At 55.4% G+C, this 230,686-nt stretch carries 200 protein-coding genes, 8 tRNA genes and 1 pseudogene (2 of these 209 cut by a window edge); 149 read left to right on the top strand and 60 right to left on the bottom strand.

Annotation, left to right across the window (positions count from 1 at the left end; all coding sequences use genetic code 11):
• The 4 genes in view from QN062_RS07865 to QN062_RS07880 are tightly spaced (at most 43 nt apart) and all read right to left on the bottom strand, a layout consistent with a single transcriptional unit that may run on beyond the window.
• Nucleotides 1–563, bottom strand: the 5' portion of a protein-coding gene (locus QN062_RS07865; RefSeq protein WP_369341268.1) for an ABC transporter ATP-binding protein. 538 nt of this gene lie to the left of the window's left edge; only the first 563 of its 1,101 coding nucleotides appear in the window; it begins with the start codon at nt 561–563; its stop codon lies beyond the left edge, outside the window.
• 43 nt (nt 564–606) lie between these two features.
• Nucleotides 607–1,548: an ABC transporter permease gene (locus QN062_RS07870; RefSeq protein WP_369341269.1), complete on the bottom strand. Its 942-nt coding sequence runs from the start codon at nt 1,546–1,548 to the stop codon at nt 607–609.
• A 1-nt stretch (nt 1,549) separates the two neighbouring features.
• Nucleotides 1,550–2,596 carry an ABC transporter permease gene (locus QN062_RS07875; protein ID WP_369341270.1) on the bottom strand — a complete coding sequence of 349 codons (1,047 nt, stop codon included), beginning with the start codon at nt 2,594–2,596 and terminating at the stop codon, nt 1,550–1,552.
• Entirely contained in the window at nt 2,566–3,741 is a 1,176-nt protein-coding gene (locus tag QN062_RS07880; protein WP_369341271.1) for an extracellular solute-binding protein, read from the bottom strand. The genes QN062_RS07875 and QN062_RS07880 overlap by 31 nt, the downstream gene beginning before the upstream one ends.
• A gap of 241 nt (nt 3,742–3,982) precedes the next feature.
• Between QN062_RS07880 and QN062_RS07885 the strand changes: the two genes are divergently transcribed.
• On the top strand, nt 3,983–4,234 hold the full coding sequence (locus tag QN062_RS07885; RefSeq protein ID WP_369341272.1) for a hypothetical protein: 252 nt from the start codon (nt 3,983–3,985) through the stop codon (nt 4,232–4,234).
• Here QN062_RS07885 and QN062_RS07890 read toward each other — a convergent pair.
• Together QN062_RS07890 and cysS are read right to left on the bottom strand one after the other, a co-directional pair.
• Nucleotides 4,216–4,848 carry an RsmD family RNA methyltransferase gene (locus QN062_RS07890; protein WP_369341273.1) on the bottom strand — a complete coding sequence of 211 codons (633 nt, stop codon included), beginning with the start codon at nt 4,846–4,848 and terminating at the stop codon, nt 4,216–4,218. The genes QN062_RS07885 and QN062_RS07890 overlap by 19 nt on opposite strands.
• 42 nt (nt 4,849–4,890) lie before the next feature.
• Nucleotides 4,891–6,477, bottom strand: a complete 1,587-nt coding sequence (gene cysS, locus QN062_RS07895) for a cysteine--tRNA ligase (protein WP_369341274.1) — start codon at nt 6,475–6,477, stop codon at nt 4,891–4,893.
• 172 nt (nt 6,478–6,649) lie between these two features.
• On the opposite strand from cysS, the gene QN062_RS07900 reads away from it, so the two are divergent.
• Complete coding sequence (locus tag QN062_RS07900; RefSeq protein WP_369341275.1) at nt 6,650–7,375, top strand: type 1 glutamine amidotransferase; 726 nt, start codon at nt 6,650–6,652, stop codon at nt 7,373–7,375.
• Nucleotides 7,376–7,692: 317 nt separating this feature from the next.
• On the opposite strand, the gene QN062_RS07905 is transcribed toward QN062_RS07900, so the two are convergent.
• Together QN062_RS07905 and QN062_RS07910 are read right to left on the bottom strand one after the other, a co-directional pair.
• Nucleotides 7,693–9,060: a 6-phospho-beta-glucosidase gene (locus QN062_RS07905; protein ID WP_369341276.1), complete on the bottom strand. Its 1,368-nt coding sequence runs from the start codon at nt 9,058–9,060 to the stop codon at nt 7,693–7,695.
• Nucleotides 9,057–9,803 carry a DeoR/GlpR family DNA-binding transcription regulator gene (locus QN062_RS07910; protein WP_369341277.1) on the bottom strand — a complete coding sequence of 249 codons (747 nt, stop codon included), beginning with the start codon at nt 9,801–9,803 and terminating at the stop codon, nt 9,057–9,059. The genes QN062_RS07905 and QN062_RS07910 overlap by 4 nt, the downstream gene beginning before the upstream one ends.
• Nucleotides 9,804–9,994: 191 nt before the next feature.
• On the opposite strand from QN062_RS07910, the gene QN062_RS07915 reads away from it, so the two are divergent.
• The 5 genes from QN062_RS07915 (at nt 9,995) to QN062_RS07935 (ending at nt 16,296) form a co-directional block, all read left to right on the top strand.
• Nucleotides 9,995–10,993: a carbohydrate kinase family protein gene (locus tag QN062_RS07915; protein ID WP_369341278.1), complete on the top strand. Its 999-nt coding sequence runs from the start codon at nt 9,995–9,997 to the stop codon at nt 10,991–10,993.
• 12 nt (nt 10,994–11,005) lie between these two features.
• Nucleotides 11,006–12,361, top strand: a complete 1,356-nt coding sequence (locus tag QN062_RS07920; RefSeq protein ID WP_369341279.1) for an extracellular solute-binding protein — start codon at nt 11,006–11,008, stop codon at nt 12,359–12,361.
• 12 nt (nt 12,362–12,373) lie between these two features.
• Entirely contained in the window at nt 12,374–13,339 is a 966-nt protein-coding gene (locus tag QN062_RS07925) for a carbohydrate ABC transporter permease (protein WP_369341280.1), read from the top strand.
• Complete coding sequence (locus QN062_RS07930) at nt 13,336–14,160, top strand: carbohydrate ABC transporter permease (protein ID WP_369341281.1); 825 nt, start codon at nt 13,336–13,338, stop codon at nt 14,158–14,160. The genes QN062_RS07925 and QN062_RS07930 overlap by 4 nt, the downstream gene beginning before the upstream one ends.
• A 105-nt stretch (nt 14,161–14,265) precedes the next feature.
• Complete coding sequence (locus tag QN062_RS07935; protein ID WP_369341282.1) at nt 14,266–16,296, top strand: ABC-F family ATP-binding cassette domain-containing protein; 2,031 nt, start codon at nt 14,266–14,268, stop codon at nt 16,294–16,296.
• Nucleotides 16,297–16,460: 164 nt separating this feature from the next.
• Here QN062_RS07935 and ilvN read toward each other — a convergent pair whose 3' ends face one another.
• From ilvN to coaD, 7 genes are all read right to left on the bottom strand, one after another.
• Nucleotides 16,461–17,015, bottom strand: a complete 555-nt coding sequence (gene ilvN, locus QN062_RS07940) for an acetolactate synthase small subunit (protein ID WP_369341283.1) — start codon at nt 17,013–17,015, stop codon at nt 16,461–16,463.
• A gap of 9 nt (nt 17,016–17,024) precedes the next feature.
• Nucleotides 17,025–18,992 carry an acetolactate synthase large subunit gene (locus QN062_RS07945; RefSeq protein ID WP_369341284.1) on the bottom strand — a complete coding sequence of 656 codons (1,968 nt, stop codon included), beginning with the start codon at nt 18,990–18,992 and terminating at the stop codon, nt 17,025–17,027.
• 374 nt (nt 18,993–19,366) lie between these two features.
• The gene (rnc, locus tag QN062_RS07950; RefSeq protein WP_369341285.1) at nt 19,367–20,182 is read right to left on the bottom strand and encodes a ribonuclease III; all 816 of its coding nucleotides are present in this window, start codon (nt 20,180–20,182) and stop codon (nt 19,367–19,369) included.
• Nucleotides 20,183–20,373: 191 nt separating this feature from the next.
• A complete protein-coding gene (rpmF, locus tag QN062_RS07955; RefSeq protein ID WP_369341286.1) occupies nt 20,374–20,568 on the bottom strand; it encodes a 50S ribosomal protein L32 in 195 nt (64 codons plus the stop codon).
• Nucleotides 20,569–20,782: 214 nt separating this feature from the next.
• Nucleotides 20,783–21,412, bottom strand: coding sequence for a DUF177 domain-containing protein (locus tag QN062_RS07960; RefSeq protein WP_369341287.1), 630 nt, complete (start codon nt 21,410–21,412; stop codon nt 20,783–20,785).
• A 50-nt stretch (nt 21,413–21,462) separates the two neighbouring features.
• Complete coding sequence (locus QN062_RS07965) at nt 21,463–22,500, bottom strand: cell division protein (protein WP_394854702.1); 1,038 nt, start codon at nt 22,498–22,500, stop codon at nt 21,463–21,465.
• Nucleotides 22,497–22,994: a pantetheine-phosphate adenylyltransferase gene (gene coaD / locus QN062_RS07970; RefSeq protein WP_369341288.1), complete on the bottom strand. Its 498-nt coding sequence runs from the start codon at nt 22,992–22,994 to the stop codon at nt 22,497–22,499. The genes QN062_RS07965 and coaD overlap by 4 nt, the downstream gene beginning before the upstream one ends.
• 179 nt (nt 22,995–23,173) lie before the next feature.
• On the opposite strand from coaD, the gene QN062_RS07975 reads away from it, so the two are divergent.
• Nucleotides 23,174–23,452 carry a DUF3039 domain-containing protein gene (locus QN062_RS07975; protein WP_369342580.1) on the top strand — a complete coding sequence of 93 codons (279 nt, stop codon included), beginning with the start codon at nt 23,174–23,176 and terminating at the stop codon, nt 23,450–23,452.
• A 330-nt stretch (nt 23,453–23,782) separates the two neighbouring features.
• Here QN062_RS07975 and QN062_RS07980 read toward each other — a convergent pair whose 3' ends face one another.
• Both QN062_RS07980 and QN062_RS07985 read right to left on the bottom strand, forming a co-directional pair.
• Entirely contained in the window at nt 23,783–24,805 is a 1,023-nt protein-coding gene (locus tag QN062_RS07980) for an aldo/keto reductase (protein WP_369342581.1), read from the bottom strand.
• Nucleotides 24,806–24,902: 97 nt separating this feature from the next.
• On the bottom strand, nt 24,903–26,246 hold the full coding sequence (locus QN062_RS07985) for a nicotinate phosphoribosyltransferase (RefSeq protein WP_369341289.1): 1,344 nt from the start codon (nt 26,244–26,246) through the stop codon (nt 24,903–24,905).
• A 210-nt stretch (nt 26,247–26,456) separates the two neighbouring features.
• On the opposite strand from QN062_RS07985, the gene QN062_RS07990 reads away from it, so the two are divergent.
• From QN062_RS07990 to QN062_RS08000, 3 genes are all read left to right on the top strand, one after another.
• On the top strand, nt 26,457–27,089 hold the full coding sequence (locus QN062_RS07990; RefSeq protein ID WP_369341290.1) for a Pr6Pr family membrane protein: 633 nt from the start codon (nt 26,457–26,459) through the stop codon (nt 27,087–27,089).
• 147 nt (nt 27,090–27,236) lie between these two features.
• Nucleotides 27,237–28,004, top strand: a complete 768-nt coding sequence (gene rph, locus QN062_RS07995) for a ribonuclease PH (protein ID WP_369341291.1) — start codon at nt 27,237–27,239, stop codon at nt 28,002–28,004.
• A gap of 76 nt (nt 28,005–28,080) precedes the next feature.
• Nucleotides 28,081–28,743 (top strand): non-canonical purine NTP pyrophosphatase, encoded by a 663-nt coding sequence (locus tag QN062_RS08000; protein ID WP_369341292.1) that lies wholly within the window; start codon nt 28,081–28,083, stop codon nt 28,741–28,743.
• A gap of 250 nt (nt 28,744–28,993) precedes the next feature.
• Here the strand turns inward: QN062_RS08000 and QN062_RS08005 are convergent, their stop codons facing one another.
• On the bottom strand, nt 28,994–29,998 hold the full coding sequence (locus QN062_RS08005; protein ID WP_369341293.1) for an AEC family transporter: 1,005 nt from the start codon (nt 29,996–29,998) through the stop codon (nt 28,994–28,996).
• 23 nt (nt 29,999–30,021) lie between these two features.
• On the opposite strand from QN062_RS08005, the gene QN062_RS08010 reads away from it, so the two are divergent.
• On the top strand, nt 30,022–30,381 hold the full coding sequence (locus QN062_RS08010; RefSeq protein WP_369341294.1) for a hypothetical protein: 360 nt from the start codon (nt 30,022–30,024) through the stop codon (nt 30,379–30,381).
• 46 nt (nt 30,382–30,427) lie between these two features.
• On the opposite strand, the gene QN062_RS08015 is transcribed toward QN062_RS08010, so the two are convergent.
• Both QN062_RS08015 and QN062_RS08020 read right to left on the bottom strand, forming a co-directional pair.
• Nucleotides 30,428–30,826, bottom strand: a complete 399-nt coding sequence (locus tag QN062_RS08015) for a pyridoxamine 5'-phosphate oxidase family protein (protein ID WP_369341295.1) — start codon at nt 30,824–30,826, stop codon at nt 30,428–30,430.
• A gap of 182 nt (nt 30,827–31,008) precedes the next feature.
• A complete protein-coding gene (locus QN062_RS08020) occupies nt 31,009–31,749 on the bottom strand; it encodes an NINE protein (RefSeq protein WP_369341296.1) in 741 nt (246 codons plus the stop codon).
• A gap of 201 nt (nt 31,750–31,950) precedes the next feature.
• Here QN062_RS08020 and QN062_RS08025 point away from each other — a divergent pair, with 201 nt between their 5' ends.
• The 4 genes from QN062_RS08025 to QN062_RS08040 all read left to right on the top strand — a co-directional run bounded on the left by QN062_RS08025 (nt 31,951) and on the right by QN062_RS08040 (nt 37,851).
• Complete coding sequence (locus QN062_RS08025; protein ID WP_369341297.1) at nt 31,951–32,427, top strand: pyrimidine dimer DNA glycosylase/endonuclease V; 477 nt, start codon at nt 31,951–31,953, stop codon at nt 32,425–32,427.
• Between the two features lie 217 nt (nt 32,428–32,644).
• Nucleotides 32,645–33,871, top strand: coding sequence for a Na+/H+ antiporter NhaA (nhaA, locus tag QN062_RS08030; protein ID WP_369341298.1), 1,227 nt, complete (start codon nt 32,645–32,647; stop codon nt 33,869–33,871).
• Nucleotides 33,872–34,195: 324 nt separating this feature from the next.
• Entirely contained in the window at nt 34,196–36,880 is a 2,685-nt protein-coding gene (locus tag QN062_RS08035; RefSeq protein WP_369341299.1) for a SpaA isopeptide-forming pilin-related protein, read from the top strand.
• Between the two features lie 290 nt (nt 36,881–37,170).
• Nucleotides 37,171–37,851: a TetR/AcrR family transcriptional regulator gene (locus tag QN062_RS08040; protein WP_369341300.1), complete on the top strand. Its 681-nt coding sequence runs from the start codon at nt 37,171–37,173 to the stop codon at nt 37,849–37,851.
• Between the two features lie 303 nt (nt 37,852–38,154).
• On the opposite strand, the gene QN062_RS08045 is transcribed toward QN062_RS08040, so the two are convergent.
• Nucleotides 38,155–38,946 (bottom strand): hypothetical protein, encoded by a 792-nt coding sequence (locus tag QN062_RS08045; protein WP_369341301.1) that lies wholly within the window; start codon nt 38,944–38,946, stop codon nt 38,155–38,157.
• 943 nt (nt 38,947–39,889) lie between these two features.
• Here QN062_RS08045 and QN062_RS08050 point away from each other — a divergent pair.
• From QN062_RS08050 to QN062_RS08060, 3 genes are read left to right on the top strand one after another with little or no spacing between them, the layout of a single operon-like run.
• Nucleotides 39,890–40,090 (top strand): hypothetical protein, encoded by a 201-nt coding sequence (locus QN062_RS08050; protein ID WP_369341302.1) that lies wholly within the window; start codon nt 39,890–39,892, stop codon nt 40,088–40,090.
• Nucleotides 40,091–40,098: 8 nt separating this feature from the next.
• On the top strand, nt 40,099–40,287 hold the full coding sequence (locus QN062_RS08055) for a hypothetical protein (RefSeq protein ID WP_369341303.1): 189 nt from the start codon (nt 40,099–40,101) through the stop codon (nt 40,285–40,287).
• A gap of 43 nt (nt 40,288–40,330) precedes the next feature.
• Entirely contained in the window at nt 40,331–40,639 is a 309-nt protein-coding gene (locus QN062_RS08060) for a hypothetical protein (protein ID WP_369341304.1), read from the top strand.
• 280 nt (nt 40,640–40,919) lie between these two features.
• On the opposite strand, the gene QN062_RS08065 is transcribed toward QN062_RS08060, so the two are convergent.
• A tRNA-Leu gene (locus QN062_RS08065) sits at nt 40,920–41,000 on the bottom strand.
• 119 nt (nt 41,001–41,119) lie between these two features.
• Nucleotides 41,120–41,195: transfer RNA gene (locus tag QN062_RS08070), tRNA-Thr, on the bottom strand.
• A gap of 165 nt (nt 41,196–41,360) precedes the next feature.
• Between QN062_RS08070 and QN062_RS08075 the strand changes: the two genes are divergently transcribed.
• The 8 genes from QN062_RS08075 to QN062_RS08110 all read left to right on the top strand — a co-directional run bounded on the left by QN062_RS08075 (nt 41,361) and on the right by QN062_RS08110 (nt 50,027).
• Nucleotides 41,361–42,485 (top strand): mannose-1-phosphate guanylyltransferase, encoded by a 1,125-nt coding sequence (locus QN062_RS08075; protein ID WP_369341305.1) that lies wholly within the window; start codon nt 41,361–41,363, stop codon nt 42,483–42,485.
• Nucleotides 42,486–42,727: 242 nt separating this feature from the next.
• Entirely contained in the window at nt 42,728–44,422 is a 1,695-nt protein-coding gene (gene pgi, locus QN062_RS08080; RefSeq protein ID WP_369341306.1) for a glucose-6-phosphate isomerase, read from the top strand.
• Nucleotides 44,423–44,742: 320 nt separating this feature from the next.
• Nucleotides 44,743–45,120 (top strand): 50S ribosomal protein L19, encoded by a 378-nt coding sequence (rplS, locus tag QN062_RS08085; RefSeq protein ID WP_369341307.1) that lies wholly within the window; start codon nt 44,743–44,745, stop codon nt 45,118–45,120.
• A 167-nt stretch (nt 45,121–45,287) separates the two neighbouring features.
• Nucleotides 45,288–46,040, top strand: a complete 753-nt coding sequence (lepB, locus tag QN062_RS08090) for a signal peptidase I (protein WP_394854703.1) — start codon at nt 45,288–45,290, stop codon at nt 46,038–46,040.
• Nucleotides 46,041–46,048: 8 nt separating this feature from the next.
• Entirely contained in the window at nt 46,049–46,774 is a 726-nt protein-coding gene (locus QN062_RS08095; protein WP_369341308.1) for a ribonuclease HII, read from the top strand.
• Nucleotides 46,775–47,019: 245 nt separating this feature from the next.
• Nucleotides 47,020–48,138 (top strand): LacI family DNA-binding transcriptional regulator, encoded by a 1,119-nt coding sequence (locus tag QN062_RS08100; RefSeq protein ID WP_369341309.1) that lies wholly within the window; start codon nt 47,020–47,022, stop codon nt 48,136–48,138.
• Nucleotides 48,139–48,358: 220 nt separating this feature from the next.
• Entirely contained in the window at nt 48,359–49,276 is a 918-nt protein-coding gene (locus QN062_RS08105) for an aldo/keto reductase (RefSeq protein WP_369342583.1), read from the top strand.
• A gap of 7 nt (nt 49,277–49,283) precedes the next feature.
• Entirely contained in the window at nt 49,284–50,027 is a 744-nt protein-coding gene (locus tag QN062_RS08110) for an HNH endonuclease family protein (RefSeq protein WP_394854719.1), read from the top strand.
• Nucleotides 50,028–50,062: 35 nt separating this feature from the next.
• On the opposite strand, the gene QN062_RS08115 is transcribed toward QN062_RS08110, so the two are convergent.
• Entirely contained in the window at nt 50,063–51,688 is a 1,626-nt protein-coding gene (locus tag QN062_RS08115; RefSeq protein ID WP_369341311.1) for an MDR family MFS transporter, read from the bottom strand.
• Nucleotides 51,689–51,892: 204 nt separating this feature from the next.
• Between QN062_RS08115 and QN062_RS08120 the strand changes: the two genes are divergently transcribed.
• The 7 genes from QN062_RS08120 to QN062_RS08150 all read left to right on the top strand — a co-directional run bounded on the left by QN062_RS08120 (nt 51,893) and on the right by QN062_RS08150 (nt 60,527).
• On the top strand, nt 51,893–53,269 hold the full coding sequence (locus QN062_RS08120; protein WP_394854720.1) for a sensor histidine kinase: 1,377 nt from the start codon (nt 51,893–51,895) through the stop codon (nt 53,267–53,269).
• Nucleotides 53,270–53,480: 211 nt separating this feature from the next.
• The gene (locus tag QN062_RS08125) at nt 53,481–54,191 is read left to right on the top strand and encodes a response regulator (protein ID WP_369341313.1); all 711 of its coding nucleotides are present in this window, start codon (nt 53,481–53,483) and stop codon (nt 54,189–54,191) included.
• A gap of 303 nt (nt 54,192–54,494) precedes the next feature.
• The gene (gene pstS / locus QN062_RS08130; RefSeq protein WP_369341314.1) at nt 54,495–55,625 is read left to right on the top strand and encodes a phosphate ABC transporter substrate-binding protein PstS; all 1,131 of its coding nucleotides are present in this window, start codon (nt 54,495–54,497) and stop codon (nt 55,623–55,625) included.
• A 210-nt stretch (nt 55,626–55,835) separates the two neighbouring features.
• The gene (gene pstC, locus QN062_RS08135) at nt 55,836–56,789 is read left to right on the top strand and encodes a phosphate ABC transporter permease subunit PstC (protein WP_369341315.1); all 954 of its coding nucleotides are present in this window, start codon (nt 55,836–55,838) and stop codon (nt 56,787–56,789) included.
• On the top strand, nt 56,786–57,766 hold the full coding sequence (pstA, locus tag QN062_RS08140; protein WP_369341316.1) for a phosphate ABC transporter permease PstA: 981 nt from the start codon (nt 56,786–56,788) through the stop codon (nt 57,764–57,766). Before pstC ends, pstA begins: the two co-directional genes overlap by 4 nt.
• A 57-nt stretch (nt 57,767–57,823) precedes the next feature.
• Nucleotides 57,824–58,603 carry a phosphate ABC transporter ATP-binding protein PstB gene (gene pstB, locus QN062_RS08145; protein WP_369341317.1) on the top strand — a complete coding sequence of 260 codons (780 nt, stop codon included), beginning with the start codon at nt 57,824–57,826 and terminating at the stop codon, nt 58,601–58,603.
• A 523-nt stretch (nt 58,604–59,126) separates the two neighbouring features.
• Nucleotides 59,127–60,527 carry an NCS2 family permease gene (locus QN062_RS08150; protein WP_369341318.1) on the top strand — a complete coding sequence of 467 codons (1,401 nt, stop codon included), beginning with the start codon at nt 59,127–59,129 and terminating at the stop codon, nt 60,525–60,527.
• A gap of 597 nt (nt 60,528–61,124) precedes the next feature.
• Here QN062_RS08150 and QN062_RS08155 read toward each other — a convergent pair.
• Both QN062_RS08155 and trxA read right to left on the bottom strand, forming a co-directional pair.
• Nucleotides 61,125–62,186, bottom strand: a complete 1,062-nt coding sequence (locus tag QN062_RS08155) for a G5 domain-containing protein (protein ID WP_369341319.1) — start codon at nt 62,184–62,186, stop codon at nt 61,125–61,127.
• 347 nt (nt 62,187–62,533) lie between these two features.
• A complete protein-coding gene (gene trxA / locus QN062_RS08160; RefSeq protein ID WP_369341320.1) occupies nt 62,534–62,875 on the bottom strand; it encodes a thioredoxin in 342 nt (113 codons plus the stop codon).
• A gap of 174 nt (nt 62,876–63,049) precedes the next feature.
• Here trxA and QN062_RS08165 point away from each other — a divergent pair, with 174 nt between their 5' ends.
• The 38 genes and pseudogenes from QN062_RS08165 to rplQ all read left to right on the top strand — a co-directional run.
• Entirely contained in the window at nt 63,050–63,676 is a 627-nt protein-coding gene (locus QN062_RS08165) for an NUDIX hydrolase family protein (RefSeq protein WP_369341321.1), read from the top strand.
• Between the two features lie 186 nt (nt 63,677–63,862).
• Nucleotides 63,863–64,714 carry an alpha/beta fold hydrolase gene (locus tag QN062_RS08170; RefSeq protein ID WP_369341322.1) on the top strand — a complete coding sequence of 284 codons (852 nt, stop codon included), beginning with the start codon at nt 63,863–63,865 and terminating at the stop codon, nt 64,712–64,714.
• 166 nt (nt 64,715–64,880) lie between these two features.
• Nucleotides 64,881–65,981: an NAD(+) diphosphatase gene (nudC, locus tag QN062_RS08175; protein WP_369342584.1), complete on the top strand. Its 1,101-nt coding sequence runs from the start codon at nt 64,881–64,883 to the stop codon at nt 65,979–65,981.
• A 194-nt stretch (nt 65,982–66,175) separates the two neighbouring features.
• A complete protein-coding gene (locus QN062_RS08180) occupies nt 66,176–67,882 on the top strand; it encodes a L,D-transpeptidase (RefSeq protein WP_369341323.1) in 1,707 nt (568 codons plus the stop codon).
• A 289-nt stretch (nt 67,883–68,171) separates the two neighbouring features.
• Nucleotides 68,172–68,576: a glycine cleavage system protein GcvH gene (gene gcvH, locus QN062_RS08185; protein ID WP_369341324.1), complete on the top strand. Its 405-nt coding sequence runs from the start codon at nt 68,172–68,174 to the stop codon at nt 68,574–68,576.
• A gap of 102 nt (nt 68,577–68,678) precedes the next feature.
• Nucleotides 68,679–69,878, top strand: a complete 1,200-nt coding sequence (locus tag QN062_RS08190; protein WP_369341325.1) for an App1 family protein — start codon at nt 68,679–68,681, stop codon at nt 69,876–69,878.
• Nucleotides 69,879–70,025: 147 nt separating this feature from the next.
• Complete coding sequence (locus QN062_RS08195; RefSeq protein WP_369341326.1) at nt 70,026–72,524, top strand: S9 family peptidase; 2,499 nt, start codon at nt 70,026–70,028, stop codon at nt 72,522–72,524.
• A 150-nt stretch (nt 72,525–72,674) separates the two neighbouring features.
• The gene (locus tag QN062_RS08200) at nt 72,675–73,730 is read left to right on the top strand and encodes a 3-isopropylmalate dehydrogenase (protein WP_369341327.1); all 1,056 of its coding nucleotides are present in this window, start codon (nt 72,675–72,677) and stop codon (nt 73,728–73,730) included.
• A 977-nt stretch (nt 73,731–74,707) separates the two neighbouring features.
• Nucleotides 74,708–75,016 carry a 30S ribosomal protein S10 gene (gene rpsJ, locus QN062_RS08205; protein ID WP_003827292.1) on the top strand — a complete coding sequence of 103 codons (309 nt, stop codon included), beginning with the start codon at nt 74,708–74,710 and terminating at the stop codon, nt 75,014–75,016.
• A gap of 16 nt (nt 75,017–75,032) precedes the next feature.
• Nucleotides 75,033–75,686 (top strand): 50S ribosomal protein L3, encoded by a 654-nt coding sequence (rplC, locus tag QN062_RS08210; RefSeq protein ID WP_369341328.1) that lies wholly within the window; start codon nt 75,033–75,035, stop codon nt 75,684–75,686.
• A gap of 4 nt (nt 75,687–75,690) precedes the next feature.
• The gene (gene rplD, locus QN062_RS08215) at nt 75,691–76,365 is read left to right on the top strand and encodes a 50S ribosomal protein L4 (protein WP_369341329.1); all 675 of its coding nucleotides are present in this window, start codon (nt 75,691–75,693) and stop codon (nt 76,363–76,365) included.
• Between the two features lie 5 nt (nt 76,366–76,370).
• On the top strand, nt 76,371–76,667 hold the full coding sequence (gene rplW / locus QN062_RS08220) for a 50S ribosomal protein L23 (RefSeq protein ID WP_369341330.1): 297 nt from the start codon (nt 76,371–76,373) through the stop codon (nt 76,665–76,667).
• Nucleotides 76,668–76,701: 34 nt separating this feature from the next.
• Nucleotides 76,702–77,532 (top strand): 50S ribosomal protein L2, encoded by an 831-nt coding sequence (gene rplB, locus QN062_RS08225; RefSeq protein ID WP_369341331.1) that lies wholly within the window; start codon nt 76,702–76,704, stop codon nt 77,530–77,532.
• Between the two features lie 15 nt (nt 77,533–77,547).
• Nucleotides 77,548–77,826 carry a 30S ribosomal protein S19 gene (gene rpsS / locus QN062_RS08230; protein ID WP_369341332.1) on the top strand — a complete coding sequence of 93 codons (279 nt, stop codon included), beginning with the start codon at nt 77,548–77,550 and terminating at the stop codon, nt 77,824–77,826.
• Between the two features lie 21 nt (nt 77,827–77,847).
• A complete protein-coding gene (gene rplV / locus QN062_RS08235) occupies nt 77,848–78,207 on the top strand; it encodes a 50S ribosomal protein L22 (protein WP_369341333.1) in 360 nt (119 codons plus the stop codon).
• Nucleotides 78,207–79,034 (top strand): 30S ribosomal protein S3, encoded by an 828-nt coding sequence (gene rpsC / locus QN062_RS08240; RefSeq protein ID WP_369341334.1) that lies wholly within the window; start codon nt 78,207–78,209, stop codon nt 79,032–79,034. The genes rplV and rpsC overlap by 1 nt, the downstream gene beginning before the upstream one ends.
• 4 nt (nt 79,035–79,038) lie before the next feature.
• The gene (gene rplP, locus QN062_RS08245; RefSeq protein WP_094694450.1) at nt 79,039–79,458 is read left to right on the top strand and encodes a 50S ribosomal protein L16; all 420 of its coding nucleotides are present in this window, start codon (nt 79,039–79,041) and stop codon (nt 79,456–79,458) included.
• A complete protein-coding gene (gene rpmC, locus QN062_RS08250; protein ID WP_369341335.1) occupies nt 79,458–79,724 on the top strand; it encodes a 50S ribosomal protein L29 in 267 nt (88 codons plus the stop codon). The genes rplP and rpmC overlap by 1 nt, the downstream gene beginning before the upstream one ends.
• A 2-nt stretch (nt 79,725–79,726) precedes the next feature.
• Nucleotides 79,727–79,993, top strand: a complete 267-nt coding sequence (gene rpsQ / locus QN062_RS08255) for a 30S ribosomal protein S17 (protein ID WP_369341336.1) — start codon at nt 79,727–79,729, stop codon at nt 79,991–79,993.
• Between the two features lie 80 nt (nt 79,994–80,073).
• On the top strand, nt 80,074–80,442 hold the full coding sequence (gene rplN, locus QN062_RS08260) for a 50S ribosomal protein L14 (RefSeq protein WP_094694444.1): 369 nt from the start codon (nt 80,074–80,076) through the stop codon (nt 80,440–80,442).
• 1 nt (nt 80,443) lies between these two features.
• Nucleotides 80,444–80,779 carry a 50S ribosomal protein L24 gene (rplX, locus tag QN062_RS08265; RefSeq protein WP_369341337.1) on the top strand — a complete coding sequence of 112 codons (336 nt, stop codon included), beginning with the start codon at nt 80,444–80,446 and terminating at the stop codon, nt 80,777–80,779.
• A complete protein-coding gene (gene rplE / locus QN062_RS08270) occupies nt 80,776–81,357 on the top strand; it encodes a 50S ribosomal protein L5 (protein ID WP_369341338.1) in 582 nt (193 codons plus the stop codon). Before rplX ends, rplE begins: the two co-directional genes overlap by 4 nt.
• 1 nt (nt 81,358) lies before the next feature.
• Nucleotides 81,359–81,544, top strand: coding sequence for a type Z 30S ribosomal protein S14 (locus QN062_RS08275; protein ID WP_369341339.1), 186 nt, complete (start codon nt 81,359–81,361; stop codon nt 81,542–81,544).
• 83 nt (nt 81,545–81,627) lie between these two features.
• The gene (gene rpsH, locus QN062_RS08280) at nt 81,628–82,026 is read left to right on the top strand and encodes a 30S ribosomal protein S8 (RefSeq protein ID WP_369341340.1); all 399 of its coding nucleotides are present in this window, start codon (nt 81,628–81,630) and stop codon (nt 82,024–82,026) included.
• 17 nt (nt 82,027–82,043) lie between these two features.
• Entirely contained in the window at nt 82,044–82,583 is a 540-nt protein-coding gene (gene rplF / locus QN062_RS08285) for a 50S ribosomal protein L6 (RefSeq protein ID WP_369341341.1), read from the top strand.
• A 2-nt stretch (nt 82,584–82,585) separates the two neighbouring features.
• Complete coding sequence (gene rplR / locus QN062_RS08290; RefSeq protein ID WP_369341342.1) at nt 82,586–82,957, top strand: 50S ribosomal protein L18; 372 nt, start codon at nt 82,586–82,588, stop codon at nt 82,955–82,957.
• Complete coding sequence (rpsE, locus tag QN062_RS08295) at nt 82,954–83,730, top strand: 30S ribosomal protein S5 (protein ID WP_369341343.1); 777 nt, start codon at nt 82,954–82,956, stop codon at nt 83,728–83,730. Before rplR ends, rpsE begins: the two co-directional genes overlap by 4 nt.
• Entirely contained in the window at nt 83,730–83,915 is a 186-nt protein-coding gene (rpmD, locus tag QN062_RS08300; RefSeq protein ID WP_369341344.1) for a 50S ribosomal protein L30, read from the top strand. Before rpsE ends, rpmD begins: the two co-directional genes overlap by 1 nt.
• A 3-nt stretch (nt 83,916–83,918) precedes the next feature.
• Nucleotides 83,919–84,416 (top strand): 50S ribosomal protein L15, encoded by a 498-nt coding sequence (gene rplO, locus QN062_RS08305; RefSeq protein ID WP_369341345.1) that lies wholly within the window; start codon nt 83,919–83,921, stop codon nt 84,414–84,416.
• Nucleotides 84,417–84,583: 167 nt separating this feature from the next.
• Entirely contained in the window at nt 84,584–85,915 is a 1,332-nt protein-coding gene (gene secY, locus QN062_RS08310; protein ID WP_369341346.1) for a preprotein translocase subunit SecY, read from the top strand.
• A 159-nt stretch (nt 85,916–86,074) separates the two neighbouring features.
• Complete coding sequence (locus tag QN062_RS08315) at nt 86,075–86,635, top strand: adenylate kinase (RefSeq protein WP_369341347.1); 561 nt, start codon at nt 86,075–86,077, stop codon at nt 86,633–86,635.
• Between the two features lie 264 nt (nt 86,636–86,899).
• Nucleotides 86,900–87,364 carry an Hsp20/alpha crystallin family protein gene (locus QN062_RS08320; RefSeq protein ID WP_369341348.1) on the top strand — a complete coding sequence of 155 codons (465 nt, stop codon included), beginning with the start codon at nt 86,900–86,902 and terminating at the stop codon, nt 87,362–87,364.
• A 295-nt stretch (nt 87,365–87,659) separates the two neighbouring features.
• Nucleotides 87,660–87,878 (top strand): translation initiation factor IF-1, encoded by a 219-nt coding sequence (gene infA, locus QN062_RS08325; protein ID WP_094694400.1) that lies wholly within the window; start codon nt 87,660–87,662, stop codon nt 87,876–87,878.
• A 19-nt stretch (nt 87,879–87,897) separates the two neighbouring features.
• Nucleotides 87,898–88,011, top strand: coding sequence for a 50S ribosomal protein L36 (gene rpmJ, locus QN062_RS08330; protein ID WP_043164480.1), 114 nt, complete (start codon nt 87,898–87,900; stop codon nt 88,009–88,011).
• A gap of 176 nt (nt 88,012–88,187) precedes the next feature.
• A complete protein-coding gene (gene rpsM / locus QN062_RS08335; RefSeq protein ID WP_094694398.1) occupies nt 88,188–88,565 on the top strand; it encodes a 30S ribosomal protein S13 in 378 nt (125 codons plus the stop codon).
• A gap of 84 nt (nt 88,566–88,649) precedes the next feature.
• Nucleotides 88,650–89,048 carry a 30S ribosomal protein S11 gene (gene rpsK, locus QN062_RS08340; RefSeq protein ID WP_094694397.1) on the top strand — a complete coding sequence of 133 codons (399 nt, stop codon included), beginning with the start codon at nt 88,650–88,652 and terminating at the stop codon, nt 89,046–89,048.
• Nucleotides 89,049–89,123: 75 nt separating this feature from the next.
• Nucleotides 89,124–90,119: a DNA-directed RNA polymerase subunit alpha gene (locus tag QN062_RS08345; RefSeq protein WP_369341349.1), complete on the top strand. Its 996-nt coding sequence runs from the start codon at nt 89,124–89,126 to the stop codon at nt 90,117–90,119.
• 137 nt (nt 90,120–90,256) lie between these two features.
• Nucleotides 90,257–90,787, top strand: a pseudogene (gene rplQ / locus QN062_RS08350) (50S ribosomal protein L17); the annotation flags it as partial.
• A 481-nt stretch (nt 90,788–91,268) separates the two neighbouring features.
• Here the strand turns inward: rplQ and QN062_RS08355 are convergent.
• Nucleotides 91,269–92,096 carry a hypothetical protein gene (locus QN062_RS08355; protein WP_369341351.1) on the bottom strand — a complete coding sequence of 276 codons (828 nt, stop codon included), beginning with the start codon at nt 92,094–92,096 and terminating at the stop codon, nt 91,269–91,271.
• Nucleotides 92,097–92,372: 276 nt separating this feature from the next.
• Between QN062_RS08355 and truA the strand changes: the two genes are divergently transcribed.
• The 5 genes from truA to QN062_RS08380 all read left to right on the top strand — a co-directional run bounded on the left by truA (nt 92,373) and on the right by QN062_RS08380 (nt 99,920).
• Nucleotides 92,373–93,263 carry a tRNA pseudouridine(38-40) synthase TruA gene (truA, locus tag QN062_RS08360; protein ID WP_369341352.1) on the top strand — a complete coding sequence of 297 codons (891 nt, stop codon included), beginning with the start codon at nt 92,373–92,375 and terminating at the stop codon, nt 93,261–93,263.
• Between the two features lie 184 nt (nt 93,264–93,447).
• Nucleotides 93,448–93,532, top strand: a tRNA-Ser gene (locus tag QN062_RS08365).
• Nucleotides 93,533–94,255: 723 nt separating this feature from the next.
• Nucleotides 94,256–96,124 carry a SpaA isopeptide-forming pilin-related protein gene (locus QN062_RS08370; protein ID WP_369341353.1) on the top strand — a complete coding sequence of 623 codons (1,869 nt, stop codon included), beginning with the start codon at nt 94,256–94,258 and terminating at the stop codon, nt 96,122–96,124.
• A gap of 156 nt (nt 96,125–96,280) precedes the next feature.
• Nucleotides 96,281–98,707: a SpaA isopeptide-forming pilin-related protein gene (locus QN062_RS08375; protein WP_369341354.1), complete on the top strand. Its 2,427-nt coding sequence runs from the start codon at nt 96,281–96,283 to the stop codon at nt 98,705–98,707.
• 58 nt (nt 98,708–98,765) lie between these two features.
• On the top strand, nt 98,766–99,920 hold the full coding sequence (locus tag QN062_RS08380) for a class C sortase (protein WP_369341355.1): 1,155 nt from the start codon (nt 98,766–98,768) through the stop codon (nt 99,918–99,920).
• A gap of 113 nt (nt 99,921–100,033) precedes the next feature.
• On the opposite strand, the gene QN062_RS08385 is transcribed toward QN062_RS08380, so the two are convergent.
• Nucleotides 100,034–100,888, bottom strand: a complete 855-nt coding sequence (locus QN062_RS08385) for a hypothetical protein (protein WP_369341356.1) — start codon at nt 100,886–100,888, stop codon at nt 100,034–100,036.
• A gap of 171 nt (nt 100,889–101,059) precedes the next feature.
• Here QN062_RS08385 and nusA point away from each other — a divergent pair, with 171 nt between their 5' ends.
• The 5 genes from nusA (at nt 101,060) to QN062_RS08410 (ending at nt 109,131) form a co-directional block, all read left to right on the top strand.
• Nucleotides 101,060–102,361, top strand: coding sequence for a transcription termination factor NusA (gene nusA / locus QN062_RS08390; protein ID WP_369341357.1), 1,302 nt, complete (start codon nt 101,060–101,062; stop codon nt 102,359–102,361).
• 194 nt (nt 102,362–102,555) lie between these two features.
• Nucleotides 102,556–105,573 (top strand): translation initiation factor IF-2, encoded by a 3,018-nt coding sequence (gene infB / locus QN062_RS08395; protein WP_369341358.1) that lies wholly within the window; start codon nt 102,556–102,558, stop codon nt 105,571–105,573.
• 222 nt (nt 105,574–105,795) lie between these two features.
• The gene (gene rbfA, locus QN062_RS08400) at nt 105,796–106,428 is read left to right on the top strand and encodes a 30S ribosome-binding factor RbfA (RefSeq protein ID WP_369341359.1); all 633 of its coding nucleotides are present in this window, start codon (nt 105,796–105,798) and stop codon (nt 106,426–106,428) included.
• Nucleotides 106,429–106,525: 97 nt separating this feature from the next.
• Entirely contained in the window at nt 106,526–107,821 is a 1,296-nt protein-coding gene (gene truB / locus QN062_RS08405; RefSeq protein ID WP_369341360.1) for a tRNA pseudouridine(55) synthase TruB, read from the top strand.
• An 83-nt stretch (nt 107,822–107,904) separates the two neighbouring features.
• Nucleotides 107,905–109,131, top strand: a complete 1,227-nt coding sequence (locus tag QN062_RS08410) for a riboflavin kinase (RefSeq protein WP_369341361.1) — start codon at nt 107,905–107,907, stop codon at nt 109,129–109,131.
• A gap of 34 nt (nt 109,132–109,165) precedes the next feature.
• On the opposite strand, the gene radA is transcribed toward QN062_RS08410, so the two are convergent.
• Nucleotides 109,166–110,566: a DNA repair protein RadA gene (gene radA / locus QN062_RS08415; RefSeq protein ID WP_369341362.1), complete on the bottom strand. Its 1,401-nt coding sequence runs from the start codon at nt 110,564–110,566 to the stop codon at nt 109,166–109,168.
• A gap of 114 nt (nt 110,567–110,680) precedes the next feature.
• Between radA and QN062_RS08420 the strand changes: the two genes are divergently transcribed.
• Complete coding sequence (locus QN062_RS08420) at nt 110,681–111,310, top strand: hypothetical protein (protein ID WP_369341363.1); 630 nt, start codon at nt 110,681–110,683, stop codon at nt 111,308–111,310.
• Nucleotides 111,311–111,453: 143 nt separating this feature from the next.
• Nucleotides 111,454–111,543: a 30S ribosomal protein bS22 gene (locus tag QN062_RS08425; protein ID WP_003817716.1), complete on the top strand. Its 90-nt coding sequence runs from the start codon at nt 111,454–111,456 to the stop codon at nt 111,541–111,543.
• Nucleotides 111,544–111,616: 73 nt separating this feature from the next.
• Here QN062_RS08425 and rpiA read toward each other — a convergent pair whose 3' ends face one another.
• The 4 genes from rpiA to QN062_RS08445 form a co-directional block, all read right to left on the bottom strand.
• A complete protein-coding gene (gene rpiA, locus QN062_RS08430; RefSeq protein ID WP_369341364.1) occupies nt 111,617–112,315 on the bottom strand; it encodes a ribose-5-phosphate isomerase RpiA in 699 nt (232 codons plus the stop codon).
• Nucleotides 112,316–112,407: 92 nt separating this feature from the next.
• A complete protein-coding gene (locus tag QN062_RS08435) occupies nt 112,408–113,298 on the bottom strand; it encodes a ribonuclease H (RefSeq protein ID WP_394854721.1) in 891 nt (296 codons plus the stop codon).
• 433 nt (nt 113,299–113,731) lie between these two features.
• Nucleotides 113,732–115,408 carry a phosphoglucomutase (alpha-D-glucose-1,6-bisphosphate-dependent) gene (gene pgm / locus QN062_RS08440; RefSeq protein WP_369341366.1) on the bottom strand — a complete coding sequence of 559 codons (1,677 nt, stop codon included), beginning with the start codon at nt 115,406–115,408 and terminating at the stop codon, nt 113,732–113,734.
• 77 nt (nt 115,409–115,485) lie between these two features.
• Entirely contained in the window at nt 115,486–116,583 is a 1,098-nt protein-coding gene (locus QN062_RS08445; protein ID WP_369341367.1) for a diacylglycerol kinase family protein, read from the bottom strand.
• 256 nt (nt 116,584–116,839) lie between these two features.
• Here QN062_RS08445 and serS point away from each other — a divergent pair, with 256 nt between their 5' ends.
• The 3 genes from serS (at nt 116,840) to QN062_RS08460 (ending at nt 119,422) form a co-directional block, all read left to right on the top strand.
• Complete coding sequence (serS, locus tag QN062_RS08450) at nt 116,840–118,126, top strand: serine--tRNA ligase (protein ID WP_369341368.1); 1,287 nt, start codon at nt 116,840–116,842, stop codon at nt 118,124–118,126.
• 80 nt (nt 118,127–118,206) lie between these two features.
• A tRNA-Ser gene (locus QN062_RS08455) sits at nt 118,207–118,289 on the top strand.
• Nucleotides 118,250–119,422 (top strand): alpha/beta hydrolase, encoded by a 1,173-nt coding sequence (locus QN062_RS08460; RefSeq protein WP_369341369.1) that lies wholly within the window; start codon nt 118,250–118,252, stop codon nt 119,420–119,422. Before QN062_RS08455 ends, QN062_RS08460 begins: the two co-directional genes overlap by 40 nt.
• Nucleotides 119,423–119,500: 78 nt before the next feature.
• Here QN062_RS08460 and QN062_RS08465 read toward each other — a convergent pair whose 3' ends face one another.
• Nucleotides 119,501–120,100: a DJ-1/PfpI family protein gene (locus QN062_RS08465; protein ID WP_369341370.1), complete on the bottom strand. Its 600-nt coding sequence runs from the start codon at nt 120,098–120,100 to the stop codon at nt 119,501–119,503.
• Nucleotides 120,101–120,252: 152 nt separating this feature from the next.
• Between QN062_RS08465 and QN062_RS08470 the strand changes: the two genes are divergently transcribed.
• Nucleotides 120,253–120,876 (top strand): HAD family hydrolase, encoded by a 624-nt coding sequence (locus QN062_RS08470; protein ID WP_369341371.1) that lies wholly within the window; start codon nt 120,253–120,255, stop codon nt 120,874–120,876.
• A gap of 195 nt (nt 120,877–121,071) precedes the next feature.
• Here QN062_RS08470 and QN062_RS08475 read toward each other — a convergent pair whose 3' ends face one another.
• The 4 genes from QN062_RS08475 to QN062_RS08490 all read right to left on the bottom strand — a co-directional run bounded on the left by QN062_RS08475 (nt 121,072) and on the right by QN062_RS08490 (nt 126,127).
• Nucleotides 121,072–122,724, bottom strand: a complete 1,653-nt coding sequence (locus QN062_RS08475; protein WP_369341372.1) for an alpha/beta hydrolase family protein — start codon at nt 122,722–122,724, stop codon at nt 121,072–121,074.
• 229 nt (nt 122,725–122,953) lie between these two features.
• Nucleotides 122,954–123,694, bottom strand: coding sequence for a DUF4125 family protein (locus QN062_RS08480; RefSeq protein ID WP_394854704.1), 741 nt, complete (start codon nt 123,692–123,694; stop codon nt 122,954–122,956).
• 134 nt (nt 123,695–123,828) lie between these two features.
• On the bottom strand, nt 123,829–125,832 hold the full coding sequence (locus QN062_RS08485) for a DUF4037 domain-containing protein (protein ID WP_369341373.1): 2,004 nt from the start codon (nt 125,830–125,832) through the stop codon (nt 123,829–123,831).
• 221 nt (nt 125,833–126,053) lie between these two features.
• Nucleotides 126,054–126,127: transfer RNA gene (locus tag QN062_RS08490), tRNA-Pro, on the bottom strand.
• Between the two features lie 284 nt (nt 126,128–126,411).
• On the opposite strand from QN062_RS08490, the gene lysS reads away from it, so the two are divergent.
• From lysS to QN062_RS08505, 3 genes are all read left to right on the top strand, one after another.
• Nucleotides 126,412–128,010 carry a lysine--tRNA ligase gene (lysS, locus tag QN062_RS08495; RefSeq protein WP_394854722.1) on the top strand — a complete coding sequence of 533 codons (1,599 nt, stop codon included), beginning with the start codon at nt 126,412–126,414 and terminating at the stop codon, nt 128,008–128,010.
• A 153-nt stretch (nt 128,011–128,163) separates the two neighbouring features.
• Nucleotides 128,164–129,216: a 1,4-dihydroxy-2-naphthoate octaprenyltransferase gene (gene menA / locus QN062_RS08500; RefSeq protein WP_369341374.1), complete on the top strand. Its 1,053-nt coding sequence runs from the start codon at nt 128,164–128,166 to the stop codon at nt 129,214–129,216.
• A 42-nt stretch (nt 129,217–129,258) separates the two neighbouring features.
• Nucleotides 129,259–129,999, top strand: a complete 741-nt coding sequence (locus QN062_RS08505) for a phosphoglyceromutase (RefSeq protein ID WP_369341375.1) — start codon at nt 129,259–129,261, stop codon at nt 129,997–129,999.
• 300 nt (nt 130,000–130,299) lie between these two features.
• On the opposite strand, the gene phoU is transcribed toward QN062_RS08505, so the two are convergent.
• Nucleotides 130,300–130,980, bottom strand: a complete 681-nt coding sequence (phoU, locus tag QN062_RS08510) for a phosphate signaling complex protein PhoU (protein ID WP_369341376.1) — start codon at nt 130,978–130,980, stop codon at nt 130,300–130,302.
• 237 nt (nt 130,981–131,217) lie between these two features.
• On the opposite strand from phoU, the gene QN062_RS08515 reads away from it, so the two are divergent.
• A complete protein-coding gene (locus QN062_RS08515) occupies nt 131,218–132,438 on the top strand; it encodes a sensor histidine kinase (protein WP_369341377.1) in 1,221 nt (406 codons plus the stop codon).
• 131 nt (nt 132,439–132,569) lie between these two features.
• Here the strand turns inward: QN062_RS08515 and QN062_RS08520 are convergent, their stop codons facing one another.
• Complete coding sequence (locus tag QN062_RS08520; protein WP_369341378.1) at nt 132,570–132,824, bottom strand: DUF2530 domain-containing protein; 255 nt, start codon at nt 132,822–132,824, stop codon at nt 132,570–132,572.
• Between the two features lie 74 nt (nt 132,825–132,898).
• Here QN062_RS08520 and manA point away from each other — a divergent pair, with 74 nt between their 5' ends.
• A complete protein-coding gene (gene manA, locus QN062_RS08525) occupies nt 132,899–134,287 on the top strand; it encodes a mannose-6-phosphate isomerase, class I (RefSeq protein WP_369341379.1) in 1,389 nt (462 codons plus the stop codon).
• 110 nt (nt 134,288–134,397) lie between these two features.
• Here manA and serC read toward each other — a convergent pair whose 3' ends face one another.
• Nucleotides 134,398–135,558 carry a phosphoserine transaminase gene (serC, locus tag QN062_RS08530; RefSeq protein ID WP_369341380.1) on the bottom strand — a complete coding sequence of 387 codons (1,161 nt, stop codon included), beginning with the start codon at nt 135,556–135,558 and terminating at the stop codon, nt 134,398–134,400.
• A 513-nt stretch (nt 135,559–136,071) separates the two neighbouring features.
• Between serC and QN062_RS08535 the strand changes: the two genes are divergently transcribed.
• The 3 genes from QN062_RS08535 (at nt 136,072) to QN062_RS08545 (ending at nt 139,389) form a co-directional block, all read left to right on the top strand.
• Nucleotides 136,072–136,839: a CHAP domain-containing protein gene (locus QN062_RS08535; RefSeq protein ID WP_369341381.1), complete on the top strand. Its 768-nt coding sequence runs from the start codon at nt 136,072–136,074 to the stop codon at nt 136,837–136,839.
• Between the two features lie 173 nt (nt 136,840–137,012).
• Nucleotides 137,013–137,786, top strand: coding sequence for a C40 family peptidase (locus QN062_RS08540; RefSeq protein WP_369342587.1), 774 nt, complete (start codon nt 137,013–137,015; stop codon nt 137,784–137,786).
• Nucleotides 137,787–138,336: 550 nt separating this feature from the next.
• Nucleotides 138,337–139,389: a universal stress protein gene (locus QN062_RS08545; RefSeq protein WP_369341382.1), complete on the top strand. Its 1,053-nt coding sequence runs from the start codon at nt 138,337–138,339 to the stop codon at nt 139,387–139,389.
• 176 nt (nt 139,390–139,565) lie between these two features.
• On the opposite strand, the gene QN062_RS08550 is transcribed toward QN062_RS08545, so the two are convergent.
• Nucleotides 139,566–139,979: an OsmC family protein gene (locus QN062_RS08550; protein ID WP_369341383.1), complete on the bottom strand. Its 414-nt coding sequence runs from the start codon at nt 139,977–139,979 to the stop codon at nt 139,566–139,568.
• 328 nt (nt 139,980–140,307) lie between these two features.
• On the opposite strand from QN062_RS08550, the gene QN062_RS08555 reads away from it, so the two are divergent.
• The 3 genes from QN062_RS08555 to QN062_RS08565 are packed head-to-tail and all read left to right on the top strand — an operon-like array spanning nt 140,308 to nt 142,445.
• Complete coding sequence (locus QN062_RS08555; RefSeq protein WP_369342588.1) at nt 140,308–141,183, top strand: thymidylate synthase; 876 nt, start codon at nt 140,308–140,310, stop codon at nt 141,181–141,183.
• A gap of 47 nt (nt 141,184–141,230) precedes the next feature.
• Entirely contained in the window at nt 141,231–141,917 is a 687-nt protein-coding gene (locus tag QN062_RS08560) for a dihydrofolate reductase (RefSeq protein ID WP_369341384.1), read from the top strand.
• 6 nt (nt 141,918–141,923) lie between these two features.
• A complete protein-coding gene (locus QN062_RS08565) occupies nt 141,924–142,445 on the top strand; it encodes a low molecular weight protein-tyrosine-phosphatase (RefSeq protein WP_369341385.1) in 522 nt (173 codons plus the stop codon).
• 118 nt (nt 142,446–142,563) lie between these two features.
• On the opposite strand, the gene QN062_RS08570 is transcribed toward QN062_RS08565, so the two are convergent.
• Entirely contained in the window at nt 142,564–144,984 is a 2,421-nt protein-coding gene (locus QN062_RS08570; protein WP_369341386.1) for a glycoside hydrolase family 3 N-terminal domain-containing protein, read from the bottom strand.
• Between the two features lie 347 nt (nt 144,985–145,331).
• Here QN062_RS08570 and QN062_RS08575 point away from each other — a divergent pair, with 347 nt between their 5' ends.
• From QN062_RS08575 to QN062_RS08600, 6 genes are all read left to right on the top strand, one after another.
• On the top strand, nt 145,332–146,348 hold the full coding sequence (locus tag QN062_RS08575) for an ABC transporter permease (protein WP_369341387.1): 1,017 nt from the start codon (nt 145,332–145,334) through the stop codon (nt 146,346–146,348).
• Between the two features lie 10 nt (nt 146,349–146,358).
• Nucleotides 146,359–147,285: a carbohydrate ABC transporter permease gene (locus QN062_RS08580; protein WP_369341388.1), complete on the top strand. Its 927-nt coding sequence runs from the start codon at nt 146,359–146,361 to the stop codon at nt 147,283–147,285.
• A 157-nt stretch (nt 147,286–147,442) separates the two neighbouring features.
• Nucleotides 147,443–148,876 carry a sugar ABC transporter substrate-binding protein gene (locus QN062_RS08585; protein WP_369341389.1) on the top strand — a complete coding sequence of 478 codons (1,434 nt, stop codon included), beginning with the start codon at nt 147,443–147,445 and terminating at the stop codon, nt 148,874–148,876.
• A 95-nt stretch (nt 148,877–148,971) separates the two neighbouring features.
• Complete coding sequence (locus tag QN062_RS08590; protein WP_369341390.1) at nt 148,972–150,363, top strand: glycoside hydrolase family 30 beta sandwich domain-containing protein; 1,392 nt, start codon at nt 148,972–148,974, stop codon at nt 150,361–150,363.
• An 11-nt stretch (nt 150,364–150,374) separates the two neighbouring features.
• Nucleotides 150,375–150,989: a YesL family protein gene (locus QN062_RS08595; RefSeq protein WP_369341391.1), complete on the top strand. Its 615-nt coding sequence runs from the start codon at nt 150,375–150,377 to the stop codon at nt 150,987–150,989.
• Between the two features lie 130 nt (nt 150,990–151,119).
• Nucleotides 151,120–151,776: a TetR/AcrR family transcriptional regulator gene (locus QN062_RS08600; protein ID WP_369341392.1), complete on the top strand. Its 657-nt coding sequence runs from the start codon at nt 151,120–151,122 to the stop codon at nt 151,774–151,776.
• 84 nt (nt 151,777–151,860) lie between these two features.
• Here the strand turns inward: QN062_RS08600 and QN062_RS08605 are convergent, their stop codons facing one another.
• Complete coding sequence (locus QN062_RS08605; RefSeq protein WP_369341393.1) at nt 151,861–152,433, bottom strand: hypothetical protein; 573 nt, start codon at nt 152,431–152,433, stop codon at nt 151,861–151,863.
• Between the two features lie 218 nt (nt 152,434–152,651).
• On the opposite strand from QN062_RS08605, the gene QN062_RS08610 reads away from it, so the two are divergent.
• From QN062_RS08610 to QN062_RS08625, 4 genes are all read left to right on the top strand, one after another.
• The gene (locus QN062_RS08610; protein ID WP_369341394.1) at nt 152,652–153,029 is read left to right on the top strand and encodes a winged helix-turn-helix transcriptional regulator; all 378 of its coding nucleotides are present in this window, start codon (nt 152,652–152,654) and stop codon (nt 153,027–153,029) included.
• 126 nt (nt 153,030–153,155) lie between these two features.
• Entirely contained in the window at nt 153,156–154,901 is a 1,746-nt protein-coding gene (locus QN062_RS08615; protein ID WP_369341395.1) for a thiamine pyrophosphate-dependent enzyme, read from the top strand.
• Between the two features lie 617 nt (nt 154,902–155,518).
• Nucleotides 155,519–157,840, top strand: coding sequence for an Ig-like domain-containing protein (locus QN062_RS08620; protein ID WP_369341396.1), 2,322 nt, complete (start codon nt 155,519–155,521; stop codon nt 157,838–157,840).
• Between the two features lie 648 nt (nt 157,841–158,488).
• Nucleotides 158,489–158,851, top strand: coding sequence for a DUF1304 domain-containing protein (locus QN062_RS08625; RefSeq protein ID WP_369342589.1), 363 nt, complete (start codon nt 158,489–158,491; stop codon nt 158,849–158,851).
• A 432-nt stretch (nt 158,852–159,283) separates the two neighbouring features.
• Here the strand turns inward: QN062_RS08625 and QN062_RS08630 are convergent.
• The 5 genes from QN062_RS08630 to QN062_RS08650 all read right to left on the bottom strand — a co-directional run bounded on the left by QN062_RS08630 (nt 159,284) and on the right by QN062_RS08650 (nt 162,603).
• Nucleotides 159,284–159,359 (bottom strand) — tRNA-Phe (locus QN062_RS08630).
• A 48-nt stretch (nt 159,360–159,407) separates the two neighbouring features.
• Nucleotides 159,408–159,481: transfer RNA gene (locus tag QN062_RS08635), tRNA-Asp, on the bottom strand.
• 105 nt (nt 159,482–159,586) lie between these two features.
• Nucleotides 159,587–160,462 carry a phosphogluconate dehydrogenase (NAD(+)-dependent, decarboxylating) gene (gene gnd, locus QN062_RS08640; protein ID WP_369341397.1) on the bottom strand — a complete coding sequence of 292 codons (876 nt, stop codon included), beginning with the start codon at nt 160,460–160,462 and terminating at the stop codon, nt 159,587–159,589.
• Between the two features lie 115 nt (nt 160,463–160,577).
• On the bottom strand, nt 160,578–161,906 hold the full coding sequence (locus tag QN062_RS08645; RefSeq protein WP_369341398.1) for a GntP family permease: 1,329 nt from the start codon (nt 161,904–161,906) through the stop codon (nt 160,578–160,580).
• Nucleotides 161,907–162,045: 139 nt separating this feature from the next.
• Entirely contained in the window at nt 162,046–162,603 is a 558-nt protein-coding gene (locus QN062_RS08650) for a gluconokinase (RefSeq protein WP_369342590.1), read from the bottom strand.
• A gap of 225 nt (nt 162,604–162,828) precedes the next feature.
• On the opposite strand from QN062_RS08650, the gene QN062_RS08655 reads away from it, so the two are divergent.
• The 10 genes from QN062_RS08655 to QN062_RS08700 all read left to right on the top strand — a co-directional run bounded on the left by QN062_RS08655 (nt 162,829) and on the right by QN062_RS08700 (nt 180,083).
• Complete coding sequence (locus tag QN062_RS08655) at nt 162,829–163,623, top strand: FadR/GntR family transcriptional regulator (RefSeq protein WP_369341399.1); 795 nt, start codon at nt 162,829–162,831, stop codon at nt 163,621–163,623.
• A 354-nt stretch (nt 163,624–163,977) separates the two neighbouring features.
• A complete protein-coding gene (mmsA, locus tag QN062_RS08660) occupies nt 163,978–165,528 on the top strand; it encodes a multiple monosaccharide ABC transporter ATP-binding protein (protein ID WP_369341400.1) in 1,551 nt (516 codons plus the stop codon).
• A 94-nt stretch (nt 165,529–165,622) separates the two neighbouring features.
• Nucleotides 165,623–166,858 carry a sugar ABC transporter permease gene (locus QN062_RS08665; RefSeq protein ID WP_369341401.1) on the top strand — a complete coding sequence of 412 codons (1,236 nt, stop codon included), beginning with the start codon at nt 165,623–165,625 and terminating at the stop codon, nt 166,856–166,858.
• Between the two features lie 248 nt (nt 166,859–167,106).
• A complete protein-coding gene (locus tag QN062_RS08670) occupies nt 167,107–168,192 on the top strand; it encodes a sugar-binding protein (RefSeq protein ID WP_369341402.1) in 1,086 nt (361 codons plus the stop codon).
• Nucleotides 168,193–168,488: 296 nt separating this feature from the next.
• On the top strand, nt 168,489–172,322 hold the full coding sequence (locus QN062_RS08675; protein ID WP_369341403.1) for a GH32 C-terminal domain-containing protein: 3,834 nt from the start codon (nt 168,489–168,491) through the stop codon (nt 172,320–172,322).
• A 279-nt stretch (nt 172,323–172,601) separates the two neighbouring features.
• Nucleotides 172,602–176,723, top strand: coding sequence for a glucodextranase DOMON-like domain-containing protein (locus QN062_RS08680; protein WP_369341404.1), 4,122 nt, complete (start codon nt 172,602–172,604; stop codon nt 176,721–176,723).
• A 64-nt stretch (nt 176,724–176,787) separates the two neighbouring features.
• A complete protein-coding gene (locus QN062_RS08685; RefSeq protein WP_369341405.1) occupies nt 176,788–177,567 on the top strand; it encodes a hypothetical protein in 780 nt (259 codons plus the stop codon).
• Entirely contained in the window at nt 177,564–178,415 is an 852-nt protein-coding gene (locus QN062_RS08690; RefSeq protein WP_369341406.1) for a hypothetical protein, read from the top strand. The genes QN062_RS08685 and QN062_RS08690 overlap by 4 nt, the downstream gene beginning before the upstream one ends.
• Nucleotides 178,416–178,694: 279 nt before the next feature.
• Nucleotides 178,695–179,426, top strand: a complete 732-nt coding sequence (locus QN062_RS08695; RefSeq protein WP_369341407.1) for a hypothetical protein — start codon at nt 178,695–178,697, stop codon at nt 179,424–179,426.
• Between the two features lie 21 nt (nt 179,427–179,447).
• Nucleotides 179,448–180,083, top strand: coding sequence for a signal peptidase I (locus tag QN062_RS08700; RefSeq protein ID WP_369341408.1), 636 nt, complete (start codon nt 179,448–179,450; stop codon nt 180,081–180,083).
• Nucleotides 180,084–180,116: 33 nt separating this feature from the next.
• Here the strand turns inward: QN062_RS08700 and QN062_RS08705 are convergent, their stop codons facing one another.
• Nucleotides 180,117–180,905 carry a DUF4190 domain-containing protein gene (locus QN062_RS08705; protein WP_369341409.1) on the bottom strand — a complete coding sequence of 263 codons (789 nt, stop codon included), beginning with the start codon at nt 180,903–180,905 and terminating at the stop codon, nt 180,117–180,119.
• A gap of 248 nt (nt 180,906–181,153) precedes the next feature.
• On the bottom strand, nt 181,154–182,164 hold the full coding sequence (galE, locus tag QN062_RS08710; protein WP_369341410.1) for a UDP-glucose 4-epimerase GalE: 1,011 nt from the start codon (nt 182,162–182,164) through the stop codon (nt 181,154–181,156).
• 383 nt (nt 182,165–182,547) lie between these two features.
• Between galE and QN062_RS08715 the strand changes: the two genes are divergently transcribed.
• The 10 genes from QN062_RS08715 (at nt 182,548) to QN062_RS08760 (ending at nt 195,617) form a co-directional block, all read left to right on the top strand.
• Entirely contained in the window at nt 182,548–183,426 is an 879-nt protein-coding gene (locus QN062_RS08715; RefSeq protein ID WP_369341411.1) for a tRNA (guanosine(46)-N(7))-methyltransferase TrmB, read from the top strand.
• A gap of 344 nt (nt 183,427–183,770) precedes the next feature.
• Nucleotides 183,771–186,968, top strand: coding sequence for a discoidin domain-containing protein (locus QN062_RS08720; protein ID WP_369341412.1), 3,198 nt, complete (start codon nt 183,771–183,773; stop codon nt 186,966–186,968).
• Between the two features lie 238 nt (nt 186,969–187,206).
• Nucleotides 187,207–187,278, top strand: a tRNA-Glu gene (locus tag QN062_RS08725).
• Between the two features lie 725 nt (nt 187,279–188,003).
• Nucleotides 188,004–188,867: a hypothetical protein gene (locus QN062_RS08730; RefSeq protein WP_369341413.1), complete on the top strand. Its 864-nt coding sequence runs from the start codon at nt 188,004–188,006 to the stop codon at nt 188,865–188,867.
• Nucleotides 188,867–189,049 (top strand): hypothetical protein, encoded by a 183-nt coding sequence (locus QN062_RS08735; protein WP_369341414.1) that lies wholly within the window; start codon nt 188,867–188,869, stop codon nt 189,047–189,049. The genes QN062_RS08730 and QN062_RS08735 overlap by 1 nt, the downstream gene beginning before the upstream one ends.
• A 17-nt stretch (nt 189,050–189,066) precedes the next feature.
• Nucleotides 189,067–190,359 (top strand): glycosyltransferase family 2 protein, encoded by a 1,293-nt coding sequence (locus tag QN062_RS08740; protein ID WP_369341415.1) that lies wholly within the window; start codon nt 189,067–189,069, stop codon nt 190,357–190,359.
• 11 nt (nt 190,360–190,370) lie between these two features.
• Nucleotides 190,371–191,510, top strand: a complete 1,140-nt coding sequence (locus tag QN062_RS08745; protein ID WP_369341416.1) for a glycosyl hydrolase family 8 — start codon at nt 190,371–190,373, stop codon at nt 191,508–191,510.
• 1 nt (nt 191,511) lies between these two features.
• Nucleotides 191,512–192,627, top strand: a complete 1,116-nt coding sequence (gene wecB, locus QN062_RS08750; protein ID WP_369341417.1) for a non-hydrolyzing UDP-N-acetylglucosamine 2-epimerase — start codon at nt 191,512–191,514, stop codon at nt 192,625–192,627.
• Between the two features lie 164 nt (nt 192,628–192,791).
• A complete protein-coding gene (locus tag QN062_RS08755) occupies nt 192,792–194,063 on the top strand; it encodes an MFS transporter (protein ID WP_369341418.1) in 1,272 nt (423 codons plus the stop codon).
• 9 nt (nt 194,064–194,072) lie between these two features.
• A complete protein-coding gene (locus tag QN062_RS08760; protein WP_369341419.1) occupies nt 194,073–195,617 on the top strand; it encodes a carboxylesterase/lipase family protein in 1,545 nt (514 codons plus the stop codon).
• 67 nt (nt 195,618–195,684) lie between these two features.
• Here the strand turns inward: QN062_RS08760 and QN062_RS08765 are convergent, their stop codons facing one another.
• Complete coding sequence (locus tag QN062_RS08765) at nt 195,685–196,980, bottom strand: ROK family protein (RefSeq protein WP_369341420.1); 1,296 nt, start codon at nt 196,978–196,980, stop codon at nt 195,685–195,687.
• An 88-nt stretch (nt 196,981–197,068) separates the two neighbouring features.
• Nucleotides 197,069–197,677 carry a TetR/AcrR family transcriptional regulator gene (locus tag QN062_RS08770; protein WP_369341421.1) on the bottom strand — a complete coding sequence of 203 codons (609 nt, stop codon included), beginning with the start codon at nt 197,675–197,677 and terminating at the stop codon, nt 197,069–197,071.
• A gap of 339 nt (nt 197,678–198,016) precedes the next feature.
• Here QN062_RS08770 and QN062_RS08775 point away from each other — a divergent pair, with 339 nt between their 5' ends.
• The 4 genes from QN062_RS08775 (at nt 198,017) to QN062_RS08790 (ending at nt 204,031) form a co-directional block, all read left to right on the top strand.
• On the top strand, nt 198,017–200,260 hold the full coding sequence (locus tag QN062_RS08775) for an exo-alpha-(1->6)-L-arabinopyranosidase (RefSeq protein WP_369341422.1): 2,244 nt from the start codon (nt 198,017–198,019) through the stop codon (nt 200,258–200,260).
• Nucleotides 200,261–200,377: 117 nt separating this feature from the next.
• Nucleotides 200,378–201,436, top strand: a complete 1,059-nt coding sequence (locus tag QN062_RS08780) for a helix-turn-helix domain-containing protein (RefSeq protein ID WP_369341423.1) — start codon at nt 200,378–200,380, stop codon at nt 201,434–201,436.
• 204 nt (nt 201,437–201,640) lie between these two features.
• Entirely contained in the window at nt 201,641–202,897 is a 1,257-nt protein-coding gene (locus QN062_RS08785) for an MFS transporter (protein WP_369341424.1), read from the top strand.
• A gap of 129 nt (nt 202,898–203,026) precedes the next feature.
• Complete coding sequence (locus tag QN062_RS08790; protein ID WP_369341425.1) at nt 203,027–204,031, top strand: alpha/beta hydrolase fold domain-containing protein; 1,005 nt, start codon at nt 203,027–203,029, stop codon at nt 204,029–204,031.
• Between the two features lie 23 nt (nt 204,032–204,054).
• On the opposite strand, the gene QN062_RS08795 is transcribed toward QN062_RS08790, so the two are convergent.
• Nucleotides 204,055–205,029: a hypothetical protein gene (locus tag QN062_RS08795; RefSeq protein WP_369341426.1), complete on the bottom strand. Its 975-nt coding sequence runs from the start codon at nt 205,027–205,029 to the stop codon at nt 204,055–204,057.
• Nucleotides 205,030–205,248: 219 nt separating this feature from the next.
• Here QN062_RS08795 and QN062_RS08800 point away from each other — a divergent pair, with 219 nt between their 5' ends.
• Nucleotides 205,249–205,701 carry a MarR family transcriptional regulator gene (locus QN062_RS08800; RefSeq protein ID WP_369341427.1) on the top strand — a complete coding sequence of 151 codons (453 nt, stop codon included), beginning with the start codon at nt 205,249–205,251 and terminating at the stop codon, nt 205,699–205,701.
• 208 nt (nt 205,702–205,909) lie between these two features.
• Here the strand turns inward: QN062_RS08800 and QN062_RS08805 are convergent, their stop codons facing one another.
• Nucleotides 205,910–206,506, bottom strand: coding sequence for a hypothetical protein (locus QN062_RS08805; RefSeq protein ID WP_369341428.1), 597 nt, complete (start codon nt 206,504–206,506; stop codon nt 205,910–205,912).
• A gap of 92 nt (nt 206,507–206,598) precedes the next feature.
• Here QN062_RS08805 and QN062_RS08810 point away from each other — a divergent pair, with 92 nt between their 5' ends.
• Nucleotides 206,599–207,075 (top strand): Fur family transcriptional regulator, encoded by a 477-nt coding sequence (locus QN062_RS08810; RefSeq protein ID WP_369341429.1) that lies wholly within the window; start codon nt 206,599–206,601, stop codon nt 207,073–207,075.
• An 8-nt stretch (nt 207,076–207,083) separates the two neighbouring features.
• Here the strand turns inward: QN062_RS08810 and QN062_RS08815 are convergent, their stop codons facing one another.
• The gene (locus QN062_RS08815) at nt 207,084–207,389 is read right to left on the bottom strand and encodes a hypothetical protein (protein WP_369341430.1); all 306 of its coding nucleotides are present in this window, start codon (nt 207,387–207,389) and stop codon (nt 207,084–207,086) included.
• A 387-nt stretch (nt 207,390–207,776) separates the two neighbouring features.
• On the bottom strand, nt 207,777–208,412 hold the full coding sequence (locus QN062_RS08820) for a nitroreductase family protein (protein ID WP_369341431.1): 636 nt from the start codon (nt 208,410–208,412) through the stop codon (nt 207,777–207,779).
• 299 nt (nt 208,413–208,711) lie between these two features.
• Here QN062_RS08820 and QN062_RS08825 point away from each other — a divergent pair, with 299 nt between their 5' ends.
• From QN062_RS08825 to QN062_RS08855, 7 genes are all read left to right on the top strand, one after another.
• Nucleotides 208,712–209,833 (top strand): LacI family DNA-binding transcriptional regulator, encoded by a 1,122-nt coding sequence (locus QN062_RS08825; protein ID WP_369341432.1) that lies wholly within the window; start codon nt 208,712–208,714, stop codon nt 209,831–209,833.
• Between the two features lie 302 nt (nt 209,834–210,135).
• A complete protein-coding gene (locus tag QN062_RS08830; RefSeq protein ID WP_369341433.1) occupies nt 210,136–211,416 on the top strand; it encodes an extracellular solute-binding protein in 1,281 nt (426 codons plus the stop codon).
• A gap of 3 nt (nt 211,417–211,419) precedes the next feature.
• Complete coding sequence (locus QN062_RS08835) at nt 211,420–212,331, top strand: carbohydrate ABC transporter permease (protein ID WP_369341434.1); 912 nt, start codon at nt 211,420–211,422, stop codon at nt 212,329–212,331.
• Nucleotides 212,332–212,340: 9 nt separating this feature from the next.
• Complete coding sequence (locus QN062_RS08840; RefSeq protein WP_369341435.1) at nt 212,341–213,213, top strand: carbohydrate ABC transporter permease; 873 nt, start codon at nt 212,341–212,343, stop codon at nt 213,211–213,213.
• Between the two features lie 60 nt (nt 213,214–213,273).
• Nucleotides 213,274–214,452 carry a glycoside hydrolase family 1 protein gene (locus QN062_RS08845; RefSeq protein WP_369341436.1) on the top strand — a complete coding sequence of 393 codons (1,179 nt, stop codon included), beginning with the start codon at nt 213,274–213,276 and terminating at the stop codon, nt 214,450–214,452.
• A gap of 81 nt (nt 214,453–214,533) precedes the next feature.
• Entirely contained in the window at nt 214,534–217,668 is a 3,135-nt protein-coding gene (locus QN062_RS08850) for a beta-phosphoglucomutase family hydrolase (RefSeq protein ID WP_369341437.1), read from the top strand.
• A gap of 181 nt (nt 217,669–217,849) precedes the next feature.
• Entirely contained in the window at nt 217,850–219,340 is a 1,491-nt protein-coding gene (locus QN062_RS08855; protein ID WP_369341438.1) for a serine hydrolase, read from the top strand.
• A 6-nt stretch (nt 219,341–219,346) separates the two neighbouring features.
• On the opposite strand, the gene QN062_RS08860 is transcribed toward QN062_RS08855, so the two are convergent.
• Nucleotides 219,347–220,033, bottom strand: a complete 687-nt coding sequence (locus tag QN062_RS08860; RefSeq protein ID WP_369341439.1) for a hypothetical protein — start codon at nt 220,031–220,033, stop codon at nt 219,347–219,349.
• A 331-nt stretch (nt 220,034–220,364) separates the two neighbouring features.
• Here QN062_RS08860 and QN062_RS08865 point away from each other — a divergent pair, with 331 nt between their 5' ends.
• A complete protein-coding gene (locus tag QN062_RS08865) occupies nt 220,365–221,324 on the top strand; it encodes a DMT family transporter (protein WP_369341440.1) in 960 nt (319 codons plus the stop codon).
• A 206-nt stretch (nt 221,325–221,530) separates the two neighbouring features.
• Here the strand turns inward: QN062_RS08865 and QN062_RS08870 are convergent, their stop codons facing one another.
• Both QN062_RS08870 and QN062_RS08875 read right to left on the bottom strand, forming a co-directional pair.
• Nucleotides 221,531–223,141 (bottom strand): carboxylesterase/lipase family protein, encoded by a 1,611-nt coding sequence (locus QN062_RS08870; protein WP_369341441.1) that lies wholly within the window; start codon nt 223,139–223,141, stop codon nt 221,531–221,533.
• Nucleotides 223,142–223,179: 38 nt separating this feature from the next.
• Nucleotides 223,180–224,406 (bottom strand): MFS transporter, encoded by a 1,227-nt coding sequence (locus QN062_RS08875; protein WP_369341442.1) that lies wholly within the window; start codon nt 224,404–224,406, stop codon nt 223,180–223,182.
• Between the two features lie 194 nt (nt 224,407–224,600).
• On the opposite strand from QN062_RS08875, the gene QN062_RS08880 reads away from it, so the two are divergent.
• From QN062_RS08880 to QN062_RS08905, 6 genes are all read left to right on the top strand, one after another.
• Nucleotides 224,601–225,257 carry a GntR family transcriptional regulator gene (locus tag QN062_RS08880; protein ID WP_369341443.1) on the top strand — a complete coding sequence of 219 codons (657 nt, stop codon included), beginning with the start codon at nt 224,601–224,603 and terminating at the stop codon, nt 225,255–225,257.
• Nucleotides 225,258–225,433: 176 nt separating this feature from the next.
• The gene (locus QN062_RS08885; RefSeq protein WP_369341444.1) at nt 225,434–226,546 is read left to right on the top strand and encodes an MFS transporter; all 1,113 of its coding nucleotides are present in this window, start codon (nt 225,434–225,436) and stop codon (nt 226,544–226,546) included.
• A gap of 205 nt (nt 226,547–226,751) precedes the next feature.
• Nucleotides 226,752–227,780, top strand: coding sequence for a LacI family DNA-binding transcriptional regulator (locus QN062_RS08890; RefSeq protein WP_369341445.1), 1,029 nt, complete (start codon nt 226,752–226,754; stop codon nt 227,778–227,780).
• A 174-nt stretch (nt 227,781–227,954) separates the two neighbouring features.
• Complete coding sequence (locus QN062_RS08895; protein ID WP_369341446.1) at nt 227,955–229,268, top strand: ABC transporter substrate-binding protein; 1,314 nt, start codon at nt 227,955–227,957, stop codon at nt 229,266–229,268.
• 111 nt (nt 229,269–229,379) lie between these two features.
• Nucleotides 229,380–230,288, top strand: coding sequence for a carbohydrate ABC transporter permease (locus QN062_RS08900; protein ID WP_369341447.1), 909 nt, complete (start codon nt 229,380–229,382; stop codon nt 230,286–230,288).
• 2 nt (nt 230,289–230,290) lie between these two features.
• On the top strand, nt 230,291–230,686 hold the 5' end (the start) of the coding sequence (locus QN062_RS08905; RefSeq protein ID WP_369341448.1) for a carbohydrate ABC transporter permease. It continues 477 nt past the right edge of the window; 396 of the gene's 873 nt are visible here — the first part of the coding sequence; the start codon lies at nt 230,291–230,293; its stop codon lies off the right edge, out of view.

Genomic DNA, 230,686 nt, shown 5'->3' on the forward strand with positions numbered 1-230,686 from the left:
CTCAGCGGCTCATCGAGCAGCAGTATCGAGGGCTCTCGGACCAAGGCGCGAGCCAGAGACGCTCGTTGCTGCTCCCCACCAGACATCTTGCCTGGTCTGGCCCGACGTCGCTGGGTGAGATTGACCAGCTCGAGCACGGCATCGACGCGCTGCGCGATCTGCGCCTTCGGCACCTTGGCTACCCTGAGTGGGAAGGAGATGTTTCTTTCCACGGACATCTGTGGCCATAGGGCATAGTTCTGGAAAACCATTGCGCTTGGCCTGCGTTCGGCTCCATATTCGGTAACGTCGCGCGAGCCCATCCACACTTTGCCGGCATCGGGATGCAGGAATCCGGCGATCATTCGCAATGTCGTGGTTTTCCCACAGCCGGATGGTCCGAGAAGGGAGACGAGCTCGCCTGGTTCCACCTTGAGCGTGACATCGGTGATGACCTGCCTTCCTCCAAAGGACTTATGCAGTCCCTGAAGATACAGCCCATCGCTGTTGGAATCGAGATGCTGGCCTTCGGTCGCATGATTCGTGACCCTGCCTTCGCGGGGCGTGATATTGTGCATTGACATGTGTGTGCCTTTCAATGCCGAGATCTATTGGTGATTGTCGGATTCATCGGATCTGGAAGCCTTCCGCGAGGCGACCGCCCATGATGTACTTTCTGCACGAGACGAGCAGCACGACCGAAGGCACCGCAAGTATCAGTGCGAAAACCGCGGATACCTGCTCTGGATAGTTGAGCACCATCGAATACATCTGCGTCGGCATCGTCATGTATTTCGGCGCGCCTACGAGGTAGGTGCCTTGGGACTCGTCGAACGATGCAAGGAATGACATGACCATGGCGACGATGATGCCTGGCGCGGCAAGTGGCAGCGTGACCGAGAAGAACACTCTGAACTTGCCTGCCCCAGCGTCCGATGCGGCCTCTTCCAATGATCGGGGAACGCTTGAGAACGCTGCCGCAGGAATCCATGTCATGTTGACCAGGGTGCTGATCAGATGAACGATCAGGATGCCAGCGACGGTTTCCATCAGATGCAGTCCATAGAAAATCGCAGCCATGGCCACGAACAGGCCCATCTTGGGGAAGGCGTTGACTGCCAGAAGGCTGACCTGGAATGCGCGTCTTCCAGGAAAGTTGAACCGCGAGAAGGCGTATGCCGCTGGAAGGCACACCAGTGACGAGATGATCACCGTCACCGGCGCAAGGATGAGAGAATTGCCGACCGATGACATAAGCTGCTCGTCCGAGAAGACGACCGACCACCAGCGAGTGGTGAAGCCGTCTGGCCACAGATTCGGATACGTCCATGACGTCACGAACGCGTGGGAGACAAGCCATAGGAACGGTCCGAAAATGAACAGCATGGCAATGATGGCCACAAGCCATGTGAGTGCGGCTTTCACGACCTTTCCCATCGAAGTCGATACGGCATTCGCTGGCTTGGAATCAGCAGTGGGGACTTCGGAGCGATCGGCTGATGTCCCGACGGAAGGATGGGAAGACGTCGTCTCGATGGTTCCTTGCGAGGATTGCGTGAGGGGAGGCATCTTATGACTCCTTTCTCGAGCCGTCGTCGCCGCGAACGGATGTGACCACATAGGTGACGGCTATGCCAATGCCGATGATGAACATGACCACGGCGATGGCAACGGATTGTTGGGGACGATTGAATGATTGGTAATACTTGGCTATATCGACTCCAAGCATCGTCGGCGCATTGGGACCGGTGAAGTAGGGGACGGTGAACTGCCCAAGAATTCCGATTGCGGTCAGTGTCGAAGCGATGAGTATCTGTGTCTTGGCCAGCGGAAGCAGGATCTCCCATACGATTCTCCAGGACGATGCCCCGGAATCCCTGGCACAGTCGATAAGATCGTCTGGGACCCCCTGAAATCCAGAAACCGTCATCAGCATCGCGAATGGCAGATTCACCCATATCGATGTGATGATCACACCAGTCGTCGTGAATCCCCAGATTGGGGCGTTCAGACCGAACTGTGCAAAGACGGATCGCAGAAAGCCGTTTGACTGATAGAAGATCAGATTCGCCCAGGAGGCTATGACCACCGGTATGAACAGCGGTATCACTCCCAGTCCGGCAAGCAGGGATCCAAGCCTTGAATGGCTCAGACGCATGTATACCGCTATGGATGTCGTGATGAGCACCACCACCCCAGTGCTGACGACGGTTATGACCAGTGTCACGAGAAGGTCTCGTATGAAACGGCTGTCGGCGATGATGTCGGCATAGGCGTCCAGTGTCAGCGGCTTGCCCTGATGGACATCCATGCCAATCTCGGCTGCGATCTGATTGAGTCCACCGGTATATCCCAGACTGAACAGTATGGCCAGAATGACCGGAATGCCGACGAACAGCAGAAGGACGACGATAGGAGGCATCGCCATCAGAAATCCGATGAGGCTGCGCCTGCGATCCCGTCTCTTCTGATATCCGCCCGCATGTGGCGCGGAGGGGCGCAGCGCTTCATGCTTCGTGGCGCGCCCCTCCGGTTCAGCGTTGGGCCGCACCATTGATGCGGGCGACCCATCAAGGTCATGGACGCTCATTGCTGACCCGGTACCAGCTGATCCCACTGGTCATTCATATCCGAGGCAACTTCGGAGTAGTATCCTGCCCGGAGCGAACTGATGTTGGCATCCTTGAACTCGGCGGCGACGGATTTATCCATCTTGTCGAGTGAGATCACCGGGTATCCCGAGACCTCGCTGGCCACAACCTTCTGACCTGCCGCACTGAGCACGAAATTCAGCAGCTTGTAGACGAGCTTCTTGTTGCTGGCAGTCTTGGGGACGCCAAGGTATGAGGCGCTGCCCGTGAACGAGGGGTCCGAGATTTGCGTGTATTTCACCGTCGAAGGAATGGTGCCGCTCTTCTGCGCCGTGATGAACTGATCTGACCACACGGGTGCCATCTCGATGGATCCCTGGCCTAGCAGCGTGAGAACCTGCGTGTTGCCATTGGGATACACGCCCTTCTGATAGACATAGGGGTTGAGCGAGGCAAGTTTGGCAAAGCCCTTCTTCCAGGCTGCTTCTGCCGCTGCATTCTTCTCGAGGCGAAGCACCTTCTGCTGCTTCGTCGTCAGATAGCTGTCAAGGACAGTGCTGACGAATGCGCCGCCTGAACCGCCGCTTGCGGGGGAATTGTAGGCGAACTGACCTGGATTCTTGACAATCCACTTCAACAGCGCCTTCAGGGTCTTCGGCGGCTTGCTGACCTTCGTCGAATCATAGGCGAGCAGCACTGAGGAAGCGCGATAGGGAACGCCCACTCCAAGACCCGCCTTCACCGTTGCTGACGGCACGTCTGTCAGGTTGGAGATGTTCGAGGAGGAAACCTTGGTGAGCAGATTGGCCTGTGCTGCCTGACCGGTCACCCATCCGGCATCGACCAGCTGATACCCTGGGTCGTCGCCGGACTTCGTCGATGTGGCGAGCTTGGCCACGGTCTGCTGGTCATGCTCACCGTGAAGATCGATCTGCGTCTTTACTGTGATTTTTGGATACTTCTTGTTGAATGCGGGAATGATGCCCTTATCCCATAGATCCTGAACGTTCGTGTCGCCGGATATGAACACGGTGACCGTTCCGCTTGCCGAACTGTCTGAAGTCGTCGATGATGCTGTCGAGCCTGTGCTCGACGTCACGCCGCATCCTGCGGTGAACATGGCTATTGCCAACGTTCCTGCCACCGCGCTGAGCATTCGTTTGATTCTCATGTCCTAACCCCTTCTGATGATCTGGCTCATACGGAAGTCAGATCGCAACAGATTTCACGACTCCCAGCCGTCAACATGTGGCGAAGAGCCGAAAATGATTCATGCCAGCATGCATCTTCTGATCCCATGCATGCCGAGGCTTTCTTCTTGAAGTACGTCGAAAACCTAATTCGAATTGTTTCGAATCAGGGTTAACTAACATGCGACTGAGCATTAACTAGGGGAGAATTCTTATGGACGAATGGATAAATATGATCTGATGGACCGCCCATTCCTTGCAGGACTGACCGCATTGATCCGGCATGCCCGAGCGCGCGTGATGAGATGGTCAATTCATGAGCATGGCTGGGAGGGTGTGACGGAGCATGGCGGGGAACACGACCGAGAGCACGACCGAGAGCACGACAGAAAGCGTGGCAGGGAGAAGAGCAGGGAGAAGAGCAGGGAGAAGAGCAGAGACATCATCGAATCTATTCAGTCGTGCTCGATATAGAATACCTTCGTCTCGCCATAGTTCTTGATCTGCGTGGCATTCCACCCCGTTGGAATCGTGGGATCTGCGGTCCGGTCCGAACGCTCGAGCACGATGATGGTCGCGGCATTGACCAGGGTGCCCGCCGCCAGTTCTTGCAGCAATTGCTCGCATTCCTCGGTGGAATATGCATAGGGTGGGTCGATGAAAATCAAGTCGAATCCCGGTTCTGCAATGTCGGGGTTCTCGCTCGTCTGAGGGTGGGATTGCGAAGCCGTGTCGGCACGCTGGCCGTGCGACCGCACGAACTTCTCCGCCTGAGTCTGCACGGTTCTTGCGCTGGTTTCGCCATCCCAGCTTGAGAGCTTTCTGAGTCGAGAGAAGGTGTTGCGAAGCAATGAACCAGCCTGGCCCGCCGATTCGACAGAAACAAGTCCAGAGGCGCCGCGAGAGAGTGCCTCGATGCCAAGAGCTCCGGTTCCTGCGAACAGGTCGAGCACCTGGGCTTCCTGAACCTGTCCATACGACTCAAGGTGCGAGAAGATTCCCTCTTTCGCGCGGTCGGTCGTCGGTCTGGTTCCTGACTTCGGTACGGTCAGCTGAAAGCCCTTGTATCTGCCCGAAACGATTCTCATATGAATATTCTTTCATCAACGCTGTGCTTGGGATTGCCAGTTTTATTCCATGCTCCAGCTCGACCCGCTCGAGGTGTCTTCAATCACGATTCCAGCCTTGCCAAGCTCGTCACGAATGGCATCGGCCTGCGCGAAGTCCTTGTTCTTCCGAGCCTTGGCACGCTTTTCAAGCTGCTCGCCAATCAGTGCATCCAAGGCATCATGCTCTTGGCTCGAATGGTCATCGTGGGCGTCGCCCGCGACCCACTGAGCGTTCAGCGGGTCAAGTCCCAGCACATCGAGCATGGCTCGCAGCTGCACGACCATGGTCCGCAACCTTGAACCTGTGTCAGTCGCGGGCTGTGCATCAAGCAGTGCGTTGCCCTGGCGGATGGTCGTGAAGATGCTCGCGGCAGCTCCCGAGACGTTGATGTCCTCGTTCAACGAGCCTATGAATTCCGCGGGGAATTCTGTTATGGGCAGTGCAGCGACGTCATCGGTTGAGATGGGCGAGTCAAGCAGGGCGTCGGCGCGATCAAGGAAGTTCATGATACGCTCATGGGCGCTTTCGGCCTCGGCAATCGTCTGTTCGCTCCATTCAAGCATCGAGCGGTATTGCACCGTCGCCATTGCATAGCGCACGACCCACGCCGAATGTTCGGCAAGAATCGAGTCAACCGACAGCCCGTTGCCGAGCGATTTGCTCATTTTCTCGCCCTTGGCCGTGACCCATGCCGAATGCATCCAACGGTGGGCGAATCCCCAGCCAGCGGCCTTGGACTGCGCCATCTCGTTCTCGTGATGGGGGAAGCGCAGGTCGAGGCCGCCGCCATGAATGTCGAAGTCGGCGCCAAGGTAGCGATGGCTCATGGCCGAGCATTCGAGGTGCCAGCCCGGACGTCCCGTTCCGAATGGGGTTTTCCATCGAGCCGTCTCTGGATCGGATGGCTTCGGCGACTTCCACAATGCGAAATCCCGTGGGTCGTGCTTGTCTTCTGAATTGTCTGCGGCATCGGCTGGATTGTATTTGTCATCACCGGTGCTGTCGACGCTCGGCCCCATTCTGTCGGCCACGGCTGCGCTTTCATCCGCTGCCTGTGTGCCAGCCTGCTGATGGGTGAGCTCGCCATACTGTGGCCATGATGGCACGTCGAAATAGACGTTCCCCGAAGGCTTGCCGTCTGCATCGGGCACGACATAGGCATGGCCATTGTCGAGAATGCGCTGAATCAGATCGATCATGTCGGTGATATGGCCGGTTGCGCGTGGTTCATATGTTGGCGCGAGCACGCCAAGCCTTTCGTATGCATGGGTGAATTCGCGCTCATATATATATGCGCGTTCCCACCATTGCTGACCGGCAGCCCGTGATTTATCGATGATCTTATCGTCGATGTCGGTGACGTTGCGAATGAAGGTCACCTTGTATCCAAGCCGGATGAACCATCGACGGACGACGTCAAAGGCCACCGCCGCACGAATGTGACCGATGTGGGGCGAGCTCTGCACAGTGGCCCCGCAGACATAGATGCCCACCTCGCCTGGGTGAATCGGCGTGAACGGCGTTATCCGATGAGTCGCGGTGTCGTAGAGCCTGAGCTGGGGCACTTGGGAAACGCTGGAATCATGCGGTTTAGGGCTTTCTGTCATATACAAGAGATTATTATCGTTGCCCGACATAGCTTCATTGATGGTGCATTGATAGTGCATGGATGTGCAAGTCATCTTGCGCGCATCGCGCAAATCCCACTCCGATTGAACCGATGACACATATGACACCAAGGTTGTTGTGGAGTTTAGAGAAGGTGAGACAATGGAGATTATGGCACAATCAAAGGTCCTCATACTCCAGCATGTCCCTTGGGAGCGACCGGGTCGCATTCTCGAAACCTTGGAGGATGTAGGTTTGGAGACGAATACCTTGAACATCGTCGATGAGAAGAAGCCTGATTTACCAGATTTCAAGGATATTTCCGGGGTTGTGATCATGGGTGGGCCGATGGGTGCCCTTGATTTCGAGAAGCATCCCGGTCTGAAGACCGAGGCAAAGCTGGTTCGCGCGTCCATCAGCGTAGGCAAGCCGATTCTTGGCATCTGCCTGGGGCATCAGATAATCGCGACGGCCCTCGGAGGCAAGCTCACGAGCAATGCGGTCGAGGAAATTGGCTTTGCCCCCATCAAGCGCTTGGATCGGCATGATTATTTTTCCATGTGGAGCAAGGAAGTCAACGTTCTGCACTGGCATAGCGACGTCGTAGGATTGCCCGAAGGCGCGCAATTGCTCGCACGGTCTGAGAAGACGAAGGTTCAGGCCTTTCGCATAGCCTCGGCACTGGGCCTGCAATTCCATCTGGAAGTGACGCCGGCCATGCTCGAGGAATGGCTCGCAGAGCCGAAGATGGCCGGAAAGCTGAGCAAATCCGAAAAAAAGAGGATGCTTGCCGACTTTGAGGAGTGCAATTCGCAGCTGCTCCCGCTCGCAGACTCGGTCTTCAATGGCTTTGCCGCACGCTGCTCGACGTATGCGGGGTTTTTGCAGGGAAAGTAGCCGACTTCGAGTCGACTTTCCGAGTTTTGCGGCAATTGCAATGTATAAAGCCTTGAAAGTGTTGATTTTCCGACGCCAATCTGCGAAAAATGTCCGCCGCTACTTCGAGATTGCCGCAAAACTCGGAAAGTCGCCCGGAAAGGGCGTATCGAGAGCAGAAAAAAGGATTCCATTGAGGTGGCATCGTCCACGGCGGTCGCAAATCGCGCCAATTGACTGGGCATGAACCGGTACACGCAAAAACGCGTACCTTGGAAGGCTAGGCTGAGAATCCAAGATACGCGAAGTGGGGAACGATTCGAATCAGTGCTCTTTAATCAGTGCTCTTTGCTCAGTGCTCTAGCGACGCCTGGAATGGCTTGCGTATAGCCTTCCAGCAAATCATGTGCGATAGAGATCGAATCCACAAGAGGATGAAGGCCGAAGGCAAGCAGAGCCTCGTGCGTTGAATGTTCGGTTGCAGCAAGAATCGCGTGGCGCTCCACTGACTTGACCTGCTGCATCAGACCAAGCTGATGCAGGTCTGGCTGCGCATAGAGTGACAGAGGGTGAACTCCATTGCCATCCACAAGCGTGGGGACCTCAACCACGGCATCGTCCGGCATTGCGTGAACGGTCCCGCTGTTGCGAACGTTGAGAATCATGGTCTGCCGTTCGTTTCTGCTTATGGCTGCCATGACCGCAAGGGCGACGCCTGCGTAGCCAAGCTGCGAGGGGTCGATGTCGTTGTCTCTCTGAGTTGTGGGAGCACCCTGGACGCCCCCCAACGCCTCTGCCATATAGCTGGCATTGCGGGCGTCGACGGTATTCCACCAAATCTGAGTGGCATTCGGCAGATCAGTGCCGGCATGCCGATAGAAGGCAGTCTGGGTCTTGAGCAGATAGTCGCCGCGAGTCTGTGGCGATTCTATGATTCGCCGGACGGCATCCTTATTGTCATAGTAATAATAGAGATATTCGTTCGGCACGGCGCCCAGCTCGCGTATCCAGTCTTTGCCGAATATCTTTGACTCTTCCATCTTGTCGAGCAGGGTGTCCTGCGCCAGAAGTTCGGGCAGCACATCCTTGCCGTTCGAGACGACGCGGCGCATCCACCCTAAATGATTGAGCCCTACGTAATCCATTTGGATGCTGGCATGGTCGACCCCCAGGATTCCCGCCACGCGTCGACCCAGCTCCGATGGTGTGTCACAGATTCCAACGACGCGATCTCCGAGCACGGACTGCATCGCCTCTGTTATGATTCCGGCGGGGTTGGTGAAGTTGATGAAGAATGCCTGAGGTGCGACTTCCTTGACCAGTTGCGCGATGTGCAGCATGATCGGCACCGTTCGTATCGCATAGGCTATGCCGCCAGGACCTGTCGTCTCTTGGCCCAGGACGTTGTGGTCCAGGGCCACGTGTTCGTCGCAGCAGCGTCCTTCCAGCCCGCCCTCACGGATCGCTGCGAATATGAAGTCGGCACCTTCCAAGGCTTCCTTGAGATTGGTCGTGACGGTAAGCGTGGGAACATCGTCGAAGCCTTGGGACAGCTCCTTCAGAATGTTTTCGATGATGCCAAGCCGGGATTCGCTGATGTCATAGAGCGTGACGTGGTCGACTCGCGGTGTGCCCATGTCACGGATTAGCGCCTGCCAGACGAATGGCGTGCGGAATCCACCGCCTCCTAGAATTGCAAGTTTCATGCGACAATGACCTTTCTGCCGCCGCTGCGGCTGTTTTTCAACGATGATTCGGATGTTCCGCTGGTAGTGATGATGGTGTCGATGTGATCGAGATCGCAGAGACGCAGACTTCCCGTCCCGGGGAACTTGTTCTCGCCCGCGAGCAGGACTGTCTGATCTGCGGATCGTATGAGACCGCGTTTGATGGGTGCCTCGACTGCCATGTCATCGACGACGAAGTTGTTCTTGACTCCGGTGCAGCTGAGAAACATCAGGTCGGCGCTCATCTCGTGGATGGCGTCTTCGGCAAGCGGGCCCACAAGCGACTGGTGATTCCTGCGCAGGACTCCTCCCAGCAGAATGATGTCGACGGCGTCATCATCCCGGACCTGATCGAGGACCGCCAGGCTTGACGTGATGATGGTTATGGGTCTGCCGCGCAGCTCGAGTGCGATCAGTGGCGTCGTGGAACCGATGTCGAGGATGATCGTGCTGTTGTCCCTTACCAGAGAGGCTGCCACCTTTGCCATGCTCCGGCGAAGCTCCAGATCCTTCGCGCGGTCGATGTCGATCGGCTCTTCGGCTTCTCCGGTATCGGTTGTGTTGGCGTGGCTTCCACGCGCAAGGACCGCCCCTCCATACTTTCTCTCCAGCAGCCCCTGCTGTTCGAGTCGCGTCAGGTCGCGCCGGATGGTCGACTGACTCACATGCAATGATTCGGCAAGCTCCTTCACGCTTTGGTCGTGCGTGGCTAGGGCAGTCATGATTTCTGTACGTCGTTGATCGAGAAGCATGATTGCAATCATATACGCAGATGATTACAAATGAGCAAACAATTCCATAAAAGTTCATTCAAATGAGCAATGTAACCAGAATTGTGCTTGATTGAAACATGGATGTGATTTTTAATGCGCAAAATAATCATCAATTGATCACCACAATGAGCAAATGGGGAATGATGGACTCAACTTCTGTGGATGTTTTGGTAACGGGGGACGTTTACAGCGATCTCATATTCTCCGGTGTGAAAATTCCTCGTCAGGGAACGGAGACATTCGCACAGAACTTCACCATATCCCCAGGGGGAGCTGCCAACAGGGCTGTTGCAAGCGCGCGCATCGGTGCAGATACCGCGTTGCTCAGCGCCATGGGGGACGATCCGATAGGAAGCATTGTCAGGCAGATGCTCAGCACGGAGAACAACCTCGACATGACGCAGACGCGGTGTCTGACGGGTGTCACGAATCCCGTCAGCGCTGCGATAACCAATGGGTCTGACCGGTCGTTCGTCACATTCCATACCGACAATCCGCAGCCAGTCTGGAATCCGGTCAGGAGCGTCAGGACTGTGATGCTTCCGGCGGAGGAGGAGGTTCCCGATTGGGCGCATCGACTGCATGAAGACGGAACGACGCTCTTCGCAAGCGTCGGATGGGATCCAACTGGCGAGTGGTCGGATTCCCTGCTGCAGCGATTGCGGTCCTTCGATGTGCTGATGCTCAATGATGCGGAAGCCAAAGGCTACTCGCATCGTGATGACTTGAATGAGGCGCTTGAAATATTTTCCGAAGTAGTCCCCACCACAGTCATAACCCTCGGGTCTGGAGGGGCGATGGCGGCATCGGCTGACGGACGGTCTGCCATCCCAGGGATTGCTGTCGATGCCAAGGATCCTACGGGTGCCGGCGACATCTTCAGCGCAGCTTTCATGGCGGGAACGGCATGGAACTGGCCGATTGACGACTGTCTGCAGCTGGCATCCGCCTGCGCCGCATACTCCGTCACCCAGCCAGGCGGCGCGGTGAGCGCGCCCCGACGCGATCAGCTTTCGGAATTCCTCGACGCTCACCATTGCAATGACGAGGATTGGTCCAGGCTCTTGAGCTGGGCGGATTCGAGGGACCGACCGTTGGATTTGTCACCTGATAACAGCTCGTCACCTAATAACAACTAAGGGGAGTGCACTATGAAAAAGAGTCGAATGAGGCTTATGGCCATCGTTTCCATGGCTTCCAGCCTGATGCTTACCATCGCTGCGTGCGGCCCAGGTGCATCGACGGCAAGCCAGACGAAGCTGGGCGATGTGTCGAAGGATGTCGCTTCGGCCGGCAAGGTCACTCTTGTCGTCTGGGACCAGAACACCGACGGTGGAATGCCTCAGGCCCAGAAAGAATTGAATGCCGAGTTCCAGAAGAAATATCCGAATGTGACGATAAAACGCAATTCCCAGTCATTCAGCGATTTGAAGACCACCCTGAAGCTTGCACTCTCTTCGAACAATCCACCCGACGTGGTCCAGGCGAATCAGGGCTACCCCGACATGGGCGCCTTCATCCAGGCGGGGATGATACGGCCAGTCGATGACTATGCAAAGCTGTATGACTGGTCATCGTACTATCCGAGCAAACTGCTGAAGCTCAACAGTTTCAGCAAGGATGGGAAAACATGGCAGGGCAAGAGCCTCTATGGAATCTCCCAGACCGGCGAGCTCGTCGGAGTATATTACAACAAGACGCTCATGAATCAGCTCGGGCTGAAGCCACCGACCACCATCACCGAGCTTCAAAGTGAAATGGCAGTTGCCAAGAAGGCGGGAATACAGCCCCTGTCCTTTGGAGACCTCGACAAATACCCCGGCATCCATCTCTTTGGCTTCGTCCAGTCCGCAATGGCTGGGTCCACCTATGTCAACGATCTTGTCAAAGGCTCCTCCGGGTCCTGGACCAGTTCGGCAACTGTCAAGGCTGCCACGACTATCCAGAATTGGGTCGAGAAGGGATACATAACGCAGGACGCCAACGGTGTATCTGCGGATAGCGCTGCCTCTGACTTCGCATCCGGAAAGGCCCTGTTCAACGTGAATGGCACCTGGCAGCAGCAGACGTACGCAGCGGCGATGGGGAACACCAATGTTGGATTCGTCACCATGGACACGAAGGATGGCAAGCCATCTGCAATGGGCGGCGAAGGCCTGGCCTGGGCGATAACCTCGAAATCCAAGCATCCTGACGTTGCGGCGGCATACATCGACTTCGTGAATACGAGCCATGCCGCGCAGGTGCTGCTCAAGACCGGCAACCTGCCTTCCGTGCTTCCCTCAAGCTATGAGCCCGAAAAATCGACGCTGGCGGCGAGCATCGCGACTCAGTATCGCAAGGTGCAGAAGGCTGACGGCGTCGTCCCCTATCTTGACTACACCACATCGACCTTCTATGACACGTTGACCGCAGGAATGCAGAACCTCATAGCCCGGCAATCCACCCCAACCGAATTCACCGGTGAGCTGCAGAAGGACTATGCCTCCTTCCTGGACAAGCAATAGGGAGATATTCCAATGACTCGAGATGACGAATCAGGTGACGGCAGGTCAGTGCAGCCAGGCCTGGCAGCGAGCAACGAGGAGTATGACGAGAAAAAGCTAAGGGGCAGCAGGTTCAGATCGATCATCGCGCCGTATCTCTATGTCGCGCCTGCCTTCGTGGTTTTCGCCGCATTCCTGGGATGGCAGCTTGTGCAGACAGCCGAATATTCGCTATTCGACTGGGATGGCTTGGGCGCATCGACATTCGTCGGACTGTCGAACTATCTCGAGACGTTTCAGGATCCTGAGATCAGGAGCTCCTTCATCCATGCCCTGGTGCTGACTCTGTTCTATGCCGGAATTCCAGTGATCGTTGCGTTGATACTGACGGTGCTGATTTCTCGTTCGTCCAAGATGAAGGTGATGTCGTTCTATAGGACGGTCCTGTTCCTGCCACAGGTCATCTCATCGGTGGTCGTCGCGACGATATGGGTCTCCATGTATTCCCAGAACGGCTTCATCAATCAGATTCTCAATGCGTTTCATCTTGGCGGTCTCACGCATGCCTGGCTGGGGGATTATTCCACGGCCCTGATTGCGATCGGAGTCGTAGGGACATGGACCAACATGGGCCTGTGCCTGGTGCTGTTCCTTTCGGGAGTCGGAAACATCGAACCGGAGCTTTTTGAGGCGGTGCGGCTGGACGGTGCGAACAAGTGGCAGGAGTTCTTTGCCATTACCCTGCCTGAGCTGAGAGGACAGATCTCGGTTGCGCTGACGCTGACGGTCATCTCGGCATTCAAGACATTCGATCTTGTGTTCGTCACGACGCGAGGAGGTCCAGGCAACAGCACATCCGTGCCGGCATGGGAGGCATATAACAGAGCGTTCAATACCGGGCAGGTGGGCTTGGCGTCGGCGGTCGCCGTGGTCCTGACCGTGCTGATCGTAATCATCACCTGGGCAATCGGCCGCATCGATGCGAAGGAGACAGCATGAAATTATCCAGAAGAGAAGTGGTTGCCAATAACGTGGTGCTGATTGCATTCTCTCTGTTCGCAGTGATACCGCTTGTCGGAGTGCTGCTCTCCTCGTTGACTCCATCGGTTGAGAATTCTGGTGGATTCAGCATTCCCAAGAGTCTGGTCTTCTCCAACTATGGGGATGCATGGACCCAGGGGAGCTTTGGCAGCTATCTGATGTCCAGCGTCATCGTCACCGTGGCCGTTGTCGCCCTTACCGCAGTGCTGGGCATATTCGCCGGATTCGGCTTCTCCCGCTTTCGCTTCCGCGGATCGGGAATTCTTTTCGGCCTCATCGTGATCGGCATGGCCCTTCCATCCGAAGCGTTCATCATACCGCTGTACTTCAATCTGCGGGATGTCGGACTTACTGACAGCTATTGGGCGTTGATTCTGCCTCAGACAGCACAGTCACTGGGATTCGCCGTTTTTTGGATGCGCAACCAATTCCGGGCATTCCCGCTTGAGATCATCGAGGCCGCCCGCCTGGACGGCGCCAGCGATACGCGTGTGCTCTGGCAGATAATGGTGCCGCCCATGATCTCACAGATTGGAACCATGCTGTTGCTGGTGATGATGTGGACGTGGAATGAATTCCTCATTCCTCTGGTCATGATCGTATCCACATCCAGAAAGACGGCACCTCTCGGACTTGCAAGCTTTCAGGGGCAGCATCTCACCAACTACTCGCTGCTCTCTGCGGCGGGTGTTATGGTCGCGATTCCGGTGGTCCTCATATACTTCATCATGCAGAAGAAGTTCATCAGCGGCGTCGCAGGGGGCATCTCGCTGCGGTAGCTCGACGCTCGATTCTGCGAAAGTCGAACCGAAAGGTCGCGTCGAAAGCTGAAAAAGTCCGTCCTTTCGCTTCGATGACGCTATGTCGAGCTATATTTGAGCATCATGCCTGTTTATGACCTTGGATTAGAACACGTCTCCCTTGCCTTTGCCACCACAAATGTTTTCACTGATGTGACGCAGGGCGTTTTCGAAGGCGATAGGATCGGCATCGTCGGCCGCAATGGTGGCGGAAAATCAACGCTGCTGCAACTTCTCGCCGGTCAGCGGCAACCCGATGACGGTCGTGTGACCAGACGCAACGGGCTTGCATTCGGACTTCTTGACCAGCGAGATCCTCTTGACGACAGCCAGACCATCCGAGAGGCTGCGCTCGAGAATCGGGCTGACTATGAATGGGCTGCGGATGCTGCATCGCGCGACATCGTCGAGGCGCTTCTCGGCGGACTGCACCTGGACACGAAAATAGGAGAGCTTTCCGGCGGGCAAAGGCGGCGCGCTGATCTCGCCCGCCTGCTGCTTCACGATTGGGATATTCTCGCGCTTGACGAACCGACGAACCATTTGGATATCGTCACGATTCACTGGCTGGCCGAACACCTGAGGAACCGTTGGTCCAATGGCAGCGGAGCCCTGCTTCTGGTCACGCACGACCGTTGGTTCCTTGATGAGGTCTGCGAAAGCATGTGGGAGGTCCACGACGGCTCCATCGACCCCTTCGAGGGTGGGTACAGCGCATATATGCTTCAGCGGGTGGAACGCGACCGACAGACGGAAGTCGCCGAAACAAAGCGTCGCAATCTTGCGCGAAAGGAGCTTGCCTGGCTGACTCGCGGGGCAAGGGCCAGAGCCACCAAGCAGAAGTTCCATGTCAAGGCGGCGAACGATCTGATCGCTGACGTTCCACCCATGCGCAACACGCTTGAACTCAGACAGATGGCTACGTCCCGTCTTGGCAAGCAGGTAGTCGACCTGAAGCACGTCACTCAGATCTATCAGGAATCCGCAAGTCGGTCGGACGATTCCTCGGCGATACCATCGCCATACGCGGCGCCGACAGTGGAAGCCTCCGTGAAGGTCACCGTGGATGAGACGGTGCATGACCATGCATCCCCTTCGCAGACCGTGGATTCCATGCATGGCGCAGATGGGGTGTCCGCTGCGAAAACCGTTACCGTCACGGGCAGGCGCATCCTCAATGATGTGACATGGCTTATCGGTCCAGGTGACAGAATCGGCATCGTCGGGGCGAATGGGGCAGGAAAATCAACCCTGCTCCGCATACTCGACGGCACGCTTCAACCGACGAAGGGGAATGTCAAGATTGGCAAGACGGTGAGATTCGCAGTGCTTACCCAGCGGCTTGACGAACTCGAGAAGCTCGGCAAATACCGTATAAAAGAGGTGCTGAGCCGATACAAGACAAGCTATGTCGTCGATGGCAAGGAAGTCACGCCCGGCCAGCTGATGGAACGCCTTGGCTTCGAGTCCGCTCAGCTCATGACCCGCATTCAGGATCTTTCCGGAGGGCAGAAGCGCCGCATGCAGCTGCTGCTCATTCTGCTTGACGAGCCGAATGTGCTGGTCATGGACGAACCTGGCAACGATTTGGACACCGACATGCTCGCAGTCATGGAAGACCTGCTCGACACATGGCCTGGAACGCTGATAGTGGTCTCCCACGACAGATATCTGCTTGAACGGGTGACAGACCAGCAGTACGCCCTGTTCGATGGCAAGGTTCGTCACTTGCCTGGGGGAGTGGATGACTATCTTCGCATGGTCGAATCCGGGGACTCTGGCGGTGATGCTGATGTCTCCAATGGTCAGGCAGGAAATGGTTCCGCCGCATCGGAGCTTGGGGAAGACGGAGAGTCCCGTGAAGATGTCAAGTCCCGTGAAGACGTCAAGGCGGAACGCGTTGCAAGACGAGAAGCTGCGAAACGCATCTCGGCCATTGAAAGAAAAATGTCCAAATTGGAAGAGAGCAAGAAGAAGATCGAGCAGCAGATGGCCAATCACGATCCTGCCGATTATGAAGGTCTGAACAAATTCAATGCGCAACTTGAGTCCGTGACGAAGGAAAATGCCGATTTGGAAGACGAGTGGCTCACTTTAAGCGAAGAAATTGCCTGAATGAAGAGCAGATGCCGATTTTTGTGGCCGGATCTAATCTGAATCGCCATTGTTGCGGTTTTTCGTTACGCCGCATCAACGATCTCGACTGAGTTTTTTGCCAAGCAAGCCACAACAACCGGAATGTGCCGCAAAACCGGAGCTTTGCGGCACTAAACCTTGATTCAGCGGCCAGTGACCGTCGAGCCGACGACCTTTTCGCTCAATGCCTTCGGTCCGCGCGTCATGGCGACGGATCCGGAACGTACCAGTTCGATGATGCCATAGTTCTGAAGCAGCCCAAGCAGCGCATCGAGCTTGCCGCCAGCGCCGGTCGCCTCAATCGTGAGCGATTCGGGATGCACGTCGACCACGCGCACGCGGAAGAGCTTCACTATCTCCAAGACGTCGGAGCGGTTGCGTTCGTTCGCCGAGACCTTGATCAGCACCAGCTCTCGCTCGACGGTGTTTTCTGGGTCGAGTTCGACGATCTTCAGCACGTGCAGCAGCTTGTTCAGTTGCTTGATGACTTGTTCCAAAGGAACGGCCTCCACATCCGCCGTGACCGTGATGCGAGAGATGTCATCGCGTTCCGTCGGAGAGACTGAAAGCGAGTTGATGTTGAAGGCGCGGCGTGCAAAGAGTCCGGCAACGCGTGCGAGCACGCCTGGACGGTTCTCGACGAGCACGGAAAGCGTATGGCGGCCTGAGCCAATCTGTGACACTGGATAATTCACCATGATGTTTTCTCAGCCTTCATTCTTGGTTGTTGGCGTTGCAGCCTTGGGCAAGTCCGGCGCAGCCGCGGTCTCCGTGGCTTCTCCATCCTGATTGGGTGAGTAGCGCAGTGGCATCACGCCGGGCTTGTACATCACATCGTCGTTCGAACGTCCGGCCGGAACCATCGGCCAGACCATCGCGTCCTTCCATACTCGGAAATCGATGATGACGGTGCGGTCATTCGTGGCGTTGGCGATGTCGATCGCTTCCAAGGCCTGCTCCTTGGTGAAGGCACGAATTCCCACGCAACCGTAAGCCTTCGCCAAAGTCACGAAATCAGGGATGTCCACGATGGAATCATCGTTCTCGGATGCGAGGCCATCTTCAAGATTCGTCTTCGAGTAATGCTTCTCATAGAACAATGTCTGCCATTGACGAACCATGCCGTACACGGAGTTGTTCAGAATGGCGATCTTCAGCGGGGCGTGCTCGAAGAAGGCTACGGCCAATTCCTCGGAGGTCATCTGGAAGCTGCCATCGCCATCGATGAGCCATACTGGCTTTTTCCCGGCAAAGTCGCGCTGCGACCCGATTTCGGCTCCTATCGCTGCAGGAAGGCCGTATCCCATCGTTCCCAGGCCTCCTGAGGAGACCCATGTATGTGCCCGCTCGAAGTCAATGATCTGGCTGGCCCACATCTGGTGCTGTCCGACGCCGGATACCCAGATGGTATCTGGAGAGGATTGCTTCGAAAGCTGTTCGACGACCCATTGAGGTGCCAGGCTCCCATCGGTCGGCTCGTCATAGCTCAGTGGGTAGCTCTCACTCCAGGCATCGATCGTCTTCCACCATGAATCCAGGTCGGGCTTTCCATGAACGCTCTGAAGACGTTCGATCTCGGGGATCAAGTCGTCCAGCACCTGGGACACGTCGCCGACGATCGGAACGTCCGCATAACGGTTCTTTCCGATCTCCGCGGGGTCGATGTCAATATGTATCACGCGTGCGGAAGGCGCGAATTCATCGACGTTGCCGGTTACCCGGTCGTCGAATCGAGCTCCGATGGCGACCAGCAGATCGCAGCGCTGCACCGCCGCGGTGGCTGCGACCGTGCCATGCATTCCCAGCATGCCAAGCACGGCATGATCCGAGTCGGGCACTATTCCACGCGACTGAAGCGTGGTGACGATTGGCGCACCAGTGAGCTCGGCAAGCTGCTTCACCTCTCGCGAGGCATCCGAGCGAACGGCGCCACCGCCGACATAGAGCACCGGACGATACGAGGTGGTGAAAAGCTTGGCGGCATCGGTCAGCACATGGCCATGCGCCTTGGTCGTTGGGTTGTACCCTGGCAGGATCATGCGCTGTGGCCAGGAATAGTGCATCTCTCCTGTCTGCGCCGTCTTGGTGAGATCGACGACGACCGGACCGGGACGTCCCGATCTGGCAATGTAGAAGGCCTCTGTGAGCACGCGCGGAATGTCTTCCGCATTGGTCACCAGAAATGAATGCTTGGCCACCGGGTATGTGATGCCGACGATGTCGGCCTCCTGGAATGCATCGGTGCCGATCGAAGAAACATTGACCTGTCCAGTGATCACCACGAGTGGGACGGAATCCATCATCGCATCCGCAATGGGCGTGACCATATTCGTCGCCCCGGGACCTGATGTGACCAGGCATACGCCAACGCGTCCGGTGGTGACGGCATATCCTTCCGCCGCATGACCTGCGGCCTGCTCGTGCCGAGACAGGATGAAACGGAATGCGGTGTCGTCGTGAATGGCGTCATAGGCTGGAAGAATGTATCCTCCCGGAATGCCGAAAACGTCCTTGACGCCTAAATCGACCAGCGAGCGTACCAGAGCCTGAGCTCCGGTCATCGTTTCGCCGTTTGCGGCTGTGCCGCTGGCGGGAGTCTTTGCTGATTGCTTGGCTGAATCGTCCGGGGTGTTGGGAACCCCACTGAATGCCTGTAGAGGCGTGGGCAAAACCATGATTTCCTCTCACATAGATGTACGTGGAATTCGTACTCATGTCTAAATCGTATCGCGGGAATTTCAGCACCAGCATGGCTCCGGATCGTGGAACTCGTGATTCCAACGTATCTGCGCGAAGCCAGATGGCGCGCACTTTTGCATTCATCCTAGTGTAGGTGTCCGGACGTTGAAAATCGTTCACGTGTCACATTGCGGATAACGTCAGCTCATGGGGAGCTCCAAAAGCCGAGGTAATTACAGCGAGATTCCGAGTTTTGCGGCAAATCGTGAGTATAAATGCCCCAAAACGGCTTTCTGGCGGTGCCAAATCAACGATTACAACACGTTATACTTCAGAATTGCCGCAAAACTCGGAATCTCGAATCAAACGATCATGATTGCGGCTGTTGCTGGCTCTTTTCTGCGTCCAAAAGCTTCCACGCAACCTCTGCCGCAGCCAACTGGGCCTTGCGCTTGCTGCTGCCCTCGGCACTGGCAAGAATCTTGGGCGAATCGCCAAGCATGACCTCTGCAGTGAAGGTCTGCTGATATTCAGGGCCTGAAACCTTCATGCGGTAGTGAGGCTCGCCAAGATTCATATGGTTTGCCTTCACTGTCAGCGAGGTTTTCCAGTCCAGAGCCGGACCTTCGGTCGCGACTTCCGCCAGGGTATCGTCAACGAGACGATGCACCACCTTGCGGCCACCTTCGATGCCATGCTCGACAAAAACCGCACCGATCAGCGCCTCGACGGTGTCGCAGAGAATGGAATCCTTGTCGGCGCCGCCGCTTGCGGACTCGCCGTGGCCAAGAAGGATGTATGGGCCCAGCTTCAACTTGGTTCGAGCGATTGCGGAAAGCGCCTCTTCCGATACGGCCTTTGCCCGCATCTTCGCGAGCTGCCCTTCGTTCATGTCAGGGTGAATCCTGAACAGTGTCTCCGTGGATACGAGCTCAAGCACCGCGTCGCCAAGGAATTCCAAACGCTCATTGTTTGGCAGTCCATGGTGCTCATTGGCAAAGGAACGATGGGTGAGCGCATGGACGAGAAGATCCGGACTCACCGGACTTCCCAAAGCTTCCAGCAGCTCATCCGGGCCACTGGGGGCTTTCGGCTGGGAAGCCACGAAAGACGGGTTTCCGGTCGATGCAGAGGCCGTTTCGGATGCTGATTGGTTCGAGATTTCCTTGTGTTCCTGCTGAGACATGAATCCTCCTGAACGCGCAACGATTGAACGGCATATCGGTCAATCGTTCTGCGCGGATTGACGACCGACTGGACTTACTGGCTGAGTGACCGAAAACGACCTTTGGAGCAACTGTCATCAGCCATCGAAGAAACGAAAACCCCGCCACCCGTCGATGGCAGGGTTTCATTGATGAGCCTGAACGCTCCTCATTACTTGCTGAAGACTGATTTCACCGCATCCTGATAGACGCGGCCGCGGAATGAACCGCAGCTTGGGCAAGCCATGTGTGGCAGCGTCGCTGCGCCGCAATTCGGGCAGGTGACGGTCTGTGTTGCCGATGCTTTCCAGTTGGCGCGACGCGAATGAGTGTTTGCGCGCGAAGTCTTATACTTTGGCAGTGCCATAATTTCCTCTATTTCGATTAATCTACATAGCTTAAGCGTTCAGTATCTTAGCGCATGGTGCTGATTTTGTCATCTTATGACAATGCGCGCTTGTCATGAGCACAAATCAGCCGAAGAAGTCTGCTGGCCGGTCCTGGTACGAGGCACATGAAGATGTTCAGATGCTGTTCGAACTGAGACATGCAGCCAGTGCCAGTCAGCCGTCAACCAGTCGCTAGTCCGTCGCGTCGTCGCCTTTGTCTTTCAACTGATCGCTGAGCCCTGCGAGACCCGCCCATCGAATGTCGGTGACGTCATGGTGATGATCCGGATTATCGTTCAGATTGATGCCGCATTGGGGGCAGAGTCCTTGGCAATCCTCTTCGCACAATGGTTGCAATGGCAGTGATTCGACGAGATTGTCGCGGACAAGGGCCTCGACGTCGGCATATGCGGAACCGGCCGAAAGCGGATAGGTGTCCTCTGCCTCGTCTTCCTCAGCGATGATGTCGATGTCGCCATGCTTGTCTGCCGGGGTTGACCGCGAAGCGCCGCGTCCTGCAACGTCGGAATTATATGGAAAGAATGCCATCGCATTGACATGCCAATCCTTGGATATCGGCTTGAGGCAGCGGATGCATTCTGCATGGACGGGTGCAACGATCAGTCCGTTGAATATGAGTCCGTCGGCAATCGAGTCGAAGCTACCCTCAACATGCACGTCGGAGCCCTCTTCGACGCCTATGATTCCATCTCCGATGCCGCTTGGCGCAGGGCAATCAAGGTCGACCGACTTGCTCTGCCCCGCCCTGCTGGCAACCTGTGCCACGGGAATCGACCAAGGTGAATCCTCTGGTCTACTCATATCATTCTCCTCTGCTGCCGCTGCAAGCTGCATGGTGTTCGAGAATCAGCTCACTGATTCTGCTGGGATTGCTGAGACTGCTGCTGAGCCTTCTGCTGCCGTTCATCAAGGACCCTCAGTCCCGCCTGCACATCCTGCTGAATCTTGTTGAGTTGCTCGTCCAGGTCATTCATCACTCTGATGGAATAGCGATCAGCTCCCTGAGAGAGTGTAGACGCCTTCGAGCGTGCCGTGTCAAGAATGACCTTCGCCTTCTGTTCCGCGATGGCGACCACATTCTCTTGACCGGCAAGAAATTGCGCCTGCTCCTTGGCTTCGCGGACGGTGTCGGCGGCCCTGCTCTGAGCGCTTGCAATGATTGCGTTCGCCTGAGTTCTGGCATTCTGCAATCTGCGCTCTGACTCTCGCATCAGGGCAGATGCACGTTCAAGCTGAACCGGCAGCATCTTTTTCAGTTCCACTATGCTGTTGGAGAACTCATTCTTGTCGATTTTCACCACCCCGGGCGTGAACAGCCCGGCCTTGGCTTCGTCCAGACTCTGCTGCATAGCGTCGATGATGTCATAGACCGTGGTGAATTCGGCATGCGATGAATCTTCGTCACCGTCATCAAAAGACTGGCCGCCATGGCGTTCGCTCATATCGGGCAGCGAATCTGGAGAGAAGAGCGGTTGAGCGTTCTGCTTGGAATCCGCGTATGACGCGGAGTTGACTGCAGCCGCGGGAACGAACCCCGTCGCCTCATTGTCGGCATCTTCATTGTCGGCGACTTCATCGTTGGTCACCTCACTCTGTCTGCGATAGGCGGCGTAGGGGTCCTTGGTGGATTCGCCGCGCTGGGCTGAGCTGCTCGACGCTGGGGCGGGACGCGGCATCGGCGAAGGTTCAACGGAATCGTGATTGGGTTCGTCTTCTTGGTCTGCTGGGGAAGTTGAGTCTGAAGATTTACCAGCAGCCTGTGGCACCTGAGGAGCCTGAGGAGCGACGCTCCCGTCGGCTGACACGGCGAAGCTGCGCACTTCCGATTCGCCCGTGTCGTCGTCCATCGCGCTGCCATGCAAGTCATTGTTCTCTGTGTTGTCTGTCATATTGAACTCTTTTCACCGTTAAGTGCTCGACGCAGCATGGCCACGACGCAATCGGGAACCATGCCGGTAACATCGCCACCATGTCTGGCGACATCCTTGACGATGGAGCTGGAAATGTGCTCCCTCACCGGATCCGCCGGAAGAAACAGCGTCTCAACGTTGGAGAGCTTTCGATTCACCAGAGCCATCCCCAACTCGGCCTCGTAATCGCCATTCTGTCGTAATCCCTTCACGATAACCGAAGCACCCACATGCATGCAATAATCGGTTATCAATCCGCTGGTGGCGACAACCTTGATTTTCGAGTATCCATCGTCGTCCAAAGCCCTTCGAATCATCAGAACGCGCTCCTCGTCGGTGAAGAGCGGCGTCTTTGCCGCATTCGCGGCCACGACGACGTGAACCTCGCAGAAAAAGTTGCTGCATCGTTCGATAACATCCATATGTCCCGATGTCACGGGGTCATATGAGCCTGGGCACACTGCAATAGTCATATGAAACAGAGTAGCGCGTTTGGCGCATTCACGGTGCATGATGAAACCGCGTGGTCCGAGAGTCATATGAGATTTCTCTTGCAGCATGAGGTGTTCCCCATGGAATTGCTTCTAAGATGGTAGGCATGAGCATGATGAACGAGCGGATGAGCAAGCGAGAGAACAGCCCCTTGCGGATAATGAACGAGGAAGGCGAATCGCCTCTTTCCGATCCTGACCAGTCCACTGGGACCGCGGTCCTGGAACGTCCTGAGACCAAGGAAGAGACGAGGCAGTCCGATGACGGCGATGCGGACAGATTCGCCCATTATGTTTCGAGAGAGCGCATCGCTGAATCGCGAATGACCGGAAGGCCGGTGGTTGCGCTGTGCGGCAAGGTGTGGGTGCCGAAGCACGACCCGTCGCAGTATCCGGTCTGCCCGGATTGCAAGCGCATATATGAGGAGATGCGCCGCTGAGTCCTCGTTTTCAGTGCAGACTGGTCGACGAATGGAGCGGGCTTGCAAGTTTTTGGCACTTCCTCAGGTATGCAAGCTGACTTTCGGCCTAATCGCGCGCATTCGTTCGCGTCCTTTAGCGGCTTTTGGATTTCTATACTTGAGGAAGTGCCAAAAACTTGAAGATTCGTCCCTCTGCTGCCGTTCGCCATCATGGTAACCGGGGATTCTCAGCAAGGCGTGCGCATCAGAGCCATGGCCGGGTCGGCTGACGGAGCATTCGGGTCGGCTGCCCTGCAGGTCTCTGAATCACTCAGCGTCGATTACTCAGCATCGATCACTCAGTGTCGATCACTCAGCATCGTTTCCAAGTGAGATTCGATCGATGCTTCGTAGCTCGTCATCGCTGAACGAGAGATTCTTCAAGGCTCCGATGTCATCGAGAATCTGCGACGGCTTGGAAGCTCCGATAAGCACGCTGGTGATGCTGCCATCCTTGAGAATCCATGCAAGCGCCATCTCTGCAAGAGTCTGACCACGATGCGAGGCGACGTCATTGAGCTCGCGAATCTGCTCCAAGCGTTTCTTGGTTATTGCTGATGAATTCAGGAACCGTCCGTCACGTGCGATTCTGCTGTCTGAAGGAATGCCATGAAGATAGCGGTCAGTGAGCAGCCCCTGTGCAAGGGGACTGAAGGTGATGATGCCCTTGCCAAGCTCGTTCGCCGCGTCCTTGAGGCCGTTGCGTTCGATGGTTCTGTCGAAAATGGAGTAACGATTCTGATTGATGATGAATGGGCAATGCAGCTCGTCAAGCATCCTGGCTGCACGCTTCATGGTCTCGCCGTCGTAGTTTGAGAGTCCGACGTACAGTGCCTTTCCGCTCTTCACAGCCGAATCCAGAGCCCCCACTGTCTCTTCCAAGGGAGTGTCCGGATCCATGCGATGGTGATAGAAGATATCGACATAGTCGAGGCCCATGCGTTCGAGACTCTGATCCAGGCTGGCTAGCAGATACTTTCGGCTGCCGCCATCGCCGTAGGGGCCGTTCCACATGGGGTAGCCGGCCTTGGTGCTGATGACCAGCTCATCGCGATAGTCGCGAAGGCCACGTCCGAGTATGCGACCAAGGTTGCGCTCTGCGCTGCCGCTGGAAGGCCCGTAGTTGTTCGCTGCATCCATATGCGTGATGCCGTTGTCGAATGCCGTATAGATCAGTTCCTCCATGCGGTCCATCGCGGCTGCATCGCCGAAGTTGTGCCACAGTCCGAGACAGACCTCTGGCAGCTTCAGTCCGCTGCGCCCTGCTCGGTTGTAGCGCATTGAATCATAGCGACCCTCGTTCGGTTCGATATGTCCATTGATGTATTGCATGGATTGCCTTGTCTGCTCTGTCATCGTTCACCTCATTGTGTCTCGAAGTTGGATTGCTTGGTCTGCGCCGGTTCGTCTTCTAGAGGACTTAGAGGACTCAGAGAACGGTTATCTCGGTGGGAATCGCCGGATCGCCCTTCATCAGGCTCTGAGCGGTGATCGGCAGCTCATGCAGGGCCTGGGTCCTATGCTCCTGCGCTGTGATTATCGCATCGTTGCCTTGGTATTCGGCATTGATCTCGCCCTTCACCACGTAGTCGACCAGCAGATCGCGCCAGCCATCCTGCGGATGATACTGAGCAAGCTGGTCTTCCGAACCGGAGACGATATGCTCGCAGTCAGCCAGATTGTATTCATATGAACGGTATGCAAGCTTGCGGCCAGGAGTGTTGCCCTTGTTCTTCGACTTCTTTGCGACGGGCTGCATCACTCCTGCGCCATTCTCACGTTCCGTGAGCTTGTATACCATCGCGCAGGTGGGAGCGCCAGATCCCGTGACGAGCATCGTGCCGACGCCATAGGAGTCGACAGGAGCTGTCTGCAAGGCGGCCAGAGCGTATTCGTCCAGATCGTTCGTCACGGTGATCTTGGTATTGGTAGCGCCCAAGGCATCGAGCTGATTCCGTACGCGCTGCGCCAGCGATGCCAGATCGCCGGAATCGATTCGCACGCCGCCCAACTCCGGTCCTGCGACCTCGACTGCTGTTTTCACCGCGCTTTCGATGTCATAGGTGTCGGTCAGCAATGTCGTTCCGATTCCAAGCGCCTCGATCTGCGAGGTGAACGCCTGTCGTTCATCATCATGCAGCAGCGTGAAGCTATGCGCTGCAGTGCCGATTGCGTGCAGGTCATAGAGCTTCGCGGCCAAGAGATTCGCCGTGCCCTTGAACCCTCCCACGACTGCGGCCCTTGCGGCGCTGACGGCAGCCCATTCATTGGTTCTGCGACCGCCCATATCCATGCAGGGGCGGTCACCTGCGGCGGAAACCATGCGCGATGCCGCCGAAGCCACCGCAGAGTCATAGTTGAGAATCGACAGCAGCAGGGTCTCCAGCAGCGTGCACTCTGCGAAGCTTCCCTCGACCTGCAGAATCGGTGAATCGGGGAAGAACATCTCTCCCTCACGATATCCGCGGATGGTGCCTGAGAAGTGGAAGTTCTCGAGCCAGACTGCGGTTCTCTCGCTCACGACCTTGCGATCGCGCAGAAAGGCGATGTCCTCTTCCGAAAGATGAAAGTGCTGCAGGGCATCCAGGATTCTGCCGGTTCCTGCGAGAACGGCGTAGCGTCGGCCTTCGGGAAGATGGCGCGTATAGATCTCGAACACACAGTTGCGATTCGCCGTGCCATCCTTCAATGCCGCGTCGAGCATCGTGTATTCATACATGTCAGTCATCAATGCCGGCGAGTAAGCGTCGGTGAATCCTCGAGAAGCGACCATTTCAATCCCCACTTTTGCTAGTTGTCACTATCAAGAAGGATACTCAGACTCTACGATGATGGAATCAGCCCTGAACATGAAGCCCTTCCGTCAGCTGGTAGACTCAGACCTTCCCCTTGGAGCGTTGCCCGGCAGCGATCGGTGCAGGCTGCCCAGATTGTCCCATCACGAGCGACTCCCGCGACCCAAGGTGTGGGATATGCTTTCGGTATGAGATTTTTTGTGGGCATATACCGTCTTGTCATTGCATTCTTCTGTTTTTCGGGAACCTATGAAGGCTGGCTTCTGGGAGTCGGCAACAGATGGGTCTTCTTCACCTTCGAAACCAACGCGGTTCTGGGATTGCTCATGGTCTGGGCCGGCGCCGCGTCGCTGCTGAAGGGCATCCAGCCACCGGCATGGCTGAAGGGATGCATCACCCTCTACATAGTCATAACCGGCCTGGTGGCCTGGCTGATACTGCCACCTGCCGATCCCGCCACGACGACCCATCTGTATGGCATGCTCACCACCACGATGGTCCACATCATCGCGCCGATCATGGCAGGCATCGATTTTCTGCTCTTTGACCCACATCGCCGATACAGGTGGCATTATTCGCTCAGCTGGCTGATATATTTCCCGTTCTATGTAGCCTTCGTCGTGATCCGTGCGCAGATTTGGCCGAATGCCGGCCCTGGAAAGGATCCGTATCCATACGGATTCATAGATCTGAAGACACTGGGATGGCAGCAGTTCGGCATCAACATCGTGACCTATGCGCTCGCATTCTTCGTGCTTGGGCTTGTCCTGTTCATCATCGACCGCGCATTGCCGAAGAAAACACCATTGACGGTCAGTTGAATGAATCTGGGTTGGAACGTGTTTCGGTGAACGGTCCAATGACGCTCAGATCGCTTGAACTGGCTTGATTTTGTCGGCTTTGAAAGATAGCGTCTGAGAGGTATTGACGAAAGTGACAGTTGGATATAACGAGCAGAAGGCTTGGCAATGGCAGCGATAAAGGATATGTTGGACAGCTCTCAGGTCATACGTTCAGACGGAAGGGCCGTCGACGAACTGCGGCCGGTGAAGATCACTCGCGGATTCACCGATGTTCCCGAAGGTTCGGTGCTGATCGAATGTGGCAACACGCGTGTCATGTGCACGGCGACCTTCACCTCGACGGTGCCTCGTTGGCGCAAGGAATCAGGCTTGGGATGGGTCACTGCGGAATATTCGATGCTTCCCCGTGCGACCAGCGACCGCACTGACAGAGAGTCGGTCAGAGGCAAGATCGGTGGCAGGACGCACGAGATTAGTCGTCTTGTCGGCCGCTGCCTGCGCGGCGTCATTGACATGAAGGCCCTGGGAGAGCATCAGATCCAGCTTGATTGCGATGTCTTGCAGGCGGATGGCGGAACACGCACCGCATCGATCACAGGAGCATACGTCGCGCTCGCAGATGCGTTGAACTGGGCGGAAAAGAACCATCGCATCCGCAGCGCGAAGAAAATCCTGAAGGAGCCGGTTTCGGCAGTCTCCGTCGGTGTGATCGATGGAACGCCGATGTTGGATCTTCCCTATATCGAGGACAGCAAGGCAATGACCGACATGAACGTCGCGATGACCGGTTCAGGGGCATTCATCGAAATTCAGGGCACTGCAGAGCATCGTCCCTTCAACCGCGAGGAGCTGGGCGTTCTTCTTGATCTGGCCACGAAGGGCAATCAGGATTTGCAGAAAGCCCAGCGAGAGGCCTTGGAACAGAGCCTGTGACTGCGGGTCTCGAAATGACCGAGGCGTGGGTTCTGGCAGATGATTCCGATCATGAAGTCCAAAGGGGGTACGTGCGATGAAACTGATCGTTGCAACGCATAATGAAGGAAAGCTTGCCGAAATCCAAACGATCCTGAAGGCTGATCTCGGCTCTCGCAGCGATGGGATACAGCTGGTGACCGCGGGTTCGCTGGGCTTGCCTGATCCCGTCGAGACCGGTGTCAGTTTCGAGGAAAACGCACTTCTGAAGGCGCGTGATGTCGCAGAGAGAACCGGGGAACCGACGCTTGCCGACGATTCTGGGCTCATCGTTGACTTTCTCGGTGCCGCTCCGGGAATTCTGTCAGCGCGCTGGTCGGGCGTCCATGGCGATGATGAGGCGAATCTTCGTCTCCTTCTTTCGCAGATGAAGGACATTCCTGATTCCGGACGTTCGGCGCACTTCACATGTGCCATGGCCTTGGTCGTACCCGGATCGGTGACGGGTGGAAAACGGTATGAGCATGTCGAGTTTGGCATCATGAGAGGCTCGATCAACCACGGTCCGGTAGGGGAGCATGGTTTTGGATATGATCCCATCTTCGTACCGACCGCTCAGCCCAAGGACCAGGTGGGCGGCGCTGACAACAACGAGCTCACATCGGCGCAGATGTCGCCTCGCCAGAAGAATGCCATTTCACATCGTGGGCAGGCGATACGCAATATGGTGCCTTTCATCGACGATCTATTGCTGCAATAATCGATTGCTGCAAGAGAGCAGGGCTGCTCTGACAGCGCTCTTCCAGCGGGCCAGAGGGATCCTTCGAAGTGTCGGGATCCTTCGTGTCTTCCTGACTGTTCTGTTCGACCGTTCTATCCGACCGTTCTGTCCGATCTTGCGCACGCGTGTGCAAGGACTCGCCAAGGTCATGAGACTCTGCGGAGAGTGCGCTGTGCACAGTGCACTGTATAAAGTGCACTGTGGCAAGTCCCCATCGCCTCGACCGAGGTTAGATTGGAATCAGGGCATTGAGTGTCGTTATCAGGATCAAAGAGAGAATCCCAGTGCTTGCAAGGGTGAAACCTGCAAGTTTCGCATTGCCGAGAACCCTGTCTGTGAAGAGCGTGCTGAAGACAGCGGTTGGAGCCAGGCACACCAGAACCACTGCCTTGCGGACAAGCGGTTCGAAGGGCAGTATGTACCAGGCTGCCACGCCGAGCAGAATGCCGAACAACAGTTTCCAGCCAATGACCGAAAAGACTGATTTAATATCGGCGGCGGAGGCTGGCAAGTCCATCAGCATGCCGACCATGAGCATCGAGCAGAAACCATTCGCGTTCGAAATAGGGCCAAAGAAGTTTGCAAACCACTCAGGGAGGCGAACTCCGATTATCATCAGGGCGACCATCACCACATAGGTGTCGAAGGGCACTGAGGTATAGAAGCTCCTGATTACGTTTCGTATGTTCGCTCTGCGGCGCAGCCAGCGTGCATGCGGATCTGTCAGACGGTGATAGGGCAGCTTGGCGACGTCGTTTCCGACATGGCTCAGGTCGACAGGTTCGTTCTGAGGAATATGCAGCAAGGATGTGGTCATCGCATACATGCCCGCGCACATCATCAATGAGTTGCCTATGTCGAACATGATGACCGACATGCTCGCCCCTTGTCCAAGAAGCGCAGTGATTATCGGCAGGCAGAAGTTGCCGACGTTCATTCCGCAGCCGTTGAGCATCAGGAAAACGCGATCGCGGATCTGTAGGTGTCTGGTCGAGACAAAGATGAGAAGCAGAGGAATCAGGCTCGAGATTACGCCGAAAAGAGACAGCCACAGCATGTCGAGATGATGTTCATTGGTTGAGAAGGAATATATGATTGCGCCAGGAAGCGTGAAGTCAAAGACCACGCCTTCCATCACCTTGTAATCCTTGGGACCGAAAACGTGGGCGCGCTTCAGTCCATAGCCGCCGAGCAACACTGCTAAAAGGGCTAGCGCCTGTATGACTCCGGACACGATCTCTCCTCATTGGTTGGTCAATGACCATTCTTCAACCATTGAGAGACTTTCGGGCTCGAAACACACCTGCGATTCGGAAACAGTCGGAATTTCGTCAAGGCAGAGGGCTTTTATCGGTGTTTGAAGGAAGTTTTATCCGAGATTCCGAGTTTTGCGGCAATATCAAAGTAGATTGGCTGAAAATCGTTGTGATGCTGAAGGGAAAAAGCCAATTATTGACTCTTATACATCAGAATTGCCGCAAAACTCGGAATCTCGATTCCCAAACACTCCGCAGGGAAGAAAAAGCGCACATCATCGAAAAAAATGCACAAAAATGGTTGAATTCATTGTTGAGGTTCATTCCCCATCTGGAGGTGAGCCTCAAAAAACGCGATTGAAAGTCCATAGGAGATTCAATCGCGTTGAAATTCTGGAGCCGATCGATCACTCGATTGGCTTGCCCGCATTCGCTCCAGGGGCAAGACTGTCGATTCTGGTGATTTCCATAATCGGCACGGTAACAGGATGCTTGGTGCCATGCTCGTCGGCCCATGCCACTGCCTGGTTAAATACGTCGTCGTCACTGTGGAGCGTGACAGGGCCATGGAAGCGGTAGCCAAGCTTCTTCGCAGTATCGACGACCATGACGATCAGACGACCGTTGTCGACGATGTTGCGGTAGTGCTGACCAGCAGTCCGCTCGTAGTAGCCAATGTGGTTGTCGTCGACTACGTGAATGGACATCTTTGGTCCGATGTCCGGATTCCCGTCGTGATCGACCGTCGCGATGAAGGCAACGCCATCGTCGATCATATGCTTCATCTCATCTGTCAGTGTAGCCATGAATGCTCCTCAACTAGCTTGTCGGTTTCAAAGATGATTGTATGCTTCGACGGGCAGCTTGACCACTCATTCACCATAAGAACAATATGGCATGCATCACATTTTCCATGCCATATTGTTGTGCCCCATTCCGCCACCGAATACGCAGTCAGGTGGCGCAGACACGGATCCTCGAATTTCGCTCAGTCCTGCAATTCGTATCCCATCGCATCCTGGTGCCATGGGTTTCCGGGATGCGATGCAAGAATGAGAATTCCTTCGACGATGGTCCATATCTCGACCGCGATCGCCCCGATGCCCAGAGTCAGCACGCTGATAAGCAGCTGTACGACGGCCCTGCCCGTTCTGCCCAGATAGAAGTTGTGAACGCCGAATGTACCCAGGAAGATGGCGAGAAGCCCGGCGACTATCTTCGACTTAGAAGAGGTGGGAACACCATTGCCATATGGATTCTGTTGCCAATATGGCTGTCCGTTGGGAGCATAACCATTGTATGGGGCGTTGTATGGGGAATCGTTTCCAGGCTGTGCATATGGGTTTTGCTGGCCGTACTGGGCATTCTGCGCATACTGGCCGTTCTGCGCGTATTGTCCTGCCTGCCCTGGGTTCTGCCGTGCATATTCGTTTTGCTGCGAGTACGGGTTTTGCTGTGCATACTGGTTCTGCGAGGAAGGGGTTCCCGGCTGGCTGCCGTAAGCCTGCTGCCCTGCATTTGCGCCGGTGTCGCCATGCCCTGCCTGTCTGGCGGCATTTCCGGCATAGTTGTATCGATCGCCGGTTGATTGTTCCTGGTCTTCTTGATGTCCCTGGCTACCCTGGTATGCCTGATTGCCCTGTGATTGGCTCTGCGCGGTCTCCTGGCGATCGGTGTTCTCGGAATCATTCGTGTTGTCGTCATGTTGCGGCGATGTTGGGTTTGTCATCTTTTCCCCTGTCGTTGTTGCTCTGTTCGCATATTGCAGTCTCCTAACCAAAGATACCAAAAATCAAGGAGCCATTGCGTGCCGGAACCAGGCAAGGAATGCGGGTATTGATATCATTGCGGTCGGCATCGCTGTCAGTGACTGTGCCAGAGTCAGTGACTGCGCCAGTATCAGCGACAGTGCCAGAGTCCGGAGGACAATATGAGAATGTGGAGTGTGGCACCGACTGCCCTCGATCAGAAGGCCCTCGTGGCCTGTTGGAGGGAATCCTTGCTCGCACAGGCGGTGCTGCTCGGAAAGACGAAGGGGTACGTTCATCACCCACAGCTCACACGATTCCGTGAGACAGCGGATCCTATCGCTTCGATAGCCACATTTCTATCGAACATTGCCGATGAGGCCGATTCGCGCGGATATCATTTCGATCGCTCGCGGATCGTCGGCAAGCCGAATGAGGTCATTTCCATGGATGTGACCAAAGGGCAGCTCGATTACGAATGGCGCCTGCTCCTCGTCAAGGAATCGAGGAGGGATGACGGTGCCTTCAAAAAAATGATGCATATGACGGTGAGATCGAATCCCATCTTTCACGTCGTGGCAGGGCCCATCGCTCCTTGGGAGCATGTTCTCGACCTCGCATCGCTTGACGAACGGCACATTCTTGGCAGCGTCTCATGACTGTCTGGTGACTGTCTGGTGACTGTCTGGTGACTGTCAGGTGATCGTCCGGCATCCGCATGCCTCGACCTCTCCTTTTTAAGGGCAGCCGCCCAGTTCCATGCATATCCTCCATGCTTCAAAAAGGCGCATTCTCAAAGAAGCTATCGGTGATCCGAATAACCTATCGGCTAAGATGGCTCTGTTGCCAAATACCAATCATGCGTAAGGAATGTCGATGTCGTCCAAGCCACTCCATATCGCATTCAACGCAGCGAAACGGATGTCTGCCAGCGATGCCGGAGCGGGCGTCATGCTGCTGTTCGCCGCAATTCTTGCACTGGTCCTGGCCAACTCCCCAATGGGGAGACTCTATGAGCAGGTAGGCTCCCAGACCTTCGGAGTCAGTTCCATCGGTCTGCGGCTGAGTTTGCGCGAATGGGTCACTGATGGACTTCTGGCCATATTCTTCTTCACGGTCGGCCTGGATCTGAAGGAGGAATTCACCTCGGGAATCCTGAAGGATCCCAAGGTGGCGATCCTGCCGATTGCGGCTGCATTCGGAGGGGTGGCATGCCCGGCGCTGATCTTCGTGCTGGCCATCATGCCCATCGGGGGAGAACCGCTGCAAGGCTGGGCGATTCCCACGGCCACCGACATCGCCTTTGCGGTCTCGATTCTCGCAATGGTCGGCAGATCACTGCCACGTCAATTGCGCACATTTCTGCTGACGCTTGCAGTCGTCGATGATTTGATCGGCATCGCAATCATTGCCGTATATTACACCGATGGCATCCATGTGATTCCGTTGGCCATCGCCGCCATTGCGCTCGCGGCATTCGCGCTGCTGCTGCGAAAGGGCATGACTGCACCATATGTCATTCTTCCCTGCGCTTTGCTGGTCTGGGGTTTCGTGCACGCTTCTGGGATCCATCCGACGATCTCTGGCGTGGCGCTGGGACTATGCGTTCCTGCAAGCGAACCCTGGAAGGGTGGAAAATCTATGGCAAGGAATGTTGGCAGACGATGCGCCCCCTTCTCAAAGATGCTGATCGTGCCGGTGTTTGCCTTCTTCTCGACGGGAGTCAACGTCGGAGGCTGGTCAGGACTGCTTGAACAGTTGCGGCAACCGGTGACCCTCGCGATTGTCGTCGCACTGTCGTTCGGCAAGGTGCTCGGCATCACGGGCACGACCATGCTGCTCACCCGCTTTCCCGTACTTGCGCTGCCCAAAGGCGTGCATTGGCCAGAGATGATTGGCATGGGCTTCGTGGCGGGAATAGGATTCACGGTCTCGATGCTCATTGGCGAGCTCGCATTTGGCGCTGGGAGCGTCCTCGATGACGAATCCAAGATCGGCATTCTTGCCGGGTCACTGCTTTCGGCATCGATCGGGACGGCAATCCTGGTCGTTGCGTCCCGGCGAAGGGCATCGAAGGCACTCAAGGAAGACCCATCGCAGTAGCGAATGGAAACGGTGTCCTCGATTCGCGTTCGCTGATATGGGACCATGCATGGCCGCGAAGTCATGCCATGCGGCATCGATGAAGGTGCATCGATTGCCAAACCCTAAGCTGAGTCAGGATGATAAAAAATGCAAAGCTAGTGTTCTTAATAATTAATATTAACCAAGTAAACATTGAATAATCGTTGTGCATGCGAACAATACTGTTTAATGATATAAGCTAAAAAACCTAGTAATGCGTTATTTATTTGGATAACTAGCAAGAAATCAAGGTAATTTTCGTGCATTTTCAATCAATTTCCAAGTAATGCTAGTATTCTATATATGGGGAAATTACCAAATATCACATCAAACTGGGCGAAGGCTGCACTCGTGGCGCTGATCGCCTTTACCATGCTCGTCTCGGTTTCGCTCGCTGATGGCCATGCGGCTTCCGCTGACAGCTCCACGACTGGCTCGACTCTTGTCAGCGAGGATTTCACGGAATCCAGTGTCTCTGACTCCCGTTGGCTCGCATTTGGCGATGCCTGCCTGACCGCCGCTTCGGCATCGCCTATGGCCGATGCCTCGAAGCTTGGGGTCTGTGCAAAAACAGAGGATACAGCATACCTGGCAGGACAAAGCGACGGTTTTCTGCAGCTTACGGACAACTCAGCGGGCAGCACCAGCGATGTGCTGTACAACCGAGCGATCCCAACCAGTGCCGGGCTGGACATAAGTTTCTATCAATATCAATTCGCGACAAGCGATACGGGCCTCGGCGAGGCGGATGGAATCGGCTTCTTCCTGACGGATGGCTCATATACACTGGATCAACCCGGTCCGACGGGTTCGAATTATGGCGGCGCCCTTGGATACGCGAGTATAGGCGACAAATCGGGAATCGACAACGGCGTGCTTGGCGTGGGCCTCGATGTCTATGGAAACTATGCGAATCAACCCTACGTAGGAACATCCTGCTCGACGAGCAACCTGTTCTCTCCCTCAAGCATCTCCCTTCGTGGGCAGGGCAGTGGCACGGACGGGTACTGTCTGCTGAAGAACGGGAACGGAACGTATTCCACCAGCAACGATGCCTTGAAGACAAGCGCTCCGGCGGTGTCTCAATCGGGTGCAGACAATGGGTCCCTGGTCCATATCGTCGTGTCTCCCGTGACTGAGGCGAATCCGCTGCCAACGGTGACCATTTCCGTGAACGACACGGTGGTGTCGAGCTATCAGCTGACCACTGCGTTGCCTTCCCTGGTCAAATTCGGCTTTGCGTCTTCCACCGGTGGCGGACATTCGGCTCACATGGTTCGTCTGACATCAGTGAAGTCGGTCGAGCCGATGGATGCGCTGAACCTCGTGAAGACGGTGAACCATGACGTCACCAACGGAGGCACCCTGCAGAAGGTGTTCAAGGCGGGCGACACGGTTCCCTATTCGTTCGAGGTCAGCAATACCGGCAATGAGACCTTGAAGGGCATCAAGGTGACCGATCCGAAGATATCGAACATCCAATGCGCGGAGCCGGCCGGCGGTCTGACCGTCGCCAACTCGATGACGTGCACGGGAACCTACGGTCCTCTCACCGCGGCAGAGGCCTCGGCCGGACATTTCGACAACACAGCCGTGGCGACTGCCCAGAACGAGGAAGACCAGACAGTCACCTCGAATGAGTCAAGTGCGACCATACCGACCTATACGACTGGAAACTTAGCCGTGACAAAGAAGGTCACCGGTTCCGGGGCCTCGGCCGTTGACGAGGGAGATTCATACTCCGTCAATTACAGCTACCCCGCAGGTGCGTACCAATACTGTTCCGCCGATGGGACTGCAACGGCAAGTGACACCGACGAACAATACGCGGCTGGTTCGGGCACGCTGCAAGTCAAGGCTGACGGCACTGCCGTGTCAAGCAGCCAGATTCCCACGGGAGCGAAGGTGGAATTGAGCGAGGTCCAGCCTTCGAACACGTCATCGATCAATTGGGAGTCGCCCTCGTTCTCGCCACAGTCGGTCACGATCGGCTGCCAGGGCACGACATCAGACGTCCAGCTGACGAACACCGCCGATCAGGTATCGGGCTCGGTTTCCTGGAAGAAGACGGATGCCGCAGCATCAGGTACCATGCTCGCCGGTTCGCAATGGGAGTTGACGAAGCCTGACGGTTCGACCGAGACAGTGGTCGACAACGGTCAGAACGATGCCGACTCCGTAGAGGGGCAGCTGAAGGTATCCGATCTTGCCTGGGGCGAGTATTCGCTGAAGGAGACGAAGGCGCCGACAGGCTATGTGCTGAATGCAAAGCCCTATTCGTTCAAGGTTGATTCCAAGGACCTGAACGTGTCGCTCGGCTCCATTGCCAACACTGCCGGCAATACCGGACTGGTGCTGAAGAAGACCTCAGACCCTGCCTCGGGCTCGACGGTCAAGCGAGGTCAGACGATCACGTATTCGGTGACCGCACACAACACTGGCAATGTTGATTTGCCGGCTGTGGTCGTGACCGACGATATGTCCAAGGTGCTGAATGCAGCCTCGTTCGTCGATGGTTCGGCGAAGGCCTCAATCTATGGTGTCGATGCCGGATCCGTGACGAAGTCCGGAACGTTGCTGAGCTGGAAGGGTGACCTCGCGGCGGGCAGGACGGTCACCATCAAATATCAGGTGAAGGTATCCGACTCTGCATCCAACGGTGCGTCCATCGTGAACATGATCTCTGGCAATGCGACGCCTCCCGATGGATTCACGCCGCCGACGTCGAACTGCACGTCCGACAATCAGGCGGCAAACCCTGACTGCACGACCACCGCGAAGGTTGTCGTCCCGTCGAATCCTGCAAAGCCGTCGAATCCTGCCAGACCATCGACTTCAGGCGGCACGTCAACCTCTACGACACCGAAATCGTCGCTTGCCAAGACCGGTGCAGACGTGGCGTTGGCAGTGTATGCAGCGATTGCCATGCTCGTCGCTGGCATGGGCGTCATCTCAGCAGCCAGGAAGAAGTCAGGTCGCAGTCGTTGATTTGGCAGGGCTGATGCAGGAAGGATGCCCCGTCGCTTTCGGTGATGTGTGAGGCGGCCATCAAGGCCGTGCATCCTTCAGAGATCGTCGAATTGACGGTATGTCATCTATATGGTGCGGTCGAGGGCGTCACTGCCTTCGACCGCACCATATTGCCCTGCGCGGCCCTGTGTCTTACGTCCATGAGTGGATTTCACACCCTTTGCTCTCACAGCGAGGAATAGTATCATCGACCAGATAAGGACGTAGTCTGGGTTATGAAGTCAAGCTGGAGTGAGGACATTTCATATATGGGCACAGGTGCACGCGGTGTATATCCAAAGGGTGCGGCAAGGCGCCAGCAGATTCTTGATGAGGCCTTGAACATTGTTGCAGTTGATGGGTTTGACCAAACAACACTGTCGAAGATTTCGAAGGCGGTTGGAATCACGGAGGCTGGCGTTCTCCATTATTTCGATTCCATTGACGATCTGCTGGTTCAGGTCTTGCGTCAGCGTGATGCGGACGATCTTGCCGCCAGCAAGCTTACCGAAGAGAATCTCAGGGATCCCGCCACGGTACGCGCTGAGAATGGCATGAATCCGGTGGAGAACGCCTTGGGCATCGTCGCGCGCAATCAGAAGACCCCAGGCCTTGTCGAGCTGTATGCACATATGTCGGTGAAGGCCTCGGACCCGGAAAGCTACGCATATCGATACTTCAAGCAACGAGGCATCATTGAGCGGGCGATGGTCGGTCAGGCTGCAGCTACCATGTACGAATCGGCCAACGTGCCTGCCGTGGTACCGCCGGAGGATGTTGCACGACTGCTGCAGGCCTTGCTGGATGGCCTCCAGATTCAATGGCTGCTCGAAAGGGATCTTGACATGCAGGGTCTGGCACAGAAGGCCATCTTCTCCATGCTCGACATCCCGCAGGGCGCGAATGGGCCAGAAGCGTCGTCTCCGGATTCGGAAGGCGAGTCAGACTAGGCGCCCCACGCCGGGATCGACGGAATGATTATGACTGTGTGACTGTGACTGTGACTGTGTGACCATGACCGTTGAACGATAGCAATCCAATTAGGCAATGATGCTTAAACGATGAGGCTTAAGTCTCATTGGGTAGGCTGACGTTGGAAATGTGACGGCTGAAATGGGAACCACGATGACCCTAGCGATCAGGAACAGCCTGTGCAGACTGTCCTTGACAAAGCTCATGAAAAAGAGGAAGCGCCGGGAACATGTCGAAAACACATAGGCGATATTTTTTCAGGCGAGTGAGGTAAAACCCCATTAATGTGGACGAGGCAGTGAACCTTTCCGGTTGATATCCGGATTGGTCGACGTATCGCGCTGATCTGATATTCGTTGGACTATGTATGGGTATGAGCTTTCACGATGTTGGAAATCGATAATTGCAGGGTTCAGGATTTCCCCTTCGCGGATGTCCTTTGCCTGGGCGATGGTTTGATTCTCGTTCTTGGCGATAAGGTCTGGAAGGAAAGAGACAAGTGCCTGCGAAATCTCATACGACGCAGCATCCCACAACAGCGACGGAGTGTGGTCAACCGCGTAATATGTGATATTTCCAAATTCCATGAAAGGTGCTTCGAAACTTGTCGGAGATGCGAAACTGAACCCCATGCTCTTTGAACAGCTCACGTCAACGATAAGGCAAGGTCTGTGGAATCGGTCAATATCGTCGAGTGAGAGGAACAGGTCGGGATGTCTGGGATTCTGAAGTGTCCCATTCACAATGACATCCCGTTTAGAAAGCACTGCGGAGAATGGAATGAGGCATCCCGACTCATCCTGAATGTCATATGAACCGGCCTTGTTTCTTAATAACCTTCGGTATTGAATCCCCAACATTCGATGACTGATATGATCCACCGGTCGACGAGTGTATACGGTGATGTCACGGAACCCGTGCCCGTCCAACGCGGCAAGCGCTCCACGGCTGACCGACCCATAGCCGATGACTGCAGCGCTCTTCTGCGGGCCGAACGCGCCATCCTGTCCCATGAGCTCCAATGCATGCTGCACGCCACAGTAGCCAGCCATCTCATTGTTGCGTTCAAACACATGTGTTCGTTCTACCCCATCCCACCAGTACATGTGTTCCCAGCAGACAAGTGTCATCTGTCTGTCTATTGCAACTTGGGCCATATCTTCTTGCTCTACATCATGCATCCATCCACATGCGGTGCTCCCGATACCCATCATTGCCAGATCCTCTGTGACTGGTTTCGTGACGATGACTGTCTGAGAGGTGCGTAGAAGTTCCTGCCGTTCAATCAACGAATGCCCCGTCGACTTAGCTATCTGTGCGTCAGAGACCCCGAATCGCCTGCCATACCCCTTTTCGAATATGAGATGTGATCTCACAGATATGGGTAATGATCGTATCGCGTTGGGATAGATTGGCACCCGCAGCTCATTCTCTAACAGGGATGTTCCTATAATTCCAATATTATGCATCGCATTGCTTCCCTTCACTACCCATATGCGTCAATTGGATTCCATAGGAAAATCTGTCTAGGAAGCCGCACGCTTAAATCAGATCAAAAAATACGTGGCATCGGATGCCGCGCCTAAGAAATATAGAAAGCAATATGATGGCGGCCTCGCACGGCCGTGCACAAACCTCTTTAAACTTCAAAGCACTTACTTGCAGCATAGCAGGATATTCCTATCCGCGGGACTCTTGTCCAATGACAAGACATGCGTGATCGAGAAGCAAAAAGGCATGCGCTCAGACCGCTGCTTGGCAACGGTGCAATTGGTCAAAGCTTTCGAAAGCAAACGAAGAAAACAGCTAGCTCAATGTCCGTTATGCCGTGAGTTCATTGTGACGGTGTATGGTCGTTCATAGCGGCCATGCTGTTAGGCCGTCAGAGCCTCGCAGCCAGCCTGATGTTACAGTGGGCTGGCATAATAACGTTTGCGGGGCTCGCCACAACGAAGATTTGGTAAGCGCTGTGGTTCATTCGGGTACGCCGCCCCAAGTTCTTTGGAGGCGATCATTTTGAGAGTTCATTCTTTTCACTCGCGCCTGGCCCTGTTCTATCACGACAATGACGACTGCCCATTCGGGCAGACGATCAAGCCATTGTCACGCCGTTCCGGGAAGGCAGGCCTTGGCCTGTGCATGCTGTGTCGCAAGCTTGACAAAGAGGATGACGACGCGAACGACAGCGCGCTTCACGAAGCACGGCTGGAAGACTAGGAGAACATATGTCAGAAAGTGAACATGACAAGCAGGAGAGCAAGCTGGAACGCTCCTTCATGAAGCAGAACTTCGGCTCGCATCCCGGACGCGACATGCAGGGTGATGCAGTGCCGGACGAGGAGCAGGAGCTGATTGACAAGGATCTGAAGCATCTGCACAACCAGTCCGACGATGCACGGGGCTCGGAAGAGTAGGAGCGTCAGGTGATGAGATGCAACGGAGGAAGGGGTCGGACGCATGGTTATCTATGCGATTAACTACACATTGAGATCTCCAAAGGAGAATCATCAGAGCTTGGTGGTCATGCTTAGATCATTTCCTCTGTTCTGCCATGTGCAGAACGGGTTCTGGATCGTGCAATCCCCGCTGGACAAGGATGCAATATTCCAGAAGCTTACTGCTGTGCTTGTTCCCGGCGACGAACTGTTCATCATGGTCTATACCAATGGTGGAGCGACGTGGACAGGAAATCAGAACGAATCACTGACGAGACTGCAGGACATGCTCTTCGACCCACAGCATGAACGACATTCCGACAACGATTGAGTTGACCCTGCTCACTTTCGTCCGATACTCTCCGTTCCAAACCTCGGGTGCCTCACTCGTTGCCATAGGCGGTGGTTCGGTCGGCGCGGTATCTCTCGAAGCTCTTAAACATTAGGCTCGCCTCGTTCTCGATACGGCTGAGTCTGCGTTCAAAGGCTCGGTCATGGATGGCGATATGGCAGAGTGTCGATGGCAGCAGGCCTGTTTTGAACTGTGCCTGATGTACCGCCTGACCTTGTAGGATCGTTTGACACACTTGGACACTCAACACTAACCCTTGTGCGCGAGATGGGACTTGAACCCACACGTCCGAAGACACAGGAACCTAAATCCTGCGCGGCTACCATTACGCCACTCGCGCCTCGTATGCCCGGCACGGCAACATGTGAAAAAGAATGGTTCGAACCCTGTCTGCACCTTTACCACGCCGGAGTTGCACCCCTGACCCTGCATCCCTGCAGATGCGTCAGGTCAGATGCATGGAGCCACTTGACAGAATCGAACTGTCGACCTGCTCATTACGAGTGAGCCGCTCTACCAACTGAGCTAAAGTGGCAAGTCGCCGAGAACCACCATGAGACCTTGCCCGGCCTAAAACCGTATGCCTCGGAATAAACTCCGGCACAATCTTAAGAGTGTACCGAAAACTTGAGATTTGTCCAGTTTTGAAGCACTGTGTCGCGCGTTTCATCGTGTACAAGATCTGAGAGACAATGGGAGCATGACATTCGAGGACTTTCATGCAATCATTCCAGCCGGCGGAGTCGGAACGCGTCTTTGGCCGTTGAGCCGCAAGGCAAGACCGAAATTTCTCTTTGATGTGGCTGGGTCAGGAAGGACTCTCATCCAATCAACCTTCGATCGGCTGATTCCGCTTTGCGGGGCGGCAAACATATATATATCGACGGGGGAGCAGCATGTCGCACCGATTTGTGAGCAATTGCCCCAGCTCGACTCGTCGGCGATATTTCCTGAGCCCTCGCCTCGAGATTCAACGGCGGCCATCGCTCTGGCCGCAGCGGTCATTGCGCGCCGATTCGGCGAGAAATCAGTGGTGGGTTCGTTCGCAGCCGATCATGTTATTCGTAACAAGACCGCTTTCGAGCAATCCGTGCATCAGGCGATCGTCACGGCCCGTGCAGGCTATGTGACGACCATTGGGATCGCTGCATCGCGACCATCCACCGCGTTCGGATATATCCATGAGGGGCGTTCCCTGGCTTCGGAGATTCCAGATGCACCCTCTGCGCATTTGGTCGAGGCATTCGTGGAAAAGCCCGATGCCCAAACGGCTCAGGCATATCTTGAGACAGGTGAATATCGCTGGAATGCGGGCATGTTCATCATGAGGGCCGATGTGCTGCTGAAGAGCCTGGAACAGACCAAGCCGGGAATATACGAAGCTGTACGGTCGATTGCAGACGCTTGGGACAAGGGCAAGGATCAAAGGGAAGATGCCATGAATAGATGGTGGCATGGCATCGAGAAAATCGCCTTGGACTATTCCGTCGCAGAGCCGGTTGCGGCTCAAAGCGGGGTGGCCGTCATCCCAGGTGGATTTGGATGGGACGATGTTGGCGACTTCAATTCGGTGGCCGCGCTGTTGCCAAGTTCGAACAGGCAGAACATCAAGGTTCTTGGTGACGCAGACAGTCTGGTCTATCTTGATTCGGCAGGAGACGTCGTCGCACCGCAGTCAGGAAGGACGATTGCGTTGCTGGGGGTCGATGACCTCATCGTCATCGACACACCCGACGCGCTTCTGATTGCCCCTCGGGCACGAAGCCAGCAGGTCAAGCAGATGGTCGCTCACCTGTCCGAATCCGGCCATGGCGACATCCTGTGATGCACAGGCCTTGGCGACGGTCAAGGCTGGATGGGCCACAGTTGTGAAGTCTTGAACGGAGCGCGCTGAAGACCGCCGCCAGACAACGACTTGCGGCTCGACGCCCCAGCCGCTGTAGCGTGCAAGAACTTGTTTGATAATGTCCGCTTTTGTGAGTAATGTGAACAGCGGAATCCGAGGCAAACTAAAAATGCAAACGTTTGCATCGCTTGAACAACGAAGTTGATGAAAGGAATCGAATCATGGCGATTAACCCCCCTATTGATGCCACCACCACCCAGGCATGGAAGGACTTGCAGAAGCACTTCGAGGATTTGCAGCGCGAGGGTATCGACCTGCGAACCTGGTTCAACGAAGATTCGCAGCGCACTGCGAAGCTGAGCTTCGATGCCGGCGATTTGCATTTCGATCTCTCAAAGAACCTTATCAAGCCGGAAACGCTGCCATTGCTTGCCAACCTTGCCAAGAGCGTCAATCTTGAAGAGCGCCTCAAGGCGATGTACAGCGGCGTGCACATCAACAACACCGAAGACCGTGCGGTGCTTCACACCGTGCTGCGTCGCCCAGTCGAGGACGAGGGCAAATACGTCGTCGATGGCCAGGACACCGTCAAGGATGTTCGTGAAACGCTCGATCGCATCTATGCCTTCGCCGACAAGGTCCGTTCCGGCGAATGGAAGGGTGTGAGTGGAAAGAAGATTGAAACCGTTGTCAACATCGGCATCGGTGGATCCGATCTCGGTCCGAATATGGCATATCAGGCACTGAAGCCCTATGCCGATGCTGGTATCTCCGCCCGCTACATCTCCAACATCGATCCCAACGATCTGGCCGAAAAGACCAAGGGACTGAACCCAGAGACGACACTATTCATCATCGTGTCCAAGACCTTCTCGACGCTCGAAACCCTCACCAACGCACGCGAGGCAAAGGCATGGCTGCTCGAGGAGCTTCAGGCGCAAGGCGCGATCGATGGTTCTGAGGATCAGGCCAAGGATGCCATCAAACGTCACTTCGTCGCAGTCTCCACGGCTCTCGACAAGGTCGAGGCATTCGGCATCGACCCACAGAACGCCTTTGGCTTCTGGAACTGGGTCGGCGGCCGTTACTCGGTGGACTCCGCTGTCGGCACCTCGCTCGCCGTCGTCTTCGGACCTGCGCGCTTCGAAGAGTTCCTTCACGGCTTCCATGAGATCGACGAGTACTTCGCCAACACACCCATCGAAGAGAACGTCGTCGCTCTCTTGGGTCTTATCAACGTCTGGTACGTCAACTTCTTCGGAGCCCATTCGCATGCGGTGCTCCCATATGACCAATATCTGAATCGCTTCCCGGCCTATCTGCAGCAGCTGACGATGGAATCCAACGGCAAGTCGGTTCGTTGGGACGGCACCCCTGTCACGTCGCAGACCGGGGAAATCTATTGGGGCGAGCCGGGAACCAATGGCCAGCACGCCTTCTACCAACTCATCCATCAGGGCACACGTCTGATTCCAGCCGACTTCATAGCATTCGCGAACACGCCCAACCCCGTCAGGGACGGCGATCAGGATGTCCATGAGCTCTTCCTTGCCAACTACTTCGCGCAGACCAAGGCGCTTGCATTTGGCAAGACCGCGGACGAGGTCCGTGCAGAGGGCACACCGGAGGCGATAGTACCGGCACGCGTCTTCACAGGGAACCGGCCAACGACATCGATTCTTGGCGACGCACTGACACCATTCGCGCTTGGCGAGCTGATCGCTCTCTACGAGCACATCACCTTCGTCGAAGGTACGGTCTGGGGCCTCGATTCCTATGATCAGTGGGGCGTTGAACTTGGCAAGGTCCTTGCGAAGCAGATCACGCCTGCCATTTCCAGCGATGACGAGGCTCTGGCTCAGCAGGATCAGTCCACTCAGTCACTGATCAACTTCTACCGAGCACATCGCGTCTAGTCCATCCGAACTTGACTCAACGCCTGCTGCGAGCCCCGTTTGCATAACGGGTGCCTTCTGCAGCAGGCATTTTTTTGCTCATTCTTGCAGTTGGTCGCATGAATGGGCTAATATATCAATCTGATATGCCGGAATTGCGGGTTGCCGTATGGACCCTGATTCCATCAGGTCCAGCCATGCGGTGCAGAAAGCATCGTACAATGGCGGACTGGCACTCTCCTGCAGGCAGACCTGTGGGGAATGATTGGGTTTGTCTCCACGCCAAGTCGTGATCGGGCCCCTTATCATGCGCTGATGTACGGCAGCGATGGAGGAACAGCATGAACGCCATTCAAGACTTTGAAGCCAAGCAGATGAAGTCAGAGGAGTCGATTCCCGATTTCCGCTCTGGAGATACCGTTGAGGTCAATGTGAACATCACAGAAGGCAACAACACCCGTATCCAGGCCTTCACAGGCGTTGTGATCGCACGCTCCGGCACGGGTCTTCGCGAGACCTTCGTGGTTCGCAAGGTGAGCTTCGGCGTCGGTATCGAGCGTCGCTTCCCACTGCACTCCCCGCAGATTGACTCCGTCAAGTTGCTGCGCAGAGGCCGCGTTCGTCGTGCGAAGCTGTATTACCTGCGTGATCTTCGTGGAAAGGCGGCTCGTATCGTTGAGCGCAAGGACAACAAGGCAACGACTTCCGAAGAGAAGTAGTTCCATGATCCAGCCTATGCGGTAGGGCATCAGAATGACCCGAAGTCTTTCGACTCCGGGTCATTTGCTTAGGGGATGGACTGCAATATAGTCGTGAGTTGCACAAGCCGACGGTTCCAGGGCTCCACCACACGAAGTTTCACTTTAGGAAAGCGAAGTAGCAAGCCGTGCACGATTCAGACGACGATGAATATGTGATCGCAGTTGCGGACAGAGGGGTGGATCCTTCCGCGAAGCTACGGCGTGGTCGAGGCGCTCGACATAAGAAAAGGCCGCAGACTCCGCAGACCGAACCGTTGTTCAGCGTCAGAAACGTATTCATGCTCTTCGTGCTTCCCCTCGCCATCGTCATCGTCATTCGAGTTTTCTTCCTGGGCTTCTATTCGATACCATCCGAGTCGATGATGGACACCATTCAGGTTGGCGACCGCGTCATAACGTCGAAGATCGCTCCACGGTATCCCGGTCTTTCTCGTGGGGACATCATAGTCTTCAAGGATCCTGCGCATTGGCTGAGCGCCGAGAGCTCTTCGTCGTCCTATCAGAACAGCGAATATCTGATCAAGAGACTCATTGGCCTTCCAGGTGACACCGTCGCATGCAAGGGAGCGGGATCTCCGATAACGGTGAACGGCGTTGCGATAGATGAGAAGGAATACATTCGACCAGGCGTAGACCCAAGTTCGATAACCTTCAGTGTGAAGGTCACATCCGGCCATGTGTTCGTTCTTGGCGACAACCGTTCGAATTCCGCTGATTCCCGCTACCATCTCAATGACGGTGACAGCGGGTTGGTTCCTGAATCGGATGTGGTCGGAGTCGGTCTGGTGGTGTATTGGCCACTTTCACGATGGTCGGTGCTCAGCAGCCATGGCAGCGTTTTCTCAGCGGTGCCGGATTCCGGCACAGCAGCGAAGTGAGGATACGGATGTCGTCGGAATCTTCAAGGGCCAAGGCGACGGTTCACGCAGTTCCCACGCTTGAGATGGAGCGTTCGATCGGCTCCGAGGGATTTGACCTGATCATCGGTCTCGATGAGGTCGGACGGGGCTCCCTGGCTGGTCCGGTGATGGTAGGTGCGGCATCGCTGCTTTCGGCTTCGCTTCGAGATCATGACGTCCCAGAGGGGCTTGCCGATTCCAAGATGCTTTCGCCACAACGCAGGGAAAGACTCGTCGCTCCACTTCGAGCTTGGACGGATACCTGCGCCATAGGTTCGGCGAGCAATCGTGAGATCGATCAGCTGGGCATCTCTCATGCGCTTGGTCTGGCCGCCTTAAGAGCGATCTGCGCGGTGGAGAAAGCCCTGAAGCTGCAATCCGGGAGCGGTCAGGCAAGGGTCGCTGCCATTCTGGATGGCCCATTCGACTATGTCACCAAGGCGCTGAACGCATTCGATACGCCTGATGTATCAATCATTCCCAAGGTGTTCACCAAGATTCGTGCGGATTCATCCTGTGCGACCGTCGCGGCCGCATCGGTTCTCGCCAAGGTGCGACGCGATGCGGTGATGACGGAACTCTCTCTCAGCAGTCCCGAATACGCTCCTTTCCATTGGGAGCATAACAAAGGCTATGGTTCAGCGGCCCATCGAGAGGCGATACGAAAATTTGGTCCTTCTGACCTGCACCGTGTGACATGGCACCTGCTGTAGACGACCTCGGAAGGGTTTGTGTCGTCTTGGGCGGCGACTTGCGAAGATCTGCCATGTGCGTGGGACTGCCAGGTTCGTGGGGCTGCGAAGTATGGGGGCTGCGAAGGCGCGGAACCATAATGCTTGCCATAGGGATTGTCGGCATCGTCATGGTGGCCATTGAGACGTTTCGGTCACAGTGAGAGAAGAATCGCAGAGAGACGAGTATGCTCGAGGAAACCGAGACTGATGGGAGAAGTCTGAGCATGAGCAGCACAGCTGACATACGCAATGCCAAGAAACGCCCTTCCATATTCGAGGTTGCACGCTCTGCGGGCGTCTCGCATCAAACCGTTTCCCGCGTGATCAACGATTCGCCGGATGTCTCCGAAACGACTCGTGCGAAGGTGCAACGGGCAATCGATAGGCTGGGATACCGTCCGAGTAGCTCCGCAAGGGCACTGGCGTCCAGAAGGTCTCGAACCATAGGACTGATCGTCGGGGGCATGCGCTTTCACGGTCAGCTATCGACCATGGGAGCGATTGAGAGCGTCGCCAGATCTCACGGCTTTTTCATATCGTTCGGACTGATCGATGAGGCGAAGGATTCGAAAAGAGACGTGGAGAGACTCTGTGGCATGTTTCTTGAGCAGAATGTCGACGCGTTCATATTTCTCGCCCCGACTGACATGATGTTTGCCGCAGCATGTCAGACGAGAAGCAGCAAGCCGAAGGTCATCGTCAGCGCGACCCATGGAAAGATGAGCGTCGAAGAGGGAATGACCCATAATCGAGGAAGCGGTGTCGCCTCGTTTCTCGGAATAGACCAGTGGTCGGCGATGAAGGACGTTGCGACGGTCGTGAGAGGGATGGAGCATCGCAGCGCCCTGTACCTTTCGGGTCCTCCTCAGTGGCGTGACGCACAAACCAGGTTGCAGGCCTGGCAGACATATTGCCGTCAGATGAGCATCCAAACGTGCATCGTTCGCGCAAGGGACTGGTCGGCAGGCGAGGCATATGCGCTGATGAATCATTTCCTCGATGAGATCGGCAGAGGTGGCAGCGCATTGCCGACAGTCGTGGTCGCCGCAAGCGACAGCCAGGCCATCGGCGCTTCGAGGGCAATGCATGAGCATGGCATTCGAATACCTCAGGACGTGAGTCTTGTCGGCTTTGATGACATGCCAGGCATGGATAACCTATACCCTCCGTTGACCACGGTTCATCCGCACTTCGACCAACTGGGGGCTCTTGCAATGCGCGAGGCGCTTGCACTGATGGGTGAGGGGCCCCACCCACTGTTCAGGGAGAGCCTGCATGGTGCAGGACTCGTCCCTGCGACGCTTATGAAAAGACGCTCGTTGGCCAAGGCTCGCATGCACTGATTGGTTTCCTGATGCCGTGCTGCGAGAAAGCAATCTCAGCGCAGCGCTCAGGGCCAAGTACCGATATGGCCTTGCGCAACCTGCCTGCAAACATATGTCGGGCATCGGAGGAATCGGATGCATGCGAGCGAGGCAATCCGAATCACGCAGCCGTTCATACCATGTTCGACCACATTGCAGGGGCAGCTCGGTCGGTTCTGGGATGAGTATTAGTGTGGGTATGGAAAGTCCAAGGAGAGAAAGGAAAACCGTGATACCAGAGAACGGCGGAATCGAAGCGGGAATTCCTCTGATTGGCCTTGCTGACGGGAATAGGATTCCTCAGGTCGGTCTGGGCGTCCTGCGCATCGACGATGACGAGACAGCGCCCGTCATCGAATCTGCCCTGCAGGTCGGCTATCGCCACATCGATACCGCCGCGGGCTATGGCAATGAGGGCGGGGTCGGGAAAGGTCTGGAAGCGGGAGGCTTCAATTCGGGCGAACTGCGTTCCGGGCTCTGGCTGACGACAAAGCTCAGGGATTCCGAGCAAGGCTATGACACTGCATTGAGGGCGTTCGACCGCCAACTTGGCCTGCTTCGAAGCGAATATGTCGACATGTACATGATTCACTGGCCAACCCCGTTCAATTGGCGTGCGGAAGAGACATGGAAGGCCTTTGTCAGGCTTCGAGATGAAGGTCGAGTGAAGACCCTTGGAGTCTGCAACTTTCTGCCGGCAGACCTTGAACGCCTGCACAGGGAGACAGGGGAGTATCCGGCAATCGACCAGATCGAGCTGCATCCGACATGGCAGCAGAGGGATGTGACGGCATATTGCAGACGTCACCATATCGCGGTGCAGGCATATTCTCCTCTGGCAAGGGGAGCCGACCTTGACGCCGGTGGTGGGCTTCTCGCAGAGATGGCAAGAAGGCACAGCACAGAGGTCAGACAGGTATCTCCAGCCCAGATAATCCTTCGCTGGCATATCGAAAACGGTACGATCGTCATCCCAAAGTCCGTGCATCGTGAACGCCAGATGGACAATCTGGCCCTCTTCGACTTCGCACTCAGTGCCGACGAGCATGAGGCGATCACCGCCCTCGATGGTCCACAGAGATCCGGGCACGATCCATGCACCTTCTCGTATTCGTAGACCGGGAATCATGTCACGTATCTCTAGACGCAGACGATCGCATCGCAGGGCTTCGTCGTTGGACCGATTGCTGTCGCTGCTTGTCATCGCCGTGATGGCTGGCGTCACTGTCGGGCTTGCACTGCCGAAGTTCAGCGATCGGATCAACGACCTTACCGGTGGCTATCATGCAGCGGGCACGGCAGCCGCTGCGGTGCAGGCGTTGAAGGTTTCCGATGCGCTGCCAGGAACCGGTCACTATGACCGGAAGAGCTTTGGCTTTCGTGAGACGGATACCGATGGCGATGGATGCGATATTCGTGATGACGTGCTTTCCAGGGATCTCAGCTCGGTCAGATACAGATATGCCGGAAGCTGCATCGTCGAATCGGGCATTCTGAAAGATCCATACACCACAGAGACCATTCACTTCGCCAGAGGGCCGTCAACCAGTGCAAAGGTACAGATCGACCATGTCGTCGCCCTCGAGAATGCCTGGCAGTCAGGTGCGAATACCTGGTCCAAGGCGGAGAAATATCGATTTGGCAATGATCCCTACAACCTGCTTGCCGTGGATGGGAGTGCGAATCAAGAGAAGGGCAGCGCATCAGCGGCGCATTGGCTGCCCAGCAATCGGTCCTATCAATGCAGCTATGTTTCAAGGCAGATCGGGGTCAAGACCAAATATCATCTGACAGTCACCGATGCTGAAAGGCGTGCGATGCTTGCGGTCCTTCACACCTGCCCCGATCGCTCGCTGCCATCAGACTGATGTCCGTGCCGCATCGGCGCAGGCAAGGGCGAACCTTAGGCGTCATCATCCGAAGTACGTGACAGATAGGGAAGATGAGCGATTACGTGCCGTTCCGAAAAATCCTCGATGCTGTGCAGCACGGGCACCGAATGCAGATCTGGCATGTGCACAATGCGCATCTTTCTCAATGCCACGCGAGCCATGGCACGTCCGCTCCCAGCGCCATCGCCCTTCACTCCGAAGAGGATCAGAAGGAACATGGCGACGCAGATCAGTGAAGAAACCCTGAGTATCCAGTCGATTCCGAAGATGCTGGCGGGGATTGCCATGCCTGCCTCCCCACCCATGGAAGACTGCCTCGCCGCGACGAAGCTTTCCATGAGAATGACGAGCACAGGCGCTCCGATTGCCCCGGCGAGCTGCCTGACGGTGTTCGTGACGGCCGACCCCGCAGATACCTCCTCTGGCTCGAGGCAGTTCAGTGCCCATGTCGTTATTGGCATCAGCACGAAGCCCATGCCCACCTGCCGAACGAATTGGCATATGGAAACCCACCAGATCCATGTGTCAAGCCCTACGAAGCTCATGCCGACCGTGCCGAGAGTGAGCACGAGGCTGCCGGTTATCGCCACAGGCCTCGCTCCGAAGCGGTCAAGCGATCTTCCGCCGAAGAACTGTGCGATAGCCATTCCAAGTGCGCCTGGAAGCATGATGAGTCCGCTCATGGTGGCTGAATAGCCACGGTCGGTCTGAATGTAGAGCGGCATGATCACCATGATCGAGCTGAATGCAAAGAATGAGAGCGACGCAGCGACGGTGCCAATCGTAAATCCTCGATTGCGGAACACATCAAGGTTGAGCAGCGGTGCAGCCAGATGAGTCTGTCTGAGCACGAACCATACTATTCCTGCAATTCCAACAAGCATTGGCATCCATGTCACTGGGCTGAGAATCGAATATGCCTCAATGTTGGTGAAGCCGAAAAGAAGCCCTCCGAATCCCACGACCGACAGGCTTGCCGAGAAGAAGTCAGCCTTGACGCGTTCGTCGCGAGAGCCGAAATTGCGGAGCCAAAGCATCGATATGATCAGGCATAGTGCGCCGAGCACAGTGAGAGAGAGGAAAATCGAGCGCCAACCGTTGCTGTCGGTCTGCAATCCACCCAAGGTCGGTCCCAATGCAGGGGCAACGCTCATCGCCAAGCCAACGGTTCCCATGGCGACGCCACGTTTGGCCAAGGGGTATATCGAGAAAACGGTTATCTGCAGCACTGGCCACATGACACCCGTTCCGATCGCCTCCAGGGTCCTGCCTGCCAGGACGAGTATGAACGAAGGCGACAGCCAGCTGAGCAGCGACCCGATGGTGAAGATGTACATTGATGCGATGACGATCTCTCGCGTGGTAAAGCGCTTGGTGAGAAAGGCTGTCAGAGGAATCATGACGCCCATGACAAGCTGGAAGATGGATGTCATCCATTGTCCTGTCGTCACCGATATGTTGAATTCGCGGACCATAGTCGGCAACGCGCTGGTCAGCTGGAGTTGGGTGAAGTTACCGACGAATGTGATGAAGGTGAGAATCGATATCGAAATGAGTGCGGGCCGTGTCAGTCTGCCATTCGCAAATGCCTTGCTACCGGTTACTGTCTCGATTGGTCCGTGCCATCTGATGCGCATTAACTCACTTCTCTCGCGTTCATAGAACATTCATGAAAATTTCAGCCAGAGATTCATGTCCCCAAAACTCCTGCAAAGAAGACAATCCTAATAGGACGTGCAGATATTTTTCCTCATGCAGCGATGCCCGATCTGGACAATGCGGGCAATATGATTGTAGCTGTATCGGCAACGAATCGTTCGATCTTCTTGGGAGAGGGCATCATGCAAGTAGGCGTAATCTGGTGGCAGATCTGGGTATTGACCGCGATCGCCGCAATCGTGATATGCGTTGCATGCTGGGGCTCATATCGTTTCGGAGCTTCGCGCAAGGCGAAGCGCGATGCCCCCCGCGACGAGCGTTCCCAATCAATATTCGGCGCCACGGTTGCGACGGAGCAGGCGGAGCGCGGACTCATCCAGATCATGTATGGCGGAATCATCATCCTCAGCTCCGCACGTGAAGTCGAATATGCCAGCCCTGCGGCCGAGGAGCTGAAGCTCGTCGAAGGCAGTCGTCTTGTTTCCGACGAACTGATTGACATGCTGAATCAGACCAGTGCCGACGGTGTCCTTCGGGAGCGTGAGATCGAATGCGACCGCAATGGCTACGTGGGATCTGAAATCAAGAATGGAAGCCATGCCTCCCAGAGTCCCATCGGCGTGTCTGGCCTTGGTGTCCAGCCAGGCGCCGCATTGCCTTCGAAAACGGTCAACCTGCGAGTGCGCATAGGCAGGGTCGCCGGTGACATCTATGCGATCCTCATCCAGGACACGAGCGAACAGCGAAGCTTCGAAAGGATGAGAAGGGATTTCGTGACGAACGTTTCGCATGAGCTGAAGACTCCGGCAGGAGCAATCGCATTGTTGGCGGAAACGGTTTCTGACGCTGCGGACGATCCCGATGCGGTGCGCTATTTCTCCGGCAGAATCTCGAAGGAATCAGAGCGTCTGACGGGGTTGGTCGGAAGGTTGATAGAACTGCAGAGAGCCGAGGACACGCTGGACATCGCCGAAAGCAGACAGACGAACGTGCTGGAGACCGTCACCGAGGCGATTCGAGAGAATCTGGTCCAGGCCGAGGCGAAGCATATGGAAATCGTCCTGTCGATCAACGGCCAGCGAGCTCCGATCAATGAGGAGTCCGACCTTGCCTCATCTGCCGCGTTCGAGGAGACGATTTTCAATCAGGGGAGCGCGGACGCGTTGAAAACAGCTGTGAAGAATCTCGTCGAAAATGCGATCAGGTATTCGCCGACGAAAACGCACGTCGCCGTGGGCATCGTCGCTGACGAACAGAACGTTCGCATCAAGGTCGTCGACCAAGGCATCGGGATACCTGAGCGGTCTCTCGGCCGTGTCTTTGAGCGCTTCTACCGAGTCGATCCCGCGCGTTCGAGAGAGACCGGGGGAACGGGTCTCGGTCTGAGCATCACCAAGCATTGCGTTCAGGAGTGCGGTGGAACCATCGCAGTCTGGTCTCGTGAAGGTGAGGGATCGACCTTTACGATAACCCTTCCCAGGGGAGTGAAAGAGCCAGGTTCCGGGCGGACCGCAGGCAAGGATGGCGTTCATCCGAAGCAATCCCGGGGAGACCGATGATGATTGAGAATCATGCCAACGGACGCGCATGCCGAGGGTGATCGATGCGTCGGGAATCTCTGAGGTTGAGCATCTCCATTACCATGGGGTGCGATATGCGTGATGAATGGGGTGTGCATGCACCGTCCGCACATATGCCTTATTCTGTGCATGGTGCGCAACGTGTGGAAAAGGGTGTGAAGACAACGGTGACAGTCAGGGAAGGTGTCGAATGACTCGCATACTGATCGTGGAGGATGAGGAATCGTATAGGGAGCCTCTGGTATATCAGCTCAACCGGGAAGGCTATGAGGTTTCCGCTGCGGCAACAGGCGAGGAAGGTCTGGAGATATTCACCAAGGGTGGGGTGGACCTGGTGCTGCTGGATCTGATGCTGCCGGGCTTGGATGGAATCGCGCTGTGCAGACGGATTCGTGAGCAATCCCGTGTCCCCGTAATCATGCTTACGGCAAAGAGCTCGGAGATCGACAAGGTCGTCGGATTGGAGATTGGAGCGGATGATTATGTCACCAAGCCATATTCATTCCGTGAGCTGCTTGCCAGGATCCGAGCCGTTCTCAGACGCAATCAGACCGTCAGAACGCCTGAGCAGGGAACGGCGGTCCATGCTGACATGCCGCTGAGCTGCGGTGAGGTTTCCATGCTCGTCGGCGAGCATTCGGTCCAGGTCCGTGGCATGGATGTGTTCTTCCCTCTCAAGGAATTTGAATTGCTCGAGTATCTCTTGCAGAACAAGGGAAGGGTGATGACGCGGCATCAATTGATCGATCGAATCTGGGGGTCGGATTATGTTGGCGACACCAAGACCCTGGACGTGCATGTGAAGCGTGTCCGTTCGAAGATAGAAATCGACCCCGCCCATCCCAAGTACCTCACGACCGTTCGTGGCTTGGGCTACAAGATCGATGAGCCCGGCCGCTGAGATAGTCAACGCTCAGCCGTTGCAAGACCTGTCGTCTCGCCGAGCGACAGTCGTTTTCCCATAGATCCAGCGAACGATGATGCGAAACTCGGCATATCGACGGAGTGGTCGAGATATAAGCTCTTGTTCATTCTCCGTTAACCTATTTCGCTTCCCGAACTTCGATTCACCCAATACGCTTGGAATTGGCTTGAAATTCCATGTGCCATGTTCAGGTCGGATGGGGTCCTTCAAAGGTCGCCCCAGTTTGTTGAGGAAGGCACTCAGGCGGGTAACCGTCAAGGATGATAGAGGAAAGAATATATGCGTAACAATGCGTTGATCCGTTCCGTCGCTGCACTTTCTGGTTTTGCCATGTTGGCGGCCCTTGCAGCTTGCGGTGACAACACAAGTGCAACTTCGTCAAGTTCAGCTTCAACTTCTGCCGCTGCTTCGATCTCAGGGGAATTCGCGGGAGCAGGCGCCTCTTCACAGCAGAGCGCTGTCGAGGCTTGGATTGCAGGCTTTGCCGACAAGCAGCCTGATGCAAAGATTTCATATGATCCATCCGGTTCGGGCGCAGGCGTGAGCACCTTCCTGACTGGTTCAACGGTATGGGCCGGTTCCGATGCAGCAATGACATCGGATCAGGTTTCTCAGTCAAAGTCGGTTTGCGCAACAGGCACCGCCTTTGACGTTCCTGTGTACATCTCCCCAATCGCAATCGTCTACAACCTCAAGTCCGCCGGACTTAACGGCACCAGCAAGCACTTGAAGCTTGATGGCGAGACCATTGCGAAGATCTTCGATGGCAAGATCACCAAGTGGAACGACTCCGCAATCGCGAAGATGAATCCGAATGTCACGCTCCCTGACCTGGCGATCACCGTCGTCCACCGTTCCGACAAGTCCGGAACGACCAAGAACTTCGTCAGCTACATCAAGGACACCGCCAGCTCGGCATGGTCCTATGAGGTCGGCGAGAACTGGCCTAACAACGTCGGACAGGGTGCCAAGGGCACTTCCGGTGTGATCACCACAGTCAACCAGGCTGAGGGAACGATCGGCTATGCCGACGCTTCGCAGGCAGGTTCGCTGGGCACTGCCGCCGTCAAGGTCGGCGACGAATACGTGCCTTACTCAGCCGATGCGGCTGCCAAGGTAGTCGATGCATCTCCTAAGGACGACACCGCGACTCAGGCAAACCGAGTCGTCATCAAGATCGATCACAACACGACCGAATCAGGCGCATATCCAGTTGTTCTCGTTTCCTATGACATTGCATGCCCTGCATACAAGGACACCAAGAACGCTGAATTCGTCAAGCAATGGCTCACCTACGTCGTCAGCAAGGATGGTCAGAAGACCGCAGCTGACAGTGCAGGCAGTGCCCCGATGTCGGCCTCCCTGCGCGCCGAAGTCATGAAGTCCGTAAACGCAATCAAGACCAAGTGAGCGATCTTCACAGGTCATCTGATTGATTCGCGAATGCTGATATGGCAAGCGACATGTTGATTATGCAATCCGTTTCGCGGATGGTCTCGGCCATCGGTGGGACGGATTGCTTGCCGAAAAGGCAGATTGTCCGGCCGCATTCCTTGATGCATCCCGGTAAGGTATACAGTGAGACTCAATGCGTGAATCGCATACGATGAAGGAGAAGCCTTGAGTTCGCAGACAACGGTGACACGGAACACAACATCGGGCAAGTCCGGCGATAAAGTGTTCAAAGGTTTGGCTTATGGAGCCGGAATCATGATTCTGGTGGCTTTGGCTGCCGTGACCTTATTTCTTATAGTTCGAGCGATGCCTCTGCTGACCGGCGACCAAAAGGCCAATGAGGAAACCATCGTTTCATTCACAGGTGGGCAGGCGCATAACTTCCTGCAATATGTCGGACCTTTGGTATTCGGCACCATTCTCATCTCAGCGTTGGCGCTGCTGCTTGCATTCCCAATCTCGGTAGGCATCGCGCTTTTCATTTCGCACTATGCACCGCGTAGGCTTTCAACCGCGCTGAGCTATGTGGTCGATCTTCTTGCAGCCATCCCTTCCGTGATCTACGGTCTGTGGGGTGGCATCGTGCTGGTGCCTCACATAACCGGATTCTGGCAGTGGGTCGCCAAATATCTTGGCTGGATACCCTTGTTCAAGGGCCCTGCAGCGGATCCATCACGCACCGTGGCGACGGTTTCCGTCGTGCTGGCGGTAATGATCCTTCCCATCATCACATCCGTTTCCCGCGACATCTTCCTGCAGGCTCCGCGCCTTCAGCAGGAGGCGGCGCTGGCCATGGGTGCGACGAAATGGGAGATGATCAAGCTTGCCGTGCTTCCATTCGGGCGTTCGGGAATTATCTCAGCTTCGATGCTGGGACTTGGCCGTGCCCTTGGCGAGACGATGGCGGTGCTGATGATTCTTTCGCCCGGCATGTCATATTCCTTCAAGCTGTTGCAGGCATCGCAGAACCAAAGCATTGCAGCCAACATTGCGTCGCAGTTCCCTGAAGCGAACGATCTTGGTGTCTCGACCCTGATAGCGACCGGCCTGGTCCTGTTCCTGATCACCTTCCTTGTGAACTTCATAGCTCGTAAGATAACCGAGAAAGCGAGAGTATGATGTCCCAGTCACATACTTCCATCGACTTTGACAAGTTCAAGCCCACGCGATCCTATCTTGCTGCGCGCAAGCGCAAGGATTGGATGATGAGAGTCCTCATCCTGCTTGCCTTCGTCGTTGCGCTCATTCCGCTCATCTCGGTCCTGTGGACCACCATTTCCTCTGGCATCACCAGGTTGAACCTGAACTTTCTCAGCTACAACATGTCTGGTGTGGTCGGTGGCAACGCCACGCCAAGCGGTGGCTACGGCGGCATCGTCCATGCCATAATCGGCACGCTTCTGGTCACCTTGGGTTCGATGGTCATTTCGATTCCGCTGGGCCTGATGTGCGCTGTGTATCTGGTCGAGTATTCGCATAACGGCGGCCTTGCCAGAGCGATCGGACTGCTTGTCGACGTCATGAGCGGCATTCCTTCGATCGTTGCCGGACTCTTCGCATATTCGCTGTTCAATACGCTCGTTGGACCTGGCACGGTGAATGGCTTTGTCGGTTCCGTGGCTCTTTCGCTGCTGATGATTCCAACGGTTGTCAAGACGTCGGAGGAGATGCTGAAGATCGTTCCCAATGATCTTCGCGAGGCCGCCTATGCTCTCGGAGTGACCAAGCAGCGCACGATCACGAAGATTGTTCTGAGGACTGCGCTGCCTGGAATAGTTTCAGGCGTCATACTTGCCATTGCGCGTGTCATCGGCGAAACCGCACCGTTGCTGATCGCAGCCGGTTTCATATCGACAACGAACCTGAACCTGTTCAGCGGCCGCATGACCACCCTGCCAGTGTACGTGTATCAGGAATATTCGCAGGGTCTGGCCACATGCTCGGCGACTGCCTTGCAGGCGACACCCCCTTGCCTGCCAGAGATTCGCATGGAACGTGCCTGGGCTGCCGCACTGGTGCTCATCATCATCGTGCTGCTGCTGAATCTTGTCGGGCGACTCGTCGCCAGGCTGTTCGCCGTAAAGACTGAAAACTGAATCTTAGGACTGTGACATCACGAATTCATGCAAGAATCGTGAAGCAAAGGAACAAATATGGGACAACGCATAGATGTCAATCATCTGAACGTCTACTACGGGAAGTTTCTCGCAGTTGAAGATGTGAACATGGCCATCGAACCGAACAAGGTCACCGCCTTCATCGGTCCCTCAGGCTGTGGAAAGTCAACGGTTCTACGCACCTTGGACCGCATGCACGAGATCATTCCCGGCGCATACGTCAAGGGGGAGGTGCTGCTGGAGGGGCAGAATCTGTATGCGCAGGACATAGATCCAGTCTCGGTGCGCAGAGACATTGGCATGGTGTTCCAGCGGCCGAACCCATTCCCGACCATGTCCATACGGGACAATGTGCTGGCGGGCGTGAGGCTCAACAACCGTCGCCTCAAGCAGTCAGATGCGGATGACCTTGTGGAATGGGCCTTAAGAGGCGCGAACCTTTGGGAGGAAGTCAAGGACCGTCTGGGCAATCCAGGAATCGGACTTTCCGGTGGTCAGCAGCAGCGTCTCTGCATTGCCCGTGCAGTTGCCGTGCATCCTCAGGTCCTGCTTATGGATGAGCCATGCTCGGCTCTGGACCCCATCTCGACTCTTGCGGTCGAGGATCTGATCAATGAGCTCAAGAAGGACTACACCATCGTCATCGTGACGCACAACATGCAGCAGGCCGCCCGTGTCTCCGACTACACGGCCTTCTTCAATCTTCGCGCTGTGGGCGAGCCCGGTCACCTGGTCGAGATGAACGATACGACCAAGATATTCTCCAACCCTGAGGAGAAGGACACCGAACGCTACATCTCCGGTCGTTTCGGATGATCCCTTGCGCTGCATGAGCGCATTCAATAGCGGAGATCCACGCCTTTGGCGTGGATCTCCGTTTTCTCATGGGCAGCACAGGCCCCGGATTGCATCCCGTCACAGCATTTCACTCTGCTTAGCGACCAGGTTGAGGCGATGCTTCAATCACAGCCGCATCGATTCGCGTACCAGAGTCATAATCAATGCGGTTCCTGCTCCCACAGGGGCTATTGTTGCCGAGATTCCGAGTTTTGCGGCAATTGCGAAGTATAAGGGCAAGAAATTGTTGAAATCAGGACGTAGAAAAGCCAAAAAACCATGTTTATACTTCTTAATTGCCGCAAAACTCGGAATCTCGATCTTCGGGGCCTGAAATTCATGCAAAATCAGCCTATTTGTAAATTCCTCTTTACATTTTTCCGAGCTCAACGATGTGACATGTGAGTTACCGCACATTCGCATCGTTCTGGCAACAATTGCAGACCATTGCCAGTGATATGCTCTCTTTGTCCAACACATCTATAACTAGGGAGAAGAGAGTATGGACAAGTTCTTCAAATTGAAGGAGAACGGGACTAGCGTCTCAACGGAAGTGGTTGCTGGTATCACAACCTTCTTCGCAATGGCATACATCATCGCTGTGAATCCAGAGGTTCTTTCCAAGACAGGGATGCCGTGGGGGGCTGTATTCCTTGCAACCATCATCGCATCCATCATCGGTACGCTCGTCATGGGCCTGGTCGCCAACGTACCATACGCTCTGGCTCCTGGTATGGGTCTCAACGCATTCTTCACCTTCACCGTGGTGAAGGGGCTTGGCTTTACGTGGCAGGAGACCTTGAGCATGGTCTTCATCTGCGGTCTTATCAACATCATCATCACCGCGACCAAGATTCGAAAGCTCATCATCAAGTCGATTCCACCGATGCTTCAGCACGCCATAGGCGGCGGCATCGGCATATTCATCGCCTATGTGGGTCTGCTCAACGTCGGCATCATCAAGTTCAGCCCAGACAAGACCGCCCCGGCTCTTGCAAATCCGGCGCTGACAGTATTCAACACGAGCACGACGGTACTGTTCCTCATCGGACTGCTGCTTGCCATCTTCTTCTTGGTATTCAAGTTCAAGGGCCGTCTTTCGTTCATCAACAAGGGTGGCTTCGTCATCGCCATCGCGCTGACATCCATCATCGGCATTCCCATGGGCGTCACCACCATGAGCGCAGCGACCAACTTGGGCCAGTCATTCTCTGAGCTTCCACAGACATTCCTGGCCATCTTCACCCATGCAGGATTCGGTTCGCTCTTCTCTGATCCTGCAAAGCTTCCGATCGTCATCATCACGATCTTCGCATTCTCGCTGTCTGACACCTTCGACACCATCGGCACCTTCGTCGGCACCGGTCGCCGTTCAGGCATCTTCTCACAGGCAGACGAGGAAGCCCTCGAAAACGGCTCCGGCTTCAGCTCGAAGATGGACAAGGCACTCTTCGCCGATGCCACGGCGACTTCGGTCGGCGCGCTGATCGGCACCTCGAACACCACCACCTACGTTGAATCCGCTGCAGGCATCGCAGCCGGTGGCCGCACAGGTCTTACCTCTGTCGTGGTCTCCATCTGCTTCGCATTGAGTGCGTTCCTCGCACCAGTCGTCTCCGCCATTCCATCCGCGGCAACGGCTCCAGTGCTTGTCCTCGTAGGCTGCATGATGATGAGCTCCTTCCGCGAGATCAAGTGGGACGACATCACCGAAGCGATTCCCGCCTTCTTCACGTCGGTGTTCATGGCTTTTGCCTATTCGATTTCCTATGGCATCGCAGCAGGATTCCTCGTCTACTGCCTGACCATGACCTTCAAGCGCAAGGCGAAGGAAGTCAACATCGTCATCTGGATCGTGGCTTTGCTCTTCGTGCTTGACTTTGTGCTTCAGGCAGTGCTCTGACGCATGGGATTCGGCAGCAAGCAAGCAGTCAGGAGCCATTCCTGACTCCATGGTCGGCACGCGCCCTATAAGGTGCACCGACGCTGTAAGTATCGAGCCCTCACATCTGAAATGCATGATGTGAGGGCTCTGTTCTATGTCTGGACGAGATGTGGGAGCACTTCCTTTGACCTCAACCTGCAAAGTACCCAGAGCATCGCACCGTCCGCAAAGTCATAGAGCCTGTATAAATCAGACTCTGTCAGCAGCATGTGTGTGGTCCTTTCCCTCATGTCGGACGCCCTGTCATGCTCCCTTGTGATTCCGGAGCCTGAGCGTAATCGATCTGGATGGCGGAGATCTTCTTCAAGGGAGTAGGCAAGCTCAGGGAGAGGTATTGCTTGCTCTATCATGAAGCCGATATGTAAGAATGTGTCCGAACCAGAATGTCTGTTCCGGCATCTGTACTGTTGCGACGCGATCGTCACAGCGCAGATGAGCTTCGGTAAGTTCACGCCATAATGTCACGGCTGCCACGAATCTCGTTCGCTGCGGTTGAATAATGAAAAGCCCCTGCGCCGAATCGGGCACAGGGGCTTTTCATGGTGGAGATACGGTTTAGTACCATCCTGAGGATTCTGAATGAGACCAGGCTCCGCAAGGATTCGTATAGCGTCCTGCGATGTAGCCGAGGCCCCAGGTGATCTGAGTCGATGCATTGGTGGCCCAATCAGATCCTGCGGAAGCCATCTTGCTTCCTGAAAGTGCCTGAGGGATGCCATACGCGCCCGAAGGATTCTCCGCAGTGGTGCTCCAGCCAGATTCACGATTCCAGAGCTGCACGAGGCAGGTGAAGTCGCTTTCGCTCCATCCACGCGCCAGAACCTGAGTGTGCGCGATGCTCTGTGCCGTTCCGACAGGCGTCGTGGAAGTCGAGGAAACCGAGGTCGTTGATGTCGAAGAAGAGCTTGAAGAGCTTGACGAGCTTGAGCTCGAAGATGAGGACTCGACCTTGCCGGTACCAATGAGAATGACCTTGTTGACAGGTGCATTCTTAACGTATGACGCGAAGATATTGCTGGAGGAATTCTTTCCGCCCACCTTGGTTATCAGGCTGGTGGTTTCCATGATTCCGGCTTTTCCTTCGGTCTTGACCTTAGTCGTTCCTGCAGGAATGCTGTCTGTCTTCTCTTCGATGGTGTTGAATGGAATCTGTGTCTGCGACGACTGAATCTCACTGTTGGAGCGGGATATTTGGATGACTGTCGATTCAGTGACCTTGGTGTTCAATCCTGGAGCGACCGTGTCGTCCGGTTCAAGAGTGATGTCGCCCGCATCGAGAACCGATTTCACCGTAGTGAAGTTATCTCCGAGAATGAGCTTGGACTTTCCATTGATGACGACCTTGACATACGACGTATCAGTGGAAGATCCTCCCTGGCCTTCGTTGATGGCCTTGCGCACGGAATCCCTCGAGACCTCAAGCCCCTGCATCTGGGTCGCCGAATAAGAAGTTACCTGCGTTTTTGCCTGAGCTTCCGGCGCACTGTAGAAACCGCGTGACACAATGCCAGCGGTGCCAGCCAGAATGAGTGCCGCGGCTCCTGCAATAAGCCTGGTTCGTTGTCTCTTGGTCAAGACCTTGAACACGGAAACCCGTTCTCTGCGATGGCTTACCATCTTTCTCCTCTGTCTTCGACTACAGATCCTCAGCTGCTTGAAGCCCTCATATCTCCCGTATCAGGCCACGGTGAGTTCACGCCCCGCGCTGGGCGGAACATCCACTATGCAATGCCGCTGGTGCTTACACAATTCCAACATCATAGCGCAGGCATGTTATTTTTGCATATAAAAGTGTGTTGCAATGGATTCATGCAGCAATGCACGAACGCGAGGGACGGACACGGCGAAGGCCGTCAGCCCAGTCATACTGCGATCGCTGCAGACCTCTGCCTTCCTGCCGGTCAGATCTGCACTGATACCCTGCACTGAAGATTTGCCCTGACGCTCTTGCCTACCCTGGCTGCTTACTTCTCAGAGGAGGAAACGTCCGCTTTCTTGGCCTGATCGATCAGACTGTTCAAATCAGCTGAGCGCAACGCACCTGCCTGCTTGAAGATTATCTGACCGTTCTTGGTGACCATAAGCGTCGGCACTGCCTGAATGTCGGCCGCAGCGGCCAACTCCTGATTCTGATCGATGTCCACCTTGCCGAAGGTGATTTCCGGATGCGTTTCCGATGCCTTCTCGAAAATAGGGCCGAATGCCTTGCATGGTCGGCACCAGGTCGCCCAGAAGTCAACGAAGACGAGTTCGTTGTCGTTGATCGTATGTTCGAAGTTCTGTGAAGTCACTGTCTGCGTTGCCATCGTCATTGCCTTTCATCTGCGGTACTCCTCCGCATGCTTAGTCTCACACTCTAACAAGTGCCAACATGAAGAACAATCTAGCTCACCCTCGGCTTATACGCTCTAGGCTCATTGGAGCAGATGCATGGCCGATCCACATGGCTTTGGTCATGCGTTGTACAGATAATGGTCGGTATGCCAGTGCTACATGATGAAATTCCCGATGACGATGACTTTGACGCCGATCGTAAGCGGGGTGCGTTCGACCACATCACGCCAGAGGACTTTGTGAGTGGGTCAGACAATCCTCCAGGCTGGCTTGGCAGTGCTGACATCGATCGTGCCAGGCATCAGATCCCCATCGCATATGTTGAGATCGTGCCGGTGAGAACCGATGACTTCGGCCAAATCGAGCAGGTTGGCTCGCTGCTGCGCATGTGCGAGGATGGCGCCATCGAGCGCACGCTCATCACCGGCAGGGTGCTTTTCCACGAGTCTCTGCGCGAGGCGATTGCCAGGAATGTTGCCAAGGACTTGGGAGAGCTTGCGCTGCCTTTGATTCCCGTGAGTCTGCAACCATTTACGATTGCGGAGTTCTTCCCGACTCCCGGCGTCTCCGAGTTCTACGATGCGCGTCAGCATGCGATTGCGCTATGCTACGTCGTCGCGATCGCAGGGGACTGCAAGCCGCGAGACGAGACTCTGGACGTCGAATGGGTGGAACCGTCCAACGTCCTTCTCGACCAGTTCATCAGCCAGATGCCGAATGGCCACGGCACCATAGTGCGTCAGGCATTGTCCTGGGCCGGAACGCATTCGTGACCCCCGCGTGCCCTGCTGATTCGCGACTGGAAACGATTCAGAACATGATTCTGGCCTAGGATGGCAGTGAGACGCAGGACGGGTGTGATTCGCGACCCTTCGTGACCGCTCGTGACCGTTCGCGAACGTTCGTGACTGCCGCAAAAGATAAGACTTCTTGCTGATTGCAGGATGGGAGTACCAAATATGACAATGCACATAGGCAACACCACGTATCGCGATGGCTTCGGCATCCCGCTCGTGCTGGTCCATGCCTTTCCCATCGATCATCGCATGTGGGATGAATGCGCGAAAACCGTCTGCGATCTGTCGGCGCTCAATGACATTCCTCCTTTTCCTGTCTTTGCCCCAGAGATGCCGGGAGCCGGCTCGAGTGGAATACCTGCTATGGCCGACACGGGTCCGGTCGATGCGGACGGAGCATACCCTCAGGCCTTGGAGCGAATGACGGAAGGATACGCGTCCCTGCTGAAGTCGCTGGGATATGACAGGGCCATCTGGGTAGGACTGTCCATGGGCGGATACGTCGCATTGATGATGCAGAAACTCCATCCGGAAATGGTTGCGGGCATTGCGCTGTGTGACACGAAGTCTCAGGCAGACGCAGGTCACAGCCGTGAGAACAGGCTGCGAATAGCCAACGAATGCGAGAACACGAACTCGATTGAACCAGTCATGGGCTTTGCGGCTGCGACCGACAGGGACTCCACGGTAAAGCGGTCTCCGGCATTCATCGCGAAGTTCACGGCGTGGCTGCACGATCAGAGTCCTGCGGGTGTTGCATGGCGCGAACGCATGGCTGCGGGGCGTCCCGATTTGAGTGATGTGCTGCCGCAGATAACCGCTCCCGCTGCGATAGTTTCTGGAGAGAAGGATCCCTCCAGTCCGCCGGAAGAAATGAAGAAGCTCCAAGACGCGATGATTTCGACTTCCACAAGCTTCACCGTCATCGAAGATTGCGGGCATTTCAGCGCATCCGAACATCCTGGGCAGGTGGCACGCGCACTGCTGGAACTGGTGGGACGAGTCCATGAGTGAACATGATGAAACGGATTCAGGCACACGAAACGAAGTGGATGCGGCCAGTGACGCACAAGGTCAGCCTTCGCACGCCGGGCGGCATTCAGAAGGCTCAGTGCCGCTGACGGCATCGGGATCTTCAGACAGGGCAGGGGCACCTGGCAAGGAGCCAGTCCATGCTTCGATGTTCGCGCCTTTGGCGTTGACGCATGTTCTGCCATTCCTGCCACTTGCACAGGACGGGGTCGACTATCAGGTCGATCGCAGGGATGATCCTGAACTGATACGCACGCTTCTCTCGTCCGACGCCACACGAGTGATTCTGGTGCAGTCCGGAAGAGTGGCCATTCCAAAGGGACAAGGCAGATTCGTTGACTATGACGTTGCGAAGATTCGTCTGACAACGCTTGCCGGAAGCTATGTGCGCGATTTGATTCCAGATTCCATGGGTGGAGACTTCCGTAGTTCTCCCCATGCTCAGTGCATTCCGATATTCCTGGGAACGCGCGCAGGCCATTCGTATGTCGCTCTCGACATATCCGAAGGCATCATCGCGGCGGAGGTTCCCAATCCTAGGAACGTCGGGGCTGATGATGCATTCGCCTCCGATGGTCCCACGCGTGCATCGGCCGATGCGAGACCGTCGATTCTTGAGCTTGCCCGCACGCGTTGCGATTGGGTGGGGCTGAGAGAGTTCGCGCCGCATGCCTCGACAGTGGAGGCGGGCCTGGCGACGACGGCTGCGACTCTTTCAATGTGGCACAGAGCTCAGCACTACTGCCCGTATTGTGGCGCGGCGACGACGAGCGTCTTTTCAGGATGGGCGCAGCGCTGCCAGAACGCCGCAGACGACAACCGAATCATATTCCCGAGGATTGAGCCCGCCGTCATCACTGCAATCGTAGATTCACAGAACAGACTGCTGCTGCAGCATAACAGCGCATGGAAGCCTGGATTCTATTCGGTGTCCGCAGGATTCGTCGAAGCAGGGGAGAATCTGGAGCATGCGGCGCGGCGCGAAGCCAGGGAGGAAACCGGAATCGAGGTATCCGATCTCATGTACACAGGCTCGCAGCCATGGCCCTTCCCATCATCATTGATGATGTCGTTCAAGGGATACGCTCGCGACACGGCAATCCATGTCGATGGCAAGGAGACAGAAAGCGCCCGATGGGTCAGCAGGGACGAATTCATTCGCGCTCTCACGAGTGGGGAAATGCTGGCTCCGGGAAAGGCGACCATTGCCCGATACATGATCGAGGAATGGTACGGAGCGCAGTTCTAAGGGTTTTGTAAGGCTACGCAAGTAATTTAGCCGAAGTGTGAAATTCGCGACATTTGCCATGGCAATGGCAATAATTGGGATATATGGTGGTTTGCACATAGCTTTGCTAGTAGAATCGGCACGGCGAACGCAAGGGGTATAGCAGCAATCGGCCATGGCTTGCGAGTTGCGTGGGAAACACAGAAAGGCCCAGTATGTCAGACAACGGGTATTTTGACTCAGGTATTCCTAAACCACCTGTGTCACGGGGCAGCCAAGGCCAGAAGTTCAATGTGGATGGGAATGTCTCTCCCGTGAATGGGGAAACTCGCCGTGGGGATTACTCCAACGATACGCAGAGCACGATGCAGTTCTCTCCCTTGCGGCCTTCTGGCCAGTTTGCAGGGCGAGGCACTGAGGATTCAGGTGATTCCGGCCTTGGACAGTTCGAGGTTCAGCATGGCGATGGCATGGCCAAGAGACACGGCCATGTCGGTCTGATCGTCACACTGGTGATGCTGCTGGTGCTTGTGGCGGCTGCGGTTGGCGGCTTCTTTGCTGCGCAATCCTATTTCTCCGACAAGGCGGCACCGGGCGTGATGTTCGGCAGCCGGAGTGTCGCTGGTCAGAGTGCCGCTCAGCTCACCCAGACTGTGAAGTCCGCGGTTTCCGATTCCAAGGTCGAGGTTGCCGATAATGCGGAGCAGGACACGAAGGCGACGCTCAAGGAACTTGGCGTCAAGGTGGACGTGAAGGCCACGGTCAATGCATTGCTGCAGGCGAAGTCCTCGGCAGGAGCGCTGCGGATCAATCCATTCCAGCGACAGCAGGTCAGTCTCGTGACCTCGACTGATGACTCCGCCATGAGCGATTACCTGACTTCGACTTTCGTGAAGGAAGGCGAACGCGCCAAGGCATCAACCATTGCCTATGATAAGACCTCCCAGAAGTTCACTGTTACGGCAGGCAAGGAAGGCAAGGCTCCCAAGCTTGACACGGTGAAGTCGGCGGTTGCCAAGATCGTTGCCAATCCAGGAACAACAGTCTCAGCGCCCATAAGCTACGGTTCCGTTTCGATGCCCATCAGTGAGGAAGCTGCTCAGGAGGCTGCAGATACCGCCAACCAGCGCATCGCGCAGAGCGTTACCATCAATAATGGAGACAGCAAGAGCTTTACGATTCCCGCCGACGTGGTGGCCGGATGGGTAGATTCCAGCAGTGATGTCGCGAAGGGCACCATCACCATCCAATACGATAGCGAGGCGATGAGCACCTATCTCGAAAGCACTCTGCCCAAGCAGTTGGATCAGGATGCCGTCGCGCAGCAAGACATCAAGAACGCGCAGGGCACGGTGTTGACGGTCACCACCAAGGGTGTGAACGGCGTCAAGGTCACCAACATCGCCACAACCGCGCAAAAGGTGCTTGACGCTCTGAACAACGGCTCGACGGAATCCATCGCTGCCCAGACCACAGTGGTGAAATACAAGACTGAGTCGCATGTCGCCGATTACACAAAGGCCAACGGCGACATGTGGATCGAGGTCGACCGTTCCAAGCAGACGGTGACCGTATACAAGGGATCGACGAAGGTCAAGAGCTTCAACGTCTGCACTGGCAAGGATTCGACACAGACGGACAACGGTACGTTCTATGTGAACATCAAGTACCAGACACAGGATATGCGAGGCACCGATTACCTCACCAAGGGCGTGAAATGGATAAGCTACTTCAACGGTGGTGAGGGATTCCATGCAGCGCCGTGGAACACGGTCGGCATTGCGACGGGGGATCCCGTGACGCACGGTTCGCACGGGTGCGTCAACATGCTGACCGCGGATGCACAGTGGATCTATCAGAATGCAGGGGTTGGAACCATGGTCAAGGTGATCGGCACTCAGCCGACAGGCGCGGTTCGCTGATCCCATCGATGATGGATTTCCTGGCGAGGAGCCACTCTGTCTGTCTCTATCTCGATGCTTTTCATGCCTGTGAACGATGACCATGCGGACGGCAGTCATATGATTCCTCGATGAGTGTCTTTGCATGGGTGTCTCTGCATGGTTGCAGTCGCCTGTTGCATGTCGCATTGCAGCATGTCGTGTTGCAGCATTTCGCCATATCAAGGTAGTAGTTTATAAAGTGCTCCTATCTCGCATCGTAGCTTGGCAGGGGTTGTTCGAAAAGGTAACAGAAAGGCGGGAAGTAGCCATGAGCGAAGAACAGAGTGCAAATGCCCAGAATCTTGAGGTTCCTGAACACCTCGAGTATTCCGAAGATCACGTATGGATCGACACTTCAGCATCGCCGGCGGTCGTTGGTGTAACAGAGTATGCACAGGACCAGCTCGGTGACTTGGTGTTCGTCGATCTACCCGAAACGGGCACCCACATAGAGGCAGGCGATGAAGTAGTCGAACTCGAATCGGCGAAGGCTGTGGAACCTCTCGTCAGCCCCGTTGCCGGAACCATCAGATATGTGAATCGTGAGGCGTCAGACGATCCCAGCGTCATCAACAACGATCCATATGGTGAGGGCTGGATCTTCAAGATCGAACTTGACGACGACGAACCGGACTTGCTCAGCGCCGAGGAATACGCGAAGATCATCGAGTAGCGGGATTTCACAGGGCCATCACGGCGTCCGAGCGGCTTGGCACGCATCGCCATGGCCGATGCGTTCGGACGCTGAATTCCTTCAAATGTGTGGAGATTGTGTATGGTAGAGGGTATGGATATGCCTGATTCATCACCAATACGCGCAAGAAAGACCGCGAGCAGCTTCGACACCGTCTCTCCGCGAATGAGGCTTGAACGCCAGCCGTTGCCAATACGGCTAGCTCGTCGGGTTTTGATTCATTCATTCAATATCTGGACGCATTTTTCAACCGCGCTCACCCGTCAGCTTGATTGGTTTCCGCGAGTCGAGCCATATGTGGGCTATGGCACCGATTCCTATTCGCGCCTTATCTGCCGCACGATGCTTGCCCCTCAGCGCGGCAGGTCCGGCGCGGTCGTTCGCGGCATAAGAACCGTGTTCACCGTTCCCGCACCTCATGCCCGCGTGAAGATCAGCATCGACGGCACTCCTTTGCGTACGGTCCAGATCGGCGAGTCGGAGCAGCACGACAAGCCTGACGCATCGCGCGAGCGGAGCAGCAAGTATGCATGGTCGGACACGCGTGGATATCTCGATCTCCTTGCCCAGCATCATCTTCAGCCCGGTATCCATAGCGTCTCATACAAGATTCCTGGCAGGGAGCCTGTGAAGTCTGCCTTGTATACCATCGCGAGAACCGCAGGGATAGGCGTTGTCTCCGATGTCGACGACACCATCATGGTCACCCAGGTTCCAACGATCTGGAAGGCCGCATATAACATGCTGCTGCTGAATCCAAGAAAAAGGATGTCCGTTCCTGGCATGAGCGTCCTGTATTCGAAGATAGGCGACATCTTCCCTGACGCACCCTTCTTCTATCTATCCACATCTCCCTGGAATGTCGAAAGCTCGATCCGTCACTTCATCTCGTATCACGGATTCCCATCAGGTCCGTTGCTGCTGCGCGACCTGGATCCTCGGCCAAAGTCATTCATTCCATCTGGCGTCCAGCACAAGCTTGAGTTCATAGGTCAGCTGATGGCGGATTTTCCTCAGATGCGGTTCATCCTTATCGGCGATGATGGGCAAAAGGATCCGACCACCTATGCCACCATTGCACGCCGATATCCTGGGAGGATCATTGCCATCGGCATGCGCCAGCTCAGTCCGAAGGAGTCCGCTCTGCCCTCGTTGGCAGGAATGACGACGACTCAGCCGATGCCTGAAACCGATATTCCGGTCTTCTATGGAACGACGGGCTCGAATCTCATGAAGACGCTTATTCCATACCTCGAGCGATATCACGGTCCTGAAAGATAGACCTTCGGAACCCAGCCGCGGACGTGTCTGACTCTGTGGGGCAATGAAGGCGTGATGCGGCCGAATCGAGAGCCAGCACCGGGATTTCTTGGAGGCCTGTTGTTCGGAGTGCGAAAAGATGCATGCGAATGCTTATAATCGTCCCCTATGAGTGACATTTCGAGACCCATCGCACCAAAATCGCCAGAAGTCCGCACAGCAGGTGACGGAACGTTCACGGATGACTATGCATGGATGAAAAACAAGCATTCCGAAGACACCAAGACATTCGTCGCTGCCGAGAACGCTTATTGTCAGCACGTCATGAAGCCGTTGGAATCGACGCGCAGGGAACTCTTTGACGAGCTGAGGTCGCGAATTCAGGAAACGGATATGTCCGTTCCAGTGCGCTCGCATGGGTATTGGTACTTCTCGCGTACCCAAGAAGGCCAGCAATATGCCATTCAGTGCAGGATCCCAGTCACGGATGAAGACGATTGGGATGTGCCGGTCATCGATGAGAATGACGAGCCTGGCTCATTGTCGGGTGAGGAGATCGTCTTCGACGGCAATGCCGAGGCGAAGGGTCATGACTTCTTCCGCATAGGCGGTATGAGCATGAGCGCTGATGGCAGATGGCTGCTCTATGGCATAGACACGACCGGCGATGAACGCTATGACCTTCACGTCAGAGATCTGCATTCAGGTCACGACCTGCCAGAGACGATACCGCAGGTTTCGGCCGGAGGAATCATCACTCCCGACGGATCATGGGTGTTCTATGCAACGGTTGACGATGCATGGCGTCCCGATGCCGTTTGGCGTCACAGGGTAGGGACGCCATCAACCGCTGACGTGCGCGTCTGGCACGAAGACGACGAAAGGTTCTGGGTCGGCGTCGGATTGAGCTTCGATGAACGGCATGTTGTCATCGGAACAAGCTCCAAGACGACGAGCGAGGTGCTGCTGCTGCCGGTGCAGACTCCGGAAGGAGACTTCGTCCCCTTCATTCCACGGCGAGAGGGCATCGAATATGACGTCGGTTTCTCCTGCTTCGAGGGCGCTGGTGACGAAGGACCTGACATTCCCATAGCGGTGGTCTGCCACAACGTATCGAACCCCAATTTTCAGATCAACATCATTGACATGCGCAGCCATGGAGCTCCATATGCCCTCGACGAGGGAACATGCATTGCGGAGGGAAGCAGATTCGGATGCGAAAGGGGCGGGGAATTCCGCGACCAGCCGCTTGATTCCCCGGATCGCAATCCCGAAAATCCAAGGATACTGCAGGGTGCGCGTGGCCTGAACATTGAGAGCCTGGACATCCACGAGCACTTCATCACACTGGGATACCGCGCGAACGGTCTTGCACATCTGGCTGTCATCACCAAGAGACAGGCCATTCAAGACTATCTTGCGAAGATTCCTTGGAATTTCAAGGAGATACTGCCTGAACCAGATGGCCGTTCCCACAAGGCATCCACGGATGGCTCAGACTCACCAGAGAACCCGGACAAGGCGCTCTTCTCGATTGGCACAGCAGGGAATCCATCGTATGAGGCCCCGCGCCTGCGATACTCATTCACCAGCTTCACCAATCCCGCAGAATTGCATGAACTTGACCCCAACGAGGGCACCGACAGACTGCTGAAGAAGGCGAGGGTGCTGGGGGATTTCCAATCCGACGATTACGCCGAATGCCAGGTCTGGGTTCAGGCGCGTGACGGCGCTCGCGTTCCGGTTTCATTGCTCTGGAAGAAGGGGCTTGTTCCTGCCCTGGATGCTTTCGGTCATCAGGGCATGACCGAGGAGGTGCTCACCGACATCGAGGCATCTCCAAGGTGGAATTTCACGGAAACCAGACCCGCCAACGATGCTCCTGAGGTCGCCGGCCAAGGCCTGCCCGCCGCATCGCCCATGTTCATCACAGGCTATGGGGCCTACGAGATAAGCTCCGACCCAAGCTTCTCGGTGTCGCGGCTGAGTCTTCTCGACCGGGGTGTGCTCTATGCCTTGCCGCATGTCCGCGGAGGTGGCGAAATGGGACGGGCGTGGTACGAGCAAGGCCGCAGGCTCAACAAGAAGCACACCTTCGAGGACTTCATCGATGCGACGGCTGCGCTGCAGCGCGCCGGATTCGCCGATCCTGCCAGAACAGTCGCGAACGGCGGTTCGGCAGGCGGCCTTCTTATGGGTGCCATCGCGAACATGGCTCCACAGCTGTATGCGGGCATCGAGGCGGACGTGCCCTTCGTGGACGCACTGACATCGATTCTGGACCCGAGCCTGCCACTGACCGTGACTGAATGGGACGAATGGGGAGACCCGTTGCACGATGACAAGGTGTATCACTATATGGAATCCTATTCGCCATATGAGAATGTGCTTTCCGTAGCGGAGCGGCAACGACGCTTCGGCACGGTGCATTTCCCGCAGATATTCATCACGACCTCGATGAACGATACGCGGGTGCTCTATGTCGAGCCGCTGAAGTGGGCTGCGCGGCTGAGCGAAGCTGAGGTCGGTGCGAAGGTATGCGCAAAGATCGAGGTCGAGGCAGGGCATGGTGGCACGACCGGCAGATACAAGCAATGGGAGGAACTGTGTCTTGAGGTGGCGTGGTGTCTGTCGCTTATGGGGTGCGCCCCTAAGATCTCGATGTGATGCCGACGGTGCCATGTGCAGCTGCACGTCTGGTCTTGCACATGGCCCACTCGCCCCGAGCCGTTTCGATGCTCGAATCGTGATATGGAACTGTCCAATAATCGGACTGCATCGACGTTCGCATCAGGTTTCTGCCTATTGTCATGAGACATGACTCAAAGCATAGATACAGCGTCGACTCGTACATACAGCATTGCGGTTATTCCGGGCGATGGCATCGGCAAGGAGATCGTGCCACCAGCTCAGGCGGTACTCGAAAAGGCAACCAAGGGTCTCGTGAACTTCGATTATGAGACCTTTGACCTGGGTGCCGAGCGGTATCTCCGAGATGGCTCCACTCTGCCGGACGAGGAGCTGAATCGCATCAAGAACAAGGATGCCATTCTGCTGGGAGCGGTCGGTGACCCGCGCATCAAGGCTGGCATCATCGAACGTGGATTGTTGCTGAAGCTGCGCTTCGCTCTCGACCAATACGTGAATCTGCGCCCATCGAAGCTCTTCGAGGGCGTCACATCACCGTTGGCGAACCCAGGCAAGATCGATTTCGTCGTCGTCCGGGAAGGCACGGAAGGCCTTTACGTGGGTGCAGGCGGTGCGATACGTCGTGGAACTCCTCATGAAGTGGCGACCGAAGTCTCGATCAACACGGCCTTTGGCGTGGAACGGGTGGTCCGCTATGCCTTCGCGCTCGCCATGAAGCGCCGTCGCCATGTGACGCTTGTGCACAAGAAGAACGTGCTCACCAATGCGGGTGATATGTGGCAGCGCATTGTGGACGCCGTCGCGAAGGAATTTCCGGAAGTCACGACCGACTATCAGCACGTCGATGCCGCAACCATATTCATTGTGACTGACCCGAGCCGATTCGACGTGATTCTCACGGACAATCTCTTCGGGGACATCATCACCGACGAGGCCGGCGCAGTGGTCGGGGGAGTCGGCTATTCAGCTTCCGGCAACATCAATGCCAGCAACGAGTATCCTTCGATGTTCGAGCCAATCCACGGATCGGCGCCGGACATAGCCGGAAAGGGCATCGCCAATCCTACTGCCGCGATACTTTCCACTGCCCTGATGCTCCGTCACCTTGGGTTCGACGATCCCGCGGACAGAATTGAAACCGCTGTAGAGGCCGACATCAAGGAATCAGCGACGGCAAAACGCTCCACCGCTGAAGTCGGAAGCGACATTCTCGCAAGACTGTGACCAGAACCCGAGTGTCACTGCATCCGTGAGATACACAGCGTGAGTTCGCTGACGTGGCCGCGGTGACAGGTCGATGCATGGCCCCGTAGCATATGTTGGGCAGCAATGCACGCACTCTCGGAGTCATATTTCAAGTTTTGGGGACTTGCCAAAGTATAGAGGACCATGAATCGGTGTCCTTGCGTTACGATTCGAAGAAAAACCGGGTCGAAATACTTTGGCAAGTCCCCAAAACTTGCAACAGAGGTTCAAATCGGGTCATTTGAGAGCCTGATTTCGGCATAATCGACCGGCGGCATCTGCACGGGTGTTCATGGGCGGACAGTGCAAGGAGAGTTGGTAGGTCTGAATCGCGGATGGGTTTGGGGACTTGAAGGACATTGTCTTCGGTGGTTGTTGTGTTGTGTACGATCTTCGCTGTCTTGGGTGCTTGGCTCGTCTGCGGATGGTTTGGGTGGCTGGTTGGTGTGTTCCTCGGTGGTTGTTGTGCTTCGCACAATCTTCGCAGCCTGTAACCGCTGTCGCGGTTACCTTCGCAGTCTTAGGGGCTGCTCACTTCGCCTGAGTGATGCTCGCCGGGCATCACTCTTTATGGCTCAGCTGCTTACCTCGCCTAGGGACTTTCTGGGGTGGCTGGTTGGTGTGTTCCTCGCTGATTATTGTGCTTCGCACAATCTTCGCAACCTTGGGGTTGCTCACCTCGCCTACGAACAGCCCACCGGGCTGTTCGCTTGACGGCTCGGCGACACGCCCGGTTTATGCTAGGGGGGCTTTGTGCTTTAATGGAGCAGTTGCCTGTTTTGGGCTCGCACTTTGTAATTAAAAAAGCGAGCGTGGCACAACGGTTGCGAAAGCGATCGTTGCATGGTCACGCATTGATGTGGTTCGGCTCGGCTGAGTATATCCCAGTCTGCCTGCCTTCAATGCCCGTAGATAGGTTGTTAATCAGAATCAATCGCAAGAAAGGGCGGAAGGCAATGGCGGGACAGAAAATCCGCATCAGGCTTAAGTCCTATGACCATGAGGTCATCGACCAGTCGGCGAAGAAAATTGTCGAGACAGTGACGAATGCGGGTGCAACGGTTGTTGGCCCAGTTCCTCTGCCGACAGAGAAGAACGTATTTTGTGTCATCCGTTCTCCTCATAAATACAAGGATTCTCGCGAGCACTTTGAGATGCGTACGCATAAGCGTCTCATCGATATCGTCGATCCCACACCTAAGGCTGTGGATTCATTGATGCATATCGACCTGCCCGCAGATGTCAATATCGAGATCAAGCTCTAGGGGGGAGGGAACCGTTATGACTGCACAGCAAGCACATCGCACTGCGCTGCTTGGCAAGAAGCTAGGTATGTCGCAAGTCTGGGACGAGAACGGCTTCTTCGTTCCAGTGACACTGGTGGACGTTTCCACCAACGTAGTCACCGCTGTCAAGACCGAGGCAACTGACGGCTATCACGCCGTCCAGATCGGTTATGGACAGATTGACCCGCTCAAGGTGACCAAGCCACTCGCAGGTCATTTTGCAAAGGCCGGTGTCACGCCTCGTCGCCACCTCGTTGAGGTTCGCACCGAGGACGCAGACAACTACACGCCAGGTCAAGAGCTGACCGTGGAACTGCTTCCTGAAGGCGCTCAGGTTGATGTCACAGGCACCAGCAAGGGCAAGGGCTTCGCAGGAACCATCAAGCGCTGGGGCTTCAAGTCCTATCGTCGTACCCACGGTTCACACAAAAACGAACGTCGTCCAGGTTCAGTCGGCGCATGCGCCACACCAGGTCGCATTCTCAAGGGCAAGCATATGGCTGGCCGCATGGGCAATGAGACTTCAACGACTTTGAATCTGACCATCGTGTCTGCGGATTCAACCAATGGAATCATCGCCGTGAAGGGCGCTGTTCCAGGACCAAAGGGCAGCATCGTTCTCGTTCGTTCCGCAGTGAAGGGGGCCTGAAACCATGGCTAACATTTCTCTGAACGTTACCGATGCTTCGGGCAAGTCCACGTCAACAGTGGAAGCTCCCGAGGATTTGTTCGGAATCTCATCTGAAGACATTCAAAGCCACATTCCGCTGGTTCATCAGGTGGTCGTGGCTCAGCTTGCAGCTGCTCGTCAGGGCACTCATGCCGTGAAGACCCGTTCCACCGTTGCAGGTGGCGGTCGCAAGCCATGGAAGCAGAAGGGAACCGGTCGCGCTCGACAGGGTTCGATTCGCTCTCCTCAATGGGCTGGCGGTGCAATCGTTCACGGACCAGTTCCACGTGACTACTCGCAGCGCACTCCCAAGAAGATGAAGGCGGCGGCACTTCGCTACATGCTTTCAGACCGTGCAAATGCGGGTCGCGTGCACGTCGTTGAATTCGGCATCACCGACACCCCATCCACAAAGGCTGCGAATGCAGTGCTGCTTCAGGTTGCCGAACAGCGTTTCGCAACCGTGGTTCTGTCACGAGAGAACGTCAACGAGTGGCTTTCCGTCAGGAATCTGCCAACCGTCCATGTTCTCTTCGCAGATCAGCTCAACACATACGACGTGGTCACCGCTCAGGATCTCGTTTTCAGCAAGGATGGCTTCGATGCCTTCATCGCAGTGAAAACAGGTTCCGAGACCGCTGTCGCCAAGGAGGCCTGATTCTCATGTCAGTAATTCATAAGCCATTGCATGATGTCATCATCAAGCCAGTTGTTTCCGAGAAGAGCTATGCGAATTCAGATCGCGGCCAATACACCTTTGTGGTCGCTCCGAATGCGAACAAGGTTCAGATCAAGCAAGCAATTGAGCAGATCTTCAATGTCAAGGTAACGAACGTCAATACCTTCAACCGTCGCGGAAAGACGCAGCGCACTCGCACCGGCTTTGGCCAGCGTGCAGATCAGAAGCGTGCCATCGTATCCGTCGCTGAAGGTCAGACCATTGATATCTTCGGCAACTGAAGGCTAGCCGACAAAAGTTAGGAAGAACTACATTATGGCTATCCGCACATATAAGCCGACTACTGCGGGCCGTCGCAATGCGTCTGTTTCGGATTTCTCCGAAATAACACGCTCGACGCCTGAGAAGTCGCTTCTGCGCAAACTCAGCAAGACTGGCGGTCGTAACTCATACGGTCGCATCACCAGCCGCCATCGTGGCGGCGGGCATAAGCGTCAATACCGTCTCATCGATTTCAGGCGTTGGGATAAGGATGGCGTTCCAGCAACGGTTGCGCACATCGAATATGATCCAAATCGTTCGGCTCGCATTGCGCTGCTTCACTTCGCCGATGGCGAGAAGCGCTACATCGTCGCCCCGGAAGGCATCAAGCAGGGAGATCGAATCGAGACAGGCGCTCAGGCCGATATCAAGCCTGGCAACAATCTGCCTCTTCGCAACATCCCAACTGGTACCGTCGTGCATGCGATTGAGCTTCGTCCACTTGGTGGCGCGAAGATCGCTCGTTCGGCCGGCGCTGCCGTGCAGCTCGTTGCAAAGGATGGCGCTTTCGCTCAGCTGCGCATGCCATCCGGTGAAATCAGGAACGTGGATGCACGTTGCCGCGCAACGATTGGTGAAGTCGGTAACTCAGACCATGCAAACCTTCAGTTGGGTAAGGCTGGTCGCGCACGTTGGGTAGGCAAGCGTCCTATCACACGTGGTGAATCCATGAATCCTGTCGACCATCCACATGGTGGTCGTACGCGCGGTGGCAAGCCGCCGGTTTCGCCTTGGGGCAAGGGTGAGGTTCGTACACGTCATCCGAAGAAGGCTTCGAACAAGATGATTGTTCGTCGTCGTCCCAATGGTAAGAACCGCAAGTAAGGGAGTGTCGAAAAGATGACTCGAAGCATCAAGAAGGGCCCATTCGTCGACGCCCACTTGCAGAAGAAAGTCGACGTGCAGAACGAAAAGGGTACGAAGAACGTTATCAAGACGTGGTCACGCAGGTCGATGATCACTCCTGACTTCATCGGACACACCTTCGCTGTTCACGATGGTCGTAAGCATGTTCCGGTGTTCGTCACCGAGGCGATGGTCGGTCACAAGCTCGGTGAGTTTGCGCCAACCCGCACCTTCAAGGGACATGTGAAGGACGATAAGAAAGTACGCCGCTGAGGCGAGGAAGAGTAGAGACACATGGAAGCTAAAGCAATCGCTCGTCACGTACGCGTGACGCCGCGCAAGGCTCGCCGCATGGTCAACCTCATCCGAGGCAAGCAGGCGACAGAGGCTGTGACCGTTCTCAAGTTCGCTCCACAGGATGCGGCGGTTCCCGTCCGCAAGGTTCTGGAGAGCGCAATTGCGAATGCTCGCGTCAAGGCCGACAAGGCCAACGAGGCATTCCACGAGAACAATCTCGTGATCACTGAGACCTATGTTGATGAAGGCGTTACGCTGAAGCGTTTCCGTGCTCGTGCACAGGGCCGCGCAGCTCGCATCAATAAGAGGACCAGTCACATCACCGTGGTAGTGGCCGACAAGGAAGGAGCCCGATAATGGGACAGAAGATCAACCCCTTCGGGTATCGACTCGGCATTACCGAGGATCATCGCAGCAAGTGGTTCTCGGACTCCAACAAGTCCGGCGAGCGCTATCGCGATTTCGTTCTCGAAGATGACAAGATTCGCAAGGTCATGAACAAGGACCTCGAGCGCGCAGGCGTGTCCCGCGTGATCATCGAGCGCACCCGTGACCGTGTCCGTGTAGACATCCACACCGCACGTCCAGGCATTGTCATTGGCCGTCGTGGTGCAGAGGCCGAGCGCGTCCGTGCAAAGATCGAGAAGCTGACGGGCAAGCAGGTTCAGCTCAACATCTTCGAGGTCAAGAATGCCACCTTGGATGCGCAGCTTGTGGCACAGGGCATAGCGGAGCAGCTCACCAATCGTGTGACTTTCCGCCGTGCAATGCGCAAGGCTCAGCAGGATGCCATGCGCGCAGGCGCAAAGGGCATTCGAATCAAGCTCTCAGGCCGCCTCGGAGGAGCCGAAATGAGCCGTTCGGAGTTCTACCGCGAAGGCCGCGTGCCTTTGCAGACTCTGCGAGCACTCATTGACTACGGATTCTTCGAAGCTCGTACGACCTATGGCCGTATCGGCGTCAAGGTCTGGATTTACAAGGGTGACATGACCGAGCGCGAGTTCGAGGAGCAGCAGGCTCAGCAGGGTGCCCGTCAGGGTCGCCGTGGTGACCGCCGCCCACGCAGAGGCTCACGTCCGTCAGAAGGCCGTGGCCAGCAGGGTCAGCAGACCAGTGCTCCACAGGCTGCCAAGGCTCAGCCTGCAGCAGCTGCAGCGCCTGTGACAACAGAAGTAAAGGAGTGAGCTGATGCTTATCCCAAAGAGAACAAAGTATCGCAAGCAGCAACGCCCGACTCGTCGGGGGATGTCAAAGGGTGGAAACGAGATCGCCTTCGGTGATTACGGAATCCAGGCTCTTGCTCCTGCCTATGTCACCAACCGTCAGATCGAGGCCTCACGTATCGCCATGACGCGCTACATCAAGCGTGGCGGACGTGTTTGGATCACGATCTTCCCGGATCGTCCGCTCACGAAGCATGCTCTCGGTGCCCGAATGGGTTCCGGCAAGGGGGTTCCTGAGTTCTGGATCGCTAACGTTCACCCAGGTCGCGTCATGTTCGAGATCGGTGGCGTTACCGAGGATGTCGCTCGCGAGGCTCTGCGCCGTGCAATCGACAAACTACCAATGAAATGCAGAATTATCGCTCGTGAAGGCGGTGACATCTGATGTCAGTAGGAACAGCTGAATATACAATCAAGACCCTCGGCGAGAAGACCAACGCGGAAATCGAAGGCTTCCTCAAGAAGTCAAAGGAAGAGCTTTTCAACCTGCGCTTCCAGGCCGCGACCGGTCAGCTCGACAACCAGACAAGGATCAAGGCAGTCAAGCACGATATCGCAAGAATGTACACCATTCTTCGTGAGCGTGAACTTGGCATCAGCCCAACTCCTGCTGAGGGTGACAACACCGCTAGTGAAGCTGAGGAGAAGTAAGCATGGCTGAGAAGCAAGAGCGTAACTTCCGCAAGGTTCGTCGTGGATACGTCGTGTCTGAGGCAATGGACAAGACGATCACCGTCGAGCTCGAGCAGCGTTCGACCCACCCGCTGTATGGCAAGGTCGTGCGTTCCACTCGTACGGTCAAGGTTCATGATGAGAAGAATGATGCGCATTTGGGTGATCTCGTGAGTATCATGGAAACTCGTCCACTGAGCAAGACTAAGCGTTGGCGTCTCGACTCGATCGTCGAACGCGCTAAGTAAACAAGTTCGGCAAGGCTCCGTGCACACCGCCGCTGATTCAAGTGGTGTGCAGGGAGAACCAGCTCGGCTAAGGAGAATCAATGATTCAGCAGGAATCGCGGCTTCATGTCGCCGACAACACGGGTGCCAAGGAGATCTTGGCCATCCGAGTGCTCGGTGGATCGAAGCGACGCTATGCCGGCATCGGCGATGTTATCGTCGCCTCCGTCAAGGATGCCATTCCGGGAGGGTCGGTCAAGAAGGGCGAAGTGGTCAAGGCCGTTATCGTCCGTACAGTCAAGGAGCATCGTCGTCCAGATGGCTCCTACATCAAGTTCGATGAGAATGCAGCAGTTATCCTCGGTTCAGGTCGTGAACCTCGTGGAACGCGTATTTTCGGACCGGTCGGTCGTGAGCTCCGTGACAGGCGCTTCATGAAGATCGTGTCTCTCGCACCGGAGGTGATCTGAGATGGTAGCGAAGATCAAGACAGGCGACCAAGTCAAGGTTATTCGTGGCAAGGATCGCGGCAAAGAGGGCAAGGTTACTCGTATCCTCAGCAATGATCGTCTCATTGTAGAGGGTGTGCAGATTGTCAAGAAGCATGTCCGTGCAACCCAGCAGGGTCAGCAGTCGGGCATCGTTCCTACGGAAGCCCCAATTCATCGTTCAAACGTCATGGTTATAGATCCCGAAACCAAGGCACCTACCCGCGTAGGCGTTCAGGTTACGGAAGAGGCCCGTGACGGCAAGGTCAAGACTTTGCGCACACGCGTTGCAAAGAAATCAGGAAAGGAGCTGGCATGAGCGAAGCAACATCAACGGCTGTTGAAGCACCTGCGGTTCCACGTCTCAAGCAGCAATACAACGAGACGATCGTTCCTGAGCTCGAGAAGGAATTCAAGTATTCCAACCCGATGCGCGTTGCACGTCTTGAGAAGATCGTCGTCTCCATGGGCGTCGGAGCCGCTGCGCGCGACTCGAAGCTCATCGAAGGTGCGATCAAGGATCTCACTCTGATCACCGGTCAGAAGCCAAAGGTTACCAAGGCCAAGAAGTCCGTCGCGCAGTTCCATCTGCGTGAGGGCCAGGCCATCGGCGCCTATGTGACGCTTCGCGGTGACCGCATGTGGGAGTTCCTGGATCGTCTGCTTACCCTTGCACTGCCAAGAATCCGCGATTTCCGCGGCATCAGCGGCAAGCAGTTTGATGGCAATGGCAACTACAACTTCGGTCTCACGGAACAGTCGATGTTCCATGAGATTGATCCAGACGAGATCGATCACCAGCGTGGTATGGACATCACCGTTGTCACCACCACGAAGGTAGACGCGGAAGCTCGAGTGCTATTGAAGCACCTTGGCTTCCCCTTCAAGGAGAACTGATATGGCAAAAACCGCTCTTAGGAACAAAGCGGCCGCAAAGCCCAAGTTCAAGGTGCGTGACTATACACGTTGCCAGGTTTGCGGTCGTCCCCACTCCGTCTATCGCAAATTCGGCCTGTGCCGCATCTGCCTTCGTGAGAAGGCCCACCGTGGTGAACTGCCCGGAGTTACGAAGTCCAGTTGGTAAACATCGACGCTGAAGGTCCGCTACTCATCGGGGTTATACCCGTTGAGTGGCGGAAACCACGGCGAGGAAGGGCATAAGCCCACATGACAATGACAGATCCAATCGCAGACATGCTTACGCGTCTGCGCAATGCGAGTGCGGCAAAACACGAGACTGTTCAAATGCCGTATTCAAAGTTCAAGGCGAATATCGCCCAGATTCTTCAGCGTGAAGGATTTATTGCAAACTATTCGGCACAAGAGGCAAAGGTTGGACAGACCCTTGAGGTAACGCTCAAGTATGGTCCGACCGGAGAGCGCAGCCTTCAGGGCATCAAGCGCGTCTCGAAGCCTGGCCTGCGTCGCTATGCAAAGTCTGACTCACTTCCCATGCCATTGGGTGGTCTCGGCATTGCAATCATTTCGACAAGCGCCGGATTGCTGACCCAGAAGGAATGCCTCGACCGGGGCATCGGCGGCGAAATCGTCGCCTACGTTTGGTGAGAAAGGAGAGCTAACTCATGGCATCACATATTGGTAAGCTCCCAATCGCCGTTCCGGCAGGCGTCGAAGTCGCGATCAAGGGACAGGAATTCACCGCCAAGGGCTCGAAGGGTTCCGATTCATACACTATTCCTGAAGGCATTACAGGAAAGTTTGAAGATGGCACCATCACTTTGGTTGCTTCAGACGATTTGCGTCCAACCCGTGCCAACCACGGTTTGAGTCGTTCAATCATCGCCTCAATGGTTCAGGGCGTTCATGAGGGCTTCTCGAAGCACCTGATGATCATTGGAACCGGTTACCGCGTCGTTGCGAAGGGAAAGGGCCTCGAGTTCTTCCTTGGCTATTCGCATACGATTACGGTCGATCCTCCTGAGGGCATCACTTTCGAGCTGCCCAACGCCAACGAGGTCATCGTGCACGGAACGGACAAGCAGACTGTCGGCCAGGTAGCTGCGAACATCCGAAAGCTCCGCGCTCCCGAACCGTACAAGGGCAAGGGAATCAAGTACGACAACGAACATATCATTCGCAAGGCTGGAAAGGCTGGTAAGTAACCATGACAGTCAAGATTTTCGGTAAGGGTAAGAGCGTTGCTCGTATCCGCCGTCATGCCCGCCTGCGCAAGCGTGTGGTAGGAACTACCGAGCGTCCACGTCTGGTCATCACCCGTTCGAATCGGAACATGATCGCGCAGATTGTTGACGATTCGCAGGGATTGACCCTGGTCAGCGAGTCCACGCTGATGTCCGATTTCTCCGACTTCAAGGGGAACAAAACCGAGGCTGCCAAGAAGGTCGGCGAATTGGTTGCGAAGAAGGCTCAGGAAAAAGGTATCTCTGAGGTTGTCTTCGACCGTGGCGGCAACAAGTATCATGGACGCGTCGCAGCTGTTGCGGACGGAGCCCGTGAGGGAGGGTTGGCACTGTGAGCGACAACCAGAATACAAAGGAAACCAAGGTGGCTGATTCAACTCAGGCTGCTCAGGACTCTTCCAACAATGACAGCCGCAGCGATAATCGCAACGACAGCCGCAGCGATGACCGTCGTGGTCGTCGTGGCGACGGCCGTCGCGGTGAAGGTCGCCGTGGAGAGGGTCGTCGTGGCCGCAAGGATCGCGATGACAATCGTGATGAGCTTCTCGACCGCGTCGTGACCATCAACCGTGTCGCAAAGGTCCACAAGGGTGGCCGTACCTTCAGCTTCGCCGCTCTCGTAGTGGTCGGCGATGGCAAGGGAACGGTAGGCGTTGGCTACGGCAAGTCACGTGAGGTCCCCGCCGCAATTGCCAAGGGACAGCTCGACGCGAAGAAGAACATGTTCACCGTTCCTCGCGTACGTGGAACCGTCACGCATCCTGTGATCGGCCATGAGGCTGCAGGTACAGTCCTGCTGCGTCCAGCCGCTCCGGGAACCGGCGTCATTGCCGGTGGTCCAGTCCGCGCAGTCCTTGAGTGCGCTGGCATCACCGACATTCTCAGCAAGTCGATGGGATCGGCAACTGCCATCAACATGGTTCGTGCAACCGTTGCAGCTTTGCAGCAGCTCGAAGAGCCTGAAGAGATCGCAGCTCGTCGTGGTCTGACGGTCGAGGAGGTCGCTCCTGACGCACTGCTTCGCGCTCGTGCAGAGGGCATCGCCGAGGCTCGCAAGGAACGCGAAGAGGCCAAGGCTAAGGCCGCCGAGCAAAAGGATGGTGAGTGATGACTAAGCAAATCAAGATCACACTTGTCAAGGGCCTTGTCAACCAGACTGCACGTCAGAAGGACAATGTTCAATCTCTCGGTCTGCATAAGATCGGCCAAAGCGTCGTGCGTGAAGACACGCCTGTCTATCGTGGCATGGCTCACGCAGTTCGTCATTTGGTTACCGTTGAGGAGGTGGACTGATTAATGGCATCCACAACTGAGGCAACAACTGCCAATGAAGATACCAAGTCAGGCGATGTCAGCATCATTCAGATGCATGATCTTCGTCCTGCTGAGGGTGCAAAGAAAAACAAGATTCGCGTAGGCCGTGGTGAAGGCTCGAAGGGTAAGACCTCTGGGCGTGGAACCAAGGGCACGAAGGCTCGCTACCAGGTCCGTCCAGGATTTGAAGGCGGCCAGCTGCCTCTCTACATGCGACTTCCGAAGCTTCGTGGTTTCAAGAACCCGTTCAAGAAGCAGTTCCAGGTCGTCAATGTAGGCGCGCTTGCTGAACTCTTCCCGAAGGGTGGAGACATCACTGTCGAGGCTCTTGTCGAAAAGGGCGCAGTGCGCGCAGGTTACCCTGTCAAGGTTCTTGGCGAAGGTGAAGTTTCCTCCGCACTGACCCTGAAGGGCGTGAAGGTTTCGGCTTCGGCAAAATCAAAGATCGAAACCGCTGGAGGCTCGGTCTCCGAAGACTGAATCAGTCATCGGGGATAAGATGTGAGGCGGTTCATGACCCTCCCCGGCATGGGGAGGGTCATTTTTTTAATGTGTATGTGTGTTCTTCAGTACTTTCGGCTAGACTCATACACTAGTGTGTCGGTGCATCTTGCGCTGTGCGTTCATAATGCTTTAGGAGGATCCAGGTGCGGACGCTAATTCAAGCTTTTAGGACGAAGGAATTGAGGAATAAGATCCTCTTCGTTCTCGGAATCATTATCGTCTATCGCATAGGTTCGTTCATACCTACACCTGGCGTCGACTACAAGGTGGTGCAGCAGTGCATCACATCGACCGGAAGCGAAGACTTCATCGGTCTGGTCAATCTTTTCTCGGGCGGCGCGCTCTTGCAGCTGTCCATCTTTGCACTGGGCATCATGCCATACATCACGGCTTCCATCGTTGTCCAGCTTCTCCGTGTGGTCATTCCTCGCTTCGAGGCACTGCATAAGGAAGGGCAGTCCGGCGAGGCGAAGCTCACTCAGTACACCCGTTACATGACCATCGGCCTTGCGGTGCTGCAGTCCACCACCATCCTGGTGACCGCTCGCTCCGGTGCACTGTTCAACTATGCCTGCACCGGCCAGGTAATCCCTGACTCCTCTCCATGGAACCTGATCGTGATGATTCTCATCATGACCGGCGGCACGGGCCTGATCATGTGGATGGCCGAGCTCATCACCGAGAAGGGCATCGGCAATGGCATGTCAGTGCTTATTTTCATGTCCATATGCTCCGGGTTCCTTCCACAGCTTTGGGCCATCGGCTGGGGCACGACCGGCAAGAACGGCAATTGGACCAAGTTCGGCATCATCACTGGTGTGCTGATCGTCATTCTCGTCTTCGTCGTCTATGTGGAGCTCAGTCAGCGTCGCATTCCAGTCCAATACACGAGGCGCATGATTGGCCGAAAGATGTATGGCGGATCGTCGACCTATCTGCCGTTGAAGATCAATATGTCCGGCGTGATTCCACCAATCTTTGCGTCTTCGATTCTAGCCATACCAACCCTCATCGCGCAGTTCGGGAATACCGAGCAGAGCTGGGTCTCTTGGATCAACACCAATCTTGCAAGCACGACTTCGGTCTGGTACATCTCGCTGTATGCGCTGATGATCGTGTTCTTCTGCTTCTTCTACACTTCGATTACCTTCAATCCGGACGAAACAGCGGATAACATGAAGGAATATGGCGGGTTCATCCCAGGCGTGCGTGCCGGCCGGGCGACCAGCCAATACCTGAACTATGTCATGAACCGTCTGAACACGGTAGGCGCCGTGTATCTGCTCTTTGTGGCCTTGATTCCAACGGTGCTGATCATGAGCCTTCAGCTCGGCACCAAGCTTCCATTCGGCGGCACCACCATTCTGATCATCGCCGGCGTCGGCTTGGATACGCTGCGTCAGGCAAAGGCTCAGACCGAGCAGTTCCAGTATGCCGGCTTCCTCTTCGAGGACACCGATCACAAGGAAGGCTGATTGCTGACTGCCCTGGCCTTGATTGCCGGGGCAGTTCTGTATGTGGGTGCTTAGACTGTGTATACATTCATACATCAGCATTCTTGCATTCACATCTTGAATCCGCCATCTTGCATCCACACTGGCATGTGGGAAATAACGACAAAGTAAGGAACGACAATGCGACTATTGATTATGGGACCCCAAGGCGTCGGCAAGGGAACTCAGGCTGCGCTGATAAGCAAGAATCTTGGAATTCCCGCCATCTCGACAGGAGATATCTTCCGTTACAATCTCAAGAATGAAACCCCGCTTGGTCTTGAGGCGAAGGCATACATTGACAAGGGGTTGCTCGTTCCCGATGAATTGACGAACAAGATCGTCAAGGACCGCCTTGCCAAGGATGATGCGAGCAACGGGTGGATTCTTGACGGATATCCACGCAACGACTCTCAGGTGGCTGCCCTTGACTCAATTCTTGAAGAGCTGGGCACTCCTCTCGATCACGCGATCGCCTTGAATGCCGAGCGCAGCGTGCTGATGGACCGTATGAAGAAGCGCGCCGAAATAGAAGGTCGCGCGGATGACACTCCGGAGATCATAGCCAAGCGTCTTGATGTCTATGAGCATGAGACTGCTCCACTGATCGATATCTATCGCAAGCGCGGGGTTCTGGTGGAGATCGACAGCACCGGTGGAATCGAAAGCATCTCAGAGCATATCCTCGACGCACTGAAATAGCGAGATTGCCAGCTGCTCGAAGCAGAGTGGTGCATAGCAGTCCATTAAAACTTGAGTCTGTATGACTCAAGTTTTTTTATCTCTGGGTAAAACCCCGGAACAAAACCCAGTCATTATCTATTGTCAAAGGTGAAAGGCAAGAAAGGAACCGAGAGGTTCCGGGAATGGTTACGAAACGATATGCCAGGCGATCTCATAGATCGCGCAGGCATTCGCGGCCAAGCCATCCCGCCTAAGGTTTTTGATGATGAAGGAGTATAGATTATGGCTATGTTTCCGGCATTGATGAATGATTCCATTTTCAGCGACTTGTTCGATGACCCGATCTTCTCGGCATGGAATGGAAGTCGTGGATCACACGCGATCGTGCCAGAGTCGGGCACCAGTACAAGCATGATGAGCACCGACGTTCAGGACAATGGCGACAGCTATCTTGTCGACATCGATCTTCCAGGATTCAAGAAGGACGATATCGGCATTCAACTTGAGAACGGATATCTGACCGTTTCGGCGAAGCGCGAGGATACCAAGGAAGACAAGGACAAGGATGGCAAGTGGCTGCGTCGGGAACGCTATGCAGGATCCTGCTCCAGGAACTTCTATGTCGGTGATGGTGTGAAGGACGCCGACATCCATGCGAAGTTTACGGACGGAACCTTGCATCTTGAGGTCCCGAAGGCCCAGGCGCCAAAGGTCGAGGCTCGGCACAGCATTGCCATCGAAGGCTGAGCGTGGCACCACGGGCTTAGGTCTTGAGCATCCTCGTTCTCGACTACGTTTTCTACGCCGACTGATCCGAGAACGTCGCAATAGCTGAAGTTCATGGCAATAAGGGCGGTAATCGCAGAGATGCGGTTGCCGCCCTTGCTTTCGTTGGGGCTCTGCGAATTTCTCAGTGAGCAGGGCTGTCTGCATAAGGCTCAGACACGCCGAGCTGGAAGTATTCTACAAATCTGGTATATTTGCAATTTGGTGTGTCTTCGGACATAACAGTGTAATTCATCCATAGAACGGATTGGGGCTCATGGCAAAAGACGGTGTGATTGAAGTCGAAGGTCGGGTTGTTGAGGCATTGCCTAACGCGATGTTCAGGGTCGAGCTTGAGAACAAACACATTGTACTCGCCACGATTTCAGGAAAGGTACGGAAGAACTATATCCGTATTCTTCCACAGGATCGTGTCGTGCTCGAGATGAGTCCATATGATTTGAACCGTGGACGTATTACGTACCGTTACAAGTAGGTACAAGCAAAGGAAAACCATGAAGGTCAGCCCTAGTGTGAAGAGAATCTGCGAGAATTGCCGCGTGATTCGTCGTCACGGCCGCGTCATGGTGATCTGCTCCAATCCGCGCCATAAGCAGCGCCAAGGCTGAGCAGATTTCCAGCGGCATAACAGAAAAGGCGCTAAGCCACAGCGAGTGAATGGTCAGTGAGACGAAAGAGATTTCGCCGATATGGCCAGTCAGTAGCTGAACCCCGAGCACGCAGGCTCGGGCCGGGAAACCGGAGGACTTGGTGCACGACCTGCGGAGATTAAGAAGGAATCGCAATGGCAAGACTTGCCGGAGTCGACATCCCCAATGAGAAGCGCATTGAAATCGCCCTCACCTATATTTTCGGTGTAGGACGTACACGCGCAGATGAAACACTGGCAGCAACCGGAATCAATCCGGATACCCGCGTCAAGGATCTCACGGATGAGCAGCTCATCACGCTGCGTGATTATCTCGAGGAAAACTACAAGATCGAAGGCGATCTGCGCCGTGAAATCGATGCAGACATTCGTCGCAAGATTCAGATCAACAGCTATCAGGGTCAGCGTCACCGTAGAGGACTTCCAGTACGCGGTCAGCGTACCAAGACCAATGCGCGCACACGCAAGGGTCCGAAGCGTACTGTAGCCGGGAAGAAAAAGGCCGTTAAGTAATTGACGCCTTATCCGAGCCACGGGGTTCGCATGAACTCCATCGTTCGGAATCAACAATCATTCGTATTTAGGAAACGAGGGTAAATGGCAGCTGCCAAGCAAGCCGTACGTAAACCTCGCCGTCGGGATCGCAAATCCGTTCCGGTGGGGCAGGCGCACATCAAGTCCACATTCAACAACACCATCATCTCCATCACGGATCCATCCGGCGCTGTCGTCGCATGGGCTTCAGGTGGCGATGTCGGTTTCAAGGGTTCACGTAAGTCGACACCATACGCAGCTGGAATGGCTGCTGAATCTGCTGCCCGAAAGGCGCAGGAGCATGGCGTCAAGAAGGTCGATGTGTTCGTCAAGGGACCAGGTTCGGGTCGTGAAACGGCAATTCGCTCACTTCAGTCAGCCGGTCTTGAGGTCGGTTCCATCTCTGACGTAACCCCACAGGCGCATAACGGCGTTCGTCCTCCAAAGCGTCGTCGCGTCTGAAGCACTTAGGAAACCATCAATCCACCCGCGAAAATCGATGTGTGCACCATCGGTTGGAGCTGAAAGGATAACACAGTGCTTATTGCACAGCGTCCGACACTGAATGAAGAAGTAGTCAATGCTCAGCGTTCTCGTTTCACCATCGAGCCACTTGAGCCAGGATTCGGCTATACGCTGGGTAATTCCCTGCGCCGTACACTCCTGAGCTCGATCCCTGGTGCTGCGGTTACATCGGTGAGAGTCTCTGGTGCCCTGCATGAGTTCACCACTCTGCCAGGCGTTGAAGAGGATGTCACCGAAATCCTGCTGAACATCAAGGGCATCGTTCTTACCAGTGAATACGACGAGCCAGTCGTTATGTATCTACGCAAGAGCGGCAAGGGCGAGGCAAAGGCGGGAGACATCACATCCCCAGCGGGCGTTGTGATCTCGAACCCTGATTTGCATATAGCGAACCTTGCAGATGATGGGGAACTTGAAATCGAGTTCACCGTCGAGCGTGGGCGTGGATACGTTCCAGCGCAGTTGAACAAGCAGGATAACGATGAGATTGGCCGCATCCCGGTTGATTCCATCTATTCGCCTGTACTCAAGGTCACATACAAGGTCGAGGCAACCCGCGTCGAGCAGCGTACTGATTTTGACCGTTTGATCCTTGATGTCGAGACAAAACCGGCCATTTCGCCACGCGATGCCGTCGCTTCTGCAGGATCGACGCTGGTTGAGCTCTTCGGTCTCTGCCGCGAGTTGAACACGCAGGCGGAGGGTGTCGAAGTCGGTCCAGCACCTGTGGTTGAGGAAACCAACCCAGAGATGGCAGTTCCGATCGAAGACCTGAATCTGACGCAGCGTTCGTACAACTGCCTCAAGCGTGAAGGCATTCACACCATTGGTGAGCTTGTATCACATACCGAGCAGGATTTGCTCGATATTCGCAATTTCGGTATGAAGTCAATCGACGAGGTCAAAGAGAAGCTCGAGACCATGGGTCTGTCTCTCAAGGCATCGCCGCTTGGTTTTGATACCAGCAATCTTGAGGGCGGCACGTTCTTTTCGCCAGAAGACGAGTAATCTGCGGTCGGGAGTCACCTCCCGACCACGGCTGATGTCTTCAGCGGTGGGAAGTTAACCGTTTTCATTCAATCGTTCTGCTTTTGGACGTTCGGGCTGATGCCCACCTGAAGGTGGAACATATAAGGAGAATTCACATGCCAAGACCAAAGCAAGGGCCACGTCTGGCTTCCAGCCCAGCACATGAGCGCCTGATGCTCGCGAATATGTCGACGAGCCTTTTCATGCACGGTCGTATCACCACCACACTGCAGAAGGCAAAGCGCCTTCGCCCTGTGGCTGAGCGCTTGATTACCTTCGCAAAGCGCGGGGATCTTCACTCGCGTCGTCGCGTCATGCGCGTCATTCGCAACAAGTCGATCGTGCACCTGCTGTTCACGCAGATTGCGGAGCAGATGGAACAGCGCGAGGGTGGCTACACCCGTATCGTGCGCATTCCTGCACGTCATGGGGATAACGCACCTCAGGCAGTCATCGAGCTCGTGACCGAGCCGGTTTCAGCCAAGCAGGCAGCCGTCAAGGAAGCTGAAGCAGCGACGAAGGTCGCCGCAAAGGATGAGGCCACTGAGGTCGCCGATGCGACAGAGGCAGCGATCGTCGAGGGTGCGGCTGACGATGCAGTAAACGAAGCGGTCGAAGCCAACGACACCGATACGGATGTCGCTGAGGCTGACAAGGCTGCCATCGATCTCGAAAAGGACGCAAAGTCCGCTGATGAGACCGCTGGCGAGGCTGAAGAGGACGCCGACGAGGCAGAGGATGCCGAAGCCGCCGATAAGAAGGCCGAGAAGTAGTTCTTGACTTCTCGAAACCATCGTGTTTCAGGTCAACATTGATTGACACCTTCAACGCGCATACGGGCTGACACCAACAAACGGTGTCAGCCCGTATGCTATTCATGAGTTCCTGCGGATTCCTCACGCTGCGCCGCACTGTCGATACACAATCGATTTATTCCTTTCGCCTCAGCATTTTTCAGTGACTTCCAGCATTCGTTACTGGATTTTTGGGAATGCATCATCCAAATGCACCGAGATTCCGAGTTTTGCGGCAATTGCGAAGTATCAAGCTTGTTTTTTGGCTATTCTTGGTCGACATTTCAGCTCTTTTGGACCTTTATACTTCGCAATTGCCGCAAAACTCGGAATCTCATTTTGAACGAGACGCAATGACTGATCGCAGCGTGTCAGAAAACCTTTGCCAACCCTGTTCTGTGAGCAGATATTCGCTCGTGAGTGGAATTACATTCCAACCAAGCCCTTGAAGTGCGGAAATTTTTCTGCTGTCTTTGCTGAGTTTGTCTTTTGAGATATGAAAATCCGTACCCTGATATTCGACGGCTATCTTAAGCTTTGGATATGCAAGATCAGCAAACCATGTTTCGTTTGTGGCGGGATGCTGAATTTTGAAATTAACGGCTGCCTTAGGAAACCGACTCTTCCATAGTTTGATTCTCAGTCGGCTTTCCATAGGAGAGTCAGTTCCTTCAACTGCGTGGTTCAATGCCCATTTTCCTCGTTCCTTGCCTTTAAATCTCTTCGTTCCATAAAGAATCCGTTCCAATTCAGCTCTGGTTGTGGCACGGGAGTGCGCATATCTGCTCAGAAGATGGTCGAATAGCACTACGGCTTCAATATCATTTACAAAGCGTAGAGACTGCAAGCTTGCTGTAATGGGATCTACGATCCGGAATGGGCAGTAGTCAATTTCATGAAAGGTCGTCTGAAAAGGGATGGTCCAGTATATGAAGCTAACATCCTTGAGTTTCGTTCTGTTCCCTGGGCGGGTAACGCACGCCTGTATCGGCCAAGACTTATTCGCAGTGTGATGCAAATCAGGGAAACCTCGTAGCTTCAAGGCAGTCAAGCCTGCAAAAGTCAGCATGTTTCTCGATCTACGAATAACAGCCTGACATGCTTCTGTATCACAAGGCTGCCCTGCATCTCCAAGGCTGGTATGAGCAATATCTAAGTTCATGTGTGGAGTCTAAGGTAGTCCCACCTAAACCGTCTGCTCTGCAGTGATGTGTGGATAAATATGGTTTGAAACGGCGAAATCCCTGTTTGCAAAGTTGAGATTCCGAGTTTTGCGGCAATTGCGAAGTATCAAGGCAAAAAATCGTTGAAATGATGACGAAGAATAGCCAAAAACGAGCTTGATACTTCAGAATTGCCGCAAAACTCGGAATCTCATCCAAAACTGTGCGGAATTGTCGAGGATTATGAGAAAATGTGGGGCGTGATACGAATTCGGATGGATATTGCCTATGACGGCACGGAATTTCATGGGTGGGCAAAGCAACCTGAATTAAGAACAGTACAGGGCGAGCTCGAACATGCTCTCAATACACTCCTCGTCCGCTCTTTCGCGAAAGATCAAGCTGATCGGCAACTTATCCATATCGCCGTTGCTGGCAGAACGGACACTGGAGTTCATGCATCACACCAGGTCACGCACTTTGACGTTCAAGAAGAGCAGTTGCAACGGTGTGTCGGATACCTCGACTTGGACGGCATCGAGGCATTGCAACACCGGCTACGCAGGATACTCCCAGATGACATCGCAATCCTGGGCCTCGAACGTGCCCCCCAAGGCTTCGATGCAAGATTCTCTGCGCTCGATCGCACATACGTTTTCCGAATAGTCGACAGTGAATGCACGCCGGACCCGAGACTTCGCAACTGTGTGCTCGCAATCGAAGGCCATCTCGACGTGGCTGCCATGAATCAGGCGGCGCAATGCTGCGTTGGTCTTCACGACTTCGGATCGTTTGCAACGCCAAACCCCGGTGGCACAACCATCCGCAAGGTCAGGTCGCTCGAATGGCAAAGGATCAGCGAGGCAAATCCGAATGCCAGTGAATATCGGTTGACGTTTCCAGGCATGATCGTGTTCAAGATCGTCGCGGATGCTTTCGCACACAACATGGTGCGCTCATTGGTGAAGGCCTGCGTCAGCATTGGCCTGGGCAAACGAGATGCCAGGTGGTTCGAATACAAGCTGAACGCACCGCTGCGCGAAGGTTCCACAGGTCCAATCGACCCACGCGGGCTGACCTTGGAACGCGTGGAATACCCGCCGGACGCGCAGCTTGCCGCACGAGCCGCGAAGATCAGGGCGAAGCGCACGCTCTTGGATGATTGAGCGCTGTCGATGATCGTGACTGTCAGATGACTGGACGTACTAAGGGAATGCAGCTTAAGGAATGCAAAACTGCATTGAAGGCAAATCAGAAAACATCGGGCGTGTGGTCTGCAATGTGTGGCATACTAGAAAAGTTGCTTATGGCAGGCGGCTGCAATGGCAGTCGACGAGTCCAAGGCAATATGGTTGAGTGTCCGAGCGGTCTAAGGAGCACGCCTCGAAAGCGTGTGAGGTGAAAACCTCCGAGAGTTCGAATCTCTCCTCAACCGCGTGCAAGGGCTTTGAGCTTTGTCTCAAAGCCCTTGTTTGATTTCACGAGCCCAGTTTCTCCGGGTTAATGGGTTAATGGGTTAATAGGCTAATAGGCTAATAGGCTTAATAGGCTTAATAGGCAAACCCTGATTGCATGTCATGGCAGAGTAAGCAATCCTTAGCTGCAATCCAGATGCCCGGCTTGTAGTGCCTTGGCCCCATTTCCCTCGAACTCGCATGCTTCTGCACAGCGAGAATGTGGCGGAGCGTCGGTACCCTGATGGGTGCCCGGTGACCGCTCCAATAGAGGATTCTCGAACATACTGACTGCTCGAACAAGAGGCTCGATGCACATGCTCGGCAATGGTACGTTCACGGCCCTGGGGAGAGAGTCGACTCCACATCAGTCGAATTTCGAGTTTTCACAGGCCAGCTTGCACGCATCTTCCCTATTCTTTCGAGGAATCATCTCAGAACGGTTGTGAACACTGACGATTTCAAGTTTGACAGTCTGTATATTTATTGCTAATTTATGCAATATGTCAACTCTTAGTGACTTCAGCGCCATGAGCATAAGTCGGTGTTGTCTCTATGGCTGCTTCTTGCAGGCAGGGTTGGAATGTCTTCGGAGAATTGCAGACAAACAGATAGTGCCATAAGGGTCACGGCTTGGTTGGCGATCTGAAATGAAATTGAATTCGACTAATGGGATTCAACAGGAATTAAAGAGGGAAACACTCATGGAATTCAGACATATCGGGAAGAGGGTAGCAGGTTTTCTTGTTGCATCCTCAGTCGCGTTTGCTGGCATGGCCTTTACCAACACGGCGCAGGCAGTTCCAGCCACCGACGCAACGATCGAAATCAAGGTTGAGCATAACGCTCTCAACAGCGAGAGCTTCACTGCGTATCTGCTTGGCTCATACGAAAACGAGAAGTACCTATGGGGCAACGGACCGCTCGAATCATTGAAGATTGCAGCCAATACCAATACGACTGCGAATAGCGCGATCCATGATATCGCAAAGGGGCTGGCCGATGCGGATGCGGGCGTTGACGAGAAGGTTCCCGCCAACTGGGTCGCCTCGCATTGGTTGGGCTATGCGATCACAAACGACGAATATGGTCTGAATGAAGATACGAAGTCTGCCGCAAGCCCATACGCAGGCATACTGCAGCGCTTCGCCAAGCAACTTGCGCAAAGCTCGGCCTTCACAAGCAACACCGAGTTCAAGAAAGAAACGGGCAGTCTTTCCATTGCAGCAGGGGAGTCCTTCACCATAGGTGGTTTGAAGACGGGTCTTTACCTGATCACCAGCACCAAGGCCGATACTCTCCCCATGATTGTCGGTACCAAATCGTGGGACGGCTTTAACTTTGTCGATTACGAAGATGTGGGCGGCAACAAGCGCGAGCTTGGTGTCGGTGTCTTGAAGAATGAAGACATTCCGTACATGTGGAAAGAGATCACCAACGGCGAAAACGGCTTTGGCATCCATGACGTCGTGCAATACCAGATCACCTACCCAATACCAGCCATTGGTACTCACAGCACCGATACTTCCTATGCAATTTCCATCGCTGACGGGCCAGGGGCAGGCATCACCTTCGACGAGTCTGAAACGGTCAACAGCCTCAGCATCACCGCGGGGAAGAACCCAGTCGAGCTTTCCAAGGTCGATGGGATAACCGCTGCCGTGACAGGTGGCACATTCAACCTGGGCGGCATCGAAAAGCTCTTCATCGGAGGTTCCTCAGGCGCGTGGACGGATCTGCAGCAGCTGACGGTTGATGTCGTAGATTGGCAGGGTGAGCCTGACACGGAAATTGTCGATGTCTCCCCGGGCACGCTGCTGTACATCCGATTCACGGCACGAGTCAATAACAACGCGGTTTCCATCGACGCGACGCAGTATCCACACACCGACGCGAAGGCAGCTTCCAACCCGGATCTAGCCGCCAACACGGCCACGGCCACGTTGACGCAGCCCGGGGTGAATGATCCAGACGACAAGGATTCTGCGACCGCGTATGTTTTCGGCATCAATCTGAAGAAGGTGAACAAGGGAAATCATAAGCAGACCCTTGAGGGAGCCGAATTCGCAATCAAAAGGCTTAAGGATGATAAGGATCTGAACTTCGACTCAATCGGATCGGGTGAGTTCGAACTCACATGGTCGGGTGTTTCAGTGCCGACCTCGTTCAGCAATGGCGTATTTAAGATCACTGGACTTTCGGCAGGAAAATACGAGTTCACTGAAACGAAGTCACCTTCAGGCTACTATGCCCTCGACCCCTTCATAGTGGTGATCAAGCCGAATTGGTTCACCAGCATCGACCATTACAAGAGCGGCCAGATTGTTGACACACTTGAATATTCGGTTGAAGATGTGGCGGATGACACTGTCTGGATTGGTGATCTGAACACTGACACAGGAAAGTATCAGACCGTCTATGTCGGAGACCCTGAGTCCAATGTTGCCAACCTGCCATATACCGGCGGCATAGGCATTGCAATCTTCCTTATCGTCGGCATATGCGTGACCGTGGTTGGAATTCGCGCGCATAGGCAGAGTGTCAAGGCAGAGACTGCCGCCACTGCGATCTGACGGCAGTGGCATCGGATCTCAACTGCGATGGAATGAATTCAGCGACCTTCTCCATGTTCCTGCAATATGGGGAAGGTCTTCAATACGACGACTCGTTTGCCTGTGACTGTGCTTCGGAATCGAAACACATGCCTGCTCAGAAAGTGGTGAATCATAATGGGGAAGATTCTCCCGAAGCTCTTTCGACTTCGCGTGCTGCGAATGACGTGCATTGCCACAATCGTGACTGGCCTCTGGGTTGCGGTGGTCGTTTCCCCGAGCGAATCCGCGCTTGCGGATGACACGGGAACCACTTCGATCGTCATCGAAGGCGATGCAGTCTCAGGGCATACGTTCCGAGCCATGCGGATAGCGCAATACAGTGAAATAGAGCTTTCTTCAGAGTCCATTCCGCAGCGCGTGGGACTTCAGACGGTGGAAGGGGATGCCACCGAGAACAAGACCGTTCTCAGCGACGGAAGTTCCGTGGGCGGACCCGATCGGCCACTTAACTTCAAGCAGCTTCTCGCGCATGAAGTGTCCGCCCTGTACCATGCGCAGAGCTCGAGCAACAAGAGGCCTGAGGTGTCCGATTCGGGGGAGGTCATGAGCCTCGAATCGAGCGTCACTTGGAAAGATCCTCTCGTATGGGCGGGGAATCAATGGCAGAGACAGGTGACCGAGGCCGATTCCGACCCCTGGCTCAACACGAACACGCAGACGGTGGGAGCGATCAGGACCTTGACCGATTGGCTGGCGATGGAGTCTGGCATCAACTGCGAGTCAGCGTCCTGCATAGGAATCGACAATGTGACGTCGTCAGGAGAGGTTGAGACCGACGGTGCCATCCGAGTGCGTTTCGAAGGTCTTCAGCCTGGGCTATACATCGTGATTGCAGTGGAAACGTCTGCTTCGCCTGAGGTACAATCTACGACGACGAGATCAAGTCCCATGGTGATCGGGACCAAAATCCCCGTAACGACCCAAGGTGTCACTGAGTTCCATGATCTTGACAGCCATGGCCTCGGAACGATGAACGTCAAGGGCGATGCGGTGAATGCCTCGCTCCTGATAGACGATGAGGCTCAGAACAAGGAAAGAACTTACGCATCGGGAGATGAAGTTCCGTTCGTGTTCTCAACCAACCTACCTAACTACGATACGTACAGTCATGGTGCTGCGACCGGTTCGTACAGGGACGGGAGAATTTCAGGTGATATCTCCTCGAGCGGCACGACATTGCTGAATCGCTTTGGCAATCCGGCAGGGAAAATCGCAACAAGCACGTCAACCTACGGCGGAGAAGGCGGCAAGCCTGTGGACTACCGTCGACCGGCGTCTGACGGCACGACTCGAGGCCTGGGCTTGGAAGTCCCTGACGCTCTGGTGGCAGCTGACAAAATCCTGCCAGCTGAAGGGACACTGGATCGAGAAGGTGCCGTTCACAGCCAGCAGGTGGACACGCACACCTATGATTCAAGTCCATTGCGCTTTGACATCATCATCGATTACGACAGAAACTTCAACAATGTCGATCCGAGATCGATCCAAGTCAGCTTAGGCGATGTGAACCTGTCATATATGGATGTCTGTCCCATCGACAACAAGAACGTTGAGACGCCTTGCTTCGGATTCGTCCAGTCCTTGGCAAACGCGAAGGGAGAACGGTACTTCATCGTTCAGCTGCCTTCGTGGACATTGCATACCCATGGCGGAGAGGCTGTCCAGATGCGATATCGTCAGGCAGCCGTCGTGTCAGACGCTGAGTCGGATGTGTTCGTGACCAAGCCGACGTGCTCTGCGAGCATAGAATTCTCGAATGATCCGCTGTCGGATGACTATTCCGATTTCTCCCTTTCGCAGGAGTTTGGCAGAATATTCCTGTCCCAGCACCTGTATCTGTTCAGCTATGGCATGAAGCTGACAAAAATTGATTCCAAGACCGATCGAGTTCTGAAAGACGCAGAATTTCAGTTCGAATCTGAAGGCGTGCTTCAATGCTTCAGATTCGTCAAAGGTTCGTACATCCGTTCGGGGAGCAAGGTGTGCGGCGCGAACGAAACGGGCCGTGTAGTCAGTGGCGACGATGGAAGCGCCGTTATCAGGGGGCTGTCCTCGCATGTGGAATATCGGGTTCAGGAGCTCAGACAGCCAGCCGGATACCATGCATCGAATGTCGGAACCATTGACTTTACGATCAGGATCAATCCGACCTTTGACGTGGAAAGCTGGCCGACGGCGGTTCTTGCCGCTGAATTTGTGTATTCGGGAGCAAGCTACATGGATTCATGGGGATTGCCGTCATATCTGCGTCCTGCGATGACCGATTGGGTGGATGATGTCGACCACATCAAGCACACCATCTATGCGCATGAAGTCAGCGTTCTCAATGGGGCCAGCGAAAGGGATGTCGAGGCAATCGCGCCGTTCGCCTGGGATGTGCTGGCAAAGACGGGAATTGGGTTGCTTGCATTCATCTGCCTGGCGGTGCTTCTCATGTTGCTTGGCAGACTGATCAAATGGCGGCAGCGGGCCTCGCGGCATTACGGTCCACGCACTGCAATGCCTTTGCGGAGAGAAAGGTCCGATCGCAAACTTGAGTAAGCCAACCGGGGATGCCATGAATGGCAATAATTTAGTTCGGCAGCGAAGCGTCGGCGGGATGTCTGATGGCAATAGGGAAGACGACGCTAGGGAATATGGCGATAGGGAAGACGACACTAGGGAAGATGACGCTAGGGAAAATGACGATGCAAAGGGGATGAGGTCGGATTCCTGGGATGAAGAAAGCGACCTGCGCAGTTTTCTGAACGAGTCAATCGAAAGGTCCCGAGAGATCGGCAGAACCCAGACCAAGTTGCGGCGGAAGGCATCGTTCTATAGATTCTTCTCGCTCATCGCCGTGATCGTCGGTCTCGTGATTGTCGGGTATCCGATGGTCTTTCAAACATATAATGCATATAAGTTCGCACGCCTTGTCGAGGAATCGAATCAGAAGGCGGCGCAATGGCCATATCCGCATGCCGAGGTCGCGTTGCAGGAGGCTCGGGAATATAATGTCAGACTCTATGAAAGTTCCTTTCACAATATCGGTGAGGTAAACGATCCATATTCAGAGCAGGAGCATGGATCTGACCTGATGGATGCCTTTCGCGACCTCGTCGGGAATGATGCCGATGCGCCAGAAAAAGGGAAAACCACTTCCGAACTTGACGATGAATATATGAGCACGCTTGACCAAGGTGATGGAATAATCGGCTCCATTGAGATTCCCAAGATATCGGTTACCATGCCGATCTATCATGGCACCTCATCCAAAACTCTGAATGCCGGGGCTGGTCATCTGTATGGCACAGGCTTTCCAGTGAACCAGGTCAATTCCCACACGGTGATCACGGCGCACCGTGGGCTACCCACAGCCCTGTTCTTCACCAGACTGGGTGAAATGGAGCTCGGAGATGAGATGTATGTGACGACAATGGGGAAAACCTTCGGCTACCTTGTCGATCGCATAGAAGTGATAGAACCGACCGATATTTCAAAGATAGCGACGGTCGCAGGTGAAGAGCGCCTGACGCTCATGACATGCACTCCCTATGGCGTCAATACCCATAGGCTGCTCGTTTCCGGTCTACGTGGCAACATTCCTCAACCCGTTCCAAGCATCCCGGAAGCGAGGAACGATCTGCTTTGGGTGATGGTGAGCGTTCTGCTGACGATGCTGTCATCGCTGATCTGCTATGCGATCGCTCGGCGAAGGCGGCATGCCATGTGGCTCATGCGCGCTCGCCACGCCACATGGCAGCTCTGGTGGTGAGGTCTGGCACCGATGCCGAAAGTGTGACATGCGCATGCCGCATCATGAGTTCGGCGAGCGTGCAGGAATCGATCTCGTCAGGGCACTAATTGCAGCGGACTAATTTCAGGGCACTAATTATCGCTATTGGCTGCATTCTTGGAGACAAACAATGCGCTCTCGAACGCGGGGTATCCCAGCTTGAGAGCCTGATAGGCTCTGAGCGTTGCCAGTTCCGCCACAAGGCGCGTCAAGCGCTCAGAGGAGGGACGCGCTGAAGCGTTTCTTGCAGCCGTCATCGCTGCGATTTCAGCCCGCGCGCAATTCATCAGCACCGAAGCGGCTGTTGGCGCTGTCAGGCCGTTCGCCGGATCGGCGATGGTCTGCGGGTGTGAGAGCAGATTGGTGACTGAATAGACCTTCTGCCGCGGGTCGCTTGCATTGGGATGAACGGACACGAATGTCTGAGCGACTGCCTTCTGATTGTCGCTCAAGGCGAGAAGTCCGGCATCGTTGCCGTTCCTGGCTGCGAGGATTTCGAGGGCAAAGCCAGACCTGTCCTCAGCCAAGGCAATCGCCGAGGATTCGGCGCTGGATATGCTCGAGGGATCAAAGCCCAGGTCGGAGAGTTCAGACTCGTTCAATCCGTCCTCGGCAAGGGAAGAATGTGGCGAGGCAGAGTCGTCCTGCTGGTTGGCAAGCAGATAGTGGCGATATCCGGCCAGTGCGCTTGACATGGTGCCTTCGGCGAAACGACCGGAGCAGTATTCGGCGACACCCAGCCAACGCTGTTGGGCGCGCTGGGCCGCGATCTTCCTGAACATGAATTGCAGGCCGTCGACGGATTCGGCATCGTTCGAATTCGCAGATTTCAGGGAAAGCTCGCAGGAGCTCAGCGTGTCTTCGCCTTCTTCGCGACCCGCCAGACGCATGCTGATGCCGAAGTCAGAGGAGCATCCCGAAGAGAGCACGATAAGAAGGCATGTCATCAGAGCGACCACGGAGGAGCGAAGGTGGCGCAAATGGTGCACTCGCGTCCGGGGAGTGCCATATCTGACGTGCTGCGTTCGCCGAGGTGTCTGCATGAATCGTTAGAGTAGTCTGGAACGCAGACCATACGGGCAGAAAGTCCGTTATATAACTTCATAGGAGGTCTAGCAATGGAACTTGACCTAACTGGGATCCATCAGTTGGCTGCTGAGCAGGGCATAGACACGGAAACTCTTGATGAAGCATTGGCAGAGGCGTTGCGCCAAGCCTACCTGAAGACACCGCATGCCGCGAAGCACGCCAGGGTTGAGCTGGATGATCGTGCAGGTACATTCACCGTGTGGGCTCAGGATGAGATTGCCGAGCCACAGACAGACAATGCCGAGATTGGCGGGTCTGCCGAGGAAGCCAAGAAGGGGCCTGCGACAGAAGGCGCCGAAGGGGTTGCCCAGGGCAACGCGGATGCGTCCGAGAAGCATGGACCGGAAGCTGCGGCGACAGGGATCTCTGATTCTGATTCTGAATCCGGACACTTCGTCGGATCTGTTTCGAAGCCGTCAGCTACTCCAGCTCCTGAGAGCCACACGAGCACCACGACAGTGACGCCGAACGGGAGAAACCACGCAGCCTTCGGCAAATATGCAAGGGATGCGCGTCCGGTGGTGCATCTCGGCGAGGAGTACGACGATACGCCGAACAACTTCGGGCGCCTTGCAGCCGCCACGGCCCGTCAGGTCATTTCGCAGCTTTTCAGAGACGCGGAGGACAATAAGATCTTCGGAGCCTTCTCCGGTCAAAAGGGCAAGCTGGTGACAGGCATCATTCAGCAGGATGCGAACGATGCCAGCAACGTCCATGTAGCGGTCGGAGAGACCGAGGCATTGCTTCCGAAGCGCGAGCAGATTCCTGGCGAACGATATCGTCATGGAGATCGCATACGCGTCTATGTAGTCAACGTCGCACGTGGCCTCAAGGGACCCGAGATCATCGTTTCCCGTTCCCATCCAGAGCTGGTTCGCCGTCTGTTCGAGAGAGAGGTTCCCGAACTGGCCTCCGGAGCGGTCTCCATCATGGCAATTGCTCGCGAGGCGGGGGCCCGCACCAAGATAGCGGTGCGTGCCAACACGCAGGGCGTGAATCCCAAGGGGGCCCTGATAGGTCCAGGCGGCGCACGAGTGCGTGCGGTGATGGAAAATCTCGGACTCGAAAAGATCGACATCGTTGACTGGTCTGCTGATCCTGCGAAGTTCGTCGCGGCGGCGCTGTCTCCTGCAGTCGCAACACAGGTTAACGTCATCAGCGAAAAAAACAAGACTGCGATTGCCTTCATCCACGATGACCAGCTATCCTTGGCGATAGGCAAGGAAGGCCAGAATGCGCGGCTTTCCGCCAAACTCACCGGCTGGAAAATAGGAATTGAATCCGCCGAGGCGCATGAACAGCAGGAGTCTTCCAAAAGCGCAGAGATGTAACGAATCTTTGGGCGCGCACATCCATAGAGTCGAGTATGCTTAACTCGGTATCCGAGTGGGGGTGTAGATTGCGCCTGATTCGGCTTAAGAGACGAGGTAACACGATCATGGTCGCACGATGAGACAGGATATGTTCGCCGTCATGGATGAGTGACCGCGCCGGTCATATGCGCGGTCTGGAATAGGAGATATTGGTGCCCAAAGCACGCGTATATGAATTGGCTAAAGCGCTTGGCGTGGATAGCAAGACAGTTCTTGAGAAACTCAAGGACATGGGTGAGTTCGTGAAATCGGCTTCTTCCACAGTTGAAGCCCCAGTCGTGAGAAGACTGAAGAACGCATTTCCCCAAACGAATCAAAACTCACAGAATGCCCAGGGAGCGCAAGCGCACGGGGCATCTCAGCACCCGACACCCAAAGGTGCTTCACGTGGTTCAGCTCAGGTCTCTAACAGGCCTGGGCCACATAGGGCTCCGGCAAGCTCACATAATGAGGCTTCGCAGCGCGGCGGAATGCGCCCGACGCAGCAGGTCAGCGAAGAATCGCAGTCTTCGTCAGGAACGCATGCCACTCCGTTGATGGCTGCCGAGGAAGAGCGAAGGGATTCCCGCCGTCCAGGTCGGACGGGCGGCTCCTCGCATGCCCCGACACCAGGTCAGAATCGCCGCGATCGTGGTGGTTTCGGCGATCAGCGTCGGGACTCACATTCAGATCGCAGCGATCGAGGCGAGCGAAGCGATCAGCGACGAGACGGACGCAATGATCGTGGACCACGTCCCAATGGTGGTTCTCATTCGAATCATGGACAGCATGTTGGCCGTGATGGAAGAAATGATCGCGATGGTCGCGACAGGCACGATTCTCGCGATAACCGCGGCGGACGCCCACAAGGCGGCGGCAATGCATCGGCTCCAAGGACACGTGCGACTGGAACTCCACGGCCAGGGAACAATCCCTTCAGCCGTAGGCAGGGAATGAGCGCGCCCACTCCTGGTGACATACCACGTCCACATCCAATGGCGCGACCGACGGTCAACGAAGGTCGTGGCAGAGGAGGACGCCCAGGCGATCACAACGGAGGATTCCGCGGTGGAAGACCAGGTCAGCGCCAGGGTGGTGGCCAAGGCCAGTGGGGTCACAACAACCATTCTCAGGGTGGCGGCCAAGGCCAGCATTCAGGGCAGGGCGGCAACCGTTTCGGCGGTGGCAACAACTTCTCCGCACCTTCGAATGGACCTTCCAGCAACAGCAACGGTCGCGGTGGTCGCGGTCGCGGCGGTGCAGCAGGTGCATTCGGACGTCAGGGTGGAAAATCATCAAGGTCCCGCAAGAACCGCATGGCCAAGCGTCAGGAATTCAACGAGATTCAAGCGCCCGTCATCGGTGGTGTGAGAATACCTGCCGGCAACGGCAAGATGATCAAGCTTCGTCAGGGAGCCACGCTTTCGGATCTGGCAGACAAGATCAATGTGAGTGCAGCCTCCCTGGTGACCGTGCTCTTCCATCTGGGCGAGATGGCGACTGCCACGCAGTCCCTGGACGAGGCGACGTTCCAGATTCTCGGTGAGGAAATTGGCTGGGACATCAAGATCGTCTCCGCCGAAGAGGAAGACAAGGAACTTCTGCAAGAGTTCGACATCAACCTTGAGGAAGAGGAGGAGGGTCGCGACGACTCGAATCTCAAGCCTCGTCCACCGGTCGTCACGGTCATGGGCCATGTCGACCATGGTAAGACGCGATTGCTCGATACGATCCGAAAGACCAACACTTCGGCTCATGAGGCGGGCGGCATCACCCAGCGAATCGGCGCCTATCAGGTGACCGTCGACCTTGAGGGCGAAGCTCGCAAGATCACCTTCCTTGATACGCCAGGCCATGAGGCGTTCACCGCCATGCGTGCCCGTGGTGCGGAATTGACCGATGTCGCAGTGCTGGTCGTAGCCGCTGACGATGGCGTGATGCCTCAGACGGTTGAGGCAATCAACCACGCCCAGGCTGCCAACGTTCCAATCGTCGTGGCTGTCAACAAGATCGATGTGCCTGGCGCGAACCCGGAGAAGGTCCGTGGCCAGCTCACCGAGTTCGGTCTGGTCGCCGAGGAATATGGTGGAGACACCATGTTCGTCGATATTTCGGCAAAGCTCGGCACCAACGTGAACAAGCTTCTTGAGGCTGTGCTGCTGACGGCGGATGCATCGCTGGACTTGCGGGCCAATCCGGATATGGACGCTCGAGGGGCGACGGTCGAGGCTCGTCTGGACAAGGGTCGTGGTGCAGTCGCCACAGTGCTCGTTCAGCAGGGCACCCTGCATGTCGGGGACGCCATCGTTGCTGGAACGTCATATGGCCGTGTGCGTGCCATGCTTGACGAGAACAGCAATCAGATGCAGGAGGCGACGCCTTCGACACCGGTCGCCGTTCTTGGTCTGACCTCCGTGCCGAGCGCAGGAGACCTGTTCCTTGTGGCATCCGATGACCGTACGGCTCGGCAGATCGCCGAGAAGCGTCAGGCCACCGAGCGTGCCGCACAGCTTGCCAAGCGTAGGAAGATCGTTTCGCTTGAGAGCCTGAAGGAACAGTTCGCCAAGTCTGAGATCGACATGCTCAACATCGTCATCAAGGGTGAATCGTCCGGTTCGGTCGAGGCTTTGGAAGATTCCTTGATGAAGATCGAGGTGTCCGAAGAGGTCGGGATTCAGGTCATTCACCGCGGTGTCGGTGCAATCACCCAGAACGACGTCAATCTTGCTACGGTCGATAAGGCCGTCATCATTGGCTTCAATGTCCGTCCAAACCGTCAGGTTCAGGAACTTGCGGATCGCGAAGGCGTTGAGATCAAGTACTACTCCGTCATCTACAAGGCCATCGAAGATATCGAAGCTGCACTCAAGGGCATGCTCAAGCCTGAGTATGAGGAGGTCACGACATCGCATTCCGAGATTCGTGAGATCTTCCGTTCCTCCAAGTTTGGCAACATCGCTGGTGTCAAGGTCCTCGATGGCACCGTCACCAAGGGAACCAAGGCCCGTATCATGCGCGAGGGCGTCGTCACCGTCAACGATTTGGAAATCTCGACGCTGCGCCGCTTCAAGGATGATGTCAACGAGGTCAAGGAAGGCTACGAGGCTGGTATCAACCTTGGAAGCTTCAATGACATTCAGATTGGGGATGTCATCGAGACCTTCGAAATGCAAGAGGTCGAACGTAAGTAATCAAAAATGAACAAATTTAGCCGCCGCAACAAGTTGCGGCGGCTAAATTTCTTCGAGATTCCGAGTTTTGCGGCAATTCCGAAGTATAAGTGCCGATTCTTGGCTTTCCGGTGTCGATATTTCAGTGTTTTTTGACCTGAATACTTCGGAATTGCCGCAAAACTCGGAATCTCGTTTTTCAGACGTGAAAATTCTGGTGAAAAAAGACTAGGAGTGGGGAAAATGGCAGGAACAAACCCGCGCGCGGTACGCATTGCGGCGCTGATTCAGCGAGTGATCGCATCCTCGATTGAATCTCAGCTGCATGACCAGCGACTTCAGGGTGTGACCATCACGGATGTCCGTGTCACCAACGACTTGCAGATCGCGCACGTTTTCTGGACTCAGCTGGGACAGTCCGGGCATGAACAGGGTGAGCGCAAGCGTGCTCAGCAGGCGCTGAACCAGGCGAAGGGACGTCTGCGTAGCTTGGTCGGGTCAAAGGCGGGACTTCGGCTGACCCCTCAGCTGCGTTTCGAATTCGATGAGGTTCCACGAGAGGCGACGGAAATCGAAGACATTCTCGTCGCGGCTCGCAGGCGTGACGTAGAACTCGAACGTTTGCGAAGCACCGCTTCATACGCTGGCGAAGAGGATCCATATCGCCATGATGACGATGCCGATGCCGATGCCGATGACGATGACTCCGCAGAGGACGCCGATGATTCCGAGGTGGACGCTGCGCACGATGAGTCGGAGACGCCAGCCTATGTTGAGAGTATTGGCGATGTCGATAGCGATGGAGATGGCACAGGCACTGGCACTGACGCAGAGTCCGCTCACGTTGATGAAGAATCTGAAAAAACTGGAAATTAATCGGAATGTGCATATCATTGCAGTAAATAATGGGATGATTGGTCAAGTACTGGTTTTTTCGATTTTGAGAAGCTTCAACAACTGAATGGATGAGAGAATGGCAGAGTCGGGGATCCTTCTTGTTGATAAGCCGCAGGGCGTAACCAGCCATGATGTGGTGGCTGCGGTAAGGGGTGCCTTGCATACGCGACATGTCGGTCACGCTGGGACTCTGGATCCCATGGCGACCGGACTCCTGGTCATAGGCTTCGGCGATGCCACAAGATTGCTGCGGTACATGGTCGGGCATGACAAGCAGTATGTGGCAACCATACGGCTAGGTCTGGCGACTGATTCCGATGATGCCGACGGCCGGATACTTCGACCGGATGCCACTGTCAGGAAACGGGTTGCGGACATCGTGAAGACGATCAGCCTTGATGGTCTCCAGGCTCTTGTGGATGAATTCTTCGTCGGCGCGATCGAACAGATTCCAAGCGCGTTCTCTTCTGTGCGTGTCAATGGCAAGCATGCCTATGAACTGGCTCGCAATGGGGAAAAGCCGAATCTGGCTCCACGTGAGGTTACCGTCCATAAGTTCGATATTCTTGGGTTGCGAAACGACGACGTACGGATTCATGATGCGGATTGTCGTCTTGCAGTGGACAGCGCCGACTACGTGGGTGAGGCTGCGGATGTCGCCGGAGGCAATGATGTTGATGACCATCATGACCATGACCATGGCCATGCTGATGATGAGAGCTCAGTGAGAGTCTCAGTCCTCGATGTTTTCGTTCGTGTGAGTTGTTCGAGTGGAACGTATATTCGTGCATTGGCGCGTGACCTGGGTGCCCGGCTAGGCATTGGCGGCCATCTTGTCGCTCTTCGGCGGACGAGGGTCGGAGGTTTTCTTGTCGGTCGGGAAGAATCGCCATACGAGTCCTCGGTCCAGCCTGCCAATCCGCAGATAGCGGACGATGCACCCTTATGCACGGTGGCGGGCACAGAGGTCCGAACACACGTTGCCAGGGTCAGGGTTGTTCCGCGCGAGCTTACAGATAGGAAAACCGGCAAGCTTATCGTCCGCAACAGGGCAGTGATGCTGGAAGATGCCGAGTCTCTCTTGAAATCAGCCCTCAGCCCAGCGGTCGCAGCCTCGACGATGATGAATTCCATAGATATTTCTGCGAAGGAGGCGGAGGATCTGAGTCATGGCAGGATTATCGCCAGACACGTATCAGACCCAACCGCTGCGATACATGAGCCAAGGCACAGTTCGGCGTCCGGCGAATCGGCAACGGCGACGTCAAGTCCGCGATTGTGCGCGATCCTGGTCCCCTATAGGCATGATTCGGCCAAGCCTCAAACCGTGTTTTCCGATGCATTCGAGGAATGGCAGAAGAAACAGAAGTGAGTAAGATGTGTTGAGGTGAATTGAAGAGCTTGTCGATGAAGGTGCGCGTTCGGCTGAGGTCGAATCGCAGTGATGGGAGTTGAATGAGGATCAGCAGACTTACGCCTGACGAGAGTGGAATTGTGCCATGGCCAACATTGAGCGTATCCAAGAAGGCAGTGGTTACCGTCGGCGTATTCGATGGCATGCACAGAGGACATACCGAACTTCTTGAACGCGTCAAGGCGCTTGCTGAACAGCAACGGGCCTATTCCGTGGTGATCATGTTCGACCCTCGGCCCGGCGTCGTTCATCATTTCGTCAAGGAACATGATGGTATGGAACCTACTGCCGACGATCTTGCTGTCGATTCGCAAGCCCTGATGAGCGTGGATGAACGTATGCACAGGATGGCACAGCTAGGAATCGATCATGTGCTCATCGTCGCATACAATCTGGCATTTGCTGCAAAATCATACCGATTCTTCCTCGGACAGCTTGTCGGGAAGGTAGGAATGCGCACGCTTGTGCTTGGCAGCGATGCGGAAATGGGATCGAACCGTGCTGGCGATGTCGAGGCGATACAGAGACTCGCCGAGGCCACCGGGGTGTTCCAGCTTGATGTCGTCGGCGACGTTGGGCCAGGGTACACGCGCGTCCCAAGAATTATTGAACCGCAGGCCCCAGAGCAGGCAGGGGAGCCTGATGATCCTTTGCTGCATATGACGAAGGATGAGCAGCGTGCCTGGAGCAAGAGCCATGATGCTGCGAAGGTTCGCGTGTGGAGTTCGACCAATGTCCGATATCTGCTATCACAAGGTCGGATGGCAGAGGCGAATGAGGTTCTTGGACATGATCATGTCATCGAAGGACAGGTCGTTCACGGTGAACAGCGAGGCCGCGATCTCGGTTTCCCCACTGCAAATCTAGGTGAGCCGGTCGGTGGATACATACCCGTCGATGGCGTCTATGCAGGCTGGCTGGTTGATCTTGGCAAGCGCGACAAGGTGCTTGACGGATACGAAGAGGAAGATTCCGCTGCGATTTCGCAGGCGAATGTCGATGCGCGTGTATCACCCGGTTCACCTTGGCGTTGGCCGGCCGCGATCTCGATTGGCACGAAAGAGACGTATGAGAGTCAGACCGGTCTGCGGCATCGCGTGGTAGAGGCATATGCGATGAGCAAGGAGTGGCTCGATCTATATGACCACGATGTGCGCATTGAATTTACCAATTTTCTCAGGCCACAGGTGAAGTTCGATGGCTCGGATCAGCTTGTGGATCAACTCAGGAAAGATGAGCAGAGCGCGCTGAAACTTCTCGGAGCTTAGTCCCTGGATTGCATCGGGGACTTGTCATAGGGGTTCATTGCCTGGAAATTCCCAAGGCATTCAAGGCTTCCTTGATGGTTGAAACCTCGAGAACCTTCATGGACCTTGCATTGAGGGTTCTCGCACCTCGGCGCTGTGCGGCGACCACGACCGTGGCAAATCCCAGCCGCGCGGCCTCATCGATTCGTTGCTGCAGTCGTGGGACTGGCCGGACCTGACCAGTGAGTGAGATCTCCCCAATCGCGCAGACTGTCCGTGGAATCGGATGGTGCGTTGCCGCGCTCGCAAGAGCGGCGACTACCGCCAGATCGCATGCAGGTTCGCGTGCGGTTGCTCCCGCGATCGTGGAAACATAGAGATCGTTGCTGAGCAAGGGTATGCGTCCGTGCCGATGCAGCACCGCAACGAGCATGGCCAGACGGTTCGTGTCGACGCCATTCGTGGCACGGCGGGGAGCGGGAAGAACGGAATTCGTGACCAACGCCTGTACCTCTATCGGCAGGCTGCGATGGCCATCTACGGTGAAGGTGATGCATGTCCCTTCAACTGCATGCTCATCGGGTGAGAGGAACAGCCCGGCTGGATTGCGGACCTCCTCTATGCCATCGCCGCTCATGTCGAAGCAGCCAACTTCGTCAGTTGGGCCGAAGCGGTTCTTTGCCGCTCTGAGCATGCGCAATGCGGTCTGCGAATCGCCTTCGAACTGGCATACGACATCGACTAGGTGTTCCAGCGTACGAGGTCCGGCGATCGAGCCGTCCTTGGTCACGTGGCCGACGAGGAAAGTCGGGATGTTAAGCGTTTTGGCGGCGTCTATCAGTGCGCTTGCAACCTCTCGAACCTGCGAGGAACCACCCGTGATTCCATCGACATCCGCTGAGGATATGGTCTGGGCGGAATCGACTATCGCCAGTGTCGGCTTTTCCTGCTCGATAAGTGCCAGGACCGTCGAAAGGTCAGTCGTCGATGCAAGGAGGAGCCGTTGCTGAACGGCATCGACCCGAGTCGCTCGCATACGAATCTGGGCCTGCGATTCCTCGCCCGAGACATACAGCACTGTCTGTCCCTCCTGAGATGCTATGCGCCCGGCGGATTCCAGCAGCAAGGTCGACTTGCCTATGCCAGGCTCGCCAGCAAGCAGCACGACCGATCCAGGCACGATGCCGCCGCCAAGGACCCGGTCAAATTCCTCAAAGCCAGTTGCGACTCGGTTTACCTGATCTGAACCGACTTCGGTTATCGGTGTGGCCGATTGCGTTGCATCCAATCTCGGCTCGCGTCTGCCGGATGCTCCGGCTTTCGAGATTCCGGAGATTCTGGCTTCATGAAATTCCTCGATGGTTCCCCATTCGCCACACTGCGGGCATCGTCCGAACCATTTCGCACCACTCCAGCCACATTCGGTACACACATATTGAGTCGTGCTCTTTGTCATACTGAAACGCTATAGAACTTTACGGACAATTGTCAGGAAGAATAATCGAATGATTGTCTGAACACTCACCAAGTTTTGAGCTGTGCGTCGTCTGGCTGTGAGAGAATCGGCAGCATGGCGCAATATCAATCAGCAAAGTCCCATCGCATGCTGCTCACGGTTCTGTGGGCCATTGCAGCAGTCATCGTTATCGTCCTCGTCAGCGCATTCGTATGGCCAAGGTGGGCGATCCGCGGTTCAGAAGATGCGGCATCGACACAGACGGCGACATCGTCTCAGAGCACGGCAGCCTCTGCGACTCCGACATCGCCGACGATTTCGCCATCTGCACTGCCGACAGATGCGAGCACTCTGCTGAAAACCATGCCCGACTCGGTTCGCAACTATGCACGTACCCAGGCGACTGCCGCCACGACGTGGAGTTCTTCGTCTCCGATAGAGGAATACACCGTGGTGTATTCGACGGGTGACAGTGCCGAGGACATTACGTTGACCGTCGCGCAGTGGTCCACCTCGGATGACGCGAAACAGCAGTACGACACGGTTGCGGCAACGCTCACCGGGGACGAGATTGCCTCGGGGAACGTGAAGGTCTCCGGGTCTGCGACCGGCGCATATGTCGTCAAATCCGATACTGCCAACAAGAAGGATGCGACGGCACTTTGGCAGAACAGCACCGTTCTGATTCAGGCGCACGGTGAGAAGGAAGCAGTGAAGAACTTCTATCAGAAGTTCCCGCTGTGAACCGTCACCCTGTCAGTTTTTCGTCCAAAGGGTCGTCTGTCCGCATTTTGGAGGACCGAGCTTGGAAAACGCTCGCTCGTCGTCGCTGAAGCAGTGTAGTATAGGGCGAGTTGCAATCTTTCAAGTAAGGAACGGAGGCTCGGATGGGTTCTGTCATCAAGAAGCGCCGCAAGCGGATGAGTAAGAAGAAGCATCGCAAAATGCTGCGTAAGACTCGCCACCAGCGCAAGTAGCTTTTATAATGATCCCCGACTGCTATGCCGGGGATTTTTCGTATGTTCCTTGTGAGGCGAGCGACGCCTCCAGCTACTTATTGGAGTTTGTCAGCACACGAGGCCCTCGAGGGTCCCCGACAATCACTGTGTTTACCATGTTAAGGAACAGTCCGTGCTCGACGACACCGACGGTGGTGATCAGATCTTCGGCCAAGTCCTGAGGATGATCGATACGGTTCATATGAAGGTCAACGATGAAGTTCTTTTCATCGGTTCGGATCGGCGTGCCCTCCGCATCTACTCTCAAGGTCGGCTCGTATCCGCGGTTCTTGAAGCGTGTAATCACATGCTGGACGCCGAATGGAATGACCTCTACAGGCAGCGGGAAGCGGCCGATCGTGTCTACGACCTTGGATTCGTCAACGATCCAGACGATTTTCTCTGAATTCGTGGCGACGATTTTTTCCCAAAGCAGTGCAGCTCCACCACCCTTGATGCCGTTGAAGTGCTGATCGACTTCATCGGCGCCGTCGACGGTGACATCAATGTGCGATACCTCATCGATGTCAACGATCTTGATGCCGAAGGACTCCGCCTGAGCCTTGGTGCGATTCGAAGTCGTGACGCCAGTGAAGTGCAGGCCTTCCTCCTTGACTCGCCTTCCCAGTTCATCGACGAAGAACTTCACGGTCGAGCCTGTTCCGAGCCCTGCAACCATGTCATTTTCTATAAGCTTGGCTGCTTCGATGCCCGCCGCCTTCTTCAACGCGTCCTGTTCGGATTTCTCCATAAGTGCCTCTTTCCATAACGTGTGGGATCAATTCAATTTAATGAAGAGCACAATCAACCATAGTAGTGGTCTGCATGCCCGAGTCGGCGCGCTCAGGCATTACCGATGATTTCAACGTGGGTCACGTGCAGGGGAGCGTCGTTGATACGCGCATAGCCATCTGCATCGACGGTCAAATCAACCGAAATCGTGCCAATGACACGTCGGTCGAGGCTTGCATGCGTAGAGGCCGACGATGGAGGAGGACTGATGCGAATCGAGCCTGAAACGCTCAGCTCCGAATTGTCTGGACGTCGTTCGGGGACGGCAAAGTCGAAGGCGTCCTGCGAGCTCGTGCCTGCCTCCGTTGACATGGGCGTTTCCCGCGGCGACTGATTATGCTGCATTGACTTTGTATGCGAACGAGGCGGATTGACCTGGTCTTTGGCATGTCGGTCGCTTACGCCGCCAGCGAGCCGCTCGCGGACATCGTCCGGGATGGAGACACCGGAAGCGTATGGCGAGGCAAGCAGCGACTGCCATCCTTCGATCGGAAGACTGCCCGTCTTGACGCCTTTGCCGACGGCAAGGGCGTATCCGTGTGCGAGGTCGTCAACCTTTTCATTGAACTCATTGCCAGCATGACCTTTGACCCACACGAACTTAACCGATCCTGTTCGAGATGCAATCTCGCGGTCGATTGCACGGATTATCTCGGCGTTTTTCACCGGTTGTCTCTTGCTGTTTTTCCAACCGTTGCGCTTCCAGCCCTTGAGCCATGTCGTTGAACATTGAATCGCATACTTGGAATCGCTTTCGATGATGAGAGGGACATCGGATGGGTGCGCCCTCAAGGCTTGAAGCACTGCGCACAGTTCGCCGATCTGGTTCGTGCCATTCGAAGCGCCACCTGCATCGCAGCCGGTGCCACGATGGTCGACCCACCCCCAGCCCATTGGCCCATTCGGATTCCCCAATGCAGATCCGTCGGTCGACACGGTCATTGGTGAATCCGAATAGGCCTTTCGCGCCCCGTTGGGGGCGCTCACTTCACCTGTGGAAAGCCTGTTCGGCTTTCCACGAGTCGGTTCAGCTTTCGGATTCCCCAATGCGGATCCATCGGTCGACACGGTGAGGAATGTTTCGTTATGAATCGAAGTAGTCATGCTTCACAGACTAATGCAGTCGAGGGATGAGACTGCATGCCCAAAAGGGTTTTGGCTCAGTGAAAATGCGGAAGTTTGTTCCATATTCCGAGTTTTGCGGCAATTTCGAAGTATAAGTGCTCAGAATCGTTGAGATGACGTAAGGGAACAAGCCGATTTCAGCGCTGTATACTTTGCAATTGCCGCAAAACTCGGAATCTCGAAATAATAAGCCCTCGGATTGATGAAATTCGATCAATCCGAGGGCTATTTGTGCACGAAACTGGTGAAATTACTCTCCGAGCGCCTTGTCCACGACATCCTTTGCCTCGTCAAGCACATTGTCGAGCGCCGAAGGAGAAACGAAGGACTCTGCATATACCTTGTATATGTTCTCCGTGCCTGATGGACGGGCGGCGAACCAATTATCCTTGGTCGTAACCTTAAGGCCGCCGATCTTTGCATGGTTTCCGGGAGCCTCAGTCAGCTTGGCGGTGATGTCTTCGCCGGCAAGCTTGGCAGTCTCAACGTCTTCGCCACTGAGCTGAGCGAACTTCTGCTTCTGAGCAAGGGTGGTCGGCGTGTCGACGCGCTTGTACCAGCTCTCGCCAAAACGAGCGACCTGGTCCTTATGGAGCTCTGCAGGGTTCTTGCCAGTCTTTGCAGTGATTTCAGCCGCCAAGAGGTCAGGAATCAGACCATCCTTATCGGTCGTCCACACACGGCCATCCCGACGCAGGAAGCTCATGCCAGAGCTCTCCTCGCCACCGAAAGCAACCTCACCGGAGAACAGAGGATCTACGAACCACTTGAATCCGACAGGAACCTCGACGAGCTTTGCACCGATGGAAGCGGCGACGCGATCGATCAGCGAACTCGACACGAGTGTCTTGCCAATGCCCGCGTGGCCCGGCCAACCAGGACGATTGCCGGAGAACAGGTATTCTACGCAGACTGCGATGTAATGGTTTGGATTCATCACGCCCCAGTCAGGGCACACGATGCCGTGACGGTCTGCGTCCGGATCGGTGCCGCCAACGAGATCGTATTTATCCCAGGCACCGTTGTTGAGTCTGTCAACCAGACCCTTCATAGCATACGGCGAGCTTGGATCGATGCGAATCTTGCCATCGTGGTCGATGGTCATGAAACGCCATGTCGGGTCGGTGTCTGGATTGATGACGCCGATGTTCAGGCCATAGCGTTCGTTGATCAGTGGCCAGTAGTGTACGCTCGCACCACCGAGCGGGTCGATGCCGAGACGAACGCCGGACGAGCGAATCACATCGAAGTCGATGACATTGCCCAAATCGGCGACATAATGCTCGCGGTAATCGAAGCGCTCAACCAGATCGGACTTCAAGGCCTGTTCGAATGGAACGCGGCTGATGGTCTTGAACGATCCGAGCAGCTCATTGGCGCGAGCGGCAATCGCGTTCGTGGTTTCCGCTGGAGCTGGGCCACCTGTTGGCGGATCATACTTGAAACCGCCGTCGGTTGGCGGATTGTGCGAAGGGGTGACGACGATGCCATCCGCGAGGTCGTCTCCCGTGAATCGCTGCGTACCGTCTGCCGCACGGTTATGCGTCAGGATCGCCTGCGAAACCGTTGGGGTTGGAGTGAAGTCGTCGTTTGCATCGATGCGCACTCGCACGCCATTGGCAACGAGAACCTCTATCGCGGTCTTCCATGCCGGATGGCTGAGAGCATGCGTGTCCCGACCGATATACAGAGGTCCCGTGATGTTCGCGGTCTTGCGGTGTTCGGCTATGGCCTGTGTGATCGCGACGATGTGTGCCTCGTTGAACGATGTCTTGAGACTTGAGCCTCGGTGCCCTGAGGTGCCGAAGATAACACGCTGTTCGGCTACATCAGGATCGGGAATGGAATCGTAATACTGTCCGATGACGTGATCGACGTCAATCAGATCCTTTTCTGTGGCGGGTAAGCCCGCATTTTTTGCAACCATACACCTATACTGCCACGCTCTGAGGATGTCTGGAAGTGACCGTGTTGAGTCTGCTGAAAAGTCGCCAAGCCCTTGGCTCAGGCTGCAGATTGGGAATCAGGCACACGGACGCATAGCGCCTCTTTCTCAACGGAGAAGCGAATATGCCTGGTCTCGCCCAAGACGTCGCCATCGACCTGCACTGGGGCCGCCTTGTCCAGGGTTATCTCTGCGCTCAGTCCCTGTATCTGTTCGACTTTCGAATTCGTCGAAAATGGACTCTGCTCTGCCTTGTGCGTTATCGTCTGGTGCAGGACGTCGCCAAACAGATTGGCCCAGCCTATGATGCCGCCAGAGGTGTCGATTATCTCAAAATCGAGAAGGCCATCGTCCCACGATGCTTCAGGCATCAGCGACAGGCCTGGGATCTGACCGCAGTTTCCGGCCATCAGAGTTCTGAAGACTATTGATTCGCGCTGACGGGTTTCGCCGTCAGAGCTGGTGATGGCAACGGTTCCGGTATATTTCTTGGTGAATAGATGCTGGGCTCCGCTGACGAAGTAGGCGAGCCAGCTTATGTTTTTTTTCAGCGTGGGATCCGTGTTGTCGATCATCAGAGCGTCAAAGCCTGTTCCCGCGATGATGAGGAACGCGTGAGCCTCCCTGTCTTCAGCGGAGTCCAGCATCTCCAAGCGTCCGACATCGACGAAGCGTGAGCCGTGAGAGGTGGCGACTGCGAGGGCGGAGTCAATGTCATCGATCGGAATGCCCATGTTCCTCGCAAAAAGATTGCCTGTTCCTATGGGAATTATGCCCATCGCGTGGCTTGTCCCTGCAAGTGCGCTCGCAACCGTTCGGACGGTCCCATCCCCACCGACTGCGACGATGACGTCCGCGCCGCCTTCAAGCGCCTGGATGGCACATTCTCTGCCGTCCTTATCGAGCTCAGTGTTGATGAATGTGATTTCCTTCAGACCATTCTGGGCGCAGTATTGGCGAATCCTTGCCTTGAGACTTTTTGCATTGGGTTTGGAAGGGTTGATGATGAACGCGTAGTGAACGATATCGTTCCCACGCTTGAACAAGCGATGCAGGAAGGAATGCCTGCGATACATCCGTATCGAAAAAATACTGACCGCGAGAATAACAATGAGTGCTCCGATTGATGAGAGCACTATTATCGCTGAAGTAGGCATAAGGCAATTGTGCAATATTCATTCCGGAATGTCCTGCGTGAACCAGATAACTCAACGAATCCTGCACGTAGTCAGGAAATCTTCAGCATTGGCCATGGCCTTCTTCGACATTCCTCGGACTCCTGCTGCGTGGAATCTATTCGACAGTCGTGCGGGCGGGCCGGCATGCGAGCGAAGATTCCCCTTCACAGGCAACGTGCAGCCATCCAATCGCTGCGCTTCCTGACTGTCTCAATCCGGCATTAGGCTTTGCCTTATGCTTGATATCCAATTTATTCGCGATCATGCCGATATTGTCAAAGATTCACAACGCAAGAGGGGAGAATCCGTCGAACTTGTCGACGAGATTCTGCAATCGGATTCCGAACGCAGGAATGCATTGCGATCTTTCGAGACTGCTCGCGCCGAGCAGAAGGAGATGGGGAGGAAGGTCGCTACCGCAGCTCCGGAGGAGAAGGCGAAGCTGATAGCGCAGACGAAGGAGTTGGCTGCGACCGTCGGCAGGCACAAGGCCGAGGCCGACGCGGCTACCGCGGCATATACCACGGCAATGTGGAAGATGAGCAACGTCGTAGAGCCAGAGGCCCCTGAAGGCGGCGAGGACGATTATGTCGTCGTCAAGAAGGTCGGAACCCTGCCCGACTTCGATGAACGTGGATTCAGTCCCAAGGATCATCTTCAACTGGGCGTCGGGGTCGCGGGCATCGATATGCGGCGTGGCGTCAAGGTATCAGGCTCACGTTTCTACTTCCTGCGGGGAGCGATTGCACGCATGGAAATCGCCATGCTCACCATGGCGGTCGATCAGGCCGAGGAGCACGGATTCATCCCGACCATCACTCCGACCTTGGTGCGTCCCGAGGTCATGGCAGGAACCGGTTTCCTGAACTCTCATGCCGACGAGATATACCGTCTTCGCGAGCCCGATGAGCAGTACCTGGTCGGAACCTCCGAGGTCGCGCTTGCGGGCATGCACGAGAATGAGATCCTCAATCTTGATGAGGGATCCCTGCGCTACTGCGGTTGGTCGAGCTGCTATCGTCGCGAGGCAGGTGCGGCTGGAAAGGATACCAGCGGCATCATTCGTGTGCATCAGTTCAACAAGGTGGAGATGTTCGTCTATTGCAAGCAGGAGGATTCCCGCGAGCAGCATCGGCAGCTGCTTGGCATGGAGCAGGAGATGCTTGGCAAGGTTGATGTTCCGTATCGCATCATCGATACAGCCGCTGGTGACCTGGGATCTTCCGCTGCCCGAAAGTTTGATTGCGAGGCATGGGTCCCGACCCAGAATCGCTATCGTGAGCTGACGTCGACTTCGAACTGCACCGAATATCAGGCGCGCCGTCTGAACATTCGCGAGCGCGTGGATGACGGTGGCACGCGTCCCGTCGCCACCTTGAACGGTACCTTGGCAACGACTCGCTGGCTCGTCGCCATCATGGAGAATCATCAGCAGGAAGATGGATCCATCGTCGTTCCAGATGCCATGCGCGCCTATATGGGTGGCCGTGAGGTGATTGAGCCAACAGCGTGGGAAGCCTGATTTGTAGAAATCCACACTCAGGTTTATCATGAAATCCGTGCTTGCGAAGCCTGCCCGTATGGGTATGCCCGCAGACACGTGGACAGGTGTCTGAGCGGTCGAAAGAGACGGTCTTGAAAACCGTTGAACGTAAGTTCCGCGAGTTCGAATCTCGCCCTGTCCGCAATCTTCTCCCAGACCATTCGCTGCAAGCGACCATCTGGACTCAAGGCAGACTCGATGGGTCTGTATCGTTTTCGACGGTCATTGGGACAGTGCGTCTGCGGGCTGCGCACGGTCTTGGGGGTGAGTATGCGATTGAAGGGGCACAGGCTGCTCGGCAGGGTCATGCTCGGCATATTGGCATCGGTGATCGCGATTGTGGTTGTGATAGTGGTGGCATTCAATGTCTCTCCATGGCCGGGCGCTCTCGTCTTTCGCAGGGCCTTTGAGAGCTCTGCGGTAGAGAAGCCGACTGGCTACGCGACTATGCGCAGCAGAACCAAGGTCGTCGGCAATCTGAGCTATCCTTCGAAATTCGGTCGAAACGACTTCGATCTGTACCTTCCGAAGCAGCGGTCACAGTCCCTGCCGGTCATCGTATGGGTGCATGGCGGCGGTTTCATCGCGGGCGACAAGCAGGGGGTCTCCACCTATGCCACGATGCTTGCTTCTCGGGGGTATGCCGTTGCGGCGATGAACTATGACTATGCGCCGGATGCGACGTATCCGACACCGGTGATTCAGGTCGGTGAGCTTATCACCCATCTTTATGAGATCGCGGGCAGGTATGGACTTGATGCGGACCGCATCGTCATCGGGGGAGACTCGGCGGGTGCTCAGATCGCTGCTCAATTCGCGGCGATCGAAACGACTCCGGGATACTCGCAGAAATCGGGAATCCCAGCGATTTCCTTGCGCAAGCCCTTGGAGGCTGCATTGCTGTTCTGCGGACCCTATGATGTTTCAAGGCTGACAAGTGTCGGAAATTCCTGGATTGCCAGGCAATTCGTTCAGACCGTGGGCTGGTCCTATCTTGGGCACAAGGATTGGCAGAGCACTCAGGCTGCAAAGATGGCCTCCATCGTTGACTATGTCTCGTCTGGATTTCCCCGTGCATATATCGTCGATGGAAACTACTTCTCCTTCCCCACACATGCCCGTGAGCTGTATGGAAGGCTCCGGAACGATGGGGTCGATGCGACCTTGAGCCTGTATCCGAACAAGCCGAAGCTGCCTCATGAGTTCCAATTCGACTTCTCCCATCCCGAATCCTACGATGTATGGAACAAGACCCTGAAATTCCTTGGTCAGTGAGGCGACTGCAACGAGTGATGCAGGCATGCGATGGAACGATTCGACTCTGGATGCTCCCTTGCAGCGATGCCCTCCTGTCTATTCGATTGTCTTGGCGAAGGGATCAGTTCGCGGATCCTCATTCCACAGGTATTCGATGTCATGTGCGGTTTTGTGCGCGACTTCGTATCCGAGCCTGTCGCTGACATAGCCAAGGGCCATGTCCATTCCGGCGGAGACTCCCGAGGATGTATAGAAATTGCCATCGACGACCCATCGTGCCTTGGGAACCCAATCCACTGACGGATTTAGGGAAGTCACCCATGAGAAGGCGAGTTTGTTGGATGTCGCACGTCTTGAATTCAGCAAGCCGGTCATGGCCAGAACGGCTGAACCAGTGCACACTGTCAGAACATCCTCGGCTTGATTCGCCAGCGTTGCAAGCTGTCCCAGGAATTCGGGATCCCGCACCAGAGTTCTGGTTCCCATCCCTCCGGGTATCAGCAGCGTTCCCGAAGGCTCCATGCTTGCGAAGGGCTTCGTCTCTACGCGCAGACCCTGCCGACTGGCAACGATGCCGCCATTCATGGAGAAATACTCAATTCGATATGATGCTCCGAGGGTTCCGAATATCTCTATCGGTCCGCATGCGTCCAGAGTCTCAAAATTGTCGAATAGCACCACATTCAGGTCTTGCATCTGGGTCCTTCTAGGTCGAGAAAACTCATTTCGCTCATGAATATATCATTTCCGGACCGGTGTGGCCGTATCTACGCTCGAAGGAAGTCAGCGGCATGACATAGCTTTGTCGTGGAATTCTTAATTCTTTGACACGAGGATGACTGAGACTGATGCAGCCGAAAATCAATGACATCGTTTTTGATTTCTGTGGCGTTCTGCTCGACTGGCGGCCGGATCTGGCTTTGCGCGGCGAATATCCACAGGGCGTCATAGACATGTTCTTCGATCCGGATGATCCTTGGGGCTTTGACTATTATGATCAGCTCTGTGATGCGGGATGGAGCGAGCGGGAGATCCTTCTCGACTATGAGAAGCATCATGGCCCTGCCGTTGCGTGGGTGTTTCGGGTGTATTTCGATCACTTCGAGCGCGCGTTCCATGGGTTGATTCCTGGAATGGGCGACTTGCTTCGCGATCTGGACGCGGCGGGTGTGGGCGTCTGGGGTCTGACGAATTTCACCAAGGCAAGCGTCGACGAGGTTCTGCGTAGGTTCAGCGAGCTGGCATTCCTGCATGATGTCATCATTTCCGCAGAGGAAAGGCTGATCAAGCCAGATCCTCGCATCTATCAGCTGGCGCTGCGCCGATTCGGACTTGATGCCGAGCGGACGGTTTTCGTGGATGATCGAATTCGCAATGTCGAAGCTGCTCGGCATTGCGGAATTCATGGCATCGAGTTCGTCGATGCTCGGCAATTGAGGCATGATCTTCAGAAAATTGGTCTCAGCCTATAGCTCCGTAGGCGGCCGTGGACGAGACTCTCCTTCTCGAACGTGTCCACAGGGAAGTGAAATCATCGTCGGAGAGACCGTGCTGGTCGCGTCTGTTTCTGTCGCCCATGGCCGCTGTTACCTATGTCTTCCGTCACCTATGACTTCTGTTGCCCGTGTCTTCTGTTGCCCACGGTGCATTCGCAACTCTCCAAAATTTCAATACAGTCCCCAGAATGCCAGTGAGCACATCAGCAGGGCGGAACCTGACAGCACGCAGAGCATGATGATTCGTTGCAAGGCGTTGAAAACGTGAGATGCCTCGTCAGGTTCGTTGCCTTCTCGACCGGTGAGGCGGATGAGCAGCGGTTTCAGGAATTGCGTGCAGAGCCAGGAAAACGCGAGGATCACCATGATGGAAGCGATCCGGAGCGCGATCCATAGGGGAGCGAGCATCTGGGTGTCGCGTTGAAGCGTGAGCGCATGGGAGACCACGACGATCACATAGCCCACCGTTCCAAGAGTCGAGGCGATGCTCAGCGCCCCAGTGCACCACATCGAGGCCACCACGCCATGTGAGAACGCATGCTTCGATGGCGCTGACCCATGATGGTGGGCTTGCCGTCTGACTCTGAGTCTGCGCAAGGCACGTGAAAGCAGACCTATGATGCCGAGAAGCAGAGCCAGAATGCACAGTCCGGAGCCGAAAAGCATCAGGGCTATCAGCTGTCCGAGCGAAGTGACCAATCCAGCCGTTGTCCGTGAAGGCACAGCATATTTCTGATGCGGCTGCGAGCCCGCGATCATGGGCGACTTCCACTGTTTGGCAGTGGTCCCTGCGGCGACTGCGTTGATCCAGTCATCGAGGTTCCGTGTATACCCCTGTGCAAGCGGCAGATTGGGGAGAGCCTTGTTCTCTCCGACGCGCATCTGATGGTTCGCATCGTAGTAGCGAAGCGTCACGTTGCTGTTGCCAACGGCTCGGGCCTTCGCAACTATGGTTGCGGCACCTTGCTCGATCGGCATTGAAAGGTCACGCGTGCCATAATTGACAAGGGTCGGCTGAGTCAGATGCGAAATGTATCTGAGCGAATTGAAATCGGCATAGTCAAGGCCCAGAACTGAGAAATTCAACGCGGTCAGCTTTGGAATGTCCTTCGTGAGCGCAAGCGGCGCTCCGGCAGTGTTGAAATATGATGTCGCGGCTATTGCCATTTGCTGTCGTCCTGAATATACCGGTGGCGATGTGAGAATGGTGAAGGCGATGTCCTTGCGCTCCGCCGTCATGACTGAGGAAATCCATGTTCCTTCAGACTCCGAATACAGTCCCACCTTGCTGGAATCGACGCCCGGCCATTTCTTCAGGACATCGAATGAAGTCCCATAGTCATGCGCCATGGAGACATAGTTGCGGTGAAAGATCGTATAGTCGTCCAGGCGCTTGTCGGGAACCAAGGTGGTGATTCCGGCCGAAGCCATCGAAGAGGCGAGATCGCCGTAGACCTCGGATGCCATGCCCGTTCCCGCTCCCTGCATCAGCAGACATGCAGGATGGTTGTCTGGGGCACCGATCGGTTCGCGAACGATCGCATGAATGGTCACCTTTGAGGTGAGCCTGACGGTGATGGAGGTCTCCTTTACCCGATAGGAACCTTCATGGGCGCTGATCGGAAGCGAGGAAGAGATGGCGGTATCGTTCGACTCCACGGTGACATGCTTTGTGTTGGCCTGAATCTGCCATCGAGGTGCCATAAGCGTCGCGATAAGACCCAACACCACAAAAGTGGCCAGGGCAATGCCGGCATAGGTGAGAAAGAGGGCAATTCTCAGTTGCCTTGGGGTCTTTGGCTGTCTCTGCTTAGTTCTGAACACTCTCACTACTGTAACGAGCTCGGTGACGAATGAGGAAAGGCATCCTCCGTGAGATTTGCCAAAATGTAAGCGTTTCCTGAATGACTTTCCGAGTTTTGCGGCAATCTCAGAGTATAGAGCCCCATTTCTTAGCGTCGTTCCAAGCATTCCTGGTGAGATACCAACGGTATTTCTTGACCGCTACTGTGGAATTGCCGCAAAACTCGGAAACAGGAATGAATTCCGCTGCTCACTGCGCTCCCTCAGCCTCGGACAGATTCTCGAAGCCACCCAGTCGCACCGTCTTGTCGATCGTTTCCTGAGTCAGATTGAGACCTTCGCGCCTGTACTGTTCGATCAGCGTTTCGTAACAGTCAAGCGTGCGTGCGGAATAGGTGCTTAATTCCCCGCGCAAATATGTCTCGAATGAGGTGGCATATCTGGAATCCTCGCTTGTATGAATGAGCCTCATCGCCTGTCCTAGCTTTGGATAATTCCTTCTGAACTCAATGACCCAGGTGACCTGTTGCCTGATGATGCTCTCTTGCTGCGCGACACGCTCCTCGCTTAGGCTTGCGAGATATGGAGCGATGCTTTCAGAGAACTGCTCAGGGGCCGTCGATTCCATCATTCGACCATATTTTTCGCTAAGAAGATTTCTCCCCACACCCTCTGCATAGTCAAGGTCCTGTGAGTAGCTTCGCAGGAGCGGGTAGTTCCAGGTGAGGAATTGGCTCGCGCGCATCTGATGAAAGACAGGCCAGTTGCCTTGACAGACTGCCCTGCCTCCATCGTTATGAACGTCTTGGAACTGTTCCCATTCCTGCTTGACGACGTGCTCGACCAGTTCGATGAACAGCGCTTCGACCTTTGCCTGACTATGGGCATTCGTCGGGATGAAAGCCTTGTCGGATGCCGTATCCTCGAAAGCGGTTGCACTGGCAACCCCATGGTGAGAATCCATGTTCTCGCCTCTTTCATGCTTGTCCATAATTTCCCCCTTCTCTTCCTTGAACTGAAAATCCCCAATCCGATGCTTGATGCTGATCTGCGCTCCTGGCCCATTGATGCCACCACAGGAGTTCACTCGCACGGCTCTTTCGACCAACACGTGACCGCTCCGATTCATAGGCTGTGAAGACACGCCTCCTTGCTCCTGATATGTGCTTCGATGTATGGGCGCTGCCATTCGAGGAAATCTTCCGTGGAGTCTGTCAGGCCTTGTCTGCGCAGTTCGTCAGCCACTCTGCGACAGATGGAATCGATTATCACCGTCATTCGTTCGATGGGTCTGCCCATTGAAGCACCGTCCCTTTCGGGACCCCGAGGAATCGCCGAACTTGCGGCGATCAGCTCCTCAAGTTGCCCGGGAACATCGCGGAGCACCATTCCCATGCGCGAAGACAATCTCCGCAACGCTGCAAAATTCCATTTGTAATATGGCAGGTACCCTGCACTGATGGGATTGTTCACCAAGAAGATGAGCGAAGAGCAGGCCCTGACGAATTCACATGTCGACAGCCATACGGAGGGCCAGTCGTTTCTCAGGGCCATGCGTTCAATGTTGTATTGCCCCGACTGTGACATCATGCCGAGCCGCTTTGAAATCAGTGAGAGGCGCACATCATCAGGCATGAAGGTGAAGCCTTGTCTGGTTCTGGAAAAAGTCCCCTCTGGATCGGCGAATATCTCGCCACTCGTGGCCGCCGCCAGGGTCGCTTCATCCAAGGAGAGCCAAAGAGGGTATTCCTGCTGGCCGGGAGCCTCCTGCAAGCCGGTTATTCCCTCGAAAAAATTCCCAATCGAAAAAACGCCGAAGCGTCTGTCCGCCCCATGCGCGCGAACGCTCGTGGGTGCTGGACCGAAGCCCATGAACGAGCGTGGCAATCTGTCATATTCCTTTTGCAGCGCCTGTCCAAACATTGCAAAATCGGAGTCTGTCAGCCATATGCAGAAGCCCGGTCCGAAATCATGGTCTTGCGAGAGCTCGTCGTCGAAGCCAAGGCATTGCGAGCCATGCCCGACAAGGCCAACTGCGATTCGTGACTGATATTGCGAGAAGCGGTCGTGAATCAGTGTTTTGCCGAATTCCTCCCAATATGCCCGCGACAGGTCGAGTCCCTTGACATGCCGGTGCTCCTGCTGCGCATGTGCGATCGGATCGCCGTCAACTGATGCAGGGCGCTCGCGGGCAGAGGGATGCTGCTGCTCACCTGACGAGTCCGCAAGCGCTGACCGCGCCTGAAGGTAGTTGGCTTCGGTGATGTTGTAGTAGTCACTTGACTTGCCGAAGCGTTCTTCGATCAGCTCAAGCGCGTGTTCGAAGTGTTCGACGCTTTTTCTGTAATGTCCAAGTCCGAAGAGTACCTGCCCCTGGCAGGCAAGAGCCGAGGCATAGTGAGCGCGATCGGTGAGGCCATTGCCTTCGTATATGATCAGGGCCTTCGACGAGTGTGCCTGCGCTTCATCCAATCGGTGCTGGGCAAGAAGGACCAGTGCGAGATTCGTGTGAGTCGATGCGATGTCGACGTCGAGGGAATCGCCGTCCGCTGCATCCTTGGCCTGTCCGACGAGATGGGCAGTCCCTGCTTCGTCGCGCGCTGTCGAGGCAGTGGCTGAGTCATCGTGCCCCTGCAGGGATTCCAACAGATCCAAAGCATGCTTCAGCTGAGTCTCGGCCTTGGAGAATTCGCGAATGTCGCTATATGCCATCGAAAGATTGTTATGAAGCGCTGCGGTTTCACGGACATTGGGATCGTCGAGCTTGTCGTTCGCTGCCAGGGCCTTGACATACATCGCTTCGGCGTGGGGAAGATCACCGGCTGCACGGTATCCCGTAGCCGCATTGATCAGCGTCGCAACCCAGGCGGGAGTGCCGGCCAAGTCCAAAGAATCCGCCAGCTTCAAGGCAGCGGGAATCACCTCTGCATTGCGGTCATGCAAAGCGCGGGAACGGTTGAAGCCTATCATTTCGTTCAAGACGGTGAGTTCGCCGCCTCGCTCTCCTGCCGATCGGGCACGTTCGAGCGAGTCATCAAGATATGAAGCGATTTCGGACGTGGAAGCCTTTTGCATGAATTTCCCATCAAGATTCCCGAGGAATTCGTCAACATCGAATATTTTCCCCATGCCAGGCCTCCTTGCCCTACTCCTTCAATTGTAGGGTAGGGGATTGGGGCAAATCGCGTCGCAATGTGTGATATGTGGCACTTATTGGACGGAGACCGCCCGCCCGGCTTGCACATGCGAAGCTTGCAGTGACGATGAAAGATTGTGCGGCACCTTGAGACACGCTGAGCCTAGTCAGAAAAAAACCGGAACCGCTGATTCCAGCGATTCCGGCAGTACGGTCGGGGTAGGGGGATTTGAACCCCCGGCCTCTTCGTCCCGAACGAAGCGCGCTACCAAGCTGCGCTATACCCCGTACAACTCGTCAGATGTTACACCGACGCATGCCCAAACGCCAATTCGCAAGCAAGTTCAGTCGATGGCACCGCAGCCAGTCACGCCGCCAAGAGAGCGAAGGGTTCGCTGATCGGTTGACGTACACTCTGCTCGTTACAATATGGCCATATGACTCAGAACAGCGATTCCATGCCGGCTCATGTTGCCGACGACCATGAGGATGCAGACCAGGAAGCTATGAAGAATTCAGATGCCACAGTCGTGGTGGCGGCCGATGATGATGGTGACAATGCCGAAAGGCCAATGACGACCGTCGAGCGCGCCGAGCTGCTTCTGAAGCAGGATGAAGCGATTCTCAGCAATATCGAGAGTGGCGACGACCTTGATGCGGCAATCGATCCCACAAACAAGGAATTCGGAAGCCATGCTCACCCAGAGCAGGTGCAGATGCGTGTCGCAAAGCGGGCGCTGATGCTTAAGGAAGGCATTGAGCCGTATCCTGTTCATCTTGATGTCACTGACACGATCGAGCATGTGCGTCAGCAATACGAAGGCAAGCTCGAACCAGGTCAGGAGACCGAAGATGTCGTGGGCGTCGCAGGCCGTGCCCTGTTCATCCGCAATGGGGGTGGCCTCTGCTTCGTGAAGCTTTCAGCGGGGGATGGGACCACCATCCAGGGCATGATCTCGAAGCGTGAGGTCGGTGTTGAATCCTTGAAGAGATTCAAGCAGCTCGCCGACCTTGGCGATCATCTCTATGTCCGCGGGCGGGTGATCGCTTCAAAGACAGGCGAGCTCTCCGTGTTCGCAACGGATTGGGCAATCGCATCGAAGGCCCTTCAGCCGCTGCCCGCGCTTCATAAGGATTTGAACGAGGAGCAGCGCACTCGCAAGCCATATATCGGCATGATCGCCGACGAGCGTATGCGCGACATGGTCCGCAGGCGTTCGGCCGCCGTTGCCTCTCTGCGTCGGACCTTCGACCGTCACGAGTTCCTCGAAGTGGAGACTCCCATGCTCCAGACAGTCCATGGAGGGGCTGCTGCGCGCCCATTCACCACGCACATGAATGCATTCGACATCGATCTATTCCTGCGCATCGCGCCTGAACTCTTCCTGAAGCGCTGCTTGGTTGGAGGCATCGAACGAGTCTTCGAAATCAATCGTGATTTCCGCAACGAAGGCGTCGATGGGACACATGCCCCTGAATTCACGATGGTAGAGGCATACCAGTCCTATGGCACCTATGACACCATCGGTGCATTGGTCAAGGAACTCATACAGACCACCGCGAAGGAGGCGTTCGGTTCGACGAAGGTCACGCTGCAGGATGGCACCCCATACGATTTCGGCGGCGAGTGGAAGTCCATCACCATGTATGGTTCACTTTCCGAGGCCCTGGGCGAGGAGATAACCCCCGAGACCAGCGTCGAGCATCTGCGCGGGATTGCGGATAAGGTCGGCATCGAGCAGGAGGCCGCCGAGAATCACGGCAAGCTGGTCGAACACCTTTGGGAGCATTTCTGGCAGGACAAGCTGTATGAGCCGACCTTCGTCCGTGATTTCCCAGTCGAGACCTCACCGCTGGTCAAGTCGCATCGCAGCATTCCTGGGGTTGTCGAGAAGTGGGATCTGTATGTGCGCGGATTCGAGCTTGCCACAGGCTATTCCGAATTGAACGACCCGGTGGTGCAGCGTCAGCGCTTCGTAGAGCAGGCGAAGATGGCGATGGCCGGAGATGTCGAGGCGATGGACATCGACGAGGACTTCCTCGAGGCCCTCGGCGTCGGGATGCCTCCGGCTGGAGGCATGGGCATGGGAATCGACCGTCTGCTGATAGCCCTGACTGGTGCGACGATTCGTGAAACCATAACCTTCCCTCTGGTAAAGCCAGTGAACTGACCAGCGGCCGTGAGCATATCCGTGGGTGGACATCGGTCTCGATTCGGGGGCGTTGCGATGTCTGACATGGCAGTCTGTCGCATGCCGCTTCCGTCACTGCCCGCCCATCCGTGGTAGTGTATGTGATTCTCTGAGAGACTAGGGGGAGACAGATTGACGCAAAGAACCAAGCCCGGGCAAGACAAGGACGAGCCATTGAGGGTGAGTGCTCATGGCAGTCGAACGCTCTGGATACAGGCATTTCGCCCGCGGACGCTTCCCGCAAGCATCGCTCCCGTGTTCGTCGGCATCGCTTCGGCAGTGCCGATTCTGGAGGAGTTGCAGACTTGCCCTGACATATATCCAGTTCCTCGCCATTGCGTTGTTAATCGGCAGACATATGAACAGCTCATAGGTAGTTTCTGGGTGGTTGCCGTCGCCTGCGTGCTTGTTGCGTTGTTTCTTCAGATTGCGGTGAACTTCGCAAACGATTATTCCGATGGCATTCGTGGGTCGGATGACGCGCGCAGCGATGACGAAGGTGGGAGCGACAAGCCTCAGCGGTTGGTCGCAAGCGGCGTGAATCCGAAATATGTCTTCACCGCAGCGGCTGTCTCTGCGCTTATGGCCGCAGTCGCGGGCTTCGTGGCGATTGTCGTTACAGGTCATTATTGGTTCCTAGCCATTGGGGTCGCATGCATTGCAGCATGCTGGTTCTATACCGGCGGAAAGCATCCCTATGGCTATGCAGGTCTCGGGGAGATCGCCGTTTTCATATTCTTCGGTCTCATCGCAACGCTCGGTACGCAGTATCTTCTTGTCGGCTCGGTCGATGGTCTTGGCGTCCTTGGAGCGATCAACACAGGTCTGCTTTCGAGCGTCATGCTGATGGTCAACAACATCCGGGATATCGATGACGACATGGTCAGCGGCAAGCGAACGATCGCCGCCCGCATTGGGAAGCTTTGGGCTCAGCGGCTTGTCTGCGCGATGCTCGTTATTCCAGTCGCATCGACGGTATTCTTTGCGGTATCGTCGATGTTCGTCAGCGATTTCTGGTGGCTTCCCACAATCTTCGCCGTGGTCAATGTCTCATGCGCCTTCGTTGCCATAAGGACCCTGCGAGGTTTCAACCCTCACAAATTCGGGAAGGCCCTGGCCTTCAGCGGCTTCATTCTCCTCAGCTATGCCGCGGCACATGTCGTGGCCGTGGCAGTCGCGCTCTGAGGCGACCTTCACAGTCATAGTGTCCCCTTACAATCAAGAGGTATGACATACAAACTAGTTCTGCTCCGGCATGGCCAGAGCGCATGGAATAAAACCAATCAATTCACGGGCTGGGTCGATGTTCCTCTGACCGAGCAGGGTGTAGAGGAAGCCAAGAATGGCGGCGAGCTTCTTGCCAAGCGCGGAGTCCTTCCTGACATCGTCTTCACCTCGCTGCTGAGAAGGGCGATCAACACTGCGAACTATGCACTCGATGCAGCCGACCGTCTCTGGATTCCTGTCAAGCGTAACTGGAGGCTCAACGAACGTCACTATGGAGCCTTGCAGGGTAAGGACAAGACACAGATTCGCGAGAAGTACGGCGATGAGCAGTTCATGACATGGCGCCGCTCCTATGGCACTCCGCCACCAGAGATAGACGCCGATGACGAATTCTCGCAGGAAGGCGACCCTCGTTACGCAGGTGAGCCAGTTCCCAAGGCTGAGGCTCTGTCCAACGTCGTAGAGCGCGTCACACCATACTGGAACGATGAGATCATTCCTGAGCTCAAGTCCGGCAAGACCGTTCTGATCGCAGCTCACGGCAACTCGCTCCGTGCAATCGTCAAGATGCTCGACAACCTGAGCGAAGAGGAAATCTCAAAGGTCAACATCCCTACGGCGATTCCTCTGCTGTATGAACTTGACGATGATTTCAAGCCGATCAAGCCACGCGGCGAATACCTCGATCCGGCAGCTGCCGCCGCAGGTGCTGCAGCAGTCGCAGCACAAGGTCAGAAGTGATGCAGGAGTCAGCAATGCAGAAGTAATTGATGCAGGAGTGCATCAAACTGCATGGAACAGGTGTGGTGTGGGGCTTTTGGGCTCAAACGCCACACCTGTTTGCTTATGGGCATCATTGAGGGCCGAGTTTTCAAGTTTTTGGCACTCATGAATGTATCAGCAGTGGAAAATAGCCCGAATGCGACCGTCATAAGGCCAAAAAATGCTTTCGATACTGCACGAAGTGCCCAAAACTTGAAATGTCCCTTCCTCGAACGATTCGAGGAAGGGACATCGGAATCCGAAACTCTGATATATGGCTCAGTCAGGGTCTTCTTCGGTCGATGTTTCGGGTTCCTTGCTTGGGTCGAAACCCGAGACGATGTATACGACGCGGCGAGCGGCAGAGACCGCATGGTCTCCGAGACGTTCCATGAAGCGGGCGATCAGGACCAGATCGATCATCTGCTGCTTCGATCCTGACCAATCCTCGGAAAGTGCCAGGTCGAATGTCTGATGATGCAGGGCATCGAGCTGATCGTCGTTGACGATTATTTGTTCTGCAGTGCTGGCGCTTCGGTCAGACATCATCGTGACCAGACGGTCGGCAGTCATGGTGAGGAACTCCTGCATCTGGGTGAACAGAGCGGTGCACTCTGGAGGCAGTGTCGACTGCGGATATGTCCTGCGTGCCGTCTCAGCGATATGACGGGCCAAATCGCCCATTCTTTCGAATGTCGCGGCAAGTCGCAGCGTTGATACGATGACTCGGAGGTCTGTGGCGACCGGGCTTTGCTTGGCGAGCAGCTTTATGCACTGATCGATGATGCTTGATTCGAGGGCGTCGATTTCGATGTCTCCATCAATCACCGTCTGTGCGGATTCGATGTCGGATTTGAGAAGTGCATCGCCGGCGCCGATGATGGCCTTCCTGACATCTTGCACCATGTGGTCGAGGTCATCGGAAACCTGTGCAAGTTCCTCGTTGAAAATTACGCGCATATCGTATGCCTTCCTGGATTCTGGTTCTCCCTGTCTCAGTCTATTAGTCTAGCGGCATATATTGCGGGATGCCGGATAAATGACACCAGAAATTCGCCGTGCGTTCACATGTCTGGCCCTCAGATATCGTGTAAACTGTGTGTGCCCAGCATTTACGAAGCGTATGGAGTGCCTGTGACAGCAGTGGTTCGGGTATCGGGTTTCGTGAATTCGACAGCATCTTGAGGGGATTCAGCGATGAACGCATTGACGAGGCGTCTTGAGAAGGTGCTTGCTCGGCGAAGCATGAGTGACTCTCAGGATTTTGGCGACGGTTCGCAAGAATCCGACGACCTCGATGATTCAACCGCAGCGCTGCTCTCGATGCTGCCCAATGCCTCCATCGTCGTTGACAGACAGGATGAGGTCGTCAGATCAAGTCCTCAGGCATATATGCTCGGTGTCGTGGCAAATGACGAAATAATCCAGCCACCGGTGATTGAGGCAGTACGACGAATTCGCAGCTCTGGTGGTAAAACCAAGTTTGACTTGGAAACTGAGGCACCTCAGGAATTCATTCGGCCTGATGATGAGACCGACGATCCGGCCCTTCAGCCAGAAAATCTGCAGTCCCTTCCATCCCGCATGGGGGCATCTGGAGGAGCTTTGACTGAATCCGAAGGGTTGCGGACGGTGTCGAGGCCAAATTGGCTGAAGGTCACCGTTGGGAAAATAAACCACGACTTTGTGGTGGTCCTGCTTACCGATGTCAGCGACGCGATGAGGTTCGCCCAGACCCGGGACTCGTTCATCGAAAATGTGTCCGAACAGCTGCAGACCCCGACCTCGGCGCTGTCACAGCTCGCGACTGACCTTGAGAAGGCTGCCAGTTCCAGTCCTGAAGTGCGTCAGGATGCCGACATGGTGCGCAGACATTGCGATCACCTGGAGCATATGGTTTCGGATTTGATGCTATTGATGAAGGCTCAGGAGCCGATAGTCGCGAGCAAGGAAAACCGCATAGATCTTCTTCGACTTGCCCGCCGTGTCGTTGCCAGACTCGGGCACATGGCTCAAGCCGAGAAGATAGCACTGCATGTCGGTGGCGATGCGACCGTTGGCATCAATGGGGACAGCGAGCAGATCGAGGCCGCGCTGGCCAAGCTGATCGAGAATGCGATTGGGTACTCGCAGGCCAGTTCCTCGGTGAACGTGGCGGTTTCACGCAGCAAGGATGGCGAGCACGCACTCTTGCAGGTTCTGGATCAGGGCATTGGAATCGCGAAAACCGAACAAAGACAGGTTTTCGAGCGTTTCTATCGCGGCTCTCATCAAACGGATGCGACACGGGAGGGCATCGGATTAGGGCTGGCCATCGTGAAGCATGTGGCGCTCACGCATCATGGCTCGGCAACGTTATGGAGTTCTTTGAGGCACGGAAGCACCTTCAGCATGGTCTTTCCCATATCGGCTGACTGACTGCTGACTGTTGGTCGTTGACCACTGACTGTTGACTACTGATTGTTGACCGTTCGGTTCGTCGACCGAACTTTGCACCGCACATCCCTGAATGCCATGCAAGGGGACGTGAAAGCCGCCTATCTTAAGGGTTACTCGGCAAGCCTTCGATAGTTCCAGCGATTGAAGAACTCCCAGATGAGGAGCACGACGCCAACGACGAGACCCGAGGCGCTTACCCCTATGGCAGCCTTGGCATCGATGCCGCAGAACTCAAGTGCGGCGAAGAACAGAAGTGCAACGAACCAGGCGATGGTGCCAATTATGAATATCTTTCGCAAATCAACTTGAACCGGCTTTGGTGACGGTCTGCGCGCCTTCTGAGAGAAAATTGGTGCAAGCTTCATGCAATTAAGTGTATATCTCGGGGTAACCTTGATTGGTGTCGCGCTTTAGTATGGTGCAGGAAGGAGGGGCATCGTTGTATCCTATCGAAGCAGTTCCCAAGCACTATGCATGGGGATCAAGAACCTGTTTGCAGACGATGTTCCACTTGCCTCAGCAAGGTCCGCAAGAGCCCAGACTCGCGGAAATGTGGTTCAGCGGCCATCCGCAGTCCCCTTCGCCGATGAAGCTGCCAGGGGGAGTCTCGAGCAACTTGCTCGACGAGATTCATTCCAATCCTGTTGCGATGGTAGGCGAACATGCTTCGCAGGAGTTCGGTCCCGTGATGCCGTATCTGTTCAAGGTCATCTCTGCGGAGATACCGCTTTCGCTGCAGGTCCATCCGGTCGATTTTGAAGCCCGGGCAGGGTATAACCGCGAAAACGATCTCGGAATTGCCTTGGATGCGCCGGAAAGATCATTCAAGGATTCCCTTGCCAAGAACGAGATGCTGGTGGCTCTGGAGCCCTTCACCGCTTCGGTCGGCTTCGCGCCTGTGATCGATCAGCTTCGCCTGCTGCGATCGGTGAACCATCCCATTGCCCGCCAGATGGTACACGCGCTGACGGCCCGCACCTTCCATGTGGGGCAGCCTCCACAGGAATATGCCGCAAGCGATGTGATGATGCCCATGTCTTCGATAACCTGGCCTGACTCTCGCCGACGGATATTCCGTGCATTCCATGTCGCCATCACATCGCCTCCGACAGATGCCGGTTCTTTGGAGCAGGCCCTTCGCGAGGCCTGCGAGAACGTTCCCGAATCGGGCAGGCAGCGTGAGGCGCTGAACGGTGCGGTCCAGGCTGCGAAGGCATTTGATACCGATCCATCCGTTCTCTGCCTGCTGATGATGAATCCTGTCGTATTGGCCGAAGGTGAATCGGTATACATACCTGCCGGGCTGCCCCATGCATACATTCACGGGACCGCGGCAGAGATCATGACCAATTCCGACAACGTGCTGCGTGCAGGCATGACGATTAAGCACAGGGACATTTCGAATCTGCTGCACAGTCTGAACTGCCAGCCTGCCACTCCTATCGACCCTTCGAGCTCTGCATTCGCTGCGCTCGCAATCCAGGATCTGATCACCTATCGCCCCAAGATCTCGGAATACATGCTTGCCTATGGGCGAGTCGACAGCGCATCGGGTGCATGGCCGATAGCGGGCAGACTCATTCAGCGATACGGTGAGCTCATGCAGAAATATGGCCCGCAGCGGCTGCAACTGCCATCCGACGGACCACGTGTGCTGCTATGCACGGAAGGCTCGCTTCAGTGCATTACGGCGTTGCAGCGAGTGTCCCTTGACCAGGGCGAGGCGGTTTTCATTCCCGCACAGGACGGGCACATCGACATTGGAGTGAATCCTGAGGGGCACGAAGCCTCCCACGGCTCCTATCTCTTCGCTTCAACGCCGTTCTGACCGACACCTTGCCGACGAGAACGGTTTGCGGGCTTCTTGAGCTCCCCTGCCTGATGATGCTTCCCATAAACCGTAGAAGCCATAGAAGCGCAGACAGGCGTGCGGAAGCGTCACATATGTGCAACGACGTAGTCCACGCAGTTGAGAAGCGCCTCCACGTCACGAGGCTCGACCGATGGGAACACTCCGATTCGCAACTGATTGCGATGCAGGCCTCGGTAGCCTGAAACGTCTACGATGCCATTCTGGCGCAAAATGCCCAGGACCTGGTCGACACTCACCATCTCATCCATGTCGATGGTTGCGACGGAATGAGATCGCGATTCTGGGTCCTTCACGAATGGTTGTGCGAAGGGAACCCGCTCAGCCCAGTCATAGACGATCGAGGCGGATTTGCTGCATCGGGCCGTGGACCAGGCGAGTCCTCCGTTCTCGTTCAGCCACCGAATCTGGTTGTCAATCAGGATGAAGTTGCCGACGGAAGGTGTGTTGAGCGTCTGATCCTTGCGCGCATTGTCAAGTGCCTTGGTAAGCGAAAGGAAGGACGGCACCCAGCGTTGGGCTCCTTCAAGCTTCGCAGCCTGCTCGATCTGGTTGGCGCGCTCAATCGCCGCGGGGGAGAGTATGGCGAACCAGATTCCCCCCTCTGCGCCGAAAGCCTTCTGCGGTGAGAAGTAATACACATCGGTCTGCGATATGTCCACCTCGATTGCGCCGGCAGCGCTCGTGCCGTCGACGATTGTCAGAGCGGAGTCAGGAATTCCTTCCGGAGCCACCTGCGGTCCGGCTATCCTTCTGACAGGCGCATTGACCCCTGTCGACGTTTCATTGTGCGCCCAGCAGTATGCGTCCACGCCCTCGGTCGGCTGAGGCAGTGCGTATGTGCCCAGCGGTGAATCGAAGATGACCGGCTGATCAAGAAATGGTGCGTTCGCGGCGCAGTCTGCGAACTTCCTGGTGAAGGAACCATACACGCCGAACGCTGCCTTGCGGTTGATGAGGCATGCGCATGCCATATCCCAGAACGCCGTCGAACCCCCGTTGCCGAGCGCTATCTCATATCCGTCGGGAATGCCGAACAGCTCGCGAAGGCCCTCCTTGATGGAGGCCACGACGCGCTTCACAGGTGCCTGACGATGCGATGTGCCAAGAATGGTCTTCCAGTCGCCAGACAGTTCGGAAATCTGATCATGGCGGATTTTGCTGGGCCCAGAACCGAAACGGCCGTCTTCGGGCAGAAGTTTCTCAGGAATCGTCACGTTATTGGTCATATCGTCAACCCTAATCAGACCGATGGATTGATCTTCAGCGTGTCGCAAAAGAACCCAGAAACTTTTGCTACCACAAGGTAAGAGACAGAAACCTGTTGATTTTCCTGACAATCTCACACGGGAACGCACATGAATCATGTCTTGAACCCGCTGACAGGCTCGGATTCCGATTGGACGTTCGACACAGGATGGTTGTATTCTCTTCAATTGAGGTCACTCGACTGCGTGGCTGCAGATGATTTCCAAGGACGTTCAGGAGTTGTATCAATGAGACATGCTTCGCATGGCAAAGCCTCATCCGAAGTTTTTCATAAGGAAAAAACTCACGGTGCGAGACATGGCGCTGTTCACGGCGCTGCCCATGGCGCAGGCCGCGGTGCGCATGCTGCTCATGCTTCAGTTGCGGTCAGTCGAAGTCGTTCATTCACCGCACAGCTCGCGCCTGCCGTTGCATCTGCTTCATCCATGCAGCTCTCCAAGATTGAATTGGCGGTTACCAGACGGCTTAATGAGATGTCGCCCGTCACCCGGCGCGCATTGCGCGAGGCGACGCGTCGCAAGACCCGCAAGTCTCAGATGATGGCAGGGACGGCACTGGCTGCACTTTTTGGCACGGCGGCGACGGCGCTGCTGACACTCGGACCAAACGAGCATGCCTTGGTCGCACATGCGGCGCAGACCACCAGCAGCCAGGCATCCAGCGGGTCATCGGCGGCAATTCAGGAATCCGTCTCCCGCTCGGAGTCACGCTCCGCGCTCAGCAAGGAATCGGTGTCGACCAATGCCGGGTCGGGTTCATGGTCGCTGAGCGACGACAAGGTCGATGTTTCCCAGCTCTCGCGATCAAAGGCAAAGAATTCCACGGTGGCCAACTTGCTCGATGCCGATGCCTCGGTCATCCCTTCCGGCTTCAACGCGAATCATGCGACTGGTGACACCGGCAACGCATATGAATTCAGCCAATGCACGTGGTGGGTCTATACGCGGCGTCATCAGCTCGGGCTCCCCGTCGGATCATATTTCGGCAATGCGTATCAGTGGGCCACCTCTGCCAAGGCGCTTGGCTATTGGGTCGACAACACACCTCGGCATGTCGGAGACATCGTCGTATTCCGGCAAGGTCAGGAAGATGCCTCGACGGAGTATGGGCATGTCGCCATCGTGGAGAAGATCAATTCCGACGGTTCCATCGTCACCTCGGAATCAGGCGAGGTCATGGACGGTGCGACCTATTCGAGGACACTGACGAACGTTCACGATTACCAATACATTCATTACTGAGCTGTTATGGGCGCGTGGCAGCGTCGCGCGGATTCCAGGAATTGACTGACTGCGGGCTTTATATCGGCTGCATGCTCAGAGGCTTTCAGCCAATCGGTCGCATGCGGACGCCTTCCTATGTTTCGTGGAATCAAGTTTGAGAGATCAGCTTCATGTGCTAATGTGTCATTTTGATGAAGATATCTAGGAAAACCATAGCAATTATTGTGGCGACAACCGCGGCAAGCTCGATGTTATCCTTCGCTGCGCCTGTTGCTGGGGCTGCAACCAATACTGCCGTGACATCCTCACGTTCATTCCCGAAGGTAAATGCTTCGCGGAAGAATCTTCTTGCTGAGTCGACTTCCACGAAAGTCGACAAAAGCAGCAATTGGGGTGGATTGGGTTCCATGAGTGTCCCTAAGACCCAGTCAACGGCTGAGAAAGAGGCAGACAAGGCCAAGAAGGCCGCTGCTGCCGCCGCCGCAGCCGAGGCTGCTGAGGCAGCCGCACAGCAGGAGGAGGCTGCGAGCCGGAGCTCCACACGCGCTTCAACGACGACCAGCACGACAACATCTTCCACGACTGCGACCACGACGGTGGCGGCGCCGGATGCAAAGACTGCAGCGGCCGTTGTCTCATACGCCAACCAGTTCATCGGTCAGGTTCCCTATGTCTATGGCGGTTCGACGACAAGCGGCTGGGACTGCTCAGGCTTCGTGATGTATGTCTATGCGCAGTTCGGCATCAGTCTTCCGCATTCCTCCGGGGCTCAGGCCGCAGTGGGTACGGCCGTCTCGAGTCTCGCCGATGCCGAGCCTGGTGACATCATCGCCAACAGCGCCCATGCAGGCATCTATATAGGCAACAACATGGTCGTGAATGCGCTCAACCCATCCAAGGGAACGACCACGACGGCGGTGAATGTCGCTTTTAGTGGCTCATATTCGATACGAAGACTCCTTTAGGTCTGTGAGCCCCGCTCAGGTCCTGCTTCTGGTTCAGACCCAATGACCTGATGTGAGCGACTTGATGTGATGTGACCTGATGTGAATGGACGGACGCCCCTATGGGGCGTCTTTCCGTATCCAGGCAATCACGAGCGCAGATTCCCTGATTGCTGCGAGCTTCACTGAGCTGATGAATCATCGCTTTACCGCCGCATAGGCTTTTTCAGATCCTGCCTGAAACTTCTCTTGCAATTGCTTTCTCCACAGTGTTCTCTCCACAGTGTTCTCTCCACAGTGTCCTCTCCCTATTGCCCTCTCCCTATTGCTCTGTCAGGTTCCAATGCGCTGAAGTTCGGAGATTTCCCGCTCAGAAGATATCGCCCTAAGGATTGAAATGCATGCTGCGAGGGCGCCTTTCTGCTGATACCATCGAAGCAGGCAGCACAATCGAAATGCAAGGGGGATCGTTGCTTTTGATTTGCTGGAAAACACCGTTTTGCAACAGCCAGCGGTATTCTATTGGTAGAACGTGCCTAGCAGCACCGTTCACTAACCCAAGGAGGTCGTGATGGTTAACGACAAGGCAATACTCGTCGGAGTTGACGGGTCAGATGCAAGCTACAAGGCAACTTGGTGGGCCGCGAATTACGCCAAACACGCGGGATTGATGCTGCAGATAGTGTGTGCATACTCGCTTCCCAGCTATGCGGCAGTTTCGTTCGACGCAACGTACACGGCGCTTGGCGATGACAACGCAGCCCATACGGATGCTCAGGAGATTCTTTCAAGGGCGAAGGCAATCGCAGACGAGCAGGGGGTAGAGGCTGCGACGTTGATCGTTACCGGCGATCCGGCTTCGGTGTTCGTCGAACTGTCAAGAAACTACAATCTGATCGTGATCGGCAATCGTGGCAAGGGAGGTCTGGCAGAACGCTTGTTGGGAACCACGAGCTCGAGTCTTCCGGCATATGCATACTGCCCCATTGTCGTGGTCCCCTACACCGATGATGACGGCAACATGATGCATCTGAACAACACGATTTCGAAGATCGCAGTTGGGTCTGACGAATCGAAGTGGGGGTTGAAGGCGCTTGAAATCGCTGCTGGATTCGCCAACGGCTGGGGCGCCGAACTCAACGTGATCTCTGCAGTGCCCAACATAGACGGTCTTACCGGTTCGGATTCGGCCGAAGAGCGTGGGGTCATGGAATCATACATGGAGGACTTGAATGCAAGGATCAAGCCATTGCAGGTGCTGTATCCAAATCTTCGTGTCTACAAGTCGATAGTTCCAGGATCGGCGGTCAACGCACTCACCAAGGCGAGCCACAACTACGATGTCGTGGTCGTCGGTTCCCGTGGCCGAGGAGGCTTCACTGGACTCCTGCTCGGATCGACAAGCCAAGGGCTTCTGCAGCATGCTGTGTCGCCTGTCTATGTGGTGCCTCGCAAATATGTCGAGGCCGCCGAATCAGGTGAGAAGAACAAGCAGAATGCCGCCAACATCACTGCAATGTCACTTGATCAGATCAGCGGAGTAGAGAGCGTCGACGTGGAGAAGGCGAACCCTGAACAGATCCGTGACATAGAAGAGCACATCGACCCTCTGCACAAGGACTGACTCTCGCCAGTCATCTGGAAGTGCCAGTGGAAAAGGATATGGGCAATGGCCGGAAGTAAGGTTCCGGGCCATTGCCCATATCCTTTATGTCTGAATGTTCCGGAACATTTGTTCGGAACATTTGTTCCGGAACATTGACGTGGCTTCCGATCCGGATCAGTGCGGATTATGCGGTCTCAGTGACGAACGGTGACATTCAGGCGGACTGGTTCCTCACGCTCAAGACTATGCTTGACGGTGCAGGACTTGTCGATATGGCGGATGATGCGTTCCTTCAGCTTGTCGGCATCGGCATCGCTCAATCCGGCATCCGTGGCATCGACGGTGAGTTGCTCATCGAATGAAAGGTATGCGTCGTCGTCATCATCGTATTTGCCGTCAACCACGATGTGCGCGCCAGCACCTTCGCCCAGAACGCTTTCGATCGCAAAGCGGCTTGATAGGGCTCCGCATGCCGCCAGGGAAACCTTCAGCAGATCTCCAGGAGTGAACTGGCCCCTGCCCTTGCCAAACTTGATATGAGCGCCATCCTCGGAAAATGCATCCCAAGAACCGTCCTTGTTGCGCTCGACCCACAGTCTTTTTCCCATGATTCCTCCTAGTGCCGCGTCATGGCATGCCAAGACGCGTCGAAGATTGTCGTTTTCGGCTCGGTGCTCTATTGGCGGATGATTGACGTGGTCATTCTCCAATCGCATCGCTACACACTCAATCTATCGTCTTGCGTCGTCATTCCCTTGTTCAGCTTGCAGCTTCGCAGCATGGCGAAGCCCCATCGATCTCAGTGAGCCTGCGGGTGAATGAGAGGGGGGCAGATCGGTGCGAAAAACGTCCAAGTGCCTGGATTCGGGCTCAACGGCTCTTCGCCGTAAGATATGCGCGCTGCAAGATCTGCGGCGATGGATTAGATTAGTGGATATGGCCTTATCGCAATCGCAGCTCGACGACATACGCACACGCATTCCGGATCGTCCGAAGACGGACATTCCGACACCATATGAGGATCTGCTCCGCAAGATTCTTGAGGAGGGTACGCTGAAGTCCGATCGAACCGGGACCGGTACGATTTCGCTTTTCGGTCAGCAGATGCGTTTCGACATTCATGATTCCTTTCCGCTCGTGACGACCAAGCGAGTCTTTTTCCGCGGACTGGCTCTGGAGCTGCTGTGGTTTCTGAAGGGTTCCGGAAACGTCAGATGGCTTCAGGAACACAACGTGCACATCTGGGACGAGTGGGCAGACCCTGAGACGGGCGAGCTTGGACCGGTGTATGGCGTGCAGTGGAGAAGCTGGCCAGCTCCGACCTCGGATGATCCGAACCGCACCATCGATCAGATTTCCAACGTTCTTGACCTGATCCGCAGCCATCCCGATTCCCGCCGCATGATCGTGAGTGCATGGAATCCCGCCGAAGTCGAGAAGATGGCGCTTCCCCCGTGCCACGCAATGTTCCAGTTCTATGTCGCCGATGGCCGCCTAAGCTGCCAGCTGTATCAGCGCTCATGCGATATGTTCCTCGGAGTGCCGTTCAACATCGCATCCTATGCGCTGCTGACCCGTATGATCGCACAGCAGACAGGCCTCGAGCCCGGCGAGTTCGTATGGACCGGGGGAGACTGCCATATCTATGACAATCATGTCCCTCAGGTTCTCGAACAGCTCTCGCGTGAGCCTTATCCGTATCCGCAGCTGCACATCGACAAGGCACCTTCATTGTTCGATTATGCCTACGAGAATTTCCATATACAGGACTATCGGCATCATGCGACGATCAAGGCACCGATTGCAGTCTGAGGGACTTATTAGCATGGTGCAAACAAGCAACAAGGAGCGATATTTAGATGGAGCACGAGAGTAGTAGCCATAACGGCTATCACGAACCCAAGCCCGGAAAAGCCGGGCGATATGATCATGGCGACGACTGGAACGAGCCAGAGGAAGCACAGCATGATCACGAAGATGGCCGTTTCTCGGTCAATTTGATTTGGGCGCAGGCCACCAGCAGAAATGGGCGGCGCAACGCCATCGGCTTCCAAGGTGGCATGCCATGGCATCTATCAGAGGACCTGAACAGATTCAAGGAGCTTACCATCTCTCACCCCGTAATCATGGGTAGAAAGACATGGGAGTCGTTGAGAGAAGGTTCTCGGCCACTGAAGAACAGGGATAACATCGTTGTTTCCCGCAACGCTCACTATCGGGCGCAGGGGGCCACCGTCGTCGAGGACATCGATGCGGCGCTGTGCATGGCCGGCCAGGAGTCGATACCCGATGACGGCATTGACCGCAGCGAGATTTGGGTCATTGGTGGATCGCAGCTGTTCGATGCCGCCCTTGCTCATGCCGATCGCGCTTTCGTGACGGAGATACGCACCGAGGTCGATGCCGATACCTTCGCTCCGGACATTCTGGAACTGGTCGACGCCGGGTTGTGGCGCTTGGAGAATGAAACTCCTTGGATTCAGCCTCATGACGGGTCGAATGGCATTTCGGACTTCCGCTTTGTGACCTACCAGAAGGTGCGTTGATTCCGAATGAGCGCCAACGAGCATCCATATACGGTCATGACGGTGTGCACCGGCAACATCTGCCGTTCCCCCATGGCCGAGATAATTCTGAGACGGTTTTTCGAAGACCGCGGACTGGACTCCTCGCAGGTCAGGGTCGAATCCAGCGGAGTCAGCGATGAGGAATACGGCAATCCAATCGACAGGCGCGCGCAGCGTGTGCTGAAGGAACGTGGGTACGGGATTCCTCGCGATCACTTCGCGCACCGCATCACGGGCGAGGAAATAGCCGCATCCGACCTTCTGCTTCCCATGACCGCATCCCATATGAGATCCCTGCTGCGTCTTCTGCCCGCCGAGAAGCGCGCGGAAGTGCATCTGTACCGCAGTTTCGACCCACGGCTTCCAGCACCGGCTAAGGGACACGAAGATGAGATCGATCTGGTCGATCCCTGGTATGGGGGTCCGAGGGAATTCGAAGTCGCCATCGACCAGATCGAAGAGGTCGCGCCATACATCGTCGACTGGGTCGCGCAGAAGGTTCGTTGATTTCCTCACATGGCGATGCTCCGTCCGCATTCGCGCGGTCACGGAAGGATCGAAGGCGGCGCGCATTCGATCGTACGACGGAGCGTAAGCGTGGCCGTACGATCGAATGAATTCCAGATCAGTGCCTGCTTCCCCCGACGACTGCGCCTTCGCTAACGGTGAATCCGACGGAGCTCAGGTCGCTTTCCTTCGATGAGTGGCCAATCAGGGCCTCGAAGTCGCCAGCCTCCACAACGCGGCGCTCATCGGCGTCGACGATGCTGCAGTCTGCAACGGCAAGGGGTATGGATACCTTGCGTTTCTCTCCTGGTGCAAGCGTGACCTTGCGGAACGCCTTCAACTCCTTGTCGGCCCAGCTTGCCGATGTGACGGTGTCCCTGACATAGAGCTGGACCGTTTCGACGCATTCTCGCTCGCCCGCATTTCGCACGTCCACCGAAACGGACAGGGTGTCGCGGCTCGTCACATCCATCAGACGATCCGTACCATGATGGCCATCGCGACCGATCAGGTCGATGCTCGCCTCGCCATATTCGACGTGCGAATACGAGAGTCCCTCGCCAAAGCAGAATGCAGGTTCCTGAGTCAGATCCGCGTATCTCAGGCCGTGCTGACCGCGAACCTGGTTGTAATACGTTGGGAGCTGACCGGCGTGGCGAGCGAATGAGATAGGCAATCTGCCCTGTGGTTCGATCATGCCGAGAAGGAGTTCGGCAATCGCCCTGCCTCCCTGCATGCCCGGATTGCCGGCCCATACGATCGCGGAAGCCTCGTCTGCGCAAGGCGGGAGAATCAGGGGCTTCGATGCCAGAAGGACGACGATCCAAGGCTTGTGACGCCGCTTGCATGAGCTGGCTATGGCTTCAAGCAGCGCGTTCTGCGCTCCGAAGAGTTCCAGGGTCGCCGTCGAGCGCCCTTCGCCCACCAGTTCGATGACGTCGCCGACTACGGCAACGGTCACATCCGACTGCTCGGACGCGTCAACGGCCTGTGCGAGCTGTGCCGCCTCTGGCTTGCAGGGAACCTGGATCGGCGGGCGAGGCTGGCCGTCGGGGAAATGGGTTCCTGCGGGGTCCGGCTCCAGCGTGGCGATGTCCGCTCCCTTGGCCACATGAAGCGCCCAACCTGCCGGAAGAGCCTGTTCCAGGCCGTCCTTGACGGTTATCACACATTCGCGGGGTTCCTCCTTGATCCAGCTGACCTGACCGGAACCTCCTGCCCAATCGCCGAGCTGATTCTTCGGGTCGTCGGCCAAGGGGCCTACCAGGGCGATTGCCTTCTGCTCAGGATGCTGAGGGTAGAGCGGCATTCGATCGGATGTCCGCGCATTCGTCTGTCTGTCCGATGAAAGCTTGTGCCGGCCTGCCAGGTCAGCGTCAAGCAGTGGGAGCGTGCCATCATTGCGCAGCAGCACCAGCGATTCCCTTGCCACTTCCAGATTCAGCCGGGTATGTTCGGCCGTGCCGATGGACTGCCGGATCGATGTGTCGTCGGGCAGTCTTGGGTTCTCGAAGAGCCCAAGCTCGAATTTCAGCCGAAGGACGTTGCGCACCGGACGGTCGAGGTCGCTTTCTGCGATGAGTCCAAGACGCAGCGCTTCGAGCGCGCCTTCGAAGAAATGCGGCGTCGTCATGATCAGGTCGTTTCCAGCGTGGATGGCCGCTGCTGCGGCGTGGCAATAGTCCGGCTGCACATGCTGCTCCCAGATCATGCGTCCGACGTTGTCCCAGTCGGTTATCAGCGTCCCCTTGAATCCCCACTCGTCCCGAAGGACGTCATTCAGCAGCCATCTGTTCACAGTGATGGGAATGCCGTCCGTCGTCTGATATCCCAGCATGAAGGTCCTGCACCCTTCGCGTGCGACGCGCTCGAAGGGCGGGAGGAACCACGAGCGCATCTTTCGATGCGAGACATCCGATTCAGAGGCGTCCCGGCCGCCCTGGGTCTCGGAATATGCTGCAAAGTGCTTGGCGGTGGCAAGGATCGAGGTCGGGTCATTCAGGCCCTTGCCCTGGTATCCCCGTACCATCGCCGATGCAAGCTCTCCTATGAGCATGGGGTCTTCGCCGAAGGTCTCGTCGACGCGTCCCCATCGCAGATCCCTGGCGATGCAGAGCACGGGGGAGAAGGTCCAGTGGATTCCTGTGGAGGACGCCTCTATTGCGGTCGTTCTGGCGACCTGCTCAACCAGCTGAGGATTCCAGGATGCCGCCATGGCGAGCTGCGTCGGAAAGATCGTCGCTCCTGGCCAGAATGAGTACCCATGAATGCAGTCCTCGCCCACGAGCAATGGAATGCGCAGACGTGTCTGCTGCACGAGATTCGAGGCTGCGACCAGATTCTTCGGGGAGGTATGCAGGATGGAACCGATGTGCTTGTCAAGAATGTTGGCTTGCAGCTCGTGCTGTGCATCGAGCTGCATGAGCTGACCGACCTTCTCTTCCGCGCTCATGCGGCCGAGAAGATCATCGATGCGTTCGTCGATGGACAGGGCGCGGTTCCAATACAACGGCGTCGTTGCATTATCCGTATTACTCATGGTGTTTCCTTTGAATTGCAGAGGAGTCCGAACATGCTGCATTGCATAAGCCAGCAGATATGACTATATGATCATATGACCATCGATAGTAACTTACTATAAAGTTAGTAAATATGCAAGTCTCGGATCTCCGTGTCTCGATGAAGAAACGCCATAGAATGCCGGAAAAACAAGGCATCTTGAGATCTCTTATCTCGACGTTTGACAAGTGACTAACTAGTAAGTATGTTAGCAAATGTACGTGAGAACGAAGATGTTTCCATCGCTTGTTAGTCAATGATTCCCACCCAATGATGGGTGAAATCTGACTTCGATGCCATTCGACCACACGACTTATGCAATAGGAGATGGGGAAGGAGAATCATATGCGCTACCGTGCCAAAGCCGCTGATGCGAGTCTGAACGAAGATGCCATGGCATCGCCTGCGGTTGACAGGCCAGGCCTTCGCATGCGGACGACGGGATGGCTCGAAAGGTTCCGTTCGCAATGGCAGCTTCAGATCATGATTCTTCCCGGAATCATTTTCATGATCGTATTCAACTTCATTCCGATCTATGGCCTGATCCTGGCATTCAAGAGCTACACGGTCGTCGATACCATAGGTGGGGCGCCCTGGACCGGATTGGAGAATTTCCGCACCATCCTCCACGACCAGTATTTCTGGGCATCGGTATGGAACACGATGGGAATCAGCGCCATCAAGCTGACGCTGGGATTCTTCCTCCCCATCGTCCTCGCAATCATGATCTATGAGGTGCCTTGGGGGCCCTTCAAGAAGATCGTGCAGACGCTGACCTATCTGCCCCACTTCTTCTCATGGATCATCCTCGGCGGCATGCTGATCAACTGGCTGTCGACGACCGGTCTTCTCAATGAGACGCTGCAATTCTTCAACATCCATGCCTCGGGGAACTATCTGCTCGATGCTGACAAGTACTGGACCATCGCCGCAGGATCAGATGTATGGAAGGAGGCCGGCTGGGGGACCATCCTCTATCTCGCCGTCATGGCGGGCATCGATCCCGAACTCTACGAAGCCGCTGAGATGGATGGGGCCTCGAAGACCCGGAGAATCTGGTACATCACCATTCCCGAGCTGGGCACGATGATCACGCTGAATCTGATCCTTTCCGTCTCGGCGCTGTTCGGCTCCAACCTCGATCAGACGCTGGTGCTGATGAACACGCAGAATCAGCCAAAGTCCGAGGTCATCAATTCCTATGTGTATCGAGTGGGCCTGTCCCAGGGCGATTTCTCATATGCCACTGCGGTAGGGCTCGGCGTCTCGATCATTTCGGTCATTCTGTTGGTAGCCACCAATCTCATCAGTAAGAAACTCAACGACAACCAGTCGGTGCTGTGACGGAGGAATCATGAGCAACGCAGTCAAAGAAAAAATCAATGTCTCGGTTCAGGCCTCGCAGGGGAGCAGGGTTCGGCACACATCGCTGACCTTCAATATCGTCAATACCATCCTTCTGCTGCTGTTCACGCTGGTCGTCGTCATTCCGATCTGGAACATCGTGATCTCGTCGTTCGCATCAACCGATGCGCTGAACGCCGGAGGCTTCATCTTCTGGCCCAGATCGCTGTCTTTGGACAACTACCGTTCCGTCTTCCAGGATTCTGGCATGTGGCATGCCCTGCTTATCTCTGTCCTGAAGACGGCGATAGGCGTCGTGGCGCATACGCTGTTCTGCGCGGTATTCGCCTATCCGCTGAGCAAGCGATACCTTGCTGGCAGAAAGCTCTACTCCGCGATGGGCATCGTCACGATGTTCTTCAGCGGGGGCATGATCCCTACGTATCTGCTGATAAAGTCCCTTGGGCTCCTCGATTCCTTCTGGGTATATGTCATTCCCGCGATGTTCAGCTACTACGACGTGATCATTCTGATGAACTTCTTCCGTCAGGTTCCGGCATCGCTCGAGGAGTCGGCGAAAATCGATGGTGCGAACGAGATGAGGATCTTCTGGAAGATAATCCTTCCCCTTTCCAAGCCGGCAATAGCTACCATCGCATTGTTCCACGGCGTCGCTCAATGGAACGACTTCATGACGACCAAGCTGTATATCAACAATGAGAACCTATATCCCCTGCAGATGAGACTGTACGACATCATCGTGCAATCCCAGGCCTCCTCGGAACTGGGCAATGCCGGGCAGGTGGTCCTTGACACGACGACGCGCGGCGTTCGGCTGGCCACCATCATGATCACCATCGCACCGATTCTGATTCTCTACCCCTTCGTGCAGCGCTACTTCGTAGGAGGCACGATGCTCGGCGCCGTCAAGGGCTGAGACCGTCGGTGCGAATGGGCCCGATGATGCCATGCAGGCCCGTCCCGGTGAGGCACTCGTTCACGGGGCAACCCAGCATTCACGAGGACGCCTGGAATTGCAAGCATCGTCGATTGATATTTGTCGAAGAAGAAAAGAAAGCAAAGGAGCTATTCATATGAGAGCAATGGTTGGACTGAGGAAGGCCGTCGTGGCGTCGCTGTGCGCTGCGATGGCGGTTTCACTGGGAGCCTGTGGTTCGTCCAGTGCAGACAGCGCCGTGAGCAAGCTGCCCGATCCGACGTACAAGGTCTCGGCGGACACTCCCGCCTGGAAGTCGGACAAGAGCAAAGACAACACGCTGACATGGTATGTCAATGCGGATTGGTGGAACAAGTCCTTCGGAAAGGATCTGATCACCGCGCAGATCAGGAAGGACCTGCATCTGAACATCAATTTCGTCACCGGCGACGACACCAAGCTGAACACCTACTTCGCAAGTGGCAAGCTGCCTGACGTCATCACCACCTTCGATTCGACCTCGAAGGTCTCGCAGACCGCGAGCCAGTGGGCATATCCGTTGCAGGAGCTCGCGGACAAGTACGATCCGTATTTCAACAAGGTCGCCAAGAAGGCGATCAAGGAGAAGTTCCCTGACCTGATTCCATTCGGCTTCAATGATTTCTCCGGTGGCAACAGTTCCCTGGAAACCACCGTCCAGGATATGCTCGGCGTCCCGATCACAGGCAAGGGAAATTCCTACTATGATCGAGACCTCGACTCCGACTACATCAAGTGGCTCGATACCTTCCGCAAGGTTCATGCAGATGGCAACATCTCGGACGACAGCTTTGCGGACGATGCCGATACCTTCAAGGAGAAGGTGTCAAGCGGCAAGTATGCGACGATGATGATGGACAACTTCGTGTCGCAGGGCACCCAGCTTCAGACCTTCGCCTCGCAGCATCCCGATGAGCAGTATGTCGCGGTGAATGGCATCATGAGCACCGAAGGCCGCAAGCCGACGCTGAGCCAGTCCGGCCTGAGCGGCTGGTCCATCAGCTACATCACCAAGCAGAGCAAGAACGCTGCGAAGGCCATACAGACATTCGAATATCTGCTGAGCGACTATGGGCAGATGCTGACGAACTTCGGCATCGAAGGCAAGACCTATACCAAGAATGCCGATGGTACGGTCAGCTGGACCGCCGAAGCCGACAAGATACGTCTTAACGATCCTGACAAGTGGCAGACCGACTACCGCATGGGTGAGTTCGTGCTCTTCGGGCATGACCGATACAAGGGCTTGAACAAGGCTTCCTTCGTTGACGCGATCACCCAGATGCAGAAGTGGGGGCAGTCGTATCTCACCCCTGAGTTCCAGATCGAGAACATTCAGCCGGATACCGGCAGCAGCGAGGCAAGGGCGCTTACGGCGATTCAGACGAACTGGTCGACCACGATGGTCAGTCTGATTCGCGCTGACAGCGAGTCCGGCTTCCAGTCGATTCTTGCCAAGTATAAGCAGTTCCAGAAGAGCAACAGCATCGACGCGATCAACAAGATCCGAGACCAGAAGATCAAGGCGAACGTCGAGCGTCTCAAGGATTAAGCCAGTTCCGTTGCAGCCGCATGGCCGAGCTTCGCAGGCATATGCGGCTGTGGCGGATCGAAGCGAGGCGGCATTCAGACTTATGCGCTAGCTTGATGGCAGAGTCGTTAGGGGCGAAAGGTCCTTCGGCGCAGGTCTCTGTCGTGACATTGGGAAAGGGTGGGATAGACATGGCATTCACCATCATGCAGAGCACTGACGCCCATCACCTGTGGCAGCCGGTGGAGGAGGACCCAGTCTCGTCCGATGTCACACTTGCCATCGACCACGGTGAGCGCCATCAGTCAATCGACGGCTTCGGCGCCTCATTCACCGATTCATCGGCCTATCTGATGAGCCGGCTTCCTGAGGAGCAGCGGGAGCAGGCGATGCGACGCCTGTTCTCGCCGAAGGATGGCATAGGACTGTCCATGCTTCGCAACCCCATGGGTGCATGTGACTATTCTCGGGAGTTCTATACCTACGACGACATGCCTCAGGGAAGGACGGATGTCAGCCTGCGGCATTTCAGCATAGCTCATGACGAAGAGGCCGTGATTCCCCTCACCGCCCTTGCGATGCGGCTGAATCCTGAATTGAAGCTGATGGCATCGCCGTGGAGCGCCCCGGCATGGATGAAGAGTTCGCGGCGCTTGGCGACGGGACGTCTGTTGCCCAGATTCTATGAAAGCTATGCGCAGTATTTCGTCAGATTCATCGAGGCGTACCGGGGGAATGGGATTCCTGTGTTCGCAGTCACGCCCCAGAACGAACCTCTTTTCGAACCCAGACATTATCCAAGCATGCGTTTTTCGGCACGAAGCGAGGCGCGTTTCGTGCAACGCCATCTGCGGCCAGCCTTTGACGATGCCGGGCTGCGAACGCGCATACTTGGATACGACCACAATTGGGATAGACCATCATACCCCTTGCGATTGCTGAAGAAGGCCGATGAGGCCTTCGACGGCATAGCCTGGCATTGGTATGGTGGAGAGCCTCAGTCCCAGACGGTCCTTGCCAAGCGATACCCAGACAAGGCGGTGTATTTCACGGAAGGGTCCGGCGGCTCGTGGATACCGGAATTCCATCCGGCATTCAGCAATCTGATGCGCCGGGGGATAGAGATACTCAAGAACGATTCACGATGCTTCATCCTATGGAACATTGCGCTTGACGAGCATAACGGGCCCGTCGTTCCCGGATTCGGGGAAAGCACCTGCCGAGGCCTGCTGCGAATCGGCGATGGGACTTCGCGTGTGGAATACACGCTCGACTATTACGGCCTTGCGCATTTCAGTGCGTTCATACGACCTGGCGCCATACGAATAGGTGGCAAGACGGATGTTCCGCTATGTCAGCTTGTCTGCGAGAACCCAGATGGTTCGACGGTCGTCGTCATGTTCAACGATTCCGCCACTCCCCATCATGTGTCGATCGTCGACGAGGACCGTCATGGCACGGTATCGTGTCCGGCGCATTCAGCGGTTACAGTTGTCCTGAACAAGTGAATCGGAGGGTCATGCATAACCTGTTTTCCATAGATGGCAAGATGTATCAGGCTCTCAACACAGCCTGGCAGCTGATTGAGCTGAATCTGATATTCATGCTTGCATCCCTGCCGCTGGTAAGCGTCGGGGCAAGTCTGAGCGCCATGTATGCCGTCGCCTTCCAAATCAGGGCCGAAGGATCGGTTCCGGTATGGTCGCGATTCTGGAAGGCATGGAAGGCGAACGCCAAGCAGGCAAGCGTGCTGTGGGCCCTGCAGATTGCGCTCGCAGTCCTTATGGTGCTTGGATATTGGGCCATATCCTCGATGTCGCACGGAGCCACGATAGTCCTGATGCTTGCGTGTGTGCTGATAGCGCTTGTCATTCTGGCAAGCTGCTACTGGTATCCGCTCTCTTCGCGATATTCGCTGATCATCTCACAGATAGTGACCTATTCCTTCATATACGGCATCCGTCATGTGTGGCAGTCCGCAGCGATGGTCATCATAGCCATCGTCATCCTGGGCTATGTTCCCATCTTCCAATTGCGGCTGCTGTTCATATGGGCGTTCTTCGGCTTCAGCCTCACCGCCTATCTGCATACGTGGCTTCTTCAGCTCGTGTTCGATAGGTATGACGAGCACTGAGACCGGTGAAAGCGCGCTCTGAGATGCCTGTCGAAGCCTGGGTTGGCGATGGAGATGACGGCGCAGACGCCAGCCACACTAGAATTGGTGCTCAACCATACTCGTTGCTGAGATATGAAGGTAGATGATCATGACGGACGATTCGACTCACGTGCAGGGCACTCCTGCCGAACATCAAAAGCACCGGCCAGAAACCCTTGCGAAGAGGCAGGAGATACTCAGGGCTGCATCCGAGGTCTTTGGCATGAAGGGATCTTCGAAGGGGACACTCGAAGAGATCGCCCACAAGGTTGGCATGACACGCGCCGGAATACTGCATCACTTCGGATCGAAGCGCGGACTGCTGCTTGCGGTGCTGCAATTCCGAGACACAAGCGCGGTTGCCGACCTCGAATCCCACCACATGCCGGGGGGTGGGGGCCTGTTCAGGCATCTTATCGACACCGTCCGGCGAAACGAGCAGAGACCCGGCATCGTATATACCTTCGTCACCCTGTCCGCGGAGTCGATAACCGAAGACAACCCAGGGCATGACTATTTTCTTCAGCGATACACCAACCTGCGAAACGAGATCACCGAGGCGCTGATCTCGATGGCCAGGGAACGCAGAACCACAATTGACATGAACAAGGCGATCATGGCAAGCTCTGCCATTCTTGCGGTCATGGATGGCTTGCAGCTGCAATGGCTTGTCGATGGTCAGAAGCTCGACCTGTCCGCATCGACCGAATACGCCATCGACACGATAGTCGCGTCCGTAATTCCCGACGCAGCCGAGTCTGCCTGAATCGGGTGTCGTCGCAGCGCTTCGCAACAGGCCCTGTCCGCGGCCATTCATTGGTGGCAGTCGAGTCCGCGCGAAAGCCTGCAGTCACCAGGATTGCTGAGCCGACTCGGACTCCTTCGATGACTGCCGCGAACCGCGGCGCTTCGAGGGAGCATCGCAATAGTCTGGATGAGCCTCAGCCCACTGTGTAAACCGGGCATTGAGCGTCATGTTGGACTTTCCCAGACGGTATATGCGTCTTACCCCCGCGAGGAGGAATGCGAGAGCGCATGCCAGCGTTGCTGCGATGATGGCGATTCTTATCACAGGAGAGTTGGGTGAGAAGCTTGCAACGCCGAGTGAGATGGTGCCGATGAACGCATAGATGGCAAGCCTGGATGCCTTGGCGAGCGCTACCGTGTTGCTGTTCATGACTGTGATGAGATTGATCGTCGACTCGATCTCCGAGACGCTCAGCTGCTGTGCGAGACCGGTGTTCTCATCCGTGATTCTCTGCTGCCCTGGCTCCCGTCTCAATGCGAGTTCTCGCTTCAGGTTCTTCAGTGCATGCGAAGTTGAAAAACGCATGCGATGCCTCAGCACAAGTCTGATGATAACGGCTATCGCGATAACCGTGAACACGAAGATGAACGCAAGATACGTGTAGACCAATTCCATGCGGACAAGTGTCTCAGATAATGCCGACCGATACCATGAACCGCAAAGGCCTCGTTCTGTCGGCATTGCATGCCGACATTGCATACCTCCATTGCACGACTCCATTGCATGCCTGGACCGAAATTGTGCTTACAGTGATTATCGAAGGTTATATTTTTTCTATACCTACTATGATTTATTGAGTAACTCAATTGGAGTGTGGGTTTTCAGGAGGAATCATGGTGCATGGAGAGTCTTCAGTCACCTATGTCAGGTCTACGGCGATTGCATGCGATGGCTTTCTCGCGGCGGTAGACATCATCGACCGCAGGTGGAGCAGCCTGGTGATTCAGGCGATAGCCAAGGGATGCCGCACCTTCTCCCAGATATCCTGCTATTCCAACAAGCTCAATGATTCCTCGCTGTCCAAGCGACTCAAGGAACTTGAGGAACAGGGAATCGTGAGGCGCACGATCGTCGATGCCAGACCTCCGAGAGCCATGTATCGCCTTACTCAATCAGGCTTGGAACTGGTTCCCATACTTGATGCCCTCGAAGAATGGGGCAATCGTAATCTGCTTGCCGGGACCGGGCCTGGCGGCAAGACGGGCGAGTGACCTTTCCGGTCCTCTTGTGCCAGAAAATTATGTTTTGCCGTGCATCGCTGTCGCAGGTGTCATGGCTTGCTGGAATCGCGACATGTTCAACGGCCGTCTCATGCCGGTCGGGAAGGAGAAAACACAATGGCAACAATCACCGCGGGGCAGGCCCTCGCCAAGGTGCTCGAACGTTGGGGAGTCGACCATGTCTATGGAATTCCTGCGGATTCGATCAACAATGTGGTGGAAGGTCTGTGGAAGGAGCGTGATGGCATACGCTACATCCAGGTTCGTCATGAGGAGGCCGGCGCCCTTGCAGCCGCAGCCGATGCGAAGCTTGACGGCAAGATCGGCGTGGCCTTCGCCTCGGCAGGTCCTGGGTCGGTTCATATGCTCAATGGTCTCTACGATGCCAAGATGGACAACGTCCCAGTGCTTGCCTTGGTCGGGCAGGTGACCACCCAGTTCCAGAACACGCATTTCTTCCAGGAACTCAGTGAAGTGCCTATTTTCTCCGACGTCGCCGTCTATAACAGGCAGGTCGCCACCGCCGAGCAGATTCCGTCGGTCATAGAGGATGCGATCAAGGCGGCATATACCAAGCGTGGTGTGGCAGTGGTGATACTTCCCGAGGACCTTACCGGCACCCAGATTGAATATACGGAATCCAAGACCCCGTTGATGTCGAATGCACGCGTGAGCTATTCCTTGGATCAGCATGAGATTGACATGGCTGCGGATGCGCTAGCCAAGGCCAAAAGGCCTGTGCTCTGGATAGGCCAGGGCATGCACGGCAAGGCTGATTCGGTGATGCGGTTTGCCGAGCATTTCCACATGCCTGTGCTCTCCACTGCACCCGCGACCGGAATAGTTCCCCAGGATTGGCCGAATTACATGGGAACGCGAGGACGACTTGGGGACAAGCCCGCATTCGAGGCCTCGCAGCTTGCAGACCTGATATTGTTCGCAGGTACCAATTATCCCTTCGGAAGATTCATGCCTCACGACAAGACCATCATCCAGGTCAATACCAATCCTTCGGATATCGGCAACCAGCTTGAAGCCAGCATTGCCTTCGTGGCCGACGGTGCACAGGTGCTCGATGAATTGGCGAAGCATCCCGCAAACGAGCAGGCGCAGCAGTTCGAGAAGGCGGCTCGGCTGAATCGCGAAAACTGGCTTGCATGGCTCGACAAGCTCGCAGACGATGATTCGAACGGGCTGGCAGCGGAGTCCGTCATACGAGAAGTCGCCCGCAACGCCTCTGACAGGGCGATCTTCGGTCTTGACGTCGGCAATAACACGGCATGGTCGTTGCGCCAGCTGCCAGTCGGATCCGATCAGCGCTTCACGATGTCTCCTTGGTACGGAACCATGGGCTATGCCGTTCCGGCCGGTCTGTCCGCCGCGCTTTCCCATCCCGACCGAGACGTGTGGACCATTTCCGGTGACGGAGGCTTTGCCATGGTCAACCAGGAGATTCTCACCGAGGTGAGATACAAGCTTCCTGTCGTCAATGTCGTGCTTGAGAACAAGGCGTTCGGCTTCATTCGTCATGAGCAGATCAAGGGAAAGCTGGGTCTGTATGGGACCGATCTCGATGGAGCCGACTGGGCAGGAATGGCCCGCAGCTTCGGGGCGATAGGACTGACTGCAACGGACAACGCCTCGCTCAAGGCTGCATTCGAGCAGATCCATGAGTTCCGGGCTGCCGGTGACACCAGGCCCATCGTGCTCGATGCGAAGCTTCCCTACATCGACCCGATTGATACGTCGTTCATCCCTCTCGATGAGCAGAAGTTCGGTGCGGCCGCCTCCAGTGGCTTCCGCAAGCTCTATAACCTTGACGATGAGCCGACGCTTGCACAGCTCTTGGAAAGCCAGCGCTGAACGCTCACCCTCATGGTGCCCTGCTGCTCGCAATCTGGATAGTCCGCCACTGCAAGGTCACGCGCAGGCGATGCATCCAGTTCCTTCACTGCTGGGGAACCGGGGAATCCGTGCAACGGATGTGTCGGACGACCGATCGCTTCGAGCCTGATGAAAGGTATGGCTGCATTCCTGATGGGATGCAGCCATACCTTTCTCTGATATAGGGCAGGGAGAGGTAACAGAATCTAATGCGAGTGCCGCTCGTGTTTGGAGAAGGGGCGTCCCTTGACTATATCCTGGGATCGAATCGATCAATCAAGGGTTACACATGACCCTGTTCTCATATTTAGCCTGGTTAATGCCCTATGCCTCTCTGTGCTGCATGCATCTGACATGTTAGGCAGTTCACATCCCCGAGATTGAGTAGTGCACCAAAAGCAAGTAGTCTTAGATTTATCGTACACTGAGTCCGATATGCGTTGATGACCATGCCTGCGATTCGAGGGGTCGTGGGGCAGACGCGGACAATGCAGGCCAGAAGTGGGGGAGCCTCTTCGGATGCAGGTCATCCAGACAGCTTGCAGGCATGAGCATGTTTCCACCTCTGGGAATATGCCGATATTAGGGGGAATTAAGTGTCGTTTATCGCTAAGATGCAAGGTGCTGGCAAGAGAGCCCTCATGGGCATTCTCGGCATTGGGGTTTTTCTGGGGACGACCGGTCTTGCCGTGAATCAGACCGTTCAGACCGCTCAGGCCGATGCTCAGGCTGATGCCCAGGCCAAGGCGTCGAATGGATGTTCATATGGAACCGGCGGCCCCAAGGCGGATGCCTTGTGCTGGATCGATATGAGCGGTTTCGGCACTGTGACCGCAGACGACCTGAGTAAAGGTCCAGTCCAAAGAGACATGTCAATCAGTCTTGGCAACTACACCGTGACGATGAAGGTAAAGGTATCCGAGGGCACCAATGGAGCCAACGGCGTCGATTCGACGAGCCTTCCCACGTGGGGCAATGGCGGGTCTGCCACGGATCAGGGCTCTCTGCTTGGAGCGACATGGAATGGTCAGGACTACTATGTGGGCACTTCCGGCGAGCCAGCCTTCTATCAGCTCAACAACGGTGGGAACGGCACCAATCTTGCAAGGGACACCGTTTCTCTCAGTGACATCACGGTCACCAAGAACGGCGTGGCGGTCACTTCAGGCTATGGCATCGTCGTAGCCGATGCGGAATCCACGGGTAGTGGCGAGGGCTTTATGTGGACGTCCGACAAGCCTCTCAGCGAGTACGAGAGCATCGTGCCTGATGGTTGGTCAGAGCCGTGCGCCGGTGGTCTGACCGGTTCGGACACGACCAGTTTGGATTGCACTGGAGGCGCTGGCACTGCGGGTCGTCGAGGAATCATCATGGCAAGCGCGGATGCACCGACGGAGATAGCATCGACCTTCCGCAACAACGGAGGATCCTCCCGTCAGGGAATTGCATTCGCCATGGTGTTCAGCACGGCGAAGCCTGGCATCGATGTGACCCAGGATGGCAATTCCAATGCGACTTTCACGACGACGGCCTCCACTTCCGGGGGGAAGCTTGTGGACGTGTCATCGGATGGCAGCACTTCTGGTGCGCAATATATCAATGAGCCGTTCCTAGGCGGAACCGAAAGCACCCCTACGACGTACACGGTTGCCAAAACCGACGGCACGAGCGACATCAAGGCGTATGACATAACGTGGTCGTGCACGCAGAACGGAGAGACGGTCGATCCGTCCGTGTCCTCCGACGGCTTGACCGCGACTGTCAGCACACCGGCAAACGGGGCATCGTCCTGCGTTGCAAACGTCGTGGCCAAGGGGCCGAAGACCACTCCAGGAACAGCCACCAGCAATCCAACGACCGATCCGATTCCTCTGAACGGCGTGGTGAGCACGCCTGGCAATGGGAAGATCACCAAGGCGACCTTCGACAATGGCAGCGATACCAAGGTCACGGATCAGGGGACATGGAAGCTGTCAGTCGATGCGAACGGCAAGGTGACTTCAACCTTCACGCCAAAGGATACGACGGTCACCGGCACCATTGCCCAGGAAAGGTACACGGTCACCGATGAATATGGGCTGACCGCATCATCGACCCTTGATGTGACCATCAACGAGCCTCCGACGGCCGGACCTGCGCAGGTGACGGTCGATCAGGGTGCGACGGCGACTTTGAATCCTGCGACAAAGACAGGAACGGGCACCATCGAATCCGTCGCCTTCGACAATGGTTCGTCCACGAAGACCGTTGATGGTCAAGGCACATGGACCATCTCCCTTGATGACGATGGCCAGTCTGTCGCGACCTTCAAGCCGGTCGATGGGTTCACGGGTCCTGTCACCCAGCAGCAGTACACGGTTACTGATGCTAATGGCCTGACCGCGACCAGCACGCTCGACGTCATCATCAAGCCCATCACTGGCGATGCCGAGAAGACGATCAATCCCAATCAGACTGCCACGCTCACTCCAAAGACCATTCCTGGAAGTGGAAAGGTCATCAAGGTCACCTTTGATAACGGTGAGACAAGCAAGACCGTTCCTGGAGAGGGCACCTGGACGATTTCCCTGGTGCATGGCCAGCCTGTAGCCACCTTCACTCCCTTCAAGGATTACAAGGGCGAGGTGACTGCTCAGCCTTACACGGTAAGCGATGAGAACGGTTTGAGTGCAAGTGGTGAGTTGAAAGTGAACATAGTGGCGTCAGCGGTCCCGACTCCGTCAACGCCCACGACGCCTGCCACCCCCACGACGCCTGCCACGCCATCGGCCAAGCCGACCAACTCGGAGACTCGGCAGAGCACGGGTTCAAGCCTTCCTCATACAGGTGCGGCAGTCATATCCATCGTTGCCGCTGTCGTGGTGCTTGGTGGACTTGGATTGGCTTTCATCGGCTTCAGGAAGCGCTCACAGGACTGACGGGGTTTTGATGGGAATCGGATGATTAGCCGGCTGCGAACGCCGAGATGGGCCCATGTACGGGAAATCGTACATGGGCCTTTTCATGCGACGGCGGAGCTTATGTTGAAACGTCCTTCATCGCTCATGCCGCCGCATGAGCATGCACCCTTCCGCCAGCCCATGCGATGAAATCGGCAGCGAACATAGCGTCACAGCCCAATTCACAGCCTCCATCCCTCTGTTTTGCCCGAGCATTCAAGTTTTTGGCACTTGCTGAAGTACAATTCCTGTTTTTTGGCTTAGCGACGTCTCAATATCGCCGATTCTGGAGCGTCATACAGTGGGAAGTGCCAAAAACTTGAACCCAGGCCGTGAAGAAGGAAAGCGAAAGGCTGAAAACGGAGAGAAAGTGGGATTCGACATTCCATGGTTCGCCGTCCTCGTGCGTGACTGAGTCTTCAGCGGGCATGACAAGAGCATTGTTCGCAAGCGGCACGCACAAGTCTCCAGAGAGCCGGCATCGAGTGATCAAGCGGACGGACGTCGGCAGCGTCGGGCTTAGAGCCCCACTGCTCGTGCTGCACTGGTTGGATAGGAAGGGGCGGTAGTCTTGTTAGAACTGTCTGAGGGGGAGGCAATATGTTTGCTCAATGGGGTTGTGCAGTGATGATACTGGTCGGCTGTCTGTGTGGCTATATTTTCGTGCTTGAGTCGTTTCTCTGGATGAGGGAATCGACGATGAGGGTTTTCTCGGTCAGCGGCACCGACGAGGCTGAGAGTACGCGAGAGATGGCATTCAACCAGGGTTTCTACAATCTTTTCATCGGTCTGATGGCTCTTGGTGGTTCGATCGCCTATCTATCCGGTCGTTTCACCGTGGGCATGACGCTGATGCTGGCGGCGGCGGCTTCCATGTCGGCGGCGGCCATCGTGCTCTTCGTATCGAGTCCGGACAAGCGTGGGGCTGCGGTCAAGCAGCTCGTCCTTCCTCTTGTCGGTGGAGTCCTGCTACTGCTGTCGATACTCTGACGGCACCCCTGTCCCGTCTACCTCATGGATTTCGCTGTGTCACACTGTTGGTGGAAGAAGGGTACATGAACTGTGCGAGCTGAGAGATTATCGCGCACGATGCGGCCGGAAGCTGATGTGGCCGTAGCCAAGCGGCGCTCGCATGCGCGCACTCTCTGATTCTTGGCATTCACTGTCTTGCGCGTACGCGTGCAGTTCTCGTTCTCATCCATGCAGATTCGGGCTTCGTGCCTCGTGTAGGTGCATGTCTTGCCATTGTTGAAAGTCATCAGGCTGTGTTCTTGGACGTTCTTGTTACGCCGCTGCTGTCGTTTCTCGCCATGATTATGCTTGGATGGAAATAAGCGGACATTAGCGGACATTCATACGGAAACCATACGGCATCCGAGTGGATGTCGTATGGTGTTTATCATTGATATTCCGCCATTTTAGTGGTGGCTCCGAGCGGCATCGATCCGCTGACCTAGCGATTTTCAGTCGCTCGCTCTACCAACTGAGCTACAGAGCCAGAGAACAGTTGAAAAAACCCGGATTAACCGGGCTTTCACCATTCTTGCGACCCCGGCCGGACTTGAACCGGTGACCTCCGCCGTGACAGGGCGGCGCTCTAACCAACTGAGCTACGGGGCCATAACTACAAAAAGCAGCCAAGTGGATATCTTACAAGAAACCCGCCGAGATGACAAACCACGACGGGTTTTTGTGCCTTGCGGCGTGTCGCAAAAGCGTCGAAAATCAGTCCTTGGTGACGTGTCCGCCGAATTGCGCGCGCAACGCCGAAACCACCTTCAGCGCATCGTCGCTGCCACCCCTCGAGCTTTGGCGTGCAAAGAGCGCCGCAGCCGTGGCAGGGACGGGAACGCCCAGTTCCAAGGCAACCTGAGCCATCCAGCGAGCTTCACCGGACTCATCGGCAACGGGAGGCATCGATTCCAGACCTGGATCCTTCTCCAACGCGCGGGCAAGCAGATCGAGCAGCCAGGATTCGATGACGGTCCCATGCCTCCAAGAGGCCACGACTTCACCGGGGTTCTCGATGAGTCCACTGTGCTTCATGGTCGCATATCCCTCGCCGAGACCCTGCATCATGGCGTATTCGATGCCATTGTGAACCATCTTGGCGAAGTGTCCGGCGCCGACCCCTCCTGCGAGAACGAGCCCATCCTCGCCCGATGGCTTGAGACTCTCATAGATTGGCAGGCAATGCCGATAGTCTTCCTTGGATCCTCCGACCATGAGCGCGTAGCCACGTTCCTTGCCCCAGACCCCACCGGAGACTCCGACATCCATGAAATGGATGTCGAATGGTTCAAGCTCCTTCGCATGGCGAATGTCGTCACTGTAATGTGTGTTGCCGCCATCGATGATCACATCGCCGTTGTCGAGCAACGATGAGAGAGCCTTGATCGTCAAATCCGTAGGTGCGCCAGCGGGCAGCATCACCCAGATCGTGCGAGGAGCGCTCAACGCGCCAACGAGCGCCTCCAGAGAATCAACGTCACGCCCTGACTGCGCAGCTCTGTCGAAGCCGACGATGGAATGTCCATCTTCCTTGAGTCGAGAAGCCATATTGCCGCCCATGCGGCCGAGACCGATCATGCCGATTTGCATGATTTCACCTTTCATTTGATGTTCATTTGCAGTGAGTCTGATGTGTCTGCGAAGCCGGTGTCGTTCGTCGAGCCGGCTTCGTCCGAAACTGTCCTGGGCTGCGTGGTTCTCATCGCTAGACCAAAAGTGACACGAGCAGGGTAAAGACAAGTCCCACGATTGACAGCACCGTTTCCATGAGAGACCAGGTCTTGAAGGTCTGCCCGACCGTCATGCCGAAGTATTCCTTGACCATCCAGAAGCCTGCGTCATTCACATGTGACAGGAATACCGATCCTGCGCCTATCGCGAGTACGAGCAGACACAGATGCGTAGGACTCAGACCGGAGGCGAGCGGTACCATCAGGCCGGATGCGGTTACGGTCGCAACCGTTGCAGAACCGGTCGCGACTCGAATGAGCACTGCAACCAGCCACCCGGCGATAAGGGGATTGATCGCTGAGCTGGCGATGCCAGAAGCGATTACCTTGCCGATGCCAGAATCGACCAGCGTCTGCTTGAAGCCGCCGCCAGCTCCCACGATCAGCAGGATTCCAGCGATCGAGCCGAAGGATGTATTGACGATGGAATTGAGCTTGTCGCGTCCGTGTCCATGCAGCACGCCGAGCAGAATCATCGCGACGAATGTCGTGATCAGCAGCGCTTCCAAGGGCTGCCCGATGAACACGAAGAAACGTCCCACAGGATTCTTCGTATAGCCGGTCAGATCGATGATGCTGCTGCCAAGCATAAGAATGACGGGAAGAAGAATCACGAACAGCGAGGTTGCAAAGCTGGGTCTGCTGCTTTTGTCCTCAGGAGTTTCCTTCACCTTGGTGTCTTCCGGAGCCATGATCGGAACCCAACGCACCATGACGCGAGCCAGCAGAGGACCGGAAATGATCACTGTCGGAATTGCAACGATAAGGCCAAGGCCGAGTGTGAGACCGAGGTTCGCATTCAGGGCGCTGATCGCAACCAGAGGTCCCGGATGTGGGGGGATGAATGCGTGCAGCGTAGAAAGGCCCGCAAGTGCAGGTATTCCAAGCATGATCAGCGGTTTCTTTGCCCTTCTCGCGGCGAATATCACCACGGGGATGAGTATGACGACGCCAACCTCAAAGAACAGCGGAATGCCGACGGCGAACGCGACCAGGGCCATCGCCCAGGGAAGCAGCTGTGCGGGCGTCTTGTCCAAGATGGTGTCGACGATCGCATCGGCTCCACCCGAGACCGTGAGCAAGGCTCCGATGATGCCACCTAAGGCGATCAATATACCGACGCTTGAGACAGTCGTTCCCAAGCCGGTGGTAAAGCTGTCGAACGACTTGTCATATGAGACACCTGCGCACACGGCCATCACGAACGAACCGAGCATCAGGGAAAGGAAGGGATGCAGCTTCACCACCGTAATGAGAATAACGATGGTGGCGATTCCCAAGATCGCAGCAATGATCAGATTCATAACGACACTCCTTTGTGTATTTTCTGTATGATCTGCGATGAACGCCGATGCTCGGCATCACGCGAATCTGATATGAATTCACAGCATTGGGCTTTCGGGCATATGTGGCTGCTGGACGATATGTCTGCCACGCCCCGCGTCACTTCGTCTCCGAGGATTCCAAGGATTTGTCGGCCTGCTCTGCGGTCGCTTCCGAAGTCGGTGATTCCTCGCGCTCCGCATGCGCTTTCACGGCAGCGATGGAGCGTCTGACCATGTCCTCGCTGCTCCCTTCGACGCAAACCTCGATGCCGGGTTCATCGGGTTCCAGCGGCTGAAGGTCGGCAAATTGGCTGGGCAGCAGTGCCGGAGGCATGAAATGGCCCTTGCGCTCGCTGAGACGCTTCTGAATCAGCTCCTGTGTCCCTACGAGGTGGATGAAGAAGACCGGGACATCCTTGCGCAGTATGTCGCGGTATGAACGCTTCAATGCCGAGCTGGATACGACAGTCGATTCTCCCAGCGCGTTCCTCCCCAGCATCCAGCGGTTGATGACTTCTAGCCAAGGGCGTCGGTCCGAGTCGGTGAGCGGAATTCCGTGCGACATTTTTTCAATGTTTGCCTTGGGATGGAAGTCATCGCCTTCGGCCATCGTAAGTCCCAGCTGATCTCGAAGAGCCTCGGCCACCGTTGACTTCCCGCTGCCCGCAACCCCCATCACGACAATATGTATGGGTCTGTCAAGCGTCTTGTTTTCGTTGTTCAATGCATCTCTCACTTTCTGCCTCATTGCAGCTGCCAATCAGAATCTCTGTATGTCGTTCTTGCGAACATCATCAATTGTACATTCATTAGGAGTATCAATCAATTTAAAAAGAGTATTAATTCAGAAAAAAGATGTCTTCTACGTCACATTTCATACACTCTTGCTAGTCTCGCAGATATGGGAAATAGTGAAGGGCCAAGAACCGTCGGTGTCAGTGGTGGGAATGCCGCATCCCCGGTTGGAGGCGATGCGGGTTCGACGGTGAGCAACGGTGTCGCGTCCTCTCCTTCGTCAAAGCATATTCCTGTCGCACAGGAACTGGCGCTTGACATGATCGAAGGCAGATGGAACGGTGACAGGAACCTTACGCTCGAGGACATTCAGCTCAGGTTTCAGGTATCGAGAACCGTTGCCAGGGAGGTTGCCCGGCTGCTGTCCGATGTCGGTGCGGTAACCGTGCGGCGGAGAATGGGCATCTGCCCGCAGCCCCTGGATATGTGGTCATCCCTCAACCCGGTCGTCATCGAATGGAAGCTCCATTCAAGCAGACGCCGGGAGGCACTGCTGGCACTGACTGAACTCAGGCTTGCCGTGGAGCCGGTCGCGGCCGCGAAGGCGGCGGAACGGGCACCCATCGAAATACGCTCGCGCATGCCGGTATTGGCGCAGGAAATGAGAAAGGCCGGAGAATCCGGTCGTCTTGATGACTTCCATACGATGGACATCGAGTTCCACTCACTGCTTCTCAGGTATAGCGGCAATGATCTGTTTGCGGCCCTCTCCGACATAGTGGCGACGATTCTGCGCGGTCGCGTGGAGATAGGAATGTATCCGAGGCGGCCTCAGCCCGAGGCCCTTGATGCCCATCAGGAGGTTGCAGAGGGAATCTGGCGAGGGGACCCGGTCGCCGCCCGACAGGGAATGCGCCGCATCGTCGATGAAGTCGACGATGCGATCGCTCGCGAGAGCTGACCGACCCGATTTTCCGCCGAATTCCTGATGCGAGGTCTAGGTGTGAAGGCTGTCTGTGAATTCCTAGTGTGAAGGCTGTGTTCGAAGGCTGGGCACAGCCGTCTCGAGTCTGCCATTTTGCGCAGATGAGTCATCTGATGCTTCCGTAGCGGCGTGTTGCCTGTTGCCTCAACTGCGTTAATATATTATCCTTTCAAAACAAGCTGTAAAAATATATCCATACTGTGTGTATTATGGACATTTGAGACTGGTTGCATTCAATGTCGATCATCCTTCAATCTTCGAGAAGGTTGTTGGACCTGTCTCGTTCGTGGCTGTATTTCAGCTCATTGAAGTGCTGGAAAGGAGAAATATATGACTTCGACTGGTGGAGATGTACCGAACGTTCTTGAAATGAAAGGGATTACCAAGGAATTCACAGGAGTGCGTGCTCTGGATAAGGTGACCCTAGCGGTGAAGAAGGCAGAGGTCCACGCAATCTGTGGGGAGAATGGGGCAGGAAAATCCACATTGATGAAGGTTCTTTCCGGTGTGTACCCATATGGCACATATTCCGGCGATATCGTATTCAACGGTGAGGTCGCGCAATTCCACTCGATCAAGGAGTCGGAGAAATCGGGAATCGTCATCATACATCAGGAGCTCGCACTGATCCCTGAGCTGTCCATCGCAGAGAACATCTTTCTTGGCAATGAGCTGCTTGCAAAGGGGCTGATCGATTGGAACGAGACCGAGAACAAGACCCGTGACTTGCTGGCGAGAGTGGGTCTGGAAGCTGATCCATCGACTCCGATTAAAAATCTGGGAGTCGGACAGCAGCAGCTTGTCGAGATAGCGAAGGCTCTGTCGAAGAACGTGTCCTTGCTCATACTCGATGAACCCACGTCGGCCCTCAACGAGGAAGATTCCGAGAATCTGCTGAATCTGATGCGTTCCCTTCGCACCAAAGGCATAACCTGCATCATCATCTCGCATAAGCTCAACGAGGTGGCGGAAATCGCCGATTCCATCACCGTCATCAGAGATGGCAAGACGGTGGATCGCATGTCTGTGGAAGATGGGCGGATCGATGAGGACACCATCATCAAAGCGATGGTAGGCCGCTCCTTGAGCAACAGATACCCCGCACATGAGCCGACAATCGGAGACGTCATTTTCAAGGTCGACAATTGGACTGTCGAAGATCCCAACGTTCCAGGCCGCCTGCTTTCCGACAACATCAGCTTTGAGATCAGGTCCGGTGAAATCGTCGGCTTTGCGGGATTGATGGGCGCCGGCCGCACGGAGATGGCTCGGTCCATATTTGGGAGGAACTACGGAATATACAGGTCTGGGGCAATTACGATACGGGGAAAGCAGATCGCCGTCCGCTCGGTCAGCGAGGCCATACACCACGGTCTGGCATACGTTCCTGAAGACCGTAAGCTTCTGGGCCTGAATCTTCTCGACAATATCGAGGAAACCACGGTCTCTGCTAATTTGCAGAAGATACTCACCCGACGTCTCATTGATTTCTCCAAGGAGCGTGCCGTAGCCGAGCGCTACCGCAAAAGCCTGAAGATAAAGACTCAATCCGTCGATGTTGGAGTTTCGACTCTTTCTGGTGGAAATCAGCAGAAGGTCGTGCTTTCAAAATGGATGTTTCCTGATCCGGACGTCCTGATTCTCGATGAACCGACACGCGGCATTGATGTAGGAGCGAAATACGAGATATACAAGCTCGTTCAGCAACTCGCAGATGAAGGGAAGGCAGTTATTTTCATCAGTTCTGAACTTCCGGAGATTCTCGGCATGACTGACAGGATCTATACCATCTGCGAAGGCAGATTGACCGGTGAACTTCTCACCGAGAACGCCGACCAGGAGTCGATCATGCGATTGATGACAACCACTCTCGCTGCCTGAGTCACAGAACGGCATTTGATTTTTTTCCATGTCGCTGGCACTTTTCTGAGCCAGCGAACACATTCCTTGCAATACACAGAGAGGTGTAACTCATATGAAATATGTTAAGCAGGTACTCGGTAACGACCTCAGGCAGGTTCCGATGGTGGTTGCCTTGCTCGTGCTACTGGTCGGGTTCCACATCATATCGGGAGGAAGGATGCTCACCTCCTCGAACATGCAGAATCTGATCTCCGGCAATGCGTATGTCTTGATTCTTGCCATCGGCATGCTTATGGTCATCGTTATCGGCCAGATTGATCTGTCCGTCGGATCCGTGGCCGGCTTTGTCGCGATGGTCGTGGCAATTTCAGCAAGAGACTTCAATCTTCCGTGGTATGTCGCCGTGCTCCTTGGATTCGTGCTTGGGCTGCTAATAGGGTCGTGGCAGGGATTCTGGCTTTCAAAGATGGGAATCCCGGGGTTCATCTCAACCTTGGCAGGCATGATGATTTTCCGTGGCGCCGTTATCTGGCTTTCGGGCTCGATTTCCGTGCCTGGACCGAAGGAGTTGCAATTCTTCGGTGCCGGATATCTCCCGGAATGGGGTCCGTCCTGGACTCAGATGAACAACCCAACGCTCTTGCTTGGACTGGCCGCCATCGCACTGTTCACATGGTCGCAGTTCAATGCATACACAAGTTCGAAACTGGGCGACGCCGAAACTGCCTTGCCACTGTGGCCAGTCTGCGTCAGAGTCGGCATTGTCGGCATCGTCATCGCCTATGTCACTTGGCTCTTTGGTTCCGGGCGGCCGGGTACCTCGTTCCCAATCCCAGGTCTGGTGCTCGTCGCCTTGGTGGCCACCTATCACATCGTTACTGAGCGCACTCGTTTTGGCCGTCACATCTATGCGGTTGGCGGCAACAGGCAGGCTGCCGCGCTTTCGGGCGTCAATGTGTCGCGGACCTATTTCGCAGTCATGGCTAACATGTCATTCCTCGCTGCGCTCGCAGGCGTGCTTTTCCTTGGCCGCGCGACTGCTGCCGGACCTGGGGATGGGACGAATTGGGAATTGGACGCCATCTCTGCCGTATTCATCGGAGGCGCGGCGGTTTCAGGCGGTGTCGGAACCATCATGGCGACGATGGTTGGTGGGGTGCTCATAGCTGTGCTGAATTCCGGACTCATGCTGATGGGTGTCGGCGCCGACAAGACTCAGGTCATCAAGGGTCTTGTGCTCTTGCTGGCAGTTGCGATCGATGCGCTCAACAAGCAGCAGGGCAGGCCATCGATTATCGGCAAGATTATGGAATCCTTCCGCAAGAAGGAAGAAGTGACAACGCAATGATCGTGGGCGCTTCCAGAAGGAAGCGCCCTTTCAGACGAGATTCATGTCTCAGGGCGCTGTCTCACAGCAATGTTTCACGACAATGTTTCACGACAGTATCTCCTGACAGCTTGATTGCACCATGAAGGCGCATGAGCTGTCCGAGAAGGGGGAAGTTGCGCTTCGCAAGGCTGACTCCATGAAAATCGCGTTTGAGGCAATCGAAGCTGTACATAAATGTAAATAAAGAAGAAGAAAAGGAAATTATTATGAGAGTACAAAAAATATTCGGGTCAGTTGCAGCCGTTCTGGCAGTGGCCACGTTGGCGGCATGCGGAGGCGGAAGCAGAAGCGAAACCACCGCAACGACCGATTCCGGCTTTGCGGCGGATGCGACGATCGGTGTCTCTCTGCCATGGCTTGGCACTCAGAATTGGAAGGAGGCCGAGACCATGTTTGCCGATCAGCTGACCGCAGCTGGGTTCAAGCCTTTGATCCAGGCCGCAGATCAGAAGGTTCCACAGCAGCAGCAGCAAATCGAAGCCATGATCGAGCAGGGTGCAAAGGTGCTTATCGTCGCTCCGATCGATGGCACGCAGCTTGGTTCGGTGCTGACGAAGGCGAAGGAAGCTGGCGTCGCCGTCATCGGATACGACCGCCTGATCGAAAACACGGATGCCATCGACGCCATCGTGCAGTTCGGCTCGATTCGTATCGGTGAATTGCAAGGCCAGGCCTTGCTCGATGGCCTGAGCGAGAAGAAAGGCGACGGACCTTATAACATCGAGCTCTTCGGCGGTGGTCCTGCCGATCCGAATGCTCCGAACTTCTTCAAGGGTGCCATGACAGTTCTGCAGCCGAAGATCGATGATGGAACATTGACCGTCGTTTCCGGCCAGACCGATTTCACCCAGGCCGCAACTGCCGACTGGGATAACAGCAAGGCTCAGCAGCGTATGGATTCCTTGCTTTCGGGCAATTATTCCGACAAGAAGATCGATGGCGTGCTCTCTCCAAATGATGGAATAGCGCGTGCGATCATCACTGCATGCGAGCAGGCAGGGCAAGACATTCCCGTCGTATCCGGCCTGGATGCTGAGAATGAGTCGATTACGTGGATCTGGGAAGGCAAGCAGTGGTCGACCATTGCCAAGCCGACCGATGCACTCGTTGCCAAGAGCGTCGAGCTGATTCAGACACTGCAACAGGGCAATGATCTTCCTGCCGCCGATGACACTGCTGACAACGGTTCCATCGATGTGCCTCTCTATGAACTCGATCCCGTTGTTGTCACGAAGGAGAATGCGAAGGAAGTATTCGCAGACGATGCGGACCGCATGGCATTGCTGAAGTAAGGCTAAGATGCATGGGCCGTGATGATGATACAGCCAAACAATGAGATTGCTTGGCATCATCCATATGCGGTCGGTGCTCTTGAATAACGGAAGCCACCCATATGCTGGCCATTGCGAATCGGTTTTTCGCTCTGGCCAGCTGTTTCCTTGGTTGCTGACCTGGCGGGGCTCAATGACGAGCTGAGTGAAGACACGGTGCGACTTTCAATGCAACGGTTGCACATTCCCGAATAATTCAGCTGAACACGGTATGCGGTTTCTCGCGGTGTTCTCAGCACATACGAAAGGATCTTGAAGTGAAACGGATACGAGCATCAGCCTTGGCAGGAGTGGTGGCAGTGAGTCTCGCAATTGGATTCCCAGGAGCTGCAGCGGCGCAGCCCGCAAACTCTTTTACTGATAAGCCAAGCAACACCGCCTTCAATGCCGGCGAAGGCGAAATATCGGTTCCCAAGCAAGACGGCGATCATTTCCTCCTGTGGAGTGAATCACCGGAAAACGCGAAATCATTCGTCTATGAAGCCGATGTCACGCTTCAAGGTGATGGCAGTCGAAGCGCAGCGTTGCTCTTTGGCGTGACCAACGCCGACACTCCAGGCGAAGGCACTTGGTATGCTGCGAATTTCGACAGTCAGGCCGATAACGAAGGCAGGGCACGCGTATTCCGCGTCGAGCCACAAAAAGACGTCCAGTCATGGAACATCACCGGCAGCAATTGGGCGGGTATTGACTTTGCTCAAAGCGTGCACCTGAGCCTTCAAGTGAGCGCCAACGGCAGATTCATCTATTCGGTTTCGCAGACCGGGGCTGCGCTCGGTTCTGACTATCGAGTCGTCGGAGACCTTACCGGCAATGGGAGCGCATGGAATGGCGGCAGAATTGGCATGCTGACATGGGAGTCGGGCGCAGTCTTCAAGAATGTCGAATACCGTGAACTCGCCACGGAAGGATCGCACACGCCTTCCGGCACGAACGGTCTCGGTCTGGGGAATTTCAACTACGACACCGGATACTGGGAATATGCCAACGATGGCATTCGAGGCATTTCGAATCTTGATGGCACCGGACTGCATGATTCCTTCCTCTATTCCGATTCTGCCGACTTCACCGACGGCGTTTACAAGTCCACAATTCAGTTCAACCAACCAAGAGGCGCAGCGACCCTGATATTCCGAGCCGCTGGGGGAGTGACGGAAAGCTGTACGACCGGCAATTGCTCCTATGCTGCGAACATCAATTACGACAGCGGCAAGGCTCGACTGTTCAAGTTCGAGAATGGCAGCGCTCTCGATTTGCAGACCGAATTCGATGTAGCCAGAAAGCAGCAATACGATATTGAAGTTCATGCCATTGGCAAGCACACGGTGATATATATCGACAGTCAACTCGCCTTCAACACTGCGGATTACATGCTTCGAGGCGACGATCACGCGGCCGACTCGGGTGTCGGTGTGACCATCAAGGGCCAGAACGATGCGTATTTGCAGGGCAAGATCGGTCTGCTCACCTTCAACGGTGACGTGACCTATACGAATCTGGCCTATACGGCGATCACCAGCGACAATACCCCACAGCTGACCGGCTTGAACGTGACGGCTCTTGGCGAGGGCACAGCGGATGCGCCAAGCACCTTCGACGCGAATCAGTACGTCTACATTCAGTATGTCAGCGCCAATACGTCTGCCATCAACATCAATACTCCGAAGAAGAACGATGCCACGTCGGTCACCGTCAAGAATGCTTCTGGCAGTGTCATCAGTGCAGACAACGTGAGTCTTGAAGTCGGCAGAAACATCTTCACCGTTGAAACGGAAAACAATGGCGCCAAATTGGTGTACCGCCTGATGGTGCACCGCTACGATCCAGAAGTTGACTATTACGATGAGACCTACCGCAACCAATACCACTATTCCGTCAAGGAAGGGTGGGCGAACGATCCCAACGGCATGGTGAATTTCAACGGCGAGTATCACCTCTTCTATCAGTTCTACAACGATACGGTCTGGGGCCCCATGCACTGGGCGCATGCCACCAGCACCGACCTGATTCACTGGGAAGACAAGCACATCACCTTCTATCCTGACGAGTACGGAGCCATGTTCTCCGGCAGCGCCGTCGTGGATACCGGCAACGCATCCAAGCTGTGCGGCGAAGATTACAGCCAGGACTGCCTGGTTGCGATCATCACCGCCGATGGCAACGGCCAGCGCGTCATGATCGCTTCGAGCCGTGATGGTGAGACGTGGAACAAGCAGGAGGGCATCGTCAAGAATTGGACGGAAGACGGACTGAATAATCCTGACTTCCGCGATCCCAAGGTCTTCCGCTACCAAGACACCTGGTTCATGGTGATTGCCGGTGGGCCGTTACGCATCTATTCCTCCACGAATCTTGTCGATTGGAAGGCCGAATCGCTCTACGGCGACCTGCATATGGAATGCCCAGATCTGTTCATGCTGCCATACACCGATGGTGAGAGTACCGAATATAAGTGGGTGCTGAGCCGTGGTGGAAGAACGTACAAGATTGGCGACTTCCGTCAAGATCAAGGCGTATGGAAGTTCATCCCAGACGAACAATATGCGGAGAACGGTGCGAATGGTCTCATGAACCTCGCCAAGGACGCCTACGCCGCGCAGACCTATTATCAGGGCGAGTTCGTGAAGTCCGAGGCCAACCCTGACGTGATCGCCATTCAGTGGATGAATACTTGGGAGGATTACTGCAACAAGGTGGCCCCTGCACTGGTGGCTTCAGGCCAGCATTTCAACGGTAGCTTCGACCTGCAGCTGAAGATGGGCCTCACCAAGGACGCGAACGGCAAGTTCCTGCTCACGAGCACGCCGTTGAGCGCATACGAGACCTTGCGCATGGGCACTCATGCGAAGTCTGGGCAATATGAAATCGTTCCTGATGGTCAGAACGTGATGAATGGCTTCTCAGGCAATCAATACGAGATGATTGCCAAGTTCGCGCCACAGGATGGTGCAAGCGAGGTGGGCGTGGTGACCCTGATGAAAGATGACTTCAGCAAGGGCACCTCAATCACCTATAACTTCAACACCAACACGCTGGCCGTCAATCGTGAGAACGCCCACAATGTGACTGTCTCGGACAACTTCAGGGATTACGCGCAGCAAGTCTCCGTCAAGCCGGCCGAAGATGGCAGCGTCACGCTGCACATCTTCGTCGACCGAGCGTCCGTCGAGGTGTTCGCCGACGACTACACGATGGCGGCTTCGGTCCAGGTTCTGCCTGATGAATCATGGCAAGGCTTGAACATGTGGGCGTCGGGCGGCACGGTGAACGCCGACGTGCAGATATACCCCTTGCAGGGCATCTGGGCGAGCAACCAACTTGACGAGCCGAGCATCGCATCGATTTCTGTCACGAAGCAGCCCACCAAGACCGAGTATCTGACAACCGACGACGCCATTGACGCTGCTGGACTCGAAGTGACCGCGTTGCTGTCGAACGGCACGAAGCGAGTGCTCGAATCAACTGAGTACGGGTTCGACTTCGACTTCTCGGGCACAGGCAGCACGAGCGTGACGGTCGCTTTGACTGCCAACTTAGAGATCACAACAAGCTTCAGCGTGACGGTTGCTGCGTCCGAACCTGAGCCAGAGCCCGAACCAGAGCTGAGTGCCTCTACTGCCAAGTCCATTGTCATCACCACCCTTCCCACAACGCGTCGATATGCAGTGAGCGCACTGGCACTTGACGCGGCAGGTTTGGTTGTTACGGCCACCTGGGACGGAGGAGAGCAGCGAGTACTCAAGCCAAGCGAATACAACATCACCGGTTTCAGTTCGGACACGGTCGGCACGAAGACCATCACCGTTTCGGTTCTGGGAACACGCAAGGCGGTCACCGCGCAGTTCGGCGTGATCGTGGTGAATTCGCTTGATTCGGGTACTCCCGTGTCCAAGACGAGTCTGAACACGATGATCACGGTCGCCAAGAAAGCCAAGCAGGCAAAGTTCACAGCAGACACGTGGAATCTGATGAACACCCTGCTGACTTCCGCAAACACGGTCAAGTCGAATGGAGCTGCAACTCAGGCGGAAGTCGATCTCGCTTATTGTGACCTTCTCGACGCCTACAATGCGCTGGTCATCAAGCTCTGAGAACGCACGTTCTGAGTCATGAGGTAGTTGAGCGCTGTGACTGCAGTGTCCGATGCTTCGTCGGCAACCGTCACAGCGCCCACCATGTGGACAACGGATAGGCAAGTACAGTTCAAACGATACAATATATACACGCAGTTAATATTTCCTTCAATGTCGAAAGGAATATGTCCAGGATTGGCGGAATTGCGGCAATCTACCAAGGTTGAACCATGCGACTATCGCTGCTTGCACGCGGTCGGGAAGTCGCTCGTTGAAGAAAGAGAAGGAGAGACGTTGATGCAGCACGCCAAAACCGGAATAGCTCGCATGTCTCAGTTTGGAGCAAAGAAGCTCCTCAGTCTATGCATCAGTTCGCTGCTGATGCTCGCAGGGAACGCAGTGGTCGGGGTTCCTGCTTTCGCCCAAGATGACGGCGATGAAGGGCAATCGCCCTGGGAACTGTCGACCACAAATCCATTCACCGATGATTATCATGCGACCTTCACTGGCAACGGTTATTTTGCTGCCCGCGTTCCGTCGTATGGGCAAGGGTACGGTGCCGGCAAGGTGCCTACATCCTTCCAGATTCAAGGCTTCTACACCAGCGGTGACGGTGGAAAGCAGTGGCGGGTCGGCGGACCAGCATGGACAGGTCTGACGGTTGCCGACAGCTCCAGTTCCTTCAATGATGCGTTCAAGACCCCGTGCATTTTCGGCTCGTATTGCGAGCTTGAGGATGCCAAGCTGAGTGGCGGTCTTTCCGTCGCCACCGATCATGGGGGATATCAGGGCAGCGGGTTCGTGCAAGGCTTCGGCAGCGATTCAGCGCGCGCGGTGTTTACGGTTCCGCGTGTTCCATCTGCGGGCACCTATGACATGGTATTCCGCTATGCCGCAGGAAATCCTGGCGATAACACGACAAATCCTCGCAAGGTTTCCATCACTGCTGGCAGCTCAACTCAGACAATTTCCATGACACCGACCGAAGATGGCAATTGGGATACGTGGTCAACGGCTCGCGTATCTGTTGATATACCACAAGAAGCCATAAGCGAAGGCAAGGTTCAGCTCACCATCGCCGGATTGGGCAACGGAAGTGACGCCAGCAAAGACAGCCGGGTTAACATCGACTCCGCAACGTTGGTAGCCACTGGCGGCGAACCGGCAGAAGCGCCCAGCAACACCACTCCCGAAGAGCATGGCCTCGCTGATTACAAGCAGACCCTGAACATGAAAACCGGTGCTATCACAACCAGTGCGCGATGGACTTCACAGGCAGGCAATGTGGCTGATGTCGCTTATACGGTTCTTCCAAGTCGTGGCAACGATCAGTTGGGGCTTGTCAATGTGAAGGTCACGCCAGTCAGCTTTGTCGGCGATGACCATGATTTTGTGATAACCGATACCCTTGACCCGCAGACGACAAGCAACGCAAGTCTTGAGCGTTCGGTCGACTCCGGTGCCAAACAGATTGCGTTGACGACGACGCTGAATGGCACGAACCAGCGTGCAAGCTATGTGTCTCAGCTGGAAGGTGATGGCTCGCTCAGCCAAAGCGAATATGTCGGCAACGGCGTCGTTCAACAGAGTAGGTCCGCGACGCTGTCGGTCGGGCAGAGCTACGATTTCACCAAGTTCGTCGGTCTGGCGACGAATCAAGACACAGCCGATAACACCACTACCGCCACCAAGGCGAGTGCGGCGCTTGTTGCCAGTTCGGCCGCATCTGACGGCCTTGCCAATTCGGTGTCTACAAGTGATGCCGCATGGGCGGAAATATGGGAAGGTGACATCGAGATCGGTGGCGACGATCAGTTACAGAGCGAGGTTCGTGCAAGCCGCTTCTATCTGATGACCAGCGTGGGCGAGCGGGCGTGGTCGCCTTCTCCAACCGGTCTGTCTTCCGACAATTATGGCGGTCATGCATTCTGGGACACGGAAACGTGGATGTGGCCATCGCTCATGGCGCAGGATCCGAGCATCGCCAAGGCGGTGCTGCAGTATCGTGCCAATCGTCTGAGCGCCGAATCAGGCGCGGCATATAACGCCAAGAACACCTATGAATGGAATGAAGGAACAAGCCAATACGAGCTGAAGAGCTATGGCGATGGCTCTGCGTTGCGCTTCCCCTGGGAGGGAGGTCTCGACGGCAAGGAGCAGACCACATCCGAGTTCTTCGGCGGCCATGAGATTCATGTCACCGCCGACATCGCGCTCGCGTTCTGGCAGTATTATCAGGCGACTGGCGACTTGGACTGGCTGAAAAGCACCGGCTATCAGGTCATCAGCGGTGCCGCCGATTTCTGGGTTGCACGCTCAGTCAAGGAATCCGACAATCTCTATCATATCTACAATGTGACGCCTCCTGACGAGTGGGCAAGCAACGACACCACCGGCCGCGACGATTCTGCATACACCAACTTTGCGGCTTCCAAGGTGATGGCAATCGCCAACGAAGCAGCTGCTCTTGCCGATCAGACACCCAATGCTGAGTGGACAGCGCGCTCGGGTCATTTCTACATTCCCGAAGATGCGTTGCGCAACATCACGCAGGAATATGAGAACTACAACGGCAGCGGCATCAAGCAGGCTGATGTGGTGATGCTCAGCTATCCATGGCAGAACGATCAGACCGCAGAGCGCACGGCAAATGACCTTGACTACTATTCGATGAAGGTCAACGAAGACGCGAGCCCTTCCATGACGGATGCGATCCACGCCATCGTCGCAGCGGAAATCGGGCGTGCAGACGAGGCGCTGTGGTACACGAAGCGCAGCTCGACCGAGTTTATGCGCGGGCCCTTCAACCAGTTCACCGAAGAGCGTGGCGGCGGTCACGCCTTCACCTTCCTGACCGGTGCGGGCGGATTCCTGCAGGAATTCTATTACGGATACACGGGTCTGCGATGGGGAACGAACGGTGTCACCTTGAATCCGATTCTGCCAAGTTCATTGGATCACATCACGGTCAAGGGTTTGCAATATCAGGGAAGCACCTTCGATGTCGCCATCACCAAGGACACCACGACGGTGACGGTGACCGATGGTTCGGCGCTCACGGTCACGGACCGCGGCACCGCTTCAGCGGGTAATCCGCTCACCTTTGCGACCCGCACACCTGCTTCCGGCAGTGTCTATGGCACGCTAATCGGATCGATTTCGACGCCTTCCGGCGGTGACAATGGTCCGGGCACATACAAGTATCCGACTGCCGGAGTGTTCACCGAAGGTTCGTATGATCTCACCGATTTCAAGGTCTATCAGGATGGTGACACACTGCGTTTCGTTTCGAGCGTCAACGGTCAGATTCTCAACCCTTGGAATCTGGAGGCCATGAGCATTCAGCTCATGCACATCTATATTCGAAGCGATGGCACTGCTTCCACGACTGCGACTCCCGCAGTCGCTGGAACGAACATCAACACCGACGGTGCCTGGCAATATGTCGCGATAGCCAATCCGCGCAAGCTGACCGGTTCGATTGGAGCAAGCGGAGTCTTCGCCGCGAATGGCGATCGCGTCGCAAATGTTTCACTCAGCGTGCGGGAGCAGCGCGACATCGTCCTTACACTGCCAGCAAGCGCATTCACTGGAGTCGACCTATCGAAGGCCGCATTCCAGGTAGACATCATGGCCGTTGGTGAAGACCACGAAGGTGTGAACAACATTAGGCCGGTGTATGGGTGTGGTGGAGGAACGCAAGAATGGTCATTCTGTGGCGGGCTTGGCAATGGGATTGGGCAAAGTCCCTATGACAGTGATACGACTGACCCGAATGTCATCAAGGCGATTCTGTCTGAAGGCGTGAATGCCGCCGAAGTCCTTGCTGCCAAGGCTGGCGGAGCTGTGCTGCCTTTCGTGGCTTTGGAAGCGGTTGAGGAAACCGATCCCGGCACCGATCCTGAAGAGCCAGACCCGAATGAGAGGCCCAGCGATTCACCGATCAAGTCCTTAGCAGTCACATCGCTGCCAACGACACGAGTCTTTGCACAAGGTACCGCGCTTCCTGATTTTTCTGGGCTTGAAGTGACGGCGACTCTGGAAGACGACAAGGCATGGGTCATGCCCAGTTCTGAATACAAGCTCACCGGTTTCAGTTCCTCCCAACTTGGCGTCAAGCCAATCACGGTTACGGCTCTTGGTGTGAATAGGGCGATCACCGCGCAGTTCAGCGTGATGATTGCCGCCGCCGGATACAACCCCGATGTGCTTGGGGTGAAGACGAGTTTGAACACCATGATTACCGTGGCGGGAAAGGCGAAACAAGCAAAGTTCACATCCGAGTCCTGGACAGTGTTCAGTGCTCGCCTCGTCACCGCTAAATCCGTGAAAGGCAATCCATCGGCAACTCAGTCTGCCGTTGATGCAGCGTATTGCGATCTTCTCGACGCATACAACTCTCTGGTGATTCGACTGTAGGGATATCGGATGCTTCGAATAATCACAGTCACATCTGCCCATGCGACAGAATATGGAGACAACCATGCGATTCAGGTCTAGTCCGTGCGCTCCTGCCTCATCTTCGAATGATGAGGAGAGCGTCCCCAAGCTTTCACCCAGCAACGGGACAGGAGGATTGAGCACCCTGTTCCTTCGAGCAAGAAGCAAAAGAGGCATGGGAATACTGCTGTTCGTTCTTTCGCTGTGGGTGGCCACACTCGGTATCGGCATCTCAACTGCAAGCTCAACGTATTCGCTTTTTGGAGAGCTAGTCGTGAACGCCTTGGGCGTGCAGTCGATGGACATACAGGTTACAGGATCGGACGAGGAAGACTGGTCACCTGAGGAAGCAGCCGAATCGGTGTGGGAACAGGCAACGGAACGCCCATATGTCGTCGATTTTCCCAAGTCAGGGCGTCTGCTGACTCAGGGAACGACGCTGTGGAGCAATGTGGCGGTGAAGAATGCGTCAGAGGATGTTGCCGTTTCGGTTCAAGTCACACTTCGTGATGATTATGCGTCTTCGACCGACGAGATTGCAGGGTCTTCGGAGCAGGAGAATGCCTCGCCCGCTCCATCGAACCTGTTCACGGTCTCTCGCTTCTCGCTCATATGCGACGGAGTGACCCTGGCATCTTCGGTCGTAGGGACTGACACGGCGGGGCTGTCGAATCTTGTGCTGCCTCGTGTGCTGGCAGCGGGCGAGATTGCCTTGTGCCGCATTGGTGTCAGTCTCGATGATGCAGCCTTTGACGAAGGATTCGCGATGACCACAGAGTCTCGGGTCGTTCCGCAGCTGCTGTTCGAAGGAGAGCAGCGATGAGCATACTGCATTTCTACAATCAGGATTTCTACAATAAAGATTCCTGCAATATCGATTCGCTCAAGAGTGATTCGCTTCATTCGGCGGTTCCTCAAATGGCTCGTGACTGGTTGAGGCGCTGTTCCAGAGGGGCTTTCGCGCTCATATCAATCGTGCTGTGGTTCGGCCTGGTGGCAGGGTCGTCGTCGTTGGCTCACGCCGAGGAGCTTCAGACGGTGCCATCGCAAACGGCTGAGAATTCCATTCGATTGGATATGCCGCTTCCGGGAAGGAGCATCGCCTGGGAGATGGGCACGGGTCGGATCCCCTTTGCATCGGCTGAAGCCGTGTTCGCCACGGTGAGCATTGACGGCGAATACGAAGATGCAGAGCAGTTCATCAGAGTGAACATCGCCGATGCTTCTGGCAGTGATATTGCATCGAGGATTCGATTGCAAGAGTTGAAGACCTTCACGCATCGCTGCAAAGTCATCGCCAATGCCTGCACGCTACATGCCTCCCTCAGCGTCGATGAATCCGCGTCTGACGCCATTCGGTCCGACTGGCTGCGTCTTCGCTGGAAGTTCACCGTTCAGGATGCTTCGGATGGGTCTTCCCATGAAGATACCGACAATGACGCCACGGGCGATGCAACAGACGATGCCACAGGCAGTGCAGGCAACGAGGCGAACGATGTCAAAGGTGGAGGCATCGATTCCATTCTTGCTCGTACTGGGATTTCGGCGGGCATGGCCCTGACCGTCTGTGCTGTGCTCTCTGTGGCAGCATTGCTGGTCCGAGCGACGCACACTGCGATCATTCGACGCCGCGCACTCTCGCCTAAACGCGGGGGGGGGGGTGATAGCTGAGAGTCATTCCAGTAGACCTGTCGCCACACAGAACGCGAGCCCATCACCATCAGCCGGTCGGGCATCGGGTTTGGACGGACGGATTGAGCAACAACGCTAACCAACATATTCAATGCAAGCAATGGATGGGCAGCTGACCTTACAACATGCAAGCAGCTCGATGCAGCGATGTAGAGATGTACAGACGTATCGAAGCGCATCCGCAACATGTGCGCACCACTGATGTGGGGAATCACTGATGTGGGGAATCACAGAAGAAATAGAAGAAAAGAGATGAACATGAAATTTTTCGAACGTCCGGGAATGAAGCGCGGACTGCTGGCCGCCGGTGCGATATTGGGGATCTTCACCCTGATCACCGCAGCCACATTGACCGACTATGCGAATGTGAACCTGGGTTCGAATGGCTTCGCACCAGCATCTGACTACAACATTCAAGTCAGCGTGAGCAAGGAGACTTCTCTCGACTCCCCAATTTCGTGGGTCGAGGGTGATACGAAGGCGGGGGTCAGCATCAGTGACGACCAAGAGGTTGCTCTCGCGATGCAAAGCATGGAACCGGGAGATGAAATCGACTTCACGATTCCGGTGCGCAATGCGAGCGAGGAATGGGCTTCGACATTGAGCATCAACTTTGCGGAGATTCAAGCAGCATTCGAGAAGGAAGAGGATGATGAGGGAGTCTTAGCGGCCAAGGAGGCGTTCATCAAGGCGTTGAATCTTTTCTATTGTGTGAGTGATACCCCTGCCAGTGGTTGCGATCAGCTGAACAAATTCACGAAAACCAAGAGTCTGAGTGGCGAAGGGAAGTCAACAAAACCGGTTGAACTGATTGGAGAGGCGGTGCCATTGGCCGCTTTCGATGGTACTGATGCTCTTTACAGTTCTGGATCGGGTAATGTGACCTTTGTCGTGGTGAAAGTCAAGCTCCCTAAGAACGCGAACTTGGAAGACTTCAAGGGTGCCAGTGACGCGGACATACAGGTCCAGTTCACCGGCACGGCGGTGTGATTCAGACGGGCAAGCAGCCATATGATGAACGAAACACCACGATCATCCGATTCCTCGAGCAGTCAATCGATTCAACGGCTGCCCGACGAGTCGGATGATTCGCATGGGCATGGCCACGGCCATGCGGAAGCACCGGCACGCAGGCATGGGCATCTGATTGTGCGGGCGTATCTTCGCTTTCGTTCGGTGCTGCTCACGGTCATGGCGTGCATCGGTCTGTGCTCGATGCTCGTGTTCATTGCTTCAGGGCTGTTCGGGTTGAAGGTCATGGTGGTGAAGTCTGGATCTATGGAGCCGACCATCGGCGTCGGCTCCATGATCGTTTCCATGCCGCGCAAAGCCGTGGAATTGAAGGTCGGCGATGTGATCACGGTTTCGTATGGGGAGACGAAACGGCTCGTCACCCATCGCATCGTGCAATCCGAAGGGTGTGCAGGGGAGAAGTGCACCTTCGTGCTTCGGGGGGATGCGAATGCCGCTGAAGATCCTTACAAGGTGAACATCGATGATGCGACCTGGCACTGGCTGACCATTCCTCGGCTTGGATGGGCGGTTCTCTGGGTGAGAACTTGGCCCGGGTTGGCAACGATGGCAGGCATCCTGACGGTCACGTTCATCGCTCTGTTCGCAGTTCCCGGGCAACGGGAGTCTTCTTAGATACTCTTAGCCGTCTGCCCTGACATATGCCGCTCAGTGTGACTGGGATTCGACGCTTGCGGGCGTCGCGCCGAGGGTGTCCATTGAATGATTGAGATAGCTGCTGAGCAGGGAATCGTCGCCGCTGTCCTCGGAAGAGCAGGAGTAACCCGAGCAGCTTGGATACTCGTATGAATACGATTCACTGCCGACCATCGCTATGCCCCAGATGACAAGGCCGATGACAAGTGCGGCGAGTAGGCTCAGAATCCCTCCGACTACCGCACCGCCGACTGCAAGGCCCTGACCGCGCTCGCGTGAACGATGCATCTGGACGATTGCCACGATGGATAGCACCAATCCGACGGGCGGAAGGATGAATGCCAGCACGAAGCCGATGATGGACATCACGTTCCAAGGCTGATTGGGATTCTGCATCACATAGTTGGGCTGGCCATAGTAGGGAGGCTGATTCGGGAACTGCGGATTTGGCTGTGGTGGATACTGAGGACCGGCCTGATATTGAGAGTTCGACTGGTTCGATTGATACTCGTAGCCCTGCTGGCCTTGCGTCCCTTGCGGATTCCAGGCCTGGCCATTCTGGTGATAAGCGTTGCCCGTTGCACTGCCGCTGTTTGCGGAGGCATTCTGCCCGTATCCCGCATTACCGGAGTTGGCATACGGATCCTGCTGTGGGTTCGAGCCCTGGCTCTGCTGCTGGCCATAGTAAGGCTGATTGCCACGGTTCTGGTCCGGGCAGCCTTGCTGACCGTACTGTGGCTGTGAAGATGATTCCTGTGCGTTTGGGTCGTTGCTGCCCCACGGATTGTTAGCTTCGCTCATAGTGCCAGTCTAGACGCGATTATCGTCTTATTGGCATCAATGCGGATTTTTTCAGTTCGTAGCTTGCTGTATGGAAGCGATTCGAACTTCGGATGACTGGCGATTGTCGCATTGATGGTGCCATGATGACATGATGCCATCGCCCACCTTCTTGATGGCCCAGCCCTTGCCTGATATGCGCATCAGGTAGGAATCACAGGCCACTGCGAAGGTGGGCGAATGTTCGGCGGTTGACAGACTGACGGAGGTCAGCCGTTCTGCTTCCAGCCATCAACGTCGATGTGATGCTCAGGATTTGCCTGCCATGCATCCCACGCGGATCTGACGATGTCTTCGACGCCATACTTCGCGTGCCAGTCCATCTCTTCGTTGATGCGCTTCGGTGAGCCGATAAGGTGCGGTGGATCGCCCGCACGGCGTGCCATGACAGCTTCCTTGAATGGCAGGCCGGTGACCTTCTTCACCTCGTCGACGATCTGACGGACAGAAGTGCCTTCGCCGGTTCCGACGTTGAAGGCATCGTATTTGCGTTCGTCGCGGTCAAGATAGCTGAGCGCTGCGATGTGGGCATCGGCCAGATCGGCGACATGAATGTAGTCGCGGACGCATGTGCCATCGGGAGTGGGATAGTCGTCACCGAAGATGGCCGGTGCCTTGCCCTGCTTCAAGCGGTCGAAGAGCATGGGAATTAGGTTCAGGATTGCAGGGTCTTCGAGCTCCACGGGGCCGCAGCCTGCGACGTTGAAGTAGCGCAGCGCGCAGAAGCGAATGCCGAAGGGCTCTTCGCATGCGCGCGCCATCCATTCGCCGAAGAGCTTCGTCTGGCCATAAGGATTGATCGGAACCATCGGCACCACATCTTCAGGAACAACGTCCACCGGTGGAACGCCGTAGGTTGCAGCCGAGCTTGAGAACACGAGCTTCTTCGCGCCGGCGGTTGCCATGCCCTGAAGCACATTCAGCATGCCGTTGATGTTCTGCTGGTAGTACCACAGTGGCTTTGCGACGGATTCGCCAACCTGCTTGCGGGCTGCGAAGTGAATGACCGAGTCGACATCGTTGTCCTTGATGATTTCCGCTATGCGTCTGTCTGAACCAGGAGCTGAAACGTCTGCGCCATACAGGCGCGCACCTTCGATTCGCGTTGGCTTTCCGTAGCTCAGATCGTCGACCACGACGACCTTCTGGCCTGCCTGATGAAGGGCATGAACAACGTGAGCGCCAATGTATCCGCATCCGCCAGTGACGAGAACTGTCATAAGTTGCCTTCCTAGGAGTGTGTGAACTATTGAGCGACTATGCGTGAGAAATTGAGCATAGCCCAAGCATTATGTTCACATTTGCTTCTTTATGTTCGATTTTTTTCGTTTTTAGTATATCACACGAACATCAATGAACAACAATCATTATGGAGCCGGACGTCTCCCCATTGGAACTGCCCGATTCCCTGAATTGCCGTCCTGCCGTTGTCTGTGCCTTGGATTCGGGGAATTGCGGCTATCCTCTATAGGGAATGCGTTGCGTCTCGTCGCAGTGAGTCGTGCCGTGTGACTTGGCATCGTTCCGCTTCGTCGGTACGATGCCGAATGTCGGAGATTGCGAAGGCGATGAATGCCCTGCCATATATATAAAGGAGTCGTGAATGAGTGTGAATGAGCCGATTGGTTCCCCTGCCGGGTCGTCGGAATATGCAGGCCGACGCTCCATAGTCTCCTACGTCAGGCGTTCTGGCCATATCGATCCGAGATTGCAACGAGCTTGGGAAAAGTACCATGATCGGTTCCTGATAGACCTCCATGCCCAGCCAGGCGTCGAACAATACGATTCCGCAGAGATGGCTGAACGCGCGAGCCTCGAGGTTCCAGAAGGGTTCGTGTTGGACGAGGCGTTCATAGAAGAGCGCTGGGGAAATTCGAATCCCTTGACTGTCGAGGTCGGAACGGGGCAGGGGGAGAACATCGTCGCCGCGGCAGCGGAACACCGTGATAGGAACTTTCTGGCTGTGGAAGTGTATACGGTCGGCTTGGCCCATACGATGCTCATGGCAGGCAAGGCAGGATTGACGAATCTGCGGTTGGCACAGGTCAACGCACCCGAACTGTTCGCCGCCGCCGTTCCGGGGAGCGTCGCCGAAGTGTGGACCTTCTTCCCGGATCCTTGGCCGAAGATGAGGCATCACAAGCGAAGAATCATTCAGCCGGAATTTGCGAGAAGCGTTTCCCGAGCTCTGATTCAGAGTGGCGTATGGCGGATCGCGACCGATATTGACGATTATGCCTTGCATGTCCACGAGGTTTTGGATGACGCCGATTTTCTGATCAACTGCGGAACTCTCAAGGTGAGGCTGCCGCTCGAGCATGTCGGCAAGGGGACTGCTGGGCAGGCGCAGGAGCTGCCGCACGGGGAATTCATGGAATCCGAGAGGTTTGAAGGGCGCACGCTGACCAACTTCGAGCGCAAGGGTCTGCATGCCGGCCGAACCATCCATGACTTCACCTATCGTGCAGCAGCGTCGATCTGAAATAGAGATGCTTCCCCCCAACGCGTCTCCCTGCCTCGGATCGTGAAGTGGTGGGATCGAGCCGTGTTCGGGCAATGCGTGATTTGTGACTGACGGTGTCTTTTTTTGGGAGGGGGGGGCTGTCGGTTTGGATGTGCTGTAAGTGTCGCAAAGTGGCGGCTTCATTTCGTTTTATGAGACTGATGCGAAGAGTCGCGGCCAGTGATTTTGATTAACAGAAACGTTTCGGTAAAGTATGTCTGGGATATGAGAGAGCGGGCGGAAGGAGTGTTCTCAAGTAGAACTGGCCGTCCATGCATGTTTTGGCAGTCGATATCCCAACCATGTCCAAAGGAGGGCAAGAAATGAACAAAGTTGTTCGTTCTGGTGCGGCGCTGCTTGCGATAAGCATGAGTTTCGCCCTTACGCCTGTAACCGCCATGGCGGCAACGGCACAGGAGCAAATAGGCAATGCGACCGTCGACAATTTTCCGAATTCCCCATCACCAAGCTCATCGAGCTTTGATTGGGCGCAACGTGCCAAGGATTATGATTCCTATGTCTATGATTGGTCTGACCGAGGCAGCTTTACGACAATCTCCACAGATGCCAGCGCTCTGAATATGCCTGCAGGATCGGTGACATACAAGATGCCGGCGTATTACGGTGATACTCGGGTCCAGGGGACGTCCGGCAATGGCAATCAGGAAGCAGTGAACGAAATAGCGTCCGTTGTCGGCGCGAGTCTTGTAGGAATCGATAAATCAAAGCAGAATGGCCAGGATTATGTCGATATGCTCAGGACCTTCTACCATCCCGATTTGGGAGTCGCAAAGAATTCTCCATCATCTGCGTCATCCGCACCGGGATCTGACTCGATCTGGTACACTACCGTCGCGAATGTGCTGTATTACATGCTCGGCTCACAATATCCCGACGTCACTGACATGAACTCGATGCTGAAATCAATCGCGAACCAATACTATGAGATGCTGGATTCCCTCGGCGGAGCAAACGCGAATATCACCATGCAAGACTATGATTTCGCCACTCACACAGCGGTTTCTGGGCGGAACGAAGGCGGGGAAGCCGCTGCCGGAGCGGCCGCGATCCTGCTCTGGGCTCATGCGAAATTCAACGATGCCAAATATCTGCAAGGTGCTGAATGGGCGATGGAAGCCCTGGAGCGTTCCAATCAGAATCTGTATTACGAGGTCGTTCCCGTTCTTGCCCCCTACATCGCTGCGCGCATGAATGCAGAGGATGGGACTGACTATGACATATCGAAATATATTGGCTGGATGATCGGTGGATCCAATGTCCGATCAGGTTGGGGAACTCTGACGGGGAACTGGGGCGGCATCGATGTCTCAGGCTTGGTCGGCTCGCAAACAGATGGAGGGCCGGAGGGAGGAACCAACGGCAACAAGGGCTATGCCTTTGCGATGAATTCCTTTGCCATGCCACTCATCGCAGCCACTGCTAAATATGATTCTCGCTATGCGAGTCTCATTGGCCGATGGATGCTCAACATCGACAATGCATCGCGATATTTCTATGCGGACCAGCTCACGGCAAGTCAGCAATATTATGGCAGCAAATACATCAATGATCCTGCTCATGTCATTGCATATGAGGGACTCACTTCTTCGGGTTCGGCAGGCATCAAGGCGATGGGTGACGTTCCCGAGCGTTCGGGGAGCTGGGGAGTCGGTGGCGATGCAACAAGTCTTGGACTGTATGGCTCATCGTGGGTAGGTTTCATGGGCGCCGCGCTGCATGGCACGAATGTGTCGGGAGTGCTTCGTACCGATCTCAACGCCTTGGATTTCTTTGGCTCGAATCCATATCCGACTTCGCTGTATTACAACCCAAACTCGACTGCTGCGAGTGTCAAGGTGAGCGTCGACTCAGTATCGGACCTCTATGATTCCGTCTCCAATTCGGTTGTCGCGAGGAATGTCTCAGAATCCGCGAACATACAGATTCCCGCTGGCGAATCGATGGTTCTTGTTCAGGTTCCTGCAGGTGCCACACAGTCAACCAAGGGTTCGGAGACACTTTTTGACGGCAAGGCGGTTGCCTGGGACCGTGGCTCGAACCGAGACCTTGCACTTGATGCGGCACAGATAAGTGCAACTTCCACGGCAGAGAATTCTTCGGCCAGCGCAGTGAATGATGGCGATATCGACACTGCATGGATGTCTGATGGAGCCGGAAGTCAGTCTTTGACGGTTGATCTGGGGGCGAGCAAGGTCATCGCTCATCTATCGATAGTATGGGGTGAAGAGGCTGCCTCGGAATTCAGTGTGGAGACATCAGCTGACGGTTTGAATTGGAATGAACAGGAGCAAGTCACTGATGCAAGCGGTGGAAGGACGGCGGTCTCCTTTGCGCCGACGAATGCCAGATATGCACGGATAACTATGACAAAGCCGGTGATACCCGATGCAAATGGATATTCCATACGAAGTCTGAGCGTCAGTGGAGCGGATGGTTCAGAGGATCTCGCGCTTCATTCAGTGACGAAATCCTCCTCAACTTCAAGCAGCTCCACAACTGGCAATCCAAGTAATGCAACAGACGGTGATCCAACCACACGTTGGGAATCCTCGACAGGCGATCCCCAATGGCTGGAAGTTGATCTAGGAAAGGAGAGAGCAGTCGGAAGTGTCTCCGTGTCATGGGAGACTGCAGCGGCCAAGCATTATGAAATTCAGGTTTCATCTGATGGCGAAGCGTGGAGAAGCGTCGCAGCAGTGACCAATGCGACGTCTCCCATCACGGTGTCAACCGATCTGCCGAGTGGCACAGAGGCAAGATATGTCAGGATCTATGGCACATCGAGACTGACCACCTACGCGTACAGTGTCTTTGCATTCAACGTGTACGCACCTGCGAACTCTCAGACCACCAATCCGGACTCGACGGCTGCGACGCGACCCACCGAAATCGTGAGTATGCGTTCAGATTCGCAGGTTGCTGCGATGCCGAATCAGGCCTTGAAATCCGACCCTTCTGGGGCTTCCAGAAAGGGTGGCATTATCGCGAAGACCACCACAGTCGTATTGGCGAAAGGATTGACTCCAAGCTCAGAAATGAAGGCTGTATGGCTGGCACACAGTTCTGAACGGTCAGACTCTCAGTATGTCACGGCCGAGACCTGGAAAGGAACGACTACCAAGGAAGGCACCATCGAGATGAAGGGATTTTCTCCTAATCCGGGAATATATACGGTTCGGGTGACCGATGCCTATGGCGCAAGTGCGTCAGTGACAGATGTCAGGGTCGCTGCGAAGGGTAACCCCGACGATTCAGGATCGTCGACGTCAGAGCCTTCGTCAGCGCCGGTGCCACCATCTCCATCCTCGTCATCAAAACCTGGTGTGACGGCTTCATCAGGGTCTCCGCATACGCCTGCTGTGAATTCGACGGAGTCTCAAAAGACTGGAACCACAGGGCTCGCTCATTCTGGTGCATCGATCATGATATTCGTGTTGATAGCTGGACTGGGGCTCGCTCTAGGATCGCTTGCCCTGATGGTTCGAAAGTCGGGTAGATAGGCGCTGGCTTCATGAAGATTGACAATCGGCCATGAGATGGCTGCGATGTGCTGTGGACTCGTGGGCTGCCGATGATGCCGATCCATTGACGTGGCTTGAATCCAGATTATCCGTTCGGCTACGACGGGCATGTGTCCGCCGTAGCCGAATGGCATGCCATTCCTGAATATGCGGTGAGAGGGAATTAAGGCACGCCGGGTTGCCCAATCCCGAAGTTTTGCGTATGATATTTTTGTTTGCCCCCGTCGTCTAACGGTTAGGACACCAGACTTTCAATCTGACAACGAGAGTCCGACTCTCTCCGGGGGTACTCATGAGACCACTGCTTCAGTGGTCTTTTTCTTTTTCTGCATTTTCTTTTTTACTGACTTTTTCTTTTCAAAGTCGAACCCGTTTCATGTCTATTCCCGGGATCGAGGGCTTGTGCAGGGGGGAGATGGCTCGAACGCCTTCACTCCGTCCGCTCTCCGCACTACCATCTCATAGTGGGAAGCGAAAGCTTATAGAAACACAATAGGGGAACTACTTGGTGGGGTAGAACTATGGCTGGATGAGACAACGTTCGCAAGAACATATGAGATACACGCAATTGAAATTCACTTTTCCCATATAGGGGAACAAAACATATGGCTTTGTGCATGAGCGTGCATTGTGAGCGGCTCATGTTGTGAGCAGCTTGTGTTTTGAAAATCCATGTATTGAAAAATCTGTGTTTAGAGAAATCTGTGTTTTGAGAAGTCTGTGTTTTGAGAAGTTAATCGAAATCAATGGGCATTGAGCTGAATCGACGTGCCCGATCTATTCAAAAAAGCGTCCCCGATACCGCTGCATTCAAACCTTTTGCAACATCAATCCTGTAGCACAGGGTATTGGGAGGAATCCACGAGATGGATTCGTATGTCTAGATCGGCAAGTGATTCAAACCGGCTGCAGCATCTGCTGCGCCTGTTTCAGCATGACAATTCATCGCTTCTCGCCGGACTCGGAAACACTCGATGCTTCGATGCGAACCATCGTATAAGGAAGGGAATCTTCTTGAGTAAACGTCATACAATAATATCTGGTCTCATGGCGCTGTTCATCCTGTTTCCAGTCATGGCCATCATTTTCTATGATATCGAGCTGAATGCTCCGCATATTTTGATAGCTACGATAATCTTGGTCGTCGCTGGCTTGGCCGCGGGGGCTCTTCTCCCTGGAACCGTGACGACATGGATCATAATCCTGCTCACTGTCGTCGGTGCGGCAATACTGCTGTTCGGAACGGTTCCGATTTCAATTTTCCAGAAGTTGATTCTGCTTGTCGCCTTTCCTGCCAGTGCGGGCATCATGTCCATCGTGCGCTATGCATTGATCAGATTTGGCTGGGTCACTTTCAGCAGGCGTGCGGTGGAGAGATACACGCAGCACTATAATCGAACCACCAAGCTGCAGACGGGCTACAACGCAGCAAAGATGTATCGGAAAATCGTGCACTTCGTCCAGGATGACTACGATCCAACGCTTTGGTACACCGTCACTGCGGTGCACTGGGCGCATGGTTCGCAATATAGGCAATTCCACGCCGCCAACTACGATGCGACCCTCAGCGAAATAGCAGGGGTGCTGAAGGAAGATCGTCTGCCGTCCGAATCGCTCTATTATCTTGGACACGGAACATTCCTCATCATCTCTCACCAACTGCCCGACGAGACATATGAGAAGCGCAACGAATTCACCAAGAGCCACCTGGACCAGCTGAGAAGCACCGGTACCACCGTGCAGTTCAAGTGGGGCAGTCTGAAGATAGACCGTTCCAACGTCACTGATTATCTGACATTGAAGGATGCTGTCAGACGCTTGCAGCGCGATATGGAAACGGATCTCGTGGTTGAGTATCTCAAGGGTGATGTTGCCTGATGGACACATTTTTTTGGTGGTTCGCGGTCGTTGTAAGCCTGCTCTTCTTCGTGGTCATGCTGGTCATAATCGTATGCCAGTGGATCATCTATTACCGCATCGAACGAACGACATTGAAGCAGCAGAAGACACAGGAGACAGAGGAAGACTATGGAAACGATGAAACCGAGGTGAAAGCATAGTGGTTTCACAGGCCTTCATGATTGTTGTGATCGTTACGATCTGGATTTCCCTGTTCATGTCCTTGACGACACTTGGCGGGGCCATACATTTTTGGCTTCGGCAGAGCAGGGAGCTGGTGTATCTCACCGAGCTTCCGTCGTATCCGAAAGTGACGATCGTCGTACCTGCGCATAATGAGGAGATCGTAATCGCGCAGACCGTGCAGGCGATCTTGGATCTTAACTATCCTGCAGAGCAGATCGAGATGCTGCTGTTCGCCGACAACTGCGAGGATCGAACGGCGCAGGAAATGCGCAGGATCGTCGATTCGCCTGCGTATGCCAACAGGAATGTGAGAATAATCGAGAGAGTCGGCACGGGCGGCAAGGCAGGAGTCTTGAACGACGCCCTTTCCATCGCCGAGGGTGAATACATCGCCGTGTATGATGCCGATGCGATGCCTGAGAGGAATGCGCTGTATTTCTTGGTTCGCAAGGCCCTTGAGGATCCCAACAGATACATGGCGGTCTTCGGCAGGAACAAGACGCGAAATGCCGAGCAGAATTTCCTGACCAAATGCATCAATCAGGAAACCGTCGTTTCTCAGCGCATTCAGCACTGTTCGATCTGGCATATGTTCAAGATCGGCCTGATTCCAGGCACAAATTTCATCATCAACCGCTCCTTCGCGGAATCAATCGGTGGTTGGAGCAATGGAGCGCTCACGGAGGATACCGATATATCCTTCAAGATCATGCAAAGCGGCAAGTTAATAGCCTTGGCATATAACTCCGAGGCGTTCGAGCAGGAGCCTGAACACCTGCGTGATTACTATCATCAACGTATGCGCTGGGCGAAGGGAAACTATCAGGTTGCACTCCACAACTTCAGATATTTGTTCAGGCCTGGTAATTGGAGAATCAAGTTTGAAGTGATATCGATTGCTGCCACGTTTCTATGGTTTGATGCGGCGATCGTATTATCCAATCTCATCTTCCTTATCAATCTTGGTTTTTATATTGCACAGGCATTCAATCCAGATATTTCCATCCCGTTCACATTTGGAGAGAACAACGGCCATATCATGCAAGTGCTGCTGATGAATTGGCTTCTGATGATCATCCTGTATGTGCTGCAGATTTCGGTCGCAATGTCCACCCAATACGGTCAGGCAACAACGGATCAGGTCTGGATTGCATTCGCATCGTATTTTTCATATTCGCAGTTATTCATCCTTGTCTCCATCAATGCACTGCTCTCGGTCTGCCTCGATGCTCTTCTCCATCGCAACGGAAGTGTCTGGGTAAAGACAAAGCGTTTCAACAATTAAGGGGGGCGAAGGTGAAGCAATATGGGAAACGCGTGTGGATCGTCACCGTCCTGGTCACGATGCTGTATGTCGTCACCATGCTTCTGGTACGTTCTGGGAGCCCTTCCGCGTCTCAACGGGTGATGTATGAGCAATGGAGGAGCGATTACATCATGCAGGAAAGCGATCATCGTGCCTATGTGAACACAAGCAACGACAGGAAGAATCCGATTGCGCTTTCGGAAGGACAGGGTTACGGGATGTACCTTACCGCAGCTGCCGGCGCCAAGGGATGGGCACGGCAGCAGGACTTCGATGACTTGCTGAACTACTACCTGCAATACCGCGCCGACGCTGGCAATGGGAGCGCATCTGAAACATATCTGATGAAATGGCGTCAGCATTCGAAGGGGGGTGCATGGATTAGCGAGGACAGCAGTGCGACGGATGGCGATCTCTATATCGCATACAGTCTCCTTCAGGCCAGCAAGGTCTGGCCAGGTCGCTCCGCCTATTATCTGAAGATCGAAGGCAGGTTGGCTGCTGACATATTGACGTATGAATACAATGACACGACTCATACGCTGACTGTCGGTGACTGGGCCACGAAGCAATCGAAATATTACAATCTGATGCGCACCTCAGACGTGATGCCATCGTTCTTTGCGGCACTCTACGAATCCACCCATGACCAGAGGTGGCTCACGGTCAGCGATTCGATGCTCGATCGCTTGGTGGACCTGAGTGACGAGCACAAGACGGGACTCGTTCCTGATTTTGCATGGGTGACTGCCAGCGGCGCCACTGCCGTCCAGGCCAATGCCATCGCTTCGCAGCAGGATGGCGACTATTCGTCGAATGCCTGCCGCGTGCCAATGATGTTGGCATTGAGCGATGATTCACGCGCGAGGCAGGTCGTTGCCGGACTCTTGAAATTCTTCAATGGGCGCAGCGCGGTCACGGCTGGATATTCACTTGCAGGCAAGCAGCTCAATGACTATCAGCTGAACAGTTTCACGGCTCCGCTCGCATATGCCGCCAAGCAGGATCGCAGACATCGATACGACCGTCTTCTGAACGATTGGCAGAAATTGCTTGTGGAGCCGCTGCAGGCAGACAAATATTATGATGCCACGCTCACAGTCATGGCAGTGATGGGAAAGGTTGATTAACGTGCTGAAAATTATGACCATCTTTGGGACCCGGCCAGAAGCGATCAAGATGGCTCCGATCATCAAGCAAATCGAAGCCGATCCAGACATCTCCTCCATCGTCGTTGTCACCGGTCAGCATCGCAAGATGCTTCAGCAGGTTTTGGACATCTTCGATATCCGACCTGATCACGACTTGAAAATCATGGGGAAGAACCAGACGCTTGCCGAAATCACCAGCAGGGTCATTCTCGGGCTGGACCCAATTCTGAAGGACGAGCAACCGGATCTGGTTCTGGTCCATGGCGACACCACCACGACCATGGCAGCCAGTCTGAGCGCGTTCTATCAGAGGATCCCCGTGGGACATGTCGAGGCAGGGCTGAGAACATGGGATAAATACTCTCCATATCCAGAGGAGATGAATCGCATGCTGACTGACGATGTCGCCGATCTGTATTTCGCACCGACTCAGTTGAGCAAGAACAATCTTCTGCAAGAGCATCACCCTGAATCCAGAATCTTCATCACGGGGAACACGGCCATCGATGCCATGAGATACACCATCCATGCCGACTATCACCATGACGTGTTGACACAGATTCCCGACGGACATAGATTCATCCTTTTGACCATGCATCGCCGTGAGAATCAGGGCCAGCCAATGCGGGACACCTTTGAGGCGATCAAGGAGGTCGTCGAGACAACGCCCAAGCTCGATGTGGTCTATCCTGTGCATCTGAGCCCCCGCGTTCAGGAAATCGCCCACGATGTGTTCGATGGCATCGCTGGCATCCATTTGGTGCCACCGCTGGATGTCGCTGATTTCCATGGTCTGGCAGCGCAGAGCTATTTCATCATGACGGATTCCGGTGGAGTTCAGGAAGAGGCGCCATCGCTGAACAAGCCGGTGCTCGTGCTGCGTGACTCGACGGAACGGCCTGAGGGAGTGACGGCTGGAACGCTCAAGGTGGTCGGGACCAGCACCCAGGCCGTAAAGGATGCCATGCTGGAGCTGTTGAACGATCCGGTCGAATATCGGACGATGGCGACTGCGACGAATCCATATGGTGACGGACATGCTGCCGAGCGAATCATCTCCATATGCAAGGGGGATTCGCTGCTGCGGCATCCCTGAGACTGGCTGCATTGCGAGGGGTGACGGAGCATGCTGGAGACTCCATCTTTCTCTTAATTTCAAACCTTGAAATTAAGAGAAAGATGGAGTATAAATGTCTTCAACCTGCTGTTCCAGGCTTAATGAAGAGTCTTGACTGTCAGGGTGCACTCAAGGAGGAGTACATGACAAGTGAACAAATTTCAAATGGTATGAGCAACGATCTTCCACCCTCGCAATCCAAGGCAAAACGCGCGACGCTTCTGACTTCGCTGGGAGTTTCGTATCTTGGCCTGTTCATGACCTATGCGGGTCTTGTCGCCATTCTGCTTCCTCAGCAGATGACCAACCTTGACGCGTCGAACAAAGTCAACAACCTTGCCTTTGTCACGAGTCTGTCGGCAGTCGCAACGATTTTCGTTCAACCGATCGTCGGAGCGCTTTCTGACAGAACCCGTTCGAAGTTTGGACGTCGTGCTCCCTGGATTCTTCTCGGAGGGTTTGGCGGCGGTCTATGCACCATTGCGATTCAATTTGCCAATTCGCTGTTCTGGATCGCACTTTCCTGGGTTGCGATACAGGTCTTGCTGAATGCCTTCCAAGGGCCGCTTTCCGCGATAATCTCCGACAGGGTCGAAAGCTCCGACCGAGGTCTGGCATCTGCAATGACCGGGGTGGGAATGTCGCTTGGCGGCACCATCGGAGTTATCATCGCCGGACAGCTGCTTGAGAGAATCGGAATCGCATATACGTTCTTCGGCATTCTCGTCATGGTCATCTGCCTGTTGTTCGTCGTGTTCAATCCCGGACGTCCGAGCGACAAGGTGATTCGAGAGAAAATCAACTGGGTGGAGTTCTTCAAGGCCTTCTGGGTCAGCCCCAGACAGCATCCTGACTTTATCTGGGCGTTCCTCGGACGTTTCTTCATGGTTCTTGGATATCAGGCCGTGACCAACTATCAGCTGTATATCATCACGGACTACATAGGTGTCGGCACAGCGCAGGCTGGCAACGTCGTGAGCATCATGAGCGTCATAACGCTGGTGACCGTCACCATCTCCACGCTCGCCGCTGGACGGCTGTCGGATAAGCTTGGCAGAAGAAAAATGTTCGTGGGCGTCGCGACGCTGTTCATAGCCGGATCCATATGCATTCCTCTCACCATGCCGACGATCATGGGCATGTATCTTTATGGAGGTCTGCTTGGCCTGGGATATGGCGCCTATACGTCTGTGGATATGGCGATGATGGTGGATGTGCTGCCGTCGAATGACGCAGCTGCAAAGGACCTTGGCATTCTCAATATCGCATCGAACATTCCTCAGGCGCTGACGCCGATCATTGCCGCTGGCCTGCTGAGCATGTTCGCGGACAACTATCAGGTACTGTTCATGTATTCCGCGATAGCGGCAGCATTGTCGGCGATATTTGTCATCCCAATCAAGTCGGTGAAGTAAGGAAGAACGATGAGCAATACGCAAGTGCCTCAATATAACGGATTTGGGGAAGCGCCGGTAGTGATGACACAGACGGGTGCGGTGCAGGGACGATGGCAGAATGCATCCTCCGCTGAATATCTGGGCATTCCCTTTGCCGCTGCGCCAGTTGGAAGGCTTCGGTTCCTGGCACCCCAGGCCGTGGAGCCATGGAGCGGAATTCGCTCGGCCATCGATTACGGTCCGACGCCCCAGCGTCGGCCATTCGGCCCTGTGTCGACGATTCCTGAACCGTCCATCGCGGGGGACTCAACCCTGAATGTGAACGTCTTCACACCCGCACCCCGTGACAGGCGCGCTCACCTGCCTGTTCTGGTCTGGATACATGGAGGCGGGTATTTCGCAGGATCGCCATCCTCGTCGTGGTACAACGGCAGTGGATTCAACGCGGATGGGATCGTAACGGTTTCGCTTTCATATCGTCTGGGATTCCAAGGGTTCGGTTGGGTCGATGGGGCACCTATGAACCGGGGGCTGCTCGATCAGATTGCCGCACTCGAATGGGTGCAGCGCAACATCGAGGAATTCGGAGGGGATCCGAGCAGGGTCACGATCGCCGGTCAGTCTGCGGGTGCAGGGAGCGCGATATCGCTTATGGGCTCTCCGCGGGCAACCGGTCTGTTCCGTGCCGCGATTAGTGAATCCGCTCCATCCCACACCATCACAGTCTCTCAGGCAGAGACTGTCGGGCGGGCGCTCGCGAAGCGGATCGGTGTGCAGCCGAGCCTCGATGCATGGAGCGAGGTGAGCGAGACGACGATTCTTGACAACGAACGCGAGTTGAACAACGTCGCGGATGTGCCTGCCGGCCCATCCAGCGCTGCAGATCTTGTCGAGCTGTTCAGGCAGGGATATGCAGGCGGAAGCAATCTGGCATATGCCCCTGTGATCGATGGCGAGGTCCTTGCGAGAACGCCCAAGGAGTCATTCTCTATGGGTGCCTCAAGCGACGTCTCTTTGCTGATGGGCAGCGTCCGCAACGAGTTCTCATTCCCAGCTCCGGGACAGACGGACTTGCAGGAAGCGCAGAGCCAGTTCAGGCAAGCCGGGTTCAGCGATGGGGCAATCGCGCAATTCACATCGGAGGTGCATCGCATCGGGGCGGACAGGCTTGCCGGGCAGCTGCTCACGACATACATGTTCCGTGCCGGGGTTGCCGAAACCGCGAAAATGCGTCTGTCGGGAGGAGCGGGCTCAAAGACGTGGCTCTACGATTTCGCGCAGACCTCATCGATATCCAACGCCTCGATGCATTGCGACGAAATACCCTATGTCTTCGATGTCCTGGGCGATCCGAAGGTCGCATCGGTCTTGGGGCATGGACCATCTCAGTCGCTTGCAGATTCCGTGCATGGAACCTGGACTCGTCTCATCGCTGACGGTGAGCTCGAGCAGCCAAGTGTGAACGACAGCCCATGCGGCGCAATCCAGTTCCTTGGGTCAATGCGATATGATTCCGAGGCCTATCGATTTGAGCGAGAGCTGATTGATGCGACCTCTCACACTCAAGAGTGACGGCAGCGCAGGGGCGTGTGGAAGTCAATTCGCCGGACCGAGAGAGATGATTCGACTTTCGGTCCGGTCATTCCTCGCTCCACGACCAGGGGAGGTCGTTGGCGATGAGCCCTGCATTCCATAGAATGCAGCTTCTCAGACGCATCAGCGCCCCCACAGTCACTGCATCCTGGCGATAGAAACTTGGCAGAATGGCCTGTCTGCCGCGATGGCCTCTATATCCGATGCATCTTAGCGAGGGTTCGTCCAGACGCGATATCTCCTCCACCCGATCGCAGAGATATCCACCCAGAACGATGCAGTCGGGTGTAAGCAGAACGATGATGTTGCTGAGCACCTGAATGATGCTCCGATCTGCCGCGATCAGCGTCCGATGGGCGAGTGGGATGCCTTCGCGGTCCTGTGCCATCAGGGTCGACAGGGCATGGCTGCGCCCCTTGCTCCTGTCGACATCGCCGAGATGCGCGCGCTCAAGCAACAGAGATGGGTCTGCCACGGTGACGAGGCACCCCACTCTTCCGCATGCGCAGGATCTGCCGTGGGGGTCGATCTGGAAATGCCCGGGCTCGATTGCAGTCCCTCTCGAACCGTTGAAGATATGCCCCTGAACGATGGCCGAGCCGCCTATGCCGATATCTGACTTCAGGTAAAGGACCGTCGACGGCGCATTGGCAGGCTCCAGATTGCAGAGATGCCTGTATTCGGCCCATAGGGCTGTGTTCGCGTCATTGAACACGATGATCTTCGGCATTGCCATATCCGATTGAAACGCATGCAGATGTTCGATGATCTCCTTGCCAAGGGGCACGGTTCCCCAGCCGAAGTCGATTGCGGCGAGAAGTGTGTCGTTGTCGTCAAAGACCGGGGCAGGGACTGCCACGCCGACGATGGGCAGGCTTCGAAATCCGAGTCGCTGCACCATCCCCATAAGTTCGAAGATCCGCAGGGCGACATATTGCGCGAAGCTGTCGACTGGTCGGTTATGGAAATCTTCCGCGTACTCTCTTTCCACGATGCGCTTGCCTGAAATGCTTTCGCAGGTGAGCTTGACCGATTCATTGCGAAGTTCGATGGCCGCTATTGCGTATGTGCGGTCGGCCAAGGCAAGCAGCTGCTTCTTCCTGCCCGGCTCCCTGGACCTGATCTCCGGAGAGTCGCTCGGGCGAACAAGTCCGTATTCTTCCAGTTCGCGTATGAGCAGAGTGAGCGCGCCGTGCGTCAGCCCTGTCGCATTGGCGAGATATGAGCGTGAGACCCCAGGATTCCTGGCCAGTTCAGTGAGCACCAGTCCCAGATTATGGTTGCGGACATCCTTGCTGACCAGACGTTGGGACTGGTGTCGGTGAATCTGAGAAGCTGGCATGCTGCACATCCTTTTATCCTGTGCATGATATTACAAGAATCAAGGCATGACAAGCATCAACACGTGACGGTGATACGGGTGATGGCCATCAACGGTATCCGTCCCATAAAGGCAGTGGAAAGAGCACGTCCGCGCACTGGGACCACATGTCGACGAGGTTCTTGCCTGGCGTGCGGAGCCAACGCAGTTGAACGCCGTCCATCATGGAGAAGGCTGCGGGCAGCAGCTTCCGTGCATCCACTCCTGCGGGGACGGACCAGGGCACCTGCAAGGCCAGTTCGACGGAATTGGATTCGCGGTGCTCAAAATACTGATGTGCAGGATGCTTCGGATTCAGAGCCTCAGCGCTCAATGTCGAGAACATGTGCACCAGCTTTGGCCGGGTAGCGTTGACAGCAACGATTCTGCTGAGGAACTGGGGAATCAATGGGCGTTCCTGACTGCGCATCGTGGAATTGATCTGAGCGGTCTGCTGGTCGTAGAGATTGTCCAGAACTTCGCTGAGAAGCCCCTCTTTTGTGCCGACGTAATGGAGCACTCCGGCCTTGGTGAGGCCGACGCCCGTTGCGATTCTCTGCAGCGAGGTGCCGTAATAGCCATAGGTTCCGAAGGAGTCGATGGCAATTTCGAGAATGTCGCCGCGCCGGTCCCTTCTGGAATCCGATTGCTGGGAAGTGCCTTCGTTGACTGCTTTCATGCCTCTGTGACTCTCCTTCCTCTGTGCCTCTCCTGCATGTGCTCGTTCTGGATTAAGCCTCATGTATCCTGTGCGCCGCTGCCGACCCTGACTCTGTGGCGGATGCGTATCGTATTTGCCCGGCAGGCCGTGATGCGGTTTTCAGAATATCATGATATTCTACTTAACAACCGGTTGGTAACTGATCGGGTTGTTTTCCGCCAACGGAGGCGTTCTCGACAATGAGGCCGAGCATGGCAATGCAGCACACGCAGAACGCGATAAGTAACCGAGCCATTGGGATGGATGAGAATCCATGCTAGGGCGATGCAAGGAATCGAGGGACACATGCATGAACATATGACAAGAAGCCGCCACAGCGCCAATGAGCTGACGGTCGAGGAACAGGCAAGTCTGACATCCGGAGCGGATGCCTGGCATCTGCAGGGCATCGAAGGGCATGGCATCAAGCCGTACATGATCACCGACGGCCCGCATGGTCTTCGAAAGTCAAAGAGCAGCAGTGCCGACATCGATCTGGACAATACGGTTCCGGCAACGTGCTTCCCTCCCGCTGCCGGTCTGTCGAGCTCGTGGAATCCAGAGTTGGCACGCGAGGTTGGCGTGGCCATGGCGGAGGAATGCATTCAGGAGAAGGTTGCGGTCATCCTTGGGCCGGGGGTCAACATCAAACGCAATCCGCTTGGCGGCAGGTGCTTTGAATATTGGTCTGAGGATCCGTTCTTGGCCGGCCATGAAGCAATCGGCATCGTCGAGGGAGTCCAGTCGCGGGGGATCGGCACGTCGCTCAAGCACTTCGCAGTCAACAATCAGGAGACGGACAGGCTCCGAATCTCGGCGAACGTGTCGCAGCGTGCCCTTCGCGAGATTTATTTCCCGGCATTCGAGCATATCGTGAAACGAGCGCAGCCATGGACCGTCATGTGCTCATACAACCAGATCAACGGCACTCATGCTGCGCAGAATCACTGGCTGCTGACTGAAGTGCTGCGTGATGAATGGGGTTTCGACGGCATCGTCATGAGTGATTGGGGTGCCGACCATGATCGAGTCGCTTCCCTGAACGCAGGACTGAATCTTGAGATGCCTCCAAGCTTTACCGATGACCGGATCGTCTCCGGAGTAAGTTCCGGGGATATCTCAAGCGACCAGCTGGAGACGATGGCTCAAGGCATGATCGATCTTTCGGACAGGGCGAGCGGGGCGATGAGCATTGACGGTTACGGCTTCGACGTCGAGAAACACGATGATGTGGCCTACCGAGCTGCGCTTGAGTCCATGGTCCTGCTGAAGAACGAAGGTGGGACCCTGCCGCTGTCCAGCCATTCGAGTGTCGCGATCATAGGGGAGTTTGCCAGAACTCCGCGATATCAGGGGGGTGGATCGTCGCATATCACCCCGACGAAAATCACGTCCTTCCTCGACGCCATGGAGGAGCGCGGCATCGATGCACGATTCGCTCCGGGCTTCACCCTGGATGACGAGGCACAGGATCCAGCTCTCACAGCAGAGGCGCTGCAGGCCGCACAGCAGGCCGAGCAGGTCGTGCTCTTCATCGGACTTCCCAGTCAAGCCGAGTCCGAAGGCTTCGATCGCACCACATTGGATCTTCCCGCCAAGCAGCTCGAGTTGCTTGACGCGATTGCGAAGGTCAATGGAAACGTCACGGTGGTTCTGTCGAATGGATCCGTCGTATCCGTCCGTGGATGGCGGGAGAAGGTATCCGCGATTCTTGAGTCTTGGCTTCTTGGACAGGCTGGTGGAGCGGCTCTTGCAGATGTGCTTTTTGGAAGGGCATATCCATCGGGCAAGCTTGCACAATCGATTCCCCTTGACATCGAAGACGACCCGAGCATGCTGAACTGGCCCGGTGAGGAAGGCCATGTGGATTATGGGGAGGGCATCTACGTCGGATACCGATACTATGACAGCTTCGACAAGGCAGTGGCATATCCCTTCGGCTTTGGACTTGGCTACGCGAGTTTCTCCATCGATGATCTTCGCATAGAGAGCGTCGGCCCGAACAGGGTCGAGGTGAGCGTCGTGGTCACGAACACGTCTTCGGTCGAAGGCGCAGAGACGGTTCAGGTCTATGTGGCTCCGAACGATTCTCAGGTGGCACGGCCCAGGCATGAGCTTAAAGGTTTTCAGAAGCTTCACCTGCGCGCTGGCGAGAGCCGGAAGGTGAAGATCGCTCTTGACGAGCGCTCGTTCGCCTACTGGTCCGAGCGCTTTGACGGCTGGCACATTGAGGCGGGCACCTATGGCATCGAAGTCGGGACTTCAAGCCGCGACATAGCACAATCGGCTTCCGTGGAACTCGAAGGAGACGGCATGAGCATGCCATTGACCGAATGGTCGAACATGCACGAATGGCGGACGGACCCAATCGGCAGCCAAATCCTGCGGGATATGGATGAGAAGGGTGAGCGGGGGGAGCTCCCGCAACTCCTCAAGGACAATGCGGCGGCGGAAATGTTCCTTGACAGCATGCCCATCAACTCCCTCACCGTCCTTATGGGCAAGGATGGCGCACGGCTCACTGCATACATGTTGGAGGCATACGCCCGGGCAACCTCATGATGATGAACCCTTGCCAAGGGGAATGGTTCTGACCAGGCATAGCTCTGGAAGAAGCCACAGAATTGAGCTAGACTCAGCGGATAAGAGGTCAATGCTGACTATATGACGAGAGCTGACATGCAGAATTCGACGGCTGATGAGAAAGACGGCGATGGGCGGCTGTCTGCGACGCGGTCAAGGCGACCGGTTCGGCAGACAGCCGTTTCCTCGAATGCGGCCACTGCCACAGTTCCGAAAGTTCCTGCGGTGATAGACAGCAGCTCGCATGGGTATTTTTATGACGTCGACAAGGTGCAGCATGAGCGCATCCAATATCCGCTACAGTATCCTGCAGCGGTTCATCTGCATGAGGAGAGACCCGCCCAATTCATTCCTCTGCACTGGCACCGGGGCATGGAAATCATTCACTCGTTCGCAGGAAGTCTGCGCGTTCGCATAGATGGCATCGACCATCAGGTCAACGATGGGGATACCCTGATAATCAGTCCGGCGGCGTTGCATTCCATTCATCCAAACGATGCAGGCACGCCACAGAAGGTGCTGTCGGTGACCTTTGATGGCTCACATCTTGCTCGAATCTGCCCGGGACTGCAGACAGGCCAATATGGCATCGCTGCTTCAGACGAACACTCCAAAGAGGTCAAGGAGCTCAGTCAGATCTGTGCCGATGTCGCCGAGACACTCGTCCATCTCGATGATGAGGCCAACTATCTTGCGATGAACCATCTGCTCTATCTGATGCTGTATCTGGTCTATCCACGATTCATCGTATCGAACGAAGACAATGCAGACAATGCGTCCATCAATGCCGATTCGAAAATAATCAAGGACATCCTCGCATATATGGATGTGCATTGCAGCGAAGACATCAAGGCGGAAACCGTCGCCAGATTCTTCGGATATAGCCGCGGGCATCTATGTCGATTGCTGAAACGATATGCAGGCATAACGTTCAAGCCATTCCTGACCGAGCTCAGGTTGCAGGGGGCGATCGCCGATCTGCTTGAGACCACTCACAGCTGCGAGCAGGTTGCCTTTGACAATGGTTTTCCGAGCATCGGTGCGCTCGGATCTGCCATGAAGAAGAAATATGGAATGGGTCCCAGACAATTTCGGCGTTCGCATGGTTCCGGAGTGTTCCGATCCAGCCATGCGGTGGGCAGCCTCGGTCAGTGATCCTGACTCCGCACGCAGGCGTGGGCGAAGTGGATACAAAACAACGGAAAGATGCCACAATTCTTGGAATCGTAACCAAGCCTTTCGCCTATCGTTGATCGTACTCAGCCACAACCTTCGACATGTGGTTGGAGGGATGAGACCGCAGCCAAAGCAATGACGCTTCTGCCATCACGAGACATGCTGAATTCCAAGGAGGGAATCATGAGCGATCGAAAAGATGCTTCACACAATGCCGGAAGGGGAGCCATGGTGAAAGCCGCCGTCATGGCGCTTTCCCTGCCTTTGAGCTCCGTGTCCATCGTCGGCGCAATAGTCGGAAATCTGAAGGAGGACTTTCCCGACGCGTCGACTCTGCAGCTTCAAAGTTTCATAACGATACCAGTTATTGGCGGCATCATCGCGACGCTGGTGGGAGGATACCTCGCCGCTCGCGTCGGCAAGAAAAATCTTTGCCTCGTTGGCGCGCTGCTATGCTTTCTGGGCGGCATCGCTCCGATGTTCATCGACGATCTTTCCTGGAAAACGGCTGTCCGCGTCATCTGCGGGTTCGGAGTGGGGCTGCTGCAACCGTTGTCGGCTTCGCTCATCGTGGATCTGTTCAAGGGCAAGACGGCTGACTTTCTCATGGGTCTGCAATCCTCGATGGTGGGTGTCGGGGCCTTCATTCTTTCCACGTCGATTGCCTTCATCATGACCATCGACTGGCATGGCGTCTACTATGTCTATGTTCTGGCGCTGCTTGTCTTCGCGATGGTTCTGGCATTTGTCCCCAATGAGGTGAATGAGATAGGGCGCATTCATAAGGGTGAGCAGGGTTCACGGACAAGACGCAAGAAGATGCCGATGTCCGCATACTTCGGCATGGTTCTTCAGATCGTGTTCGCAGCCGGATATGGCATCATCGCTGCGAATCAGGCGCTTGCCGCGAAGGAGACCGGTGTCATATCAGCGGTTCAGGTTGCGACGATCATCTCGGTAGCGTCGGTTTCATCCCTGATCGGAGGGCTCGTGTTTGGGATCATGCGAGGTCTGCTGCATTCGACGATCGGATATGTCGCGCTGTTCCTGCAAATGGCCGGCGCTCTGCTGACTGCCAACACCAGCTCGTATGCGATGTGGGCGATTGGGGCATGCCTGTATGGCATCGGATTCTGCTGGTTCATGCCGTACGTGAACTTCCTCGTCAACGAACATACGGACGCGACGATATCCGCGCAGGCTACAAGCTATGCGTTCTTCGGCAACTCAATCGGATCGTTCATAACGCCGTATGTCCTCGCGGCGGTAGCGGCCGTCACTGGAATCTCAAGTCCATGGAAGTCATACAACATCATGGCCGTGATCATGGGCGTCTGCATGGTGATGATCTTTGTGTTCAGCCTGCTTGATCGAAAAACCGAAAGGTCTGCCACGCCTGCCGCCATCGAGGAAGGTATCTCGGAGCCGGTCGGCGCGTAGAAGTGATTCTTCGGATGATTCCTTGGCAGCCATGCATGATGTGCGACACACTCTCATGGTCCATGCATGGCTGACGACATCCGGATTCCATATGGCCACGTTCAAGAATTCATATAAGGAGTAACCATCATGACTGCAATATCCATCGCCGAACCCTCGCCGAAGATTCTCGAGCCCGAGCCCGTCGATGACATCCGCCTCTTCCCACGTTCCCCAGAAGTTCCGGAGGGGTGCATTGTCGTCGATGACATTCCTGGCGACGACTTTCCGTATCCCGTCCATATTCACAAAGTCAACTACGTGACTCGGGAAATTGCCTCCGCAGATGGTGAGGAGCGTGAATCCATTGATTTGCCAATGTGGATCTTTGAGCCCCAGCTGCCTGACGGCACTCCGGAGACTGTGCGTGAGCAGCAGCGATGGCCGGGTATCGTCTTCGTTCGAGGTTCGGCATTCCATGAGCAAAATGTTCTGGACTACATAAGCTATTTCGTCAGGCTGGCGGAACGAGGATTCGTCGTGGCAGCGCCGAAATACAGGCATTCGGACATAGCGGCCTTTCCTGCTCAGATGCAAGACTGCAAGACTGCCGTGAGATTTGTGCGGAAGAATGCCGATACCTATCACGTCGATGGTGACAGAATCGCGCTGTTCGGAGATTCGTCCGGTGGCCACACCGTTCTCATGGCGGGTTTCACGGCAGACCATGAACCAGACACCCCCGTTTATGGAGAATGTTCATCTGCGGTCTCCTGCATCGTGGATTGGTATGGTCCGACTGACTTCTCGATGATGAACCGTTATCCGAGCGTGCAGAACCACACTGATGCAGACAGCCCTGAAGGCTTTGAAATCGGGCATGTAGACGTGCTCGACAATCCGGAACTGAACGCCAAGGCGTCGGTGCTTGCATACATCTCTGAGGATGCTCCGATTCCGCCGACGCTCATCATGCATGGTGGCCGTGACATGATCGTGCCATTCAATCAAAGCGTGCGGCTGTATGCCAAGCTGAAAGAGTGCGGGAAGGACGTGACCTTCATGAAAATCAACAATGCGAACCATGCATGTCTGGGGTTCAGATCGAACAGGGCGCTCGACATGGTGATCGACTACATACGTCAGCACATGTGAGTGGATGCGATCGGCGATGCCCGTCACTCCATTCTGATGACATTCCTTATTCCACTGCTCGGTGTCTTGCGCCATATGTCGGCAGCGTCCTCCAGGGTGACGTCCTCGGTATCTCCCTGGAGAACGCCGCTGCCGAGCAAGGATATGAGTTCCCTTGTCGCAGCGCTCCGATTCTTCAGATTGTTCAGTGTCATAAGGCCTCGGATTTGAACGCCGGATGTTCGAATTGCGGTCGCAGGCAGCGTGATTTCCGGTTCATGCGCTGCGGAACCGATTTCGTACAGGATCGTCTGTCGCAGGTTTGCAGGCGATGTTGGTATCAGGCTGCGTAGTATCGCAGTGGTTGCGGATCCCCAAAGATAGTCGATGATGCTCACGTTTCCCGACAGCTCCGATTGGGCAAGGCCAGACTGAATCGAATTCGTGTTGATTGATTGCGTCGCTCCAAGCCTTCTCAAGGCGGTCAGACGTTCCTCGCTTCGCCCTGTGGCGATTATGTTCCTGATTCCCAGATGTCTCGCTACCTGCACGGCCAGCTTGCCCGCAAATCCCGTCGCGCCATTGATGATGACCGTGTCGCTTGGACTCAGCGGCTGGTCGTATTTCAGTGGGAGCAGGCTGGTCTGTGCCGAGGAGAGCGAAGCGACCATGGAACTCAGTCGCTGCGTCTCTTCGAGATCCATGATGCTGTCTTCCTTGGCGACCGTGTACTCGGCCATTGCCCCGTTTCCCGGCCTCATTGACATGCCAGGAAGATACACCAGATGCTGGTTGTCGACCCTTCTTCCGATTGCGCTCGCCCCTGGTATGCTTGGGAAGCTTTGGTGCCAGAAGCTGCTTGAATAATGGGTTCCTGCCGCGACGGCCCTGTCGAGATTCTCGATCGGGACGGCAAGGACCTTGACGAGAACGCTGTATGTGCGATCCACGCTCGGTATCGGGAAGTCTTCGCTTATCGTAGGTGGTTCTGTGAAACTTCTGATGATGAGGGCTTTCATGGTCTCTCCATTTCATTGTCTGCGTGTGTTTCGAATTCGTTGATAAGGGGTGCCGAACGCCGTTCGCTGCTGCACCTCAGAATATTCATTACCGGTAATATATATAATATGGCCCGAGATGGCGGGTGTCAAATAAACATTACTGGTAATATATTATTGGCGTGAGGACATCTGTCTCGCGAACGAGTCGACTTCGACGGATGGCTTCAGGGGAGAGACATGAACATTGAGCAATATCAGGAGCTTGCGGCATTGCTGGAGACGCTTGGGCAGAGTCGGGCGGATTCGATGTATCATGACTGGATTTCAGCGCATGTTCCCACGGAGATCGCCCCGCTGGTCACTGAACTCACGCATAACGATTTCCGAATAATCGATTCGCTTGGCAATGCTGAGATGACCATCGGCGATGTGGCAAAAGAACTCGGTTTTTCGCAGGGGGGTGTATCGAGACGAGTGAATTTCATGAGCGACAAGGGTCTTGTTGAGAAATATCATCGAGGAAAAAACAGGAAGAATGTGTATCTTCGTCTTACCGAGGTAGGCGATCTGCTGCGCAGCTTTCACCGGGATCTGCATGACCACATTCGCACAACGACGCTGGAGCGTACAGGGAGCTTCAGCAATGTCGAGGTCGAGACGGCGATTGCTTTCCTGAAGGCCCTGCTATGAGCGAGTGCGATGAGATGCACTGGCGCGGCGGTCCACGATTCGGTCGATACGATGGAGCTTCGATGGCGCATTCGCCATCGAAGGAATAATGGGAGCGACGAGAGACGTCTGGTAACAGGGCTTCCGCCAGATTGTCTGATTCGCTCAAAGGCGTTGCCTTTGCCATGTCCGGCATGTTCAAGGGTGAGCGAAGGCAGGCGCCTTGGAATCAGCTTGCGCCCAACGCGACTCCTATGGCGAGAACGATCAGACCTCCAAGGGTTACTACAAGAAGCGAGTTCTTCATCGGAACGTGCAGGAACTTGTTTCTCACCCAGGCGATTACCACCAGTTCGATTGCAACGACTATGAATGCGACCAGCAATGACAGGTGCAGGTTGGGAATCAGGAAGGGCAGCGTATGGAAAGTCCCTCCGATCGTAGTCGCCGCACCGGTTATGGCGCCGCGAACGATCGACGAACCTCTGCCGGTCTTCTCGCCGTTGTCCGATAGGGCTTCCGACCATCCCATGCTGACTCCCGCTCCGAGTGCGGTCGCCATGCCTACTATGAATGCTGCGTGCGGCCCGGAGAAGATCGCCGATGCGAAAACTGGGGCAAGCGTGCTGACGGTGCCATCGATCAGACCTACGAGGCCCGGCTGAACGTATTTCAGTACGAATGAGCCGTCACTATGATCGTATGAAAAAAATCTCTTGGCGAAATTGGCGGCGGACGAGCCCGTCGGCGATTGTGCGGCTGTCGTGTTCGAATCGGCCAGATCCGAACAAGCCATGTCAGAATCGAGAATATCTGAATGAGTCATATCAAAACCTCCGCTCGTTATTTTAATTCATTTCTAATAAAATGCAAATTAAGAGAACAATTCCTTTGAAATAGTGGCGAAAGGCGTCTAACATGGGCTTCATGCAGGCATCGACAGAGCAACGCACCGTTCAGGCGAATCTTGATGAGGTCCTTCACGAGAAGGGTCTTCGAATCACGCCACAGCGCAAGCTTATTTTCCGGATCATCACGGCGACGGCGCAGCACGTCAGCGCCCAGCAGATACAGCAGGAGCTTGAGGACGTGTTTCCGGGGATTTCACTGCCGACCGTGTATTCGACATTGGAGCTGTTCACACAGTTGGGTGTCATACACAAGATGGCGATCAACGACGGTGAGATGCTCTATGACACGGGTTGGAGCCATCCGCATGCACATATGAAATGCAACAGGTGCGGTCGCATATTCGATCTGGACATTCCGCCAGTGACGCAACAAGACATACGGTCCGCGGCATCGGAGGGTTTCAGCGTGGATTCAGGAGACCTGCTGCTGCACGGGCTGTGCAGGGAATGCTCCTCGAAGGCAGATGCCAAAGTAGAAGACTGAGCCAGAGCTCAAAGGGAATCGGTCAGCGATCCGGTAAACGCTGTGAAGTCGTTGGCTGCTCCGGAAGTCAGATTGGCGACGATGCCCACAACCACGATGACCGAGAGCAGGCTTGCGATGGCGACAAGGATGGCCGATACCATACGCATGACGTTGCCGGAGCCCCGGGCAAAAACGCGAAAGACGATTGCAACGATCCAGGAGACGGCCAAAAGGCCAAGCAGCGCCGTGATGGTCAGTGATGCCAGACTTGCATAGGTGTCGCCTATCAATGTCCAGAACCATTGCCCGATATTCGCAAACACGGTATCCATATCATTTACCCCCACATGCACGTATGCACTGTTGCATCAATGCCTCCATTGTGCAACGCTTCCATGAGTGTTGGCTTATGACGACGTGCGAAATATGTAATGGGAACCGCGTACGCGATCAGACAGACATGACCTGCGCTGCATGGAGCGCAAGGAATGGAATGCAAGGAATGGAATGCAGAGTGCGGTCACAGGCCATTGGTTGGCCATTGGTTGGCCATTGGTTGGCCGATTCGGAACGGGCATTCGCGACGCGCGTCGATGCTTGTCTGTGCTGCTTGTCTGTGCTGCTTGTCTGTGCTGCTTGTCTGTGCTGCCTGTCTGTGCTGCCTGTCTGTGCTGCCTGTCTGTGATGACCGCCGGCCATGGTGCCGCACTCATGCACCATTATCTCCACCACGACAGGTCCTTGGCAGGAAGGCGGACCGACTGATGTCCCTCGGCGGTCGCTTTGCCGATCGATATGATCATGACGGGAACGTAGCGCTCGGCATCAAGGCCAAACGCGGCTGCGACCCGATCCTCTTCGAAACCTCCCATTGGGTTCGTATCGTAACCATGCGATCTTGCGACAAGCATGAATTGCATCGCAAACAGACTGGAGTCTATCTTCACGACATCGTTCATCTTGCTTCTGCTGAACCTCTTGTATGTCGGAACTATCGCAGAGAGCTTTGCCTTGGACATGAGCTTGGGCATGATTCCGCCGTTCGCGGCCTTGCCGTATATCTCCTCGGCGCGCTCATAGCAGAGCATGTCGCCGAATACGACGATCATGGCGGACGACGTTCTGTTCTGCCTCTTGTTGAAACGTATGAGTGGATTCAGCGTCGCCTTTCCCTCCTCGCTTTCTACGATAAGGAATCTCCAAGGCTGCATGTTTACCGATGAAGGCGCCTTTGCCGCCTCGTCGAGCATGGCGAGCATCTCCTCGCGCGGTATCTTTACCTGGGGATCATATGCCCGTATGGAACGTCGACCTTCGAGTATTTCAGTGAAGTCGTTAGTCGCTAATTCTGTCATCGAGATGCTTCCTTGTCGCTGTGGTGGTCGATGTGTCGGATCGTCATGTGTTGGATCCTCATGTGTCGGCACGTCATGTGTCAACACTGTATTGGACTCGAGCCCGAGGGAACAACGCTTTTCCGCAGGCTTAACATATGCCGGCGCGAACTGTGGGAGCGGCAGGCCTTGCACGAGAGAGTCGAGCGGTGAGAGGGACGATTGGGGGGAGGCGTGTCAAAGTACGATGCGAATTGCCCGCAGATTTACAATTGCTTTACACTTTTCGTAGATGACGATTACATTGAATCCGAGGAAACATGGCAGCTGACAAGGGAGTGACCGTATACGACGTTGCCAAAGATGCCGACGTGTCCATAGCCACGGTCTCCTTCACCATTCATCATCCTGAGAAGGTCCGTGAAAAAACACGTCAACGCGTTGAACGCTCCATCAAGACGCTGGGATACGTTCCCAGCGCAAGCGCACGCGGTCTTGCAAAGGGTAAGACCGGGGCATTGGGGCTGTATTCGTTCGATTTCATCATTGAAAGGGCCGAAGGCTCGGAATCGACTGCGGCTCAGCAGGACGAGGTTCAAGATCGTGAAGACTGTGAACTCGATGAGCGCGCATACCCCCTGTATGTCGATGAGATTCAGCGAGGCTTCGAGCTCGAGAGCTGGCATCAAGGCAAGACTCTGCTGCTGGGGTCGTCGACGATGAGTGGCGAGGAATCGGTGACCTCGATTGCTGGCCGAGTTGATGGCCTGGCACTGTTTCCTCGGGATTTCAATGATTCCATGATGTTGAGAAGACTTAGCAAGAGGATGCCGATTGTGGTGTACAGCCGTGGCCTTCAGTCGCAGCCGGTGGCTTCCATCATGTCGGACAACGCCTCGGGCATGCGCCTGATAATCGACCATCTTGTGAATGCTCACGGACTTCGAAGACTGGCATTCGTGGGCAGATTGGATTCAGACGATCTGACTACGCGTTTTCATGAGTATCTGGCGTACCAACAAAAAATCGGACTTATCGGTGCCGAAGAGCAGGGGCGTCTCATTGAGGCCACTCCCAATGAGATGGATGCGTTCGTCTCTTCGGTGACGACGGAGGCTCTGCCTGACGCCTTCGTCTGTGGCACGGATCAGCTTGCATTGAGCGTGCTCTCGAAACTGCGTGGGTTGGGCATTCGCGTTCCAGATGATGTTGCCGTAACAGGATTCGATGGCATTCTGGCAGGACGCCTTGCCTCGCCGCAATTGACGACCGTGCGTCAGTCCATGGAGGAGATGGGCAGACTTGGGGTGAAATTGCTGCTCCGCAATGATGGAAGGCCGCTGCAATCGCCGGAATTGCACATTCTCCCGGTGAAACTGATGTTGAGACAGAGTTGTGGCTGTGGCCTGAACGGGGGAGAGCGATCCTCGACCGTGGCCTGATCCCTGTCTTGCGGCCGGCACCGTGGCTGTTCCGGGCCATATACCGTGTGCCGTGCCGCATTTGCGCTGCATAGGTCTCCCGAAGGCATGATTCGATTCTTGCTGCGCGCTGTCTCGACACCATATCCTGCGATTGCCGCAAGACCTGCAATAGTGCTTGCAGGGGGGGTAGGCGAAGGATCTCGATCGCCTGTAGCTGCAAAGTCCGATAGCATTCGCCGACTTGACAACCGGAGCTATCCGATTTATTCTTTTTATGAAATCTAAGCGCATAGATTTCTAACTGTTCAAGGAGGAACACTATGAAAACCCATCTCATGATGAGAAAGTCGGTGGCGCTCGTTATCGCGTCCGCGACTTTGCTGGCAATAGCCGGTTGTGGAAGAACGACCGAGTCTGGCGGAACCGAGGGTGGCGCATCTTCGACGATTGACAGCAAGCCTGCCACAGGAACGGTGACGATATGGGCCATGGGGAACGAGGGGGACAAGCTCTCGAGTTTCGTGAGCGGCTTTGAAAAGGAAAACCCTGACGTTACCGTCAAGGTCACCGCAATACCTTGGTCTTCCGCACACGACAAGCTGCAGACTGCGATTGCAGCCGGCAACGCCCCTGACGTCGCTCAGATGGGCACTACATGGATGGCCGATTTCGCTGGGTCGTTCTCGGAGGTTCCCAGCAACCTCGGTCTGAGCGATTTCTCCGATGGTCCGCTCAAGGCAGGGCAGGTCAAGGGGAAGCAGCTTGGAGTCCCATGGTATGTTGACACACACGTGCTCTTCTATCGCAAGGACATTGCCGAGAAGGCAGGTTGGAACAGGGCTCCCAAGACATGGACCGAATTGAAGAGCATGGCCGCGGCAATGCAGAAGGTCGAAGGAGTCGATTACGGCTTCTACATAGCGCCATCAGGAACAGACTGCTTCCTGGGCAACCTCGATTCCGTGTATTCGTCGGGTGGAATACTGCTCAAGGACGGAAAGTGGAACTTTGACAGCGCTCAGGTAAAGAAGGGATTCGAACTTACCACATCGCTGTTCAAGGATGGAATCGCCGATGCGAACGCCGATGTCAGTTCCGGAGCTTCGATCGCGAACTTTGCCTCGGGCAAGACGGCGATGATGATTGCCGGTCCCACGACGATAAGCCAGCTGAGCGATCTTGACAAGAACATCGCATCAAAGTACGCGACGGCCGTTCTTCCGACCGCCAAGACCTCGACGGCCTTCGTCGGTGGTGCGGACTTCGTTGTATTCAAGGATTCAAAGAACAAGCAGGCGGCATGGAAGTTCGTGAAGTGGGCCAGCCAGCCGAAGATACAGGCGCAGTGGTATCAGCTGACCTCCGATCTGCCTGCGAGCAGTTCCGCATGGAAGGAATCTGCTCTCAGCGGTGACGACAAGCTTTCAGCATTCGGCGAGCAACTGAAAAGCACGATGGCACCGCCCGCGGTCACGACCTGGGCGCAGGTGACCGGCGCTGCCGATCAGATCGTCGAACAGATGAACAAGGGAACGCTCAGCGTCAGTCAAGGCATGGAGCAGTTGCAGAAGCAGGCCGAATCGATTGGCACTGGAGAATAGTCGATGAAAAACATCAATGAGAATGCATCACAGGGGTATAGACAGGTACGCAGGAGAAGAACCTTGATAGCGTGGGGATTCTCATTGCCGTTCGTACTCGTTTTTTCCGTGTTCATGCTGATTCCGCTCATCACATCCATATCGATGTCGTTCACCGATATCACGGGCAGCGACCTGCGAACGCCCTTCAATGTGAACTTCGTCGGTCTGCAGCAATATGTGGCGCTGTTCAGCGACCCGCAGTTCGTCCACTCGCTTACCGTGACGGCGATATTCGTGGTGGTCGGTCTGCCACTGACCATGGCCTTGGCGCTGATGTCCGCAGTCGCTCTGAACAAGGGGTCACAGCATCTGAACTCCTTGTTCAGAGCCCTGCTCTATGCGCCGGTCGTGGCCAGTATCGTTGCGATATCGGTGGTCTGGCGTTATATCCTCCAGAAAAATGGCTTGCTCAATGAGCTGTTGGGGGTGTTCGGCGTTCAAGTCGATTGGCTGCACAGCACGAGCACGGCGCTGCCATCGCTGATTGTAATGACCACCTGGCGTAACATGGGCACGCTGATGATCATCTTCCTGGCAGGGCTTCAGACGATACCGGAAGAATTGGAAGAGGCTGCCGCCATCGATGGAGCCAGCAGATGGAGAACCTTCCGCAGCATCGTTCTGCCACTGCTCAAGCCGACTCTGCTGCTCGGTGCAGTGCTGCTCAGCGTGGCGTATCTGCAATTCTTTGAGGAATCATTCGTCATGACGCAAGGCGGACCTCTGAATTCAACCATGTCGGTCGCCTATTACATATACCAGAAGTTTGGCTACGGCCAATACGGCATCGCTTCGGCGGCAAGCTGGGTGCTCTTCATCATCATCGCGCTGATAAGCGTGCTGCAATTCAAGATTCTCAAGACGGATGAGTAGGTGCAGAACATGATTGCTCAAAACACGAAAGCCAGCAAGTCAAACGCAAGGGGCCTTTGGAGAAGATTCATCAAGGCGCGGGGCATCACCTACATAGTGATTGCTTTGATCGCAGCAATTTGGGTGTTCCCATTTTTCTGGATGCTGATGGGATCGTTGAAGGACCAATCCGAGATTCTTGCAATTCCGCCTACGGTCTTTCCCAAGCATGTCATTTTCAGCAATTTCACCAAATGGTTCTATGAGTTGCATTTCGGCAATTATTTCATGAATTCGCTGATCGTGGCGATCTTCACGGTGCTGGGAAACATGGTGTTCTGCTCCATGGTCGGCTACGCTCTGGCAAAGATCGATTTCGCAGGGAAGAAGATACTGTTCGGCGCCGTCATGGTTACGCTCATGGTTCCGACAGTCGCAACCTTTGTGCCGATGTTCGTCATCATCTCGAACCTGAGACTGGTGAATACCTATTTTGCGCTGATACTTCCGTTCCTGACTCAGCCGATAGGCGTATTCCTCATGCGACAGTTCATATCGGGAATTCCTGACGCGCTGATGGAAGCGGCAAGGGTGGATGGCGCAGGTGAGATCAGGATATTCTGGAAAATCATTCTTCCGCAATGCGGGCCGCCTCTGGCAACGCTGAGCATTCTGACGTTCCTGAGTTCATGGAACAACTTCCTGTGGCCTCTCGTCGCATCCCAGACCGACAACATGTATACGCTGCCCGTTGCCCTGTCTCTCTATTCCACCGGTCAGAATGCAACGAACTACAGCCTTCTGCTTGCCGGAGCGGTGCTCGTCATCGCGCCGATCCTGCTGCTGTTCGTATTCCTGCAGCGGTACTTCATCCAAGGTGTTGCGATGACGGGAATCAAATAGGCGTCAATCCACGGGTCACAACACCACCATCCATACAACAAGAACATTCAAGGAGCAACAGTGTCAACTGCATCCATATCCTTCCCGCAGGACTTTCTTTGGGGAGCGGCAACCGCCGCCCACCAGATCGAGGGAAACAACGTAAACAGCGACTGGTGGGTCCGAGAGCATTCGCCTCACAACGGTCTCAAGGAACCTTCGGGCGATGCATGCGACAGCTATACTCGTTTCGCCGAAGACATCGCCATATTGGCGAAGTCCGGATTGAAAGTGTATCGCTTCTCCATTGAATGGGCTCGGATCGAACCTGAAGAGGACTTCTGGTCTCGGGCGCAGCTCCTCCATTACCGTGCAATGATCGACGAGTGCCTCAGACAAGGCATCGAGCCGATGGTGACGCTCAACCATCTCACTCTGCCGAGGTGGTTCGCTGCCAAGGGCGGGTGGCGCAGCCCAGAATCGACGAAGTATTTTTCGCGGTATGTGTCCAAGGTTCTGCCAATTCTGCACGGCATCCATTGGGTATGCACGATCAACGAGCCCAATATGGTCTCGCTGACCCACGGAGGGGCGGAAGGGTCGAACATGACCGCATCAGCCCTGCCCCAACCCGACCCCGTCATTTCCGAGGCGCTGATTCGCGCCCATCGGGCTGCGCGTGAACTGCTCTCCTCGATTGACGGCCTCAAATCAGGATGGTCCATTGCCGCCCAGGCATTCCACGCAATGCCTGGGTGCGAGCGAGAGATGCTGGAATACCAGTATCCTCGTGAGGACCTGTTCTGGCAGGCATCTCAGGGAGACGACTACATAGGCGTTCAGGCATACTTGAGAACCTACATCGGCAAGGATGGCCCGCTTCCGGTTGCCGATGGCGTCGAGAAGACGCTCACAGGATGGGAATACTTCCCTGAGGCATTGGGAATAGCCGTGCGCCACGGTTGGGAGGTTTCAGGGCACACCCCGCTCTTCGTCACGGAGAACGGCATCGCCACCGATGACGACTCCAGGCGCATCGATTACACAACGGAAGCGTTGAAAGGTCTCCGAGAGGCTATGAGGGACGGAATCTCCGTGCTTGGCTATCTTCACTGGTCTCTGCTCGACAATTATGAATGGGGCTCGTACAGTCCGACATTCGGACTGGTGGCAGTCGACCCAATGACGTTTGCACGCCAGCCCAAGCCGTCGCTTTCGTGGCTTGGCGCGATAGCGAAGTCCGGAAGAGTGGAAATTTAAGCATCGTCGCGATTCTGATTCCATATGTGCGCTCAATGGTGTCTCGCATATGGAATCCCATATCGTCGTGGAAAGGTAAACATGCAGAAGTTGCAGGCCGTGCTGTTCGATCTTGATGGAGTGCTTGTCCCAACCACCATCTTGCACATGGAGGCATGGAAGGAACTCTTCGATTCATTCCTGCCAGATGACGTCACAGCATATACGGATGAGGATTATTATCGATACGTTGATGGCAAGCCAAGGAATGCCGGTGTGCGTGCGGTCTTGGAAAGCCGAGGCATCTCCCTTGACGGTGGCGGCGAAAGCGATGCCATGGATTCCTTGACCATCAACGGTCTGGGCACGCGAAAGAACGGCATCTTCGAACGATTGCTTTCCGTGCATGGCATTGAACCCTATGAAGACACCGTCGATGTGCTGCGGCATTACATTGCGCAAGGTGCCAGGCTTGCAGTGGTTTCAAGCTCCAAGAATGCCCGTTCCGTTCTCGCCCAGGCAGGAATCATCCGCTATTTCGACGAGATCGTCGATGGAAGCGTTCGTGAGGAGAAGGGTCTTCGCGGTAAGCCCGCACCGGACACATTCCTGTACGCCGCTCAGCTGCTGGGTGCCGACATCAATGAAACCGCAGTCTTTGAGGATGCCGTGTCAGGGGTCAAGGCTGCAAGGGCTGGGAACTTCGGTCTGGTGGTGGGAGTTGATCGTGGCGCGGGGAGGCGGGCCTTGATGAGCTCAGGAGCTGACGTCACCGTTTCCAACCTCATTGAAATATTTGACGGTGCGGCACGTGATGGGATGGATTCGTCGGAGACCGAGACGGACCCACTTTCGCAAGATCGCTATCCTCTCAATGATTGGAGCTTCACAGAGAAATCAAGACCGAACGACGACAGTGCAACGCTGTTTTCGGTTTCCAACGGCACGATTGGCGTGCGTGCGGTCGGTGCAGGCGCACGCTCCCTGGGTAACGGAACGTTCCTCAGTGGTTTTCACGATACATCCTGGATTCAATATCCCGAGAATGCCTATGGCCTGGCACGCGTGGATCAGTCGGTCCAGGGGGTTCCTGACGCGTCCGATTTCCATCTGTGCCTGAACGCGCGCCCCATCGAACAATACCTCGTCGACTCACGGCAGACCATTGATTTTCGCACTGGAATATCAACGTGCGTCCAACGGTATTCACCAGGGTATGGGCAGAAGCTGGAGGTTGAGATCAAGCGGGCCGCATGCCTGTTCGAGCCCAATCTTGCAGTGATATCAATGAAGGTCAGAGACGAGGGCCTTTCAGGATCGACCTTGGAGATCGATGGCCATCTCAATGTTCAGGCATTGCACGCAGACATGGACTCCGACGATCCCCGAAAGGCTCGTGGATCGGAGCAAGTGCTCGAGAGGATCTCGAGAAAGGAAGCCAAGGCGAGACGCACGAATGCCACGGGCATGAAATCTGCTCGATCTTCGCTTGCGGATTCCGACATCGTAGACGTGTATCGTACGCAGCACTCGCGTCTGATGGTCGCCGTCGGCCTGCGACAGTTCGTCAATGGGACTCGAACAAATTCGACACGCTGGAAGTTCTATCTCGATGGCACGGCCGAGATTGAGGTTCTCAGATATGCCGCCTACCATAATTGCAGGATTGAGCCGATCGGTGTGACCGACGGGCTTGAGGCGCATACAAGAACCAGTCAGGATGAGGACAGGCTCGTGACCGCATGTCGCAAGACCCTGGACCGATATGGATCGGCGGACGACTCCCGGGTGCTGCGTAAGCAGCGTGCATGGCTCACGCGATTCTGGAAGCGATCGGACATCCAGATCGTAACGAAACGCGGCGATCATTCACGCATGCGGCAGGCGTTGCGCTGGGAACTCTTCCAGCTTGCACAGGCAAGTGCCTCCATTCCCAATGGGATTTCCGCGAAGGGGCTCAGTGGCACCGGATACAGCGGCCATTACTTCTGGGACACGGAAATCTACATTCTCCCCTTCATTCTCTTCTCGGATCCCGCCAAGGCAAGGCGAATCCTGGACTATCGCTTCAGCATGCTTCCGGCGGCGCGCAGAAGGGCAGCCGCGCTCAATCTTGATGGTGCCCTGTTCCCTTGGAGAACCATCGATGGCGAGGAATCCTCGTCGTATTACCCGGCGGGAACGGCCCAATACCATATCAATGCGGATATCGCGTTCGCGGTCGAGCGCTATGTCTCCCTGACCGAAGACGAGGACTTCCTGGCAGAGGAGGGGGCTGACATCCTTGTCGAAACCTCACGAATGTGGGCAAGCATCGGGTTCATTGGAGAAGATGGGAAATATCATATTCATCGAGTCACGGGACCGGATGAATACTCTGCGCTTGTCGATGATAACTTCTATACGAATGCGATGGCTCGGTTCAACCTTCGCACAGCGTGCAGGCGGCTCCTGTCGCTTGCGGAGAAGAATCCCGATGCGTTTGCCGAGATACGGAATCGCCTGCATCTTGAATATTCCGAATTGCAGACCTGGCAGCTGTATGCGGATCGGATGTATCTTCCCTTCGACTCGAATCTGGGGATTCATCCGCAGGCGACCGACTTCTTGCGCAAGGAGCATTGGGACACCACGCATTTCAGGGCAAGGCCCCTCTTGATGCACTATCATCCTCTTGAAATCTACAAGAAGCAGATAATCAAGCAGCCAGATGTCGTGATGGCTTTGTATCTGCTGAAGGATTCGTTCCCGATGCAGCAGAAAATCGCCGATTTCCGCTACTATGACGCGATAACCGCAGGTGATTCCACGCTCTCTGCGACCGTGCAGAGTGCGGTGGCAGCCGATATTGGCGATATGGATGCCGCTGTGAGATATCTTAGGCAATCCTTGTTCGTCGATCTGGCCAATACGCATGCCAACACTGCTGACGGCATCCATCTGGCATGCGCTGGGGGGATCTGGAATTCACTGATCGAGGGATTCGCGGGGCTTTCCGTGCGGGGCAACCTACTCGAATTCAGGCCGCACCTCCCAGACGACTGGGAGAGCATGACATTCAGACTTACGGTCCATGCCTGCTTGCTTCAGATCACGATAGATCATGACTCCATCCATGTGAAGACCGTAAAAGGCGACCAAGATTTTCGCGTCGCCGATCTTCGAAGGAATCAGATGGAAGAGGCCCATGAGCAGGGAAGCGAATCAGTCCGGCAGGAGGTTTTCGCACACCGCTGATGCATGTGGCCACATCGGCGCCCTCCGAATCGAGAGGGTGCCATGTGTCGGACCTGCATCTTCTGAAGCTGCATCTTCTGAAGCTGTGCCTTCTGAAGCTCTGCCCTCTGAAGCTGTGCCTTCTGAAGATGTGGACCCCTGATAGTGTGGTTCACAGGGAAAGCCAAGCGGGGGGAAGATATTGGTCTGTCACGAGTGCGGATTCAACAACAAGGAAGGCGCTGCCGTCTGCGCATCCTGTGGAAGTCGGCTGAATTCATCCGAGCGATCTCGGATTTCTTCGAAGCATCAGCATCATGATGGCGATGGCGATGACCCACAGCCGCAGGGCATCGCCGGGCTGAACGAGTTCGAGGACACTCAGCCGCATAATCCTTTTGAGGATTTCGATGAGTTCGGTCAACAGACGGATGCGGCGCATTCCTCGTTGAAACCGGCAGAGGATGGGGTGGATGCGGCGCAAGCGTCGCATCCGGTACCTTGGGCTTCGGTCAAGCCATCTGCCCCCTACCCAAGCAGCGTCGCAGCGCACAATGCGTTTGCGAATGCAGCATACGGTGTGAACTCCCAGAATCTTGCGGATCTCGTAAGTCCTGGGCATCCCAAGGACGCCGACGCTTCAAGGCAGGTGGACGATCAAAATGCTGCGAGTCAGATGCGCGGGGAGTCTCCCGAAGGTGCGGTGAGCGATGTCGGACATCCGGATTCGCGAAAACCACCTTCCTCGACTGCCGCGCAAGCCCATAGCAGCATTGAGCCTGCGCAAGGTCTCTCTCGATTCCAGCATCCCACCGGAATCCAATCCATCGAGACGCAGACACCTCAGGCTGGCCTTGGATCTGCAAACCGCAACAGGCTTCTTGCCATCGTCGGGATTGTGGTGGCCGCCGTCATTGCCGTCTGCCTTATCCTGATCGTCATCGCCCAGCATGGGTTATTGAGTGGCGACACCTCACGCAGGTCGTCCACAGTCGGGATCTCTCAGTCGAAAACCAACTCCTCGCAAGCTTCAGACACAGTGTTCAACGCGAAGAAGCTCAATGGGATCATTGCAGGATTCTCCGACGTGGATGCGGCAGTTGCAGGTAAGGACATCAACGGGAGCGATGCCTATGCATCGAAGCTTTCCAAGACGAAGTTCGTTGCAGCGGGCCTCTACCTTCCCATCTATCTGGATGCGCACTCGGGCAAGAATCCTGATTCGATAAGCGCGTCCGACATCATGATGAACACGATGAGCAACGATGACGCCAACACTGCCATGGCGGACCTTGGGGGAGCCGACGCGGTGACGCAGTGGCTTCATCAGAATGGGTATCCATCATCGGAGATAGGGAGGAATTTCGGTGATGTCGCCGCATCGAGCAAGGGACTGGAAAATTATTCCACGGCCGCAGACTCCGTGGCGATGCTGGTCGCTACCGAAAAGACAGGCGGCATGAACCTTATGACATACGATGTGACGGCGGATGGCGTGAAAGTGCCAGATGGCATGCAGGTCGCGGCGCATCGGGGTCAGGGAATCAAGAATGCATACAACTATTTCATGATCGTCAAGGAGAAGGGGCATACGATCGCGCTCGCAATCCTCACAAGGAACCAGAGCGAAGACTCCGTGACCTCCCTCACTTCCAAGGTGCTTGCGTCAATAGACTCGACCATTGCCAAATAGTCGCAGTCAGAGGATGCCGGGAGCCTGAATCTGCATCCGTCCTGGTACGACGATGCATCGGTCCGGATACGTGTGTGCAAGTGACCGATACAGTTTCGCCCGCCTTCCCGACCTTCCCTTCCAAAGCAGCCATGCAAGGAATTCGAGATCGATCTTGTCGTTGCATCCAAGCGTCATGTCGGGACGGTTCGTATGTCGGTAATGCAATCTCCGCCGGAGCACCCTTCGCAGACAGGTGATGCGGTTGACGTTCAGGATGATGATGCAATCGGATTCCCGCATCCTCCTCTCAAAGGCGATATTCCTATAATTGCCCTCGATGACCCACGTCGAATGTGAATCCATGAAGTCCTCAACCTTGCGGGAGGCATCTTGATTGCCGCGTTCCTGCCAGCCAGGCAGCCAGTGCACCATGTCAAGATGAAGGACGGGGCAGGAGCGTTCAGAGGCGATCCTTCTGGCAAGCGTCGATTTTCCCGAGCCACTGTATCCGAGAATTGCGATGCGGCGAGCATTGCTCGGAACTGTCACCACACTGGAATGCGGGTATTCGCAGTCTGCGGTGGATGTCCGCGCGGATTCCTCACTGTACGCACTGTTGCGGTCACCACTGCGCTCACCACTGTGGTCACCACTGCCTGATTGCCTGCGAAGGACTGATTCCGCATCCTCATCGTCAGGTTGCCTCTTCATCGATAATGCTCCATCAATTCGCTCATCCTCTTGCCGAATGTCATGTTTTCCCTGCAGGAAGAAGTGAAGACAGCGTTCCGCCGATGCAGGACTAGGGATCCTGACAATCATAGCCGAAGCCTGCCGTGCGGTTCTTCCATGGCTTGCCGCCATGCATCATCCGGCCGGCTCGCCTGCATCGCATCGTCTATGGGAGAAAAAGGGAAGATCGACGTGAATGTGACATTGGGACATATATACTCTCATGTGTCATAGGAATCATTCATGCTGGGACGGTTCGAAGAGTGCAGTTGCCTGATGGGCGAGCGCGCTTCCTTGCCGAGGGAGGGCTATGTTTTCGCTGCTTGTTGGTTTGGTCATAGGATTCGGCCTGCCGCTGCAGACTGCCATCAATTCGCGTCTGCGCCGCATTGTTCGTTCCCCGCTGGTGTCCTCCATGATCTCATTCTCGGTCGGAACGCTGTTCCTTGTTGCCATCCTGATACTTTCCAGGCAGGGATTGCTGATTTCGGAAGCCACCATCGCGCATCAGCCATGGTGGATCTGGATAGGCGGAATTCTCAGTGTGGTGTATCTGACGGGGAACATCGTCCTTTTCCCTCATCTTGGCGCCGCTCAGACCGTGATCATGCCCGTCGTCGGACAGTTGTCGATGAGCATGCTCATCGACAACTTTGGTTGGTTCGACTCGCAGCGTCATCCTCTCACGGTCATTCGAGTCATCGGTGGCATCGTCGTCCTGCTTGGCGTCCTGTTGGTGGTGTTCACGAACTCGGCGAGAAGCGAGCTGAAAATCCAGAAGTCCCATGCGTCCGTGGACGAGCGCAGGCCACGGAATTCGACATCGGCTCTGCCCTGGCAGATCGCAGGCGTGGTCACGGGGATGCTGAGCGCTGCTCAGACGGCGATCAACGGTCATCTCGGCACCGTCCTTGCCTCGCCGGAAAAGGCCGCATTCATATCATTCCTGGTGGGAACCGTCGCATTATGGATAATCGTAGCGGCATATGAGCATGGAATTCATGTCAAGCCGGCATTCTCGCGGAAGAACCCTTGGTGGGTGTGGATTGGCGGTGTGATCGGTTCGCTTTTCGTCCTTGGAAATGCATACATGGTTCCAAAGATTGGGACAGGCCTTACCGTTGTGGTGGTCCTTTTCGGCATGATCTCCGGGGGACTGGTGGTCGATAGCTTTGGCTGGCTGGGTGCAAGGCGGATCTCGGTGCGACCGGTTCAACTGCTCGGTGTGCTTGCACTGATCTGTGGAGTCATCCTCATCAAGCTGTTCTGAGGTGTCACTGCCGGGCGGGTGACAGTTGGGATTACGGAATGGTGTTCTTGCAAGCACCTTCACCCATGCGCACTCCAACTGGCAGCAAATCCATGCATGGCTACAGGATGAGAGCCAGCATTGAGAGGCACGGATCGATAGGTGTTGCTGTATATCATTCCATGCCTCTGCCACGGACCTCTGCTTCATTGCTGAGATGGTGGGGGTTACCATGCTTGCTGTGTGGCGAAAAAACGCTGCCAGAATGAGAATGCCTTGGGTGAGGCAATATCTCTCATGACAAAATCGGATCCGAGATCCATCACCTTCGGAACATTTGGATCATATTCCTTCCATTCAGGAAGACCATCTCCATTCGGGTCGCCAGTGGCGATGAAGTTCACCCAGTACGCTGATATGATTTTTGAAACCCTGACATCCTCAGCTGTCCAATTGCGGCTGAACCTGTTCAGATTATCAAATGCGTATGTGATCTCCGAGCCATGGAAGGCACGACGTTGTCCGGATCCATCTGGTGTCCTGTGTGTCCAGAAATATGTTCGAACAGGCCTATTGCAATGTTTCCTCCATTCCTGTGCCCAAAGAAACGATGAAATTCTTGCGTTATCCCTTACCGCGCGACTATCTGCTGCAGCCGCCTCGTCGTCATTTGAAGCGGAATACACACTTAAGAACTCATCGGCCATATCGCGGTACTTGTACTTTGCCGCTCTGACAAACGATTCCAGCGTCACGTGGGTGGGAGGGCGCCCAGGACGCCATCTCTCATCTTTCTGCTTCTCGCGTGCGTCTGTTACGCATTCTGTTGGAATTGCGCCGCTTTCGTCAAGATTGTTTCCGACGATGTAATCGACGTCATTCTGTTCACCGCTGGCATAGGTATATTCAAAGCCGTGAGGAATGGACCATCCGTCGACAACTGGTCTGAATAAGGGTGGTTTCGAGTCGCTGCCGGTATTGATCTGGATATCTCCATACAGCTTGCTGTCGGTCAGCTCTTGCCACGGCACTTCCCTCAGCCTTTCGAGAGTTGGAGCCTCATCTGTGGTGCACAGCCTACGCACAAATCTTTCCCCTGCGTCTTCGGCCTCGATAATGTTCCGATAGGAAGTCGATAGGTAACGAAGTTCCGTGTCTCGACTGTATCTGGCATGGCTCTGTGCAATGACTCGCTGAAAGAGTCCTTTTGCCAAGGGAGACATGGCCAGGAAATCGCAAGTCCCAGCGCCTGCAGACTGCCCGGCAATCGTCACATTGCTTGGGTCTCCTCCAAAAGCCGCGATATTCTCATGAACCCATCGCAAAGCTGCGACACAATCCAGAAAACCATAATTGCCAGAGACGCCATGAGGTGATTCGGAACTGAGAGATTGCGTTGCTAGGAATCCAAGAATTCCAAGACGGTAGTTGAAATTCACAACGATGATTCCCCGCTCGGCCATGCTCTCCCCATCAAAATTCGGATCAGCTGAGGTTCCCTCTTGAAATCCGCCCCCATATATCCATACCAGCACGGGTTTTGGCCGTGTGCCAGATGCGGCCCAAATGTTCAGATAGAGGCAGTCTTCATCCATGGGAAGATTCATGGCGCTGATTTCCTGTGTGTTGAGTTGTGGGCCCACAGGCCCAAATTCAAACGCCTTGCGAATGTCGTTCCATGGTTCCGGTCTCTGGGGCTCTTTCCAGCGCAGACTGCCTGTGGGCGGTTTCGCATAAGGGATGCCTTTGAAAATCCTGATGCTGGGATTCTTGCCATGGATTCCTTGCAGCGGACCATAATTAGTGGTGACTGTCAAATTGTCATTTTCGTCTAACATGTGTAGTTTGCCTTTGATCGAGTGTCATTGAGAGTGTGTTATTGGTTGTTGGTCATGGTGGTGGTTCTGGCGTTGATGGTCTTCTGCAGGAAGAGCATGGTGACGATGCCCACCACGAGGGCGACGCTCATGATCTGCCACATGGCCTGGTATCCCAGGGTCTGGGCGATGTAGCCGCCGATGATCGGACCGATGATGTTGCCCAGGTCGCTTCCTATGAAGTTGGTGCTGCTGCCGGCGCCGCGCCGCTCCTGGGGCACGAGCTTCATGGCCATGGACTGCAGCACGGGCTGGCATCCCCCGTAGCCGAATGCGAAGAACACCGCCGCCAGGAGGAACATCCACAGCTGCGTGGAGACGCTGATCAGCCAGAAGGAGACGATGAATATGCCGAGCATGGGGACGATGATCGCGTATCCGAACCTGTCCGCGAGCTTTCCCGACAGGGGACGGGTCAGGAACAGGAGCGCCGCGTACACGGAGAAGAAGAAGCTGATGTTGCTGCCCACGCCCTGCTGCTCGGAGTAGATGGCGAGGAAGGGGTTCACCAGCGCGTAGCAGCCCGACAGGAGGATCATCAGGAATGCGGGGATCAGCGCCTCCTTGGCGATGATGTTGTTGAACGTGAGCTTGAACTTCTTCACCACACGCGGGGGAAGCTTGATCTGGGAGGCGGCGAGGATGCCGGCGAACATGACCAGCGCCGCGATGAAGAACACGGGACGGTAGCCGTAGGCCGCCTGCACCTTCAGCGACACCACCGGACCGACCATCTGGGCGATGCCCGCAGCCAGCGCGTAGAACCCCAGACCGGTCCCCATCTTCTCACGCGGCAACGTATCAGCCGCCATGGCGATGAAACATGTAGTCGAGAACGCCTGTCCTGCGCCTTGGAGGAAGCGTGCGGCGAAGAGTTCGGGCACGCTGCCGACGACGCCGTAGAACACCATCGCCACTCCCATGACCGCCATGGCCGCCATCACCACATAGCGACGATCCAGCGCATCGATCGTCGGACCCGAAAATAGCTTGAACACTATTGCCGCCCATGCGAAGGCACCCGACACCATGCCGACTATCGCTGCAGTCGCACCAAGGGAATCGGTGTATTTGCCTATCAGCACATTGCACATTTGCAGTGCGATGGAGACAAAGGTGTTGGCTAGGCACACACTGATAAACGACCTATTCCATATGCGTTCAAAAGTTTGGATAGTAGGAGTCTTCTCTCGCGGCTGGGGAGAAGAGCCGTCAGCGTTTGTCATGATCTGATCTCCTTTGATCGGTTCATATATGAAATAATATACGATTTCATATATGAAGAATAGTTGAAGGTTTCAGGAAAGTCAAATGACTATTGCGACAGATGAAGATGATGGTGAATAGGCCAAAGCCTATACACTATAGATTGTCGTGACAATGCCAAAGAAGGATGATGATGGACGCAAGCAGAGTTGCAGTGGTATCCGAGAATAAGGCAAATCGTGCTTACAAGGAACTTCGGAATGCCATATTAAGCGGCAGATTCGTCCCAGGCTACCGAATCGTCATTTCAGATCTTTCGAGGAATTCCGATATCAGCGCCAGTCCGTGGCGCGAGGCGATCATGAGACTTCAGGCTGAGGGCTGGCTGGAAGTCACACCAAACGTCGGTGCCCGCGTTGTGGAGCCGGGATTGAATGCACACCGTCAGACAATAGAATTGCTGGCCCGATTGGAAGGTCTTGCGACAATCCTTGCCATACCTAATCTCACTGACGCTGACATGCAGGCTCTTCACAGCATTGATTCGAAGATGCTGGAGAATCTGAATGTCAGGCTTGATGCAGAATTCACCAGGCTCAATCGTGAGTTCCATGAGATTTTTTACGCCCGTTGCAATTTCGATAGGTTGAAAGAGGCGATACGCGGCGAGATCGAGCGCTTGGACTTTATCAAGAAGAACGTTCAATTCGACTGGGATGAACGGATGGAACGCAAGCCACGCTCCGTTGAGGAGCATGAACATCTGCTGACTCTGATCGAGTCTCAGGCTTCAAGCGTGGAGATCGAAGACTATGCAAGGCTGCACAAGCTGAATGCCTTGGCGTTCCGTCATCATATGCAGAAGGATTAGGGGATTGGGTTTGGGTATGGTTGCTCGGTCGGAGTCATATAATATATGATTTAATATATAATATAAACCGTACTGATGAGGTTTCAATGGTGAAGTCTGATGATGCGATATCTGCTGTGGGGGAGATGCACATATGGAATAGGTCGTTTATCAGTGTGTGCCTAGCCAACACTCTGATGTCGATTGCCTTGCAGATATGCAATGTAATCATTGGCAAATTCACCTTCAGCCTTGGTGCGACTGCAGCGATAGTCGGCATGGTATCGGGTGCCTTCGCATGGTCATCCATCGTATTGAAGGGTATTTCGGGTCCGACGATCGATGCGCTGGATCGTCGCTATGTGGTGATGGCGGCCATGGCGGTCATGGGAGTGGCGATGGTGTTCTACGGCGTCGTCGGCAGCGTGCCCGAACTCTTCGCCGCACGCTTCCTCCAAGGCGCAGGACAGGCGTTCTCGACTACATGTTTCATCGCCATGGCGGCTGATACGTTGCCGCGTGAGAAGATGGGGACCGGTCTGGGGTTCTACGCGCTGGCTGCGGGCATCGCCCAGATGGTCGGTCCGGTGGTGTCGCTGAAGGTGCAGGCGGCCTACGGCTACCGTCCCGTGTTCTTCATCGCGGCGCTGGTCATGTTCGCCGGCATCCTCGCCGCCTCCCAGATCAAGCTTCCCCCGCGTGTGGTGAAGAAGTTCAAGCTCACGTTCAACAACATCATCGCCAAGGAGGCGCTGATCCCCGCATTCCTGATGATCCTCCTGTCGGGCTGCTACGCGCTGGTGAACCCCTTCCTCGCCATCTACTCCGAGCAGCAGGGCGTGGGCAGCAACATCAGCTTCTTCTTCTCCGTGTACGCGGCGCTCCTGTTCCTGACCCGTCCCCTGTCGGGAAAGCTCGCGGACAGGTTCGGATACGCGATCATCGTCCCCATGCTCGGCATATTCATCGTCTCCTTCTGGCTGATCAGCGTCTCCACGCAGCTGTGGATGTTCCTCCTGGCGGCGGTGTTCTTCGCATTCGGCTACGGGGGATGCCAGCCCGTGCTGCAGTCCATGGCCATGAAGCTCGTGCCCCAGGAGCGGCGCGGCGCCGGCAGCAGCACCAACTTCATAGGAAGCGACCTGGGCAACATCATCGGTCCGATCATCGGCGGCTACATCGCCCAGACCCTGGGATACCAGGCCATGTGGCAGATCATGAGCGTCGCCCTCGTGGTGGGCATCGTCACCATGCTCTTCCTGCAGAAGACCATCAACGCCAGAACCACCACCATGACCAACAACCAATAACATGAAGGGTGTGATTGCGGGTGCCAGAAGCGTTGAAAATACGTCATGGTCAGGAGATCAAGGATTGTATTTTAGCATCGAATTGGTGACCTTTTACCGTGCTGACGATCGAGCATCTGTTGATTCATCAGGGAGAACGCGTGTCATTATTCCATGTACATTACGTCGCGAAGATTTGAGATTGCGCTTGTAATACAATTATCGAATGGCAAGCATCAAAGACGTTGCTAGAAGATCTGGGGTTTCGATCAGCACGGTTTCGTATGTATTCACTGGCAAGCGTTCCGTCAAGCTGGAGACGAGGATACGGGTGTTCGAAGCTGCGCGTGAGCTTGGATACTTTCCCAATGTCGGCGCTCAGATGCTCAGGAATGGCAGGACGCACATCATCGCCCTGAGCTCTCCGATCCATTCCTATACGAACTTCACGAATTATGCAGCCTTCTTCTTTGAAATGGTGAGAGCTGCGCACAGGCATCATTTTCATGTGCTGCTGTTCGCAGGGGAGGACGAAGACGAGCAATTCGTGCGCTTCGCTGACTCAAACCTTGTGGATGGGGTGGTGCTGCTGGACGTCGCATGGAATGACGAGCGAATACAGAGGGCGAAGCTGGCAAGCGTCCCTTACGTCTCCATAGGAATGCCGATGGATTCTGAAAACCTGATAGCGGTGGATGTCGATTTTGAGGAAGTCGGCAGGGTCGCCATCGATCGGCTTGCTGAAAGCGGTCACAAGGAGATTCTGTTCGTCGGTTCGGATCAATCCGTGGATTCGAAGTCGAAGGACGTCACAGAATCGAACTACCTGCATAGAATCACCGCTTCGATACAGGCGCAGGCCCGGCGGAGGGGCATAACGGTCCACAGCGTGCTGACGAAAGGCGATGATTATTCTTCGGTCAGATGTCTGCTTGCCGATACCTTTGACCAGCATGACGAGATCACTGGAATGATCACTCAGACAAGCATCGAATTCGTGAATAATGCAATCGGCGTATTGCAGCTCATCGGACGTCCGATTCCAGAACGGACTTCGATCGTTTCTCTTGCAAGCTATGGAAAAACCGAGATGTTGCCCGTCCAGATAGACGAGATGCCGCTGCTTCCCGCGGCTGTCTGCTCAAAGGCCATGCAGCTTCTCATAGGCGCGTTGGACGGCGAGGCTCCGAGAGCCGGTCATATCGAGCTTCTGCATCCGACATACATCGACAGGGGATCCATTCGAAGGGTCTGAGCATCGGCATGGGTTTCGATTATCGTCGAAACGATTCGACAATGGGATTTGGCATATTTAGGATATGAGCTACTAGAAGTCAACAGGGTTGTTGATAGCTAGGGAATGATGCATATCAGGATCAACTGAGTCAGAAAAGCACCGTCGCTTTTACCCTAGGAGAATGAAATGCCAATGAACAGAATAAGAAAAATGGTAACGGCTTCAATCGCAGCGCTCACCACGGTCACTCTTTTAGCGGCCTGTGGAGGTACTTCGGGGAGTACGGCACAGGAGTCGAAGCCTTCGAGCATAACGATTTGGACATATGAGTCCGCGGATTCGGCAATGGGCATCGCCTGGAAGAAGGCCATGACCGATTTCACCGCGAAAACAGGGATCAAGGTCAATTATGAGCTGAAATCCTTCGAGCAATTGAACGCGAACGCGTCGCAGGTCCTGAATTCCTCAAGCGCTCCCGATGTCATGGAATATAACAAGGGGAATGCGACCGCGGGAGTGCTCGCCAGCCAGGGCCTTCTGGCAAATCTCAACAAATACGTCAAGCAGTACGGCTGGAACAAGATAATCACCGGGAATCTTGCAACGACTGGAAAGTACAGCGACAAGGGGGTCATGGGTTCAGGCAACTGGTATGGCATCACCTCATATGGCGAAGATGTCTTCATGTATTACAACAAGTCCATGTTCACGAAATATGGGATTGCGATTCCCACCACATTCGACCAGTTGGAAACCGCGCTTGCGGCTTTCAAGGCCAAGGGAGTGACGCCACTCTCGGAGGCGGCGCAGGAATACCCGCTGGGGCAGCTGTGGTGGCAGCTGTTTCTGATGAAGGCGACGGAATCGCAGATAAACGCCTACCAAATGTATACAGGGGACGTCAACTGGAATTCCGCTGCAATGAAATTCGCGACCAACACGATCAATGACTGGGTCGCCAAGGGCTACATCTCAAAGAATTCCACGGGCATGAAGGCTCAGGATGCAGGAGACAGCTTCACCAATGGGACCAATCCCATGTTCTTCTCTGGAACATGGTGGTTTGGCACCTTCGAATCCCAGCTCAAGAACAAATTCGAATGGACCACAGCGACCTTCCCCGGCGCCGAACGGGTTCCGGGCTCGTCGGGAAACATCTGGGTCATTCCGTCGAATTCCAAGAAGCAGGATGCCGCTGCCGAATTCATCGACTACACCTTGCAGCCTGACATTCAGACACTCATGGGCAACTCTGGCGGTGTTCCGATAAATGCCGATCTGGACAAGATCACCGATGCGAAGAATCAGGAGCTTCTCAAGCAATACAAGACAGTCCTGAACGGCGACATGCTCGGATACTATCCGGATTGGCCAACTTCGACGATGTATGACGACATGAATTCAGCCTTGCAGAACCTTGTCAACGGGACCACGGATACCAGTCAGTTCCTGTCAACCTTGAAGACAAAGTATGACAAGGGAGTCGAGGCGGCGGGGGTCAAGTAGGCATTCCCAGGGCGCAAAGGCGCGTTCCCAAATCCGTTCGGACTATCGAACGCGCCTTTTCGATTGAAAGGACATCTTATGGATGCTTCATCGGTTAAGAAAGACACAGGCATGTCACGTATCCCGGGTAATCCATCCCGACGATTCTTCATCTATCTGGTCCCGGGAATCGCAATGCTGATCTGGATCGTAGTCATTCCGACGGTATGGAACATATATCTGAGCTTCACCCAGTATCGTGGCATACGTCCACCAATCTGGATTGGTCTCGAGAATTGGAAAAGTCTGCTGCACGACCACACTTTCTGGGTATCGTTCGGAAACTCGATCTGGATGATTCTGGCTATGGTGGTCATACCGATCGTAATCGGCCTGCTGCTGTCGTCCCTGATATTCGATGTGATACAGAAGAAGTTTGGGGCTAGGATGGCGAGCACCTTAAGAGCGGTCTATTACATTCCTCAGATACTTCCCATCGCGGTGGCATCCTTGGCGATGGGATGGATACTGAAGCCGCAGGAAGGCGTCGTCAACGAACTGCTCAAGGCCGTCGGGCTGGGAGCCCTTCAGCAGAATTGGCTTGGCTCTCCCCGAACAGCACTCATCATGCTGATGCTCATCATGATTTGGATTCAGCTTGGATATCCGGTGGTCATCTTCCTATCCGGTCTTCAGCGGGTCGATCCGGAGCTATACGAGGCAGCGAGCTTGGATGGGGCAGGATGGTATCAGCGATTTCGCGTCATAACGCTGCCTGCCATCACTCCGGAGATCTTCGTGGTTGCGCTTACCTGCACCATCGCCGCGCTTAAGGTATTCGCACCGGTATACATGCTGACCACAGGCGGTCCCGGCGATTCGACGATGGTGCCTTCCTATTATTCCTACTCTCAGTTTTTCCAGACCCAGCAGGTAGGCTATGGCGCTGCGATCTCGACGGCCCTGGCCGTAGTGATCATAATCGTTGCAATCGTCTTCACAAGAATTCAGCAGAACTCTGAGCAGAAGAGTGAGGAATAACCATGACTAGCGTTGGAATCAAGACTCGAGATGCAATACGTCGTCCAAGGAAGCATCGCTCCGGAGGTGAATGGGCAATACTGGCATTGCTTATCGTCGGTGGGCTCATCATGCTGTTCCCCTTGCTTGTCATTCTGCTGAACGCCTTCAAGTCCGCGACCGACTATGCGACGAACGGGCCGTTGGGGTTTCCGAGGGAATTTTCGCTCAAGGGAATCCAGACGTTCTGGAATGCGACCGAATTCCCTTGGAGGATCTGGACGTCGGTGTGGACGTCCGGACTTGTGGCGGCATTCGCCGTCGTGCTGTCGTCTCTCTCCGCCTACGCACTGGGAATAGGTCGTGTCAAGGGCAGATCCTGGATCGTTCTGTTGATCATGCTTGCCAACATGATGCCC

The organism is Bifidobacterium sp. WK012_4_13, from assembly GCF_041080835.1.
Lineage (GTDB): Bacteria > Actinomycetota > Actinomycetes > Actinomycetales > Bifidobacteriaceae > Bombiscardovia > Bombiscardovia fermentum.

What these genes read in the sequence shown, in the direction of transcription:
- QN062_RS07870 (WP_369341269.1), bottom strand. Translation starts at nt 1,548, where the DNA reads ATGCCTCCCCTCACGCAATCCTCGCAAGGAACCATCGAGACGACGTCT.
- QN062_RS07880 (WP_369341271.1), bottom strand. Translation starts at nt 3,741, where the DNA reads ATGAGAATCAAACGAATGCTCAGCGCGGTGGCAGGAACGTTGGCAATA.
- QN062_RS07885 (WP_369341272.1), top strand. Translation starts at nt 3,983, where the DNA reads ATGGATAAATATGATCTGATGGACCGCCCATTCCTTGCAGGACTGACC.
- QN062_RS07890 (WP_369341273.1), bottom strand. Translation starts at nt 4,848, where the DNA reads ATGAGAATCGTTTCGGGCAGATACAAGGGCTTTCAGCTGACCGTACCG.
- cysS (WP_369341274.1), bottom strand. Translation starts at nt 6,477, where the DNA reads ATGACAGAAAGCCCTAAACCGCATGATTCCAGCGTTTCCCAAGTGCCC.
- QN062_RS07900 (WP_369341275.1), top strand. Translation starts at nt 6,650, where the DNA reads ATGGCACAATCAAAGGTCCTCATACTCCAGCATGTCCCTTGGGAGCGA.
- QN062_RS07905 (WP_369341276.1), bottom strand. Translation starts at nt 9,060, where the DNA reads ATGAAACTTGCAATTCTAGGAGGCGGTGGATTCCGCACGCCATTCGTC.
- QN062_RS07910 (WP_369341277.1), bottom strand. Translation starts at nt 9,803, where the DNA reads ATGACTGCCCTAGCCACGCACGACCAAAGCGTGAAGGAGCTTGCCGAA.
- QN062_RS07915 (WP_369341278.1), top strand. Translation starts at nt 9,995, where the DNA reads ATGATGGACTCAACTTCTGTGGATGTTTTGGTAACGGGGGACGTTTAC.
- QN062_RS07920 (WP_369341279.1), top strand. Translation starts at nt 11,006, where the DNA reads ATGAAAAAGAGTCGAATGAGGCTTATGGCCATCGTTTCCATGGCTTCC.
- QN062_RS07925 (WP_369341280.1), top strand. Translation starts at nt 12,374, where the DNA reads ATGACTCGAGATGACGAATCAGGTGACGGCAGGTCAGTGCAGCCAGGC.
- QN062_RS07930 (WP_369341281.1), top strand. Translation starts at nt 13,336, where the DNA reads ATGAAATTATCCAGAAGAGAAGTGGTTGCCAATAACGTGGTGCTGATT.
- QN062_RS07935 (WP_369341282.1), top strand. Translation starts at nt 14,266, where the DNA reads ATGCCTGTTTATGACCTTGGATTAGAACACGTCTCCCTTGCCTTTGCC.
- ilvN (WP_369341283.1), bottom strand. Translation starts at nt 17,015, where the DNA reads ATGGTGAATTATCCAGTGTCACAGATTGGCTCAGGCCGCCATACGCTT.
- QN062_RS07945 (WP_369341284.1), bottom strand. Translation starts at nt 18,992, where the DNA reads ATGGTTTTGCCCACGCCTCTACAGGCATTCAGTGGGGTTCCCAACACC.
- rnc (WP_369341285.1), bottom strand. Translation starts at nt 20,182, where the DNA reads ATGTCTCAGCAGGAACACAAGGAAATCTCGAACCAATCAGCATCCGAA.
- rpmF (WP_369341286.1), bottom strand. Translation starts at nt 20,568, where the DNA reads ATGGCACTGCCAAAGTATAAGACTTCGCGCGCAAACACTCATTCGCGT.
- QN062_RS07960 (WP_369341287.1), bottom strand. Translation starts at nt 21,412, where the DNA reads ATGAGTAGACCAGAGGATTCACCTTGGTCGATTCCCGTGGCACAGGTT.
- QN062_RS07965 (WP_394854702.1), bottom strand. Translation starts at nt 22,500, where the DNA reads ATGACAGACAACACAGAGAACAATGACTTGCATGGCAGCGCGATGGAC.
- coaD (WP_369341288.1), bottom strand. Translation starts at nt 22,994, where the DNA reads ATGACTATTGCAGTGTGCCCAGGCTCATATGACCCCGTGACATCGGGA.
- QN062_RS07975 (WP_369342580.1), top strand. Translation starts at nt 23,174, where the DNA reads ATGAACGAGGAAGGCGAATCGCCTCTTTCCGATCCTGACCAGTCCACT.
- QN062_RS07980 (WP_369342581.1), bottom strand. Translation starts at nt 24,805, where the DNA reads ATGCAATACATCAATGGACATATCGAACCGAACGAGGGTCGCTATGAT.
- QN062_RS07985 (WP_369341289.1), bottom strand. Translation starts at nt 26,246, where the DNA reads ATGGTCGCTTCTCGAGGATTCACCGACGCTTACTCGCCGGCATTGATG.
- QN062_RS07990 (WP_369341290.1), top strand. Translation starts at nt 26,457, where the DNA reads ATGAGATTTTTTGTGGGCATATACCGTCTTGTCATTGCATTCTTCTGT.
- rph (WP_369341291.1), top strand. Translation starts at nt 27,237, where the DNA reads ATGGCAGCGATAAAGGATATGTTGGACAGCTCTCAGGTCATACGTTCA.
- QN062_RS08000 (WP_369341292.1), top strand. Translation starts at nt 28,081, where the DNA reads ATGAAACTGATCGTTGCAACGCATAATGAAGGAAAGCTTGCCGAAATC.
- QN062_RS08010 (WP_369341294.1), top strand. Translation starts at nt 30,022, where the DNA reads ATGACCATTCTTCAACCATTGAGAGACTTTCGGGCTCGAAACACACCT.
- QN062_RS08015 (WP_369341295.1), bottom strand. Translation starts at nt 30,826, where the DNA reads ATGGCTACACTGACAGATGAGATGAAGCATATGATCGACGATGGCGTT.
- QN062_RS08020 (WP_369341296.1), bottom strand. Translation starts at nt 31,749, where the DNA reads ATGACAAACCCAACATCGCCGCAACATGACGACAACACGAATGATTCC.
- QN062_RS08025 (WP_369341297.1), top strand. Translation starts at nt 31,951, where the DNA reads ATGAGAATGTGGAGTGTGGCACCGACTGCCCTCGATCAGAAGGCCCTC.
- nhaA (WP_369341298.1), top strand. Translation starts at nt 32,645, where the DNA reads ATGTCGTCCAAGCCACTCCATATCGCATTCAACGCAGCGAAACGGATG.
- QN062_RS08035 (WP_369341299.1), top strand. Translation starts at nt 34,196, where the DNA reads ATGGGGAAATTACCAAATATCACATCAAACTGGGCGAAGGCTGCACTC.
- QN062_RS08040 (WP_369341300.1), top strand. Translation starts at nt 37,171, where the DNA reads ATGGGCACAGGTGCACGCGGTGTATATCCAAAGGGTGCGGCAAGGCGC.
- QN062_RS08055 (WP_369341303.1), top strand. Translation starts at nt 40,099, where the DNA reads ATGTCAGAAAGTGAACATGACAAGCAGGAGAGCAAGCTGGAACGCTCC.
- QN062_RS08060 (WP_369341304.1), top strand. Translation starts at nt 40,331, where the DNA reads ATGGTTATCTATGCGATTAACTACACATTGAGATCTCCAAAGGAGAAT.
- QN062_RS08075 (WP_369341305.1), top strand. Translation starts at nt 41,361, where the DNA reads ATGACATTCGAGGACTTTCATGCAATCATTCCAGCCGGCGGAGTCGGA.
- pgi (WP_369341306.1), top strand. Translation starts at nt 42,728, where the DNA reads ATGGCGATTAACCCCCCTATTGATGCCACCACCACCCAGGCATGGAAG.
- rplS (WP_369341307.1), top strand. Translation starts at nt 44,743, where the DNA reads ATGAACGCCATTCAAGACTTTGAAGCCAAGCAGATGAAGTCAGAGGAG.
- QN062_RS08095 (WP_369341308.1), top strand. Translation starts at nt 46,049, where the DNA reads ATGTCGTCGGAATCTTCAAGGGCCAAGGCGACGGTTCACGCAGTTCCC.
- QN062_RS08100 (WP_369341309.1), top strand. Translation starts at nt 47,020, where the DNA reads ATGAGCAGCACAGCTGACATACGCAATGCCAAGAAACGCCCTTCCATA.
- QN062_RS08105 (WP_369342583.1), top strand. Translation starts at nt 48,359, where the DNA reads ATGGAAAGTCCAAGGAGAGAAAGGAAAACCGTGATACCAGAGAACGGC.
- QN062_RS08115 (WP_369341311.1), bottom strand. Translation starts at nt 51,688, where the DNA reads ATGCGCATCAGATGGCACGGACCAATCGAGACAGTAACCGGTAGCAAG.
- QN062_RS08120 (WP_394854720.1), top strand. Translation starts at nt 51,893, where the DNA reads ATGCAAGTAGGCGTAATCTGGTGGCAGATCTGGGTATTGACCGCGATC.
- QN062_RS08125 (WP_369341313.1), top strand. Translation starts at nt 53,481, where the DNA reads ATGACTCGCATACTGATCGTGGAGGATGAGGAATCGTATAGGGAGCCT.
- pstS (WP_369341314.1), top strand. Translation starts at nt 54,495, where the DNA reads ATGCGTAACAATGCGTTGATCCGTTCCGTCGCTGCACTTTCTGGTTTT.
- pstA (WP_369341316.1), top strand. Translation starts at nt 56,786, where the DNA reads ATGATGTCCCAGTCACATACTTCCATCGACTTTGACAAGTTCAAGCCC.
- pstB (WP_369341317.1), top strand. Translation starts at nt 57,824, where the DNA reads ATGGGACAACGCATAGATGTCAATCATCTGAACGTCTACTACGGGAAG.
- QN062_RS08150 (WP_369341318.1), top strand. Translation starts at nt 59,127, where the DNA reads ATGGACAAGTTCTTCAAATTGAAGGAGAACGGGACTAGCGTCTCAACG.
- QN062_RS08155 (WP_369341319.1), bottom strand. Translation starts at nt 62,186, where the DNA reads ATGGTAAGCCATCGCAGAGAACGGGTTTCCGTGTTCAAGGTCTTGACC.
- trxA (WP_369341320.1), bottom strand. Translation starts at nt 62,875, where the DNA reads ATGGCAACGCAGACAGTGACTTCACAGAACTTCGAACATACGATCAAC.
- QN062_RS08165 (WP_369341321.1), top strand. Translation starts at nt 63,050, where the DNA reads ATGCCAGTGCTACATGATGAAATTCCCGATGACGATGACTTTGACGCC.
- QN062_RS08170 (WP_369341322.1), top strand. Translation starts at nt 63,863, where the DNA reads ATGACAATGCACATAGGCAACACCACGTATCGCGATGGCTTCGGCATC.
- nudC (WP_369342584.1), top strand. Translation starts at nt 64,881, where the DNA reads ATGTTCGCGCCTTTGGCGTTGACGCATGTTCTGCCATTCCTGCCACTT.
- QN062_RS08180 (WP_369341323.1), top strand. Translation starts at nt 66,176, where the DNA reads ATGTCAGACAACGGGTATTTTGACTCAGGTATTCCTAAACCACCTGTG.
- gcvH (WP_369341324.1), top strand. Translation starts at nt 68,172, where the DNA reads ATGAGCGAAGAACAGAGTGCAAATGCCCAGAATCTTGAGGTTCCTGAA.
- QN062_RS08190 (WP_369341325.1), top strand. Translation starts at nt 68,679, where the DNA reads ATGGTAGAGGGTATGGATATGCCTGATTCATCACCAATACGCGCAAGA.
- QN062_RS08195 (WP_369341326.1), top strand. Translation starts at nt 70,026, where the DNA reads ATGAGTGACATTTCGAGACCCATCGCACCAAAATCGCCAGAAGTCCGC.
- QN062_RS08200 (WP_369341327.1), top strand. Translation starts at nt 72,675, where the DNA reads ATGACTCAAAGCATAGATACAGCGTCGACTCGTACATACAGCATTGCG.
- rpsJ (WP_003827292.1), top strand. Translation starts at nt 74,708, where the DNA reads ATGGCGGGACAGAAAATCCGCATCAGGCTTAAGTCCTATGACCATGAG.
- rplC (WP_369341328.1), top strand. Translation starts at nt 75,033, where the DNA reads ATGACTGCACAGCAAGCACATCGCACTGCGCTGCTTGGCAAGAAGCTA.
- rplD (WP_369341329.1), top strand. Translation starts at nt 75,691, where the DNA reads ATGGCTAACATTTCTCTGAACGTTACCGATGCTTCGGGCAAGTCCACG.
- rplW (WP_369341330.1), top strand. Translation starts at nt 76,371, where the DNA reads ATGTCAGTAATTCATAAGCCATTGCATGATGTCATCATCAAGCCAGTT.
- rplB (WP_369341331.1), top strand. Translation starts at nt 76,702, where the DNA reads ATGGCTATCCGCACATATAAGCCGACTACTGCGGGCCGTCGCAATGCG.
- rpsS (WP_369341332.1), top strand. Translation starts at nt 77,548, where the DNA reads ATGACTCGAAGCATCAAGAAGGGCCCATTCGTCGACGCCCACTTGCAG.
- rplV (WP_369341333.1), top strand. Translation starts at nt 77,848, where the DNA reads ATGGAAGCTAAAGCAATCGCTCGTCACGTACGCGTGACGCCGCGCAAG.
- rpsC (WP_369341334.1), top strand. Translation starts at nt 78,207, where the DNA reads ATGGGACAGAAGATCAACCCCTTCGGGTATCGACTCGGCATTACCGAG.
- rplP (WP_094694450.1), top strand. Translation starts at nt 79,039, where the DNA reads ATGCTTATCCCAAAGAGAACAAAGTATCGCAAGCAGCAACGCCCGACT.
- rpmC (WP_369341335.1), top strand. Translation starts at nt 79,458, where the DNA reads ATGTCAGTAGGAACAGCTGAATATACAATCAAGACCCTCGGCGAGAAG.
- rpsQ (WP_369341336.1), top strand. Translation starts at nt 79,727, where the DNA reads ATGGCTGAGAAGCAAGAGCGTAACTTCCGCAAGGTTCGTCGTGGATAC.
- rplN (WP_094694444.1), top strand. Translation starts at nt 80,074, where the DNA reads ATGATTCAGCAGGAATCGCGGCTTCATGTCGCCGACAACACGGGTGCC.
- rplX (WP_369341337.1), top strand. Translation starts at nt 80,444, where the DNA reads ATGGTAGCGAAGATCAAGACAGGCGACCAAGTCAAGGTTATTCGTGGC.
- rplE (WP_369341338.1), top strand. Translation starts at nt 80,776, where the DNA reads ATGAGCGAAGCAACATCAACGGCTGTTGAAGCACCTGCGGTTCCACGT.
- QN062_RS08275 (WP_369341339.1), top strand. Translation starts at nt 81,359, where the DNA reads ATGGCAAAAACCGCTCTTAGGAACAAAGCGGCCGCAAAGCCCAAGTTC.
- rpsH (WP_369341340.1), top strand. Translation starts at nt 81,628, where the DNA reads ATGACAATGACAGATCCAATCGCAGACATGCTTACGCGTCTGCGCAAT.
- rplF (WP_369341341.1), top strand. Translation starts at nt 82,044, where the DNA reads ATGGCATCACATATTGGTAAGCTCCCAATCGCCGTTCCGGCAGGCGTC.
- rplR (WP_369341342.1), top strand. Translation starts at nt 82,586, where the DNA reads ATGACAGTCAAGATTTTCGGTAAGGGTAAGAGCGTTGCTCGTATCCGC.
- rpmD (WP_369341344.1), top strand. Translation starts at nt 83,730, where the DNA reads ATGACTAAGCAAATCAAGATCACACTTGTCAAGGGCCTTGTCAACCAG.
- rplO (WP_369341345.1), top strand. Translation starts at nt 83,919, where the DNA reads ATGGCATCCACAACTGAGGCAACAACTGCCAATGAAGATACCAAGTCA.
- QN062_RS08315 (WP_369341347.1), top strand. Translation starts at nt 86,075, where the DNA reads ATGCGACTATTGATTATGGGACCCCAAGGCGTCGGCAAGGGAACTCAG.
- QN062_RS08320 (WP_369341348.1), top strand. Translation starts at nt 86,900, where the DNA reads ATGGCTATGTTTCCGGCATTGATGAATGATTCCATTTTCAGCGACTTG.
- infA (WP_094694400.1), top strand. Translation starts at nt 87,660, where the DNA reads ATGGCAAAAGACGGTGTGATTGAAGTCGAAGGTCGGGTTGTTGAGGCA.
- rpmJ (WP_043164480.1), top strand. Translation starts at nt 87,898, where the DNA reads ATGAAGGTCAGCCCTAGTGTGAAGAGAATCTGCGAGAATTGCCGCGTG.
- rpsM (WP_094694398.1), top strand. Translation starts at nt 88,188, where the DNA reads ATGGCAAGACTTGCCGGAGTCGACATCCCCAATGAGAAGCGCATTGAA.
- rpsK (WP_094694397.1), top strand. Translation starts at nt 88,650, where the DNA reads ATGGCAGCTGCCAAGCAAGCCGTACGTAAACCTCGCCGTCGGGATCGC.
- QN062_RS08355 (WP_369341351.1), bottom strand. Translation starts at nt 92,096, where the DNA reads ATGAACTTAGATATTGCTCATACCAGCCTTGGAGATGCAGGGCAGCCT.
- truA (WP_369341352.1), top strand. Translation starts at nt 92,373, where the DNA reads ATGGATATTGCCTATGACGGCACGGAATTTCATGGGTGGGCAAAGCAA.
- QN062_RS08370 (WP_369341353.1), top strand. Translation starts at nt 94,256, where the DNA reads ATGGAATTCAGACATATCGGGAAGAGGGTAGCAGGTTTTCTTGTTGCA.
- QN062_RS08375 (WP_369341354.1), top strand. Translation starts at nt 96,281, where the DNA reads ATGGGGAAGATTCTCCCGAAGCTCTTTCGACTTCGCGTGCTGCGAATG.
- QN062_RS08380 (WP_369341355.1), top strand. Translation starts at nt 98,766, where the DNA reads ATGTCTGATGGCAATAGGGAAGACGACGCTAGGGAATATGGCGATAGG.
- QN062_RS08385 (WP_369341356.1), bottom strand. Translation starts at nt 100,888, where the DNA reads ATGACATGCCTTCTTATCGTGCTCTCTTCGGGATGCTCCTCTGACTTC.
- nusA (WP_369341357.1), top strand. Translation starts at nt 101,060, where the DNA reads ATGGAACTTGACCTAACTGGGATCCATCAGTTGGCTGCTGAGCAGGGC.
- rbfA (WP_369341359.1), top strand. Translation starts at nt 105,796, where the DNA reads ATGGCAGGAACAAACCCGCGCGCGGTACGCATTGCGGCGCTGATTCAG.
- truB (WP_369341360.1), top strand. Translation starts at nt 106,526, where the DNA reads ATGGCAGAGTCGGGGATCCTTCTTGTTGATAAGCCGCAGGGCGTAACC.
- QN062_RS08410 (WP_369341361.1), top strand. Translation starts at nt 107,905, where the DNA reads ATGAGGATCAGCAGACTTACGCCTGACGAGAGTGGAATTGTGCCATGG.
- radA (WP_369341362.1), bottom strand. Translation starts at nt 110,566, where the DNA reads ATGACAAAGAGCACGACTCAATATGTGTGTACCGAATGTGGCTGGAGT.
- QN062_RS08420 (WP_369341363.1), top strand. Translation starts at nt 110,681, where the DNA reads ATGGCGCAATATCAATCAGCAAAGTCCCATCGCATGCTGCTCACGGTT.
- QN062_RS08425 (WP_003817716.1), top strand. Translation starts at nt 111,454, where the DNA reads ATGGGTTCTGTCATCAAGAAGCGCCGCAAGCGGATGAGTAAGAAGAAG.
- rpiA (WP_369341364.1), bottom strand. Translation starts at nt 112,315, where the DNA reads ATGGAGAAATCCGAACAGGACGCGTTGAAGAAGGCGGCGGGCATCGAA.
- QN062_RS08435 (WP_394854721.1), bottom strand. Translation starts at nt 113,298, where the DNA reads ATGACCGTGTCGACCGACGGATCTGCATTGGGGAATCCGAATGGGCCA.
- pgm (WP_369341366.1), bottom strand. Translation starts at nt 115,408, where the DNA reads ATGGTTGCAAAAAATGCGGGCTTACCCGCCACAGAAAAGGATCTGATT.
- QN062_RS08445 (WP_369341367.1), bottom strand. Translation starts at nt 116,583, where the DNA reads ATGCCTACTTCAGCGATAATAGTGCTCTCATCAATCGGAGCACTCATT.
- serS (WP_369341368.1), top strand. Translation starts at nt 116,840, where the DNA reads ATGCTTGATATCCAATTTATTCGCGATCATGCCGATATTGTCAAAGAT.
- QN062_RS08465 (WP_369341370.1), bottom strand. Translation starts at nt 120,100, where the DNA reads ATGCAAGACCTGAATGTGGTGCTATTCGACAATTTTGAGACTCTGGAC.
- QN062_RS08470 (WP_369341371.1), top strand. Translation starts at nt 120,253, where the DNA reads ATGCAGCCGAAAATCAATGACATCGTTTTTGATTTCTGTGGCGTTCTG.
- QN062_RS08480 (WP_394854704.1), bottom strand. Translation starts at nt 123,694, where the DNA reads ATGGACAAGCATGAAAGAGGCGAGAACATGGATTCTCACCATGGGGTT.
- QN062_RS08485 (WP_369341373.1), bottom strand. Translation starts at nt 125,832, where the DNA reads ATGGGGAAAATATTCGATGTTGACGAATTCCTCGGGAATCTTGATGGG.
- lysS (WP_394854722.1), top strand. Translation starts at nt 126,412, where the DNA reads ATGACGACCGTCGAGCGCGCCGAGCTGCTTCTGAAGCAGGATGAAGCG.
- QN062_RS08505 (WP_369341375.1), top strand. Translation starts at nt 129,259, where the DNA reads ATGACATACAAACTAGTTCTGCTCCGGCATGGCCAGAGCGCATGGAAT.
- phoU (WP_369341376.1), bottom strand. Translation starts at nt 130,980, where the DNA reads ATGCGCGTAATTTTCAACGAGGAACTTGCACAGGTTTCCGATGACCTC.
- QN062_RS08515 (WP_369341377.1), top strand. Translation starts at nt 131,218, where the DNA reads ATGAACGCATTGACGAGGCGTCTTGAGAAGGTGCTTGCTCGGCGAAGC.
- QN062_RS08520 (WP_369341378.1), bottom strand. Translation starts at nt 132,824, where the DNA reads ATGAAGCTTGCACCAATTTTCTCTCAGAAGGCGCGCAGACCGTCACCA.
- serC (WP_369341380.1), bottom strand. Translation starts at nt 135,558, where the DNA reads ATGACCAATAACGTGACGATTCCTGAGAAACTTCTGCCCGAAGACGGC.
- QN062_RS08535 (WP_369341381.1), top strand. Translation starts at nt 136,072, where the DNA reads ATGTCGCCCGTCACCCGGCGCGCATTGCGCGAGGCGACGCGTCGCAAG.
- QN062_RS08540 (WP_369342587.1), top strand. Translation starts at nt 137,013, where the DNA reads ATGAAGATATCTAGGAAAACCATAGCAATTATTGTGGCGACAACCGCG.
- QN062_RS08545 (WP_369341382.1), top strand. Translation starts at nt 138,337, where the DNA reads ATGGTTAACGACAAGGCAATACTCGTCGGAGTTGACGGGTCAGATGCA.
- QN062_RS08550 (WP_369341383.1), bottom strand. Translation starts at nt 139,979, where the DNA reads ATGGGAAAAAGACTGTGGGTCGAGCGCAACAAGGACGGTTCTTGGGAT.
- QN062_RS08555 (WP_369342588.1), top strand. Translation starts at nt 140,308, where the DNA reads ATGGCCTTATCGCAATCGCAGCTCGACGACATACGCACACGCATTCCG.
- QN062_RS08560 (WP_369341384.1), top strand. Translation starts at nt 141,231, where the DNA reads ATGGAGCACGAGAGTAGTAGCCATAACGGCTATCACGAACCCAAGCCC.
- QN062_RS08565 (WP_369341385.1), top strand. Translation starts at nt 141,924, where the DNA reads ATGAGCGCCAACGAGCATCCATATACGGTCATGACGGTGTGCACCGGC.
- QN062_RS08570 (WP_369341386.1), bottom strand. Translation starts at nt 144,984, where the DNA reads ATGAGTAATACGGATAATGCAACGACGCCGTTGTATTGGAACCGCGCC.
- QN062_RS08575 (WP_369341387.1), top strand. Translation starts at nt 145,332, where the DNA reads ATGGGGAAGGAGAATCATATGCGCTACCGTGCCAAAGCCGCTGATGCG.
- QN062_RS08580 (WP_369341388.1), top strand. Translation starts at nt 146,359, where the DNA reads ATGAGCAACGCAGTCAAAGAAAAAATCAATGTCTCGGTTCAGGCCTCG.
- QN062_RS08585 (WP_369341389.1), top strand. Translation starts at nt 147,443, where the DNA reads ATGAGAGCAATGGTTGGACTGAGGAAGGCCGTCGTGGCGTCGCTGTGC.
- QN062_RS08590 (WP_369341390.1), top strand. Translation starts at nt 148,972, where the DNA reads ATGGCAGAGTCGTTAGGGGCGAAAGGTCCTTCGGCGCAGGTCTCTGTC.
- QN062_RS08595 (WP_369341391.1), top strand. Translation starts at nt 150,375, where the DNA reads ATGCATAACCTGTTTTCCATAGATGGCAAGATGTATCAGGCTCTCAAC.
- QN062_RS08600 (WP_369341392.1), top strand. Translation starts at nt 151,120, where the DNA reads ATGACGGACGATTCGACTCACGTGCAGGGCACTCCTGCCGAACATCAA.
- QN062_RS08605 (WP_369341393.1), bottom strand. Translation starts at nt 152,433, where the DNA reads ATGGAATTGGTCTACACGTATCTTGCGTTCATCTTCGTGTTCACGGTT.
- QN062_RS08610 (WP_369341394.1), top strand. Translation starts at nt 152,652, where the DNA reads ATGGTGCATGGAGAGTCTTCAGTCACCTATGTCAGGTCTACGGCGATT.
- QN062_RS08615 (WP_369341395.1), top strand. Translation starts at nt 153,156, where the DNA reads ATGGCAACAATCACCGCGGGGCAGGCCCTCGCCAAGGTGCTCGAACGT.
- QN062_RS08625 (WP_369342589.1), top strand. Translation starts at nt 158,489, where the DNA reads ATGATACTGGTCGGCTGTCTGTGTGGCTATATTTTCGTGCTTGAGTCG.
- gnd (WP_369341397.1), bottom strand. Translation starts at nt 160,462, where the DNA reads ATGCAAATCGGCATGATCGGTCTCGGCCGCATGGGCGGCAATATGGCT.
- QN062_RS08645 (WP_369341398.1), bottom strand. Translation starts at nt 161,906, where the DNA reads ATGAATCTGATCATTGCTGCGATCTTGGGAATCGCCACCATCGTTATT.
- QN062_RS08650 (WP_369342590.1), bottom strand. Translation starts at nt 162,603, where the DNA reads ATGGGGGTTGCGGGCAGCGGGAAGTCAACGGTGGCCGAGGCTCTTCGA.
- QN062_RS08655 (WP_369341399.1), top strand. Translation starts at nt 162,829, where the DNA reads ATGGGAAATAGTGAAGGGCCAAGAACCGTCGGTGTCAGTGGTGGGAAT.
- mmsA (WP_369341400.1), top strand. Translation starts at nt 163,978, where the DNA reads ATGACTTCGACTGGTGGAGATGTACCGAACGTTCTTGAAATGAAAGGG.
- QN062_RS08665 (WP_369341401.1), top strand. Translation starts at nt 165,623, where the DNA reads ATGAAATATGTTAAGCAGGTACTCGGTAACGACCTCAGGCAGGTTCCG.
- QN062_RS08670 (WP_369341402.1), top strand. Translation starts at nt 167,107, where the DNA reads ATGAGAGTACAAAAAATATTCGGGTCAGTTGCAGCCGTTCTGGCAGTG.
- QN062_RS08680 (WP_369341404.1), top strand. Translation starts at nt 172,602, where the DNA reads ATGCAGCACGCCAAAACCGGAATAGCTCGCATGTCTCAGTTTGGAGCA.
- QN062_RS08685 (WP_369341405.1), top strand. Translation starts at nt 176,788, where the DNA reads ATGCGATTCAGGTCTAGTCCGTGCGCTCCTGCCTCATCTTCGAATGAT.
- QN062_RS08690 (WP_369341406.1), top strand. Translation starts at nt 177,564, where the DNA reads ATGAGCATACTGCATTTCTACAATCAGGATTTCTACAATAAAGATTCC.
- QN062_RS08695 (WP_369341407.1), top strand. Translation starts at nt 178,695, where the DNA reads ATGAAATTTTTCGAACGTCCGGGAATGAAGCGCGGACTGCTGGCCGCC.
- QN062_RS08700 (WP_369341408.1), top strand. Translation starts at nt 179,448, where the DNA reads ATGATGAACGAAACACCACGATCATCCGATTCCTCGAGCAGTCAATCG.
- QN062_RS08705 (WP_369341409.1), bottom strand. Translation starts at nt 180,905, where the DNA reads ATGAGCGAAGCTAACAATCCGTGGGGCAGCAACGACCCAAACGCACAG.
- galE (WP_369341410.1), bottom strand. Translation starts at nt 182,164, where the DNA reads ATGACAGTTCTCGTCACTGGCGGATGCGGATACATTGGCGCTCACGTT.
- QN062_RS08715 (WP_369341411.1), top strand. Translation starts at nt 182,548, where the DNA reads ATGAGTGTGAATGAGCCGATTGGTTCCCCTGCCGGGTCGTCGGAATAT.
- QN062_RS08720 (WP_369341412.1), top strand. Translation starts at nt 183,771, where the DNA reads ATGAACAAAGTTGTTCGTTCTGGTGCGGCGCTGCTTGCGATAAGCATG.
- QN062_RS08735 (WP_369341414.1), top strand. Translation starts at nt 188,867, where the DNA reads ATGGACACATTTTTTTGGTGGTTCGCGGTCGTTGTAAGCCTGCTCTTC.
- QN062_RS08740 (WP_369341415.1), top strand. Translation starts at nt 189,067, where the DNA reads ATGATTGTTGTGATCGTTACGATCTGGATTTCCCTGTTCATGTCCTTG.
- QN062_RS08755 (WP_369341418.1), top strand. Translation starts at nt 192,792, where the DNA reads ATGACAAGTGAACAAATTTCAAATGGTATGAGCAACGATCTTCCACCC.
- QN062_RS08760 (WP_369341419.1), top strand. Translation starts at nt 194,073, where the DNA reads ATGAGCAATACGCAAGTGCCTCAATATAACGGATTTGGGGAAGCGCCG.
- QN062_RS08765 (WP_369341420.1), bottom strand. Translation starts at nt 196,980, where the DNA reads ATGCCAGCTTCTCAGATTCACCGACACCAGTCCCAACGTCTGGTCAGC.
- QN062_RS08770 (WP_369341421.1), bottom strand. Translation starts at nt 197,677, where the DNA reads ATGAAAGCAGTCAACGAAGGCACTTCCCAGCAATCGGATTCCAGAAGG.
- QN062_RS08775 (WP_369341422.1), top strand. Translation starts at nt 198,017, where the DNA reads ATGACAAGAAGCCGCCACAGCGCCAATGAGCTGACGGTCGAGGAACAG.
- QN062_RS08780 (WP_369341423.1), top strand. Translation starts at nt 200,378, where the DNA reads ATGCAGAATTCGACGGCTGATGAGAAAGACGGCGATGGGCGGCTGTCT.
- QN062_RS08785 (WP_369341424.1), top strand. Translation starts at nt 201,641, where the DNA reads ATGAGCGATCGAAAAGATGCTTCACACAATGCCGGAAGGGGAGCCATG.
- QN062_RS08790 (WP_369341425.1), top strand. Translation starts at nt 203,027, where the DNA reads ATGACTGCAATATCCATCGCCGAACCCTCGCCGAAGATTCTCGAGCCC.
- QN062_RS08795 (WP_369341426.1), bottom strand. Translation starts at nt 205,029, where the DNA reads ATGAAAGCCCTCATCATCAGAAGTTTCACAGAACCACCTACGATAAGC.
- QN062_RS08800 (WP_369341427.1), top strand. Translation starts at nt 205,249, where the DNA reads ATGAACATTGAGCAATATCAGGAGCTTGCGGCATTGCTGGAGACGCTT.
- QN062_RS08805 (WP_369341428.1), bottom strand. Translation starts at nt 206,506, where the DNA reads ATGACTCATTCAGATATTCTCGATTCTGACATGGCTTGTTCGGATCTG.
- QN062_RS08810 (WP_369341429.1), top strand. Translation starts at nt 206,599, where the DNA reads ATGGGCTTCATGCAGGCATCGACAGAGCAACGCACCGTTCAGGCGAAT.
- QN062_RS08815 (WP_369341430.1), bottom strand. Translation starts at nt 207,389, where the DNA reads ATGGATACCGTGTTTGCGAATATCGGGCAATGGTTCTGGACATTGATA.
- QN062_RS08820 (WP_369341431.1), bottom strand. Translation starts at nt 208,412, where the DNA reads ATGACAGAATTAGCGACTAACGACTTCACTGAAATACTCGAAGGTCGA.
- QN062_RS08825 (WP_369341432.1), top strand. Translation starts at nt 208,712, where the DNA reads ATGGCAGCTGACAAGGGAGTGACCGTATACGACGTTGCCAAAGATGCC.
- QN062_RS08830 (WP_369341433.1), top strand. Translation starts at nt 210,136, where the DNA reads ATGAAAACCCATCTCATGATGAGAAAGTCGGTGGCGCTCGTTATCGCG.
- QN062_RS08835 (WP_369341434.1), top strand. Translation starts at nt 211,420, where the DNA reads ATGAAAAACATCAATGAGAATGCATCACAGGGGTATAGACAGGTACGC.
- QN062_RS08840 (WP_369341435.1), top strand. Translation starts at nt 212,341, where the DNA reads ATGATTGCTCAAAACACGAAAGCCAGCAAGTCAAACGCAAGGGGCCTT.
- QN062_RS08850 (WP_369341437.1), top strand. Translation starts at nt 214,534, where the DNA reads ATGCAGAAGTTGCAGGCCGTGCTGTTCGATCTTGATGGAGTGCTTGTC.
- QN062_RS08860 (WP_369341439.1), bottom strand. Translation starts at nt 220,033, where the DNA reads ATGAAGAGGCAACCTGACGATGAGGATGCGGAATCAGTCCTTCGCAGG.
- QN062_RS08865 (WP_369341440.1), top strand. Translation starts at nt 220,365, where the DNA reads ATGTTTTCGCTGCTTGTTGGTTTGGTCATAGGATTCGGCCTGCCGCTG.
- QN062_RS08870 (WP_369341441.1), bottom strand. Translation starts at nt 223,141, where the DNA reads ATGTTAGACGAAAATGACAATTTGACAGTCACCACTAATTATGGTCCG.
- QN062_RS08875 (WP_369341442.1), bottom strand. Translation starts at nt 224,406, where the DNA reads ATGACAAACGCTGACGGCTCTTCTCCCCAGCCGCGAGAGAAGACTCCT.
- QN062_RS08885 (WP_369341444.1), top strand. Translation starts at nt 225,434, where the DNA reads ATGTCGATTGCCTTGCAGATATGCAATGTAATCATTGGCAAATTCACC.
- QN062_RS08890 (WP_369341445.1), top strand. Translation starts at nt 226,752, where the DNA reads ATGGCAAGCATCAAAGACGTTGCTAGAAGATCTGGGGTTTCGATCAGC.
- QN062_RS08895 (WP_369341446.1), top strand. Translation starts at nt 227,955, where the DNA reads ATGAACAGAATAAGAAAAATGGTAACGGCTTCAATCGCAGCGCTCACC.
- QN062_RS08900 (WP_369341447.1), top strand. Translation starts at nt 229,380, where the DNA reads ATGTCACGTATCCCGGGTAATCCATCCCGACGATTCTTCATCTATCTG.